This window comes from Phytobacter palmae, assembly GCF_039409775.1.
GTDB lineage: Bacteria > Pseudomonadota > Gammaproteobacteria > Enterobacterales > Enterobacteriaceae > Phytobacter > Phytobacter palmae.
In genome coordinates, this window is sequence record NZ_JBCIVJ010000001.1 from 288,091 (window position 1) to 518,776 (window position 230,686).

Annotated in this window: 211 protein-coding genes, 1 tRNA gene, 1 other RNA gene, 7 pseudogenes and 1 other annotated feature (2 of these 221 running past the window's edge); of the genes and pseudogenes, 114 read left to right on the forward strand and 106 right to left on the reverse strand. The window is 52.2% G+C overall.

The window, feature by feature from the left end; genetic code table 11:
• From citF to AAIG39_RS01475, 14 genes and pseudogenes are all read left to right on the forward strand, one after another.
• Nucleotides 1-1,129: the 3' portion of a citrate lyase subunit alpha gene (gene citF / locus AAIG39_RS01410; RefSeq protein WP_249573099.1), read on the forward strand. Its footprint begins 392 nt before the window's first position; only the last 1,129 of its 1,521 coding nucleotides appear in the window; its start codon lies beyond the left edge, outside the window; it ends in the stop codon at nucleotides 1,127-1,129.
• 8 nt (nucleotides 1,130-1,137) lie between these two features.
• Nucleotides 1,138-1,674 (forward strand): citrate lyase holo-[acyl-carrier protein] synthase, encoded by a 537-nt coding sequence (citX, locus tag AAIG39_RS01415; protein ID WP_090082971.1) that lies wholly within the window; start codon nucleotides 1,138-1,140, stop codon nucleotides 1,672-1,674.
• A pseudogene (gene citG, locus AAIG39_RS01420) lies at nucleotides 1,649-2,520 on the forward strand (triphosphoribosyl-dephospho-CoA synthase CitG). The gene citX and the pseudogene citG overlap by 26 nt, the downstream one beginning before the upstream one ends.
• 32 nt (nucleotides 2,521-2,552) lie before the next feature.
• The gene (locus tag AAIG39_RS01425; RefSeq protein ID WP_343193142.1) at nucleotides 2,553-3,116 is read left to right on the forward strand and encodes an RBBP9/YdeN family alpha/beta hydrolase; all 564 of its coding nucleotides are present in this window, start codon (nucleotides 2,553-2,555) and stop codon (nucleotides 3,114-3,116) included.
• 63 nt (nucleotides 3,117-3,179) lie between these two features.
• The gene (acnB, locus tag AAIG39_RS01430; protein WP_343193036.1) at nucleotides 3,180-5,774 is read left to right on the forward strand and encodes a bifunctional aconitate hydratase 2/2-methylisocitrate dehydratase; all 2,595 of its coding nucleotides are present in this window, start codon (nucleotides 3,180-3,182) and stop codon (nucleotides 5,772-5,774) included.
• 144 nt (nucleotides 5,775-5,918) lie between these two features.
• Nucleotides 5,919-7,349: an anion permease gene (locus tag AAIG39_RS01435; RefSeq protein WP_343193037.1), complete on the forward strand. Its 1,431-nt coding sequence runs from the start codon at nucleotides 5,919-5,921 to the stop codon at nucleotides 7,347-7,349.
• A gap of 579 nt (nucleotides 7,350-7,928) precedes the next feature.
• Entirely contained in the window at nucleotides 7,929-9,068 is a 1,140-nt protein-coding gene (locus AAIG39_RS01440) for a D-alanyl-lipoteichoic acid biosynthesis protein DltD (protein ID WP_249572601.1), read from the forward strand.
• Nucleotides 9,065-9,187, forward strand: a complete 123-nt coding sequence (locus tag AAIG39_RS01445; protein WP_261802776.1) for a hypothetical protein — start codon at nucleotides 9,065-9,067, stop codon at nucleotides 9,185-9,187. The genes AAIG39_RS01440 and AAIG39_RS01445 overlap by 4 nt, the downstream gene beginning before the upstream one ends.
• 9 nt (nucleotides 9,188-9,196) lie before the next feature.
• The gene (locus AAIG39_RS01450) at nucleotides 9,197-10,315 is read left to right on the forward strand and encodes an MBOAT family O-acyltransferase (RefSeq protein ID WP_343193038.1); all 1,119 of its coding nucleotides are present in this window, start codon (nucleotides 9,197-9,199) and stop codon (nucleotides 10,313-10,315) included.
• Entirely contained in the window at nucleotides 10,312-11,745 is a 1,434-nt protein-coding gene (locus tag AAIG39_RS01455; protein WP_090082405.1) for an AMP-binding protein, read from the forward strand. The genes AAIG39_RS01450 and AAIG39_RS01455 overlap by 4 nt, the downstream gene beginning before the upstream one ends.
• Nucleotides 11,746-11,762: 17 nt before the next feature.
• Nucleotides 11,763-11,981 (forward strand): acyl carrier protein, encoded by a 219-nt coding sequence (locus AAIG39_RS01460; protein ID WP_041852336.1) that lies wholly within the window; start codon nucleotides 11,763-11,765, stop codon nucleotides 11,979-11,981.
• Between the two features lie 375 nt (nucleotides 11,982-12,356).
• Complete coding sequence (locus tag AAIG39_RS01465; protein ID WP_090082408.1) at nucleotides 12,357-13,901, forward strand: methyl-accepting chemotaxis protein; 1,545 nt, start codon at nucleotides 12,357-12,359, stop codon at nucleotides 13,899-13,901.
• Between the two features lie 247 nt (nucleotides 13,902-14,148).
• Nucleotides 14,149-14,820, forward strand: coding sequence for a hypothetical protein (locus AAIG39_RS01470; protein WP_249572604.1), 672 nt, complete (start codon nucleotides 14,149-14,151; stop codon nucleotides 14,818-14,820).
• A gap of 1 nt (nucleotide 14,821) precedes the next feature.
• Nucleotides 14,822-15,121 (forward strand): hypothetical protein, encoded by a 300-nt coding sequence (locus AAIG39_RS01475; RefSeq protein ID WP_343193039.1) that lies wholly within the window; start codon nucleotides 14,822-14,824, stop codon nucleotides 15,119-15,121.
• Nucleotides 15,122-15,162: 41 nt separating this feature from the next.
• Here the strand turns inward: AAIG39_RS01475 and AAIG39_RS01480 are convergent, their stop codons facing one another.
• The gene (locus AAIG39_RS01480; RefSeq protein ID WP_343193040.1) at nucleotides 15,163-16,947 is read right to left on the reverse strand and encodes a hybrid sensor histidine kinase/response regulator; all 1,785 of its coding nucleotides are present in this window, start codon (nucleotides 16,945-16,947) and stop codon (nucleotides 15,163-15,165) included.
• Nucleotides 16,944-17,576, reverse strand: coding sequence for a response regulator transcription factor (locus AAIG39_RS01485; RefSeq protein WP_090082417.1), 633 nt, complete (start codon nucleotides 17,574-17,576; stop codon nucleotides 16,944-16,946). The genes AAIG39_RS01480 and AAIG39_RS01485 overlap by 4 nt, the downstream gene beginning before the upstream one ends.
• 178 nt (nucleotides 17,577-17,754) lie before the next feature.
• Here AAIG39_RS01485 and AAIG39_RS01490 point away from each other — a divergent pair, with 178 nt between their 5' ends.
• The 11 genes and pseudogenes from AAIG39_RS01490 (at nucleotide 17,755) to AAIG39_RS01540 (ending at nucleotide 28,573) form a co-directional block, all read left to right on the forward strand.
• Complete coding sequence (locus AAIG39_RS01490) at nucleotides 17,755-18,069, forward strand: putative periplasmic lipoprotein (protein WP_041852341.1); 315 nt, start codon at nucleotides 17,755-17,757, stop codon at nucleotides 18,067-18,069.
• Between the two features lie 201 nt (nucleotides 18,070-18,270).
• Nucleotides 18,271-21,339, forward strand: coding sequence for an autotransporter outer membrane beta-barrel domain-containing protein (locus tag AAIG39_RS01495; RefSeq protein WP_343193041.1), 3,069 nt, complete (start codon nucleotides 18,271-18,273; stop codon nucleotides 21,337-21,339).
• Nucleotides 21,340-21,682: 343 nt separating this feature from the next.
• Entirely contained in the window at nucleotides 21,683-21,886 is a 204-nt protein-coding gene (locus AAIG39_RS01500) for a hypothetical protein (RefSeq protein ID WP_090082421.1), read from the forward strand.
• Nucleotides 21,887-23,293: 1,407 nt separating this feature from the next.
• A pseudogene (locus AAIG39_RS01505) lies at nucleotides 23,294-23,544 on the forward strand (hypothetical protein); the annotation flags it as partial.
• A gap of 94 nt (nucleotides 23,545-23,638) precedes the next feature.
• The gene (locus tag AAIG39_RS01510; protein WP_090082424.1) at nucleotides 23,639-24,043 is read left to right on the forward strand and encodes a BPSL0067 family protein; all 405 of its coding nucleotides are present in this window, start codon (nucleotides 23,639-23,641) and stop codon (nucleotides 24,041-24,043) included.
• Entirely contained in the window at nucleotides 24,030-24,401 is a 372-nt protein-coding gene (locus AAIG39_RS01515) for an STY0301 family protein (protein ID WP_343193042.1), read from the forward strand. Before AAIG39_RS01510 ends, AAIG39_RS01515 begins: the two co-directional genes overlap by 14 nt.
• Before the next feature lie 647 nt (nucleotides 24,402-25,048).
• Nucleotides 25,049-25,278 (forward strand): annotated as a pseudogene (locus AAIG39_RS01520) (integrase); the annotation flags it as partial.
• Between the two features lie 327 nt (nucleotides 25,279-25,605).
• The gene (locus AAIG39_RS01525) at nucleotides 25,606-25,968 is read left to right on the forward strand and encodes a GtrA family protein (protein WP_343193043.1); all 363 of its coding nucleotides are present in this window, start codon (nucleotides 25,606-25,608) and stop codon (nucleotides 25,966-25,968) included.
• Nucleotides 25,965-26,903 carry a glycosyltransferase family 2 protein gene (locus tag AAIG39_RS01530; protein WP_343193044.1) on the forward strand — a complete coding sequence of 313 codons (939 nt, stop codon included), beginning with the start codon at nucleotides 25,965-25,967 and terminating at the stop codon, nucleotides 26,901-26,903. The genes AAIG39_RS01525 and AAIG39_RS01530 overlap by 4 nt, the downstream gene beginning before the upstream one ends.
• A complete protein-coding gene (locus AAIG39_RS01535; RefSeq protein ID WP_343193045.1) occupies nucleotides 26,890-27,363 on the forward strand; it encodes a hypothetical protein in 474 nt (157 codons plus the stop codon). Before AAIG39_RS01530 ends, AAIG39_RS01535 begins: the two co-directional genes overlap by 14 nt.
• Nucleotides 27,347-28,573, forward strand: a complete 1,227-nt coding sequence (locus AAIG39_RS01540) for a DUF6056 family protein (protein WP_343193046.1) — start codon at nucleotides 27,347-27,349, stop codon at nucleotides 28,571-28,573. Before AAIG39_RS01535 ends, AAIG39_RS01540 begins: the two co-directional genes overlap by 17 nt.
• Here the strand turns inward: AAIG39_RS01540 and AAIG39_RS01545 are convergent.
• The 12 genes and pseudogenes from AAIG39_RS01545 to AAIG39_RS01600 form a co-directional block, all read right to left on the reverse strand.
• A complete protein-coding gene (locus AAIG39_RS01545) occupies nucleotides 28,553-30,898 on the reverse strand; it encodes a glycosyl hydrolase family 28-related protein (protein ID WP_343193047.1) in 2,346 nt (781 codons plus the stop codon). The genes AAIG39_RS01540 and AAIG39_RS01545 overlap by 21 nt on opposite strands.
• A 71-nt stretch (nucleotides 30,899-30,969) precedes the next feature.
• Complete coding sequence (locus AAIG39_RS01550; protein ID WP_343193048.1) at nucleotides 30,970-31,935, reverse strand: gp53-like domain-containing protein; 966 nt, start codon at nucleotides 31,933-31,935, stop codon at nucleotides 30,970-30,972.
• Nucleotides 31,932-32,528, reverse strand: coding sequence for a DUF2612 domain-containing protein (locus tag AAIG39_RS01555; protein ID WP_343193049.1), 597 nt, complete (start codon nucleotides 32,526-32,528; stop codon nucleotides 31,932-31,934). Before AAIG39_RS01555 ends, AAIG39_RS01550 begins: the two co-directional genes overlap by 4 nt.
• Before the next feature lie 3 nt (nucleotides 32,529-32,531).
• Nucleotides 32,532-33,131: a methyltransferase domain-containing protein gene (locus AAIG39_RS01560; RefSeq protein WP_343193050.1), complete on the reverse strand. Its 600-nt coding sequence runs from the start codon at nucleotides 33,129-33,131 to the stop codon at nucleotides 32,532-32,534.
• A 458-nt stretch (nucleotides 33,132-33,589) separates the two neighbouring features.
• Nucleotides 33,590-34,165: pseudogene (locus AAIG39_RS01565) on the reverse strand (glycoside hydrolase family 19 protein); the annotation flags it as partial.
• 8 nt (nucleotides 34,166-34,173) lie between these two features.
• Complete coding sequence (locus AAIG39_RS01570; protein WP_343193051.1) at nucleotides 34,174-34,491, reverse strand: hypothetical protein; 318 nt, start codon at nucleotides 34,489-34,491, stop codon at nucleotides 34,174-34,176.
• A 79-nt stretch (nucleotides 34,492-34,570) separates the two neighbouring features.
• Nucleotides 34,571-34,687, reverse strand: a pseudogene (locus AAIG39_RS01575) (antitermination protein); the annotation flags it as partial.
• Nucleotides 34,684-34,908: a hypothetical protein gene (locus AAIG39_RS01580; RefSeq protein ID WP_343193052.1), complete on the reverse strand. Its 225-nt coding sequence runs from the start codon at nucleotides 34,906-34,908 to the stop codon at nucleotides 34,684-34,686. The pseudogene AAIG39_RS01575 and the gene AAIG39_RS01580, both read right to left, overlap by 4 nt.
• A 27-nt stretch (nucleotides 34,909-34,935) precedes the next feature.
• Nucleotides 34,936-35,175, reverse strand: a pseudogene (locus tag AAIG39_RS01585) (DnaB-like helicase N-terminal domain-containing protein); the annotation flags it as partial.
• Between the two features lies 1 nt (nucleotide 35,176).
• On the reverse strand, nucleotides 35,177-36,082 hold the full coding sequence (locus AAIG39_RS01590; protein ID WP_343193053.1) for a DNA replication protein: 906 nt from the start codon (nucleotides 36,080-36,082) through the stop codon (nucleotides 35,177-35,179).
• Nucleotides 36,069-36,233, reverse strand: coding sequence for a hypothetical protein (locus AAIG39_RS01595; protein WP_343193054.1), 165 nt, complete (start codon nucleotides 36,231-36,233; stop codon nucleotides 36,069-36,071). The genes AAIG39_RS01590 and AAIG39_RS01595 overlap by 14 nt, the downstream gene beginning before the upstream one ends.
• A gap of 37 nt (nucleotides 36,234-36,270) precedes the next feature.
• On the reverse strand, nucleotides 36,271-36,552 hold the full coding sequence (locus AAIG39_RS01600; protein WP_343193055.1) for a CII family transcriptional regulator: 282 nt from the start codon (nucleotides 36,550-36,552) through the stop codon (nucleotides 36,271-36,273).
• 207 nt (nucleotides 36,553-36,759) lie between these two features.
• Here AAIG39_RS01600 and AAIG39_RS01605 point away from each other — a divergent pair, with 207 nt between their 5' ends.
• The 4 genes and pseudogenes from AAIG39_RS01605 (at nucleotide 36,760) to AAIG39_RS01620 (ending at nucleotide 38,718) form a co-directional block, all read left to right on the forward strand.
• A complete protein-coding gene (locus AAIG39_RS01605; RefSeq protein ID WP_343193056.1) occupies nucleotides 36,760-37,110 on the forward strand; it encodes a hypothetical protein in 351 nt (116 codons plus the stop codon).
• Nucleotides 37,111-37,138: 28 nt separating this feature from the next.
• Complete coding sequence (locus AAIG39_RS01610) at nucleotides 37,139-37,309, forward strand: hypothetical protein (protein WP_343193057.1); 171 nt, start codon at nucleotides 37,139-37,141, stop codon at nucleotides 37,307-37,309.
• An 18-nt stretch (nucleotides 37,310-37,327) separates the two neighbouring features.
• Nucleotides 37,328-37,420: pseudogene (locus AAIG39_RS01615) on the forward strand (helix-turn-helix domain-containing protein); the annotation flags it as partial.
• 134 nt (nucleotides 37,421-37,554) lie between these two features.
• Nucleotides 37,555-38,718 (forward strand): tyrosine-type recombinase/integrase, encoded by a 1,164-nt coding sequence (locus AAIG39_RS01620; protein ID WP_343193058.1) that lies wholly within the window; start codon nucleotides 37,555-37,557, stop codon nucleotides 38,716-38,718.
• Between the two features lie 15 nt (nucleotides 38,719-38,733).
• Here the strand turns inward: AAIG39_RS01620 and AAIG39_RS01625 are convergent.
• Nucleotides 38,734-38,810, reverse strand: a tRNA-Arg gene (locus AAIG39_RS01625).
• A 222-nt stretch (nucleotides 38,811-39,032) separates the two neighbouring features.
• Between AAIG39_RS01625 and folD the strand changes: the two genes are divergently transcribed.
• The 5 genes from folD to AAIG39_RS01650 all read left to right on the forward strand — a co-directional run bounded on the left by folD (nucleotide 39,033) and on the right by AAIG39_RS01650 (nucleotide 43,828).
• Nucleotides 39,033-39,899, forward strand: a complete 867-nt coding sequence (folD, locus tag AAIG39_RS01630) for a bifunctional methylenetetrahydrofolate dehydrogenase/methenyltetrahydrofolate cyclohydrolase FolD (RefSeq protein ID WP_090082431.1) — start codon at nucleotides 39,033-39,035, stop codon at nucleotides 39,897-39,899.
• 1 nt (nucleotide 39,900) lies between these two features.
• Nucleotides 39,901-40,113: a ribosome-associated protein YbcJ gene (gene ybcJ / locus AAIG39_RS01635; RefSeq protein ID WP_090082434.1), complete on the forward strand. Its 213-nt coding sequence runs from the start codon at nucleotides 39,901-39,903 to the stop codon at nucleotides 40,111-40,113.
• A 239-nt stretch (nucleotides 40,114-40,352) separates the two neighbouring features.
• Complete coding sequence (locus AAIG39_RS01640) at nucleotides 40,353-41,852, forward strand: PTS transporter subunit EIIC (RefSeq protein WP_343193059.1); 1,500 nt, start codon at nucleotides 40,353-40,355, stop codon at nucleotides 41,850-41,852.
• 92 nt (nucleotides 41,853-41,944) lie between these two features.
• Nucleotides 41,945-42,961, forward strand: coding sequence for a Mal regulon transcriptional regulator MalI (malI, locus tag AAIG39_RS01645; RefSeq protein WP_090082439.1), 1,017 nt, complete (start codon nucleotides 41,945-41,947; stop codon nucleotides 42,959-42,961).
• Nucleotides 42,962-43,303: 342 nt separating this feature from the next.
• On the forward strand, nucleotides 43,304-43,828 hold the full coding sequence (locus AAIG39_RS01650; RefSeq protein WP_343193060.1) for a metal-dependent hydrolase: 525 nt from the start codon (nucleotides 43,304-43,306) through the stop codon (nucleotides 43,826-43,828).
• Between the two features lie 95 nt (nucleotides 43,829-43,923).
• Here the strand turns inward: AAIG39_RS01650 and cysS are convergent, their stop codons facing one another.
• The gene (gene cysS / locus AAIG39_RS01655; protein WP_343193061.1) at nucleotides 43,924-45,309 is read right to left on the reverse strand and encodes a cysteine--tRNA ligase; all 1,386 of its coding nucleotides are present in this window, start codon (nucleotides 45,307-45,309) and stop codon (nucleotides 43,924-43,926) included.
• Between the two features lie 174 nt (nucleotides 45,310-45,483).
• Here cysS and ppiB point away from each other — a divergent pair, with 174 nt between their 5' ends.
• From ppiB to purK, 4 genes are all read left to right on the forward strand, one after another.
• Entirely contained in the window at nucleotides 45,484-45,978 is a 495-nt protein-coding gene (gene ppiB / locus AAIG39_RS01660) for a peptidylprolyl isomerase B (protein WP_041852430.1), read from the forward strand.
• 2 nt (nucleotides 45,979-45,980) lie between these two features.
• A complete protein-coding gene (gene lpxH, locus AAIG39_RS01665; RefSeq protein WP_249572622.1) occupies nucleotides 45,981-46,703 on the forward strand; it encodes a UDP-2,3-diacylglucosamine diphosphatase in 723 nt (240 codons plus the stop codon).
• Between the two features lie 147 nt (nucleotides 46,704-46,850).
• A complete protein-coding gene (gene purE / locus AAIG39_RS01670) occupies nucleotides 46,851-47,360 on the forward strand; it encodes a 5-(carboxyamino)imidazole ribonucleotide mutase (protein ID WP_090082447.1) in 510 nt (169 codons plus the stop codon).
• The gene (purK, locus tag AAIG39_RS01675) at nucleotides 47,357-48,424 is read left to right on the forward strand and encodes a 5-(carboxyamino)imidazole ribonucleotide synthase (protein ID WP_249572623.1); all 1,068 of its coding nucleotides are present in this window, start codon (nucleotides 47,357-47,359) and stop codon (nucleotides 48,422-48,424) included. Before purE ends, purK begins: the two co-directional genes overlap by 4 nt.
• Nucleotides 48,425-48,508: 84 nt before the next feature.
• Here purK and AAIG39_RS01680 read toward each other — a convergent pair whose 3' ends face one another.
• The 6 genes from AAIG39_RS01680 to ybbA all read right to left on the reverse strand — a co-directional run bounded on the left by AAIG39_RS01680 (nucleotide 48,509) and on the right by ybbA (nucleotide 55,908).
• Nucleotides 48,509-49,168: a methionine ABC transporter permease gene (locus tag AAIG39_RS01680; protein WP_090082452.1), complete on the reverse strand. Its 660-nt coding sequence runs from the start codon at nucleotides 49,166-49,168 to the stop codon at nucleotides 48,509-48,511.
• Nucleotides 49,161-50,177: a virulence-associated ABC transporter ATP-binding protein SfbB gene (sfbB, locus tag AAIG39_RS01685; RefSeq protein ID WP_090082454.1), complete on the reverse strand. Its 1,017-nt coding sequence runs from the start codon at nucleotides 50,175-50,177 to the stop codon at nucleotides 49,161-49,163. Before sfbB ends, AAIG39_RS01680 begins: the two co-directional genes overlap by 8 nt.
• 57 nt (nucleotides 50,178-50,234) lie before the next feature.
• Entirely contained in the window at nucleotides 50,235-51,071 is an 837-nt protein-coding gene (locus tag AAIG39_RS01690) for a MetQ/NlpA family ABC transporter substrate-binding protein (RefSeq protein ID WP_090082456.1), read from the reverse strand.
• A 411-nt stretch (nucleotides 51,072-51,482) separates the two neighbouring features.
• Complete coding sequence (locus AAIG39_RS01695) at nucleotides 51,483-52,628, reverse strand: porin (RefSeq protein ID WP_071195943.1); 1,146 nt, start codon at nucleotides 52,626-52,628, stop codon at nucleotides 51,483-51,485.
• Nucleotides 52,629-52,810: 182 nt separating this feature from the next.
• Entirely contained in the window at nucleotides 52,811-55,225 is a 2,415-nt protein-coding gene (gene ybbP / locus AAIG39_RS01700) for a putative ABC transporter permease subunit YbbP (protein ID WP_249572627.1), read from the reverse strand.
• The gene (ybbA, locus tag AAIG39_RS01705) at nucleotides 55,222-55,908 is read right to left on the reverse strand and encodes a putative ABC transporter ATP-binding protein YbbA (protein WP_249572628.1); all 687 of its coding nucleotides are present in this window, start codon (nucleotides 55,906-55,908) and stop codon (nucleotides 55,222-55,224) included. Before ybbA ends, ybbP begins: the two co-directional genes overlap by 4 nt.
• Between ybbA and tesA the strand changes: the two genes are divergently transcribed.
• From tesA to AAIG39_RS01740, 7 genes are all read left to right on the forward strand, one after another.
• Nucleotides 55,876-56,502, forward strand: a complete 627-nt coding sequence (gene tesA, locus AAIG39_RS01710; protein WP_139223019.1) for a multifunctional acyl-CoA thioesterase I/protease I/lysophospholipase L1 — start codon at nucleotides 55,876-55,878, stop codon at nucleotides 56,500-56,502. The two genes, ybbA and tesA, sit on opposite strands and share 33 nt — an antisense overlap.
• A gap of 28 nt (nucleotides 56,503-56,530) precedes the next feature.
• Nucleotides 56,531-57,301 carry an SDR family oxidoreductase gene (locus tag AAIG39_RS01715; protein WP_343193062.1) on the forward strand — a complete coding sequence of 257 codons (771 nt, stop codon included), beginning with the start codon at nucleotides 56,531-56,533 and terminating at the stop codon, nucleotides 57,299-57,301.
• A 58-nt stretch (nucleotides 57,302-57,359) separates the two neighbouring features.
• Nucleotides 57,360-58,214, forward strand: a complete 855-nt coding sequence (locus AAIG39_RS01720) for a co-chaperone YbbN (protein WP_343193063.1) — start codon at nucleotides 57,360-57,362, stop codon at nucleotides 58,212-58,214.
• 85 nt (nucleotides 58,215-58,299) lie between these two features.
• A complete protein-coding gene (locus AAIG39_RS01725; RefSeq protein ID WP_090082469.1) occupies nucleotides 58,300-59,217 on the forward strand; it encodes an SPFH domain-containing protein in 918 nt (305 codons plus the stop codon).
• Nucleotides 59,214-59,672, forward strand: coding sequence for an NfeD family protein (locus tag AAIG39_RS01730; RefSeq protein ID WP_090082472.1), 459 nt, complete (start codon nucleotides 59,214-59,216; stop codon nucleotides 59,670-59,672). The genes AAIG39_RS01725 and AAIG39_RS01730 overlap by 4 nt, the downstream gene beginning before the upstream one ends.
• A 22-nt stretch (nucleotides 59,673-59,694) precedes the next feature.
• Nucleotides 59,695-61,851 carry a PA5441 family protein gene (locus tag AAIG39_RS01735; protein WP_343193064.1) on the forward strand — a complete coding sequence of 719 codons (2,157 nt, stop codon included), beginning with the start codon at nucleotides 59,695-59,697 and terminating at the stop codon, nucleotides 61,849-61,851.
• A complete protein-coding gene (locus AAIG39_RS01740; protein WP_343193065.1) occupies nucleotides 61,821-62,522 on the forward strand; it encodes a DUF3142 domain-containing protein in 702 nt (233 codons plus the stop codon). The genes AAIG39_RS01735 and AAIG39_RS01740 overlap by 31 nt, the downstream gene beginning before the upstream one ends.
• Here the strand turns inward: AAIG39_RS01740 and cueR are convergent.
• Complete coding sequence (cueR, locus tag AAIG39_RS01745) at nucleotides 62,512-62,928, reverse strand: Cu(I)-responsive transcriptional regulator (protein WP_090082480.1); 417 nt, start codon at nucleotides 62,926-62,928, stop codon at nucleotides 62,512-62,514. The two genes, AAIG39_RS01740 and cueR, sit on opposite strands and share 11 nt — an antisense overlap.
• 108 nt (nucleotides 62,929-63,036) lie before the next feature.
• Here cueR and copA point away from each other — a divergent pair, with 108 nt between their 5' ends.
• From copA to ybaK, 3 genes are all read left to right on the forward strand, one after another.
• Nucleotides 63,037-65,538 (forward strand): copper-exporting P-type ATPase CopA, encoded by a 2,502-nt coding sequence (gene copA, locus AAIG39_RS01750; protein WP_343193066.1) that lies wholly within the window; start codon nucleotides 63,037-63,039, stop codon nucleotides 65,536-65,538.
• Between the two features lie 84 nt (nucleotides 65,539-65,622).
• Nucleotides 65,623-66,423 (forward strand): TraB/GumN family protein, encoded by an 801-nt coding sequence (locus AAIG39_RS01755; protein WP_343193143.1) that lies wholly within the window; start codon nucleotides 65,623-65,625, stop codon nucleotides 66,421-66,423.
• 186 nt (nucleotides 66,424-66,609) lie between these two features.
• Entirely contained in the window at nucleotides 66,610-67,089 is a 480-nt protein-coding gene (gene ybaK, locus AAIG39_RS01760) for a Cys-tRNA(Pro)/Cys-tRNA(Cys) deacylase YbaK (RefSeq protein ID WP_090082487.1), read from the forward strand.
• 133 nt (nucleotides 67,090-67,222) lie between these two features.
• On the opposite strand, the gene ushA is transcribed toward ybaK, so the two are convergent.
• On the reverse strand, nucleotides 67,223-68,875 hold the full coding sequence (ushA, locus tag AAIG39_RS01765; protein ID WP_343193067.1) for a bifunctional UDP-sugar hydrolase/5'-nucleotidase UshA: 1,653 nt from the start codon (nucleotides 68,873-68,875) through the stop codon (nucleotides 67,223-67,225).
• A 168-nt stretch (nucleotides 68,876-69,043) separates the two neighbouring features.
• Here ushA and AAIG39_RS01770 point away from each other — a divergent pair, with 168 nt between their 5' ends.
• Nucleotides 69,044-70,264, forward strand: coding sequence for an MFS transporter (locus tag AAIG39_RS01770; protein ID WP_090082492.1), 1,221 nt, complete (start codon nucleotides 69,044-69,046; stop codon nucleotides 70,262-70,264).
• Between the two features lie 232 nt (nucleotides 70,265-70,496).
• Nucleotides 70,497-72,173: a YbaL family putative K(+) efflux transporter gene (gene ybaL / locus AAIG39_RS01775; RefSeq protein WP_090082494.1), complete on the forward strand. Its 1,677-nt coding sequence runs from the start codon at nucleotides 70,497-70,499 to the stop codon at nucleotides 72,171-72,173.
• 79 nt (nucleotides 72,174-72,252) lie between these two features.
• Here the strand turns inward: ybaL and AAIG39_RS01780 are convergent, their stop codons facing one another.
• The 9 genes from AAIG39_RS01780 to AAIG39_RS01820 all read right to left on the reverse strand — a co-directional run bounded on the left by AAIG39_RS01780 (nucleotide 72,253) and on the right by AAIG39_RS01820 (nucleotide 81,811).
• Complete coding sequence (locus AAIG39_RS01780; RefSeq protein WP_343193068.1) at nucleotides 72,253-73,557, reverse strand: inosine/guanosine kinase; 1,305 nt, start codon at nucleotides 73,555-73,557, stop codon at nucleotides 72,253-72,255.
• Nucleotides 73,558-73,619: 62 nt separating this feature from the next.
• Nucleotides 73,620-74,582 carry a ferrochelatase gene (gene hemH, locus AAIG39_RS01785; RefSeq protein WP_090082497.1) on the reverse strand — a complete coding sequence of 321 codons (963 nt, stop codon included), beginning with the start codon at nucleotides 74,580-74,582 and terminating at the stop codon, nucleotides 73,620-73,622.
• A gap of 112 nt (nucleotides 74,583-74,694) precedes the next feature.
• Nucleotides 74,695-75,339, reverse strand: a complete 645-nt coding sequence (adk, locus tag AAIG39_RS01790) for an adenylate kinase (protein ID WP_041852454.1) — start codon at nucleotides 75,337-75,339, stop codon at nucleotides 74,695-74,697.
• 212 nt (nucleotides 75,340-75,551) lie between these two features.
• A complete protein-coding gene (htpG, locus tag AAIG39_RS01795; protein WP_090082498.1) occupies nucleotides 75,552-77,426 on the reverse strand; it encodes a molecular chaperone HtpG in 1,875 nt (624 codons plus the stop codon).
• A gap of 147 nt (nucleotides 77,427-77,573) precedes the next feature.
• Nucleotides 77,574-78,179, reverse strand: coding sequence for a recombination mediator RecR (gene recR, locus AAIG39_RS01800; protein ID WP_090082501.1), 606 nt, complete (start codon nucleotides 78,177-78,179; stop codon nucleotides 77,574-77,576).
• Entirely contained in the window at nucleotides 78,179-78,511 is a 333-nt protein-coding gene (locus AAIG39_RS01805) for a YbaB/EbfC family nucleoid-associated protein (protein ID WP_041852682.1), read from the reverse strand. Before AAIG39_RS01805 ends, recR begins: the two co-directional genes overlap by 1 nt.
• Nucleotides 78,512-78,562: 51 nt before the next feature.
• Nucleotides 78,563-80,515: a DNA polymerase III subunit gamma/tau gene (gene dnaX, locus AAIG39_RS01810; protein ID WP_343193069.1), complete on the reverse strand. Its 1,953-nt coding sequence runs from the start codon at nucleotides 80,513-80,515 to the stop codon at nucleotides 78,563-78,565.
• Nucleotides 79,166-79,230: a sequence feature (DnaX frameshifting element), on the reverse strand. It overlaps the preceding gene by 65 nt.
• A gap of 215 nt (nucleotides 80,516-80,730) precedes the next feature.
• Nucleotides 80,731-81,282: an adenine phosphoribosyltransferase gene (gene apt / locus AAIG39_RS01815; protein WP_047371543.1), complete on the reverse strand. Its 552-nt coding sequence runs from the start codon at nucleotides 81,280-81,282 to the stop codon at nucleotides 80,731-80,733.
• 151 nt (nucleotides 81,283-81,433) lie between these two features.
• A complete protein-coding gene (locus tag AAIG39_RS01820; protein WP_090082507.1) occupies nucleotides 81,434-81,811 on the reverse strand; it encodes a DUF454 family protein in 378 nt (125 codons plus the stop codon).
• A gap of 69 nt (nucleotides 81,812-81,880) precedes the next feature.
• Here AAIG39_RS01820 and priC point away from each other — a divergent pair, with 69 nt between their 5' ends.
• Both priC and rsmS read left to right on the forward strand, forming a co-directional pair.
• Nucleotides 81,881-82,408 (forward strand): primosomal replication protein N'', encoded by a 528-nt coding sequence (priC, locus tag AAIG39_RS01825; protein WP_343193070.1) that lies wholly within the window; start codon nucleotides 81,881-81,883, stop codon nucleotides 82,406-82,408.
• 14 nt (nucleotides 82,409-82,422) lie between these two features.
• Nucleotides 82,423-82,575: a pleiotropic regulatory protein RsmS gene (gene rsmS / locus AAIG39_RS01830; RefSeq protein WP_343193071.1), complete on the forward strand. Its 153-nt coding sequence runs from the start codon at nucleotides 82,423-82,425 to the stop codon at nucleotides 82,573-82,575.
• Between the two features lie 193 nt (nucleotides 82,576-82,768).
• On the opposite strand, the gene mscK is transcribed toward rsmS, so the two are convergent.
• Nucleotides 82,769-86,122 carry a mechanosensitive channel MscK gene (gene mscK, locus AAIG39_RS01835; RefSeq protein ID WP_090082980.1) on the reverse strand — a complete coding sequence of 1,118 codons (3,354 nt, stop codon included), beginning with the start codon at nucleotides 86,120-86,122 and terminating at the stop codon, nucleotides 82,769-82,771.
• 124 nt (nucleotides 86,123-86,246) lie between these two features.
• On the reverse strand, nucleotides 86,247-86,900 hold the full coding sequence (acrR, locus tag AAIG39_RS01840) for a multidrug efflux transporter transcriptional repressor AcrR (RefSeq protein ID WP_090082516.1): 654 nt from the start codon (nucleotides 86,898-86,900) through the stop codon (nucleotides 86,247-86,249).
• 141 nt (nucleotides 86,901-87,041) lie between these two features.
• Between acrR and acrA the strand changes: the two genes are divergently transcribed.
• The 6 genes from acrA (at nucleotide 87,042) to AAIG39_RS01870 (ending at nucleotide 93,751) form a co-directional block, all read left to right on the forward strand.
• Nucleotides 87,042-88,238, forward strand: coding sequence for a multidrug efflux RND transporter periplasmic adaptor subunit AcrA (acrA, locus tag AAIG39_RS01845; protein WP_343193072.1), 1,197 nt, complete (start codon nucleotides 87,042-87,044; stop codon nucleotides 88,236-88,238).
• A gap of 22 nt (nucleotides 88,239-88,260) precedes the next feature.
• The gene (gene acrB / locus AAIG39_RS01850; protein ID WP_249572638.1) at nucleotides 88,261-91,410 is read left to right on the forward strand and encodes a multidrug efflux RND transporter permease subunit AcrB; all 3,150 of its coding nucleotides are present in this window, start codon (nucleotides 88,261-88,263) and stop codon (nucleotides 91,408-91,410) included.
• A 519-nt stretch (nucleotides 91,411-91,929) separates the two neighbouring features.
• Nucleotides 91,930-92,304 carry an Hha toxicity modulator TomB gene (gene tomB / locus AAIG39_RS01855; protein ID WP_090082524.1) on the forward strand — a complete coding sequence of 125 codons (375 nt, stop codon included), beginning with the start codon at nucleotides 91,930-91,932 and terminating at the stop codon, nucleotides 92,302-92,304.
• 26 nt (nucleotides 92,305-92,330) lie between these two features.
• Nucleotides 92,331-92,549: an HHA domain-containing protein gene (locus tag AAIG39_RS01860; protein ID WP_041852465.1), complete on the forward strand. Its 219-nt coding sequence runs from the start codon at nucleotides 92,331-92,333 to the stop codon at nucleotides 92,547-92,549.
• A gap of 68 nt (nucleotides 92,550-92,617) precedes the next feature.
• Nucleotides 92,618-93,184, forward strand: a complete 567-nt coding sequence (gene maa, locus AAIG39_RS01865; RefSeq protein ID WP_090082526.1) for a maltose O-acetyltransferase — start codon at nucleotides 92,618-92,620, stop codon at nucleotides 93,182-93,184.
• Between the two features lie 99 nt (nucleotides 93,185-93,283).
• On the forward strand, nucleotides 93,284-93,751 hold the full coding sequence (locus tag AAIG39_RS01870; protein ID WP_343193073.1) for a YlaC family protein: 468 nt from the start codon (nucleotides 93,284-93,286) through the stop codon (nucleotides 93,749-93,751).
• On the opposite strand, the gene pdxR is transcribed toward AAIG39_RS01870, so the two are convergent.
• Entirely contained in the window at nucleotides 93,729-95,174 is a 1,446-nt protein-coding gene (pdxR, locus tag AAIG39_RS01875; protein ID WP_343193074.1) for a MocR-like pyridoxine biosynthesis transcription factor PdxR, read from the reverse strand. The genes AAIG39_RS01870 and pdxR overlap by 23 nt on opposite strands.
• Nucleotides 95,175-95,273: 99 nt before the next feature.
• Between pdxR and AAIG39_RS01880 the strand changes: the two genes are divergently transcribed.
• A complete protein-coding gene (locus AAIG39_RS01880) occupies nucleotides 95,274-95,975 on the forward strand; it encodes a GNAT family N-acetyltransferase (RefSeq protein ID WP_343193075.1) in 702 nt (233 codons plus the stop codon).
• Here AAIG39_RS01880 and ykgO read toward each other — a convergent pair.
• A complete protein-coding gene (gene ykgO / locus AAIG39_RS01885; protein WP_006818844.1) occupies nucleotides 95,972-96,112 on the reverse strand; it encodes a type B 50S ribosomal protein L36 in 141 nt (46 codons plus the stop codon). The two genes, AAIG39_RS01880 and ykgO, sit on opposite strands and share 4 nt — an antisense overlap.
• A gap of 3 nt (nucleotides 96,113-96,115) precedes the next feature.
• Nucleotides 96,116-96,376 carry a type B 50S ribosomal protein L31 gene (locus AAIG39_RS01890; protein ID WP_041852470.1) on the reverse strand — a complete coding sequence of 87 codons (261 nt, stop codon included), beginning with the start codon at nucleotides 96,374-96,376 and terminating at the stop codon, nucleotides 96,116-96,118.
• Between the two features lie 265 nt (nucleotides 96,377-96,641).
• Here AAIG39_RS01890 and AAIG39_RS01895 point away from each other — a divergent pair, with 265 nt between their 5' ends.
• From AAIG39_RS01895 to AAIG39_RS01910, 4 genes are read left to right on the forward strand one after another with little or no spacing between them, the layout of a single operon-like run.
• A complete protein-coding gene (locus AAIG39_RS01895) occupies nucleotides 96,642-97,670 on the forward strand; it encodes an isopenicillin N synthase family dioxygenase (RefSeq protein ID WP_343193076.1) in 1,029 nt (342 codons plus the stop codon).
• 27 nt (nucleotides 97,671-97,697) lie between these two features.
• Nucleotides 97,698-98,504 carry a MetQ/NlpA family ABC transporter substrate-binding protein gene (locus tag AAIG39_RS01900; RefSeq protein ID WP_090082539.1) on the forward strand — a complete coding sequence of 269 codons (807 nt, stop codon included), beginning with the start codon at nucleotides 97,698-97,700 and terminating at the stop codon, nucleotides 98,502-98,504.
• The gene (locus tag AAIG39_RS01905) at nucleotides 98,501-99,292 is read left to right on the forward strand and encodes a methionine ABC transporter ATP-binding protein (protein WP_343193077.1); all 792 of its coding nucleotides are present in this window, start codon (nucleotides 98,501-98,503) and stop codon (nucleotides 99,290-99,292) included. Before AAIG39_RS01900 ends, AAIG39_RS01905 begins: the two co-directional genes overlap by 4 nt.
• On the forward strand, nucleotides 99,289-99,948 hold the full coding sequence (locus tag AAIG39_RS01910) for a methionine ABC transporter permease (protein WP_249569958.1): 660 nt from the start codon (nucleotides 99,289-99,291) through the stop codon (nucleotides 99,946-99,948). The genes AAIG39_RS01905 and AAIG39_RS01910 overlap by 4 nt, the downstream gene beginning before the upstream one ends.
• 1 nt (nucleotide 99,949) lies before the next feature.
• On the opposite strand, the gene AAIG39_RS01915 is transcribed toward AAIG39_RS01910, so the two are convergent.
• Nucleotides 99,950-101,317, reverse strand: coding sequence for a PTS transporter subunit EIIC (locus AAIG39_RS01915; protein WP_090082544.1), 1,368 nt, complete (start codon nucleotides 101,315-101,317; stop codon nucleotides 99,950-99,952).
• A 277-nt stretch (nucleotides 101,318-101,594) separates the two neighbouring features.
• Here AAIG39_RS01915 and AAIG39_RS01920 point away from each other — a divergent pair, with 277 nt between their 5' ends.
• Entirely contained in the window at nucleotides 101,595-102,794 is a 1,200-nt protein-coding gene (locus tag AAIG39_RS01920; RefSeq protein WP_090082547.1) for an enolase C-terminal domain-like protein, read from the forward strand.
• Nucleotide 102,795: 1 nt separating this feature from the next.
• On the opposite strand, the gene AAIG39_RS01925 is transcribed toward AAIG39_RS01920, so the two are convergent.
• A complete protein-coding gene (locus AAIG39_RS01925) occupies nucleotides 102,796-103,512 on the reverse strand; it encodes a GntR family transcriptional regulator (protein WP_090082550.1) in 717 nt (238 codons plus the stop codon).
• A gap of 99 nt (nucleotides 103,513-103,611) precedes the next feature.
• Here AAIG39_RS01925 and AAIG39_RS01930 point away from each other — a divergent pair, with 99 nt between their 5' ends.
• A complete protein-coding gene (locus AAIG39_RS01930; RefSeq protein ID WP_090082553.1) occupies nucleotides 103,612-105,171 on the forward strand; it encodes an EAL domain-containing protein in 1,560 nt (519 codons plus the stop codon).
• A gap of 189 nt (nucleotides 105,172-105,360) precedes the next feature.
• On the opposite strand, the gene AAIG39_RS01935 is transcribed toward AAIG39_RS01930, so the two are convergent.
• From AAIG39_RS01935 to AAIG39_RS01955, 5 genes are all read right to left on the reverse strand, one after another.
• Nucleotides 105,361-105,714: a DUF1428 domain-containing protein gene (locus tag AAIG39_RS01935; RefSeq protein ID WP_249569878.1), complete on the reverse strand. Its 354-nt coding sequence runs from the start codon at nucleotides 105,712-105,714 to the stop codon at nucleotides 105,361-105,363.
• Nucleotides 105,715-105,776: 62 nt separating this feature from the next.
• Nucleotides 105,777-108,851, reverse strand: coding sequence for a beta-galactosidase (locus AAIG39_RS01940; RefSeq protein ID WP_343193078.1), 3,075 nt, complete (start codon nucleotides 108,849-108,851; stop codon nucleotides 105,777-105,779).
• Between the two features lie 105 nt (nucleotides 108,852-108,956).
• Complete coding sequence (locus tag AAIG39_RS01945; protein ID WP_343193079.1) at nucleotides 108,957-110,039, reverse strand: LacI family DNA-binding transcriptional regulator; 1,083 nt, start codon at nucleotides 110,037-110,039, stop codon at nucleotides 108,957-108,959.
• Between the two features lie 255 nt (nucleotides 110,040-110,294).
• Nucleotides 110,295-110,513 carry a hypothetical protein gene (locus tag AAIG39_RS01950; protein ID WP_041852481.1) on the reverse strand — a complete coding sequence of 73 codons (219 nt, stop codon included), beginning with the start codon at nucleotides 110,511-110,513 and terminating at the stop codon, nucleotides 110,295-110,297.
• Complete coding sequence (locus AAIG39_RS01955) at nucleotides 110,510-110,761, reverse strand: hypothetical protein (protein ID WP_090082562.1); 252 nt, start codon at nucleotides 110,759-110,761, stop codon at nucleotides 110,510-110,512. Before AAIG39_RS01955 ends, AAIG39_RS01950 begins: the two co-directional genes overlap by 4 nt.
• Before the next feature lie 368 nt (nucleotides 110,762-111,129).
• Here AAIG39_RS01955 and AAIG39_RS01960 point away from each other — a divergent pair, with 368 nt between their 5' ends.
• A complete protein-coding gene (locus AAIG39_RS01960) occupies nucleotides 111,130-111,651 on the forward strand; it encodes a hypothetical protein (protein ID WP_249569886.1) in 522 nt (173 codons plus the stop codon).
• A gap of 1 nt (nucleotide 111,652) precedes the next feature.
• Here the strand turns inward: AAIG39_RS01960 and AAIG39_RS01965 are convergent, their stop codons facing one another.
• Nucleotides 111,653-112,198, reverse strand: coding sequence for a GNAT family N-acetyltransferase (locus AAIG39_RS01965; protein ID WP_343193080.1), 546 nt, complete (start codon nucleotides 112,196-112,198; stop codon nucleotides 111,653-111,655).
• Nucleotides 112,199-112,291: 93 nt separating this feature from the next.
• Nucleotides 112,292-112,388, reverse strand: an RNA gene (ffs, locus tag AAIG39_RS01970) — signal recognition particle sRNA small type.
• A 47-nt stretch (nucleotides 112,389-112,435) separates the two neighbouring features.
• Between ffs and AAIG39_RS01975 the strand changes: the two genes are divergently transcribed.
• Together AAIG39_RS01975 and AAIG39_RS01980 are read left to right on the forward strand one after the other, a co-directional pair.
• Nucleotides 112,436-112,561 (forward strand): hypothetical protein, encoded by a 126-nt coding sequence (locus AAIG39_RS01975; RefSeq protein ID WP_283775971.1) that lies wholly within the window; start codon nucleotides 112,436-112,438, stop codon nucleotides 112,559-112,561.
• On the forward strand, nucleotides 112,554-112,865 hold the full coding sequence (locus AAIG39_RS01980) for an MGMT family protein (RefSeq protein WP_249569890.1): 312 nt from the start codon (nucleotides 112,554-112,556) through the stop codon (nucleotides 112,863-112,865). The genes AAIG39_RS01975 and AAIG39_RS01980 overlap by 8 nt, the downstream gene beginning before the upstream one ends.
• Before the next feature lie 34 nt (nucleotides 112,866-112,899).
• Here the strand turns inward: AAIG39_RS01980 and AAIG39_RS01985 are convergent, their stop codons facing one another.
• Nucleotides 112,900-113,466, reverse strand: a complete 567-nt coding sequence (locus AAIG39_RS01985; RefSeq protein WP_090082570.1) for a YbaY family lipoprotein — start codon at nucleotides 113,464-113,466, stop codon at nucleotides 112,900-112,902.
• A 214-nt stretch (nucleotides 113,467-113,680) separates the two neighbouring features.
• Between AAIG39_RS01985 and tesB the strand changes: the two genes are divergently transcribed.
• Nucleotides 113,681-114,550, forward strand: a complete 870-nt coding sequence (gene tesB, locus AAIG39_RS01990) for an acyl-CoA thioesterase II (protein ID WP_343193081.1) — start codon at nucleotides 113,681-113,683, stop codon at nucleotides 114,548-114,550.
• A 65-nt stretch (nucleotides 114,551-114,615) separates the two neighbouring features.
• Here the strand turns inward: tesB and amtB are convergent, their stop codons facing one another.
• The 5 genes from amtB to AAIG39_RS02015 form a co-directional block, all read right to left on the reverse strand.
• Complete coding sequence (amtB, locus tag AAIG39_RS01995; protein ID WP_090082576.1) at nucleotides 114,616-115,905, reverse strand: ammonium transporter AmtB; 1,290 nt, start codon at nucleotides 115,903-115,905, stop codon at nucleotides 114,616-114,618.
• Nucleotides 115,906-115,935: 30 nt separating this feature from the next.
• The gene (glnK, locus tag AAIG39_RS02000; RefSeq protein ID WP_002891893.1) at nucleotides 115,936-116,274 is read right to left on the reverse strand and encodes a P-II family nitrogen regulator; all 339 of its coding nucleotides are present in this window, start codon (nucleotides 116,272-116,274) and stop codon (nucleotides 115,936-115,938) included.
• Between the two features lie 255 nt (nucleotides 116,275-116,529).
• Nucleotides 116,530-118,308 carry a SmdB family multidrug efflux ABC transporter permease/ATP-binding protein gene (locus AAIG39_RS02005; protein ID WP_343193082.1) on the reverse strand — a complete coding sequence of 593 codons (1,779 nt, stop codon included), beginning with the start codon at nucleotides 118,306-118,308 and terminating at the stop codon, nucleotides 116,530-116,532.
• Nucleotides 118,301-120,064 carry a SmdA family multidrug ABC transporter permease/ATP-binding protein gene (locus AAIG39_RS02010; protein WP_343193083.1) on the reverse strand — a complete coding sequence of 588 codons (1,764 nt, stop codon included), beginning with the start codon at nucleotides 120,062-120,064 and terminating at the stop codon, nucleotides 118,301-118,303. The genes AAIG39_RS02005 and AAIG39_RS02010 overlap by 8 nt, the downstream gene beginning before the upstream one ends.
• Nucleotides 120,065-120,108: 44 nt before the next feature.
• Nucleotides 120,109-120,567: an Lrp/AsnC family transcriptional regulator gene (locus AAIG39_RS02015; protein ID WP_041852490.1), complete on the reverse strand. Its 459-nt coding sequence runs from the start codon at nucleotides 120,565-120,567 to the stop codon at nucleotides 120,109-120,111.
• Between the two features lie 115 nt (nucleotides 120,568-120,682).
• On the opposite strand from AAIG39_RS02015, the gene AAIG39_RS02020 reads away from it, so the two are divergent.
• Nucleotides 120,683-121,729: a PLP-dependent cysteine synthase family protein gene (locus AAIG39_RS02020; protein ID WP_090082585.1), complete on the forward strand. Its 1,047-nt coding sequence runs from the start codon at nucleotides 120,683-120,685 to the stop codon at nucleotides 121,727-121,729.
• Between the two features lie 41 nt (nucleotides 121,730-121,770).
• Here AAIG39_RS02020 and cof read toward each other — a convergent pair whose 3' ends face one another.
• On the reverse strand, nucleotides 121,771-122,589 hold the full coding sequence (cof, locus tag AAIG39_RS02025) for an HMP-PP phosphatase (RefSeq protein WP_090082588.1): 819 nt from the start codon (nucleotides 122,587-122,589) through the stop codon (nucleotides 121,771-121,773).
• Between the two features lie 98 nt (nucleotides 122,590-122,687).
• Here cof and AAIG39_RS02030 point away from each other — a divergent pair, with 98 nt between their 5' ends.
• The gene (locus AAIG39_RS02030) at nucleotides 122,688-124,388 is read left to right on the forward strand and encodes an SgrR family transcriptional regulator (protein WP_343193084.1); all 1,701 of its coding nucleotides are present in this window, start codon (nucleotides 122,688-122,690) and stop codon (nucleotides 124,386-124,388) included.
• Between the two features lie 67 nt (nucleotides 124,389-124,455).
• A complete protein-coding gene (gene queC / locus AAIG39_RS02035) occupies nucleotides 124,456-125,151 on the forward strand; it encodes a 7-cyano-7-deazaguanine synthase QueC (protein WP_090082594.1) in 696 nt (231 codons plus the stop codon).
• 120 nt (nucleotides 125,152-125,271) lie between these two features.
• Here the strand turns inward: queC and AAIG39_RS02040 are convergent, their stop codons facing one another.
• From AAIG39_RS02040 to bolA, 9 genes are all read right to left on the reverse strand, one after another.
• A complete protein-coding gene (locus AAIG39_RS02040) occupies nucleotides 125,272-125,679 on the reverse strand; it encodes a YbgC/FadM family acyl-CoA thioesterase (protein ID WP_343193085.1) in 408 nt (135 codons plus the stop codon).
• 97 nt (nucleotides 125,680-125,776) lie between these two features.
• The gene (locus AAIG39_RS02045; protein ID WP_343193086.1) at nucleotides 125,777-126,157 is read right to left on the reverse strand and encodes a helix-hairpin-helix domain-containing protein; all 381 of its coding nucleotides are present in this window, start codon (nucleotides 126,155-126,157) and stop codon (nucleotides 125,777-125,779) included.
• Nucleotides 126,158-126,301: 144 nt separating this feature from the next.
• On the reverse strand, nucleotides 126,302-128,176 hold the full coding sequence (ppiD, locus tag AAIG39_RS02050) for a peptidylprolyl isomerase (protein ID WP_343193087.1): 1,875 nt from the start codon (nucleotides 128,174-128,176) through the stop codon (nucleotides 126,302-126,304).
• Nucleotides 128,177-128,385: 209 nt separating this feature from the next.
• Complete coding sequence (gene hupB / locus AAIG39_RS02055; protein WP_041852498.1) at nucleotides 128,386-128,658, reverse strand: nucleoid-associated protein HU-beta; 273 nt, start codon at nucleotides 128,656-128,658, stop codon at nucleotides 128,386-128,388.
• A gap of 210 nt (nucleotides 128,659-128,868) precedes the next feature.
• Complete coding sequence (gene lon / locus AAIG39_RS02060; protein ID WP_090082603.1) at nucleotides 128,869-131,223, reverse strand: endopeptidase La; 2,355 nt, start codon at nucleotides 131,221-131,223, stop codon at nucleotides 128,869-128,871.
• A gap of 183 nt (nucleotides 131,224-131,406) precedes the next feature.
• Nucleotides 131,407-132,681, reverse strand: a complete 1,275-nt coding sequence (gene clpX, locus AAIG39_RS02065) for an ATP-dependent protease ATP-binding subunit ClpX (protein ID WP_041852500.1) — start codon at nucleotides 132,679-132,681, stop codon at nucleotides 131,407-131,409.
• 125 nt (nucleotides 132,682-132,806) lie between these two features.
• Entirely contained in the window at nucleotides 132,807-133,430 is a 624-nt protein-coding gene (gene clpP, locus AAIG39_RS02070) for an ATP-dependent Clp endopeptidase proteolytic subunit ClpP (RefSeq protein WP_041852501.1), read from the reverse strand.
• A 286-nt stretch (nucleotides 133,431-133,716) separates the two neighbouring features.
• Entirely contained in the window at nucleotides 133,717-135,015 is a 1,299-nt protein-coding gene (gene tig / locus AAIG39_RS02075; protein ID WP_090082606.1) for a trigger factor, read from the reverse strand.
• Nucleotides 135,016-135,361: 346 nt separating this feature from the next.
• Complete coding sequence (gene bolA, locus AAIG39_RS02080; protein WP_047371580.1) at nucleotides 135,362-135,679, reverse strand: transcriptional regulator BolA; 318 nt, start codon at nucleotides 135,677-135,679, stop codon at nucleotides 135,362-135,364.
• 304 nt (nucleotides 135,680-135,983) lie between these two features.
• On the opposite strand from bolA, the gene AAIG39_RS02085 reads away from it, so the two are divergent.
• Both AAIG39_RS02085 and ampG read left to right on the forward strand, forming a co-directional pair.
• Nucleotides 135,984-136,562 carry a lipoprotein gene (locus AAIG39_RS02085; RefSeq protein WP_041852504.1) on the forward strand — a complete coding sequence of 193 codons (579 nt, stop codon included), beginning with the start codon at nucleotides 135,984-135,986 and terminating at the stop codon, nucleotides 136,560-136,562.
• Nucleotides 136,563-136,603: 41 nt separating this feature from the next.
• Complete coding sequence (ampG, locus tag AAIG39_RS02090) at nucleotides 136,604-138,079, forward strand: muropeptide MFS transporter AmpG (RefSeq protein ID WP_343193088.1); 1,476 nt, start codon at nucleotides 136,604-136,606, stop codon at nucleotides 138,077-138,079.
• 32 nt (nucleotides 138,080-138,111) lie between these two features.
• Here the strand turns inward: ampG and AAIG39_RS02095 are convergent, their stop codons facing one another.
• Both AAIG39_RS02095 and AAIG39_RS02100 read right to left on the reverse strand, forming a co-directional pair.
• A complete protein-coding gene (locus AAIG39_RS02095; RefSeq protein WP_343193089.1) occupies nucleotides 138,112-139,440 on the reverse strand; it encodes a J domain-containing protein in 1,329 nt (442 codons plus the stop codon).
• A 3-nt stretch (nucleotides 139,441-139,443) separates the two neighbouring features.
• Nucleotides 139,444-141,150 (reverse strand): Hsp70 family protein, encoded by a 1,707-nt coding sequence (locus AAIG39_RS02100; protein ID WP_343193090.1) that lies wholly within the window; start codon nucleotides 141,148-141,150, stop codon nucleotides 139,444-139,446.
• A gap of 534 nt (nucleotides 141,151-141,684) precedes the next feature.
• Here AAIG39_RS02100 and cyoA point away from each other — a divergent pair.
• From cyoA to AAIG39_RS02130, 6 genes are all read left to right on the forward strand, one after another.
• On the forward strand, nucleotides 141,685-142,632 hold the full coding sequence (gene cyoA / locus AAIG39_RS02105; RefSeq protein ID WP_047371584.1) for a cytochrome o ubiquinol oxidase subunit II: 948 nt from the start codon (nucleotides 141,685-141,687) through the stop codon (nucleotides 142,630-142,632).
• Between the two features lie 20 nt (nucleotides 142,633-142,652).
• Nucleotides 142,653-144,644: a cytochrome o ubiquinol oxidase subunit I gene (gene cyoB, locus AAIG39_RS02110; RefSeq protein ID WP_071195838.1), complete on the forward strand. Its 1,992-nt coding sequence runs from the start codon at nucleotides 142,653-142,655 to the stop codon at nucleotides 144,642-144,644.
• Nucleotides 144,634-145,248: a cytochrome o ubiquinol oxidase subunit III gene (locus AAIG39_RS02115; protein ID WP_090082618.1), complete on the forward strand. Its 615-nt coding sequence runs from the start codon at nucleotides 144,634-144,636 to the stop codon at nucleotides 145,246-145,248. The genes cyoB and AAIG39_RS02115 overlap by 11 nt, the downstream gene beginning before the upstream one ends.
• Nucleotides 145,248-145,574 (forward strand): cytochrome o ubiquinol oxidase subunit IV, encoded by a 327-nt coding sequence (locus tag AAIG39_RS02120; protein ID WP_090082621.1) that lies wholly within the window; start codon nucleotides 145,248-145,250, stop codon nucleotides 145,572-145,574. Before AAIG39_RS02115 ends, AAIG39_RS02120 begins: the two co-directional genes overlap by 1 nt.
• An 11-nt stretch (nucleotides 145,575-145,585) precedes the next feature.
• Nucleotides 145,586-146,473 carry a heme o synthase gene (gene cyoE, locus AAIG39_RS02125; protein ID WP_071195839.1) on the forward strand — a complete coding sequence of 296 codons (888 nt, stop codon included), beginning with the start codon at nucleotides 145,586-145,588 and terminating at the stop codon, nucleotides 146,471-146,473.
• A 350-nt stretch (nucleotides 146,474-146,823) separates the two neighbouring features.
• Nucleotides 146,824-148,188, forward strand: a complete 1,365-nt coding sequence (locus tag AAIG39_RS02130) for an MFS transporter (protein ID WP_090082624.1) — start codon at nucleotides 146,824-146,826, stop codon at nucleotides 148,186-148,188.
• A gap of 27 nt (nucleotides 148,189-148,215) precedes the next feature.
• Here AAIG39_RS02130 and AAIG39_RS02135 read toward each other — a convergent pair whose 3' ends face one another.
• On the reverse strand, nucleotides 148,216-148,707 hold the full coding sequence (locus AAIG39_RS02135) for a YajQ family cyclic di-GMP-binding protein (protein WP_041852513.1): 492 nt from the start codon (nucleotides 148,705-148,707) through the stop codon (nucleotides 148,216-148,218).
• A gap of 140 nt (nucleotides 148,708-148,847) precedes the next feature.
• Here AAIG39_RS02135 and panE point away from each other — a divergent pair, with 140 nt between their 5' ends.
• Nucleotides 148,848-149,759, forward strand: a complete 912-nt coding sequence (gene panE / locus AAIG39_RS02140; protein WP_343193091.1) for a 2-dehydropantoate 2-reductase — start codon at nucleotides 148,848-148,850, stop codon at nucleotides 149,757-149,759.
• Nucleotides 149,722-150,315 carry a protein deglycase YajL gene (gene yajL, locus AAIG39_RS02145; RefSeq protein ID WP_090082629.1) on the forward strand — a complete coding sequence of 198 codons (594 nt, stop codon included), beginning with the start codon at nucleotides 149,722-149,724 and terminating at the stop codon, nucleotides 150,313-150,315. The genes panE and yajL overlap by 38 nt, the downstream gene beginning before the upstream one ends.
• Before the next feature lie 85 nt (nucleotides 150,316-150,400).
• Here yajL and thiI read toward each other — a convergent pair whose 3' ends face one another.
• Nucleotides 150,401-151,849: a tRNA uracil 4-sulfurtransferase ThiI gene (gene thiI, locus AAIG39_RS02150; RefSeq protein ID WP_090082632.1), complete on the reverse strand. Its 1,449-nt coding sequence runs from the start codon at nucleotides 151,847-151,849 to the stop codon at nucleotides 150,401-150,403.
• 329 nt (nucleotides 151,850-152,178) lie between these two features.
• On the opposite strand from thiI, the gene xseB reads away from it, so the two are divergent.
• From xseB to AAIG39_RS02170, 4 genes are all read left to right on the forward strand, one after another.
• Entirely contained in the window at nucleotides 152,179-152,421 is a 243-nt protein-coding gene (xseB, locus tag AAIG39_RS02155) for an exodeoxyribonuclease VII small subunit (RefSeq protein ID WP_090082635.1), read from the forward strand.
• A complete protein-coding gene (ispA, locus tag AAIG39_RS02160; RefSeq protein WP_090082638.1) occupies nucleotides 152,422-153,321 on the forward strand; it encodes a (2E,6E)-farnesyl diphosphate synthase in 900 nt (299 codons plus the stop codon).
• Nucleotides 153,322-153,401: 80 nt separating this feature from the next.
• Complete coding sequence (dxs, locus tag AAIG39_RS02165) at nucleotides 153,402-155,264, forward strand: 1-deoxy-D-xylulose-5-phosphate synthase (RefSeq protein WP_249569910.1); 1,863 nt, start codon at nucleotides 153,402-153,404, stop codon at nucleotides 155,262-155,264.
• A 187-nt stretch (nucleotides 155,265-155,451) separates the two neighbouring features.
• Nucleotides 155,452-156,426 (forward strand): aldo/keto reductase, encoded by a 975-nt coding sequence (locus tag AAIG39_RS02170; RefSeq protein WP_343193092.1) that lies wholly within the window; start codon nucleotides 155,452-155,454, stop codon nucleotides 156,424-156,426.
• A gap of 78 nt (nucleotides 156,427-156,504) precedes the next feature.
• Here the strand turns inward: AAIG39_RS02170 and pgpA are convergent, their stop codons facing one another.
• The 6 genes from pgpA to nrdR all read right to left on the reverse strand — a co-directional run bounded on the left by pgpA (nucleotide 156,505) and on the right by nrdR (nucleotide 160,604).
• Nucleotides 156,505-157,020 (reverse strand): phosphatidylglycerophosphatase A, encoded by a 516-nt coding sequence (pgpA, locus tag AAIG39_RS02175; protein WP_343193093.1) that lies wholly within the window; start codon nucleotides 157,018-157,020, stop codon nucleotides 156,505-156,507.
• Nucleotides 156,998-157,975 (reverse strand): thiamine-phosphate kinase, encoded by a 978-nt coding sequence (gene thiL, locus AAIG39_RS02180; RefSeq protein WP_343193094.1) that lies wholly within the window; start codon nucleotides 157,973-157,975, stop codon nucleotides 156,998-157,000. Before thiL ends, pgpA begins: the two co-directional genes overlap by 23 nt.
• 74 nt (nucleotides 157,976-158,049) lie before the next feature.
• The gene (gene nusB, locus AAIG39_RS02185; RefSeq protein WP_041852523.1) at nucleotides 158,050-158,469 is read right to left on the reverse strand and encodes a transcription antitermination factor NusB; all 420 of its coding nucleotides are present in this window, start codon (nucleotides 158,467-158,469) and stop codon (nucleotides 158,050-158,052) included.
• 19 nt (nucleotides 158,470-158,488) lie between these two features.
• Nucleotides 158,489-158,959, reverse strand: a complete 471-nt coding sequence (ribH, locus tag AAIG39_RS02190; RefSeq protein WP_041852524.1) for a 6,7-dimethyl-8-ribityllumazine synthase — start codon at nucleotides 158,957-158,959, stop codon at nucleotides 158,489-158,491.
• Nucleotides 158,960-159,048: 89 nt separating this feature from the next.
• Complete coding sequence (ribD, locus tag AAIG39_RS02195) at nucleotides 159,049-160,152, reverse strand: bifunctional diaminohydroxyphosphoribosylaminopyrimidine deaminase/5-amino-6-(5-phosphoribosylamino)uracil reductase RibD (RefSeq protein ID WP_343193095.1); 1,104 nt, start codon at nucleotides 160,150-160,152, stop codon at nucleotides 159,049-159,051.
• A 2-nt stretch (nucleotides 160,153-160,154) separates the two neighbouring features.
• A complete protein-coding gene (gene nrdR, locus AAIG39_RS02200) occupies nucleotides 160,155-160,604 on the reverse strand; it encodes a transcriptional regulator NrdR (protein WP_047371600.1) in 450 nt (149 codons plus the stop codon).
• On the opposite strand from nrdR, the gene AAIG39_RS02205 reads away from it, so the two are divergent.
• The 3 genes from AAIG39_RS02205 (at nucleotide 160,592) to AAIG39_RS02215 (ending at nucleotide 162,474) form a co-directional block, all read left to right on the forward strand.
• Nucleotides 160,592-160,726 carry a hypothetical protein gene (locus AAIG39_RS02205; protein WP_283775973.1) on the forward strand — a complete coding sequence of 45 codons (135 nt, stop codon included), beginning with the start codon at nucleotides 160,592-160,594 and terminating at the stop codon, nucleotides 160,724-160,726. The genes nrdR and AAIG39_RS02205 overlap by 13 nt on opposite strands.
• Nucleotides 160,727-160,757: 31 nt before the next feature.
• The gene (locus AAIG39_RS02210) at nucleotides 160,758-161,300 is read left to right on the forward strand and encodes a SadB/YajI family lipoprotein (protein WP_249569915.1); all 543 of its coding nucleotides are present in this window, start codon (nucleotides 160,758-160,760) and stop codon (nucleotides 161,298-161,300) included.
• 295 nt (nucleotides 161,301-161,595) lie between these two features.
• A complete protein-coding gene (locus AAIG39_RS02215; protein WP_090082658.1) occupies nucleotides 161,596-162,474 on the forward strand; it encodes a nucleoside-specific channel-forming protein Tsx in 879 nt (292 codons plus the stop codon).
• A 98-nt stretch (nucleotides 162,475-162,572) separates the two neighbouring features.
• Here AAIG39_RS02215 and yajD read toward each other — a convergent pair whose 3' ends face one another.
• From yajD to queA, 6 genes are all read right to left on the reverse strand, one after another.
• Nucleotides 162,573-162,920 (reverse strand): HNH nuclease YajD, encoded by a 348-nt coding sequence (yajD, locus tag AAIG39_RS02220; RefSeq protein WP_047371603.1) that lies wholly within the window; start codon nucleotides 162,918-162,920, stop codon nucleotides 162,573-162,575.
• A 173-nt stretch (nucleotides 162,921-163,093) separates the two neighbouring features.
• The gene (gene secF / locus AAIG39_RS02225) at nucleotides 163,094-164,065 is read right to left on the reverse strand and encodes a protein translocase subunit SecF (RefSeq protein WP_090082660.1); all 972 of its coding nucleotides are present in this window, start codon (nucleotides 164,063-164,065) and stop codon (nucleotides 163,094-163,096) included.
• Nucleotides 164,066-164,075: 10 nt separating this feature from the next.
• Nucleotides 164,076-165,923 carry a protein translocase subunit SecD gene (gene secD / locus AAIG39_RS02230; RefSeq protein WP_090082663.1) on the reverse strand — a complete coding sequence of 616 codons (1,848 nt, stop codon included), beginning with the start codon at nucleotides 165,921-165,923 and terminating at the stop codon, nucleotides 164,076-164,078.
• Nucleotides 165,924-165,950: 27 nt separating this feature from the next.
• Complete coding sequence (yajC, locus tag AAIG39_RS02235) at nucleotides 165,951-166,289, reverse strand: preprotein translocase subunit YajC (RefSeq protein WP_041852533.1); 339 nt, start codon at nucleotides 166,287-166,289, stop codon at nucleotides 165,951-165,953.
• Between the two features lie 22 nt (nucleotides 166,290-166,311).
• Entirely contained in the window at nucleotides 166,312-167,439 is a 1,128-nt protein-coding gene (gene tgt / locus AAIG39_RS02240; protein WP_047371608.1) for a tRNA guanosine(34) transglycosylase Tgt, read from the reverse strand.
• A 197-nt stretch (nucleotides 167,440-167,636) separates the two neighbouring features.
• A complete protein-coding gene (gene queA, locus AAIG39_RS02245) occupies nucleotides 167,637-168,701 on the reverse strand; it encodes a tRNA preQ1(34) S-adenosylmethionine ribosyltransferase-isomerase QueA (RefSeq protein ID WP_249569921.1) in 1,065 nt (354 codons plus the stop codon).
• Nucleotides 168,702-168,901: 200 nt separating this feature from the next.
• On the opposite strand from queA, the gene acpH reads away from it, so the two are divergent.
• Nucleotides 168,902-169,483, forward strand: coding sequence for an ACP phosphodiesterase (gene acpH / locus AAIG39_RS02250; protein WP_090082667.1), 582 nt, complete (start codon nucleotides 168,902-168,904; stop codon nucleotides 169,481-169,483).
• Here acpH and AAIG39_RS02255 read toward each other — a convergent pair whose 3' ends face one another.
• The 7 genes from AAIG39_RS02255 to phoB form a co-directional block, all read right to left on the reverse strand.
• A complete protein-coding gene (locus tag AAIG39_RS02255; protein ID WP_343193096.1) occupies nucleotides 169,484-170,860 on the reverse strand; it encodes a DUF3999 family protein in 1,377 nt (458 codons plus the stop codon).
• Nucleotides 170,857-173,562: a DUF2339 domain-containing protein gene (locus AAIG39_RS02260; RefSeq protein ID WP_343193097.1), complete on the reverse strand. Its 2,706-nt coding sequence runs from the start codon at nucleotides 173,560-173,562 to the stop codon at nucleotides 170,857-170,859. Before AAIG39_RS02260 ends, AAIG39_RS02255 begins: the two co-directional genes overlap by 4 nt.
• An 85-nt stretch (nucleotides 173,563-173,647) precedes the next feature.
• Nucleotides 173,648-175,465 (reverse strand): maltodextrin glucosidase, encoded by a 1,818-nt coding sequence (gene malZ, locus AAIG39_RS02265; RefSeq protein WP_343193098.1) that lies wholly within the window; start codon nucleotides 175,463-175,465, stop codon nucleotides 173,648-173,650.
• 283 nt (nucleotides 175,466-175,748) lie between these two features.
• Nucleotides 175,749-177,101: a proline-specific permease ProY gene (proY, locus tag AAIG39_RS02270; RefSeq protein ID WP_343193099.1), complete on the reverse strand. Its 1,353-nt coding sequence runs from the start codon at nucleotides 177,099-177,101 to the stop codon at nucleotides 175,749-175,751.
• Between the two features lie 79 nt (nucleotides 177,102-177,180).
• Nucleotides 177,181-178,500: a branched-chain amino acid transporter carrier protein BrnQ gene (brnQ, locus tag AAIG39_RS02275; protein ID WP_343193100.1), complete on the reverse strand. Its 1,320-nt coding sequence runs from the start codon at nucleotides 178,498-178,500 to the stop codon at nucleotides 177,181-177,183.
• A 408-nt stretch (nucleotides 178,501-178,908) separates the two neighbouring features.
• Nucleotides 178,909-180,204, reverse strand: a complete 1,296-nt coding sequence (gene phoR, locus AAIG39_RS02280; RefSeq protein ID WP_249569927.1) for a phosphate regulon sensor histidine kinase PhoR — start codon at nucleotides 180,202-180,204, stop codon at nucleotides 178,909-178,911.
• Nucleotides 180,205-180,225: 21 nt separating this feature from the next.
• Complete coding sequence (gene phoB / locus AAIG39_RS02285; RefSeq protein WP_041852545.1) at nucleotides 180,226-180,915, reverse strand: phosphate response regulator transcription factor PhoB; 690 nt, start codon at nucleotides 180,913-180,915, stop codon at nucleotides 180,226-180,228.
• Between the two features lie 195 nt (nucleotides 180,916-181,110).
• Here phoB and sbcD point away from each other — a divergent pair, with 195 nt between their 5' ends.
• Together sbcD and sbcC are read left to right on the forward strand one after the other, a co-directional pair.
• Nucleotides 181,111-182,313 (forward strand): exonuclease subunit SbcD, encoded by a 1,203-nt coding sequence (gene sbcD, locus AAIG39_RS02290; protein WP_090082683.1) that lies wholly within the window; start codon nucleotides 181,111-181,113, stop codon nucleotides 182,311-182,313.
• A complete protein-coding gene (gene sbcC, locus AAIG39_RS02295; protein WP_343193101.1) occupies nucleotides 182,310-185,456 on the forward strand; it encodes an exonuclease subunit SbcC in 3,147 nt (1,048 codons plus the stop codon). The genes sbcD and sbcC overlap by 4 nt, the downstream gene beginning before the upstream one ends.
• Nucleotides 185,457-185,546: 90 nt before the next feature.
• Here the strand turns inward: sbcC and mak are convergent, their stop codons facing one another.
• Nucleotides 185,547-186,452: a fructokinase gene (mak, locus tag AAIG39_RS02300; RefSeq protein WP_090082686.1), complete on the reverse strand. Its 906-nt coding sequence runs from the start codon at nucleotides 186,450-186,452 to the stop codon at nucleotides 185,547-185,549.
• Between the two features lie 99 nt (nucleotides 186,453-186,551).
• On the opposite strand from mak, the gene rdgC reads away from it, so the two are divergent.
• Nucleotides 186,552-187,463, forward strand: a complete 912-nt coding sequence (gene rdgC, locus AAIG39_RS02305) for a recombination-associated protein RdgC (protein WP_249569931.1) — start codon at nucleotides 186,552-186,554, stop codon at nucleotides 187,461-187,463.
• Nucleotides 187,464-187,518: 55 nt separating this feature from the next.
• Here the strand turns inward: rdgC and ppnP are convergent, their stop codons facing one another.
• From ppnP to AAIG39_RS02330, 5 genes are all read right to left on the reverse strand, one after another.
• Nucleotides 187,519-187,803, reverse strand: a complete 285-nt coding sequence (gene ppnP, locus AAIG39_RS02310) for a pyrimidine/purine nucleoside phosphorylase (RefSeq protein WP_090082690.1) — start codon at nucleotides 187,801-187,803, stop codon at nucleotides 187,519-187,521.
• 88 nt (nucleotides 187,804-187,891) lie between these two features.
• A complete protein-coding gene (locus AAIG39_RS02315; RefSeq protein ID WP_249569933.1) occupies nucleotides 187,892-188,569 on the reverse strand; it encodes an AroM family protein in 678 nt (225 codons plus the stop codon).
• A 196-nt stretch (nucleotides 188,570-188,765) separates the two neighbouring features.
• Nucleotides 188,766-188,957 carry a protein YaiA gene (gene yaiA / locus AAIG39_RS02320; RefSeq protein ID WP_041852552.1) on the reverse strand — a complete coding sequence of 64 codons (192 nt, stop codon included), beginning with the start codon at nucleotides 188,955-188,957 and terminating at the stop codon, nucleotides 188,766-188,768.
• A 53-nt stretch (nucleotides 188,958-189,010) separates the two neighbouring features.
• Nucleotides 189,011-189,535, reverse strand: a complete 525-nt coding sequence (aroL, locus tag AAIG39_RS02325) for a shikimate kinase AroL (RefSeq protein ID WP_090082693.1) — start codon at nucleotides 189,533-189,535, stop codon at nucleotides 189,011-189,013.
• Between the two features lie 269 nt (nucleotides 189,536-189,804).
• Nucleotides 189,805-190,269 carry a YaiI/YqxD family protein gene (locus tag AAIG39_RS02330; protein WP_090082695.1) on the reverse strand — a complete coding sequence of 155 codons (465 nt, stop codon included), beginning with the start codon at nucleotides 190,267-190,269 and terminating at the stop codon, nucleotides 189,805-189,807.
• A gap of 137 nt (nucleotides 190,270-190,406) precedes the next feature.
• On the opposite strand from AAIG39_RS02330, the gene proC reads away from it, so the two are divergent.
• Complete coding sequence (proC, locus tag AAIG39_RS02335; protein WP_090082697.1) at nucleotides 190,407-191,213, forward strand: pyrroline-5-carboxylate reductase; 807 nt, start codon at nucleotides 190,407-190,409, stop codon at nucleotides 191,211-191,213.
• 42 nt (nucleotides 191,214-191,255) lie between these two features.
• On the opposite strand, the gene AAIG39_RS02340 is transcribed toward proC, so the two are convergent.
• The 7 genes from AAIG39_RS02340 to AAIG39_RS02370 form a co-directional block, all read right to left on the reverse strand.
• The gene (locus tag AAIG39_RS02340) at nucleotides 191,256-192,779 is read right to left on the reverse strand and encodes an FAD-dependent oxidoreductase (RefSeq protein ID WP_343193102.1); all 1,524 of its coding nucleotides are present in this window, start codon (nucleotides 192,777-192,779) and stop codon (nucleotides 191,256-191,258) included.
• Nucleotides 192,780-192,919: 140 nt separating this feature from the next.
• On the reverse strand, nucleotides 192,920-194,032 hold the full coding sequence (gene adrA / locus AAIG39_RS02345; protein WP_343193103.1) for a diguanylate cyclase AdrA: 1,113 nt from the start codon (nucleotides 194,030-194,032) through the stop codon (nucleotides 192,920-192,922).
• A gap of 90 nt (nucleotides 194,033-194,122) precedes the next feature.
• Nucleotides 194,123-194,443: a phosphate starvation-inducible protein PsiF gene (gene psiF, locus AAIG39_RS02350; protein ID WP_090082702.1), complete on the reverse strand. Its 321-nt coding sequence runs from the start codon at nucleotides 194,441-194,443 to the stop codon at nucleotides 194,123-194,125.
• Between the two features lie 92 nt (nucleotides 194,444-194,535).
• Nucleotides 194,536-195,954 carry an alkaline phosphatase gene (gene phoA / locus AAIG39_RS02355; RefSeq protein WP_090082704.1) on the reverse strand — a complete coding sequence of 473 codons (1,419 nt, stop codon included), beginning with the start codon at nucleotides 195,952-195,954 and terminating at the stop codon, nucleotides 194,536-194,538.
• A 100-nt stretch (nucleotides 195,955-196,054) separates the two neighbouring features.
• Nucleotides 196,055-196,315 (reverse strand): anti-adapter protein IraP, encoded by a 261-nt coding sequence (gene iraP, locus AAIG39_RS02360; protein ID WP_085006147.1) that lies wholly within the window; start codon nucleotides 196,313-196,315, stop codon nucleotides 196,055-196,057.
• Between the two features lie 258 nt (nucleotides 196,316-196,573).
• Nucleotides 196,574-197,764: a multidrug efflux MFS transporter gene (locus AAIG39_RS02365; protein ID WP_343193104.1), complete on the reverse strand. Its 1,191-nt coding sequence runs from the start codon at nucleotides 197,762-197,764 to the stop codon at nucleotides 196,574-196,576.
• A gap of 170 nt (nucleotides 197,765-197,934) precedes the next feature.
• Nucleotides 197,935-198,618, reverse strand: a complete 684-nt coding sequence (locus tag AAIG39_RS02370) for an extensin-like domain-containing protein (protein ID WP_343193105.1) — start codon at nucleotides 198,616-198,618, stop codon at nucleotides 197,935-197,937.
• 84 nt (nucleotides 198,619-198,702) lie between these two features.
• On the opposite strand from AAIG39_RS02370, the gene ddlA reads away from it, so the two are divergent.
• Nucleotides 198,703-199,803, forward strand: a complete 1,101-nt coding sequence (gene ddlA, locus AAIG39_RS02375; protein ID WP_343193106.1) for a D-alanine--D-alanine ligase — start codon at nucleotides 198,703-198,705, stop codon at nucleotides 199,801-199,803.
• Here ddlA and AAIG39_RS02380 read toward each other — a convergent pair.
• On the reverse strand, nucleotides 199,800-200,036 hold the full coding sequence (locus tag AAIG39_RS02380; RefSeq protein WP_047371635.1) for a DUF2754 family protein: 237 nt from the start codon (nucleotides 200,034-200,036) through the stop codon (nucleotides 199,800-199,802). The two genes, ddlA and AAIG39_RS02380, sit on opposite strands and share 4 nt — an antisense overlap.
• Before the next feature lie 253 nt (nucleotides 200,037-200,289).
• Between AAIG39_RS02380 and AAIG39_RS02385 the strand changes: the two genes are divergently transcribed.
• Entirely contained in the window at nucleotides 200,290-200,592 is a 303-nt protein-coding gene (locus tag AAIG39_RS02385; protein ID WP_090082715.1) for a YaiY family protein, read from the forward strand.
• Here AAIG39_RS02385 and AAIG39_RS02390 read toward each other — a convergent pair.
• The 3 genes from AAIG39_RS02390 to AAIG39_RS02400 all read right to left on the reverse strand — a co-directional run bounded on the left by AAIG39_RS02390 (nucleotide 200,589) and on the right by AAIG39_RS02400 (nucleotide 203,611).
• Complete coding sequence (locus tag AAIG39_RS02390; RefSeq protein ID WP_425503232.1) at nucleotides 200,589-201,716, reverse strand: DUF1615 domain-containing protein; 1,128 nt, start codon at nucleotides 201,714-201,716, stop codon at nucleotides 200,589-200,591. The two genes, AAIG39_RS02385 and AAIG39_RS02390, sit on opposite strands and share 4 nt — an antisense overlap.
• Before the next feature lie 13 nt (nucleotides 201,717-201,729).
• On the reverse strand, nucleotides 201,730-202,950 hold the full coding sequence (sbmA, locus tag AAIG39_RS02395) for a peptide antibiotic transporter SbmA (protein WP_090082719.1): 1,221 nt from the start codon (nucleotides 202,948-202,950) through the stop codon (nucleotides 201,730-201,732).
• Between the two features lie 127 nt (nucleotides 202,951-203,077).
• The gene (locus AAIG39_RS02400; protein ID WP_343193107.1) at nucleotides 203,078-203,611 is read right to left on the reverse strand and encodes an isochorismatase family protein; all 534 of its coding nucleotides are present in this window, start codon (nucleotides 203,609-203,611) and stop codon (nucleotides 203,078-203,080) included.
• Nucleotides 203,612-203,806: 195 nt separating this feature from the next.
• On the opposite strand from AAIG39_RS02400, the gene ampH reads away from it, so the two are divergent.
• Nucleotides 203,807-204,964, forward strand: a complete 1,158-nt coding sequence (ampH, locus tag AAIG39_RS02405; RefSeq protein WP_090082725.1) for a D-alanyl-D-alanine-carboxypeptidase/endopeptidase AmpH — start codon at nucleotides 203,807-203,809, stop codon at nucleotides 204,962-204,964.
• A 17-nt stretch (nucleotides 204,965-204,981) separates the two neighbouring features.
• On the opposite strand, the gene AAIG39_RS02410 is transcribed toward ampH, so the two are convergent.
• The gene (locus AAIG39_RS02410; protein WP_343193108.1) at nucleotides 204,982-205,608 is read right to left on the reverse strand and encodes a helix-turn-helix domain-containing protein; all 627 of its coding nucleotides are present in this window, start codon (nucleotides 205,606-205,608) and stop codon (nucleotides 204,982-204,984) included.
• Between the two features lie 95 nt (nucleotides 205,609-205,703).
• A complete protein-coding gene (locus tag AAIG39_RS02415) occupies nucleotides 205,704-208,559 on the reverse strand; it encodes an autotransporter outer membrane beta-barrel domain-containing protein (protein WP_343193109.1) in 2,856 nt (951 codons plus the stop codon).
• Nucleotides 208,560-209,027: 468 nt separating this feature from the next.
• On the opposite strand from AAIG39_RS02415, the gene hemB reads away from it, so the two are divergent.
• The 10 genes from hemB to fbpC all read left to right on the forward strand — a co-directional run bounded on the left by hemB (nucleotide 209,028) and on the right by fbpC (nucleotide 221,778).
• Nucleotides 209,028-209,999: a porphobilinogen synthase gene (gene hemB / locus AAIG39_RS02420; protein WP_343193110.1), complete on the forward strand. Its 972-nt coding sequence runs from the start codon at nucleotides 209,028-209,030 to the stop codon at nucleotides 209,997-209,999.
• 131 nt (nucleotides 210,000-210,130) lie between these two features.
• Nucleotides 210,131-211,834: a bifunctional ornithine lipid synthase OlsF gene (gene olsF / locus AAIG39_RS02425; RefSeq protein WP_343193111.1), complete on the forward strand. Its 1,704-nt coding sequence runs from the start codon at nucleotides 210,131-210,133 to the stop codon at nucleotides 211,832-211,834.
• A 111-nt stretch (nucleotides 211,835-211,945) separates the two neighbouring features.
• Nucleotides 211,946-212,647: a fimbrial biogenesis chaperone gene (locus AAIG39_RS02430; RefSeq protein ID WP_090082737.1), complete on the forward strand. Its 702-nt coding sequence runs from the start codon at nucleotides 211,946-211,948 to the stop codon at nucleotides 212,645-212,647.
• A 42-nt stretch (nucleotides 212,648-212,689) separates the two neighbouring features.
• Nucleotides 212,690-213,844 (forward strand): fimbrial protein, encoded by a 1,155-nt coding sequence (locus AAIG39_RS02435; RefSeq protein WP_139223021.1) that lies wholly within the window; start codon nucleotides 212,690-212,692, stop codon nucleotides 213,842-213,844.
• A gap of 121 nt (nucleotides 213,845-213,965) precedes the next feature.
• Nucleotides 213,966-214,595, forward strand: a complete 630-nt coding sequence (locus tag AAIG39_RS02440) for a response regulator (RefSeq protein ID WP_343193112.1) — start codon at nucleotides 213,966-213,968, stop codon at nucleotides 214,593-214,595.
• Nucleotides 214,595-216,136 carry an MASE1 domain-containing sensor histidine kinase gene (locus tag AAIG39_RS02445; RefSeq protein WP_343193113.1) on the forward strand — a complete coding sequence of 514 codons (1,542 nt, stop codon included), beginning with the start codon at nucleotides 214,595-214,597 and terminating at the stop codon, nucleotides 216,134-216,136. The genes AAIG39_RS02440 and AAIG39_RS02445 overlap by 1 nt, the downstream gene beginning before the upstream one ends.
• Before the next feature lie 86 nt (nucleotides 216,137-216,222).
• Nucleotides 216,223-217,533, forward strand: coding sequence for an MFS transporter family glucose-6-phosphate receptor UhpC (gene uhpC, locus AAIG39_RS02450; RefSeq protein ID WP_090082745.1), 1,311 nt, complete (start codon nucleotides 216,223-216,225; stop codon nucleotides 217,531-217,533).
• Between the two features lie 4 nt (nucleotides 217,534-217,537).
• The gene (locus tag AAIG39_RS02455; protein ID WP_090082747.1) at nucleotides 217,538-218,569 is read left to right on the forward strand and encodes an ABC transporter substrate-binding protein; all 1,032 of its coding nucleotides are present in this window, start codon (nucleotides 217,538-217,540) and stop codon (nucleotides 218,567-218,569) included.
• Nucleotides 218,570-218,640: 71 nt separating this feature from the next.
• Nucleotides 218,641-220,719 carry an ABC transporter permease gene (locus AAIG39_RS02460; RefSeq protein ID WP_249572688.1) on the forward strand — a complete coding sequence of 693 codons (2,079 nt, stop codon included), beginning with the start codon at nucleotides 218,641-218,643 and terminating at the stop codon, nucleotides 220,717-220,719.
• A gap of 12 nt (nucleotides 220,720-220,731) precedes the next feature.
• Nucleotides 220,732-221,778, forward strand: coding sequence for a ferric ABC transporter ATP-binding protein (gene fbpC, locus AAIG39_RS02465; RefSeq protein ID WP_343193114.1), 1,047 nt, complete (start codon nucleotides 220,732-220,734; stop codon nucleotides 221,776-221,778).
• 66 nt (nucleotides 221,779-221,844) lie between these two features.
• Here fbpC and mmuM read toward each other — a convergent pair whose 3' ends face one another.
• Nucleotides 221,845-222,789 (reverse strand): homocysteine S-methyltransferase, encoded by a 945-nt coding sequence (gene mmuM, locus AAIG39_RS02470; RefSeq protein ID WP_343193115.1) that lies wholly within the window; start codon nucleotides 222,787-222,789, stop codon nucleotides 221,845-221,847.
• A gap of 739 nt (nucleotides 222,790-223,528) precedes the next feature.
• Here mmuM and eat point away from each other — a divergent pair.
• From eat to eno, 7 genes are all read left to right on the forward strand, one after another.
• Nucleotides 223,529-224,908 carry an ethanolamine permease gene (gene eat, locus AAIG39_RS02475; RefSeq protein ID WP_090082757.1) on the forward strand — a complete coding sequence of 460 codons (1,380 nt, stop codon included), beginning with the start codon at nucleotides 223,529-223,531 and terminating at the stop codon, nucleotides 224,906-224,908.
• Between the two features lie 9 nt (nucleotides 224,909-224,917).
• Nucleotides 224,918-226,306, forward strand: a complete 1,389-nt coding sequence (locus tag AAIG39_RS02480) for an ethanolamine ammonia-lyase subunit EutB (protein ID WP_343193116.1) — start codon at nucleotides 224,918-224,920, stop codon at nucleotides 226,304-226,306.
• Complete coding sequence (eutC, locus tag AAIG39_RS02485) at nucleotides 226,303-227,076, forward strand: ethanolamine ammonia-lyase subunit EutC (protein WP_343193117.1); 774 nt, start codon at nucleotides 226,303-226,305, stop codon at nucleotides 227,074-227,076. The genes AAIG39_RS02480 and eutC overlap by 4 nt, the downstream gene beginning before the upstream one ends.
• 106 nt (nucleotides 227,077-227,182) lie before the next feature.
• Nucleotides 227,183-227,692, forward strand: coding sequence for a hypothetical protein (locus AAIG39_RS02490; protein ID WP_090082763.1), 510 nt, complete (start codon nucleotides 227,183-227,185; stop codon nucleotides 227,690-227,692).
• Nucleotides 227,693-227,702: 10 nt separating this feature from the next.
• Nucleotides 227,703-228,149 (forward strand): DUF421 domain-containing protein, encoded by a 447-nt coding sequence (locus tag AAIG39_RS02495; RefSeq protein ID WP_090082765.1) that lies wholly within the window; start codon nucleotides 227,703-227,705, stop codon nucleotides 228,147-228,149.
• Between the two features lie 574 nt (nucleotides 228,150-228,723).
• A complete protein-coding gene (locus AAIG39_RS02500) occupies nucleotides 228,724-229,752 on the forward strand; it encodes a phosphotransferase family protein (RefSeq protein ID WP_343193118.1) in 1,029 nt (342 codons plus the stop codon).
• Nucleotides 229,749-230,686: the 5' portion of a phosphopyruvate hydratase gene (gene eno, locus AAIG39_RS02505; RefSeq protein WP_343193119.1), read on the forward strand. The gene runs 334 nt beyond the window's last position; 938 of the gene's 1,272 nt are visible here — the first part of the coding sequence; its start codon is at nucleotides 229,749-229,751; its stop codon lies off the right edge, out of view. Before AAIG39_RS02500 ends, eno begins: the two co-directional genes overlap by 4 nt.

Here is a 230,686-nt window from a genome sequence, read left to right on the forward strand (position 1 = left end):
TCTGATGGCGCAACCGGTTGAAATTCACTCGCACGGCGGTCGCGTTAATCTCATCCAGAAAGGTGAAATTAATATTGATGTCGCCTTCCTCGCCGTCTCATGTGCCGATGAGTACGGCAATGCGAGTGGTAGCGGCGGTAAATCACTTTGTGGCTCGCTCGGCTACGCGATGGTGGATGCGCAGTACGCTAAACGCGTGGTACTGCTGACTGAATCCATCGAGCCCTTCCCTTATATGCCTGCAAGCATTGTTCAGGACCAGGTCGATTACATCGTAAAAATTGACAGCGTTGGCGACCCGGCAAAAATCAGCGTCGGCGCAGCCCGTGTAACCAGTAACCCACGTGAATTGATGATCGCCCGCTCCGCTGCTGATGTGGTCGAGCACTCCGGCTACTTCAAACAGGGTTTCTCCATTCAGACCGGTTCTGGCGCTGCGTCAACGGCATGTACGCGCTTTTTAGAATCGCGCATGAAAAAGAAAAACATCACGGCAAGTTTCGCCTTAGGCGGCATCACCGGCAGTATTGTGGATCTTCATGAAAAAGGGTTAATCGCAAAACTGCTCGATACCCAGAGTTTTGACGGCGCCGCCGCTGCCTCTTTAGCCAGAAACCCAAACCATGTTGAAATCTCAACCAACGTCTACGCGAATCCCGCATCCAAAGCGGCATGCTGCGACCAGGTCGATATTGTGATTTTAAGCGCCCTGGAAATTGATACGGATTTCAACGTTAACGTGCTGACGGGCTCAGATGGCGTGATGCGTGGTGCTTCCGGCGGTCACTGTGATGTTGCTGCCGCAGCAAACCTGACCGTGGTGGTTGCCCCGCTTATCCGTAGCCGAATTCCAACGGTTGTGAAGAAGGTGACAACCTGCGTGACACCGGGGGAGAGTATCGATGTTCTGGTTACCGATCACGGTATTGCAGTGAACCCTTCTCGCCCTGAAATTCATCAACGATTAGTGGATGCAGGCTTACCTGTGCTGAGTATTGAGGAGTTGCATCAGCGGGCGCTGGAAATCTGCGGCCATCCAAAAGCTATTGAATTTACATCCAAAATTGTGGGTATTGTTCGTTATCGCGATGGAAGTGTCATTGATGTCGTCCGGCAGGTAAAAGAGTAATGGACGCTATGGCAGACGCATCGTGCTCACCTGTCTCATTAACGCAATTATTAGCGTCCAGAGAGGCCCGTGCAGAGCAACAGCAGCGCTGGTTAACGCGTTGGGGGCAAACGCTTATCTCGACGACCCTGGTCTGGCCGGGTGAGGTAAAAGATACCCCTGTCTCCAGGGCTGTAATGGGGGTGGCAAATGAGGCTCTCTCCGCGCTCATTCTCGCTAATGGCTGGGAAATCAGCCGGCACGAAGCTCACCAGTTTGTTACCGGGCCAGAGTCATTCTGGTCCGTTAATGGGCCAGCTTCGCAGGTCAAAAAGGCAACCATTCTCCTTGAGGAGAGCCATCCTCTGGGAAGGCTGTGGGATATCGATGTGTTTTGCCCGGATAGCGGATTATTGAGTCGCAAATCTGTCGGCGAAAATAAAAGACGTTGCTTCATCTGTGATGAACCTGCACATGTCTGTTCACGTATGCGGCGCCATTCGCTTCTTTCCCTGCAAACTGTCATGGAGGCCAGAATCAATGACTATTTCTGCCATCAGAAATGAACCGTGGGTTAAGGGGCTTAATATTGCTGAGCTCGCTGCGGAAGCGATGTACCGTGAAGTTATTTTGACCCCCAAACCGGGGCTGGTAGACCGTCACAATAATGGTTCGCATATGGACATGAATATGAAGCTCTTTATGTCCAGTATCGCGGCCATTGCTCCGTGGTTTGCATTGTTTGTCTCCAAAGGGATGCAAACGGCCAGCCAGGAACCCGGACAGACACTACGGGCTATCCGCCCTGTCGGTCTTGCGTGCGAGCAGGCCATGTTTCGCGCAACGGGGGGGATCACACCCATAAAGGGGGAATATTTTCGCTTGGTCTGCTTTGTTCTGCCGCCGGGCGCCTGCAGGGCAAAGGCGAAACGATCAATCGCAGCGCACTCTGCCTTGAAATTAGTGCGATCTGTGCCGGTATGGTAAGCCGGGAGTTGAAACAACGTGGCGATGCGAAAACCAAAGGTGAACAACTGTTTCGGGATTATGGCTTCACAGGTGCCCGTGGCGAAGCTGAAAGCGGGTTTGTGACAGTCAGGCGCTACGGATTACCCATATGGGAAAAAGCCATAACGTCGGGTTATTCGCCAGAAGAGGCGTTGCTACGGGTTTTGCTTTCATTAATTGCACATAATCCTGACACCAATATCCTCTCGCGAGGCGGCCTCAGTGGATTGCGCTATGCCAGGCGGTATGCGACCAGACTCCTGGGTATTAAAAATCTTACCGGCAACAGATTCAGGCAGGCCCTTTTTAATATGGACAATGCGTTCATCGCCCGAAATTTAAGTCCGGGAGGAAGCGCAGATCTTCTGGCCGTAACCTGGCTCCTTTCCCGTTTCCCGGCCTGAGGGCGGAAAACGAAAGATTGATGGAATTTACCATGACAATATCGCGCCTGTTAGCACTGGATGATTCTTTCACCACTATTCTGGTTCCTGGATTAAGGGATAGCGACGAGTACCACTGGCAAACCTGTTGGGGGCGCCATTTACCTCGCTGGAAAAGAATAAGCCAACGAAACTGGATCCAGCCAGATATTGAAAACTGGTGCGCCGCTATCCGCAGGGAATTAACCAGCTGTACGTTACCCGTTATTTTAATTGGGCATAGCTTTGGCGCCCTTGCATCCTGGTATCAGGTTCAGCGCCAGGCTTCAAATATTGCCGGAATTGTTATGGTTGCGCCGGCTGAACCCTCTTGTTTTGAACTTGAAGAGATCGTCACAGCGTCAAAACTGAACGTCCCTGGCATTGTCTTTGCCAGTCGTAATGACCCACTAATGTCATTCAACCGTGCGGTATTCTGGTCAGACTGCTGGGGATGTGAGCTTATCGATATAGGTGAGGCTGGCCATATTAATTCGGAATCAGGGTTTGGTGAATGGAAATATGGTCTTGAGAGAATAGCTGAATTTGAAGAAAGGCTATTAAAAATAGCAACATGATTATTTGATATAAAACCACCATAGCACATTTTTAATTTCCTATCATAAGGTCAGGATATTTTTATGTTTGAAGAATATAAGAAGCATGTCGCTGAGCGCGCAGAAAATGGAATACCCGCAAAACCATTAACCGCGCAACAGGTCAGCGAATTAATTTCTCTCCTCGAAAATAAACAGTGCGAAGACCGCGAAGCTTTAATCAATCTGTTAATTAACCAGGTTTCTCCCGGCGTAGATGCTGCGGCGAAAGTGAAAGCGGAATTTCTTGATAAAATTATCAAAACAAAAACAAGTGAATTCGGCATCACGCCAGAGGATGCTATCGCTATTCTTGGTACCATGCAGGGCGGCTACAATATTCAGCCTCTTATTGACTCACTGGACGATACTGAACTGGCTCAGTTAGCGGCTAATAAACTCAGCCACACTATTCTTATCTTTGAGAAATTTAATGATATCGAGCAAAAAGCCCGTCATGGGAATGCGCATGCAAAAGCGGTTATTGCCTCATGGGCGAATGCCGAGTGGTTTACCGAACGCGCGACGCTTGATGAAAAAATTACGCTGACGGTCTTCAAAGTGCCCGGCGAAACCAATACCGATGACCTTTCACCCGCCCCTGAGGCGTGGTCACGTCCGGATATTCCCCTGCATGCGCTCTCCATGTTGAGTTCACCGAGAGAAGGCGTGACTCCAGACCAACCGGGGCAATATGGTCCGCTCACCCGAATACAAGAGTTAAAAGCCCGGCAGTATCCTCTTGCTTACGTCGGTGATGTGGTGGGCACCGGCTCTTCCCGAAAATCTGCGACAAACTCCATCCTCTGGCATATCGGGAAGGATATTCCCTTCGTACCCAATAAACGCAGCGGGGGCTTTGTCTTAGGTGGAAAAATTGCGCCTATCTTTTTCAATACCCTGGAGGACTCCGGTGCATTACCTGTTGAAGTGGATGTCTCCGGTTTGTCGACAGGGATGCTGATTGACCTCTATCCGTACAAGGGCGAGATCCGTAACCATCACGATCAGACGCTTATTGCCTCATTCAGCCTGAAAACAGAAGTCTTGCTGGATGAAGTCCAGGCGGGCGGTCGCATTCCGTTGATCATTGGTCGCAGTTTAACGGCCAGAGCCAGGGCATCTTTAGGCCTGCCGGTAACATCTGTTTTCAGGAAAGCCAAAGAGCCTGCGCCATCTTCTGCCGGGTTTACGCTGGCACAGAAGATGGTGGGCAGAGCGTGCGGCGTCGAAGGTATTCGTCCTGGCCAGTATTGTGAACCTAAAATCACCACCGTGGGGTCGCAGGATACCACTGGCGGGATGACACGCGATGAACTGACGGACCTTGCGTGCTTAGGGTTTTCGGCCGACCTGGTTATGCAGTCGTTTTGCCACACCTCAGCCTATCCAAAACCTGTCGACGTGAATTTGCATGAGACGCTGCCTCAGTTTATTACCAGCAGAAAAGGCGTGGCGCTAAGACCCGGCGATGGAATTATCCACTCATGGCTTAACCGCATGCTGATCCCTGACACAGTGGGTACCGGTGCAGATTCGCATACGCGCTTCCCCCTGGGGATCTCATTTCCGGGCGGTTCCGGGCTGGTTGCTTTTGCCGCCGCGACGGGAATTATGCCGCTCGATATGCCGGAATCGGTTCTGGTCCGCTTTAAAGGTGAAATGCAAAAAGGAATCACCCTTCGCGATTTGGTGCACGCGATCCCTTACTACGCCATTAAACAAGGGTTGCTGACCACCGAGAAGAAAAACAAACGCAATATATTTTCTGGTCGCATTCTGGAAATCGAAGGTTTACAGATGCTGAAAGCTGAACAAGCCTTTGAACTGGCAGATGCATCCGCAGAGCGCTCAGCGGCTGCCTGTGTCCTGCGCCTTGAAGAAGAGAACGTTGCCGAATATTTGCGTTCCAATGCCACCTTACTGCGCTGGATGATTAGCCAGGGTTATGAGCACGCCCCTACCCTTGAAAAGCGCATTGCAGAGATCGAAGCATGGCTGGCCAATCCGTCGTTACTCAGCGCAGATGAAAATGCTGAATACGCCGCAATCATTGAAATCGATCTGACTGAAATTACGGAGCCGATTGTTTGCGCGCCCAATGACCCGGACGACGCCCGTTTGCTGTCCGAAGTCGCGCGGACGCCAGTACAGGAAGTGTTTATTGGTTCCTGCATGACAAACATTGGTCACTTCCGGGCCGCCGGAAAATTGCTGGCTGATGCAAAAGAGATCCCTGCCCGCCTGTGGATTGCCCCACCCACCAAAATGGATGCTCAGCAGCTCTCAGGCGAGGGCTATTTCAATAAGTTCATCCGATCCGGCGCCCGTATCGAACCGGCTGGCTGCTCGCTTTGCATGGGTAACCAGGCCAGGGTCAAAGAAGGGAGCAGCGTTGTCTCAACATCAACCCGCAACTTCCCACATCGCCTGGGTACCGATGCGAACGTCTTCCTGGCGTCGGCTGAACTCAGTGCGATTGCGGCTATGCTGGGAAAAATGCCGACGGTTGAACAGTATCACTGGCATATGGATAAAATAAATGACACCCGTGAAGATACGTATCGTTACTTAAATTTCCATACGCTGGCTGAGTATCAGGTGCAGGAAAAACGTCGCATTGACGTTGTAACAATTTAATAAGCCTCAAAAACATGCCTGGCTATATTCCCAGGCATGTCTCTTGCCCTCTAATTAATTGTTTATTTTTTTGAGTCGGCAGCATTCTCATTTTCAAATGAGATCTCTGACATTATCAAAAGAATGGAACACGGATTAATTAAAATGAACTCAAATTTATTGAAAATAATATTTCTCATTTTCATTATATGCCTTTCATTAATTACACCGCCGCCTGATGGCCTTTCCAGAGAGGCCTGGATACTGGCCAGCATTTATCTTGCGGCGATCATCGGCCTGGTGAGTAAACCCTATCCTGAACCGGTTATACTCATCGCAGCGCTTGCAGCCTCATGTATCACCATCACTAACTTTAGCGACTCAGCAATTAAGCCACTTGATGTTTTAAATGGTTACTCTTCCGGGACAACCTGGCTGGTATTCAGCGCATTTACCCTCAGTGCGGCTTTTGTATCAACGGGCTTAGGGAAACGCCTGGCTTACTGGTTTATATATCAGTTTGGTGGAACAACGCTTGGGCTGGGTTATGTCACCGTATTACTGGATTTAATTCTTTCCCCTGCCACCCCCTCTAACACAGCGCGTGGCGGCGGCATTGTATTCCCGATTATCAACAGTATAGCTCTGGCGTTAAATTCAACACCGAAAGAAAGTCCCTGCAAGGCAGGCCGCTATCTTATGGTAAACATCTATATGGTTACAAAGACCACCAGCTATATGTTTTTAACAGCATTTGCTGGCAACGCGCTCGCGCTACAGTTAATTTCAGATGTCTTTCATATACATATTAGCTGGACAGGATGGGCGCTTGCCGGTGCGCCACTTGGGTTAATCATGCTTTCGGTCATTCCTTACATAACCTACAAAGTGACTAAGCCAGAGCTAAAGAAAATCAATAATAAAGAGATTGCATTAAAAGGTTTGAACGAAATAGGTGATATGAATCGCCGTGAAAAAGGGTTGATAGCCATATTCATTCTGGCCTTGATGGGGTGGATTTTCTCACGGCAACTGGGGCTTAATGAATGCTCTGTGGCGATCATTGCTATGGCATCTGCACTGCTCTTTAATGTGATTAGCTGGGACGATGTATTAAAGAGTAAGGGAGGATGGAATACCCTCATCTGGTATGGCGGGATAATCGGGTTGAGTGGCGTGCTGAGTAAAGCTGGCTTTTTTAGCTGGCTGGCGAAGTTTCTTTCAGAAAATATTTCGCATATACATGTCGGAAGTAGCGTCATTATTTTTATCGTTTTTCTCAGCATTGTTATTCGTTATTTATTTGCCTCCGGTGGGGCTTATGTTGCTGCTATGGTCCCTGTATTTGCAACGCTAGGCCTGGTCACTGGTGCCGATCCGGTCATTCTTTCATTAGCCATTTTATTTTCCAACTCATACGGTGGCTGTATTACCCATTATGGCGGCGCGGCAGGGCCAATTATTTTTGCCGCTGGCTATAACGATATAAAATCCTGGTGGCTAACCGGTACTATCGTTGCGTTATCGACGTTTATTACTCATATTGTCGTTGGGTTCCCCTGGTGGGAATACTTAAAAGCAAACGGATTGCTCTGATAATGAGAGTGTGATGCCTCTGCTTTCGTGTTGTTGACGTTTATCGCTCTGGCGTACCGGATGGCGCAGGCTGTTCATTGTCACCTCCTCTATTGGCGGGTTGCTGACAGTACACAGAACGTGCTCTGCTCCCTCTGCTGCTAATAAAAATCGCGTTTTTATCGGGATCAATATCCTGTACTCGTGAGCCATTACCAGACCGCTTCATCCGCTCCTCTCCGGGAGCGGACAAGGTCGTTTATCGCATCTATCGAAACTGCACCACTGATGAGTGCCGGTTCGGTGTGTCTGCTCATCATCGTTGTTGATTACCACTCGCAGTGAGCCTGAAGAGGTCAGCTCCATCACGTCTCTTTCTTCATAAATGCCGCGCTTATTATTAACGCGCTAACGCTGTACATACCGTTACACAGCAATGCTCATCTTTTCAGATGCACCTGGTATAGAATGTCAAAGAAGATAGATTGGAATTAATTCCAATTACCCATTGTCCCAATTGTTGTCTATTTGTTGTAACGCTAAGAATCAACAAATTTTAAACAAGTTAATGTCATGTAGTCTTACTTTTTTATAATGATAATGAAAATCAAAAATACTTTCTGCCTACACATCCTGATGGCTCTCCTCGCCATCCTGGTCCTGAGCGCTCACCCGGTGGTGACGAGCTTTGATCCGCCGCTTAAATTCCAGCCGCTGATTAAATCGATGGAAGGCACACCAAAAGAGCAAGCAGAAAAAATAGCCACAATTTCCCATGCATTACAAGGGAATGCGATTTTCTTTATCGGGGCATCAGAAGTATCCACTTCTGAAAATGAACATTACGCTGTCTATAATTACTTCAATAAGCAATTGCACAGTCCCTTAGTGGCATATGGCGATAGTTATGTCGACGACGTCACACAATTTTTACTGTTCTCCCGTTTTAAAGACAACCTTAACGCAAACAGTAAAGTAGTGTTACTCCTTGCGCCGGATAGCTTTTATTCCAATGGGCTTCCGCCGGCAATTTTTGCGGATAATTTCCCGGCTTCAATTTTCGATCCATTAATGAAAGACAAGCAGGCCCGTCCTTTGCTGGTCAATTACTTAAAACATATTGAAGCGGACGATATCAGCCATTTGAGCTTTGGTGAAATGGCCATTTATGGCTGGCATCCGGACCTGATCTGGGAAGAAGTGAGCTATCAGTTTGCAAACTTCTGCACGATGATAAAAAACGACTGGCTGGACCTGCTCAATATTGAGCCACAGCCCGCCGCGCAACCCTGGCCCGCACAGCCTGACAGCATTACGATGCCCGACTGGGATCAAGAGCTGGCTAATGCCCGTGAGCTGAACAAAGCGCGCAAGCAAAGTGCAGCCACTATGTGGATGGACAAGTCGGTTTATGAAGCCGGGGATACGCCAGAACAGTGGGATGACACACCTGTTGTACCGAATCAAATCGAGGTTTTCCGGGCGACCATCAAACTGCTGAAAGAGCGTCATGTACAGGTGATTGCGATTGTCGACCCGATTAACCCATGGGCGCTGACCAATACCAATACTTTTCAGCCTGTTGACAAGCAAATCCAGGCAATCCTGACGGAAAACCAGGTGCCCTATTTAGATATGTATGCGATGCCGTATCAAAACGGCTGGAACTGGGATCGTCTGCACCCATCGGAAATTGCATGGGTTCCTATGGTTCGCTTTATCGCGGAGAATTTTAAATGATGAAAACCGCCATTCGCCTGTTTGTCCTTTATCTCCTGCTGGCGATAACGATTGTCGCGTGGACCTCCGTGGATGACAGCATGAGTTTGCAATTGCATTTTGAATATCAAAAGTTCTGAGGACAAATAATGTACAGCTCCGGCATATTTTTCTTCTATTTGTTCTCATCAGCGCTGGTGTTTGCGCTGGTTAATCGTGTATTGCATCACCGACTGACCTATATATCCGCTTTTTCCGTGCTGGCGGCATTAGGCTGGGGATATATCTTTGAAGGCGATTATATTGTCCCGGCGGCAGTATTTTTCAGTTTTTATATTCTTGTCACATTAAAAGAGAAAGGTTGGTTAAAAACCTGGCAGGCGGTCACATTAACGTTGCTGCCGCTGTTCCTGGTGAAATTACACCTGAACAACCACTGGGGCATGATCGGGCTCTCTTTTATGACCTTCCGCGCCATCGATGTACTGCTTTATCGCAGTAAAAAAGATGGTCGGAACTTCCTGCACTACTTCTGCTACCTGTTTATGCCGTTTATTATCCTGGCCGGCCCGATGTACCGCTGGCGTACCTGGATGACGGATATCAATAAACCGGTTTTCACGCTGACGCGTGAGCAGTTTTTAGGGGCCTTAGAGCAAATTATTACCGGGATCATCCAGAAATTCTTATTCGCTATGCTGGTCGATACTCTGGTCGTTCAACCGTGGAGCCATGAAGCATTTACGTTGAAAGTGGGCGTGGTGATGTCGATTGCCTATAGCGCCTATCTCTACTTTGACTTTGCTGGTTACAGCAACATGGCTATCGGGGCTGGCCGCTTATTTGGCCTGAACATTCCGGCAAACTTCAATATGCCGATTCTGGCGAAAACGCCGCAGGACTTCTGGCGCCGCTTCCATATCAGCCTCTCTGAATGGCTGAGGGACGTGGTCTTTATGCCGATTTATATGAATTTAATGAAGCACAATTTTTTCCGTCAGAACAAAACGCTGGCGCAAAACATTGGCATCTTCTGCACCCTGTTTTGTATGGGGGCATGGAATGGACTCGAACGACACTACGTCATTAGCGGCGCGCTGTTTGGCGCCATTTCCGTTGTTCACAACATGCTGCAATGGTTCGCCAAACGCCATCCCGCTTTGAGCAACGGGCTTCAACATCCGGTTTCTGTGTTTATGGGACGAATCTTGACGCTGGGAAGCGCCGCGGCCTCCCTTTACATCTTTAGTGGAATGTCACCCTTATGAAAAATGACTCCGAGCTTCTGGAACTGCAAGACTTCTTGCGTGCGGCATTACGTGATCCCGCGTCCCCTCAGCAACTGGCGATCAGCGGTAGCGATGAAGCCATCACCTGGCAACAGCTGTCCGTTGCGGTCACTGACTGGGCGCAACGTTATCAACAATGCAACCAGCCTGCCGGTACGCCGGTGGTGTTATACGGGCACCAGCAGGCGGAATTTGCCGTCGCGCTCTATAGCTGCCTGTTGCACAACATTCCGTACATTCCGGTAGACTGCATCTATCCGCAGGAGCGTCTCAAAGAGATTTGCCAGCTTGCCAACGCCCCCTTCTATTACGATGTGGCCGCGAAACAATTTATTTCAACCGGTGTGACGGGCCAGGTGCTTGCCGAGCAGGACCTCGCCTACATCATGTTCACGTCCGGCAGCACCGGAAAACCGAAAGGGGTGCAGATTGGACGTGAAAGTGTATGGCACTTCATGAAATGGGTAAGTCAGGACTTTTCCTTGCCGGAAAAACCGGTGCTGATGAACCACGCTGTTTTCAGCTTCGATCTCTCGCTGATCCCTCTGCTGGCGAATCTGGCCACGGGTGGTCACATTGTGCTGAACGCGAAAGAGGATATCGCGGCGGAAAACTGGCTGGATCGTCTGAAAGCGAACGCTGTTTCCGTCTGGGTTTCCACGCCCTCTTTCGCTTATCAGCGCCTGCTTTCGCCGCAGTTTAATAGCGATTATCTGCCTGAACTCAATGTGTTTATTTTCATTGGCGAAGTATTAAATAAAGCGCTGGTGAAACAATTACGCCGTCGTTTCCCGCAGGCCAAAATTCTTAACTCCTATGGCCCGACGGAAGCAACCATCGCCACCACGGTGGTCGAAATTACCGATGAAATTCTCAATAACGACAACCCGCTGCTGCCCGTTGGCGTGATGATGCCGGATACCCATATGGAGATTACCGCCGATGGCGAGCTGATTATCTGGGGAAAAAACGTGATGCGCGGTTATCTCGGCCTGCCACAGGAAAACGCGGCAAAACTGTTGCGACGCGAAGGTGAAGAATATCGCGGTTACAAAACCGGCGATCTGGGTTACGAAGACGGTCTCATTTATTGTCAGGGCCGCAACGATAGCCAGATTAAACTGAACGGTTACCGTATTGAAATAAACGAAATTGAAAATCGCCTGCTGGCGATGTCCGGCATTAGTGAAGCAGTTGTGCTGCCGCTGATGAAATCATGCGGAAGCGTGCTGCGAATTGCCGCCTTCTGCGTGACGGACCTGGCTCCGGAGGTGATCAAAACATCCCTTTCGAAAGTCATTCCACATTACATGGTGCCGTCACAAATTATTATTAAAGATGCATTGCCGCTGAATCCGAACGGCAAAATCGATCGTAAATTGCTGGACACCCACGCCCGCACGAATTAATTAGCCAGGAAACTATTATGGAACAAGAAATTCTCGCCCTGTTTGAAAAAGTGTTATCCCGCAAAGTGGGTTTTCACGATGAATTGATTGAGTCAGATATTCTCGACTCCATACTGGCGGTCGATCTGGTGCTGGAAGTGCAGGACGTTTACGGCTGCATGATCCCGCCGACTGAAGTCGCTACCGTGCTGAAAACCCCTGCAGATTTGGCACGTTACATTGAAGAAAACCGTTAATCGTCTTCGGCGTTAATGACTTTTTGAAAACCCTGAATGCTTCCATTCAGGGTTTTTCTTACCGCCCTCTCCGCCACACCACTCCTACCCATTTTTTCCTTTTATTTAATATCTTTAGCCCCATTAAAAATATTATTGTGATCGCGCTCATGTTTATGCTTATAAAATTAAAGCCGTCAACTTAGCCGTTAAAAATAACCCTTTATTTACCAAACAGTTAATTTCTTTATAACAAAAAAAGAACATCTGAAATATATATATCGTTTTTATCGATTAATTTCTTTTTTTTAAATTCCGATAAAAGATATAGCGCGGTCTGATACCAGGGTTGCCGACGCTACACCACCATATAAAACAACAATAGGTTAGCATGCTATGAAATTATCCTTCGCCCAAAAATTGTGGATTCCACTCATCGTCGCGCTGTTAAGTCTGGCCGGAACTTTATTTTTCGGCTCTCTGAAAATTAAAGAAAACCAGCTAACGCTGCGAGAACGAGAGTTAATGCATGTCTCACAACTCGCCCTTAATGTTGTGAAAACGCAGGCCGCGCTCGTCGACAAGGGACTAATTTCACAAGAGGAGGCACAGCAACGCGCCCTTCAGACCATTAAAGATTTGCGTTATGGTGAGACCGGTTATTTTACCATTCTTAATAACCAGGCTCAGGTCATCATGCATCCGATAAATGCCGCGCTTATTGGCAAAGGGCCGGATATTTCCGATGCAAATGGGGTTTATATTTTTCGGGATATGGTGGCTGTCACCAAAGGCGACAATGCGGGTTTCACTAAGTATGTTTTCCCCCGGCCTGGCGAAACAGAGCCGCAGCCTAAAGTTGCCTACAGTATTCCGTGGACACCATGGGGCTGGATTATCACTACCGGGCTATATGTGGATGATATTCAACAAGCTTTTTTGAGCTCGCTTTACCAGAACATTATTGAGTTTGTTGCCATCAGCATTCTGCTTTCGATTCTTGTCTATTTTATCAATCGCAGCACGCTGAAAACACTCGGTGGTGAACCGCGTTATGCCGCAGAAGTTGTCTCCCGCATCGCCTCAGGGGATCTGTCGCAGGCGGTGAATAAAAAAGCCAACGATAACGAGAGTCTGGTACATGAAATGGGAGTGATGCGTGAACAGTTAACCTCTGTCATCGCAGAAATCAGGGGCGTTGCGGAAGTTATTAACACCAGCACGCATGATATCGTCGCCGGAAATCAGGAGATTGCTGAACATTCTGAGCAGCAGGCTGTGTCACTGGAAAAAACCTCCTCCAGCATGGAAGAGATTACCGCTGCCGTAAAACAAAACGCAGAAAATGCCGGGCAGGCGCGCGAACTGGCGCGAGGCGCGGTGGATATCGCGTCGCGCAGCGGCGTGATGATGCAGAATGTGAACGGCACCATGGGTGATATCTCTGAAAGCGCCGGAAAAATCGCCAATATTATTGAAGTGGTCAATAGCATCGCCTTTCAGACTAACATTCTCGCTTTGAACGCAGCGGTTGAGGCAGCACGTGCCGGTGAGCAAGGAAAAGGCTTTGCTGTGGTGGCCAGTGAAGTTCGAAACCTCTCATTGCGCAGCTCTCAGGCTGCACAGGAGATAAAAGTACTGGTTGAAGAGTCGGTAGCGCGAGTAAACAGCGGCTCTTCGCAGATCAAAATTGCCGGAAGCCATATTGACGAGATGATCGAAGCCGTACAGCGCGTTTCAGACATCATGTCGCAAATTTCGGTGGCGACGGATGAGCAGAGTATCGGGATAAGCCAGGTGAATGAATCGATCGTACAAATCGACTCGGTGACGCATCAGAATTCCCAGTTAGTTCAACATGCGGTTGCTGCCGCCAGCGCCCTGGAAGCGCAGACCCGACGGCTGACGCAGACTGTGGCCTTCTTTAATACGGGCCGTTAATACACCTGCCTCCCTGACACACCGGGAACCCGTGCACCGGGTTCCCGGTGATAACTTCCCCAAGGCGGTCACAGAAGTTTCCCGTCGTTAAGCCAGGCACTCTGCGACGATGAGAAAACCATTCGCTCTCCTGTAACGCGCAGAGCAGATTCCAGTATCAGAATTATCTGCTATGCCGGCAGATATCCTCCCTCAGTATTATGAGATCCCGTCACGTTATTCTTTAAATTTCTGAACTGGAATTTGTATGAGCGATAACGATTTTTCTGTGTGTCAACCGATGGAATCCTCTCCGAGCTGGGGCTTGATAGATGTATTCATCTGGAAAGTCGTTTCCGATAAGTTTGGCGGGGGGATCGGATATATTCAGAAGTTTAAAGATGCATGGGTCATTCATAATAAAAACGCCATCAGAACCGCAGCTGAACGTTATAGTTTGCCTGTAGAACTGCTGGCCGGGGTGTGCTGGATCGAAGTGGGTGGCGATCCGAACTTCATCGACAGGGTCGCGTTTGAAGTCAGGGCATTTGACTGGAGCGGCCCTGCTTTTGTTGATCGTAATTTCACTATCACTAACCCGCCGGAAAAGACCTCGTTTGGTTTTGTCAGCATGCAGTTACGCACGGCGGCCAGGACGCTGGGGCTGGATGTAGCAAAGATGGATATGAATCAGTTGCGAACGCTGGCAAATTGCCTGGAAAAAGATGTCTATAACATCAACCTGGTTGCTCATCATCTGCGACAACTGGCGGATTATGACAAACTGCCCTCAGCTTTAAGCATGGAAGATGTCAGGATTATCGGCGCACGTTACAACAGGGGGCTTATCCCGACGCTGGAAGAAATTAAGAGAAATACGTCCTATGGCGACTTTATTGTCAATCACTGGCAGCGATTCAGCAGACTAATTTGGGGATAACATGAATAACATATTAAGGATTGCGTTACTGTTGATGTATTGCCTGGGCCTTATCCTTTTATGCCTGGTCTCTGTCGATAAATATTCATGGATGAGTGAAATGGATCCCTCAATATCTGCGGGTTCGGTCACTGCTGATACCAGCAACAGTGACCTGACATCACTGTTGATCTTTATTGGTATCATAGTTATTCAGCTTATCAGCGTCATTTTCGAGAAAAGCCGTAAAATGAAGTTCCTTGCGGTTGTTCTGGCACTTATCGCCGCAGGCGTTTTTGTCACCAGAACGCACTATTTATAGGCACGGCAGACTGTTCCTCTTCATTTTTGATCGGGCGATACTTACTGGCGGGCCGACCACTGCGTTAACAGCGCATGGAGCGTTGCAGGCTCCAGCGGTTTGCGCAGTACCAGGTACCCCTCCTCTTCTGCGTCGCGCAGTACCGGAGAGTTAAACTCCCCGCTGACCATCGCCCCGCTAACTTTTGGCAGGCGATCAAGCAACGCCTTGAGGATCTCAAAACCGCTTTCGCCCGAGCGTAACCTTTGATCGCACAGCACGACGCCTGGAGTAAATCCCCCATCGACGATAGCAAAAGCCTCTTCGGCGGAGGCGGCGCAGCGCACGACGATCCCCCAACTGCTCATCAGACTTTCCCAGGCGGAGGTGACCAGCGGATCATCATCAACCACGAGGCAACTTCCCCTTAACGATGCACGGCGACTGACCGGCGCGACGGCTTCGCCGACAGGCGCAGTATCAACCGTTTTAACGTCCACACTATGCTGCTTAAAGCGCATCCAGAAGCGGGAACCTTTGTCCTCAATAGACTGCATGCCGTAGGTGACGTTCATCAGTTTCGCACAGCGCGCCACCACCGCAAGCCCGAGGCCGTGCCCGGCGCTGTCTATTTTCCACGCCAGTTCGGGGCGATAATAAGGGGAGAAAATTTTGTTTTTTTCGTCATCGGCGATGCCCACCCCGGTGTCCCACACTTCGAGGAGACACTCTTCGCCGCGCGGGCGAATGGCCACCAGCACGCCCCCTTTTGGCGTGTAGCGCAGGGCATTCTGGATCAGATTGATTAACGACTGGCGTACCAGCAGTGGATCGCCCATCACATGGATGCGCCGACCGGGTCGCCATGTACGGAGTTTCAGTCGTCGGCTTTTCGCCTCCTCGCGAAACAGCGTGATGACAGAATCCAGCAGCGCACCGATATCCACATGAGTGGTGGTGGTCATCATATTGCCCGATTCGATCTTGCTCAGATCAAGCAATGAATTGAACATCAATTGAACGGAGCGCACGCTTTGTTGCAGATCCAGCAACTGCGGCATCAGCGCGTCGTTGCTGTTTTTATGGATAATCGCCTCAATAAGAAAACCCATTGCGTGCACGGGCTGGCGCAGATCATGGCTGGCGGTGGTCAGAAACTGATTTTTATCCCGCAGCGCCTGCTCTGCTTCCTCTTTTGCCTGACGAAATTGTTCTGCCAGACGGGCGCTCTCTTCTTCAAGCCTGGCCTGCTGAATGAAAAATGCATGTGAGGTTAACGCATGACGGTAGATCGCAAAACCGTACAACAGGTTCAGCATCAGCACGATCAACATCACGCTGTCCAGACGACAGAGGATGCCGAAATTTAACAATCCCCATGAAGCGAAAAAAAACCGTTTAAAGGTACTGATGACCGGCGTTAAATGCGTCGCGTTGGCTGCGACAATTGCGGCAATACTGATATTCAGCAGCAGGAAAAAATCAAAATTTTGGCTCTGCGGGGTAATCAGGTAAAGCGACGAAATACCCATCCCGTGGGCGAAGGCGACTTTATTAAGATTCGGTAACCAGCGGCGCAGAACTTCCTCTTCGTTATTCTCTTTTACTTCCCGCTGATAGCGTCGGTGCCATATTCTGATTAACCCTGCGCAAAGCAGGTAAATAACGATCCAGACAAGAGTTGGTCCGGTGTCCCCCTCCAGCCAATATATCCAGAGTGCAAATGGAATGCCGACAAAGGGCACGGCGGTAAAGCTGAACACTAAACGGATAAAGGTATTATTGAGCAGTCGGATCTGTGCTCGCGAGGAGATGGCGTCATTATCCACAGCGGCTATCCATTTCATGATGTCTCTTCCCGCTGTCCATGAAGGAGGGTAATGACTTCCACGCGGGTATTAACGCCCATTTTTTTTAAAATATTGCTGATGTGCTCTTTAACCGTAGGCTCTGATATTGAGAGTTGTGAAGCGATCCTTTTATTTGGCAATCCACGCATCATCATCTGTAAAACCTCTTCCTGACGCGGCGTTAAGTTAAATTTTTGCAGTATAGTGCTGTTTTTTACAGCTAAATCAGCACGAGATTCCGGAAACCATGTTTGATTATTCATAAGCGCCTGAACTGCTTCACCAAATAATTCCGGCGCCTCGTTTTTCAGTACAAAACCATGACCTCCGGCATTTTGCACTTTCATCCAGATATCATTATTTTCGTCGCCGCTGACGACCAGCAAACGCATTTTAGGAAAACTGTTCTTAATTTCTTTGAGTAATTTCAGGGCGGTAGAAGATGAAAGCCAGAAGTCGATGATCAGTAAATCCGGGGGACCATTATCACGAATAAGTCGATAACAACTCTCCTCGTCCGCCACCACCATGGCTGACCGGAACCCTAAGTGGGACGTCAGAAAATTGGCAATTCCGCTGCCGACCAAAGGGTGATCATCAATAACCAGTGCATAATATTTTCCCAAAGGTGTCTCCTTATCGTGACTGGAAAAAGCGATATTCTGCCAATTTCTAAATTAACAACACTCCCTACTTTAGGAGGGTTCTTTATTCCATAAAAGAGAAATATCTTATTTCAGTTTTTAAAAAAGAGAAACGTATTGCCACATCGCAATCGATACGGACTGATTACAAGGATAATTTATGAAAAAACCACTCATCGCGCTTGCCGTTACAATAATGGTAGCGGGTTGTTCAACGTTGAAAACCGATCAGGCTATTCCGCTGCTTCAGGCGGAAACAGCAAAAATGCTGGGGCTGGGATCATCCGATGAAATTACCGTTACGCAGGTTAATGGCGCTCAGCCTGATGCTCTGGGCGGGCAAAAACTTACCTACCGCGCAACCACGGAAAAGGGCCGCATTTTTGATTGCTCATCCATGATGATGCCAGGAATTTTAGGTTCCGCGCCAACACTTAGTGCACCAACCTGTACGCCTGTCGTCACCCATAAATAATCTGACGCAGTGAATGTTACTACCGTTCTCTATTTTCACCCGACGGAGCGTAATAGCCAGGGAGTCACAGGTTTTCGCTTCGCCGGATAATTTACCTGCACGCCTGAATTCGCGAAATAAAGCCTCATACGGGTCAGTAAATTTAATCTCTATAAAACAATGACCTTCGCGACATCACGTTAATCAATCTGGAGATAGCACGTGAATGACAATTTCTCGCACCAATTAAAAGTGAAAACCTCACTTTCTAAACTTTACCTCGCTCTGTTCTCTGCTCCGCTGATGTTATTAACACCCGATGACACCCGGGCTGCTGATGTGATTTTTGACGGCGATACCCGGGTCACGCAGTCGTTAGTCTATACCGACGATATCTATGTTGGCCGCACGCAGGGCAGCAACTTGCTGATCGATAACGGGAAAATCACGGCTTACAACATCAATATAGGCAGGCTCTATAACGGGCAGATTTTTGAAAGCACGGTGACGGTCAGCGGGCCGGATGCTGAACTGAACGCCCTGAACGATCAGTTTGTGCTGCACGGTAGTCTGGACCTCGGCCTCGGTACGCTACGGGTCGAAAATGGCGCACTGGCCAGCGCGAAAGAGATTGTGGTGGGCACCACCCAGGGCTATGACAGTCACCTTATCGCCACTGGCGCAAACTCCCGCGTTACCAGCAACTACCTGAGCGTCGGCACTACCGCAGCCTCGCGATCCACCGTTTCAATCGAGGATGGCGCACTCCTTACTACGAATCTCCAGGCACGCATAGGCGATGGCTATGATCCAGATGAGACCGACAAGCTGAATCCAAAAACCACGGTGACGGGTGAAAACTCCCGATGGAATGTCACCCAGTTACTGACGCTTAACGGCGATCTGGACGTACTCAACGGCGGCGAAGTTAATGTCGGCAACATTGAGGTCGCGGGCGTTTCCGGTACGCGCAAAACCGCCGAGTTGTACGTCGCGGGCAGTAATTCCCGCTTCACCAGCGGTAGCAATATCCTCGTGGGCGATTACGGTAACGGCGTCGTGTCGGCGGTGGATGGGGCTGTGATCTCCGCCGGCAGTAACGCGATCGTACTTGGCGATACCGGATCGGGTTCCAACCGCGGAGCGCTGGTCATCGGTAGCCGCGGCAATCTGGATACCGGTACCGGTCTTACCGAGCCAACGCTGGGCGAAGCCGGTGGCGCGGGCACCGTCGACGCGCAGACATCAATTGTTTTGCGCGGTGGGCTGTTCGGCAGCTACGTCTATTTTAATCACACCGATGATAATTATCTGTTCGCCAATACCATGAGTGGCGAAGGTGATGTCATCAACAACTCAGGAAAGACGACGCTCAGCGGCGATCTGACCGGGCTTAAAGCGAACGTCCTCGCCCGTGGCGGTAAAATCATTATTGCCAGCGATATCAACACACAGCCTGAAACCGATCTTTTTGATATCCAGACCCTGAGCGCGGAAAACGGTGGGACACTGATCCTTAACGCTACCGCCGGGAGCGACGTCAGTAACGGTCTCGGCTACAGCAGTGCCGCGTCTATCAAGGCTGGCGGCACCCTTGGCGGCAACGGCACACTCGGGCAGACAGAAATCCTCTCCGGCGGCCATATTTCCCCCGGCGACGGTGATATCGGCACCCTGACGCTGAAACGCTACCTGAACTTTATCGGCGAGTCGTTCTATGACGTCGATATTTCCGGCGATGGTCGCAGCGATCTGCTGAACGTGGAGGGTAAAACCACCATCAGCAATCAGGCCACTGTACAGGTCACTGCCCTCGATCCGCAGACCAGCTATCAGAACGGCCAGGTCTACCGCATTCTCAACTCGGCAGGCGGCATCGACGGTCAGTTCGCCTCTGCGGTCTCTAAATCGGCCTTCCTGGACGTCGCGCTGAACTACAGCGCTAACGCCGTAGATCTGAGCATCGCGCAGAAAGAGAGTGGTGAGAATCCGGGCAATCCCGGCGGCGAGAATCCTGGTAACCCGGGTGGCGAAAACCCTGGCAATCCGGGTAACCCAGGCGGTGAAAATCCCGGGAATCCGGGTGGCGAAAACCCCGGCAATCCGGGCAATCCAGGCGGAGAGAATCCCGGTAACCCGGGCGCGGGTAACCCCGGTACAGGCACGCCAGGTATCTTCCAGACAGTGGCGCTAACGAGCAACCAGTGGAATACCGCGGGCGCGCTCTCTACCCTCACACAAAGCGGCCCATCACTGGCGTTATATAATTCGCTGCTTATGTTAAGCGCACCGGAAGCGCGCGAAGCGTTCAACCAATTATCGGGCGAGGCTTACCCTTCCGTTCAGTCCACGCTTATCGCGAGCAGCAGCCAGGTGTTTAACGTGCTGAATCAGCGCATGACGGCTTCGTTCGATAGTGACGCGCTGCCAATTCCACCGCTGGCTATGTCATTTGCCCAGTCTGCTCCTGCACAGAACAATGGTGTATGGGGCCAGACATTTGGTTCCTGGGTGAGAAGCGACGGTGACGCCAATACCGGTAAGCTGGACGGCAACACCGCGGGCTTCCTGCTGGGTGGCGATCGCAAACTGGACAGCCATAACGTCAGAGTGGGCGGTTTCTTCGGCTACAGCCGTGGAGATTACGACGTCGATAGCCGTCGCTCCTCAATGGATATTGATAACTACCATCTCGGCCTGTATGCGGCGGCGCGTCAGGATGCATTCTCTCTGCGTGGCTCGCTGGGGTACACATGGCATAAGATTGATGCCAGACGTAAGGTTGATTTCAGCGGCTACTCGGATCGTCTGAGTGCGAATTACGACGCTAACTCGCTGTTGGCCTTCACCGAAGCAGGCTACCGTTTTGGTCAGCCAGAACAGAATATCGAACCATTCGTCAACCTGAGCTATGTCCGTCTGAATACAGATGACTTCAAAGAGAATGGCGGTGCTGCCGCGCTGAGTGTGCGTAACGACACTGTTGATACGTTCTTCTCGACGCTTGGCGCGCGCGCGGTGACTGAATTACCGAAAAACGTCAGCCTTTATGGCTCGTTAGGCTGGCAACACGCCTACGGTGATAAAAAAGCCTCTTCGCGCATGGCATTTGCTGGCAGCGACGGCTTCACGAGCGAAGGTAACCCGGTTGATGAGGATATGCTGGTGGGTGATGTGGGCGTCAGCTTTACGCTGCCGCACTCAGCGACACTGAATGTCGGTTACAAGGGACAAATCGGCTCAGACACCCGTGTCAACGCAGTGAACGCCAACCTCCGCTGGTCATTCTAAGTTGCATCGTCCTTTCCCAGGCCGCCCCGTAACGGGCGGCTTTTTTGTTAGCCGGGGAGTTACTCGCCAATAATCGCACTGCGGAAAGGAAACAGGTAAATGGCATAACTCGCGCCCGAGAAACTTATAATTCTGGCAACCGGCCTCCGTTTTATTGTTCCATAACCGGGCTATCTGGCATCACCCCTGTTCCATACATAAATCATATAATCAAATTAATACAGTAAGTTAGTAAATAAAAATACACATGGAACACCTTGAACAAACAGGACCGCCTGTTAACCCTGTGCGTGAAGGTGTAAAAGTCAGAGATACGGGATTTCCTTATCTTTGAGGTGGTTTTATGCGAGCGACAGAACAGAGTAAAGAGGAGATGGCGAAAGCTATCGGCTACATAGTGATGGAGTTAGAAAATACAGGTTGCACTATCACAGCAGAAGCCATTCATACACGGCTGGAGTTACGTAAGGAGTGCGGGAAGGCGTTTGCAGAAACGACAGCAAACAAACCATACCAAATCAGGTTTAACGAGTCGTTGTGCGGATAAAAGATATTAGCGCCCTACAGGTTTCGATAAAGAAAAATAACTAATGATTTTTTAAAAAATCATTAGTTATAGATACCCCGCATGTACCCCAATAATAAAACTTAATAACTCAGGTATCCTTCGATACCCAAAATTAAGTACATTTATGCACAGAAAATGAAATGTTCCAGCGATTCCGATTATCCTAACGAACATAACCCACTGAAATGTAATGTTTTAAAGAAATGGAACTAATGATGAGGTAACCACATGTTCCATGATGGCCTTTTAGAACAAGAAGGAACGTTTCCGAAGCTGGTTAAAATTAGTTGGTTGTATAAATCAGGTATTGGAAGACATTGATGAGTGGATAAATAAGAAAATTGAAAACTCCAAAATTTGATACCGGACTAAGACATTTAGCAACCTTGCCCTAATCCATAATTTCAAACTAATTACTTAAACGGGCAGCTATCCTACTCTACATGTTTAACAAAACCACACCTTCTGAAACCATAACTACCACCTAAATATATACACAGGCGGCACAGACAGTCCATAAAAAAGTGCGTATATCTTATCTATTCCTTTTGAATAATGTAACATTTCACGATATTTTTTTGTGAGATTCTTCCCTAATGATATATTCATCTTTTGAATTACATAAAGAAGGAAATTTTTATGACGCATAAAGGGACAGGAGAATGTAAATTGGTAATCGACAAAGCTACGGTTCTCGGATAATGCAGATTCATTCCACAATAGGGGATTGTGGCAATAACTAGCCAGAGGAGGTATTGTGGTTTCGGGAAATGCTCAGTAAGACCTGTTACCAGGAACTAACCGGGAGAGACGTTAAGGGTACCGGAAAATGTAGTAGGGATATGACGGCATTCGTTGGTCTCTATGAAACCTGCGGGGAATAGAGGGCAGAACGACGCTAATAAGCTTCATTCTGGAATGATTCTTCACTTATGAATTACGAGTCTACAAGGTATATAATCAGGTATTTACAATGAAAAAAATAGTGCTACCGATTATTTTTATGGCTTTAGTTCCCTCATCTTACAGTACTGAGAAATCAGATATTTTCGCTGGACCAGAAACTGATAATTAGTGGCGTAGTAATGCTGACCGAGGAAAAGCTTCTAAATGCTTACACGCCCTTTGCAATAAAAACATGGGCGAATTAATTACCAAAACAGTGAGTCAAATAAAAGAAAGCAATACTGGTCCCGTTTATAAAAGTAGGTTCCTCAACTGACCATTGGCGATGTCTTAAGTAAGTTTTTCCTCGATTCGCAAAATTCGTGGAAAGGGTATCGTAAGACCTTCAGTTTAGGCGTTGGGTCGCAAATCAGGGAAGAAACCTATGATTACTGGCCTTATATTTATCAGTGTCAAATCAATCTGAATAAAAGGCGTTAGATTGGTGCGCCTCCGTTCGACGCGTCCAGTGTGGCTTAACTGCTTCACGGCATCGAGTCGGTCGGATAGCGCCACCGGCTCGAATCTACCCGGCGCACGCTGGAAAGTATGATTGCTGATGGGCTGCTGGAGCGAGTAATAGTGTACTAAAAGCGTCAGGTAAGGCGCGGCGGTGAACCAGTGCCACGGTGGTGCGCTACGCTCTACCTGGCAAATGCGTGCGGATAAATACCGACGCCGACCAGGAATAATCTCAATCAGACATTATCCCCCTCATTCCCCTCTTGCGTGGAATCTGGCATTTAAAAGAATATAGACGCACTAATCCACTGAGGAATAAAGGAAATGGCTTACATAGCAGCAACGCCACGGGCTTACATCGGGCAATCTGTTGGCAGCGGCCAGTGTGTGGCATTAACTCAAAAGGCAGCCAATATGCCCCGAACGGCAGCATGGAGACGCGGCGTACTGGTTAAAGGAAATACATCAATTGCCCCCGGCACTGTAATAGCAACCTTTGACGCAGATGGTCGATACGGGAACCATACCGATGGCAGATCTCATGCGGCTATTTATCTGGGACAGGATTCTACAGGCATTAAAGTACTCGATCAGTGGATGACATCTTTTACTGACCCGATAACAGGTACTAAATCGCGTAGACCTCACTATGTTAGTGAGAGGATAATCTATTTTACACCAAAGCCACGCCCTGAAAATGTAGGGGGAAATTATTATGTTGTGGAGTAACAAGACAATAATTTTAAGTTCTTTTTTATTTTTTTATCATGGGCTTACGTATGCTGAAAAAATCGAATGCCCTCAGTCTTTGACAGAAAATAACAAGAAATATTCACTTTATAATCTTGATGTGTTTGAGGGCCCGCCTAACGAAATGGGATCTTTAATGCCTGATTCCGATGATTCTGCCGTATGGACATTAAGTGATTCTCAGGCTGCGGCTAAAGCTCGTAATACTTCTATGTTTCTCGTTTGTCAGTTTAAAGGGACAAATAAGACGGTTACTTTAAAAATCCCGGCCAGCGCAAAAAAATGCTCAGCATGGTTCGAGGGCCGCGCTGAACACACACACATAGTTTGCGAATAAGCCCATCTGATTGCCAGATATCGCTGCTGCTGGTGGTTCTGGCAATTACATCCGCACAGAAGCGAGAAACGCACAAATTACGGTTCTTCCCGTACCAATACCGCGTGAGGCAGATACAGGGCTACAATGATTAGCTCTGCGACCTACAAAACTTCCGTAGCTATCCCCCTCTTAAAGAGGGTTTATTTCAGGTTCCCTACTCTCGGTGGGTAAGCCGTCCGACTCGCTCAGAGATAGCCGGTTAACCGGGTAACTTTAGGTTACTACCATCCCGTAAGCCGGTTCTGGATTACGGATTTTACCCTGCAAATTTGCAACATCATGATTTTCTTCATGACGCAAATTAGCGTTACTGGCATCGTCCAGATTTGGACTTTATTGGTTTTGTTCGTAAAGCAGATCTGCGCCACGAAAATTGTTATCCACCAAATCTGGATATTGTTGATTTCCGTTATGCTAAAAAACCTGCATCATCTAAATGGTGACGAAGATAGTTGTCTCAACCTCTATACCACGTGTTGAGGGTAGTATTGAGCAGGAAGGGAGGCCTACGTGGTATCGTATAAGCTGGGATTCAGGCGACTATAAATCGCCTCCTGAGCACAAGCTACGGTGAGCGAGGGTGATGACATCAGAAAGGAAAAACAATGTCACTCTTTCGCAGAGGTGAAACAGGATACGCATCGTGCTCCTACCTGGCGGAAAGCGAATTAATGAAAGTCCTGGCACTGCCGACAAGCGGCTCGCTACTGAACGACATGACAAGCGCGAAGCTGAATTGTGGAGAGTAGACCGCCTGGGCGATTTCCCGGATGTAACGTTTGATGATGTCTGTATGCGCTGGCTGGAAGAAAAGGCCGAAAAGAAGTCGCTCAATGACGCATGAAGTCTCCGGAGCCATTGAAACAGGTTATTAAGTTCGCGCTGGCAACCGGGCTATAGCGGTCGAAAATCATCAATCTGGAATGGTACGCCCTACAGGGTTCGAACCTGTGACCTACGGCTTAGAAGTTCCTGGAACTACCTAAGTTAACAGTAACTTACCGCGTCATTCCTGCGCTCACACGTCCCATGATGCGAAAACATGCAAAGACTTGCAAAGATGTGCAAATCTTTGCGTGTCTCAAATTCGTCCCGCCATCCTGTCGATCGACACTCATCTTGATGTTAGACTGAATTCCGCTTGTTTCAGCGGTAAATCAAAATGTTAAATATTTTTGCTAAATATCTGTCAATTGGGGTCATAAATACACTCATTCACTGGGTGGTTTTTGGTGTGTGTATCTATGGGCTTCGCACAGACCAGGCTCTTGGAAATCTCTCTGGATTTGTAGTTGCCGTCACCTTTAGCTTCTTCGCAAACGCCCGGTTAACATTCAAGGCGAAAGCCACAACAATCAGATATTTGATGTATATCATGTTTATGGGTGCGCTGAGCATATCAGTAGGATGGGCTGCTGACAAATCACAAATGGCCCCGATAATTACCCTTATCACATTCTCTGTTATTAGTCTGGTATGTGGGTTTATCTATTCAAATTATATTGTTTTTAGGGAAGCCAAATGAAGATATCTCTGGTAGTTCCTGTCTTCAATGAGGAAGACGCGATACCTATTTTTTACAAAACCGTCAGGGAATTCGATGGACTAAAAGAACACGATGTTGAAATTGTGTTCATTAATGACGGCAGCAAGGATGCCACAGAGTCTATTATCAACGCTCTCGCTGTTTCAGATCCGTTGGTTGTGCCAATTTCTTTCACCCGTAATTTCGGTAAAGAGCCCGCTTTGTTCGCTGGACTGGATGCATCAACGGGTCATGTGGTTATTCCTATTGATGTCGATTTGCAGGATCCCATCGATGTTATCCCACACCTGATAGCCAAATGGGAAGAAGGCGCGGATGTCGTTCTGGCAAAACGCGCTGACAGGTCATCGGACAGCCATCTGAAACGTAAAAGCGCCGAATGGTTTTACAAGCTGCACAACATGATCAGCAATCCAAAAATTGAGGAAAATGTCGGTGATTTCAGACTGATGTCTCGCGGAGTTGTTGAGAATATTAAGCTGCTGCCAGAGAAAAACCTGTTCATGAAGGGTGTCCTGTCATGGGTTGGTGGTCATACTGAGGTTGTAGAATATGCCCGTGCAGAACGCATCGCAGGCTCTACAAAATTCAATGGATGGAAGTTGTGGAACCTGGCTCTTGAAGGCATTACTTCCTTCTCTACATTCCCGCTGCGCGTCTGGACATATATTGGACTGTTTGTGGCTTTGGTGTCATTTATGTATGGCGCATACATGATTGCAGATACGCTTATTTTCGGAAATCCAGTTCATGGATATCCTTCAATTCTGGTATCAATACTTTTCCTTGGCGGTGTGCAATTAATCGGCATTGGCGTACTTGGAGAATATATCGGACGTATTTATGTGGAAACAAAGCAAAGGCCAAGATATGTAGTAAAGAAAAGAGAAGGAGAAAAAAATGAAATTTTATAATTTTTTATATACTCCAAAGGTGATTTTTTTCACTCTATTTTTGGCATGCATAGTTACATTATCTCTTTCATTTTACTCATGGAATAGAATTAATAATTTTTCATCTGTTGTTGATAAATCAAATTCAAATAACGTAAAATATAACATTGATTTTTGCAAATCAAGTGATGACACTCTATTTATAAAAGGATGGATTTTTGACGATTCCTATCCAAAATCAGGAAAGCTAATTATAACTTCGACAGCCAACTCAAAAGAATTTATCATTCCTTTATTTACTTTCGTAAGAGAAGATGTTTCGAGAGCTTTCTCAAGAACGGATAGCTTTGACAAGGTTGGGTTTAACGCATCCATTAACAAAAGACTTGTTGGTTATAATAACAATGCTGAATTCAATTTCTATTTCATGAATAATAATGGGAAAGTAAATAAGGTTCTTAGTTATGAATGCAAACAATAAACAACTTTCATCATGGGTTTTTTATTCATCAATACTGGCATTCTGTATCATTATTGCCATTAAGTTAAGGTTGATGACTTATGCAGATGATGTAACTTTCTCTCACGCGTTAGATAACATATCAGTATTTGATTACTTATTTCAGCGTTATCATACATGGAGCGGGAGGGTAGTAATAGAATGGATAATGGTATCAACAATAAACTTTCACGGACTCTGGAAGATAATGATTCCTGCATGTTTCGTTTTTTCATCTTACCTTGTATGGGGCATTACTTTAAAAGACAAAATTGATTTTAAATCAGGAACACTATTGGTAATGGCAGCAATGCTGCTTTTAAATGATCCAGTAGCGGGTAATGCACAATGGTGGGTAACAGGGTTTTACAACTACCTACTACCTATGACGTGTGCGCTTTTTCTTATGAAAGTACTTCTTTCATCGCATTCTAGCTTGAGAAAATTATCAACCTCTATATTATTGTCTTTTTTAGCTACATCTTCTGAACAGGTCGCTGTTGTTTTAATTATAACAACACCTTTCATTTATTTTATAAGCTCAGAAAAAAGGTTGAGCAATAAAATGTTGACAATAGCATATGTGGCAATATTGGCTGGGTCTGCGGTTACCTTACTTAGTCCGGGTTCTGTGTCCAGATTTGCTGTTGAGGCATCCAGGTATATGCCCCAAATAGCCGATATGAACATTCTACAGAAAGCTTTGATTGGTGTTGACAGGCTTGTAGAAAATGTTTCGTATGGAAGAAACTTATGCTTCATTGGGGCGATACTTGTCTTTCTTGGGTTCATTTACAAGAGAGGAGCAAATGACGTTATAAGCAAAATCTCCGTCGTTTTTTGCGTGATATCATTTGTCATTTGTTTAACATCCCCATCTTTCTATATGAAAGATATTAGCTACATGACTTATTTAGGAAAATTCTACGTAATTGATTTCGGCAGTATCAAGGTTTACAGTTTCTACCTGTTTTATTTGCTCACTTTAATTTGCATGGCTGTTGGATCAATTGAAAATAATGATGGAGAAAGAGACTATAGAGCATTCATAACATTGATGTCTGGATGCGTTTCTACTATTGCAATTGGACTATCCCCAACCGCTTACGCATCTGGAGAGAGAGTTTTATATGTGTTTAATGTTTGCCTGGTTTTATATGGCGCATTCACTTTAAAAAGAATTATAAAATAGATACAAAGCCCCTTTCGGGGCTTTTTTTATATTTTTATGGAACATTGGTGTATTGATAAAAAGTGCAAATCCGTATGTGTTAGCCGGAATATTTGCACCAGATGCCAGCGTTATTTTAAACACAGCGCTTGTGTTCGTACTTGTTGCATTATCATACCTAATAACCATGTTTGATAACGAATTTGATACTAACGCAGCATATACGGGCTTTCTCGTAAGTTTTCTTGAACTTATATCTACTGATAACGTCCATTCAGCAGTTGAAGACGCAAGAGTCGCTACAACTGATTTTGATAACGTGTATCCTGCATCCTGAATATTCGTATTCGTGCCGGAAAGTAAAGTATCCAGATTACAGTTGTACCAGCTAAAATCACCAAACGTCAAATTGTTAGAGCCGTTGACGCTCATGGCGATATCATAGTTATTGATAGCGTTTTGGCCAATATATCCAGTCCTGTCCAGTGAGGCATTGTTATTTTGTAAAAAAATACCAGTACCGCTTTGACCGTCCCAGCCGGACATTTTATTCCCAATGATTGTGAAACCATTACCACCAATGACGACTATACCTGATGTACCTGGCCCCATAGCTAAAAACGTATTCCCATGTATTACAAAATCATACAGTCCTTCTAGGTGAATTCCCTCTACGTAGCAGTCGAATCCACAGTTAGTGATAGATGCTCCTGATTCAGCAACACATATACTGGTGAATCCGTAATTACAGTTACCAAAGCCGCATCCATTAAAACTGACGCCTTCAAAATGGTCACCATGATACACGCCATAATTGAGAAAATAAAAATCGCACTGGTTAAAATAAAGCCCGCTACCATCTCTATTCTCATCACAATCAATCTTGACGCCAATGCCAGACCTGACGTTATTCGCTGAGAAAAACATGCAATTTGTAAAATGAATTTGAGCGGTATTGTGAAAAAGAACCTGCACTCCCCACCATCCATTGTCACATCTGAATGTTACGTTTTCAAATGTAGTATTTTTAGATGGACCACCTAATACACACCCAGTTTGTATTTCAAGGCAAACACCGGTGCTTTCAAAACCACCATAACAAGCAAAAGATAAATCTTTAAAATCAATGGTTCCGTTAGGTGTCACACTGTTTAGCCAGATATTCCCTGCTGGACCAGTAATTTTGAATACTGATTGAGAAGCACCAGCAGCCCGTATCTCTACAAGATTATTACCAGCCCCTCTAATCTCAATATGAGTGTTCAGACCAAGATCGAAATCAATTCTTGAAGTTATCCTGTAATTACCAGCAGGGATAAAAAGGCAGCCATTCTTTCCATAAAGGGCATTTAATGCGTTACTGAATGCGGTAGTATCGTCTGCAACTCCATCGCCTACCGCTCCAAAATCTTTTACAGATATAGTTTCTAAATTCTTGTCATCCTGAGTTCTGGCGACAGCGTTGGTGAACGGCTGGATTGTTCCAACTACTTTTGCGCCCTGACCCGGACCTGTACCGATAATTTTTGCAATAGCCAGTTTTAAATCAAGCGCACCCTGCACTGTTGTAGCTGAACCGGAATCGGTCAGAGCGCCAATTGCAGCAGCGCCAGTTGAAGCAGCCAGATTTGCTGAATCAGGCTTTTTGCTTAACTCAGCCTGAACAGTTGACGACGCGCCAGTAAGGCTTGTCGCGCCTACCTGAGTTGCGCCTGATGACAACCCCAGTTGCGCCAGAACGTCGTCAGTGAGTTGGATCCAGTTTGATAATGTGGAAGCCGGAGAAGCAGCCAGGCAGAACGAATATCCAAGGTCAGTACGTTTGGCAATATCACCAGGCTGGGCGTCAAGTGCCAGCATCGCCGCTTGATTGCTAACCACAAATGGTTGAGTTAATGCAATTGCCGGAATCGTCGAAACCGGAAGCTTACCATTGGAATCAAGCACTGGAATTGTCGAGCGATCAACAAGGGCTATCCCGCCTGCGGAGTCAGTGGCAATGTATTTATTCTGACGTGATGATGCCGCTGGCATCGGACTTAATGTTTCTCCTTGCGGGGCCCTTACAGTCTGACCTATTGCACTTTGGGCTGCGCTCGCGGCGCTTGCGGCGGATGAAGCAGCGGCAGACGCAGAAGAAGATGAAGATGTAGCCGCCTCTGCTGCATTTCCTGCATATTGAGAAGCTGATGATGATGAGTTTGCAGCTGCCTCAGCAGATGCAGCAGCTTCGGAAGCATAGTTTGGTGCCTCTTCCAGTTCTTGCGCATAGATTTTTGCCTGTGCAGCAGCCACTTCTGCTATAGCGGCATACCGCTTTGCTGACTGAGTATCAGAAAAGGACATAGGTACTCCTGGGCTGCGATAGTTAATCGCATCCTGAATAAAATTTTTAGATGATTTAAAATCAGAGGAAGTTAATAACCAATAACAAACCAGCGAACTCCTTGGCTGGTAGTGGACCCTGATACGTTTTCACCATTGATAACTAATGCAGATGATTTCCCGGCATCAATACCACAGGAATAATCTTTATTAGTGATTAATGCCCCCTTGCTTGCCAAGGCTATAAACGCCCCAATCTGAAAAGCAATCGGGTAATTAACAGTGATTGTTGTTCCGGGAGTTACAGATATCACCCCCCACTGAATGATTAATCCGCTATCAAGCTTCTGATACCCCGTTTCATTAAATAACGAAGTTTGCACCTGATAAACATTCGTTCCGTCGCACCTGACATTAATCACTGATCCTGGCGTGGACTGCACAGAAAGACTTCCGCCCTGCGTTGAAACCAACACCCAAAAGTTACCCGTGCAGTTATTAACTATTCGCCATTCTTTTTGCCATGCAGGAATATATACATAGCGATTCCCTGTCAGAGCTCCTGATAAAACAATCTCATCTCTTGCTGCTTGTAATGTTGATAATGTGATGTTTGCGGTAGTTACCGTGGCAGATGATGAACCATAAAATGAACGCGGCACCCAGCCAGTGAGTGTCCCTGTTAAATTTTCTGGATTAGTTGAGTTGGCATCCAGCGTGTTTTGCCAGAACCCATAAAAGTCGCTGGATGGAATTACCGCGCCAGCAGGATATCCACCAATTGATGTTGAAAATGTTGAATCAAACGGGAATGCTCCTCCAGCGTTCTGCCATTGCTGCTGTTGAGTCACAGCAAACAAAGTACCGTTGACATCCTTACCTGATGGTGGAATGCCTCCTGCGCTCAGGGCTTTCATTGTGATAGCAGGGAAGCCTTTATCAAACGTTGCGGCTCCGGTGTTATCTGTCGTTGTGCTTGATTCAACAGGAATAGTATTTCTTAGTCCATTAATGCTAAACGCTTTAAAAATTCGTGCCGGGATATCGGTTAAATTCATGATGAGATGACCTGTTGAACAATATTGACTGTAACGCCAGCAGGGGCAGGAAGCGCGCCTGAGTTCTGAACAATTGCCAGTTCCGCGATGCTTAGTTCGAATTCAAATACGTAGCTGAGGGTCATTCCTCCATCGTTGCGCACGTAACAAACGCCGCTATCGCCAAACATAAACATCAGCGCTGCATTCATGGATGGAATTGTGCAGTCAGTGATGTTTGCCATCGCCTTCATCATTATCAGCTTGCGATAAATATCGTCTGATAAGGTGATAGTTGATGTTTCTGACTGGTTGTTAAAAAATGGTGCCTGGTTAAATGGCTGAGGGTCATCGACGACTGGAGGAGTTAATAGTGCTTCCGAAAATCCGAGATAAATTTGATTTTCAGTTACAGTTAAAAGTCTGTCTACTACGACTATCTTACCCCACACGTTTAATCCGTATGTGGTTGCTGTTTCAATGTTCCAGATGAGGTCATAAAAATTATCAATAAAGCTTTCTGGTCCAACAGCCTGGTTAAATGTATCAATGAGGCTTAATAGCTTTGTTGAATTCACATACTGGATCATGACGGTAGGATTAATGCTTTCCATTTATCACGATACCCTTTTGAATGCGTAGGTGGTTATTCCTTCACGCCCAAGTTCAGATTCAAACTTGCTCCACTCAATGCAGATAAATCCCTGACTAGCGAACCAGTCAATTAATCCTGCATGGGTGAAATACCATATATGCTCGTCTTTTCTGAAATGACGCGATCTGAGGATATGCTCGGCATTTTCAAAAATGGGTATGGACACAAAAACCCATTCTTTTGCAGCCTGTACGGCCTTTTCTGGCTCATCGATATGTTCCAGGACGTCCCAAAAAGTTAAGGCTCCCGAAGGAGCCTTATAGATATCTTGATATTTTTTTCGCTTTCGCAGCCAGTCTATTCCAGCCGGATTAACATCATATCCCATGCAATCGCACGAGGTAACAAACTGTCCGCATCCGATACCAACATCAACCACATCTCCCTTGTGATGTTTTCTCACGCCATTATCAGGGTCATAAGGCACAACTGACCCATCAGAGTTATCAAGCAGCAGGCAGGAGCAATCAAACGCGTTCGTCAGTTGAGCCGGGGTCAACACGCCGACAAATCGCGGGTAAATTTCCAGAAACTCATTACTGTTGAACACGACGATAGCCATTACGCAGCCTCGCTAGTCTTAACCTCTTCGGTTTTGATTGTTTTGTCGTTTTTCACATCAACCGGCTCGCGGCCATGCTTCACTGCCTTGTTATCCTCGGCGTGGTCGTCAGCACTTGCTGAGTCATTTTCATAAATCAGCGTGCCTTTACGCTCCATGTCTTTAACCATATGCGGATAGGTTTCCAGCACTTCACTCCAGTCTTTTGCCGGAACAACGGTCTTTCCGAAACCACAGGTCAGGACGCCTTTTTCCAGCCCGCGCAAATGAAAGTCGCTTCCCTGTAGAGCTACCTTGCGGTCGTTGGACAGATCGAAAATCAGGCCGTGAGGGTGTTTCAGGCGTACATGAATTAAGTCAGACATTGTGATTCCTTGAGATGAAGAAACAGCCTCCGGAGAGGCTGTGATTTTGCGTGGGCGACCCATAGTCAGATACCAGTCATTTGTGCGACGGCTGCCGGTAGTCCCGCCGTTGATACGTTTTGTCAGTCCGACAATGTCGTCTTTGTCTGCAAATGAATTGCAGTTATTAGCACTCCAGAACCAGCCAGCAGAACGAGCTGCATTCTGGTCCAGAAGCAATAAATCAGGATTTTTTACCAAGTCTAAGTCGAGAGCGTAGCCGCACATTTCGTAATTCAGCCGAAATGTGATTTGCTTTAATCCGCGGCCACGATATTTCCATCCATCACCAGGTTCTGTATTGCGATAACGTCCGCCGTACACAATGTTGGCAATCTCAGCCTGTCGCGCAGGGGATAACGCTAATTCACCAGGCTTGCGTCCGAGCTTTTCTCTTTGCGCAGCGGTAAGGCGATCTCCGAAGATAGCCAATCCGGCAACTGAATAATTCAGTGATTCCACAACCGAGCGCCAGCCGTTCGATTCAGTACCAATCTGAGCAAGGAAATGCGCTTCACGCAGCGGAGAGTTGATGCCGAACTCATCCATCACCTTGATGATGTGCGGATACCACTTGTCAGCCAGTGCAGATGAAATGGCAGTAGCGCGGGTAAACTGGTCTTTGGTCATACATCACCTCAGAAAGAGACTTCGCGCTGAATTCGATTGGCTGGCTTTGGTTGCTCAGAGCTTTGAATTGCTTTGCCGTCTGGCGTGATAATCACAACACCAGGCGAGTTTTGCGCAGTTGAGTTAGCCAGTTGTTGCTCGGCTTTTAATGCCCGCATCTCTGCCGCTGTTCGCTGGCGGTTCATGTCGCTTGCTAACTTCACTGCATTCTCGCTACTGTTCAACGAGTTATTGAACTGGTTGCAAAGAATTGCCGTTAATACGAGAAAAACAATCGGCACGAAATCGATAATATATCGACCGATTCTTAATTCAGTTCTTGCCATAATCATCACCATTGTCATTCTGGCTAAACCACGGCAGCTTCTTTAATACTGCGGCACCTTGCCAACCGGCTGCACCACATCCCATACCCGCCATTACATCGGTTCCGGTTAATGTGTCTGAACTTGTTGATCGGGGTGAGTCGTTAAGCTGGGAGGACTTGCAGAAGTGAAATTTGAGGCTGTTTTCCAGATTCATGCTTTCATCCCCTTTCCTCTCGCCAAATTCATTTTTGTTATTTGCGCATTCAGACTATCGCGCTGCTCTTTAGTGATTTTAGATAGATCAACTTTCGCAAATACGGCGTTAATTTCTCTTTCAATTTCACTCATGGTGATTTGCAGGCAAATTACTTTTAACCACCTTGGAGCCATGGCATGGAGTCCAACTTTTTTCACAAACCACATTTTGATATTCATGCTACCTCCGGGCCGTCAGGCTTATTCAACCTGACCAGAAACACCTTTGCTCTCCAGCGAGTCGAACAACGTCAGGCCATCAACTGGTTTGTTATCCCGGTACATCTGCCGCATTTCGTTGAAGATTAACTGGTGCGCCCGGGTGTAAAACGATTCCGGCTTGAGGATTGAAAGGACTTTCTGCACACGCTCACTGCTGTCGTCATCAAGCAACAGGCCGCCGATAACGCTTTGCTCTGCTTCCAGGTTGTGAGGTGGCGCGAACATGTTATCGGTCATCGCGTTCCCCCTCCCTCACCTGAGCATAAAGCTCCGCGTTCAGGATGTACTCGTAGTTACGCTTTTGCCATGTTTTACCTGTCTTCTGGTCAGGTCGTGATTCGAACATCCAGCGGCATGAGACGTGAATGTATTCCAGGTATTGCCTGAACGCCTGCATACCAAATGGCTCAGTATCTCCAAGCTGTTTGGCAATGGGTTTTGCTTCTCTCCAGAACTTCTGGATCAACTGACGCCGTTTAGGGGTTAGCGTATTCCAGCCCCTGGCATCTGGAACGCATTCCCGAAGCGTATTCCAGACTTCTTCGCATGACAGCCGATGAGGTTTATCAAGAGACTGTTCTCCGACTGCTGCGACATACTTACTACCTTTAGGTAGTAAGTTATTATTTAAATACTTATTGTTTATGGACAACCGTTGGACAACCGTTGGACAATCTTCGCTGAGAGCCTCATTATTACTGGGGTCTTCGTTGGACAACCGTTGGACAACCGTTGGACAATTTTTTGACTGAAAGTCGTCATATTTCACGATTGTTAACAGGCTAAATTTCTTACCCATGGAACTGATATTGAGCATCCCCTTTGCTTCAAAAGTTCTTAGCAAGCTTCGCACTTTGTTGTCAGGGATGAACGTCTCGCTAACCAGCGTTGGCCTTCCTGTCAGCATCTGACCACGCCCTACCGTGACAGGCCCGATATCTGTCTTAACGATAGCGTCTTCATGGTTTGCTTTGAGGATTAGATGAAGCCAGAGGTGTACTGCCTGCGAGTCCTTGTAGAGTCTGCTATCCATAAACTGCCGGTGTATAGAGACAAACCCCATACTGGTTGCCTCCTGCTGTTCAGTGTGGCTTTCAGGCTGCCTGTAGTCAGCTAATTTAACGACGCCCATCTTTCTTCACCCCTGCTTTAGCCAGTCTAAATACGCCAATAAACCGCTCCGCAAACGGGCGGTTATTAGCTGCTGCGACAACCAGTCCATCAGGTGAATCAGGGTGCCGAATCTCTTCATTTTCCTGGTGTTTCCGTTTACGTTTTGGCATACTTACTCCTGTTAATTGTGTTGGCGTAACACAGTGTCTAAGCCTCGAATGAGTTACCGCTCATCGGGGCTTTTTCTTTGGTAATTCCTTCCAGTGCATGCTTAAAAGCCCGGCTTATCGGACTGATGTCTGAATCCATCCCAAAAGCGCACAGAACCGACGCTATAAAGCGCCAGTCCGTCCGGCTTATCTTCGATTCATGGCATCCAATCATCTTCGCCAGCCCGCGCTGAGTGATGGTGGACAGGTTGATGAGCAAATCTGTTTCTGCCCGGTCGATATCTCGCTGTGAGAGCTTGCTGTTACTTGCGTGTTCCATTACTTACTATTCCTTTGTTAGCTAATTAATTAGTTGCGACGATGAGGTATTCATCGCCGTTTAGAATTGATTACCGCGTTGTCGGCGGGCCAGATTGTGTAAAGAGCGGGTACTGCTTAGGCGGCTGAATCAGTCGCCTTCATGTATCGGTGCGGGTAGAGAATCTGCATCTCGCTAATGCGGATTTCTTTTTACCTGGAGGAAATGATGTCAGATTTAGCAATAAAGGTTTTGAAATGGCAAACAAAGGGAAATGTCGGAGTCAGTAGCGCAACTATGGCATCAATTGCATTGGGGCTTGAATCGAATTTCTATGGTGGTCGTTTTGATGCGCCAAGTGATCCGTCAGACCTCAGACGTTGTATGCTCTTGGTTGAAGATATCCCGGAGATACGCAATCAGTTCCCATTGATTTCCGAAAAGTGCAAACGGTTCGCGCCAATTATCGCCGAATGGGATTCGCTAATAGCATTGCTCAAAAAAGAACTTAAACGGCCTGACAAACGAGCGCCAGAAACTTACGCAAGAATGAAAATTCTGAGAAACGCCGACCACTGAGTCGGCTTTTTTATACCCGGAGATAACCATGACGCGTGAAAACGCCATACGACGAAACGCTATCGAGCGGCTAAAGGCACTACAACAATTAGGCGATCTGGAATATGCGCACGGTGAGGCAGACGACGCTCTGTGCGACCTGCTACAGGCCATCGGCTACTCGGATGTGGTGAAAGAGTTCAAGGCTATTGAGAAATGATATGCGTAGGAGATAACTATGGAATCACACAGCCTCACACTCGATGAGGCCTGCGCGTTTCTGCAAATATCCAGACCCACCGCTACTAACTGGATACGCTCAGGCCGGTTACAAGCAACCCGCAAAGACCCCGCAAAACCAAAATCCCCTTACCTCACTACCAGACAGGCATGCATTGCGGCCTTACAGTCACCGCTGCATACTGTCGCCGTGAGCGCGGGTGATGACATCAGAGAGGAAACACAATGTCACTCTTCCGCAGAGGTGAAATATGGTACGCGTCGTACTCGCTCCCGGGCGGGAAGCGAATTAAGGAAAGCCTTGGGACTGCCGACAAGCGGCTCGCTACTGAACTACATGACAAGCGCAAAGCTGAATTGTGGAGAGTAGACCGCCTGGGGGATTTCCCGGATGTGACGTTTGATGATGCCTGCATGCGCTGGCTGGAAGAGAAAGCGGAGAAGAAGTCGCTCAACGACGATCGAAGCAGAATGGCCTTCTGGCTGGCGCATTTTGAGGGTGTGCCGTTAAAGGATGTGACGGAGCAGAAAATATATTCTGCCGTCAGCAAAATGAGCAACCGCAAGCAGCTTGAGAGATGGAGGATTCAGGCAGCGATTGCGCAGAAGAACGGCGACACGGTCCCCAAGTATGAAGCCAGGCCAGTTACCACTGCGACAAAGGCTAAGCACCTGGCGCTAATGAAGTCGATTCTGCGTGCGGCTGAGAGGGAATGGAAGTGGCTGGAGAAAGCGCCTGTTATCAAAATTCCTACAGTAAGGAATAAGCGCATCAGATGGCTGGAGAAGGAGGAGGCAAGGAGGCTGATTGATGAATGTCCGGAACCGCTGAAATCGGTTGTTAAGTTCGCGCTGGCAACAGGGTTAAGGCGATCGAACATCATCAATCTGGAGTGGTCGCAACTCGACATGCAGCGCCGGGTTGCGTGGGTAAATCCTGAGGACAGCAAATCAAACAGGGCTATTGGCGTAGCGCTGAATGATACAGCATGCCGCGTACTCAGGGAGCAGATAGGTAAGCACCATAAATGGGTGTTCGTTCACACGAAAGCCTGGCATCGGCCTGATGGAACGTTAACACCACAAGTCAGAAAGATGCGCGTCGATGACAATCGGGCGTGGAATGCAGCATGTCGTCGTGCAGGTATAACTGATTTCCGTTTTCACGACCTTAGACACACCTGGGCAAGCTGGTTAATACAATCCGGCGTCCCGTTATCCGTTCTACAGGAGATGGGAGGATGGGAATCAATAGAAATGGTGCGTAGGTATGCACACCTGGCACCTAATCATCTTACTGAACATGCCCGCCAGATTGATGCGATTTTTAACGATGATGTCCCAAATATGTCCCACAATGAAAATATGGAGGTGAAGATAAACTGGTAACTCATTGATTTCAAATGGTACGCCCTACAGGGTTCGAACCTGTGACCTACGGCTTAGAAGGCCGTTGCTCTATCCAGCTGAGCTAAGGGCGCATTGATATCCCTTACGGGAGAGTTGCGGATCGGGATTATACGGTCAACACCTGTCGAGTCAATGGCTTTGCGGTCAGATGCTCGCGAAGTGAGCACCATCCCCCACTTTCTTCACCCTGCCTTTACGCACGAAACATAAACGGTAACTGACAGCGCCGCGCACTTCTGACAAAATATAAACATCCCCACTTCTTTTTAGTTACAGATGGAATCCTCTCTCTGATGGCAGCAAAGATTATAGATGGTAAAACGATTGCGCAGCAGGTGCGCTCTGAGGTTGCTGAAAAGGTGAAAGCCCGCCTGGCAGCCGGAAAACGCGCCCCTGGTCTGGCCGTTATCCTCGTTGGTAGCAACCCTGCATCGCAGATTTATGTCGGTAGCAAACGCAAAGCGTGTGAAGAGGTGGGATTCATCTCCCGCTCGTACGATTTGCCGGAAACCACCACCGAAGCCGAACTGCTGACGCTTATCGACAAGCTCAATGCCGATACCGCAATTGACGGTATCCTGGTGCAGCTTCCGCTGCCTGCCGGTATCGATTATGTCAAAGTGCTGGAGCACATTTCACCGGATAAAGACGTTGACGGTTTCCACCCGTATAACGTTGGCCGCCTGTGCCAGCGCGCGCCGCGTCTGCGCCCATGCACCCCGCGCGGTATCGTAACGCTGCTTGAGCGTTACAACATCGATACCTACGGTCTGAACGCGGTAGTGATTGGCGCATCCAATATCGTCGGTCGTCCGATGAGCATGGAACTGCTGCTGGCTGGTTGTACCACCACCGTGACCCACCGCTTTACTAAAAACCTGCGCCACCATGTGGAAAACGCCGACCTGCTGGTCGTTGCGGTAGGCAAACCGGGCTTTATTCCGGGCGAATGGATCAAAGAAGGCGCCATTGTGATTGATGTTGGCATCAACCGCCTGGAAAGCGGCAAAGTGGTAGGCGATGTGGTTTACGAGGACGCCGCCGCGCGTGCTTCGTACATTACTCCCGTTCCGGGCGGCGTAGGCCCGATGACTGTCGCAACCCTGATTCAGAACACGCTACAGGCGTGTGAAGAGTACCACGACGTGGAGAAAGCATAAGATGGCGACATTCTCACTGGGCAAGCATCCGCACGTTGAACTCTGCGATCTTCTGAAGCTGGAAGGCTGGAGCGAAAGCGGCGCGCAGGCGAAGATCGCCATCGACGAAGGCCTGGTCAAAGTCGATGGCAAAGTCGAAACACGTAAACGTTGCAAAATCATTGCCGGACAAACCGTTGTATTTCAGGGACAAAGCGTCACTGTCGTCGCCTGATGCCCCCTCTGCAGGCCCGCGCGTCGGGCCTGCCCCCTCTCAGATATTGCTTAGCCCTGATACGGTCAATAATTGATCGCCTTCAAATAATCACATTTTGCTATGGCCGAAATTGAAATTTCAGTTGCGCGGACGAATCGCTTCTAACACGATAAGTAGAACGTTTTACTAGAACGTTCTACTGACAATAATCGGGCGTACATCGCGTAACGAATGCCAGGATTCGGGGGAATCACAGCATGAATGTGTTAACGGGTTTTATTAAGTCACTCTCAAAGTTGTCAATGATTGGGCGCGCGTTAATGCTGCCTATTTCGTTGCTGCCTGCCGCCGGTTTGCTGCTGGCGTTTGGCGATAAGTTTCATTTACCACTGATGATGAACGCCGGTGGGGTTATTTTCGATAACCTCCCTCTTCTGTTCGCCATCGGCTCTGCTGTCGGTCTGGCATCTGAGTCCGGGATTGCTGCCCTTTCTGCGGCCGTGTCGGTGTTCGTCACCAACATAACCATCAGCACTGTGCTGTCGATTACGCCGGAAATGGCTTCACAGGGCGGGAAATATGCGATGGTTGTCGGTATTCCGTCGCTACAGATGGGGGTTTTCGGCGGACTCATCTGCGGTATCCTCGCCGCCTGGTGCTATAACCGCTTCCACACCATGCAGTTACCTGAGTTTTTGGGTTTCTTCTCTGGTAAGCGTTTTGTCGCCATCGCCACTGCGTTTATGTCGTTTATCCTCGGCCTGCTGCTGCCCTACGTCTGGCAGCATATTCAGGCGGGTATTGATGCGCTCTCCGTTATCGTCAACGGTGATAACCAGGCGGCATCAACCTTTATCTTTGGCCTGACAGAACGTGCGCTGATCCCGCTCGGCCTGCACCACATCTGGTATCCGTCGTTCTGGTACTCCTTCGGTGACTACACCACCCAGGCAGGCCAGGTGATCCACGGCGACCAGACAATCTGGTTCAAAATGCTGGAAGAAGGCACCAAGTCATTTAGCAGCGATACCTATCAGAACGCCGGTAAATTCATGCAGGGCGAATTCCCGCTGATGCTGTTCGCACTGCCAGCCGCATGTCTGGCGATGTACCACGAAGCTCATACCAAAAATAAAAAAATCGCCGCCGGTATTCTCTTCTCCGCCGCGCTGACCTGTTTCTTAACGGGCATCACAGAACCGGTTGAATTTACCTTTATCTTCGTCGCGCCGATTCTGTATGTGTTTAATGCAATCATGGCAGGCCTGTCCTACATGACCATGTACCTGATGCATGCGCATATCGCGAAGTCGTTCTCTGCCGGTCTTATTGACTACATTTCGTTTGGTATTCTGCCGTCGTTTAATGGCTATGAGACAAACTATCTGAATGCGGTGATTATTGGCATACCGATGGCGCTGATCTACTACTTCACCTTCCGTTTTGTCATCCGTCGCTTTGATGTGAAAACGCCGGGCCGTACCGAAGTATCTGCGGATGCGAAAGACAAAACAGACGACGAGCTGGTCACCGAGATTGTTGACCTGCTGGGTGGGGCGAAAAATATCGATTCCGTTGGTTCCTGTATCACCCGCCTTCGTATTGAAGTGCTGGATGGCAGTAAGGTCGATAAAGAGGGATTGAACGGCGTCGGCGCGCGCGGTGTCGTCTTTGTCGGTGATAAAGGTGTCCAGGTGATATTCGGTGCCCGGGCGCAGTTTATCGCCCAGGCCATGGCGGCATCGCTTGGAAAATAACCTTGTTCGGGTAAGGTAAAATAAGTCTCCTGTATTTATACAGGAGGCTTTACTATTTCTGGCTGATTATTCTGTACTTTCAGGGAGCACGATTGAAAAAGGTCAGCATCATTGATGTCGCTAAACTGGCGGGCGTGTCGGTCTCAACCGTCTCTCTGGTGCTGCGGCAAAAGGGGAAAATCTCCGAAGCCACCATCGAGCGAGTGCAGTCGGCTATCAATGAGCTGGGATACGTGCACAACATCGCTGCCGCCAACCTGCGCGCCAACACGTCGAACCTGATTGGCCTGATCTTACGCGATTTCAGCGACAGCTTTTCCATTAAGGTAATGGCAAGCATTGTTCAGGAGCTGGAGCGTAAAGGCTATATGGTCTTCCTGGGACAACCGCTGGACGACAACGAGCACCTTGAACGTTGCCTGCTCTCATTTAAGCAACAGGGGGTAGCAGGGGTGATTTATCTCTCCTCGGATACCCTTAATCCGCACCTACCGGAAAAAATCAGCCAGTGCCCGCTGCCGATGGTGGTGGTGTCCCAATCGCTTCCCGAAGAGAGTTGTAACCTGGTGATGCGCGACAGCCGCCAGGCCGCCAGCCTGGCTACGCGCTATCTGATTGAACGCGGACACCGCAACATTGCCTATATCGGCGGTATGGAAAAAGACCTGGTACGCCACCAGCGTTTGTTGGGCGTACACAGCGCACTCAAGCAGTACGGCATGGTGTTGCGTGATGAATATACGCCCGCCTGCAGTGAATCGACCGAATCAGCGAGCCTGGCGACTCGTCATCTGCTGGAGAAAAACAATACTATTACCGCCCTGCTGTGCCATTCACCGAACGCGGTGATTGGCTCTATCAGCGGTATTCATCAGGTGGGACGCACCATCGGTAAAGATGTCTTCCTGACACAGCAGGTGGCGCTGATTGGCTTCGAGGATATGCTCCATGTGAACCTCACCTCCCCCTCATTCACTTATGTCTCGTCTGCCAGCGAAGAGGCAGGCAAACAGGCGGCGGGGCTGATAATACGTAAACTGCAGGAACCAGATTTGTTAACGCAGACCATTACCCTCTCCGGGCAACTGGTGGTGCGGGAGTCAGCATAAAAAACGACCATTGCCCCGTTTATTATCATTATGGGTGCAGGCACTCACTCCCACTGTATCGCGGCGGCAACCTCCGCTGCATTCATCATCTCTTCTGGCGCTAAGGCGTTATCTGCCTGATCCCCCACTTTGCGCATCTGACCGGGCATTCGGTTTCGGCATTACCCTGAAAATCGCGTTCACAGGTATGCAGCAGAGCAAATATGCGCGAGTAGTAATATTAATTATCGTGCCGCATCGCAAGAATGATGTTTTATTTATCCGCTGAGTTTTCAGAAAACAGGCATCCGATGTGTCCGGCCGCCTCGTCTATACTTTTTTCTTTTTGTTCAAGGACTGACAATGCCAACCGTTATTACTCACGCCGCCGTGCCGCTTTGCCTGGGATTGGGACTGGGCAGTAAAGTGATCCCCAGAGGATTATTGCTGGCGGGCATTGCCCTTGCGATGTTACCGGATGCCGATGTGCTTGCATTCAAGTTTGGCGTGGCATATGGCAACGTATTTGGTCATCGCGGCTTTACCCATTCGCTGTTGTTTGCCTTTGTGGTGCCGATTCTGGTGACATGGCTGGGGCGACGCTGGTTTAAAGCGAGCATGATGCGCTGCTGGGCTTTTTTGACCGTCTCATTGCTGTCGCACAGTTTACTGGATTCGATTACCACTGGCGGCAAAGGGGTCGGCTGGCTTTGGCCGTGGTCAGACGAACGGTTTTTTGCCCCCTGGCAGGTAATTAAGGTCGCGCCATTTGCCCTGTCACGGTATATGACGCCTTACGGACATCAGGTGATTATTTCAGAATTGCTGTGGGTGTGGGTGCCGGGGGTCATTTTGATGGGCCTGTTGTGGCACTGGCGTTCCCGATAACTCGTACGGCGTATCCCCGGTCAGCGACAGCGCCGCCGGGGAATTGTCCCGGATGCGGCGAAAACACCTGATCCGGGCCTAGTTACTTTAGAAAATTACTTACGACGCCAGGTTGTACCCTGAGGGCCATCTTCCAGCACGATACCCATCTCATTGAGACGGTCGCGTGCCGCATCTGCCGCCGCCCAGTCCTTCGCTTTGCGCGCATCCAGACGCTGCTGAATCAGCGCTTCAATCTCAGCCACTTCGCTATCATCGGCCTGCGCACCACTTTGCAGGAACGCATCCGGTTCCTGCTCCAGCAGACCCAGCACAGAAGAGAGCTTACGCAAATGAGAGGCCAGCGCATTCGCCGCCGCCATATCCTCTGACTTCAGGCGGTTCACTTCACGGGCCATATCAAACAACACGGAATACGCTTCCGGGGTATTGAAGTCATCGTTCATCACCTCAACAAAGCGTGCTTCAAACGCCTCGCCACCAGCGGCAGCAACAGACTTATCGGTCCCACGCAGCGCGGTATACAGCCGCTCCAGCGCTGAACGTGCCTGCTTGAGGTTCTCTTCGCTGTAGTTCAGCTGGCTGCGATAGTGGCCAGACATCAGGAAATAGCGAATGGTCTCGGCGTCGTAATATTTGAGCACATCACGCACGGTAAAGAAGTTACCCAGCGATTTGGACATCTTCTCGCGATCCACCATCACCATGCCGGAGTGCATCCAGTAATTCACATATTCGCCATCATGGGCACAGGTGGACTGGGCAATTTCGTTTTCATGGTGCGGGAACATCAGGTCCGAACCACCGCCGTGAATATCAAAATGATTACCCAATTGTTTGCAGTTCATCGCGGAACATTCAATGTGCCAGCCCGGACGCCCTTCGCCCCACGGAGAGGTCCAGCTCGGCTCGCCAGGCTTTGACATCTTCCACAACACGAAGTCCATCGGGTTACGTTTCACATCCACGACATCCACACGCGCCCCCGCCTGCAGTTGATCAAGATCCTGGCGCGACAGTTGACCATAATTGGGGTCCGTCGGCACAGAGAACATCACATCGCCGTTCTCCGCCACATAGGCGTGACCACGGGCGATCAACTGTTCAGTGATTTCGATGATCTCATGGATATGATGCGTCGCGCGCGGCTCCATGTCCGGTCGCAAAATATTGAGCGCATCAAAATCTTTGTGCATTTCAGCGATCATTCTGTCGACCAGCGCCACAAAGCTTTCGCCGTTTTCATTGGCGCGTTTAATAATTTTGTCGTCGATATCGGTGATATTGCGCACGTATTTCAGCTTGTAGCCAATAAAACGCAAGTAGCGGGCGACCACATCAAACGCCACAAAAGTACGGCCATGACCGATATGACAAAAATCGTAAACAGTGATACCACACACGTACATGCCGACTTCCCCGGCATGGATAGGTTTGAATTCCTCTTTTTGGCGCGTCAGTGTATTGAAGATTTTTAACATCGAAGATTCCATGTAGACGTGTGTGGAACGGAAAAACGCATATATTACCTGTAATTCAATCCCGAAGCAGCACACTTTGCAAGGTGATCCAACCTCCCGGTTATGCTATAACAGGCGACTATCACTGACCCACAGTCGGGTCTGCGCACCACTCTACCGGAACAGGATGCAAAAATGGTTACTTTCCACACTAATCACGGCGACATCGTAATCAAAACTTTTGATGATAAAGCGCCTGAAACAGTTAAAAACTTCCTGGACTACTGCCGTGAAGGTTTTTACAACAACACCATTTTCCACCGTGTCATTAATGGCTTTATGATCCAGGGCGGCGGCTTCGAGCCGGGCATGCATCAAAAAGCGACCAAAGACCAGATCAAAAACGAAGCCAACAACGGCCTGAAAAACACCCGTGGCACGCTGGCCATGGCGCGTACTCAGGCGCCACACTCTGCAACTGCACAGTTCTTTATCAACGTCGTGGATAACGACTTCCTGAACTTCTCTGGCGAAAGCCTGCAGGGTTGGGGCTATTGCGTATTTGCCGAAGTGGTTGAAGGCATGGACGTTGTAGACAAAATCAAAGCCGTTCCAACCGGCCGCAGCGGTATGCATCAGGACGTACCGAAAGAAGACGTCGTGATTGAAAGCGTGACCGTTAGCGAGTAATCGTGGCGACACTCTTTATCGCAGACCTTCATCTGCAAACAGAAGAACCGGCGATCACCGCCGGTTTTCTGCGTTTTTTAGCCGGTACAGCCCGTCAGGCTGACGCGCTCTATATACTGGGCGACCTGTTCGAAGCCTGGATTGGCGACGACGATCCCACTCCCCTGCACCGCGACATCGCCGCCGCCATCAAGGCGCTTGTCGACAGCGGCGTTCCCTGCTACTTCATCCACGGCAATCGCGACTTCCTGCTCGGCAAACGCTTTGCGCGCGAAAGCGGCATGCAACTTCTGCCGGAAGAGAAAGTGCTCGACCTCTATGGCCGCAAAGTACTGATTATGCACGGCGATACGCTCTGTACGGACGACGCAGGCTACCAGGCGTTTCGCGCTAAAGTCCACAAGCCCTGGCTCCAGAAACTTTTTCTCACCTTGCCGCTCTTTGTTCGCCAACGTATCGCTGCAAAAATGCGGGCGAGCAGCAAAGCCGCCAACAGCAGCAAATCACTGGCCATTATGGACGTCAATCCGCAGGCAGTCGTTGCCGCAATGGAAAGACAGCAGGTTCAGTGCCTGATCCACGGTCACACCCACCGCCCGGACGTACATGAGCTTATCGCAAACGGCAAACCCGCCATGCGCATTGTCCTCGGCGCCTGGCACACTCACGGTTCCATGGTGAAAGTCACCGAAAGCGATATCGAGCTTATCCCTTTTCCGTTTTGAGAATTTGAGCCCCCGGATGAGCGCGCATCGCCACAGCAGATTGCAGCATTCATCGCTACGCAACCGTTTTCCTTGCCCGTTTTCCATGCTATTCTTTGTGCCCTCAAAAGCTGTCCGTAGTCACACCCACAGGAGTTTTCTTAACGCATGTCTTCTGCTAAACAACCGGCGCGTATCGCCATTGTCATGGGATCGAAAAGCGATTGGGCAACAATGCAGTTCGCCACCGAAATCCTCGATATCCTGAATGTCCCGCACCACGTTGAAGTTGTCTCCGCTCACCGCACCCCCGATAAACTGTTTAGCTTTGCCGAAAGCGCCGAAGAAAATGGTTTTCAGGTGATCATTGCGGGTGCTGGCGGCGCGGCGCATCTGCCGGGGATGATTGCAGCGAAGACACTGGTGCCTGTGCTGGGTGTACCGGTACAAAGCGCTGCCTTAAGCGGTGTGGATAGCCTCTACTCTATCGTCCAGATGCCGCGCGGTATTCCGGTCGGAACGCTGGCCATTGGCAAAGCCGGGGCTGCGAATGCCGCCCTGCTGGCCGCGCAAATTCTGGCCCAACACGACGCTGAACTGCATCAGCGGCTGGCCGAGTTCCGTCGTGCGCAAACCGACGAAGTGCTGGAAAACCCGGACCCACGGGGTGCGGCATGAAACAGGTTTGCATTTTAGGTAACGGCCAGCTTGGCCGTATGTTGCGCCAGGCAGGCGAACCGCTGAGCATCGCCGTGTGGCCCGTGGGGCTGGATGCGGACCCGGAAGCCGTGCCGTTTGCCCAGAGCGTGATTACCGCTGAGATTGAACGCTGGCCGGAAACCGCCCTGACCCGCGAACTGGCGCGTCACCCGGCGTTTGTAAACCGCGATGTATTCCCGATTATTGCTGACCGTCTGACGCAAAAGCAGTTATTCGACAGACTCGAACTTGCCACTGCACCGTGGCAGTTGCTGGCCGACAAAAGCGAATGGCCTGCGGTCTTTAATACCCTGGGCGAACTGGCGATTGTAAAACGCCGTGTAGGCGGTTACGACGGCCGTGGTCAGTGGCGTCTGCGTGCTGGCGAAACCGAACAGTTGCCGGATGACTGTTATGGCGAATGTATCGTTGAGCAGGGCATCAATTTTTCTGGTGAGGTATCGCTGGTGGGCGCGCGCGGCCATGACGGCAGCACGGTGTTCTATCCGCTAACCCACAACCTGCACCAGGACGGTATTCTGCGCACCAGCGTGGTCTTCCCGCAGGCTGATGTTCGCCAGCAACAACAGGCGGAAAGTATGCTCTCTGCCATTATGCACGAGCTGAATTATGTGGGCGTGATGGCGATGGAGTGCTTTGTGACACCCGCGGGCTTGCTGATTAACGAACTGGCACCGCGCGTGCACAACAGCGGCCACTGGACGCAGAACGGGGCCTCGATCAGCCAGTTTGAATTACATCTGCGTGCGGTAGTGGATTTACCGCTGCCGCCGCCAGTGGTAAACAGCCCGTCGGTGATGGTTAACCTGATCGGCAGTGATTTGAATTATGACTGGCTGAAACTGCCGCTGATACATCTGCACTGGTACGACAAAGAGGTACGTCCAGGCCGTAAGGTGGGACATCTTAATCTGAACGACAGCGACACTGGCCGCCTGAGCGCGACGCTGGAAGCGCTGGTGCCTCTGCTACCGCCGGAATATGCCAGCGGTATTGCCTGGGCGCAGGCAAAGCTTGCCTGATAACTGAACCCGGCGGCGCTACGCTTGCCGGGCTACAGTTCCTGTATCCCGGACCAGACGGTTACGCCGCGATCCGGGATATCATCAGTGCCTGTCGCGTTTGTCTGCTCGTTGCGCCAGCCAGTCGCCCAGCATCTGTACTACCTGCACCAGCACAATCAGCGCTATCACGGTCACAATCATCACCTGAGTTTCGTAGCGATAGTAGCCATAGCGGATAGCCAGGTCACCGACGCCGCCGCCGCCCACGATCCCCGCCATCGCCGAATAACCGATCAAACTCACCAGCGTTATGGTTAACCCGCGCAGCAGACCCGCGCTGGCTTCCGGCAGCAGCACCGTGCAGATGATACGCATGGGGCTTGCGCCAAACGCTTCCGCCGCTTCAATAATGCCCTTATCGACTTCACGCAGCGCGCCATCCACCAGACGGGCATAGAAGGCAATTGCCGCCACGGACAGCGGCACCGATGCGGCAATCGGCCCGATGGTGTTGCCGAGCAAAAACTGTGTTAACGGCAGCAGCAGGACCAGCAGGATCACAAAGGGTACTGAGCGGATAACGTTCACCAGTACGGAACTGATGAGATAGACCGCACGGTTTTGCCAGAACAGGTTACGGTCAGTCACGAAGATCAGAAAACCCAGCGGCAGCCCACCGATAATCGCCAGCACCGTTGAGATGCTCAGCATCTGGAAAGTTTCGCCAAACGCCAGACTCAAATCGGCCAGTAAATTATCCACGGATCACCTCCACCTGAGCGGTACGGTTACGAATGTAGTCCACCGCCTGTTCTACAACAGCCGGATCTTCTGCGGTGAGCTGCACCACGAGAATGCCGAGCGCGCGCTCGCCGATATACTCGATTTTCCCGTGCAGAATATTGACGGCCACGCCAAAGTTAATAGCCGCATCAGAAAGAACAGGCTGCTCGGCAGAATCACCAATAAACAGGATTTTCAATAATTGTCCGGGCAGATGCTCCCGCAGGCGGTCCGGCAGCGTCAGATTCAGCGTGCGTGAAACCAGTTGTTGCGTAAAGGCATGCTGCGGATGGGCAAAAATATCAAACACATCGCCCGTTTCCACCACCTTACCGCCGGACATGACCGCCACGCGATCGCAAATAGATTTGATCACGTTCATCTCATGGGTGATCAGCACGATCGTGATGCCGAGCTGCGCGTTAATCTGCTTGAGCAGTTCCAGAATGGTGGCCGAGGTTTCCAAATCCAGCGCGGAAGTTGGCTCATCGCACAGCAGTACATCCGGGTGGTTGGCGATAGCGCGGGCGATACCGACACGCTGCTTTTGTCCACCACTCAACTGTACCGGGTAGCGGTTGGCTTTGTCGCCCAGCCCCACCAGTTCCAGGATTTCCGTGACGCGTGGGGAGATTTTGCTGCGCTCCCACCCCGCCGCTTTCAGGCTGAACGCTACGTTTTGCGCCACGGTGCGAGTGTGCATCAGGTTGAAGTGCTGAAAGATCATGCCGATACGCTGGCGCGCTTTACGCAGCGTCAGGCCTTCCATTTGTGAAATCGCCACGCCATTCACTTTGACGCAGCCTTCACTCGGGCGTTGCAGGGCATTCAATGTCCGTAACAGGGTGCTTTTTCCCGCGCCGCTGGTGCCGACAATGCCAAAAATCTCACCGGGCGCAATACGCAAGCTGACGCTGTCCACGGCACGCATGGGTTTTGCTCCCCGCACGGCGGGAAAATCCACGCACACCTTATCTATCTCAATCATGTGTTCCTCAAATAGCAAAAGGCAGGCCGCAGCCTGCCTGTTAACCTGATTCCGCTCTTATTTCTTATCTGCGGCGGTCATCCAGTCCGGTTTCTGGAAGGCGCCATAGACATTTTTCGGATCGTCAATCACCGCACGATAAGCCGGGGATTTCACAACCTCAACAATATCTTTGGCGAAAGGTTTATCCGCATCTTCACTGCGTACGGCAATGATGTTTTTGAGGTTCTCATCCAGATGTTCTTGCTTGATCGCGGTGGACAGATCCAGCCCTGCGGCAATGGCAAAGTTACCGTTGACCAGCGCGGCGGTGGCACTGTCCAGCGTACGCGGTAACTGCGCGGCTTCCAGCGGCTTAAATACCAGCCCTTTCGGGTTGCCGGCAATATCGCGCTCAGAGGCTTTGGTCGGATCGATGTTGTCTTTCAGGGTAATCAGATCCAGCGATTTCAGGAAACGCAGGCCACGGGCCAGGTTGGTAGGATCGTTGGACAGCGTGACAATATCGCCTTTTTTCAGCTCATCGAGGCTCTTAATTTTATGGGAATAGAAACCCATACCCGCCGTCGGTACCGTGATTAATTTGGTGAGCTTCAGCCCTTTATCAGCGGTGAATTTATCGAAATAGAGCGAGTGCTGGAACAGGTTGGCATCAATACTGCCGTTCGACAGCGCCATATTTGGCTGCACGTAGTCGCTGAATTCGCGCACCACGACTTTGTAGCCTTTTTCTTTCAGTGACGGCTCAATGGCCTGTTTGACCATATCGCCATAAGGCCCCGGCGCAACGCCGAAGACGATGGTGTGCGGATCACTGTTGGCCTGCGCGGAAGATAAACCACATGCCAGAAGTAGCGCCCCAAAGGTGGCGCGTAAACCGAGACGACGTCCCATACATTCTCCCTAACGAAGTGTGTCTGCTGTGTGGCGCACCGTCGATGCGGCGCGCTCCATATTCATTACAGGGATAAGATGGCATAAACATAACGCAGCGGTAATTGAAAAAAATTCATGTTGCTGTGAAGTATGTCACTGAATGATGGGAGATTTTGCAAAGGTAAGGCGATGAAGCATAAAGAAAAGCGAAATTGAGACGCCTTTCTTTATGCATTTTACAGATAAGCAAAGCCAGATCTTTACTAAGCAGAATTGCAGGACTTTGATTGCGGGTCAGTTGGCCTAATCGGCGCAGGCAGGTTGAACACGGACAGCGCACAGAAACCGAAACGTACACGGCGTACGTGAGGATTTCGGGCACTGCCCGGGTTCAAGCTGGCAAGTCAGATAGCCCAATGGCCCGGAACGTTAGAAGTCGTAGCGCAGACGCACTAAATTCATATCGCCCAGGTCATCAGTGCTGGAGGTAAACACGTGTTCATAATCCACGCGGAAGCCATAATCCAGCTGGAAGCTGATACCGACGCCGTTATCAATACGCTGATAGTTACGTCCATTCACGTATTCGATACGATCGCCCATAAAGTACGGCTGAACAGATTTCACAGCGTACTGATTAACAGGGATCTTATAACCGGCGAAATACTCAACGCCCCACGCATCACCGGCGAAATAATTGTGAACCGTGTTTTTCTTGCTCAGCAGGAAGTTCTGATACCAGCCGCCGCCAGCGGAGAAGGTCCAGTTGTCCGGCGTCCAGCTCAGCGCGGTACCAAGGATATTCTGGTCATACGTTTTGCTGTCGTCATTGCCCGGATTGCGCATTTCAGCACGGGTATAGTTCCACGCAGCGCCCCAGGTCAGGGTGTTAGTCAGATGGTAATCCAGACCCAGTGAGCCGCCCCCCTTACGTTTGTAACGCAGGCCATTGCCCGGCAGGTATTCGTTATCATCGAACAGGTAAGAGGCGTAAAGATCCGCATCTCCGAACGTATTTTTATATTTCAGCATATTGCGTGAACGATAAGAGCCGTCATAGTCGCCGTTAATGCCGTTACCCGGCGCCTGGCCGATCATGTCGTAATCCCAGATATCGGTTTTCGCCCCTACTACGTCATAGTAAATGCTGTTTTGCTGGCCGTAGGTTAAGGTTCCCCAGGTTTTGCTTTTCAGTCCGGTATAGAGCATACGGCGCGTGGTGTCGTGTGCGCCTTTTGCATAGTGGTTATCCCAGTCAAAGACCGCCGGAATATTGACGCCCAGTTCGTAGTAGTTTATCCAGCTGATGTCATCAAACAGATAGTAATCACTGGCGAAGCGGAAACGCGTGCCGCCGTCAAAACCGTTACGTTTATAAGATCCTTTATCACCATCACCGGTCATCATGTTGAATTGTGGACGGATACTTCCCCCCACGGTGAAATTGAGACGGCTTAACGGATCGCCCGCTTGCGGATCTTGTTTAAGCAGCGTGATCTCTGCCTGGGTGGCAAATGAGGTCATTGCCAGTGCCGCGCCGATCGTTATCGCCAGCGCTTTTATTTTATGTGCCATGCTGTTTCCTTGGTTAATAAGCAGCCAAATAGTTGCCAGCTGAATATTAACGCCGATTAAGCATGCCATGTTGTCGAGTTTTTCGTACTTCGTGCGCTTAAAAATCAGTGATTTAGCAATTTGTGCATTTAAAAAAATACACGCCGATTATTTAACCGACGTGTAATCAAAATGACATCTTTTTACTGGTCGAACTGGCGGAACAATGCTTTCCCTTTAAGTAAACGCGTACCCAGCCAGCCACCGCATGCGGACAGCAAGATAGCACCGCACAGAGGTAACGTGACCCACAGCCGCCAGTCCGGCTCCCAGGGGAAGTCAAAGACTTTCGTTTGCAGCACCGCCAGCGCCGTTTCAGCACCGATCGCCGCCACAAGTCCGGAGACGAGCCCGAGCAGTGCAAACTCACACCACAGCGTGGTGCGCAACAACCGCTTGCCAGCGCCGAGCGTGCGATACACCACCAGTTCCTGATGACGCAGACGCATCCCCACCTGCACCTGAGCCAGCAACAGCAGCACGCCGCAGAGCGTAACCAGAACGACCATCACTTCCAGCGCCCGGCTCACCTGCTCCAGCACCTGGCCAACCTGTTTCAGGATCGCGCCAATATCCAGCAGGCTGATAGTGGGAAACTCGCGGTTAAGCTGGGCCAACATACCGTTGCCATTCTGCCAGCGGAAACTGGTCAGCCAGCTTTGCGGCTGCCCCTCCAGCGCACCTTGCGGGAAGATAAAGAAAAAATTGGGGCGCAGGCTTTCCCAGTCCACTTTACGCAGGCTGGTTACTTTAGCGGTGAAATCCTGGGTATCGCCCATAAAAGTCACGCTGTCGCCGGGTTTAAGCCCGAGGCGCTTTGCCAGCCCTTCTTCGACTGAGACCTCACCGGCTCCGGGCGGCCAGGTGCCCGCGGTAATCGGGTTGTGGTTTGCCTCATCCCTCTGCCATGTCAGGTTCAGTTCGCGGTTCAGTGCCTCATCCGGATTGCCTTCCGTGCTCTGGCCGTTAATCTGCGTCAGCCGGGCACGTACAATAGGCCAGAATGCCTGTGGCACAACATGATGCTCAGAGAGAAACGCTTTCACCGGTTCTACCTGCTCCGGAGCAATATTGATGAGGAAATAGTTCGGGCTTTCCGGAGGAAGCTGTTGCTGCCACCGGTCGAGCAGATCGCCACGCAGCACCAGCAACATCGCCAGCAACATGAAGGAGAGCGAGAAAGCCGATAACTGACTGAGCGTTGACCATGGCTGGCGCAACAGGCGATTGACCGCCAGACGCAGTGGCAATGTTTTGAGGGTAAGCTTTTTCATCACCCGCAGCAGCAGCCAGCCAACAACACCGCAGATCAAGGCCAGCACCACCGCCCCGGCCAGCACTGACCATAGCAGCATACTGGCCCCCATCAGCCAGGCCAGCAACAAGACGGACACGATGCTGATAACAGGAATATAAAATCTCAGCGGCCAGATATCGGCGACAGCATCACGGCGTAACACACGCAAAGGCTGCGTTGCCAGTAATAAACGCCAGGGCCGTAACCCCACCAGCAGGGAAATCACCAGCATGGCGCCAATCGACCAGAGCCACGGCCAGCCGCTGGCAGCAGGCAGTGCCGCCGGCAGAACCGGTTTAAGCAATATCAGCAGGATTTTTTCAAACAGCAATCCCATCGCACCACCGGTGACAGAGGCCAGTGCGAGTATCATCAGCCACTGGCCGACGATCAGTTTGCGCAGTTGCGCTCTGCCCGCCCCCAGCGTTTTGAGGATCGCCACCAGGTCGTAGCGACTGCGGCAATAGTGTCCCATCGCAACAGCCACCGCCGCCACCGACAGCAGCAGCGTTAATAACGCCGATAGCAGTAAGAACTGCTGGGAACGCTGTAATGACTTACCGAGCGCCCCGTCATCCTGCTCAAGGCCATACCAGCGGTTTTCCGGCTTAAGCTGCGGCAATAACCATTTTTCGTATGCGTCCAGTTGTGCGGGCGTTCCGGCAAATTTTACCCGCCAGGTGACACGGCTTCCCGGCTGTACTGCTCCGGTTTTCGCCACATCCGCCGTGTTCATTAATAATCGTGGCGCCATTTCGAACGGGTTAAAGCCGGAATCCGGCTCCTGTACCACCTCCCCGGCGATACGCAATGTGGCGTCCCCCACATCAATCGAATCGCCGGTTTTGAGGTTTAACAGCGCCATCAGCCTTGGGGCCAGCAGCACCGTTCCGGGCTGCGGTTTGACTGCAGGCGGCGAGGTTTGCAGGTCGCCATATAGCGGATAACTGTCATCTACCGCTTTCACGTTTGCCAGTTGTGGTGTGTCACCGGCGAAGGTCATAGTGGCAAAAGAGAGTTGCTCACTAACTTTAAGCCCCTCTTTTCGCGCCTCTTCCAGCCAGGCCTGCGGGATTTCACGTGAGCTGCGTAGCGCCCTGTCGCCCGCCATAAACTCACGGCTCTGCTGGCTTAACCCTTTTTCCATCCGGTCGCTGATCTTGCCCAGCGCCAGCACACAGGCCACGGCCAGACTTAGCGCCAGCCAGACAATCAGCAGCGAAGGAGAGCGCCATTCGCGCCAGAACCAGCGGGCGATCATGCTTCCTCCCGCAGTTCGCCGTTCACCAGGCGTAAGCGTCTGTCGCAACGCGCTGCAAGTTGCGGATCGTGCGTGACCAGAATCAGCGTGGTGCCATATTGCTGATTCATCGAGAAGAGCAAATCGGCAATCTTATCGCCAGTCTGCCTGTCAAGGTTGCCGGTGGGCTCGTCGGCAAACAGTAGCGCCGGGCGGCCATTAAACGCACGGGCCAGCGCCACACGCTGTTGCTCGCCGCCGGAAAGCTGCGCCGGAAGGTGATCGAGACGTTTGCCCAGCCCTAACTCCTCCAGCAGCCCTTTGGCGCTGGCACGACTCTGCGCGCTGTTCTCGCCACGCAGTAACGCCGGAAGCTCGACGTTTTCCAGCGCATTCAGCGTCGGGATGAGCATAAAAGATTGAAAAACAAAACCAACATGTTCTGCCCGTAGCTTTGCCCGCGCCTCTTCGTCCATCGCGTGAAGCGGCTGACCCAGCAGGTTTACTTCACCACTACTGCCATCATCAAGCCCGGCAAGAATCGCCAGCAATGTCGACTTACCTGAACCGGATTCACCAATCAGGGCAATGGTCTGCGCCCGTTTGACAACAAGCTCAACTCCGGTGAGGATGGAAAGTTCCTGCTCCCCCTGACCGACGGACTTCTTAAGATGATGAACTTCAACAATGTTTTCCGCTGGCATTTGGCCTTCCTGTTTCTGCTTCTGTTTAGCCTGCGTGCCGCCGCGGCGGACACGTTACTGGTTCTGGGAGACAGCCTGAGCGCGGGCTATCGCATGGCGGCCAATACCGCCTGGCCTGCGTTGCTCAACGAGAAGTGGCAACAAAAACCGCCTGTCATCAACGCCAGTATTAGTGGCGATACCTCGCAACAGGGGCTGGCACGCTTACCTGCGTTGCTCAAAGAACATCAGCCTCGCTGGGTACTGGTGGAGCTGGGAGGTAACGATGGTCTGCGCGGCTTTGCGCCCCAACAAACAGAACAAACGCTGCGCACTATTTTGCAGACGGTAAAAGCCGCAAACGCCAGGCCCTTGCTGATGCAAATACGGCTGCCCGCCAACTATGGACGCCGTTATACTGAGTCATTCAGCGCCATTTACCCTAAGCTCGCCAAAGAGTTTGATATTCCTCTGTTGCCATTTTTTATGGAAGAGGTCTATCTCAAACCCCAGTGGATGCAGGATGACGGGATTCACCCGAACCGTGACGCTCAGCCTTTTATTGCCGACTGGATGGCGACCCGGTTGGCTCCTTTAGTTAATCACGACTCCTGATTTATCAGGGACGCTTTCAGGTAAAGTTATGCAAAAAACGATCTTAATAACAGGATGTTCCAGCGGTATTGGTCTGGAAAGCGCCCATGAACTTAAGCGTCAGGGCTTTCGCGTTCTGGCTGCCTGCCGAAAAAGCGACGATGTCGCGCGCATGAATCAGGCTGGCTTTACCGGCATATTGCTGGATCTCGACGTCCCCGAAAGCGTAGAACGCGCCGCTGACGAGGTCATTGCCCTGACGGAAAACCGTTTGTATGGCATTTTTAATAATGCGGGCTTTGGCCTGTATGGGCCACTGTCCACCATCAGCCGCGAGCAGATGGAACAGCAGTTTTCCGCCAATTTTTTTGGCGCACATCAGCTTACCATGCGCCTGCTGCGCGCCATGATCCCGCACGGCGAAGGCCGCATTGTGATGACCTCCTCGGTAATGGGGCTGATTTCAACCCCTGGTCGTGGCGCTTATGCAGCCAGTAAGTACGCCCTGGAAGCCTGGTCCGATGCGCTGCGTATGGAACTGCGTCACAGCGGCATCAAGGTCAGTCTGATTGAGCCGGGTCCTATCCGCACCCGTTTTACCGAGAACGTCAACCAGACACAAAGTGACAAACCGGTTGAAAATCCCGGTATCGCCGCACGTTTTACCCTCGGCCCGGAGGCGGTAGTTGCCAAAGTGCGCCATGCTTTTGAAAGCCCGACCCCCAAACTGCGCTATCCGGTCACGGTCGTCACCTGGGTGGTAAGCCTGTTGAAACGCATACTGCCGGGACGAGCAATGGATAAAATTTTACACGGGTGAGTTGAAGGCACGGCGCCTGTCCCCATGTATGAATAAACACTTAAACAGAGAATGACTCATGTCTGTACAGAACATCGTCAACATTAACGAAGCAAATCTTCACCCGACGCTTGAACAGTCAATGACCACGCCGGTGCTGTTCTATTTCTGGTCAGAGCGTAGCCAACATTGCCAGCAGTTGACCCCGGTGCTGGAAAGCCTGGCGGCGCAGTATAACGGGCAGTTTATTCTGGCGAAGGTGGACTGCGATGCTGAGCAGATGCTTGCGTCGCAGTTTGGTTTACGCGCGATCCCAACGGTTTACCTCTTCCAGAACGGCCAGCCGGTCGATGGTTTCCAGGGACCTCAGCCGGAAGAGGCCATCCGCGCTCTGCTGGATAAAGTCCTGCCGCGTGAAGAAGAGTTAAAAGCGCAGCAGGCAATGCAGCTGATGGAAGAAGGTAAACATGCCGAAGCGTTGCCACTGTTGAAAGAAGCCTGGCAGTTATCGAAGCAGAACAGTGAAATCGGCCTGCTGCTGGCAGAAACACAAATTGCGCTCAACCGCTCTGATGATGCCGAAGCCGTACTCAAGACCATTCCACTACAGGAACAGGACACCCGCTATCAAGGGCTGGTGGCACAAATCGAGCTGCTGAAAAAAGCCGCCGATACCCCGGAAATTCAGCTTCTTTTGGCGCAGGTCGAGAAAAACCCGGCGGATGCCCAACTGGCAACGCAGCTGGCGCTGCAACTGCATCAGGTTGGTCGCAATGAGGAGGCGCTGGAACTGCTGTTCGGCCACCTGCGTAAAGATTTAGGCGCAGCGGACGGCGAGGCGCGCAAAATGTTGCAGGAAATTCTTGCCGCTCTGGGTACCGGCGATGCGCTGGCTTCTAAATACCGTCGCCAGCTCTATTCCCTGCTGTACTAGTCCCGCCCGCTAAATTTGGGGGTCGCGCTGTTAAGATCCCCAAATTTGGTTAGAATGACATCAAATTAAACAGGAGGTTTATTTGATGCTCATCGTCATCCCCGTTCTTATCTTCGTCGCGCTGGTCATTGTAGGCGCGGGTGTCAAAATCGTTCCGCAAGGATATCAGTGGACGGTAGAACGCTTCGGTCGTTATACCCGCTCGCTCCAGCCGGGTCTGAGCCTGGTCGTACCGTTTATGGATCGTATTGGTCGTAAGATCAATATGATGGAACAAGTTCTCGATATCCCTTCCCAGGAAGTCATTTCCAAAGATAACGCCAACGTCACCATCGATGCGGTGTGCTTTATTCAGGTTATCGACGCCCCGAAAGCCGCCTATGAGGTGAGTAATCTGGAACTGGCGATCATTAACCTCACCATGACCAACATTCGTACCGTGCTCGGCTCAATGGAGCTCGACGAAATGCTCTCTCAGCGAGACAGCATCAACACTCGCCTGCTGCATATTGTGGACGAAGCCACCAATCCGTGGGGCATTAAGGTCACCCGTATCGAAATTCGCGATGTTCGCCCACCGGCAGAGCTGGTCTCCTCCATGAACGCCCAGATGAAAGCCGAACGTACCAAACGCGCTTACATCCTGGAAGCCGAAGGGATTCGCCAGGCAGAAATTGTCAAAGCGGAAGGTGAAAAGCAGGCAAAAATCCTCAAAGCCGAAGGTGAACGCCAGTCGGCATTCCTTGAAGCTGAGGCTCGTGAACGTTCGGCGGAAGCGGAAGCGCGCGCGACCAAAATGGTCTCAGAGGCGATTGCTGCGGGTGATGTGCAGGCGATTAATTACTTTGTGGCACAAAAATACACCGAAGCGCTGCAACAAATTGGCTCGGCTAATAACAGTAAAGTAGTGATGATGCCGCTGGATGCCAGCAGCCTGATGGGCTCAATTGCCGGGATCGCAGAACTGGTAAAAGAGAGTACCAGTGAACGGAAAAAACCATGATAGCCCTGCTCTTTGAACATGCCTATATCTTCTGGTTAACTCTTGGCGGCCTGCTTCTGGCGGCTGAGATGCTCGGCGGCAACGGCTATTTGCTGTGGAGCGGCGTGGCGGCGGTAGTCACCGGCCTGCTGGTCTGGCTGGTTCCGTTCGGCTGGGAATTACAGGGGGTGATCTTCGCGGTACTTACGCTTATCGCCGCCTGGCTGTGGTGGTTGTGGCTTTCAAGACGGGTACGCGAGCAGAAACCGGCGGATGCATCGCTTAATCAACGTGGGCAGCAACTGGTTGGTCGTCGTTTTATCCTGGATAATGCGCTGGTCAATGGGCGCGGCCATATGCGGGTGGGAGATAGCTCCTGGCCGGTGAGTGCCGGGTCAGATTTACCGGCAGGAAGTAAAGTGGAAGTGATTGCCGTCGAAGGCATTACGCTGCACATCAAAGCTACAGTCGAATAATCGTCATAATACGCAAGGAACGATGGTGAAAAAAAGCCACCTCACGCTGGGCCTGTGCCTCTCATTTGCCGCCAGCAGCGCTGCGCTGGCGTCTATGGATATGGATTCTTGTGCCTGGGCAAGCCCGGGCTGTTTTCTGGTCAGCCCGCCGGTTCTTGGCGTGGCAAACGACACCCGCGACAACCTGCTGCGACTGCTGGATGAGCAAAAAGGCTTTTCATCCCTGCGCCAGCCTGTCCCGACGGATATCACCCGCAGCCGGGATTTCTATTTCGGCATGCATATGCTGGATTACGATCCCCCGGTGGATGACGACACGGATACGGCATCCGGCACGGACCCTCTTAGTCAGCAAATCGCCACCCTGGGCCTTGATGCCGAGGCCATCGCGCATCTGACGGCGCTACAGGACGAAAACGAAAACCGCTTTGTGTCGCTCAACAGCGATACCCTGTCAGATTTTTTTGCCGCATTGCTGGCTGATACAACACTCACTCCCGAACAACGCCAGACGCTGGCGAAAACGCGCCTGCTTGTCGATGGCAGCAGCAATGCCCAGGATGCGCTCAACAAGCTCACCGTACCGGATGGCTCCGCCGCCGCGTTCCGAGACTATTTACAGGCCGCCAATCAGTTTTATGCCGGGAATTACGCCGCCGCCGGACAAGGGTTTACCGCCCTTAGCACGAACCCGCAGCCGTGGATCGCTGAAACCGCCAGCTACATGCTGATGCGTAATGCGCTCAACGCCAGCAGTGAGAATGCCAACGGCGAATACGGTGATTTCGACGTCACCAAAGTGGATAAAACCCAGGCGCAACAGGCGCGGGACAGCGCGCAGAACTACCTCAAAAAATGGCCGCAGGGCAAATACACCGACTCGACGCAGGGGTTGCTGCGCCGTATCAACTGGTATTTGCAGGACTGGAACACCCTGGCAACGCTCTATGAACAGATCCTGCCGCAGGCTGCCGACAGCGATGCGCTGAGCGCCCTGATTAACGAAAGCGACAACAAGCTGCTCAGTAAGGACCTCACCTGGGGAGACGGCTATTTTCTGAGTGCGCCCGATGCATCGCTGCTGACTTTTATCCAGACGCTAAGGCTAATGCGCGATAACCATTGCGAGAATCACGAGCATTGTGTCGATCAGGCGTATCTCGACGGCCTCAAAGCCGATTTCGAGAAAAACAAACGTGCAGACCTGTGGAATTATTTGCGCCTGATGCTGGCTTACAACAAACAAGATTACGCTACGGTGGTAAAAGACATCACCCCGGCACAGAGCCTGCCCGAGCATAATATCCTCGCGTTTAGCGAACAGGCGCTGTATGGCGATGCGCTGATGGGCCAGAAGCAATGGGCTGCTGCACGCGATCACTGGCTGCATCTGCTGGATCTCAGCAAAGATGCAGAACAGCAACAACTGATCCAGGCAAAACTGGCAGCCACGCTGGTCAACAGCGATGCGCTGGATAAGATTTTCGCCCCGGACAGCCGGATAACGAATCTGCGCTACCGCTCACTGGTGCTGAAAACCAAAGCCTCGCCTGAACTGTTACGTCAGCAGGCGAGTAAGGGGCCAAATAATGAAGAACGCACTATTGCCCTGCATACCTTGCTTACGCAGGATCTGGCGCAAGGCCGCTATGCTGACTGGTTGCAGGATAAATCGCTGCTCACGGCCATCACCGCCGCCATTCCCGGTGAAGCATTTGATGATGTGGATGTCAGCGTCTTTAAATGGACAGGTACAGACCCGGAAAAAACCTATGTTTGCGCATCCCTGGACGAGACCGTTGGTGTACTGAGTAAAAATCCGCAGGATGGACACGCCCTCAACTGCCTGGGTGAATTTTTCCGCACCACACAAACCGAAGTCAGCCTGGCGAAAGACCGTGGCGGCAACGATGCGCTTGATATCGCCACTCGTCAGGACGATTTTTCCGGGAAACCACACCGTCTGGCATGGTACCAGCAGGTCATTAATGATGCGAAAACAGAACCGGAAGATAAAAGCTATGCCCTTTACCGCGCGGTGATGTGCTATTCGCCATCAGGCTACAATGATTGCGGTGGCGAAGATGTTGATAAAGCCGTGCGTAAAGCCTGGTTCCAGCAACTCAAGCGCGATTATCCGGGAAGCGTATGGGCGAAAAGCCTCAAGTATTACTGGTAATCGCCTTCATCAGTTCCTTGTTTATGTCTGTGGCGAATGCCGCAGACGGGCAAGATTTTTGGTTATGGTCGGGTGTTAAAACCGGTGACGCGCTGCGTGACGCCCGCACCGTCTATCTGCACCAGGGCGATGTTATTACCCTTTCAGGTACTGCCGTATTTGAACGTAAGGGATTACCGGTTAGCCGCCTGACGTTTCCCAGTATCTGGCTGACGGTGCGCCTGACGACACTCGATGTTTCTGATGAGATGCTGGCACGCCTGAACCGTCTGTTGCTGCGCTGGCAGGCCGCCGGTAATAACGTGGCGGGCCTGCAGATTGATTTTGATGCCGCTACGCACCGCCTTGAACATTACGCGCAGTTTCTGCATCGGTTACGGGAAATCCTCTCGCCGCAGTTCGCTCTGGGCGTCACGGGCCTGCTGGACTGGGCGAAAACCGGTAGTGTGAAAACGCTCAACGCCCTTCCGGTGGATGAACTGGTGGTACAAAGTTATCAGGGCCGCAATACCGTAGAGGATTACACTGCTTACCTTCCGGCGCTGGCCGGATTACGCATTCCGTTTAAAGTAGGACGCGTGCAAAACGGCGTCTGGGATCCGCATGAGGAACAGCGCCTTGCCGCCTCGCCATGGTATCGCGGCACGGTGATCTTTATGCTTAACCCTTAGCGTGTGCCCGGTGATGGCAGCAGCCGGAGAGATTATCAATAATCGGGCAGTCGGCGCTGTCATCGCCAGGGCAGGCTTCCGCCAGCGACATAAGCTGCTTACGCATCGCTTCCAGCTCGACGATATGGCGCTCGATTTCGGCCACTTTTTGCAGTGTACGGGCTTTGACATCTGCGCTGTGGCGGGCCGGATCGTTAAACAGATTCACCAGTTCGCCACACTCTTCGAGGTTAAATCCCACCTGCCGCGCCTGGCGTAGCAGCGTCAATTCATTGATGTGTTGCTGCGTGTAGCTGCGGTAGCCGTTTTCCCCCCGCAGCGGCGGCGTCACCAGCCCTTTATCTTCATAAAAGCGAATCGCTTTGCTGGTTAATCCGGTCTTTTTCGCCACAATACTGATATTCACATTTCCCCCTTGACCTTCCCCTTGATGGAAGGTTTAACCTGTTACACAGTCAGTACACGTGATTAATCAGGTCAATGTTTATACGACCTATCATACAGGAAATTAATTATGTCTCACATTACAGAGCTGGAGCTGGACGGGCTGTCCTGCGGTCACTGCGTTAAACGCGTTAAAGAGAGCCTGGAACAACGTGCTGACGTTGAGCAGGCAGAAGTCACCCTCACCCATGCACAAATTACCGGCAGCGCCGATACCGCTGCGCTCATCGATACCATTAAACAAGCCGGGTACGGTGCGAGCGTTAGCCACCCAAAGGCTAAACCGCTGGCAGAGTCATCTACCCCGTCGGAAGCGCTGACAGCGGCCACCCCTGAGCTTCCGGCAACGGATGACCTTGATGACAGTCAGCAGCTGTTAATCAATGGCATGAGTTGCGCCAGCTGTGTCTCCCGCGTACAGAAAGCCTTGCAGGCGGTTCCGGGGGTCACACAGGCACGGGTCAATCTGGCGGAGCGTACTGCGCTGGTGATGGGCAGCGCCTCCGCTCGTGATTTAGTCAGCGCCGTCGAAGGTGCAGGTTACGGCGCAGAAGCCATTGAAGACGACATTAAACGCCGCGAGCGCCAGCAGGAAACGGCTATTGCCACCATGAAACGTTTTCGCTGGCAGGCCATTGTCGCCTTGCTGGTCGGCGTGCCGGTAATGGTCTGGGGGATGATGGGTGACAACATGATGGTCACCGATGCCAACCGTTCCCTGTGGCTGTTTATTGGCCTGTTGACGCTGGGCGTAATGATTGTCGCAGGCGGCCATTTTTATCGTAGCGCGTGGAAAAGCCTGACCAATGGCACGGCCACCATGGATACCCTGGTGGCGCTCGGTACCGGTGCTGCCTGGCTTTACTCAATGAGCGTCAACATCTGGCCACAGTGGTTCCCGATGGAAGCACGCCATCTCTATTACGAAGCCAGTGCGATGATCATCGGTCTGATTAACCTCGGCCATATGCTGGAAGCGCGGGCGCGCCAGCGATCCTCGAAAGCGCTGGAGAAATTACTCGATCTGACGCCTCCCACCGCCCGTGTGGTGACCGACGAGGGCGAGAAAATCCTGCCACTCGCCGAGGTTCACCCGGGCATGACGCTGCGCTTAACCACCGGCGATCGGGTGCCAGTCGATGGAGAAATCAGCCAGGGAGATGCATGGTTTGATGAAGCCATGCTCACGGGCGAACCGATTCCCCAGGAAAAAAGCACTGGCGATGCCGTGCACGCCGGAACGGTGGTACAGGACGGAAGCGTACTGTTTACCGCCAGCGCGGTGGGCAGCCAGACAACGCTGTCGCGTATTATTCGCATGGTGCGTCAGGCACAAAGCAGTAAACCGGAAATCGGCCAACTGGCGGATAAAATTTCGGCGGTGTTTGTTCCCGTCGTGGTGGCGATTGCCCTGCTGAGCGGCGCTATCTGGTATTTCTTCGGTCCGGCGCCGCAAATCGTCTATACGCTGGTGATCACCACCACGGTTCTGATTATCGCCTGCCCCTGTGCATTAGGGCTGGCAACGCCGATGTCGATTATCTCGGGCGTAGGTCGCGCGGCGGAATTTGGCGTACTGGTGCGTGATGCCGACGCACTGCAACGGGCAAGCTCCCTCGACACGCTGGTGTTTGATAAAACCGGCACCCTGACCCGCGGTAAACCGCAGGTGGTGGCCATCAAAACGGCGAATGGCTTTACCGAACATCAGGCGCTGCGCTTTGCCGCCGCGCTGGAACAAGGCTCCAGCCACCCGCTGGCGCATGCCATCCTCGAAAAAGCGGGCGATGAAGGGCTGCCGACCGTGCAGAACTTCCGCACGTTGCGCGGTCTTGGCGTGAGCGGCGAAGCAGAAGGCTGCAACTTACTGCTTGGCAATCAGGCGCTGCTGTCACAACAGCAGGTCACTGTACGCGAACTGGAAGACGAGATGGCATCACAGGCCGCACAAGGGGCGACCCCCGTTCTTCTGGCGGTTGATGGAAAAGTTGCCGCGCTGCTCGCCATTCGCGATCCGCTGCGGGAAGATAGCGTCAGCGCTCTTCAGCGCCTGCATCGTGCCGGGTATCGTCTGGTGATGCTGACCGGGGATAACCCCACAACGGCTAAAGCCATTGCAAAAGAAGCCGGGATTGATGAGGTGATTGCCGGGGTTTTACCGGATGGTAAAGCTGACGCTATTGCCAGATTACAGCGTGAAGGTCGCCGGGTGGCGATGATCGGTGATGGTATTAACGATGCCCCGGCGCTCGCCCGGGCGGATGTGGGTATCGCCATGGGCGGCGGGAGTGATGTCGCGATTGAAACCGCCGCCATCACCCTGATGCGCCACAGCCTGACGGGCGTTGCGGACGCGCTGGCTATCTCGAAGGCGACACTGCGCAACATGAAGCAAAACTTGCTAGGCGCGTTTGTCTATAACTCACTTGGCATTCCCATTGCAGCCGGGATCTTATGGCCTCTGACGGGCACTCTGCTTAACCCGGTTGTGGCGGGTGCCGCCATGGCGCTCTCTTCTATTACCGTGGTGAGCAATGCAAACCGCCTGCTGCGCTTTACGCCAAAAGAGTAACCGCTGCCGCCCCGCCATCCGGCGGGGCAATTGCACCTTTCTCCCCTACGCGCTAGCATGACGTTTTCATTTCAGGAAGCGCGTATGGGCCTGTTTGACTGGTTAAAAAGCTTTTTTCGCACGCGCCGTTATCCGTGGCCCGCTGTAGATATCACCTTGTCGGGCAATCGTCATCTGCATCTGGTTGGCAGCATCCATATGGGTACCCAGGGAATGTCTCCCCTGCCCGCCCAACTGCTGCAAAAACTGCGCAAAGCCGATGCGCTGATTGTCGAAGCCGATGTCGCCAGCGGCGGTTCACCCTTTGTCGATATTCCCGATAGTCCGCCCCTGTCAGAACGTCTTAGCCCTGCGCTACTCACCCAGTTGAGAGAGACTATCGAAGGCCTTGATCTGTCGCAGGATGAATTCGAGACGCGCCCCGCCTGGCATATCGCACTGGTGTTACAGGCCATGCAGGCACAGCGGCTGGGCCTTCGCCCCGACTACGGCATCGATTATCAGTTGCTGCAGGCGGCGCGTCAGTTTTCAACGCCGGTGATTGAACTGGAAGGTACGGAAAATCAGGTCGCTATTTTGCGTCAGCTGGCGGATGGCGGTCTTGAACTGTTACAGGACACGCTGACCCACTGGCGTGAAAATGCGCGTCTGCTGCAGGTCATGATGAGCTGGTGGCTGGAATCACCGCCTGCCAGCGAGCCGCTGTCGCTCCCATCAACGTTCAGTCAGTCGCTGCATGATGTGCTGATGCATCAGCGTAATCGCGCCTGGTGTGAACGGCTGCTGGCGTTGCCACCGGGGCGTTATGTGGTCGCCGCAGGCGCACTGCATTTGTACGGTGAAGGGAATTTGCCGTCGCTGTTAGCGCAAAAAAATGGCCAATAAGATTATTGGCCCGTCAAAGAGGAATTTCAGTTTTTATAGTTATACCGAAGCTCGTGCTTCGGACTAGCGGATTGTCGCTCAAACTTTTCTTCACTGCCAATACTATTGCGCAAGATAGTACTATTTTTGCGTGATAAAACGGGCGTAAGCTGGGGGCGTGAAATTACTGTGGTTTGAAGGATTGCTATGACTCCCGCCGTTAAGTTATTAGAAAAAAACAAGGTTCCTTTCCAGATACATACCTATGACCACGATCCGAACGAGACAAACTTTGGAGACGAGGTGGTGCGAAAACTCGGCCTGAACGCCGATCAGGTGTACAAAACATTGCTGGTCGCGGTTAATGGCGATATGAAGCATTTGGCCGTTGCGGTGACGCCGGTTGCCGGGCAACTGGATCTGAAAAAGGTCGCTAAGGCACTGGGCGCGAAGAAAGTGGATATGGCCGACCCGATGGTGGCACAACGCACAACCGGTTATCTGGTGGGCGGTATCAGCCCACTGGGGCAAAAGAAACGTTTGCCGACACTGATTGACGCCCCTTCACAGACATTCGCCACTATTTTTGTCTCCGGTGGCAAACGCGGGCTGGATATTGAACTGGCGGCGAGCGATCTGGCAAAAATGCTGGACGCGAAATTTGCCGATATCGCCCGCCGGGATTAACAGCTTCGGTGCAGACGGGGCATTACTGTCGAAAGCAGTTTGAATACGGGCAGCGCGCAGGAACCAGAGCGTACACAGAGTACGTGGGGGTTCCGGGCACTGCCTGGCTCAAATGACAAACAAAATAGCCCTGTTATTGCCAGCTCACCTCACCTTTCGGCTCGTAAGCCCCCGCATCCAGCGGCGAATTCTGCTCGATAAATTGCTTGAGCACTTCGGCATCAATAAAGCCGGTATTAACATAACCCGGTTTATTATCAATGCGCGGATAGCCATCGCCGCCGGTGGCGTTAAAACTTAACGTTGCCAGACGGTAGGTTTTACCCGGGTCAATGGGCTCACCTTTAATTTTCAGGTCGCTGAGTACACCGTTCTTCGCCACAAACCCGACATTGGCAAACTGCGGATAAGCCCCTGAATCCGGTTTCATTTTCGCTACCGCAGTGAGATAGTCCGTCAACTCTTTACCACTCATATCCGCATAGACCAGGGTGTTGCCAAATGGCTGAACTTTCAGCACATCTTTGTAGGTAATATCACCCTCTTCAATGGAATCACGCACACCGCCGCCGCTCATCACCGCCAGATCGGCATTGGTGCGCGCCATCTGCCCGGCCAGAATCAGACGCGCCAGGTTAGTCTGTACAAAGCGGACTTTACTGCGGTCGCCTTCGAGGTGACCGTTGGTATTGCCGATTTTGACTTCCAGCTGCGCTTTACCTTTATTCTGGAAAGGCGTCAGCAGGGAGAGCATTTGCTGGTTTTCCTGGATTTCCGGGGTATAGAGTACGCGCTCACTCTTGCCGTTATCGTAAGTGATCTTCTTCTTGAGGTTCACCGGAATCAGTTGATAACGCACCAGCTTCATTTCACCATTGCGAAACTCAAAATCTGCACGCCCTACGTACTTGCCCCATTCATGAGCCTGGACAATCCAGATACCATTCTGCCGATCCGGCGCACAGGGCGTACCCGGAACGTAATTCACCTGTTTTTTATTCTCCGACGCCATGCACACCGGGTCTTGTGAGTGACCACCCACAATCATCGCCAGCGATCCGGCCGGGAGGCTTCGCGCCATCTCCACATCGCCCGGCGCATTGGAACCATGCTCACCATTGTCATAGTGCCCCATGTGGGTAGTGGCAAGGATGATGTCCGGCTTCTGGGTTTGCTGCAGTTCTTCAATCACCAGCTTTGCTTCGTCGGCCGGTTTGCGGAACTCGATATCGGTGAAATACTCGGGATTACCGATTTTTGCCGTGTCATCGGTGGTTAAACCAATCACGGCGATTTTCAGCCCTTGTCTGTCAAAAATCATCCACGGTTTAAACAGACGCTCGCCGGTGCTTTTCTGGTAAATATTGGCGGAAAGGAACGGGAATTTTGCCCACTTTTCCTGCTGGCGCAGCACGCTCATGGGATTGTCAAATTCGTGATTCCCCACGGCCATGGCGTCATAGCCAATCAGGTTCATGCCACGAAAGTCAGGCTCCGCGTCCTGCAGGTCAGATTCCGGCACGCCGGTATTGATATCACCGCCGGAAAGCAGGAGGACGCTGCCGCCTTCGGCCGCCACCTCTTTGCGAATACCGTCCACCAGCGTTTTCTGTGCCGATAAGCCATATTCACCGTAGTCGTTGCGCCAGAAGTGACCATGATGATCGTTGGTATGAAGGATGGTTATCTTATACGTTTTGTCCTGCTCATAGGCCTGAGCCGAACCACTTGCCAGAGTAAAGGCGGCCAGCAGCGCCAGCACCATGCTCTTTTTTAACAATTTCATGCTTCTCTCCCTGATTCATTAACAAACGCAAAAGTACTGTGCCCGGAAAGAATAGACAAATAAGTTTTCAGAATTGCGACTTCCTTCAAACCTTATCCGCAGGTATGTTAGCCAGATAACTATTTCAGTTCTGACAATTCTTTCATCGCTAAACCTGACAGAGTATTTATGGCAATCAGTGAAACTCCGCAGCCACTGTCCCCATCTTCCGGGGCAGTTCCTAAGGCTCGCACCGCCTTTGGCATACTTGGTGCGATTAGCGTTTCCCATCTGCTTAACGATATGATCCAGTCGCTGATTCTGGCGATTTACCCTTTACTGCAAAATGAGTTTTCTCTCTCCTTTTTACAGATTGGGATGATAACCCTGACCTTCCAGCTGTCGTCATCACTGCTACAGCCGATTGTCGGATACTGGACGGATAAGCATCCGATGCCCTGGTCACTTCCCATCGGCATGTGCTTTACCCTCAGCGGTCTGGTATTGCTGGCGCTGTCGGGAAGCTTTGAAACGGTGCTGATTGCCGCCGCGCTTGTCGGTACGGGGTCGTCGGTGTTTCATCCTGAATCCTCTCGCGTGGCGCGTATGGCCTCGGGCGGCCGTCACGGGCTGGCGCAGTCTATCTTTCAGGTAGGCGGGAATTTCGGTAGCTCACTGGGCCCTCTGCTGGCGGCTATTATCATAGCCCCTTACGGCAAAGGTAATGTTGCCTGGTTCGTGCTCGCGGCGCTCCTGGCTATCGTGGTACTGGCGCAGGTCAGCCGCTGGTATGCCGCGCAGCACCGGGTAAACAAGGGGAAATCATCAGCGACGGTAATCAACCCCCTGCCGCGCAGTAAAGTAATTCTGGCGGTTTGCATCCTGTTAGTGCTGATTTTCTCAAAATATTTCTATATGGCAAGCATCAGTAGCTATTTCACCTTTTATCTGATGCATAAGTTCGATTTATCCATCCAGAATGCGCAAATTCACCTCTTTATTTTCCTGTTCGCCGTCGCGGCCGGCACGGTGATTGGCGGGCCTGTCGGCGATAAGATCGGGCGAAAATATGTAATTTGGGGCTCTATCCTCGGTGTTGCGCCCTTTACCCTGCTTTTACCCTACGCAACCCTGTTCTGGACGGGTGTATTGACGGTGATCATTGGCTTTGTGCTGGCATCTGCGTTTTCTGCCATTCTGGTGTACGCTCAGGAGCTGCTTCCAGGGCGTATCGGTATGGTTTCCGGGCTGTTTTTCGGTTTTGCCTTTGGCATGGGTGGACTTGGAGCGGCTGTGCTTGGGGTTGTTGCCGACCATACCAGTATTGATCTGGTCTATAAAATCTGTGCTTACCTGCCCTTACTTGGGATATTGACCATATTCCTGCCCGATAATCGCCATAAAGCGTGATTTCTCTGGGGCCAAAGTCTGGCTTTGGCCCCTTTCTTCTCAGATATCTATGCATCTACAGCGGGATCTCTGCTTTCTATGGCCGGGTTACCCTTTATTTTCGCCCAACGTGCCATTTTCCTCAGAATTCAACAATTATTCATAAACACAATGCTTAAAATTGTCATAAACTGTAACCTGGGTTTTGGTTAATAAACCAAAATGGATCCACGCATTAACGAAAGGAGACGGAATGCATCACGCCACACCGCTTATCACCACCATTGTCGGCGGGCTTGTTCTCGCTTTTATCCTCGGCATGCTTGCCAATAAACTTCGAATTTCTCCTCTGGTGGGTTATCTGTTAGCGGGTGTGCTGGCCGGACCTTTTACACCCGGTTTCGTCGCCGATACTAAGCTGGCACCGGAACTGGCAGAACTTGGCGTGATCCTGCTGATGTTTGGCGTGGGGCTGCATTTCTCTTTAAAGGACCTGATGGCGGTAAAGTCCATCGCCATTCCCGGAGCGATAGCGCAAATCGCCGTCGCCACGCTCCTGGGTATGGCGCTCTCCGCAACATTAGGCTGGTCGCTCATGACTGGCATTGTGTTTGGGCTGTGTCTCTCTACCGCCAGTACCGTGGTGCTGCTGCGCGCGCTTGAGGAGCGGCAACTCATTGATAGCCAGCGCGGGCAAATCGCCATCGGCTGGCTGATTGTCGAGGATCTGGTAATGGTCCTGACGCTGGTCCTGCTGCCCGCCGTTGCCGGGATGGTGGAAAAAGGCGACGTGGGGCTGGCGACGCTGGCTGTCGATATGGGAATAACCATCGGCAAAGTGGTCGCCTTTATCGCTATCATGATGCTGGTGGGCCGCCGTCTGGTACCCTGGATTATGGCGCGAAGCGCGGCAACGGGATCTCGCGAACTCTTTACTCTTTCGGTTCTGGCACTGGCTCTCGGTATCGCTTTCGGCGCGGTCGAACTCTTTGATGTCTCCTTCGCGCTGGGTGCTTTCTTCGCCGGGATGGTATTGAACGAGTCAGAACTGAGCCACCGCGCCGCGCACGATACCCTGCCGCTGCGCGATGCCTTTGCGGTGCTCTTCTTTGTTTCCGTCGGCATGCTGTTTGACCCCATGGTGCTGTTTAATCAACCCCTGGCGGTGCTGGCCACGCTGGCAATTATCATTTTCGGTAAATCGGTTGCCGCTTTTTTCCTTGTTCGCCTGTTCGGTCACTCGCCGCGTACCGCTCTGACAATCGCCGCCAGTCTGGCACAAATCGGTGAGTTTGCTTTTATCCTCGCCGGACTGGGCATGGCGCTGGATTTACTGCCGCAGGCAGGGCAAAACCTGGTGCTGGCTGGGGCAATCCTCTCCATTATGCTGAACCCGGTGCTGTTCACATTGCTGGAAAAATACCTCGATAAAACCGAAACGCTGGAAGAGCAAACCCTGGAAGAGGCTATCGAGGAAGAGAAGCAGATCCCGGTGGACATCTGCAATCACGCGCTGCTGGTTGGCTTTGGTCGTGTCGGCAGCCTGTTAGGCGAGAAGCTAATGGCCCAGGGGATTCCGCTGGTGGTTATTGAGACATCGCGCACCCGCGTGGATGAACTGCGCGAGCGTGGTATTCGTGCCGTGTTGGGAAATGCGGCCAACGAGGAGATCATGAATCTCGCGCATCTGGATTGCGCCCGCTGGTTGCTGCTGACGATTCCGAACGGCTATGAAGCGGGTGAAATTGTCGCAACGGCGCGCGAGAAATGTCCCAGCATTGAGATTATCGCCCGCGCCCATTATGACGACGAAGTGGAATATATTATCGAACGAGGGGCAAACCAGGTGGTGATGGGTGAGCGGGAGATTGCGAACACCATGCTGACATTGCTTGAGAAGCCGCCAGTGGTTGAGTCGGTGACTGGCTAAAGGTATCACACACCTCTGAACCGTTGCCCGGATAAGCGCCAGCGCTATCCGGGAAACTACGGAAAAGTGTTGGGCTGAACTACCGTGACCAGTACGACTCTTCCAGACTGTCCTCACGCTCCGGCAGCCCACGGGACAAACGCGGCGCATGCTGGTTCAATACCTGATAGCTCACACGGTTGGCATATTTGCAGACCTGCGCCAGCGACGAGTAAGTCAGCCAGGTAAACTGGTGCTTACTGGAGTTTGGCACATTGATACGGTGGTAATTGTTGGCGGTGATATCATGCAACAATGCCGCCAGCGCGCCATCTCCCGCCCCGTTGGTATTCATGATTTTTTCCGGGCCGCCCATGTACGGGGCGATATGCGAATAAATGCGCAGCGGCTGCCGGCAATCTTTATGGCGCATCGCACGGCTGAATTCGTACTGATTAAATTCGGCGATAGCGCCTGGCAATAAAGGATGCTGTGTCTTGCGTTTCGCTTCATCTTCGGTAAATCCGGCCATATACAGCCCCACCGGACCTGCGGTGCACAGCACCAGATCAACCCAGTCCAGCGCCTTATCCGAGGCCAGCAGTGGATCGCTTTCGCCGGTCAACGCCTGCGCCTCTTCTTCATTCATTGCCAGAATAGAGACGTGCTCTTTCAGGAAGTGTTGCCACCACTGCGGGTTATCAGCAATTACATATTTCGTGCCGAGCGTCAGTACCACCGGCACGTTGTGCTTTTTGGCGTAAGCCACGGCCTGCATGGTGGCTTCCGGCATCGGTTCACCCGGATTGCAACGTACCAGATAAGAGGTCAGCACCAGGGCGGAGGCTCCGGCGATGACCGATTCAGGAATACTTTCCGGGCGTAGTTGATTCATATGGCCAGGGCTAATGGCGAACGTGCGCTCACCCGACTCGCTGATCAGCGTAAAGCAGCGGCCAATTGCGCCTTCTACGCCTTGCAGATAGTTCAGGTCGGTACGGCTTGAAGTATTGCACAGGTAACGATAGGCATAGCTGCCAATCTCAATATTGCTGCACATCACGCCCAGTAATACCGAGCGGTCATCTGCCAGTACCGAGTAGTTGTGCATGGTATTGCCGATGGTGCCGCCCGCAAACTGGTGGGTTATAAGGTTTTCGCGCACCAGCTCCTGATAAAGCGCCTCGGCCACATCGTCTGCAATTACCAGCGAATGACCCGCGCTCAGACCGTAACGGGCGATAAACGCATCATCCACTTTCGCTTCGATATCCACCAGCGTCTGGTCAATACCAACAACCCAGGAGGCACTTGCTTCATTCTCTGGCTGAATTTGCTGCAATAACGGATCGCGAGCGTTAACGGGAAAATAGTGTTTGGATTTACGTTTACCGGGAAATTTCATGGTCATTGTTACGGGTGAGGATTGGGCGGAGAATGGTAGCACATTCCCCGCCCGGCAAGCGATTAGCGATATTTCTCCGTCAGACTAACCATCATCTCGATATGATCCGGGGAATCATTAAGCGCTGGAATATATTCATATTTCTCGCCCCCCGCTTCGAGGAAAAACTCCCGGTTTTGTACGGCGATCTCTTCAAGTGTCTCAAGGCAATCAGCGGCAAACCCAGGAGACATCACCTGAATATGTTTTATCCCCTTCTCACCAAGCATTTTCATGGTCTCATCGGTGTAGGGCGTCAGCCAGGGCTCCCGGCCAAAACGAGACTGGAATGTCATCATCACTTTCTCTGGCGGCAGCTCCAGCGCTGAAACCAGCTCACGCGTGGTATCCCGACAACGCTGTGGGTAATCGTCACCTTCATCCGCATAGCGTTGCGGAATGCCGTGGTAAGAGAGTAGCAGTAAATCAGGTTCGCCATGGCGAGCAAACGAAGCACGGACGCTATTTGCCAGCGCGTTGATATAAGCAGGGTCATCCGCATAGTCGCGAATAAACGAGATGCCAGGAATATCACGTTTAGGTGCAAGAATACGCGCAAGTTCGTCCCATACCGCCGCCACCGTTGAACAGGAGTATTGCGGATAGAGTGGCAGCACGACGATATGTTCAACACCTTGTGACTGTAGCTCCTCCACCGCGCTCGCCAGCGATGGAGAACCATAGCTCATGCCCAGCGCAACGGGAACATCAGGAAGACGCGCAGCCAGCGCAGCTTGCTGTCTACGGCTGTAGACCATCAGCGGCGAGCCCTCTTCCATCCACACTGACTGATAGAGCTTTGCGACGCGCGGAGAGCGAACAGGCAGAATGACGCCGCGCAGCAACGGCCACCAAAGTAAACGAGAGGTATCGACGACGCGCTGGTCGCTTAAAAATTGCCGCAAATAGCGCTTAACGGCCTGGGGAGTGGGTGCTTCGGGGGTACCAAGATTGGCCAGCAGAATACCTGCTTTCGTCTGACTCATTCGCGCCTCTTAACCATTGAACTGGTTAATGATTGTAACTGAAAAGCGCGTAAACGAAACCAATCACAGCGATTGGAAGATTATCCCCGGCGGACACCGGGGATAAAGGCGATTAGCCGAGAATTTTTTCCAGCTCTGCGCGCACGTCAGCCACGGCTTTGGTGCCGTCAACTTTCGCGTATTTGGTGTTACCTGCCTGCGCTTCTTTGGAGTAGTAACCGATCAACGGCGCAGTCATCTGATGATATTCCACCAGACGCTTACGGACTGTTTCTTCCTGGTCATCTTTACGGGTGGTCAGCTCTTCGCCGGTCACATCGTCTTTACCTTCCACTTTCGGCGGATTGAATTTAACGTGGTAAACACGGCCCGAAGCGGCATGTACGCGGCGACCCACGATACGGTCGACGATCAGTTCGTCCGGTACGTCAAATTCCAGGACGTAATCGACCTTGATACCCGCTTCTTTCATGGCATCAGCCTGCGGGATAGTGCGTGGGAAGCCATCGAGCAGGAAGCCGTTACGGCAATCTTCCTGTGCAATACGCTCTTTCACCAGGGCGATAACCAGTTCGTCAGTCACCAGTTTACCGGCATCCATGATGTCTTTTGCTTGCTTGCCCAGTTCGCTGCCAGATTTAACAGCGGCGCGGAGCATATCGCCCGTGGAGATTTGCGGAATACCGTATTTCTCCATAATGAACTGTGCCTGAGTTCCTTTACCCGCGCCCGGAGCGCCAAGCAGAATAATACGCATTGCGGAAATCCCCTCAAATGTCGATTCAATTTTTCAAAAAGCGCTAAACGATACCACCAGAATGAGTATGGCTCAAGGAAGGCAGCGGGGCTGAAACGGTTAGTGAGAAAGAATGTTTGAAATTGTGGCAGCCCCTCTCTCCCGGAAGGGGGGAAAGGGGCACGTTACATGTTGTATTGCCTTGCCCCCTCCGGGGAGAGGGGAAAGTGAAATCAGGACATTAACAAGGTATTTAAACGCTTAATAAACAAGTTGGGATCTTCAAGCGTACCGCGTTCCGCGAACAGCGCCTGATCCAACAGCAGTTCAACCCACTCGCCAAACTTCGTTTCGTCCTGGGTATCGGCTGTACGTTTCACCAGCGGATGATCCGGATTCAGTTCAAAGATGTACTTCACTTCCGGTACGCTCTGGCCTGCAGCGGCAAACAATTTCGCCATCTGCGTACTCATTTCGTCGTTATCGGTGGTGACAATCGCCGGTGTATCGGTCAGACGATGCGTCAGACGCACCTCTTTCACACGTTCACCCAACAGAGTTTTAACGCGATCAACGAACGGCTCCAGCGCTTTTTCTGCTTCTTTGGTGGTTTCATCCACTTCATCAGCCAGTTTATCCAGCGACTCGTCAGCCTTAGATACTGACTGGAACGGCTTACCGCTGAACTCGGTCAGGTAGCTCATCATCCACTCGTCGATACGGTCGGAGAGCAGCAGAACTTCGATACCTTTCTTACGCAGTAGCTCCAGATGCGGGCTGCTCTTCGCCGCCGCGTAGCTGTCGGCAGTAATAAAGTAGATTTTCTCCTGCCCTTCTTTCATGCGGGAGAGATAGTCTTCCAGTGAGACAGTCTGCTCAGAGGAGTCCGTGTGAGTAGACGCAAAACGTAACAGTCTGGCGATGGCTTCCTGGTTTGCGTGGTCTTCAGCCGGGCCCTCTTTCAGCGCCAGGCCGAACTGTTTCCAGAAGCTCTGGTATTTTTCCGCGTCATCTTTCGCCAGCTTATCGAGCATCTGCAGAGCGCGTTTGGTCAGCGCGTTACGCAGATTACGGGTGACGGTGCTGTCCTGCAGAATTTCACGGGAAACGTTCAGCGGCAGATCGTTGGAATCTATCAGGCCGCGCACGAAGCGCAGATAGTTCGGCATAAACTGTTCGGCGTCATCCATGATAAAGACGCGCTGTACGTACAGTTTCAGTCCATGCTTATGATCGCGGTTCCACATATCCCACGGAGCCTGTGAAGGGATAAACAGCAGGCTGGTGTACTCTTGCTTGCCTTCCACGCGGTTATGGCTCCAGGCCAGCGGGTCGGTAAAGTCATGGGCGATATGTTTGTAGAACTCTTTATATTCGTCGTCGCTAATTTCCGACTTGCTGCGGGTCCACAGCGCCTGCGCTTTGTTGATTTTTTCCCAGGAGACCACGGTTTCGCCGTCGACTTCTTCTTGTTTCTCAATTTCAACTGGCAACGCAATATGGTCGGAATATTTGCTGATGATCGAGCGCACACGCCAGTCATTCAGGAAATCATCTTCGCCTTCGCGCAGATGCAGCGTGATTTCGGTGCCACGATCCGCTTTGTTGATGTCAGCAACGGTGTATTCACCTTCGCCAGCGGACTCCCAGAACACGCCATTTTCAGCGCTTTCGCCAGCAGCACGAGTGCGCACGGTCACTTTATCAGCAACGATAAACGCCGAGTAGAAGCCCACCCCGAACTGGCCAATCAACTGGCTGTCTTTCGCCTGATCGGAGCCCATCGATTCCAGAAACGCTTTGGTGCCAGACTTGGCAATCGTCCCCAGGTTCTCAATAACCTCGTCGCGGCTCATCCCGATACCGTTATCGGCAATGGTCAGTGTGCGGTTATCTTTATCAAATGAGACGCGCACACGCAGTTCGCCGTCACCTTCGTACAGATCCGGTTTGGACAACGCGCGAAAACGCAGTTTGTCCGCCGCATCCGAGGCGTTGGAGATAAGCTCACGCAGGAAGATTTCTTTATTGGAATACAGGGAATGGATCATCAGGTGCAGAAGCTGTTTTACTTCTGACTGGAAACCGCGGGTTTCTTGTCCTTTCATGTAAGTCGACCTCAACAATGCCATTAAAAAAGTAATAGCCGTGATTCTTCGCGCCGCGAATGTTTAGGCTATTGAAATGATGAGGGTGAGATGGGGATGCAGAGGGATTTTTTCAAGCGGAGACCACATGCCGCAGCCTCCGTTTGGTCAGAATTTAATCTTGTGGCGACCCGCAAGCGAATGGGACAGCGTTGTACCGTCAACCATTTCCAGCTCACCGCCAACGGGAACGCCGTGAGCAATACGGCTGGCTTCCACACCATATTGCGCGCAAAGCTCGGCGATATAGTTGGCGGTTGCCTCACCTTCCACCGTCGGATTAGTGGCGAGAATCACCTCTTGCAGCGATTCCGCCTGCAGACGCTGCTCCAGCCGATCAAGGCCAATGTCGTCCGGCCCGATACCATCGAGCGGCGACAAGTGGCCCATCAACACGAAATAGCGTCCGGAAAATTGCCCGGTCTGTTCAATGGCATAGATGTCCGCAGGACTCTCCACCACGCAGATTTGACCATTTTCCTGACGGCGAGGATTGCTGCAAATATTGCAGACATCCTGTTCAGTAAAGGTGCGGCAATCGGCGCAGTGGCCAATTTCCGACATGGCGCGGGTCAATGCCTGCGCCAGGCGCATTCCACCGCTGCGGTCACGTTGCAATAGCGTAAACGCCATGCGCTGCGCCGATTTCGGGCCAACACCCGGCAGGCAGCGCAACGCCTCCATAAGCTGCGTTAACAGCGGACTGGTCTGCATCAGAACGGCATCTTGAAGCCCGGCGGCAGTTGCATACCGGAGGAAACAGAAGCCATTTTCTCTTTCTGGGTTTCTTCAATGCGGCGCGCAGCGTCGTTGAATGCCGCTGCCACCAAATCTTCCAGCATATCTTTATCGTCTTCCAGCAGACTCGGATCGATCTCAACACGGCGGCAGTTATGCGCACCGTTGATGGTCACTTTCACCAGGCCAGCACCAGACTCACCGGTCACTTCCAGCTTTGCGATTTCTTCCTGCATCTGCTGCATTTTTTCTTGCATCTGCTGGGCCTGTTTCATCAGGTTACCCAGACCGCCTTTTCCACCAAACATAGGCTCTTCTCTCAGTAAGTCATAGTTAGTTGACAGCAAGGGAGCTTACCATCAAATGGGACGAATACTCTCTTCATCCAGATCCGCATCGAAGAAACGCTGCAGGGTCTGAATGTTGTTATCCGTGATAATCGCTTCGCGCGCCTGCGCGAGTTTCTCTTCATATATGGCCTGACGCCATTCCAGCGGCGTTCGCACCGCCGGATTATCATCTTCAATGATAGTCAATTCAACCGTATTGCCGTGTAATGCCGAAAGCGCATCCGCCAGCGTTTTTTGCGCAGAGGGCGAATTCAGGTGACGCTGAGCAGAACGCAGATGCAGACAAATTCGGCTCTCATCCTGCTCTTTCCAGGCATTCAGCGCCACCTGTTCAACCAGCTTAGGTAGCGTGAGCCGGCTGATTTCCGCCGCCCAGGCATCACGTTCGAGCGATTCGTCTGCCAGTTTCTTCGACAACTCCGGTGTTTTTTCGTGCTCCAGCGCTTTTTTTAGCGCCTTCGGCGTGGCTACCGTCTCTTTCACCTCTTCGGTGACGGTTGTCGCTTTCCAGCGGTAGGCCTCTTTTTTTGCCACCACCTCTTCATGCGCAGAAGGTGCCGGACGCGATTGCACACGCTCGGTGACCGATGCCAGTCTTTCCAGCGCGCTATTGTTTACCGGCCGCGCGCGGGCTGCGGCTGCCGGTTCACTCTTTTTTGTTTTGTCCGCTCCCTGAGCGCGCTGCAGTTGGCGACGAGCCGCCAGCACCTGGCTGGTGGCATCAGGCAGAGTGACATCATGCTGCGGTTGCGGTTGTGGTTGCTGTTGCGGTTGCGATGGCGCCGACGGCACCGGGACCTGCGTCGGATTCATCACCGCCACTGACGCGGCTGGCGCGAAAGAAGCCCTGGGTGCATCCGGCACCGTTAATGGCTCACGCGGATGAAACGCCAGCGCGCGCAGCAGAGTCATCTCCATACCCATGCGTCTGTCCGGCGCATACGGTAACTCTTTTCGGCCAATGAGCAGCGTCTGGTAATAGAGCTGCACATCGCCAGGTGGCACTATGCGCGCCAGTTCCCGCATGCGTTGCTCAATGGGCGCCATATCGCTGCCCAGCGCTGCGGGGCTGAGCTGAATCATGGCGATACGGTGCATCAGCGTTTGCATTTCCACAAGCAAAGCTTCCCATTCCACGCCACGGGAGGCGGCCTCATTGACGAGCGCCATCGTCCGTTCACCATCGGCAGCCACGACTGCTTCAATCAACGCCAGGGCCTGGTCGTCATTGAGTGTTCCGAGCATCGAACTGACAACTTGCGCGGTCAGTTGACCATCGCCGCTGGCAATCGCCTGATCGGTAAGACTCAGCGCATCACGCAGGCTGCCGTCTGCGGCGCGGGCCAGCAACTGAAGCGCGCGCAATTCGTGAGGAATGTTTTCGGCGTCAAGAATGTGCTCAAGCTGATGGCGGATTTGATCAACATCCAGTGCTTTAAGATGAAACTGCAGACAACGCGACAGAATCGTCACCGGCAATTTTTGCGGATCGGTCGTCGCCAGCAGGAATTTGACGTGCTCAGGCGGCTCTTCAAGCGTTTTCAACAGCGCGTTAAAGCTGTGGCGCGAGAGCATATGCACTTCGTCAATAAGGTAGACCTTGAAACGACCGCGCGCGGGGGCGTACTGCACGTTGTCCAGCAGGTCACGGGTATCTTCGACCTTGGTGCGGGATGCCGCATCAATTTCGATTAAGTCAACAAAGCGCCCCTGTTCGATTTCCCGACAGCTATCGCACATGCCGCAAGGCGTCGCGGTGACACCCGTCTCGCAATTCAGCCCTTTTGCCAGTAGTCGGGCAATAGAGGTTTTACCGACGCCACGTGTACCGGAAAACAGGTAGGCATGATGGATGCGTCCTGAGGATAAGCCGTTCGCCAGTGCGGTCAGCACATGCTCCTGGCCGACGACGTCAGCAAAAGTTTGGGGTCGCCATTTACGGGCTAAGACCTGATAACTCATTGGCAGGCTCTGAAACGCTGGAGGTGGATGAATAGGAGGGAATGCTATCACAACCTCACTTAATCAGCGAGGTTGTCTCATTTGGCAATAAATCGGATGTCGCCGTTACAGGCAGTTTAGTAACGGACAGCGCACAATATCCGGAACGTACGCGAAGTACGTGAGGATTACGAGCGCTGTCCGGCGCTAAAATGACAAATAAGGCAGCCCGATAATTAATGCCCAGGGAATGGCACAAGACTAAAGCAGGTCAACCCCTGTTTTTCCAGACGTTGCTCACCGCCCAGATCAAACAGGTTAATGATGAACGCTGCATCGGTCACTTCACCACCTAAACGGCGGATCAGTTTTACCGTCGCTTCGATAGTGCCGCCCGTCGCCAGCAGATCGTCAACGACAAGGACTTTATCGCCAGCCTGGATAGCATCAATATGAATCTCCAGTTGATCGGTACCGTATTCCAGTTCATAGCTTTCCGCGATGGTTTCACGCGGCAGTTTACGCGGCTTACGTACCGGTACAAAGCCAACGCCCAGGCCCAACGCAACCGGTGCGCCGAACAGGAAGCCACGTGCTTCTGTACCTACTACTTTCGTTATCCCGGCGTCTTTGTAACGTTCGACCAGCAGTTCAATGCTGAGAGCGTACGCTTTCGGGTCTTCCAGCAAACTGGTGACATCACGGAACAGGATGCCCGGTTTCGGATAATCCTGAATGCTTTTGATGCTGTTTTTGAGAAATTCAAGCTGCTGCGCAGTCGCTGTCATGGGTTTTTGCCTGATAGAAACGGTGTTACTCACGGCGCACACTGAGGTTTCGCATGTAACCTGCGGTTAACATTTAACCAGTCGCGCCTGTGCTCGAAAACGCTCGAATTTACTGGCAGAACGAGACAATTGCAACTTCCATCGGTGAGCTTTATGGTTTTTGTTGCTTTGCGTCAATCACGGGCAGGCGCCACATAAAAATCAGCAGGCAAGACAAAATAACCAGCAGTAACCATCGCACCCATATTATCTTCACCAGCCAGAGCGAAATGGCGAAAGTTATGAGTATCACAGCGATGGCCCGGGGTTTAGCGCCCGGCGGCATTGCCTTATAGGTTTGCCAGTGACGCAAATAGCCGCCAAACCAGGAACGGTACAATAACCACTGGTGAAAACGGGGAGACGAGCGCGCAAAGCACCAGGCGGCCAGCAGGATGAAAGGCGTGGTCGGCAGTAAAGGTAAAACGACGCCGAGAGTACCCAGCACTACCGCCAGCCAGCCAATGATGAGTAAAATAGTCCGTTTCATAGTGCGAATCATTATCATTGATGAGCGGCTAATGTAGCATAGTCGTCGCCATTTACAGGGGAGAGAATCGTGAGAAGCGCATTGCTTTTACAGGCTCTGGAACAAAAGCTGGACGAGCTGGCACGACAAATCGCTCCACAGGCAAAACACGCTACGGTGAGCCCACGTTTTGACCATCATCTCTTTCGCACACGCAGCACCACCATGGAGGCTTGTCTGCAAGAAGCTCAGCAGAGTCTGATCGCGCTTCGCCATGCTGTCGACGCACAACAAATCGAGCAGGTAACCTGGCTTGCAGAGCACCTTGGCGCACAAATTGCGGCCCTTAGTCGCGAATCGGCCTCATGGTCGCTGCGCGAGTGGGATAGCCCCGCGCCCGGTATTCAAAAATGGCAGCGTAAGCGTCTGCAACATCAGCAATTCGAACAACGTCTGATGGCAATGAAACGTGAGCGTGAAGCGCGTCTGGCAAATGTCGACACTTTCGTTGAACAACAGCAATTACACAAAGAAATCATCGCATTTGAAGGGCGGCTTCGCCGCTGCCGCGAGGCGCAGGATAATATTGAACGGGTGCTGGCGCGCCTGACACGTTAACCCGAGGAGAGAGTATGTCCCTGGAAAATGCACCGGATGACGTCAAGCTGGCGGTCGATCTGATTATGTTGCTGGAAGAGCATGATATTGCGCCAGAAACCGTGCTTAAAGCGCTGGAAATTGTACAAAGGGATTTCGAACGCAAAGTGAGAGAGAGTCAGGATTAGGCCTGGGCGCGACCTGATGCCCTTCCCCACGTGACGAGGAAGAAAACGTTAGTCCGGATAAGCCGACGTCGCCAGCAGGAATAATCCCCGGTGACGCTAACGCGTACCTGGGCTACAACAGGAGGGGCTTGTTGACCAGGTAAGGCGCGCCGCCATCCTGGCAAGCCCCGCGCCTTTGAAGTAAGGGGATGAATCAGCCCTGTGCAGGCGTTGGATCGTCGCCTTTCAGCTCGCGTTTCACTTCCGTATGCTCTTCGCCGCCAGCATTGCGTAAATGGACTTCCAGCTGGTTAAAGGCGATGTTGATGTTATTTTCGCGACAAAGTCTGTCGATCGTGCGGTTCAGTTCATCCACCGTATAGCTACGATCGCGCAGTTCACGTACATACAGACGCAATTCGTGATCCAGCGTGCTTGGGCCAAAAGTGGTAAAGAACACCGACGGTTCCGGATCGTGCATCACCTTCGGATGTTCCATCGCCGCTTTTAATAAGACCTCTTTCACCTTATCCAGATCGGAACCGTACGCTACCCCCAGACGGATTACCACGCGTGTAATGGTGTCTGATAACGACCAGTTGATCAGACGCTCGGTCACGAATGCTTTGTTGGGAATAATGACCTCTTTGCGGTCAAAATCGGTGATTGTGGTGGCACGTATACGGATCTTACTTACCGACCCGGAGAAGGTACCGATGGTGATGGTATCGCCAATACGCACCGGGCGCTCGAACAGGATGATAAGGCCAGAGACAAAGTTACCGAATATCTCCTGTAAGCCAAAACCCAGACCAACCGAGAGTGCTGCCGCCAGCCATTGCAGTTTGTCCCATGAGACGCCCAACGACCCAAACACTGTCATCGCGCCGACGGCAATGATGACATAGTTCAAAATAGTGGTAATGGCGTAGGATGCCCCCTGGCGCATGTTCAGGCGCGAGAGAACGATCACCTCCAGCAAACCCGGCAAGTTTCGAATTAGCGCCCAGGCCACCACCGTAGCAATCAATGCAAACAGTATATTTCCCATGGTCACGCTTTTTACTGCAGCGACGCCAGCCTCTGTACCGTTGTAGTGCCACAAAACAACGCTGTCCAGGTAGGCAAAAACAGTGATCAAATCCGACCAAATCGCCCAGAACACGACACCAAAGAGGGCGATCATCAGCAACATAGTGATACGTAATGTCTGCTGGTTGACCTGCTCCAGCGCAATGCCCGGCTCTTCCTGCGGCTCAGCGCCTTCTGCTCCCTCTTTAATCAGGTTCTGGCGACGAGCAAGCGCACGGCGGTAAGCAATACGACGTGCGGCAACGCTCAGGCCGCGCAACACGGTCTGGTAAAGCAGGTTCCAGAGAATGACCAGATAGACAGTTTCAATCCAGCGTCCGGCCAGGCGCAGCGTTGTATAGAAATAGCCGGTGGCCGTCAGCACCATCAATGCGACCGGCACAATCGCCAGAACGGTGATCGTGATAAGGCGAATACTGTGAGACTCTTTATCCCGCCAGCTTTCACGGAACATCGGCCATACCAGCCCTGTGATAACCAGCAAGTTAAGCAGAATTACCGTTTGTCCAAGGACATCATCCATCAGATGCAATGGCGACAGCTCAGAGACTACGGACCAAAAATGGAGCGGTAACAGCGCAAGGCTGATACGCACAATCTGTCGACGCCAGTGGCTGGTCAGCTGTTCCGGCATGTTGAAGTGGTTTACCGCCACGCCGTCCTTTTCCAGCACCTTCCAGCACAAACCGAATACTAGCCAGAATACTGTCAGTTTTTTACTGAACGACCACAGCAGTTCGCTGATATTGAGCTGCATCGTCAATAAAATGAGGCCAATGGCCAGAATGAGCAGGCACACAGGCAGCGCGCGAATGAGATCGATAAGAATCGCTTTCGGCGTATGTAACTGGCTGTCATTACGTAATTGACCAACCTGAGCCGCAAGACGCGCCTGATAGCTACGCAACCAGCTAAGACGCCAGCGAATTAAACCGGCAATTAACAACAGCGGGAGGCCCGCGAGGAAAGCGATAGCCACCGCAGGCCAGGCTTTCTCCCAGTTCACGGTGATTTTCATTTTACTTATCTGGTCTTTCAGCGCCTGTGGGAAAGATTTAACCCAGTCCCAGTCCATCGGCTTGTTGCTGTTTACCCAGAAAATTTGCTGCGTCAGGATCTCCTGGAGGCTTTTCGACACGCTCATCAGCTGTTGCTGGTTAACCTGCAGATTAATCGCCATCATCAGCTGATTACCTAGCTGCTTATTTAACTGATCGAGCAGTTCACGACGCATGTCCACGACTTGTAACAGCGCGTCATGCACTTCATCGTTGACCTCACTCGAATGCCCCTCTTCCAGTTTCGCCACGAACGCATCGCTCTGGAAAAGGGCATCACGCTGCTGATTGATCTCAAACTGTTCCAGGCGCAGATCCGCAATACGGTTGGTCATGTCTTCCAGTTCATCAGCGGAAGGAAGCGTTTGTTGTTGCTGATAAAGGATGCGCGACAGCAGCAAACTACCTTTAAGCACCGAAATCTGCTCTTTTACGTTACGCTCAGATTGCAGCGCGCGATCAAGCCAGTTTTTTACTTTGATATTTTGCTGCACCAGCGAGTTGCCATTTTCCGTCGCGGTAATGAGTTTCTGGCTAAGCTGGTGGTTAATGTCCAGCTCCTGCTTCACTAACGGCATCGCCTGGATACGGGCAGTTTCATCCGGCGTTACGGCTTCCTGAGCGGTTTTTTCTGTCAGCGTCAGCCGCTTGTTATTCACGGCCTCCTGCAACAGTTGCAACTGGTGTTCAAGGCGATTGCTGTTCGCAGTGGTGTAATCGCGCTGCTTTTGCAGAGTATCCTGCAAGGTGGTATTGCCTTCGAGGCTCTTACGCAGTTGTTCGATTTGCGCATTCAGCAATGCCTGTTGAGCAAGTAAAAGTGTCTGCTGCGTCGGACGCAGTGCCCCCTCACCTGCCGCAGTGCCATTAAGACGATTACGGATTTGCTGCAGCTGCTGCGAAGCGGTGTACATGGAACTCTGCACGCGTTCCGGCTGTGTCTGTAACGATACTAACTGACTGTTATAGTTAGATAAATCGTTCTGTGCCGCTTGTAAATCATCCAGTAACTGTGCCACGCGCGATTCAAGCTGACGCAGAGAAAGCGTTGCCAGTGTTTTGCGCGTTTCATCGTCGTTATCTTTATCGTTGAGCGCATTGAGAGCATCAGTCGCCTGGCGCATTTTGTCCGGTGCCTGGGCTATTTTTTGCTTTAAGAGCGCAGTTTCTTGCTTAACCCGTTCGATTTTATCCAGAACATCGAGGATTTCTGTTAAATCCTGGATGACCAGTTTGTCCGTAGCCGTGGGATCTTTTTGCTTATTCAGGGCATCGAGTTGACTCTGGATATCGGAGCGAGCAGGTAATTCATTGTTTGTCGGGGCCGCTAAGGCACTGCCAGTAATGAAGGCAAAGACAAAAAACAGCGCGGCAGCCAGAACCGGGAGCGCACTTCTTGAGCGAGTGAATTGCAGCATCATTTGCGTGATTAATCTGTGAACAGGAAAGATGGCCGAAACTAGCCACGCGCGAAGAATATCACGCCGTGAAGTTACAACCTAGTAACGTAATGTTAGCAGTCGCTTTTTCCGTAAATTCTGACTAAGCGGACAAGCCTGACGCTTTATTATGCAGCGTTGGACAAAACTGGCACATCTCCAGTACTATCGCTACATAATCTCGGGCTTCTTTCTTTAAATCAAAAGATTGGGGGGAGAAAAGCCAATTCTCCATCACACCGGAAATATAGGCACGCATCAAAATTGCCGTCCGGCGGGTGAGTAAACTCTCAGGGAGTAATTTGGCTTTAATACACTCATTAAGAGTGTGCTCAATGCGGTCGTAACTCTCCAGGCACAAATTACGCTGCGCCTCTTGCAGGACCGCCATTTCGCCAACAAACTCACACTTGTGAAAAATGATTTCCATCATGAGTCGGCGACGCTCTTCGACCACGGTTGCTTCGAGAATATAAACCAAAATTTCCCTTAAAACTGACAGTGGATCGTCGGGGAATTTTGCCCGATACTCAGTTTCGAGATCGCTGATGCTGGCTTCGGACAGCTGCCAGATTTCACTGAATAAATCCGACTTATTTTTAAAGTGCCAGTAAATCGCACCGCGGGTCACCCCCGCTGCCTGTGCAATATCTGCCAGTGAGGTTGCTGATACGCCCTGCCGGGAGAACAAACGCAAGGCCACATCAAGGATGTGCTGGCGTGTCTCTTGTGCCTGCTGTTTGGTTTTTCGTGCCATATGTTGGTGAATTGACAGGAGTCAGATTTACATACATTTATGAATGTTTGTACCATAGCATGACGATAATATAAACGCAGCAATGGGTTTGGGACATTTGATCCATTGATCAATTTGAAATCGGACACTCGAGGTTTACATATGAACAAAAACAGAGGGTTAACGCCTCTGGCGGTCGTTCTGATGCTTTCAGGCAGCTTAGCGCTTACAGGATGTGATGAAAAACCCGCTCAACAGGGCGCTGCGGGCCAGGCGCCAGAAGTTGGCGTCGTCACGCTAAAAACAGAACCTCTGCAGATCACAACAGAACTTCCAGGCAGAACCAGTGCTTTTCGCGTTGCGGAAGTCCGTCCTCAGGTCAGTGGCATTATTTTAAAACGCAACTTCACAGAAGGTAGTGATGTAGAAGCGGGTGTCTCGCTTTATCAGATTGATCCAGCTACTTATCAGGCTTCTTATGAAAGCGCGAAAGGCGATCTGGCAAAAGCACAGGCCGCGGCAAACATTGCGCGCATGACCGTTGCTCGTTATCAGAAATTGTTGGGTACCAAATACATCAGTCAACAGGATTATGATACCGCTCAGGCTGATGCACAGCAGGCAGATGCAGCCGTCGTTGCGGCAAAAGCTGCGGTTGAAACCGCGCGTATCAACCTTGCCTACACCAAAGTGACCTCTCCAATCAGCGGCCGAATCGGTAAATCGTCCGTGACCGAAGGTGCGCTGGTGCAAACCGGTCAGACAACCGCTCTGGCAACAGTTCAACAGCTTGACCCCATCTACGTCGATGTCACTCAGTCCAGCAACGACTTCCTGCGACTGAAACAGGAGCTGGCGAACGGCACGTTGAAACAGGAAAACGGTAAAGCGAAAGTCGAGCTGGTGACCAACGACGGCACGAAATATCCGCAGACCGGTACACTGGAATTTTCTGACGTCACCGTTGACCAAACTACCGGTTCGATCACACTGCGCGCGATTTTCCCGAACCCGGATATGACGCTGCTGCCAGGTCTGTTCGTACGGGCGAAACTTGAAGAAGGCACCAACCCGAACGCACTGCTGGTTCCGCAACAGGGCGTGACCCGTACCCCGCGTGGTGATGCTACCGCGATGGTCGTGGGTGAAGGCGATAAAGTCGAAATCCGTAAAATCACCGCGACACAGGCCATTGGCGATAAATGGCTGGTGACAGATGGCCTGAAAGCAGGCGATCGCGTGATTGTGACAGGCCTTCAAAAAGTAAGACCCGGTGCGCAGGTAAAAGCACAGGAAGTGACCGCTGAGAATAAAGAGCAAGCCCCGGCCGGCGCGCAGTCACAGCAGTCTAAGTCTTAACTTAAACAGGAGCCGTTAAGACATGCCAAATTTCTTTATTGATCGCCCCATATTTGCCTGGGTGATCGCCATAATCATCATGCTTGCGGGGGGACTGGCGATCCTGAAGCTGCCAGTCGCGCAATATCCTACGATTGCGCCGCCGGCAATTCAGATCAGCGCGTCCTATCCAGGTGCTGATGCAAAAACGGTGCAGGACACCGTTACACAGGTTATCGAACAGAACATGAACGGTATCGATGGTCTGCTGTATATGTCCTCCACCAGTGACTCTTCTGGTACGGTACAGATCACCATCACCTTCGATTCTGGTACCGACGCGGATATCGCCCAGGTGCAGGTGCAGAACAAACTGCAGCTGGCAATGCCATTACTGCCGCAGGAAGTTCAGCAGCAGGGTGTGAGCGTTGAGAAGTCATCCAGTAGCTTCCTGATGGTTCTCGGTATGATCAGTACCGATGGTTCCATGACGCAGGAAGATATTGCCGACTACGTTGGCGCTACCGTCAAAGACCCCATCAGCCGTACGAAAGGTGTGGGTGACGTACAACTGTTCGGTGCGCAATATGCAATGCGTATCTGGATGGACCCGAACAAACTGAATAACTTCCAGTTGACCCCTGTCGATGTCATCACGGCTATTAAAGCGCAGAACGCCCAGGTCGCAGCCGGTCAGCTGGGGGGGACGCCGCCGGTGAAAGGCCAGCAGTTGAACGCCTCCATCATCGCGCAGACACGTCTGACCTCAACGGAAGAGTTCGGTAAGATCCTGTTGAAAGTTAATCAGGATGGTTCGCAGGTTCGTCTGCGTGACGTGGCAAAAATTGAGCTGGGCGGCGAAAACTACGATGTCGTAGCCCGCTTCAACGGTCAACCCGCATCAGGTCTTGGTATTAAGCTGGCAACTGGCGCGAACGCGCTGGATACCGCGAATGCGGTGCGTGCCACTATCGCCAAACTGGAGCCGTTCTTCCCGCACGGGCTGAAAGTGGTTTATCCGTACGATACCACCCCATTCGTTAAGATCTCCATTAACGAAGTGGTAAAAACGCTGGTTGAAGCGATCGTGCTGGTATTCCTGGTAATGTACCTGTTCCTGCAGAACTTCCGTGCAACGTTGATTCCAACCATCGCGGTGCCAGTCGTACTGTTGGGTACCTTCGCCATATTGTCGGTATTTGGTTACTCAATAAACACCCTCACCATGTTTGGTATGGTGCTGGCGATAGGCTTGTTGGTGGATGACGCCATCGTCGTGGTAGAGAACGTTGAGCGTGTCATGTCCGAAGAGGGTTTGCCGCCAAAAGAAGCCACGCGTAAGTCCATGGGCCAGATTCAGGGCGCACTGGTAGGTATCGCGATGGTTCTGTCGGCGGTATTTATTCCGATGGCCTTCTTCGGTGGTTCTACTGGTGCGATTTACCGTCAGTTCTCTATCACCATTGTTTCAGCAATGGCGCTCTCTGTGCTGGTAGCGTTAATCCTGACGCCAGCGCTCTGTGCGACCATGCTCAAACCGATTGCCAAAGGCGATCACGGCGAAGGCAAGAAAGGTTTCTTCGGCTGGTTTAACCGCGTATTTGATAAGAGCACGCACCACTACACCGACAGCATAGGCAATATTCTGCGCAGTACGGGTCGTTATCTGCTGCTCTACATTCTCATCGTGATTGGCATGGCTATCCTGTTCGTTCGTCTGCCAAGTTCGTTCCTGCCAGATGAAGACCAGGGTGTGTTCCTGACCATGACGCAGCTCCCGGCTGGAGCGACGCAAGAGCGTACGCAGAAAGTGCTGGATGAGGTGACGAAATACTACCTGGAAAACGAAAAAGATAACGTGAACTCTGTGTTTACCGTTAACGGCTTTGGCTTCTCCGGGCGTGGTCAGAACACCGGTATTGCGTTCGTGTCGCTGAAAAACTGGGATGAACGTCCGGGCGAGAAAAACAAAGTGCCGGCGATCGCAGGTCGTGCAAGCGCGCATTTCTCGCAAATTAAAGATGCGATGGTGTTCGCCTTTAACTTGCCAGCGATTGTTGAACTGGGTACGGCTACGGGCTTTGACTTCCAACTGATTGACCAGGCAAACCTGGGGCATGACAAGCTGATGCAGGCGCGTAACCAGTTGTTCGGAGAGATTGCACAGCATCCGGATCTGCTGGTCGGTGTGCGTCCGAACGGTCTGGAAGATACGCCGCAGTTCAAAATCAATATCGACCAGGAAAAAGCACAGGCGTTGGGTGTCTCGTTAACTGACATCAATACTACGCTTGGCGCGGCATGGGGCGGTAGCTACGTCAACGACTTCATCGACCGTGGTCGTGTGAAGAAAGTGTACGTTATGTCCGAAGCCAAATACCGTATGTTGCCGAACGATATCGATAACTGGTATGTCCGCGGTGCAAGCGGCTCGATGGTGCCTTTCTCCGCCTTTGCGACATCGCACTGGGAGTATGGTTCTCCGCGTCTGGAACGCTATAACGGCTTGCCATCCATGGAGATCCTCGGCCAGTCTGCACCGGGTAAAAGTACTGGTGAAGCAATGGCGATGATGGAACAACTGGCCGGTAAACTGCCGACCGGTATTGGCTATGACTGGACGGGCATGTCGTATCAGGAACGTCTGTCAGGTAACCAGGCTCCCGCGCTGTACGCCATCTCTCTGATTGTGGTGTTCCTGTGCCTGGCTGCTCTGTACGAGAGCTGGTCGATTCCGTTCTCCGTAATGCTGGTGGTCCCGCTCGGGGTGGTTGGTGCGCTACTGGCCGCGACATTACGCGGTCTGACCAACGACGTTTACTTCCAGGTAGGCCTGCTGACAACCATTGGTCTGTCGGCGAAGAACGCGATACTTATCGTCGAATTCGCCAAAGATTTGATGGAAAAAGAAGGCAAAGGTCTTATTGAAGCGACCCTGGAAGCAGTACGTATGCGTCTGCGTCCTATCCTGATGACATCGCTGGCGTTTATCCTTGGGGTTCTGCCGCTGGTTATCAGTACCGGCGCCGGTTCCGGTGCGCAAAACGCCGTAGGTACCGGTGTAATGGGCGGTATGATTACCGCGACGGTACTGGCGATCTTCTTCGTTCCTGTGTTCTTTGTGGTGGTACGCCGCCGCTTTAGTCGCAGAAACGAGGATATTGAGCACAGCCATAAGGTTGAGCAACACTGATAGTGATGAAAGAAAAGGCCGCGAAAGCGGCCTTTTTCATATTCACTATTCTGATCATTAAAACTCCGTATTGTCTCTTTGTTTATTTTGTGCAGCCGTAATAGCGCACACAATTAATACGTCATTAGGAGCTCCACTTATATACTTAGGTAAAATTCTTAATTATCTGGTACAATCAGTTTAAGTAAGAATATTCCTGGCAATTAGCCATTTTGGAATATTTAAATAGCCTTTAATATCCAGCAATGGCTACTAACTCAATGAAGAATAAGGAAAGTTCCTATTTTCCCGCAAGAAAACCTCGCATAAAAGATGAAAATAAACGGCATAATTCCTCCATTTTCGTCGAGCAAAACGCGATAATTGTAATTTTTCGTAATAGCACAATGAAATCTTTTTAAGACTGGCTTATAGTTAAATCAATGAGGAAAAGCGGCATATGCTGCTGGTCAGATCAGACTTTTCCACCCCGGAGCAGTGTTCAGTGAGTAAAAAAAGCGACTCAGAAGGGGATGTGTTATGGACGAATACTCGCCAAAAAGGCATGATATCGCGCAGCTTAAATTTCTCTGCGAAACGTTGTACCATGATTGCCTTCTGAATCTTGAAGAAAGCCATCATGGGTGGGTTAACGATCCAACTTCGGCACTCAATTTGCAGTTAAATGAGCTGATTGAACATATAGCAACCTTCGCACTTAATTATAAAATTAAGTATAATGAAGATAATAAACTGATTGAGCAGATAGACGAATACCTTGATGATACGTTTATGCTGTTCAGTAGTTACGGTATCAACACACAAGACTTGCAGAAATGGCGTAAATCGGGAAACCGATTGTTTCGTTGTTTCGTCAATGTGAGCAAGGCTAACCCTGTTAGTCACTCCTGTTAAATATTTCAACCAGTAAAGGTAAAATCATGTCTGATAAACCATTAACCAAAATTGATTATTTGATGCGATTACGACGTTGTCAGACAATTGACACACTCGAACGCGTCATTGAAAAAAATAAATACGAACTGCCCGACCATGAACTTACGGTGTTTTATTCAGCAGCCGATCATCGTCTGGCTGAGCTAACCATGAATAAACTGTATGACAAAATCCCTCCTTCTGTGTGGAAATTTGTACGCTAAGTCTTCCCGATGTTTATTTACGGTTTTAATTTTTTATCCAGCGGCATTAGCAGGCGCATGTTATCTTCATGAGCGAAGAAAAACTTAAAATGATTTCCGGCTTACCGTATCGGCCTGCGGACGATACGCTACGGGCTGACCGCATGCATGCAAGAGAGCTGCTTCATCGGTATAACCATTCCGCCCCTGACGAAAAAGCAGAACGCACTGCCATTCTTGCCACATTACTCGGCCAAAGCTCCGGTGCATATATTGAACCAAACTTTCGCTGTGACTATGGCTACAATATTTTTCTGGGTAAGGAATTTTACGCCAATTTCGATTGCGTCATGCTGGATGTCTGCCCCATCCATATTGGCGACAATTGTATGTTAGCGCCAGGTGTACATATCTATACGGCAACACATCCGCTGGAAGCCAACGCGCGCAACAGCGGTCTCGAATACGGCAAACCGGTTCGCATTGGTCATAACGTCTGGATTGGTGGACGCGCAGTTATCAATCCAGGCGTGACCATTGGTGATAACGCAGTTATCGCCTCCGGCGCGGTGGTCGTCAAAGACGTTCCGCCGAATGTGGTGGTCGGCGGCAACCCTGCACGAATTATCAAAGCCATTCCGGGTGAAGCAATTTAACTGTTATCTTTTTTTGTCGATAAACTGTTACTTTTTTCACACATAATGGCAACTTAAAATACGCTCTACTCGGTATATTCCCAAAGACGAAGGCGTGAGATGACAGAGATTCAGCGGCTGCTCAGCGAAACAATCGACGACATTAATAAGCGTGAAAAGCGAGACAACCGTCCGCGCTTTAGTATTAGCTTTATTCGCAAACATCCAGGTCTGTTTGTCGGCATGTATATTGCCTGGCTCGCCACGCTTGCCGTCATGTTGCAATCAGAAACGCTGGTGGACTCCGTGTGGCTGCTGGTGATGCTGTTCGTCCTGTTAAACGGCTTCTTTTTCTTCGATGTCTATCCACGCTATAACTACGAAGATATCGATGTCCTCGATTTTCGCGTCTGTTATAACGGCGAATGGTACAATACACGCTTTGTCCCGCAAGAGCTTATCAGCGCCATCCTTACCTCTCCTGCGGTCGATACTGCGCGTAAAGCACAGCTCCAGCAGATGTTATCCCGTAAGGGAGAACTCTCTTTCTACGACGTCTTTACCCTCACCCGCCCTGAGACTGCGTAATCAGTCGCGCCAGCGTGCGCACACTTCCGGAAAACAGGCTGGCAGAAGTATTACCATAGCCGAGAACCAGGCCACTTGATGTCGGTGATGGCTGTAAATAAAAACGACTTAATGCATGAGGTGCAAGACCAAACCTCCGCGCCTCACTCGCTACATGCAGGTCGTTGATTCCCGGCACCGAAAGCGTCAAATGCAGCCCACCTTCGCCACCCAATACCCGATGTTCCATACTGAGCCCAGTCTGCAAGGCCTCGCGTAAGTGCGCCTGTCGCTTACGATAGAGCCGACGCATGGCCGCAAGATGACGTGCGTAGTGACCATCCTCGATAAAATGTGCCAGAGCCAGTTGCTCGCTACGATGCCCGCCACGCAGCAGACTGTTGATAACCGGTGCCGCTGCGTGCGCCAGCGCAGGGGGCATCACCATAAAACCAATACGTAACGACGGAAACAGCGTCTTGCTAAATGTCCCCAGATAGACCACCGGTGGGTCGGAAGTCATTCCCAGCATGGCAGGTATCGGATCGCCGAGATAGCGAAACTCGCTGTCATAGTCATCTTCGATGATCCAACTTCCGCCACGCGTGGCTGCGTCCAGAATCTGCAAACGTCTGGCAGCACTCATTACATAACCCAGCGGGTATTGATGCGAAGGTGAGGTATAGATAATGCGCGGTGGCGTTACCGTTTCCACCAGCGTCATTCCCTCTTCATCAACAGGGATCCCCTTTACCTGCAATCCAGCCGCCAGAAAGGCGCTTTTCGCACCGTTGTAGCCCGGCTCCTCTACCCAGGCAATATTTCCCGGATCGCAGAGAAGATGAATGCATAACATCAGCGCATCCTGGGCACCTTCGGTAATCACAATCTGTTCGACTTCACAATGAATGCCTCTGGCCAGCGCAAGGTGTCGGGCGATAGCCGCTCGCAACCTCCGCTCTCCGCCTGACTCTCCGTACCCCAGCAGCGCACTGCCCTCATTACGCCAGACGCGCTCATTAAGCCTGCGCCAGGTGGTCATGGGAAAATAGTTAACAGCGGGCAGACCTGGCGTAAAGGCAAGTGCCGGGGAGTTTCGGGGCATTCCCTGCGGCAGATTCCGCACCCGTTGCGCAAGAGACACAACAGGCGTGTCACGTGCAACAGGCGCACTGGCGAGCCTCGATACCCGCGTGCCCTGCCTTTCACGCTGAACGAAGCCCTCAATGACAAGTTGTTCCAGCGAGGCGTTAACAGTGTTTCGGGAAACAGCGAGTGTTTTTGCCAGCACACGTGAGCCCGGGAGCAGCGAATGCGCTTTTAACGTTCCATTGAGGATGGCATCCCGCAGTGCCATATATAACGCCCGCTGCCGCGTCAATCCGTCACGTTCTGCCAGCGCCGGACGCAGCAGCGCCTGTAAAGCGTCATCGGGGATATTCATAGCCTCGCTCCTCAGTGGACCCATAAAAATATAACCTGATGGCACTTCTTATGGAACCAGTGAGATTTTACGCTGGGTGAATCGCAAAGAGGAGCCACTATGAATCAACTGAATCAATACGGACAACCCGTGGGCGATGCCCTTCCCGACTGGCAGCCCCGCCCTTTTCCTCAACGCGTGACGCTTGAGGGGCAATACTGTCGCCTGGAACCGCTGAGGATCGAACACGCACCGGCACTGTTTGCTGCCCATCGTCTGGCCGGAGATGGCAGTAGCTGGACCTGGCTTCTGCGTGAACCGGAAAACGATGTTGAGGCATTCACCGCATGGGTAACAAGCGTCTGTGAATTAAAGGATCCTGTGCATTTCACGGTCATCGATAACCGTACTCAGTCGCCTGTCGGTACACTTTCACTCATGCGTATTGATGCTGCAAATGGCGTCATTGAGGTGGGAAGTGTGCATTTCTCTCTCCTGCTTAGGCGCACCCGCGCCTCTACCGAAGCGCAGTGGCTATTGATGAAATACGCCCTGGAGACGCTGGGGTATCGCCGCTACGAATGGAAATGTAATAGCCTGAACGAACCGTCCCGTCGCGCAGCACTTCGTTTGGGCTTTCAGTACGAAGGACGATTTCGTCAGGCGCTGGTCCAGAAAGGACGCAATCGCGATACCGACTGGTTTTCTGTTATTGATAGCGAATGGCCGCGCCTTGATAACGCGTTTCGACAGTGGCTTGCCGTCGGCAATTTCACTGCTGACGGCAAACAGCTGCAATCCCTTGAGAGCTTTCGCGGTTAACGTTTTTTCTTTCTTCCCTGCACCGCTTTAAAGCGCGGATTAGATTTGCAAATCACATACAAACGCCCCTTGCGCTTGACTATCTGGCAGTCAGGGTGGCGTTGTTTCGCACTGCGTAAAGAGTTCAGTACCTGCATGAGTTAGCCTCTTTTCGTGCCAATAAAGCGCCCATAACGCTGCTGAAAACGCGCCGCGCTTCCCTCATTGCCCACCACTTTCTGTTTACCGGTGTAATACGGATGGGAAACAGAAGAGACGTCAATGGTCACGTAAGGATATGTCACACCTTCCAGTTCAATCTCACGATCGGTTTTGATCGTCGAACCGACTTTGAAATATTCGTTCGCGCTGGTGTCATGAAACACCACCGTGCGGTAGTGCGGATGGATATCAGGTTTCATTTTGCTCTCGCATGTATTGTTATAACATAACAAAAGTCTAGCGAAATTCTTTTCCCTAAGCAACTCCTGCGCTAAATGCATTTTTCGCAAAAGCAACGAACCCCGGACGGTCATAAATTAGAAAAGAACGTTATTGGTTGAATTCTTTGCCTTAAGGCAAGCTGGACATAAATCACTTGTGAGGAAAGCATCATGATGCGCTGCTGTTGTGCCCAACCCCGGACTCTAAAAATCATCACCTGCGAACGACTATTCGGAGAACACAATGAACGCGACAACATTACCCATCCTCAATCTGGCCCACTATTTCAATCCCGCTGAGCGGGGTGCCTTTCTTGAGCAACTGCGCACAAGCGCACGCGATATCGGTTTTTTTTACCTTATTAATCATGGTGTGAATGACGACCTGCAGCGCGCCGTTCAGCACGAAGCCCGCCGCTTTTTTGCCCTCAGTGATGCGCAAAAACAGCAAGTGGCGATGATTCACTCCCCCCATTTTCGCGGCTACAACCGTGCGGCATCGGAAATCACCCGTGGCAAACCAGACTGGCGTGAACAGTTCGATATCGGCGCAGAACGACCGGAACTGCTGTTGAGTGACAGCGACCCGCGCTGGCGGCGCTTGCAGGGCCCCAATCTGTGGCCAGAGGAGCAACCGGAACTGAAAACCACGCTACTCGCCTGGCAAAAGTCGATGACCGGGATGGCCATTGTGCTGTTGCGTGCTTTTGCCGAAGCGCTGCGTCTGCCTGCTGATGCTTTCGACGCACTGTATGGCGACAAACCCAATGAACATATCAAGCTGATTCGCTATCCCGGCCAGGAGAGCACGCAAAGCAGCCAGGGCGTGGGAGCGCATAAGGATTCGGGGTTTCTGAGTTTCCTGCTCCAGGACGAGCAAAAAGGGCTACAGGTTGAAGTATCCCCCGATCGCTGGATCGATGCGGCACCGCTGCCTGGCAGTTTTGTCGTCAATATTGGCGAGCTGCTGGAGCTGGCCACCAATGGTTACCTGCGCGCCACGGTACATCGTGTGGTCTCACCACCCGCAGGGCAAGATCGCCTGTCGATTGCCTTTTTCCTTGGCGCACAGCTGGATGCCGTGGTCCCCATTTACGCCCTGCCGGAAGCGCTGGCACGTGAAGCGCATGGGCCGGAGAGCGATCCGCAAAATCCTCTCTTACGCGATGTCGGCTGGAACTACCTGAAAGGCCGCTTACGTTCGCACCCGGATGTCGCCGAGCGTTATTACCGCGATGTACTGCGTGAGCGCAGTGAACAATTGATCGTTTGACACCATAACAACACAGGAAAATACATTATGAAATATGCCGCTTTTAAACTGGCAGGGGTAGCGTTGTCTCTTTCTCTGGCATGGGGTACTGCACAGGCAGAAGCACTGCGCATCGCAGCAGATCCGGTTCCGCATGCGGAAATCCTTAATTACGTCAAAAAGCTGGATCCGAAACTGGATATTAAAATCGTTGAATTGACCAGTGGCGCAAATGCCAATGAATTGCTGGCGAGCGGCGATGTGGATGCCAACTATTTCCAGCATGTGCCTTACCTGAAAAGCCAGGAAAAAGCGCTGGGTAAAACCTTTGCCGTCGCCGCCACGGTACACATCGAACCACTGGGCATCTATTCGCACAAATATAAAGATTTTAAATCGGTACCAGAGGGCGCGACCGTCGCCGTTCCTAACAACGTCACCAACCTGAGCCGCGCGCTGTTCCTGCTGCAAAGCCAGGGGTTAATTAAACTTGATGCGAAGTTTACCGATCCGGCCAGCACACTGGCGACACCAAAAGATATTGTTGAGAACCCGAAACACTTAAAGATCCTCGAAGTGGAGTCCCCGCAGATCCCGCGCTCACTGGATGATGTCGCCCTGGCGGTGATCAATGGCAACTACGCGCTGGAGGCGGGTTTGTCGCCAGCTAAAGACGCGCTGGGACTGGAGAGCGCGGAACATAACCCGTACGCCAATATCCTGGTGACCAACCCGTCTCTGGCTAACGACCCACGTATCAAAGAACTGGCCAAAGACCTCACCTCTCCCCAGGTGGCAGAGTTCATTCGTAAAACCTACAACGGCTCGGTGATCCCGGTTGCTCCTCAGTCATGATTGAAATTGACGGGCTGAGTAAAACCTATGCCGGAACAGGCCGACCGGCGCTGAACAACGTGTCGCTACATGTGCCTAAGGGGGCCATTTACGGCATCCTGGGCCGCAGCGGCGCGGGGAAAAGCACCCTAATCCGTTGCCTGAATCTGCTGGAGCGGCCCACCACGGGCCGCATCATCATCAACGGCAGCGACATTACCCAACTGGATAAAGCCGGTCTGCGTGAGCACCGACTGCGAACGGGCATGATATTCCAGCACTTCAACTTGCTGCACGCGCGTACGGTGGCCGATAACATCGCCGTTCCGCTGGAAATAGCCGGCGTGCCGAAACCGCTGCGTCATGCACGCGTGGAAGAGCTATTGCATCTGGTGGGTCTAAGCGATAAAGCCGATGCTTTCCCTTCGCAGCTTTCTGGTGGTCAGAAGCAGCGTGTTGGTATCGCGCGGGCGCTGGCGGCAAGGCCGGATGTGCTGTTGTGCGATGAAGCCACCAGCGCGCTGGATCCGGAAACCACCGCTTCTGTCCTGGCGCTGCTGGCTGACATAAACCAGAAGCTGAATTTAACCATTGTCCTGATTACGCACGAACTGGACGTGGTAAAAACCCTGTGCGACCACGCTGCACTGCTGGAAAACGGCGAAGTCAGGGAGAGTGGGAAAATCGCTGATCTACTCACTGCCCCGTGGTCAAAACTGCGCCATGCGCTATTACACGATCCCCAGGCTGAGCAGGATTTCCTTGCCCGCCACGGTTTTAACGGGAGGCCTTTATGCGGGGTAGCATGAGTTGGGAAGATCTCTGGCCGTTGCTGCTCAACGGCACGCTGGAGACGTTATATATGGTGGCCCTGGCGTCGCTGTTTACCGTGCTGATCGGTCTGCCGCTGGGCGTCATTCTGTTTCTTTCGCGCCGTAATGGCCTGTTTCCCCTGCCACGCGTCAATGCGCTGCTGGGGGCGATCGTCAATTTTGGCCGTTCGTTACCCTTCATCGTGCTACTGATAGCGCTTATTCCCTTCACGCGTCTGCTGATCGGTACCACCCTTGGCAGCACTGCCGCAATAGTGCCTATCACCATTGGCGCATTCCCTTTCTTTGCGCGACTCACCGAAAGCGCGCTCGATGAAGTGGATTACGGACGTATCGAAGCCATTTTGTCCATGGGGGGTAACGTCTGGCATGTGATTACAAAAGCCCTGTTGCCCGAAGCGCTACCAACGCTGCTCGCGGGGATCACACTTACGGTTGTGATGCTAATTGGCTTCTCATCCATGGCAGGCGTTATTGGTGGTGGTGGGCTGGGCGATCTCGCTATTCGCTATGGCTATCAGCGTTTTAACGATCAGGTGATGGTGGGTACCGTGGTGATCTTACTGTTAATGGTGCAAGGGGTGCAGATGGCCGGCGATCGTCTGGTGCGCCGACTGGCGCACCGACGGTAGGTTACTCCGCTGTGTCTTTGCCGACCAGCAAGGTTGTCAGCAGGAAGGAGAGCACCAGCGCCATCGCCACTCCCGAGAGCGCAAAGACGAAATACGGGCCAATATACGCAGGCAGACTAAAGATGCTCGACAAAATGTAGCCATACAGCCGCACGCCAAAGAAGGCAATAAACGCAGAGGCCAGGGCGCTGGCCACCGTGGCGGCAATGAACGCCTTTTTGTAACGCGTCAGGACACCAAACAGGGCGGGTTCCGTTATACCCAACAGCGCGGAGATCGCGGCCGACAGGGTCACCGTTCTGTCCTGACGGTTTTTACTTATCCGCCAGATGGCGAACGTCGAGCCGGCAATCGCCATATTCGCCATAAACATCATCGGCATCAGCATGTCATAGCCATGCTCACTAAAGTTTTGCAGAGCGATGGGCGTCATGGCGTGATGCATGCCGGTCAGAATCGCGACCGGGCGAATCGCCCCCACTACCAGCCCGGCAAAACTGGCCGAAATACCAAACAACCCCTGAATAAAGAAAGCCAGCGCTTTCCCCAGCCAGATCCCAATCGGTCCGATAATTACCAGTGCCGCCAGCGCCCCCAGAAATAAGGTCAGCGTAGGCGTGAAGACCGTCTTTAATACGTCCGGCATTATCCTGTCCACCCAGCGGTGGATATAGCTCAGCGCCAGAATAGAGAAGATGACCGGAATCACGCTTGAGGCGTAGTTAAACACCGAAACCGGTAGCGCATTGAGTAACCAGAAAGCACTCACCGCCCCTTCCTGATGCGCCGCCAGCGCTTTAGCGGCATCGATCAGTGATGGATACATTAAACAGGCTGCAACGGCTGCTGCCAGATATTCATTGGTCTTGAAAATTTTTGCCGCCGAAACCGCCAGGAAAAACGGCAGGAAATAAAAGACACCACTGGCGATCAAATCAATTACCACCACGGTATCGCTTTTCGCCGAAACCACTTTCAGGGCAATTAATCCGGCCAGCAGGCCTTTAATCATCCCGGCACCGGCAATTGCAGGCACGATAGGACCAAACACGCCTGATACAGTATCCATAAACATCGAGACCAGGCTTTTACGCCCTTTAACATGCGTCTCGCCTTGTGGGGCTTTTCCCAGCGCCGTTAGCATTTGCTCATACCAGCTGTTGACCTTCGGCCCGATAACAATCTGAAACTGGTCGCTTTGCAGTTGCGCTCCCAGAACCCCCGGCAATGCCTTAATGGCACTCTGATCGACTTTATTATCATCCACCAGATCAAAGCGTAAGCGCGTCATGCAGTGCCAGACATTGTTGATATTATCCTGTCCACCGACCAGACGAATAATATTGGTGATGGCTTCTTGCGTCCCCATAAATGCTCCTGCAGGAATATTGTCGTTTTAATAGCTGTATCCAAGGTTAGAGAAAGAGAGAAAAGTAAACAAACCAATAAAACATGAGACACATCACAAATTACCATAACAAAGCAATGAAAATGACATTAAAAGCAAAATTGGTACGGTTTTTAATTAAATTAAAAAGAAATAACTGACCAAAAAATTTATAAAAAAAACGGTTTACCTCAGCGCAAAATTAAGGGGATGATAATACCCATTCCGGTATATCACTTCGCTGTAAAGGAGTTTCCCAGTGACGCCAACCGTAATTAAAGATATCGAATGTTTTATCACTCGCCCCGACAGACATAATCTGATTACCGTACGGGTGACGACCGATAAAGGCATCACAGGCCACGGCTGCGCCACCTTTCAGCAACGCCCGCTGGCCGTGAAAACCATGGTCGATGAGTATTTGAAACCCCTTCTAATCGGCCGTGACGCCAACAATATTGAAGATCTCTGGCAAATGATGAACGTCAATGCCTACTGGCGAAATGGCCCCGTAATGAATAACGCCATATCCGGCGTGGATATGGCGCTGTGGGATATTAAAGGTCAACTTGCCGATATGCCGCTTTATCAACTGCTGGGCGGCCAGTCCCGGGATGCCATCGCCGCTTACACTCATGCCAGCGGTGAAACGCTGGAGGAGCTATTTGCCAGCGTAGACTGCCTGCGCGAACAGGGTTATCGCCATATTCGTTGTCAGTTGGGTTTTTACGGCGGCACGCCCGCGCAATTACATACGCCAGAAAACCCAACGCCAGGCGCCTGGTTCGATCAGCAAGAGTACATGGACAACACCGTCGCTATGTTCAGGGCGCTAAGGGAAAAATACGGCTTCGGGCTGCACCTTTTGCATGACGTACATGAACGTCTTTTTCCCCAGCAGGCAATCCAGCTGGCGAAGCAGCTTGAGCCGTATCAGCCCTATTTCATTGAGGATATTTTACCGCCGCAACAGAGCGCCTGGCTTGAACAGGTACGCCAGCATAGCTGCGTGCCGCTGGCGATGGGGGAACTCTTTAATAATCCGGCCGAATGGCATGATGTGATAGTAAACCGGCGTATTGATTTTATTCGCTGCCATATATCGCAAATCGGCGGTATTACCCCGGCGTTAAAACTGGCTGTGCTGTGCCAGGCTTTTGGCGTGCGCCTTGCCTGGCATGGCCCGGGCGATATGTCCCCTATTGGTGTCGCGGTGAATACACATCTCAATATTCATCTGCATAACGCGGCCATTCAGGAGTATATTCCGCGCACTTCGCAAACTGACAATGTCTTCCCCGGCGCGCCGGTGGTGAAAGAGGGTTTTGTCTATGCGCCGCAAACGCCAGGCATCGGCGTGACCTTTAACGAAGAGGAAGGCATACGCTACCCGGTGGTTTACCGCCCGCATGAATGGACGCAAAGCCGCCTTCCGGATGGCGCAATTCATACGCCATAAATCAGCCGTCGCCTTTGCGAAAAGCAAGGTTTGCCCGGTTATGCGGAATAACATAAGTGCAGGTATAGTTGATGTCGATGATATCGCTGATTTCATACACCCTGCCGCCTTCCAGGATCCCGCGATTACTGATGTGCATAGCCGGGCTGCCTTTCTTGCAGCCCAGCAGCGCCGCCTGTTCACGACTAACATTAACGGCACGGTAGGTCGTCAGCATATGTGAGATCTGATACCCTTTGCTCAGGACGTACTGTTGCAGTGAACTCTCAATGATCTGTTGATTCAGATCGGCAAAATCAGCAGCAGGCATACGCGAGATTTCAATTTGTACGGCCTCTTCATCCACAAAGCGCAGTCGACAAAATTGCCAGATGAAGCTCTCATCTGTCAGCCCAAAGATCTGCTGTTCATCGCGGTCAGGACGTTTCTTATGCAGGCTAATCAGACGAAAACGGATCTGATCGAAACGCTTTTCAGTAATGGAGTTGTAAACCAGCGGGTTGTTGCGCGCCTGCTCGTTAATCCAGATCCCGGAGCCTTGAACGATCCGCACGACGCCAATACTCGCCAGCTTTTCGACCGCCTGGCGAATGGTAAAACGGGAGACACCATACTCCTGTGCTAACTGCCTTTCAGGGGGAAGTTTGCGCGGACCGGATTCGTTATTTTGATAAATTTTACTTAAGAGATCCTGCGTCACAAATTCTTTTTTCTTCATCCCTGCAATTCCTGAAAGAAATCAAACATTGACGCGTGTTATAACACTTGCTGGTCTCAAATACGCTTGTTTCTCAGTATCAAACAGGGATTTTTGGTCATGACAAACCGACGATTAGTTAGCCTTATTACAGGCGTACTGCTGTTCGCCGTTCTCTTGCCGGTGGCTTTAAGCGTCTGGCTGGCGCATCGCCAGGCTGAAGAGTCGTTTATGAACGAACTCAATACCTTCTCCGCATTAGTTAAAATGCGTGCTGACCGTGTGGTTAGCCAGGGGAAAACAGCCTTGCGCCAACTGGAAACCTACGATGGTATTTCGTGTAGCCAGGATCACCTGCTGGCCATGCGACGTATCTCTTATACGTTTCGCTATGTCCAGGAGGTCATCTACCTCGAAGGGACAATCCCGCTTTGTTCGTCGCTGGAGAGAAACAGCAGCAGCGCTCCCTTTCCCGCGCCGCAAAGGATCACTAAAGATGGTTTTCGCGCCTGGCTGACCAGCCATAACGATTTGGGCCTGACGCGTGCAATGGTCGGCCTTGGCACTCGTCGTTATATCGTTATCACCGACCCACTCTCTTTTATTGATGTACTCTCCTATGGCCCATGGCCTATCAACATTGCCCTTGTCGGGACAAGCAGCGGGCGGGTAATTGCCAGCAGTCGCACGCTGGATCCGGACATGCTAAAGCAGATTGATCTTCACACCCCCACCCAAAAGCTTATCGGTGGCGAAGCGTGGAATACTTTGCTGGAGCCAGAACTGGGGGTAACCATTATCACCTGGGCGTCGCTGACGCCACTTAAGGAGAACTGGCATCGATTATTGATCATCTGGGTGCCTGTTGGCCTGCTGCTGAGCGTGGTGCTGGCCTTCTTTTTATTACGCATGCTGCGTCGACTGCAGTCACCGCAACATCGTATGCAGGATGCCATTCGCGCACGAGAAATAGAGATGTTCTACCAGCCGATTGTGACGCTGGCTGACGGGAAGATTGTCGGTGCGGAAGCGCTGGCCCGCTGGCCACAGGCAGATGGCACTTTCCTTGCGCCAGATACCTTCATTCCCCTGGCTGAACAAACGGGGCTGATGCCGCAACTGACCAAAGTGATCATCGAAAAAGTATTTGAGGATATGGGACCCTGGCTCCAGGAAAACCCGGATCTGCATGTCTCCATTAATCTTGAGCCTTCCGATCTTTTAACCCTGACGCTTCCGACGCAATTACAGCAACTGTGCAATGACTGGCAAATTTCGCCATCACAAATCGCGCTGGAAGTGACCGAACATGGTTTTGCCGATCCTGCGACCTGCGTGCCCACCATCACAGCTTTACGTGCAGCCGGACACGCCATCTATATCGATGATTTTGGTACGGGTTACTCCAGCCTCAGTTACCTGCAAAATCTGGATGTCGATATTATTAAAATCGACAAATCTTTTGTGGATGCGCTGGAATACAAAAACATGACCACGCATATCATCGAAATGGCCAAAGCCTTAAAGCTGGCGATGGTGGCCGAGGGTATCGAGACCGAAGGGCAGCTCAAATGGCTTAGCGAACATGGCGTGCAGTACGGTCAGGGCTGGCTATACAGCAAAGCGCTGCCCAAAGAGGCGTTTTTGTGCTGGGCAGAAAGCAACCGCAATGCTCCCTGAGTTTGCACCCTTTTGACAGTTTTACTTAGATTGTGCAATGAAAATGCAACCTGGCCGCTGCATGGGGTACGCCATTAACTGGCCCCCAGCCGGCGTAACCGCAAACCCGGCATGGCGCCGGAGGGGATTGTTTCGTGCTGATGGCGACGTTATCGGCCACAAGGCGTTGTTTATCCTGATGCCTGAGGATTATTCGTCCAGCAATGGGGAAAAGCCACCATAAATCATGCGCTTGCTATCAAAAGGCATCTGGTCTCCCAGCTCGCGCATGCGTGGATCGGCCATCATTTTTTGATTGGCAGCATCACGGACCTCTTTAGACGGATATTCAATCCAGCTAAAAACTATCTCTTCATGATCTTCCGCTTTTACCGCACGACGAAAGTCGGTGAAATTTCCCGCCGGGACGTCATCCGCCCAGCACTCCACAATCCGCGTTGCGCCAAACGCTTTAAATAGCGGAGCAGCCCTGGCCGCGAGTTGCAAATAAGCGTCCTTCTTATCTGCCGGAACCGCCACCACGAACCCGTCGACATACTTCATGAGTGAGTCTCCGAAGTGAACCGCGCAGCGGGACGATTCCCGCTGCGTCTGGCTCATTAAGTTTAGCTCTGGGACCAACAGAAGGTGTAACGCACGACGTCATCACTGAGGATAAATTCCGGGGACACACTCGGACTCCAGGAGTCATCGCCCCCCAGCCCCATATGAAACGCATCCAGCTGAAGCCAGCATCCGGCCTCTTCACGCAGTAAATGGCGGTGGGAGGTTTCCCTTAATTGTTGTTGGCTGTAGCGACTCAGTGAAAAGTGGAACTGCCCGTTCAGACGATGAGCGCCATAATTCACCTCTCGCGTGTCACAACGCAGGCCATTTTCGGTCGGGAAAATATAGTCCGTATGCAACCGGGACAATGGCAACGTCCAGCGTCCTTGCCGCGCGGCCAGTTTGCGATCCGGGTAGTTTTCGTGCGGCCCAAGCCCCAGCCAACTGACCTGATCTGCGATCCCGGCAAGCTGGCACTGCAAGCCGATACGCGCGGGCGGCGGCGCGTCCAGATTGCGTTGTACCTGAATGTCGCCATGCAGCACGCCATCGCCAGCCATGCGCCAGGTTTTGTCACTGATAAACAGCGTCTTCCCGTTGTGCTGCCAGGCATGGCGCGTGACGATGACAACATCATGGACATTTTCCAGCGCGTCGCACTGCAACAGTACGGGCGTCAGGTCATACATTCCCGCCATTTTCCAGCGCTCCACCCACGCGTTGGGGTCGATGCGCGTGGCCTCGCTGACGCCGATATCATTGTCCAGCGGAGCACGGGTAAAGTTATCCAGCACCGGGGCAAGGAGTGTAGGTTGCCCATCACGCCACCATTGCGACAGATGGCCGCTCGCACGGCAGAACTGCCAGCGATGGCTCCCCTGCTCCACCACAAAATATTCATTGTCAGTCTGTAATGCGGGCCGCGGTTGTACGCTTTTTTCTGCTGGCAATGCAACCGCTGTCGGCAGTTGCCACTGATCCCAGGCGCAGTGATGTTGTGCAGGTGACCAGCTTGTCGCATCGCGCTGATAGATATCCACATTCAGCCAGACTGCGCCAGAGCGGGCAGCGAAAGGCGGGCAGTTTAGTTCAATACGTTGCGTTCCCTGCGGGGCAATCGCCAGCGCCACTTCCCCATGAGCCAGCACTTCGCCATCACGGGTGACAGACCATCGCAGAACTTCGTTATCCGTCGGGCGGAATAAATACTCGCTCGTGACATCGATCACCAGCGGTGAGGTACTGACCTGTTTAAACTGGAAAAACTGTTGGGCGCGCTGTGCTTCATAAAGCGCCGGATGCGGCGTTCTGTCGGGGAAGACCAGCCCATTCATGCAGAACTGTCTGTCATTCGGCGTATCGCCAAAATCGCCACCATAGGCCCAGAATGGCTCGCCTCGTTCATCAAATTTGGTCAGCGCCTGGTCAACCCAGTCCCAGACAAAACCGCCCTGCAGACGAGGGTAAGCGCGAAAAGCCTGCCAGTATTTCGCAAACCCGCCAAAGCTGTTGCCCATGGCATGCGCGTATTCACAAAGGATCAGCGGACGGGTTTCATCCGGCATACCGACCCACTTTTTGATTGACCATTTCGGCACCGCCGGGAACGGTTGATCCTGATCGACGCGGGCGTACATCGGGCAGACAATATCCGTTGCCGCAGTATTAGCGCCGCCGCCTTCATACTGTACAGGACGTGTGGGATCGGTGGTTTTCACCCAACGGTAGAGCGCGTCATGCGTCGCGCCATGGCCGGATTCATTCCCCAGTGACCAGATGATTATCGACGGATGATTACGGTCGCGCTGCACCATGCGGGTAACACGCTCGCTCATCGCCGGTAGCCATTGCGGATCATCTGCCAGACGGCTCATCGGCACCATGCCGTGCGTTTCAATATTCGCTTCGTCCACTACATACAGACCGTATCGATCGCACAGGCGATACCAGAGCGGGTGGTTCGGGTAGTGCGAACAGCGTACAGCATTGAAATTGTGCTGCTTCATCAGTTCAATATCACGACGCATCGTGGCTTCATCGATCGCCTGACCGTTTTCCGGATGGTGTTCATGGCGGTTGACCCCACGGATCAGCAGCGGCTGACCGTTCAGTTTCAGCAACCCTTCGCTGATCTCCACATGACGGAAGCCCACATCGCATGCCTCCACTTCCAGAAGATGGTTCTCTTCGTCATAGAGTGCCATCGTCAAACGATATAACTCAGGCGTTTCCGCGCTCCACAGTAACGGCCGATCAACGGGTATCGTCACGCTTACGCGTTCGGCCCAGGCTCCGCGTTCATCAACCACTGCACTACCTGGTTTCTGGCTGGCCTCAGCGATTTTCTCTTCCCCCCGCCACAGCGTAACGATCACCTCGCAACCAGCAAACTCCCCGGCGAGTTCTATCTCCGTGTGCAAATGTGCGTGGGTAAATGACGCATTGAGTTGAGTGGTGTAGTGATAATTGGCGATACAGGTGTGGGGTTTATGTTGCAGGGAGACGTCACGGAAGATGCCGCTCATTCGCCACATATCCTGGTCTTCGAGATAACTGCCATCGCACCAGCGTAACACCATGACCGCCAGGCGGTTTTCCCCGGGTACCAATACGTTACTTACATCAAATTCAGCGGGCAGGCGACTATCCTGGGAATAGCCGACCCACTGGCCATTACACCAGAGATAAAACGCGGAGTTAACCCCGTCAAAGACAATACGCGTCTGCCCGCCTGCCAGCCACTGTTCATCGACATGAAATGTGAGCGAGTAACAACCGGTCGGATTTTCCTGCGGTACAAACGGCGGGTTTACCGCAACAGGATAGGTGACGTTAGTGTAAATGGGGGTATCAAAACCCTGCATCTGCCAGTTCGACGGCACGGGCATAGGCACGGCATCGGCAAGATCGGCCGTGAGCCAGCTTTCCGGAACGGACTCGGGCGATGAGAAGAAATTAAACTGCCAGTCACCGTTGAGTAAACGATGACTTGCCGACGCCTCATCACGAAGCGCTTCGCCCACATCCCGCCAGCTGGACACTGGCGCATGCGCCGGTAAACGGTGCCAGTGAGTGACGACCGGGTTTTCCCAGTCCCGACGAGAGAATAACGAACTTAACGCGGAAACAGACATATCGACCTCATTTTGCGAAGCGCTCACAATTTTATGCACAATGCACGGAATCGGCGCTGGCGTAAAGGATTTACGTGCGCCAAAGCGAAAAGGATCACAAAAGATTTAGCGACGATCGAGCAGTGCGGCAAGTTGTGCCAGCTCTTTCAGTCGTCTGGCCAGCGTCTCGCCGCTGACGTTAATGGATGATACCGGCGAGGTCGAGGCCCGCTCCACCAGGGTTACGGGCAGCAGCGTCTGTCTCACCGCCGTATCGTCACCGGAAAGGCGTGCAAGGAGCCATTCCACGCTGCGTTCGCCCGCGGTTTTGAACGCCTGATGAATGGTCGTGAGCGGCGGTGAATACCAGGCGCTGTCGGCCGTATCATCATAACCGACAACTGAAATCTGCCCCGGTACGGTTAAGCCCCGCTCCGCACAGACACGAATCACACCAAGAGCCATCTGATCATTGGCGACCAGAATAGCCTGCGGTGGTGTATCCGCCGCCAGAAGCAGATGACCTTTTTCATAGCCGGACGCCGCACTCCAGTCACCATATTCACAGCCACAGGGCGATAACCCCGACTCTTCCAGTGCCGCAAGCCATCCCGACATTCGTGCCCTTGCAGAGACCGATGATTGCGGTCCTCCAAGCAACGCAATACGCAGATGTCCCTGTTCCAGCAAGTGCGCAACGCCAAGCCGCGCCCCCTGGTCGGCATCAAAAATCAGACTATTGACGGCCGCCGTTTCACTGACATCAAGAAAGAGAACGGGAACCGGACCTGCCAGCGCCGATACGGCCTCTGCCTGTTCATCATCCAGCGGGACGTTAACCAGCAATCCATCAACCCGCTGAGCCAGTAGATCCTGCACTGCGGCTGTACATCCCCGGGCATCCTGCACTTCCGGCATCGAAATGATCACATTCACGCCGGATTGGGCGGCACGTGATTTCACCGCCGAGGCTATTTGGGAGGGGGCATGCAGTGCCAGGTCAGAAGTCAGCAGCCCCAGCGTTCTGGTCCGTTTACCCGCCAGTTGCTGCGCCCCGCGATTAGGGATGTAGTGCAGCTCCGCCATCGCCGCCAGCACTTTGTCCCGCGTTCGCGTCGAGACATGCTCGCCCTGATTGATAACGCGCGAAACGGTTTGGTAAGAGACCCCGGCAAGGCGGGCGACATCATAGAGCGTAATGGTTTTCATGGCACTCATCTGGCGACGGATTTCGCGCCAGTGTACCCGATTACGCCAGCAACTGTTATGCAGGTGAAAAAAATGCCAGCAAGGCTGTCAAAATGCGTCAGGGAAACAAGGTGGGTAAAAGAAATAACGACGAGCCAGACTGGCCCGTCGTAAGCATCGTCCGTGATGATGATGAGATGGTTACAACATATTTATATTTTCAATCATCATCACAAAACTCAATGCAATTTAAATGACAGTTTCATGACAATGAAATTACTGCTGACGCGGAATAGGAAAACCTTTTATAGAAATAACAAAACTATCGCCTTCTTTTTTTATTTTTGCGCCAGCATCACACCAGTCGGTTGCGATGCGAAAGAACTCATCACTACCAATATTCCAGTTTAAACGGACATGTTTTACAAAACCTGATCGTAACAGGTCACAGGCCTCGCAATAATTGCTGGCCGTTGAGAGCAGTTGTTGGTTCATTTTTTCTTCTTCAGAAGTTTGCGTAATGCTTTGATTTCTTTTGGATTTAAAGGAGCAGTACATTCTTCTTCAAGGTGTTGATTATCAATATCCTCTTCCGATACTCCGCCCTGTTCAACTGACTGAAACGCCAGCAGCAACAGTTTTTCAGTCGCCGTACTGAGGTTCTCATTATTTTCTTCTGCGTAATGACGGAGCTTCTCTTTCAACGCCTGATCAATTTTGACGTTCAATACCGCACTGGTCATGATTATCCCTTCCCGTGTGAAGTTAGCAAAGTATTAATACACGAAGTTAACATACTGATCCAGAGTTATATTAAAAGCTTATGACAAATTAAAAACTCCCACAAATATTTTAACCAGGCTTTATGACACTAAGGTGAAGCTTATATTTCAAATATATGACAATACATTATTGATAGTCAGGAATGGATAACGACAGCCCCTGGAAAGAGTGACAATGAGCGTTTTTTTGTGGGCGGCGGTGGTGTAACGAGTCAGCAAATTGCTTTACTTGCCCTTTACCAGCATTACTATAACGCGCTGATAAGACTAAGAAGAACCTTAACCGCTAATTATCACTTTCAGCAATCATTCTATTAAGGCAGATTAAAATGCGTTTTAAAAACAAATTGTCGTTACTTCTGGGCATCGCGGCCTTTTCTACAGCGGCCTGCGCAACGGACGGCTACCGCGATATGAAATTCGGCACCTCGACTGCCGCCGTACTCGCACAGGCGAATTGTACGATGGAAGAACCGGAAGAGGCGCCTGTCGGTAAAATGTACAGCTGCGAAGACTTTACCTTTGCCGACAAGAAAACCGAGGCCACTCTGTTTTTTGTTAACGATAAATTTATTCGTATCGCCATTGCGATTCCCGACGAAGATGTCGTGAAGACGCTTGAAATCCTGAAGAAAAAATATGGCGTAGCCGCGCACTCTTCGCAAAAAGAGATGCAGGATGTGGATCTCTACCCCAATAAAACGGCGTTTATTAATTTCGATAACAACCATATCTCGCTGCTCATGACCAGCAATGAAGATGCGCAGAGCAGCGCGACTCTGATTTACTCGGCAGAAAACATCCTGGAAATTCAAAAGTCGCGCAGCGCCGTGACCGGTGACGACCTCTGAGTTAGCCTGCTAAACGCCGCCACTCCTCACGGGTAATTTCCCAAAGTTCAGAATCCAGCTCACCCGCGACATAGTGCGCTTTTTCGCGACGCACCCTACGCATGCCGCTACGCTGCGAGAAATTGACTGAACGGGTATTCGCCGCCGCTTTTGGCGCGCGTAATACCTCTTTATCTAACTCTTCAAACCAGAAGCGCGTCACCGCATCACTGGCTTCGGACATCAGGCCCTGCCCCTGCCACTCCGGCATCAGCCAGAATCCACGATTGTTATCAGGCAAGTCCATCAGACAAATCGTGCCAATCAACTGCTGTGGCTCTGCTTTGCGCCGAATAGTCCAGTACCAGCCCTTCCCCGCACTGGATGCGGGTAAGGCGACATGATTAACATACTGCGCAGCGCCATCGTCCGGATAAGGCCAGGGAATCGTGCCTATCAGATAACGCACAATCTCCCAACGAGGGAAAACACGTTGAATTTGTTCCGCATCAGCAGGAACCAGCGGCTGAAGAAGTAAACGTTCAGTGATGAGTTGCGGTGTGGTCACAGGAATCCTTTCTGCATAAACGGCGGTAAACTGACCATAAAGCAAAAAGCGTACAGAGGACAATAAAAAGAAGATACCAGAAATGGGTGGGAGCCCTGCCAGCTACATCCCGGCACACACGTCCTTTGCCTTGGCTGCTTCCTTCCGGACCTGACCTGGTAAACAAAGTAGCGTTGCGGGAGAACCAACAGAGCCCCCATTGAGAGCGTTGTTAACCAACGCGCTGGCGCATTATCCATGTCCCATGCCGCAATTGCAAGCCGCACCCTGACGGATGCCGATTTCTTGCGCAATCTCCCCTTCACAGTCACGACCGGGCTGTTTATGCTGACCTCTCGTCAGTCAGGAAGGCAGTATGGATAATCACGATTCTTTTCCACAGCGGGTATGGCAAATCGTCGCCTCAATACCAGAGGGATATGTCACAACCTATGGTGATGTCGCCAGGCTGGCAGGTTCGCCACGTGCAGCCAGACAGGTCGGTGGCGTATTGAAGCGTTTGCCGGAGGGCAGCACTTTACCCTGGCATCGGGTGGTTAATCGCCACGGCTGTATATCGTTAAGCGGGCCAGACTTACAACGTCAGCGACAGGCATTAATGGAAGAAGGCGTGGTGGTATCCGGTAGCGGGCAGATTGATTTACAACGCTTTCGCTGGATTTACTGAAACCTCCTCTCCCGCAGGAGAGGAGGTGCGCACATTACATCTGTGTCGGAGCAGGCGTAGCTGTAGAAGGACTCACCTGAGTAGGGGATGTTGAAGGTACGGTTGTTGCCGAACCGCTGCCTGGCTGCAACGGAATAGCCGTCTGCTGTACCGGAACCAGCGTCAGGTCAGCTTTCGTGCCGCCCTGGTTAATGATCGGTTTAACCGTATCGGTCACAAAGACGATTTTGTCATCAATTGTGATAGCCGCACTCAGCAGCAGACGCGCGTTAGGCTGGATGTCTGCCGGATTAAACGGCAAGACAAAGCTAAACGGTGCCTGTTTACCTTCGGTACGTACCGCTTTTTGAGCAATCACTTTAGACGGCGCATCGGCCATGGAGGCGTCAGAGACAGTGACGGTCAGGACCGCATTTGGCGGCAACGCCACTTTCTGGCGGATCCATACCGTACCAGAGACGTTAGGTTGGGTTATCGCCGCCGTACTCGCCGCAGGTGCCTGCGGGTTTGGTGCAGGCGTTGGAATGTCTGCGGCTTTTTTTGCGCAGGCAGTCAGCGCTACAGCGACTGCTAAACCACTTAACATGTGCACGAGTTTCATGAGTTCTCCTTATCTTCTATGCACCAGCAAGAATGTTTTCTGCCAGAATGTGTGGTTGGACCATCGTAACGTGTTCAAGTGTGGCACATGTCACTGATATTTGCCTGCAAACCCCCATCTATTCAGATTATTGCACCCATCGGACCACTTTTATTTCCAGGTTATACTGAACAGGGAATCCGCTGCGTCGGTTTTATTTTTATTGAGGACACCTATGAGTCAGGCGCTTACAAATCTACTGTCATTGTTGAATCTGGAAAAAATAGAGGAAGGTCTGTTTCGAGGGCAGAGCGAAGACTTAGGTCTGCGCCAGGTGTTCGGTGGTCAGGTCGTTGGTCAGGCGTTGTATGCGGCAAAAGAAACCGTGCCGGCGGATCGGCTGGTGCACTCTTTTCACAGCTATTTTCTGCGCCCGGGCGATAGCCAGAAACCCATTATTTACGATGTCGAAGTGTTACGTGACGGTAACAGCTTTAGCGCCCGTCGCGTGGCGGCCATTCAAAACGGGAAACCGATTTTTTATATGACGGCATCATTCCAGGCGCCGGAACCGGGATATGAGCATCAAAAGACAATGCCTTATGCACCAGAACCGGAGTCCTTGAAATCCGAAACGGAAATTGCCCGTGAGTTGTCCGCGTTTTTACCGCCGCTGGTGAAAGAGAAATTTCTCGGCGACAAACCGATTGAAATCCGCCCCGTGGAATTTCACAACCCGCTGAAAGGACATGTTGCCGAGCCCACCCGCCAGGTCTGGATGCGCGCCAACGGCACCCTACCGCAGGACTTACGCGTCCAGCAATATCTGCTCGGCTACGCATCGGATTTCCACTTCCTGCTGGTTGCGCTCCAGCCACACGGCGTTGGTTTCCTCGAAAAAGGCATGCAGGTCGCAACCATCGACCACTCGATGTGGTTCCATCGCCCGTTCGATCTGAATGACTGGCTGCTTTACAGTGTGGAAAGCACCTCCGCCTCCAGCGCACGCGGTTTTGTCCGCGGAGAGTTTTATAACCGGGATGGCGTACTGGTCGCCTCGACGGTGCAGGAAGGGGTGATGCGAAACCGCAGTACCGCGAGCTGACCTTTCAGTAAAACAAAAGCCTCCCGATGGGAGGCTTTTATTGCTCAGGAGATAACTCAGTTCAATCAGGCGTTGTAGGCGTTCTCGCCGTGGCTGTTGACGTCCAGCCCTTCGCGTTCCTGATCTTCCGGAACACGCAGCCCCACCGTCATATCAGCCAGTTTGTAACCGATAAAGGCGACGATACCAGACCATACGATAGTGATGGCGATACTTTCCAGCTGTACCAGAACCTGATGCCCCATGGTCACGCCTTCGGCATAACCCACGCCGCCCAGTGATGTGGCTGCGAAGATACCAGTCATGATACAACCCACGATACCGCACACGCCATGGACGCCGAAGACATCACATGGATCGTCAACACGCAGCCAGCGTTTCAGCGCAGTAACGCCCCACAGACCCGCCAGACCTGCAACGATACCGACGATCAGCGCGCCGCCCACACCAACGTAACCGCAAGCCGGGGTGATACCCACGAGGCCGGCAATCGCACCAGAACAGGCACCCAACAGAGACGGTTTACCACGCAGCGCCCACTCACCGAAGACCCAGGAGAGGATTGCGCCAGCTGTTGCCACGACGGTGTTAACGAAAGCCAGACCCGCAATCTCATTCGCCGCGCTCGCAGAACCGGCGTTGAAACCAAACCAGCCAAAGTAGAGGATAGCGGTACCGGTAAACACCATCGGCAGATTGTGCGGTTTAAACGCTTCTTTACCGAAACCAACACGTTTGCCAATCAGATACGCCCCCACCAGGCCTGCAACTGCGGCGTTGATGTGAACTACCGTACCACCTGCAAAATCCATTGCGCCATGGGTTGCCAGCAGACCGCCGCCCCAAACCATGTGTGCAATTGGCACGTAGGACAGCGTCAGCCATACCACGACGAAAATCAGTACCGCAGAGAAACGGATACGCTCAGCCAGCGCACCAACAATCAGGCCGACGGTAATGCAGGCAAATGATCCCTGGAACGCAACGTGAATGTACTGATAGATGGTGCCCATCAGTGCTTTCAGTTCAATATTTTTCAGCATTACCCAGTCGAAGCTACCGAAGAAGCTGCCGCCGGTGCCAAAAGCCAGAGAGTAGCCGTAAACCACCCACAGAACGCACACCAGTGCGAATGTAACCGCAACCTGTGTCAGCATAGAAAGGACGTTTTTACCGCGGATTAAACCACCGTAGAACAGGGCGATGCCCGGAATTGACATAAACAGCACCAGCGCGGTGCTAATCATCATAAAGGCATTGTCGGCTTTATCGACGACAACCGGATCGGCTGCCATGGCCAGACATGGCAGTAGTGCCAGCGAGGCCAGACCCGCTTTTAATATTGCTTTCTTCATTTTACCCATCCCCTCACTGTGTGCCAGGTATTACAGTGCCGCTTCGTCGGCTTCGCCGGTACGAATACGAATGACGCGTTGCAGCTCGGCAACGAAAATTTTGCCGTCGCCAATTTTTCCGGTGTAGGCCGCTTTGCTAATGACATCAATCACTTCATCGAGCTGATCGTCAGCAATCGCCACATCAATCTTCACTTTTGGCAGGAAGTTAACGCTGTACTCCGCACCGCGGTACAACTCAGCGTGTCCTTTCTGACGTCCGAAACCTTTCACTTCGGTCACGGTTAACCCTTGAATACCAATTGAAGACAGCGCTTCACGAACGTCTTCCAGTTTGAATGGCTTAATTACCACGGTAACCAGCTTCATAGATCCCCCTCCAGTCGAAAATCGATAATGGCCGCAGCTAACACGCAATAAATATTGCAAGCGGTGTGCCAAAAATGAAAAACGGGAAAATTTCAGGTTGTTAAGCCGTGTAAGAAGGACGTCATAGCGCAGCGATGAAAATGGGAATGGTTCAGATTGTTCCTGGAAAAGAAAAACGCACCACGACAGTGCGTGGTGCGTTACTTTTTTGCACCAACAGCGAATCCTGTTAGTAGCATGCTTAATTTTGGTGCATCAGGCGATTAGCGATTCTTCTCGTACGCTGGCGGCGAGCTCTTCTCCTGCCAGTTGCAGTTGATACATCTGCCAGTAACGCCCTTTTGCCTCAAGCAGTTGCTGATGCGTACCACGTTCAACGGCCTGGCCGCGATTAAGGACCAGGATAGTTTCCGCCTCGACAATCGTTGACAGTCGGTGTGCAATGACAACCAGCGTTGTGTGCTGCCTGACCGCCACTAGCGCCTGCTGAATGGCTTTTTCAGTGCCTGAATCAATGTTCGCCGTGGCTTCGTCCAGAATCAGGATTTGTGGCGTTTCAACCAGTACACGCGCCAGCGCCAGCAATTGCTTCTGCCCGACGGAGAGATTATTTCCCTGCTCGCCAAGGCGGGTATAAATCCCCTCCGGCATTTCGCGCGCCAGTCCGGCCAGTTGCACCACCTCCAGCGCGTGCCAGACCTGCTCCTCCGAAATATCGCGCCCCAGCGTGACGTTGGCAAAGAAGGTGTCCGCCATCACCACCGGGTCTTGTTGCACCATCGCCACCCCTTTACGCAAGGTGCTGTGGCTCAGCGCGGACAACGGTCGGCCATCCAGACGGATTTCCCCTTTGCTCAGCGGATAGTACCCCATGAGCAGGCTTGCCAGTGTACTTTTACCGCTGCCGGTATGCCCTACCAGCGCCACAAAACTGCGGGGAGGCACATGCAGACTGATGTCCTGCAACACCAGACGGTCATCTCGATAAGCAAACGAGACATCGTTAATGTCGATAGCTCCGCTTTTTAGTGGCTCATCGTCATAACCATAAGTCTGGCGTGGACAATCCATCAACTCAAAGACACGTTCCCCGGCCACTACCGCCTGCTGGAGCATTGACTGCTGGGTCGTCAGCTCAATCAACGGTTCATTCAGGCGGCCAAGGTAGCTGATAAAGGCATACAGCACCCCAACTTCCATCGTGCCAGCCGAGCTAAAACCAAATAGCATTAACAGGCCACACAGCACCAGCGCGGAGAAGAGGCTCAGTAAGGGACGTAACAGGAAGCCATCAAGGCGTAACGTCTGCATCCGCGCCAGATAATGGGAACGGCTTGCCGCCCCCATGCGTTCGCCGAAACGCGCCTGCTGGCGAAATTGCTGGATTACGCTCATCCCATTGATGATTTCGTTGAAACCATTGTTGATATCCGCCAGGTAGGCCCGCATGCGGCGGACAATCGGCGTGCTGTAACGCTGATAAATCAACATCACGATGATAACTGCCGGGAAGATGCAGATAGCAACAAGCGCCATACGCCAGTCGAGGCTGAACATCGCCACCAGCATTGCGCCAATCAGCGCCGCACTGCGCAATACCGTCGCTACCACCGTCACATAGAGATCGCGGATCACTTCGGTATCGTTGGTCACTCGCGAAATGATCTGCCCGACAGGCTGGGTGTCGAACGCGCTCAGCGGCTGTCGCAAAGCGGCATCCATCACGTCGGTACGCAACCGCTGTACCACGCCGACGGCGGCCTGGTTAAACAGTAGCGCCTGGGCATAATGCAGCCCGGCCGCCAGCACCTGCAGGCCAATGTAGGCCACGACCATTCCCGTCACCAGACCAACAGGCAGGTAGCTCTTCGCCACCATATTATCGATAAAGTAGCTGATTAGCGCCGGGCCGGACACTTCCGCCGCCGCCGCGACCCACAGCATCACGACAGCCTTCGTTAACGGTTTACGCCAGGGGGAGCCGTAAACCAGCAGACGTTTCAGGGTGGGCCACTGTTGCACAAGCTTACGCATCAATCGCCTCCTCCGGGGTGTCATCCAGTGCCGCTTCCAGTTGCTGATAGCGATACATATCGCGATACCAGCCGGGCTGGCGCGCAAGCTGTTCATGCTGTCCGCGCTGCCCGATATGTCCATGCTGCATCACTAAAATCTCACTGGCTTCCGTGAGCGCCGACAGGCGATGAGCGCTGATGATCACCGTACGCCCCTCTCCCCATTGACGCAGGTTGTGCAAAATCTGGTGTTCGGTGCGGCCATCCACAGCAGAGAGCGCGTCATCCAACAGCAGAATCTCTGCATTCAGCAACAGCGCGCGCGCAATTGAGATGCGCTGCTTTTGCCCGCCGGAGAGCATCACGCCGCGCTCGCCGACTTCGGTATCGTAGCCCTGCGGCAGACGCAAAATATCCTCATGTACGCTGGCCAGCCGCGCCACATGTTCAATCTCTTCCTGCGTCGCCCCCGGTTTTCCCAGCGCAATATTATTGGCGACAGTATCGGAAAACAGGAACGGCGTCTGATTTACCACCGCCAGACGGCTGCGCCAGCCATCCAGTTTCAGTTTCGTCAGCGGCACCCCGTGGAAACGGATGTCCCCCTGCTCAACATCAAAATGGCGCTGAATGAGAGAGAGCAAGGTGGATTTACCTGCCCCCGTTGGCCCGCAAATCCCTAACATCTGGCCAGGTAACAGTGAGACGTTGATATTATTCAAAATCGGATGTGCCGTTTGTGGATACGTAAACTCGCGAATCGCAATCTGCAGGCTACCGCGCCCTTCCGGAACCGGTTCGCTGCCATCTGTCACTACCGGCGCTTCCGCCAGCATGTCGCGAATACGACTATAGGCGGCGCTGCCGCGCTCAACGATATTGAACATCCAGGCCAGTGCCAGCATCGGCCAAATCATTAATCCAAGATACATGGTGAAGCTGGTGAGCTGCCCCAGCGTGAGCGATCCCTGAATCACCATCCAGCTCCCGCCGCCAATCGCCAGCAGGTTTGCCATACCGATAGCAATATAAATTGTCGGATCAAAACGGGCATCGACGCGGGCGACACGCATGTTTTTCGCCCCGGTATCAGCCGCCTCGGCGGCAAACAGCGCCGATTGCCTGTCTTCCAGACCAAACGCCTTGATCATGCGAATGCTGGTCATGCTTTCCTGGGTACGATCGTTAAGCGAGGAGAACGCCGCCTGCGCCAGCTTGAAGCGCTGATGCAACTGGTCGCCGTAACGTTTAATAAAAATGGCCATAATCGGCATCGGCAACAGAGAAAGCAGCGTCAACTGCCAGCTAATCTGTGTGGACATCACCACCAGCACCACACAGCCCATCACCAGAGAATCCACCAGTGTGAGCACACCTTCCCCGGCGGCGAACACCACCCGGTCAACGTCATTCGTGGCGCGCGCCATCAAATCGCCGGTACGGTGGCGCAGATAAAATTCCGGATGCTGGCGACTGAGCTGGCGGTAAAAATCTTCGCGTAGCTCGACGGCGAGCTGATACGACGCGCCAAACAACCAGACGCGCCAGACATAGCGCAGCAGGTAGATGACGATAGCAATCAGCACCAGTGCGCCTACCCACATCATGATCTGCGACGAGGTAAAGTGCTGGCGGGTGACGCCATCAACAATGATCCCCACCACCTTAGGCGGGACGAGTTGTAAAATCGCAATAATGATAAGCAGGCCTACAGCACCGAGATAGCGTCGCCACTCCCGGCGAAAGTACCAGCTTAACTGAGCAAATAATCGCACGCGGTTACATCCTGAACGTGATTTTTCCGGCTCCGCCGGGAGGGTTATTCAATGGGCAAAGCCGTGGTGTATTTAATCTGTTCCATCGCAAAACTGGATGTCACATCGGATAAGCCAGGCACACTATTGACCAGTTTTTTGTAGAAGTCGTCATAACGTTTCATATCCGCAACCTGAACGCGTAACAGGTAATCATACTCCCCCGCCATACGCCAGAATCCCAGGACTTCCGGCATTTCCGAGACTACGGCGGTAAAGCGACAGTACCAGTCGCTGCTGTGATGCTGGGTTTTGATCAGCACAAATGCGGTCAGGCTCAGGCCAAGTTTCTCCGCATCCAGCACGGCCACGCGCCCGAGAAGAATGCCTTCCTCTTCCAGCCGCTTTAGTCGTTTCCAGCATGGCGTGCTGGTCAGATTAACGGCATCCGCCAGCGCCTGCAAAGAGAGCGTGCAGTCCTGCTGGAGCAAGGAAAGCAACTTACGATCTATTTTATCTAGCATTACGCATTCCAGGAGAAAATTTTTCTCTTAATAGTCTATTTCAAAGTTTAAATGGCAACAATTTTTCCTGCGTTTTCCGCTAATCTGGGCACAAAATGATAAATGGAAATGATGTATGAACAGTGACTGGGTTAAGCACGCCATTAACGAAATCAATGCCGATTATCAGCGCTCTGCGGACACGCACCTGATCCGTCTCGCGCTGCCAGCTTTTCCCGGCATTCGGCTCTATCTGAAAGATGAGAGTACGCACCCAACCGGGAGCCTCAAACATCGACTGGCGCGTTCGCTATTTCTCTATGGCCTTTGCAATGGCTGGATTAAAGAAGGCACCACCATTATTGAAGCGTCATCCGGTTCAACGGCGGTCTCAGAAGCTTATTTTGCCCGTCTGCTGGGGTTACCGTTTATTGCCGTTATGCCCTATTGCACGGCCAAACGAAAAGTCGAACAGATTGAATTTTACGGTGGTCGCTGTCACTTCGTGGAGAGCGCCTGCGAGATATATGCGGCCTCAGAAATGTTGGCTCGCGAACTGAACGGCCATTACATGGACCAGTTTACCTATGCCGAGCGCGCCACCGACTGGCGGGGTAATAACAACATTGCAGACAGCATTTTTCGCCAGATGAAAAACGAGCCGCATCCGGTGCCGGACTATATCGTCATGAGTGCAGGGACAGGCGGCACATCGGCCACTATCGGACGCTACATCCGTTGTCAGGGTTATAACACTGAACTGATGGTGGCAGACCCGGAAAACTCGGTGTTTCTCGATTTCTGGCGTACCCGCGAGTCCGGGCTGCGCTCTGCGGTGGGGAGTAAAATTGAAGGGATTGGCCGACCACGCGTCGAACCGTCCTTTATTCCTGATGTCGTGGACGAGATGCTCAGAGTCCCCGATGCCGCCAGCGTGGCAACCGCTCAATGGCTGGAAACACAATTAGGTCGTCGGGTTGGCGCATCGACCGGCACGAATATGTGGGGAGCACTACAACTGGCGGCGCGTATGCGTGACGAAGGGCGTAGCGGATCTATCGTGACCCTGCTGTGTGACAGTGGCGAACGCTATCTCGATACTTACTACAATCCGCAGTGGGTCGAAGCTAATATCGGCGATGTCCGCCCGTGGCGGGAAGAAATTAACACGCTGGTGAAATAAAAAAGCCAGGTATTCACACCTGGCTGCTGGAAAAAATCTCATCATTCGGGGGAATAAGGAAGATTAGGTGTATCCAGCCAATGCGTTAAGAAGTGCGACACGGCCTGATCGCGGCAGTGTCCGATAACCGGTAAGTGTGGAAGCGCGGCGCGCAGCTGGGGCATGGCATTTCCCATGATTATGCCGCGCCCTACGCTTGCCAGCATCTCTCTGTCGTTCATGGCATCACCAAACGCCATACAATCCTGCATCGGCACGCCCAGTTGCGAGCTGAGCATGGTCAACGCCGACCCTTTGTTGCAGCCAGGCGGTAGTACCTCCAGGCAATAAGAGGCGGAAAAGCATAAATTAGCCCGACCACCTGACACCTCATTCATCTGGATCCGCAAGCGGCACAGGTCGTCATGTTCTCCCACAAAACAGATTTTGGTCACATCATGGGCAGGCAGACGCTTTAGATCCACCAACTGGTAAGTGAATCCACTGCAGATATGCTCGTCCAACGCTTCCGGGATGGGTTTATCCGTCATCCAGCCGTTATCGTTAAACGCATGGATGCTGGCCTGTGTATCCCATTTGCTGTGCAGTATCAGTTCAGCCACTTCGGGATCAAGGTCCTGGCGATGTAAAAGTTCCCCATCCAGGGAGTGGACGCGAGTGCCGTTACCGGTTATCAAAAAAGCATCCAGCCCGAGGATTTCGATGAGTTTGCGCATCTCCAGCGCATGTCTGCCGGTCGCAAAAGTGAGGGTAATATCGCGTTCACGCAGACGGCGTAACGTTGCCACAGTTTGCTCACCAAGTCGGTGATCGGGCATAAGCAAAGTACCGTCCATATCAAAAGCAGCCAGCCGGGCCATATTTCATCTCCAGATGTGATCGCCTTGTATTGCACAGAAGTATTGCCTGATATATACGGAAGTAATAGTGAGCAGAACGAGATAATTGTTCCGGGTTTATGCGACTTCTTAACAGACTCAACCAATATCAGCGCCTCTGGAAGGCCTCCTCAGGAGAAGCGCAACAGGTCAGCGTGGCAGAACTTGCCGCACGCTGTTTTTGCAGCGAACGCCATATGCGAACGCTGTTACGCCAGATGCAGGAAGCGGGCTGGCTCAACTGGGACTCCCGTTCCGGTCGAGGTAAACGTGCGGCGTTACAGTTTTTGCGCACGCCGGAATCCTTGCGCCAAGAGATGATGGAGCAGGCGCTCAACGAAGGCCAGCAACAAAATGCCCTGGCGCTGGCGCAACTCGCACCGGAAGATTTGCGTACCTTATTGAATCCCTTCCTCGGCGGCCTCTGGCAAAACGACACTCCGACGTTACGCATACCTTACTATCGTCCCCTGGAGCCGCTACGGCAGGGTTTCTTACCCGGTCGGGCGGAACAGCATCTTGCCGGGCAAATCTTCTCTGGCCTGACGCGTTTCGTTGACGACAGCTCTTTACCGCAGGGAGATTTGGCGCATCACTGGGATATTAGCGAGGACACGTTGAGCTGGCGGTTTCATATTCGCACGACACTGCACTGGCACAATGGCGATGGGGTTGATATACGGCAGTTACAAACGCGTTTTATGCTGCTTCTTGAACTGCCCGCTTTACGGACACTTTTCGCCAGTGTCAAAAGCGTGGAGGCGACCCATTCCCATTGTCTGACATTTACGTTGCACCATCCGGATTTCTGGCTGGCGCATCGGCTTGCCAGCTATGCCACCACGCTGGCGCATCCACAAATGCCGCTTATCGGTACCGGGCCGTTCCGTCTTGCCTTATTCAGTAACGAACTGGTAAGGCTGGAAAGTCATGAGCAGTACCACCTCACCCATCCTTTATTGAAAGCGGTAGAGTTCTGGATTACACCGCAGCTTTTTGAGCAGAATCTCGGGACCAGTTGTCGTCATCCGGTACAGATTGCGATTGGCGAACCCGATGAACTCGTTCACCTGCAGCCGGTGAGTAACAGTGTTAGCCTTGGGTTTTGTTACCTGGCACAGCGTATTGGCGCAAATCTCACTCCGGCACAATCACGGCGGCTTGTGCAAATCATCCATCAGACATCTTTGCTGGACACACTGCCGCTCGATGAAAACCTCATTGCGCCCAGTAAAGAGTTGCTCCCCGGCTGGACGATTCCAGAGTGGCCACAGGAAGAGAGCGTTGAGCTACCGCCCAGGTTAACCCTGCTTTACCATCTGCCAGTGGAGTTACACATCATGGCGCAACAGTTCAAACGTTACCTGGCCACACTCGGTTGCGATGTCACGCTTATATTTCATGATGCCAAAACCTGGAATGGCTGCAGTGCAATGGCACAGGCAGATTTGCTGATGGGGGACCGGTTGATTGGTGAAGCTCCGGAGTATGCGCTGGAACAGTGGTTGCGCTGCGACCCGGTCTGGCCAAATGTACTCAGCCGCGCCCAATTTTCTCATTTGCAGGCTACGCTCGATGCCGTGCAAAGCGTGCCGGATGAAACTACACGTAGCGAGGCGCTGCGGGCAGTATTCAGTCGTCTGATGGATGAGGCCATACTGACACCGCTGTTTAATTATCAGTATCGCATTAGCGCGCCACCAGGCGTGGAAGGTATTCGACTGAACACGCGTGGCTGGTTTGATTTTACCCAGGCCTGGCTGCCGGCCCCGGCGCGGTGAAGAAGCTGGTCGAGGCAATCTGCACGCGCTACCATAGCGCCTTTATGAATGAATACCGGGAATAATTATGAAACGTGCCGTAGTCGTGTTTAGTGGCGGGCAGGACTCTACTACCTGTCTGGTTCAGGCGTTGCAACAATACGATGAAGTGCATTGTGTCACCTTCGATTATGGTCAGCGCCATCGTGCGGAAATCGATGTAGCGCGTGAACTGGCATTACAGTCAGGCGCCCGCGCGCATAAAGTACTTGATGTGACATTACTGAATGAACTGGCGGTCAGTAGCCTGACGCGCGACAGCATCCCGGTACCGGATTACCAGCCTGATGCCAGTGGTATCCCGAATACGTTCGTGCCCGGGCGCAATATTCTGTTTTTAACGCTGGCGGCCATTTATGCGTACCAGGTACAGGCCGAAGCGGTGATTACCGGCGTTTGCGAAACTGATTTTTCTGGTTATCCGGACTGTCGCGACGAATTTGTCAAAGCCCTGAACCATGCGGTTAATCTGGGTATGGCGAAAGACATTCGCTTTGAAACGCCACTGATGTGGATAGACAAAGCCGAAACCTGGGCGCTGGCCGATTACTGGGGCAAACTGGACCTGGTGCGTAATGAGACGCTCACTTGCTATAACGGCATCAAAGGCGACGGCTGCGGACAGTGTGCTGCCTGTAACCTGCGGGCGAATGGTCTGCGTCACTACCTGGCCGATAAGACCGGAGTCATGGCAACCATGAAAAAGAAAATCGGTCTGCTCTGACGCGCTGGTCTTAATTCCTGGATGCGCTGCGCTTACCCGGTCTACCAGCAGCCCGCATCCACAGGAAGAGGAAGCACACACTAAAACGGCAACCATGTTGCCGTTTTGCTTTTGCCTTTGTCACGCCTCTTCGCGGATCATCTCCTCCAGCCTTTTACGTAACTCCCCTTCCAGCGCCAGCGCCTTTTGCGTTTTAAGATCGATACACACAAAGGTCACCAGTGCGTCAGCCACCACTTCGCCTCCCGGGTCCAGCGTCACGACCTGGCTAAGCACGCCGCTTCGTCCATTAATCTGTTTAACATGACTGGTCACTGTCAGGCGATCGCCCAGCACGGCAGGACGACGGTAGTTGATATTGATGTTGACGACCACGAACGCGATGTTATTCGTCGTCATCCACTTAAAGTTTTCATTGTTTTCCAGTCCATCCCAACGCGCTTCTTCCAGAAATTCCAGATAACGGGCATTGTTCACATGCTGATAGACATCGAGGTGGTAACCACGAACTTTGATCTGAGTCTGCATAGCGCTTTAACCTTTACTTTTGTTATAGGAACAGAGGTCATAACTGGTATGACCTCTTTAGTCTGGCAAAATTTCGCGACTACGCAAGCGCCATCTCTTACAGGGACAGATTTCCGAGGTTACGTTCAACAAGCGCACTTCCTATGCCAGGCACCTGTTTGAGATCGTCCAGAGTCTTAAATGGACCATACTCTTGCCGGTAGCTAACAATCGCCTGCGCTTTTTTCATGCCCACTCCATTCATTACCCGCGCCAGATCCTCGGCACTGGCGGTATTAATGCTAACCCTGGTACCGTCATCATCGGCGCTTTTCGCCGTATCAATGTTTTTGGCATCCGGCGTCGCATTATTCCCGGCTTTGCTTTGTACGGCAGGCGCTTTCGCGCCAGCATCAGTGGGTGCTGCCAGCGTACTGTGGCTAATGCCAGCACAGGCAAAAGACAGGGTCAGTAAAAGTGCTTTGATTCCATGTTTCATGCTGTTTCTCCTTGGTGTTTAACAACGACGCTACGATAAACAACCGGGAAAAACGGTACAAATGACGAATAGCAAATGTGGAAAAGGCCGCGAAAGCGGCCTTTTGAATTGCAAAGCGTTGCAATATTTATGGGAAGCGTCTCGTTATTCCTGCTGTTCCATAATAGCGCCAAGTTTGATTTTGGCCTCTTTACGCAGGTTGGTCATCAGAGCCTCAAAAGCGATCTGGGCATTGTTCTGGGTAATTCCCTGAACCATCGCTTTCTTCTGCTCTTCCGGCATGGTACCGGCTTTCACTTCATCTAACGCCAGAATCACGACATTGCCCTGAGCATCATTCGCTACGCCATAACCTGGTTTGTCTTTCTCCGGCAGCGGCAGATTAAATGCCGCCTGGCTGATCGGATCCTGACTGGTACGAGTCAATGTTTTGGCTGCACCAAAGCTTAACCCTGCGGTTTTCAGCGCATCATCGCCTTTACCCGCTTTCAATTCAGCGATCAGCTTGTCAGCATCCAGTTTGGCCTGCTGCTCCGCCTTGTTGTGCTTAACGATATCGCTGACCTGAGCTTTAACGTCTTCCAGAGGCTTGATCGCTTCTGCTTTATGCTCGCTCACACGCAGCACGAAGGCACGGTCACCATCGACAGTAATAATATCAGAGTTACTGCCCGGCGCACCGTTCACCCCCACCAGACCACCATCAAAGATAGCGTTGGCAACCGGTTTAAAATTGAGTTCTTGCGGCAGGCTGTCACGGCTAAACCAGCCGGTTTCAACGGCTTTTGTTCCAGCGACTTGCTCAGCACCCGCCAGAGACTCATTATCGTTGCTTGCGGCTTCGCTCACTTTCTGTTGCAGGGCATACCAGGCATCCAGTGCCTTATCCTGCTTCACTTTCGCGGCGATCTCGTCATGCACTTCGCTCAGCGGTTTAGCTTTTGCCGGTTGAATGTCATCAAGACGAACAACAAGGAAGCCAACGGAAGATTTGATCACGCCTGATAACTGGCCTTTATCTTTCAGACCCGAATTTTTCAGTTCATCAGGTGTGGTAGCTGGCTCCAGCCATCCCATATCACCACCATTGCGGGCAGAGATGATGTCAGTGGATTTTTCTTTCGCCAGTGCGGCAAAATCCGCCCCTTTGCTTAGCGCGTCCAGTACTGCTTTCGCATCATCTTCCGTTTTAGTCTGAATCACGCTATAGCGATTACGCTGCGGCTGCGTGAACTGATCCATATGCTGATCATAGTAGGACTGAACATCCGCTTCGCTGACGTTCTGCTGCATGTTGGCCGCATCCAGCTTGATATAGCTGACGCGGAACTGCTCAGGGGATACAAAACGGGCTTTGTTCTGCTCATAGAAACCGGCAATCTCCTGATCGCTTACGGTCTGTTTTGCTGCCAGCGCATTCACGTCAATCAAGGCCTGACGCACAACGCGCTGTTGGGAAACCAGCGCCGCCAGCTCGTCCGTCTCACCTTTCAACATGAAGTCAGTACCGGCAACCGCGTTGATCAACTGCTGGGAGGTCAACTGATTACGCAGCGCTTGCGCATACTGATCCGCGCTCATACCCATCTGATTGACGATACCGTTGAAACGGTCATTATCAAATTTACCGTTGGTCTGGAAAGCCTGAGTGGAGAAAATCGCTTTTTTAACCTGCTCATCGCTAATGCCCAGGTGCAGATTATGCGCGTACTGGTCCAGCAATGCTTCGTCAATGAGACGGTTCAGCACCTGCTGACGCATGGATTTGATGTAGTTTTCATTCGCGGCCAGCTCTGAGAACTGGTCACCCAGTTGCTGCTGCATACGATTACGTTCACTGGCAACCGCATTTTCGAATTGCGCGCGACCAATCTCCTGGTCATTAACCTTTGCGGCATAATTATTGTTACCGCCAATAAGGTAGCTACTGACGCCGGTCAAAATGAACGACACGATAATGACGCCGAAAATGATCTTGAGCACGATGCTGTTTGCTGCCGTGCGTAAATTGTCCATCATGGTGTAACAACACTCCGCTGTAGGTGACTGTAGACCTCGCGCAGTCACTCAGTTTCCCGACGCTGCGTATAGGGTCGTATTTTGACAAGAAAAGGGGGCAATTGTCAGCCCACAACTCGCAGAAACTCAGATATGAGTGACTGAATAAATAAAAAAGGCACATCTCTCGATGCGCCCTTGTACTTTTCACCTTCCCACCGGGAAAGCGATCAGTTAACCGCGTCTTTCAGTGCCTTGCCTGCGCGGAAGCCCGGAACCTTAGCTGCGGCGATAGTGATTTCTTTGCCGGTCTGAGGGTTGCGACCTGTACGCGCAGCACGCTCTTTAACAGCAAAAGTACCAAAACCTACCAGCGCTACATCGTCCCCTTCTTTCAGAGATTCAGTAACAGAAGCAATTAAAGCATCTAACGCACGTCCAGCAGCCGCTTTAGAGATGTCAGCTCCCGCGGCAATCTTGTCTATCAGTTGAGATTTATTCACTCTTCTCTTCCTCTCTTTATAATTTATATCGCGCCTGAGTCCTTCACAGCGCGACCGCGCAGCAGTTATATCAGGCCTGTCATGCCCTTACAACACCAGTTGTTGATGACACACCCAACCAGCAATCTAAATTAGCTATACAAAAAAAGGCTGGCAAGTGCGAAATGCCTCACCAGCCTTGTTTTTATCAACGCTCTTTGCGCGCGGTCACTATTTTGCGGTCGCGACCTGCATGCCAAAGGGTTCGTTTTGCAGTGCCAGGGCCAGAACCTCATCAATGCGCTTAACCGGATGGATGTCCAGGTCGGCAATGACGTTTTCCGGAATTTCCTCAAGATCGCGCTTATTCTCATAAGGAATCAGCACGGTTTTGATCCCGCCACGGTGTGCCGCCAGCAGTTTTTCTTTCAGGCCACCAATCGGCAGAACCTGGCCGCGCAGGGTAATTTCCCCTGTCATCGCCACGTCGGCACGTACCGGGTTGCCCGTCAGACAAGAAACCAGCGCAGTACACATCGCGATACCGGCGCTCGGGCCGTCTTTCGGCGTAGCCCCTTCCGGTACGTGAACGTGAATATCGCGTTTTTCGTAGAAATCCCCATTAATGCCAAGTTTTTCAGCACGAGCTCGCACCACGGTCAGCGCAGCCTGGATAGATTCCTGCATGACTTCACCCAACGAACCGGTATAGGTCAGCTTGCCTTTACCCGGTACACACGCGGTTTCGATAGTCAGCAGGTCGCCGCCGACTTCGGTCCACGCCAGGCCAGTTACCTGGCCCACACGGTTTTCATCATCCGCACGGCCATAGTCATAACGCTGAACACCCAGGTAATCGTGCAGGTTGTCACCGTTAATCTCGATATGTTTCAACGAGGGGTCCAGCAGAAGCTGTTTCACGGCTTTACGGCACAATTTAGAGATTTCGCGCTCAAGACTACGTACACCTGCTTCGCGGGTGTAATAACGAATGATGCCGATAATGGCGCTGTCATCCACGGTCAGTTCAGTCGGTTTCAGCGCATTGCGTTCGATCTGTTTCGTCAGCAGATGCTGTTTAGCGATATTCAGTTTCTCATCTTCCGTGTAACCGGAAAGACGGATCACTTCCATACGATCGAGCAGCGGTGCCGGAATGTTCATGGAGTTAGACGTCGCGACAAACATAACATCGCTGAGATCGTAATCCACTTCCAGATAATGATCGCTAAATGCAACGTTCTGTTCCGGATCAAGCACTTCCAGCAGAGCAGATGCCGGATCGCCGCGCATGTCTGAGGACATCTTGTCGATCTCATCGAGCAGGAACAGCGGGTTTTTCACCCCGACTTTGGCCATCTTCTGGATCAATTTACCCGGCATAGAACCGATATAGGTGCGACGGTGACCACGAATTTCTGCTTCGTCACGTACGCCGCCCAGCGCCATACGGATATACTTACGTCCGGTCGCTTTGGCGATAGATTGTCCCAGAGAGGTTTTACCTACCCCCGGCGGTCCAACCAGACACAGGATTGGACCTTTGAGTTTGTTCATACGGCTCTGCACCGCGAGATACTCAAGGATACGGTCTTTAACACGCTCAAGACCATAGTGGTCGGTATCAAGCACTTCCTGCGCCTGACGCAGATCTTTCTTCACTTTGCTGCGCGCATACCACGGAACCTGAATCATCCACTCGATATAACCACGGACTACTGTAGCTTCCGCAGACATCGGAGACATCATTTTCAGTTTTTGCAGTTCGGCTTCGGCCTTTTCTTTTGCCTCTTTTGGCATTTTGGCCGCATCGATTTTGCGTTTCAGCGCTTCGTTTTCATCCGGCGCATCGTCCATTTCGCCGAGTTCTTTCTGAATGGCCTTCATCTGCTCGTTCAGATAGTACTCGCGCTGGGATTTTTCCATCTGTTTTTTAACGCGATTGCGGATACGTTTCTCGACCTGGAGCAGATCGATTTCCGATTCCATCATCGCCATCAGATATTCCAGACGTTCGTTAACGTCGGACATCTCCAGTACGGACTGTTTGTCGGCCAGTTTCAATGGCATATGTGCGGCAATGGTATCGGCCAGGCGCGCAGGGTCGTCAATGCTGTTCAGCGAAGTCAGCACTTCCGGTGGGATTTTTTTGTTGAGCTTGATGTAGCCTTCAAACTGGCTGATGGCAGTGCGTACCAGTACTTCCTGCTCACGCTCATCAATGGCCGGGGAATCGAGGTATTCCGCTTTAGCCGTGAAGTGTTCGCCATTATCCGACAGCGTGGTAATGCGCGCGCGCTGCAGCCCCTCCACCAGCACTTTGACAGTGCCGTCAGGCAGTTTCAGCATCTGCAGAATAGAGGCCACGGTCCCGACGGTGAAAAGATCGTTTACACCCGGCTCATCCGTTGACGCTTCTTTCTGTGCAACCAGCATGATTTTCTTATCATGGTCCATGGCCGCTTCAAGACAACGGATAGATTTTTCCCGCCCTACAAACAGGGGTATGACCATGTGCGGATAAACCACCACATCGCGCAACGGCAATACGGGGATTTCAATGCGTTCAGAACGCTCAGGATTCATAGAGCTCTCTCTTAGTTTAATGTCCGCCAGGTAATCCGGTGACGTGACTGTGCAACACGCACCATTAACATGTAAAGCAGTATATGGGGATGTTTCCCACACATTCAACGGCGAGAATCAGGAAAAATAAAAGGGGAGATAAAATCCCCCCTTTTTCATTAACTACATGTATGGATTGGTGAATTATTCACCAGACGCCTGTTGCGCTTCGTGCTTACCGTAGATCAGCAGTGGTTTGCTTTGTCCGGCAATGACGGACTCATCAATCACCACTTTGTCGACCTCTTCCAGAGACGGCAGATCATACATGGTGTCCAGCAACGCCGCTTCAACGATGGAACGCAGACCACGTGCACCGGTTTTACGCACCATTGCTTTCTTAGCAATAGCGGTCAACGCTTCGTCACGGAACTCCAGATCCACACCTTCAAGATTGAACAGCGCCTGATACTGTTTGGTCAGGGCGTTTTTCGGCTCTTTGAGGATCTGAATCAACGCTTCTTCGCTCAGCTCGTTGAGGGTTGCCACAACTGGCAGACGACCAATAAATTCCGGAATCAAACCAAATTTGATCAGATCTTCCGGCTCGACCTGGGCCAGCAGCTCTCCTTCATTCGCTTTTTCGGATTTTGCTTTTACCGTCGCGCCAAAGCCGATGCCAGAACCGGTTTCAACACGATGGGAAATCACTTTATCCAGACCAGCGAATGCGCCACCACAAATAAACAGGATCTTGGAGGTGTCGACCTGTAAGAATTCCTGTTGTGGGTGTTTACGTCCACCCTGCGGCGGTACGGCAGCCACGGTGCCTTCGATCAGTTTCAGTAACGCCTGCTGTACGCCCTCACCGGATACGTCACGGGTGATGGACGGATTATCAGACTTACGTGAGATCTTATCGATCTCATCGATGTAGACGATGCCGCGCTGCGCTTTTTGTACGTCGTAATCGCACTTCTGCAACAGCTTCTGGATGATATTTTCAACGTCTTCACCCACATAACCCGCTTCGGTGAGGGTGGTGGCATCCGCCATGGTAAACGGAACATCCAACAGACGCGCCAGCGTTTCAGCCAGCAACGTTTTACCAGAACCGGTCGGACCGATCAGCAGAATGTTACTTTTACCAAGCTCAACGCCATTGCTGGTGTCGCCATTGCGCAGACGTTTGTAATGGTTGTATACCGCGACGGCCAGCACTTTTTTCGCCTGTTCCTGACCGATAACATAATCGTCCAGGTGATGGCGAATCTCGTGCGGCGTCGGCAGTGCACTGCGCTCGCGATGCGGCGCAACTTCTTTAATCTCTTCGCGAATAATGTCGTTACACAGATCAACACATTCGTCGCAGATATACACGGACGGCCCGGCAATGAGCTTGCGCACTTCATGCTGGCTTTTGCCGCAAAAAGAGCAGTACAACAGTTTGCCCGAACCATCTTTGCGTTTATCTGTCATGAGTCAAAACCTCTTTTCTGTTCTTTGTGCCGCACATGACGACGCAAATGCCATTCCAGGCGCAAAACGCTGGCTAGCGTAGTGCCACTCGATAATATTATAGCGGCACTACTCCGGCCTGAGCATTAATTACGATGGGTCAAAATTGAATCAACCAGACCGTATTCGACGGCTTCGTTCGCAGAGAGGAAACGGTCACGTTCGGTATCTCGTTCAATTTGCTCTAAAGATTGACCCGTATGATGCGCCATGAGTTCGTTCATACGCCCTTTCACTTTCAGGATTTCTCGGGCGTGGATCTCAATATCCGTCGCCTGCCCCTGGTAACCCCCCAAAGGTTGGTGGATCATCACGCGTGAATTAGGCAGGCAGAAGCGCTTGCCTTTTGCTCCCGCCGTCAGCAGGAATGCGCCCATGGACGCGGCCTGGCCCATACAAATGGTGCTGACGTCAGGCTTAATAAATTGCATGGTGTCGTAAATTGACATTCCGGCAGTGATAACGCCACCCGGAGAGTTAATATACAGGTAAATATCTTTTTCCGGATTTTCCGCTTCCAGGAACAACATCTGCGCCACGATCAGGTTAGCCATGTGGTCTTCAACCTGACCCGTCATGAAAATGACACGTTCCTTAAGAAGACGGGAGTAGATATCGAAGGAGCGCTCACCGCGTGAGGTCTGTTCAATTACCATTGGCACCAGGGCCATATGGGGTGCAAAGGTATCTCGTTCGCCGCTGTATGACATGTCCGTCTCCTGGATCTAAAAATAAATAACCTGCTGTACTGATTGTACTTGAGTGAGCCAGGTCTGACTACGACCCCTCACGGACGGATTATCAGCCAGAGTGTTCACAGTCGATAGTCCCTTAATGGGGATGACCACACCTTATTTCAAGCATAACAACCTTTTGCTGTTACGCTAACACTGAAACGCCCTTTTAGCACACTTCTGATAACATCAATGCGATAAAAAAAGCCCGTCACCAGGAGGTGACGGGCTTATTGTTTACTCTTTATACCGGATGAGTAAATTAAGCCTGCTGGTTCATCAGTTCCTGGAAGCTGGTTGCTTTCTCAGTCACTTTTGCTTTTGCCAGTACAGCTTCAACAGCCTGTTCTTCCAGAGCGACGTTACGCATGTTATCAGTCAGCTCTTTGTTTTTGCTGTAGAACTCGATAACTTCTGACGGATCTTCGTAAGCAGAAGCCATCTCTTCGATCAGGCCTTTCACGCGTTCTTCGTCCGCTTTCAGCTCATGGGTACGAATCACTTCACCCAGCAGCAGACCAACGATCACACGGCGTTTAGCCTGCTCTTCGAACAACTCACGCGGCAGTTCCAGCGCTTGTTTCTCGTTACCACCGAAGCGCTGAGCAGCCTGACGACGCAGAACATCGATTTCGCTGTCGATCAGGGCAGACGGGATTTCGATCTCGTTTGCTTTCACCAGACCTTCGATTGCCTGAGACTTGATGCGGTTACGCACTGCGCCTTTCAGCTCACGATCCATATTCTTACGTACTTCTGCACGCAGACCGGCAACAGAACCATCTTCTACACCGAAACGTTTGATGAACTCTTCGGTCAGTTCCGGCAGTTCACGTTCTTCAACTTTTTTCAGGTTGATAACGAATTTCGCTGCTTTACCTTTCAGGTTTTCAGCGTGGTAGTCTTCCGGGAAGGTCACGTCAATGGTGAACTCGTCACCCGCTTTGTGGCCTTTGATGCCATCTTCAAAACCAGGGATCATACGACCCTGGCCCATTGCCAGCACGAAATCAGTGGCTTTGCCGCCTTCGAACTCTTCACCGTCTACAGAGCCAGTGAAATCAACAGTCACACGGTCTTCAGCGTCAACAGCACCGTCTTTATCTTTCCAGGTTGCTTGTTGTTTACGCAGAGTGTCCAGCATAGTGTCGACGTCAGCGTCGGTCACTTCTACAACCGGTTTTTCAACTTCGATAGTTTCCAGGCCTTTCAGCTCAACTTCTGGATAAACTTCGAATTCTACGGAGTAGGTAAAGTCTTCGCCCAGTTTGTATTCGCCCGGAACATAGTTCGGTGCGCCAGCCGGGTTGATTTTTTCCTGAATGATCGCGTCAATAAAGTTGCGGCTCATCAGTTCGCCCAGTACGTCCTGACGTACAGAAGCGCCATAACGCTGAGCAACGACATTCATCGGTACTTTGCCTTTACGGAAGCCGTCAATACGTACTTTCTTCGCTACGTTGACCAGCTCGCTCTTAACAGCGGTCTCGATGCTGTCAGCAGCGATAGTAATCGTTACACGGCGCCCAAGGCCCTGAGTGGTTTCAACTGAAACTTGCATCTTGTTACCTCAAAAAATCACAGTGCTCGGTCAACTCTATATCTGGAAGCTGTCATAGGGCTTCGCAGAACCGGGATGCTCTCTCAAATCAGATATACATTCCCTGTCACCAGAATCATCCCGAAGACGTTCATATATAAAGACGCGGCATTATAGCGGCATCACTTTAGTGAGTCGAGAACGGGAACGCCGCATTGTTGCGCCATTTTTCACAATTCCGAGGTAATTTTGACCTAAAAATTGCGCTTCGCGCTCAAAACTCAGACAAAACAAAACGGCCCGCAGGCCGTTTTTACTTAAACTGTACGCAACATACTGGAAAAGCTCAGGCAGTTGCAAATGCGTTTTACGCGATGCTGCCTGCTCCCCTGCATGGCGGCGAGGCGAAAACGGTATCCTGCAGACCTTCCCACTCCTTAATGGTGTAGGTGTGCAGAGCCAGTGCATGGACAGTTGAGGCGAGTTCTGCCGCCAGGGTCCCGTAGATCATACGGTGGCGGTTGAGGAAACGCTCCCCGGAAAAGCGGTCACTGACCAGCACAACTTTGAAATGGCTTTCGGAACCGGCCGGTACATTGTGACGATAGCTTTCATCAACAACTTCGAGGAACACGGGTTCAAACGCTGCCCTTAATTTATCTTCTATTTGCTCACGTATCATCATGAAAGGACTCCTCCGACAACGCTGAGATGCGACCCCATCCCTTTAAATGTTAGCCGCTTTTATCCTGTTCATAACAAGAAAACAACAAAAATTTAGCTTTCGTCCTATTTTCTCAGTCAAAGGTATGAACTGTACTGAAAAGGTCAAAAATTACGTCATGTCCGGCAAGGCAAATTCCTCGCGCGGTTAAAAAAAACACAAGGCGATGAATTTACATGCATTGAGGACTTCCCCTTGTTGACGGCGATGTTATGATGGCAAGAATTTTCCCTATCTAAGCTTAAGATCCACTGAGAGCCTGAACATGTTAAAAAAACTTCTCTTTCCATTGGTCGCTTTATTTATGCTGGCCGGGTGTGCCACCCCGCCAACCACTCTTGAAGTGTCACCGAAGATTACGCTGCCACAGCAGGATCCTAGCCTGATGGGCGTTACAGTGAGCATCACTGGCGCAGACCAGCGTCCCGACCAGGCACTGGCAAAAGTCACCCGCGATAACCAACTGGTTACCCTAACGGCATCCCGCGACCTGCGCTTCTTGCTACAAGAAGTGCTGGAAAAACAGATGACTGCGCGCGGTTATATGATCGGCCCAAGCGGTGCGGCTAACCTGCAAATCATCGTTAACCAGCTGTATGCCGATGTTTCCCAGGGCAACCTGCGTTACAGCATTGCCACGAAAGCCGATATCGCTATTATCGCAACCGCAGCTAACGGCAATAAGATGACGAAAAACTACCGCGCCAGCTATAACGTTGAAGGCGCACTCCAGGCGACTAACGATAAGATCACGAATGCCGTTAACAGCGTGTTGACCGACACCATCGCGGATATGTCCCAGGACACCACTATTCATCAGTTCATCAAGCAGAACACGCGTTAAGTTCCGCACACTGGCCCGGTTCGCCGGGCCAGTACTAAATCATGTCCAGTCATTACCTTCGCATCTTTCAGCAGCCCAAATCAGCCATTCTGCTGATGCTTGGCTTCGCCTCAGGTTTACCTCTGGCGCTGACATCCGGTACGCTCCAGGCGTGGATGACAGTGGCTAATGTCGATCTGAAAACCATCGGTTTCTTCTCGCTTGTCGGCCAGGCCTATGTATTTAAATTTCTCTGGTCGCCGATGATGGACCGCTACACTCCTCCGTTCCTCGGCCGACGCCGCGGCTGGCTACTCCTTACGCAACTGGGTTTACTTGTCGCGGTCGCTGCGATGGGCTTTCTCGAACCAGGCAGTCATCTACGCTGGATGGCGGGGCTGGCGGTAGTTATCGCTTTTTGTTCGGCATCGCAGGATATCGTCTTCGATGCGTGGAAAACGGATGTGCTACCCGCGGATGAGCGGGGGACCGGGGCTGCAATTAGCGTTCTGGGTTATCGCTTGGGCATGTTAGTGTCTGGCGGCCTGGCGCTGTGGCTTGCGGATCGCTGGCTCGGCTGGCAAGGCATGTACTGGCTGATGGCCGGTTTGCTGATCCCTTGTATCATCGCAACATTACTTGCTCCCGAACCTGGTGATGCGATACCTGCACCACGTACACTGGAACAAGCCGTTGTCGAACCGCTGCGCGATTTCTTTGGTCGTAATAATGCCTGGCTTATCTTGCTATTGATTGTCCTTTATAAGCTTGGCGACGCGTTCGCGATGAGCCTGACAACCACCTTTCTGATTCGCGGCGTTGGGTTTGATGCCGGGGAAGTGGGGGTGGTAAACAAAACCCTTGGGCTTATCGCCACCATTATTGGCGCACTCTGGGGCGGTGTATTGATGCAACGATTGTCCCTGTTTCGCGCGCTGTTGATTTTCGGTCTGCTGCAGGGTATTTCGAATGCCGGGTATTGGCTGCTGGCTGTTACGCCAAAAGATATCATCAGCATGGCGTCAGCGGTTTTTCTGGAGAATCTCTGCGGCGGAATGGGCACGTCTGCCTTCGTCGCTCTGCTCATGACACTGTGCAACAAGTCCTTTTCAGCCACACAATTCGCCCTGCTTTCCGCACTGTCTGCCGTTGGTCGGGTTTACGTTGGTCCGCTGGCAGGCTGGTTTGTTGAAGCCCATGGCTGGTCGATGTTTTACCTGTTTTCTATCGCTGCTGCCCTGCCGGGTCTTCTGATGCTGATTCTCTGTAAAGAGACGCTTGAATTCACGCAGCGCACCGAACGTTTTATGCCACGTACTGAGTTTACCAAAGCCTACCGCCAGGCATTACGTCTGCTTGCAGCTGGCTGTCTGTTATTGGGCATCTGGCTGGTCACGCTGATTGTGAACGCCAGCGGATGGGTCCATATCACTCCTGGAAGCACCTTTCTGGAACTCGGCGCATTACTGGCGCTGATTGGTATTGTCTATGGTGGATTATTAGATTTTCTGGCGCTACGTAAAACGCGTGCGGTCTGAAAGCGCCAGCATCGCTGGCGCTTTCACAATGATTAATTGAAAAAATAGAGCCAGTTAATCACGTAACTATATAACGGTGGCAGGAGGATGAGCCCTAAGACATTGACGAGGGGCGGCAACTGCTTGAGGAACAGGATGGGCAGCATGATCAGTTTTACGACACCATTAAAGGGGATTGCGTACCACTGATGTAAATTACTGCGCACCAGCCACCAGACCGGGTAAGCAATCACCGCCGTAAACATGCAGACCCGCGCAATACCCGCATCCGCTGGCGGATAGTGATACAACAGCGCGTAGATATGGAACAACGGGACCGCCATAATGGCCCATGAAAGTAGCCAGAAGAAAACATGGCTTATGCGTGCGAGACGTTTCTTGCGTTCGTAGCACGACAGCAACACAGGCGCCCCCCACAAGTAAAGAATCACTATCCCCACCATGGCAACCGCCTGCCAGACTAAATGTTCATCAGCACGCACCTGGATATAAAGAGCAAACCCCCAAAACCAGATAGCGATCAGTGCTCCCCACGAGATGGCTGGTGTGGGGGTCGAAAGAAGCCGGAGCAACGCCGGGTTAACCCGTTCCAGTAATTGCGGATAAGTATTTCTGAGCTCCACCACCTGTTTCAGCAGATCCTGAACAAAATCGGGTATGAGTCGTGCCCACCAGGGTAAATGCGGTATTTCGCCGCTAAGAATGCGCCAGGCAAGACGGCGTTGTCGATCCAGGCCAGCTTGTCGGCGTAAATAGTCCCAGTGATTGTCTGCCGCCGTCGCATCAATTTGCGTCTCCAGGGCGTGAACAACCCAGTAAGGCAGAGGTGAATCACGATACCCGCCCAGATCCCATCCCATAATGTCTGACACATTATTGACCAGACTTCGGGAAATGCCCTGTCTTTGACTCAGTGCCTGCGCCAGCTCAAGACTGAATACGCGTCGGGCTTCCAGCGCATCCGGCAGGCGGTGATCCAGATAGTGGCGCAGTGCGTTAAGCGCGTCACTTTCATCCATAAGTAACTGAACGGAAAAACGCTCTGCATCTTCCTTGAGGGTTTCCCTTTGCCAGTCAGGCTGCAAAGGGGCAACCAATTGCGCATCCTCTTGTGATTCAGCTTGCGTTAATTCGCCCAACGCCGGGTCGAAGTTAACCACTGCCTGAACAATGTCGTCCTCCAGCCAAATCATCTCGCCTTTGCTGTACGCTTTCGCCGCATCGAAGGCTTCGCGTAGTTGCTGGTAGCCTTGCGGATCCTGATCCGGACGATGCCGCTTAAGCTCCCGTGCGTATGCCCGGCGAATGACCGATTCATCCGTTGTCGGTTCAATGCCCAGCGTTTCCCAGATTGTCGCCATCACTCACATCCCGTCATCAAATTGATTGAGTACCTGACGCAATTCATCCCGTGCGGTGGCAATCATACGCATATCCTGACGATCAAGTGCCTGCTCAAACTGGCTGGCGTAATGATCGATAATTTGTCGCCGCTCCCCAAGATGTTGTTCGTAACAACGCGAAGCCTCCGCCAGCAAATGACGATTTTCCGGCACATCCCGGGGATGCATTTTCAGGCCATCAAGCTGACGAAGACGTTCACGAATCTCCTCTTCGCTTAGCTGGCCAGGTGCTTTTTCAATGACCAGGGTTGACGCGGTCTCTTCACCCTGAACTTTACATTCGACCTCCAGAATGCCGTCCAGCGTATAGGTAAATCGGACGTCAGCGCTCACGTCCCCGGCTTTGCGGCGCGGGACGGCGATCTTCATTTTATCCAGCAACAGGTTTTCGCTAACCCGACGGGCTTCCCCCTGGTAAACCTCAATCTCCAGATATTGTTGATTATCAAACAGCGTACTCACGGTCTTCATCACGCTAACGGGCACAAAGGCGTTACGTTCAATGATCGGCAGGAAAAACCCGGTATCGATTTTGTCGCCATTTCGTCTTGAAACCTCGATTCCCAGGGAATACGGCATGACATCCGTCAGGACAATATCATCCAGCGCACATGCCCGGGCAATCAGCCCGGCCTGTACACCGGCGCCAAGAGCCACTACTTCATCGGGGTTTAATTCGCTACGCGGGAAGCGCCCAAACATCCGGGTCGCCATCTGACGAACAATCGGCATACGGGTTGCGCCCCCCACCAGAATCACATGGTCGAGGTGTTCAGGGTCAAAATGTGCGTCCTGCAATGCCTGCACCACCGGTTTCTTTAACCGAGTGAGAAGTGAGGCGGCACACTCAGCAAAGGTTTCTGCCGTTAATGTCCAGCCATATTCCTTACCCTCACAACTCAGCGTCGCGCTGGTTTCATCCTGCTGGCTCAGCGCACATTTGAACGTTTCGGCAATCCGGTTTAACGCCGCCGCACACTCCGTATTCGGATGAGCTAACGCAGGGTAACGCTCTTGCATCCATTGACGAATAACCTGGGTAAAATCATCACCGCCAAGCCAGGCGTCGCCGCTGCTGGCGCGAACTTCGATCACCCCTTCAAACATATCGACGATAGAGACATCAAAGGTGCCGCCGCCCAGATCGAAAATCAGGAATTTTTGCTCGCGGTTATCCGCAAGCCCGTATGCCAGGGACGCTGCGGTGGGCTCATTCAGCAAGCGCTCAACCTCAAGTCCGGCCAGCCTGCCCGCCGCTTTAACCGCCTTACGCTGAACATCATTGAAGTAAGCAGGTACGGTGATGACGGCGCGAGAAATAGTGCCGCCCAACGCGACTTCCGCATCAGTCTTAAGTTTACGTAGCACCAGCCCCGACAGCTCTTCTGCCCGAAAGCGCCGTGACCCGAGATTCCACGTTTTATCTGTTCCCATGTAGCGTTTGAAACTGGCAACAGTCAGATGAGGATGGCTGACCAGTCGGGCTTTCGCCGCCTCACCAACCAGCAGATTACCGAAGTCGTCCAGCCCCACGACTGAGGGGGTCAATCTTTCGCCCTGCGCGCCCGTGAGCAGCTGCGGGTTCTCACCATCAAACCACGCGACTGCACTATTAGATGTTCCCAGATCTATCCCAATTATTGGCGAGTCGTTTCCTGTTATGACCATTTTCATCCCTTAGTCACTGATAAAAAAGCAAAAGCGAATCACAATATATTAATCAGTCAGACATTCGAATTCGTTTAGATATTCACTTTCAGTTATTATTTCGCTCAATAAACAAGCAGACATAAAATATTTTACATCCGAATATTTATCGAGAGATGAAGAAAATTTCTTTAATTATTTTGTGCGGTATTAATTAAGGGTTACTCTTGAACGATTCAGCAGGGTTATTAATTAGTTTTTTCCAGTAATGTTCAATAAATGCTGAAATGTTGTTAACTAATTGTTTATGATTTTGATTGGTTATACCAATTTACCCTCCCCCTTATTGTAATCCTGGATTTTCGTTATAACCTTAATGACAGGCTGTGCGAACACCCGATTTTACAGGTTGTTGCATTTCGTGTGACATAATCGGCAGAACCCAGTAACACCATACTGACACTACGCCATTCATGTTTACAGTAATGTAACCTTCCCGTAAAATGCCCGCACACTTTAAACGCCACCAGATCCCCGTGGAATTGAGGTCGGTAAATGAGACTCAGGAAATACAATAAAAGTTTGGGATGGTTGTCATTATTTGCAGGCACGGTTTTACTCAGTGGCTGTGATTCTGCACTACTTGACCCCAAAGGACAGATTGGACTGGAGCAACGTTCACTGATACTGACGGCATTTGGCCTGATGTTGATTGTCGTTATTCCCGCCATCTTGATGGCCGTTGGTTTCGCCTGGAAGTATCGTGCGAGCAATAAAGATGCGAAGTATAGCCCTAACTGGTCACACTCCAACAAAGTTGAAGCTGTGGTCTGGACGGTGCCGATTCTGATCATCCTGTTCCTCGCAGTACTCACCTGGAAAACTACCCACTCGCTCGAGCCGAGCAAACCGCTGGCACATGACGAAGCACCTGTCACGATTGAAGTTGTCGCCATGGACTGGAAATGGTTCTTCATCTACCCGGAACAAGGCATTGCTACCGTGAATGAGATCGCCTTCCCGGCGAACACTCCGGTGGAATTCAAGGTGACGTCCAACTCCGTGATGAACTCGTTCTTTATCCCGCGTCTGGGCAGCCAGATTTACGCGATGGCGGGCATGCAGACCAAACTGCATCTTATCGCCAATGAAGCCGGTACCTATGACGGTATCTCCGCAAGCTATAGCGGGCCAGGCTTCTCCGGTATGAAGTTCAAAGCTATCGCCACGCCGGACCGCGCAGCGTTCGACCAATGGGTCGCTAAAGTGAAACAATCTCAGAACACCATGGCTGACATGGATGCTTACGAGAAAGTTGCCGCACCAAGCGAATACAATAAGGTTGAATACTTCTCCAGCGTGAAACCCGATTTGTTTAAAGACGTTATCAACAAATTTATGGGCCACGGCAAGAGCATGGACATGACCCAGCCAGAAGGTGAGCACGCCTCGCATGAAGGTATGGAAGGCATGGACATGAGCCACGCGGAAGCCTCTCACTAAAGGGGTCGAGGAAGAATACGATGTTCGGAAAACTTACACTGGATGCAGTGCCGTACCATGAACCCATTATTATGGTCACGGTGGCTGCAATTATCGTCGGGGGACTGGCGGTAGTCGGTCTGCTCACTTATTTCAAAAAGTGGGCATGGCTGTGGAATGAATGGTTTACCTCTGTAGACCACAAACGTCTTGGCATTATGTATGTTGCGGTTGCAGTCGTTATGCTGCTTCGTGGCTTTGCTGACGCCGTGATGATGCGTAGCCAGCAGGCGCTGGCTTCTGCCGGGGAAGCAGGCTTCCTGCCACCTCACCACTACGATCAGATTTTCACCGCTCACGGTGTGATCATGATCTTCTTCGTGGCGATGCCATTCGTTATCGGTCTGATGAACCTGGTGGTTCCACTGCAGATCGGCGCGCGTGACGTGGCGTTCCCGTTCCTGAACAACCTGAGCTTCTGGTTCACGGTTGTCGGTGTGATTCTGGTTAACATCTCTCTGGGCGTCGGTGAGTTCGCGCAGACAGGTTGGTTGGCTTATCCACCGTTGTCGGGAATTGAATACAGCCCTGGTGTCGGGGTCGATTACTGGATCTGGGCACTCCAGCTCTCTGGTATCGGTACGACGCTGACCGGTATCAACTTCTTCGTGACGATTCTGAAGATGCGTGCGCCGGGCATGGGTATGTTCAAGATGCCGGTATTTACCTGGGCATCTCTGTGCGCCAACGTACTGATTATTGTCTCGTTCCCCATTCTGACCGTGACCATCGCGCTGTTGACCCTCGACCGTTATATCGGTACCCATTTCTTTACCAACGATATGGGCGGCAACATGATGATGTACATCAACCTGATTTGGGCCTGGGGCCATCCGGAAGTGTACATCCTGGTTCTGCCGGTGTTCGGGGTGTTCTCCGAAATCGCAGCGACCTTCTCGCGTAAACGTCTGTTTGGTTACACTTCGCTGGTATGGGCGACCATCTGTATTACCATCCTGTCGTTCATCGTCTGGCTGCACCACTTCTTTACTATGGGTGCAGGCGCGAACGTAAACGCCTTCTTCGGTATTACGACGATGATCATCGCCATCCCGACCGGCGTGAAGATCTTCAACTGGCTGTTCACCATGTACCAGGGTCGCATTGTGTTCCACTCTGCGATGCTGTGGACCATCGGCTTTATCGTCACCTTCTCTGTGGGCGGTATGACCGGCGTTCTGCTGGCGGTTCCAGGTGCGGACTTCGTCCTGCACAACAGTCTGTTCCTGATTGCCCACTTCCATAACGTTATTATCGGCGGTGTGGTGTTCGGCTGCTTCGCAGGTCTGACTTACTGGTGGCCGAAGGCATTTGGTTTCACGCTGAATGAAACCTGGGGCAAACGCGCATTCTGGTTCTGGATCATCGGCTTCTTCGTTGCATTTATGCCACTGTATGTGCTGGGCTTTATGGGTATGACCCGTCGCCTGAGCCAGCAGATTGACCCGCAGTTCCACTCCATGCTGGTAATTGCAGCTTGTGGTGCGGCATTGATTGCTATCGGTATCCTCTGCCTGCTGATTCAGATTTACGTCTCTATTCGCGACCGCGACCAGAACCGTGACCTGACCGGTGACCCGTGGGGTGGCCGTACGCTGGAATGGGCGACCTCTTCTCCGCCGCCGTTCTATAACTTCGCAGTAGTCCCTGAGATTCACGAACGTGACTCCTTCTGGGAAATGAAAGAAAAAGGCGAAGCGTACAAGCAACCGGCGCATTATGAAGAAATTCATATGCCGAAAAACAGCGGTGCGGGTGTTGTAATCGCCGCCTTCGCAACGGTGTTTGGTTTCGCGATGATCTGGCACATCTGGTGGATGGCGATTGTTGGCTTCGCCGGCATGATCATTACCTGGATTGTGAAAAGCTTCGACGAGGACGTGGATTACTACGTACCGGTTGCAGAAATCGAAAAACTGGAAAAGCAGCATTTCGATGAGATTTCTAAGGCAGGGCTGAAAAATGGCAACTGATACTTTAACGCATGCGAATGCCCACGCGCACGAACATGGGCACCACGATGCAGGCCCGACTAAGGTATTTGGGTTCTGGATCTACCTGATGAGCGACTGCATTTTGTTCTCATGCCTGTTCGCTACCTATGCCGTTCTGGTGAACGGCACTGCGGGTGGCCCGACTGGCAAGGACATTTTTGAGCTGCCGTTCGTGCTGGTAGAGACCGCACTGCTGTTATTCAGCTCCATCACCTACGGCATGGCGGCAATCGCCATGTACAAAAACAACAAAAGCCAGGTTATTTCCTGGCTGGCACTGACCTTCTTGTTCGGTGCCGGGTTCGTAGGCATGGAGATTTATGAATTCCATCACCTGATCGCAGAAGGTATGGGTCCGGATCGCAGTGGCTTCCTCTCCGCGTTCTTCGCGCTGGTAGGTACCCACGGTCTGCACGTTACCTCAGGTCTGGTATGGATGGCAGTTCTGATGTTCCAGATTTCGCGTCGCGGCCTGACCAGCACTAACCGTACCCGTATCATGTGCCTGAGCCTGTTCTGGCACTTCCTGGACGTGGTGTGGATCTGTGTGTTCTCTGTAGTTTATCTGATGGGGGCGATGTAATGAGTCATTCAACGGAACACGGCGCTTCCCACGGTAGCGTAAAAACCTACATGACAGGTTTTATCCTGTCGATAATCCTGACGGTTATTCCGTTCTGGATGGTGATGAGCGGCACGGCATCTCATGCTGCGATTCTGGGCACCGTACTGGTTACCGCGGTTGTGCAGATTCTGGTGCATCTGGTTTGCTTCCTGCACATGAACACTAAGTCCGATGAAGGCTGGAATATGACAGCTTTCGTCTTTACCGTGATTATCATCGCAATCCTGGTAGTCGGCTCCATCTGGATCATGTGGAACCTCAACTACAACATGATGGTTCACTAAGAGCGGCGAGTATGTTGAAGCAATACCTGCAAGTAACGAAACCTGGCATTATTTTTGGCAACCTGATCTCGGTGATCGGTGGGTTCCTGTTGGCCTCTAAAGGCCATATTGATTACCCGCTGTTCGTCTACACGCTGGTTGGCGTGTCGCTGGTTGTCGCATCCGGTTGTGTATTTAACAACTACATTGACCGTGACATCGACAAGAAGATGGAACGGACCAAAAACCGCGTGCTGGTCCGGGGCCTGATTTCGCCAAAAGTCTCGCTGGTTTACGCTGCCTTGTTGGGTATTGCTGGCTTCATGCTACTGTGGTTTGGCGCGAATCCTCTGGCCTGCTGGCTTGGGGTGATGGGCTTTGTGGTGTATGTAGGCGTCTATAGCCTGTATATGAAACGCCACTCGGTCTACGGCACGCTGATCGGCTCGCTTTCCGGCGCAGCGCCTCCGGTGATTGGTTACTGTGCCGTCACCGGCGGATTTGACAGCGGTGCGGCTATTCTGCTGGCAATTTTCAGCCTCTGGCAGATGCCACATTCATATGCCATCGCTATTTTCCGCTTTAAAGATTACCAGGCGGCAAACATCCCGGTACTGCCGGTGGTGAAAGGCATTTCGGTCGCCAAGAACCATATCACGCTTTATATCATCGCCTTTGCGGTGGCAACACTGATGCTTTCCCTTGGCGGCTACGCCGGGTACAAATATCTGGTGGTTGCCGCGGCCGTAAGCGTATGGTGGCTGGGTATGGCGCTGCGAGGCTACAAAGTGGAAGACGATAAAGTCTGGGCGCGTAAGCTGTTCGGCTTTTCCATCATCGCGATTACTGCGTTAAGCGTGATGATGTCAGTGGATTTTATGGTTCCTGACTCTCACAATCTGCTTGCCGCTGTCTGGTAACGGATAACACCTGTAAAAAAAAGCCGGGGATGCCCCGGCTTTTTTATGTCTGTCGGTTGACTGGCGCTCTCTGGTTTCCCTATATCCCCCTCCCCTCTTTACCGCCACTCCTCAGCACAGCCTTAATGAGACCATCTGAACGGCTTTTTCAAGCGCTACAACAGCAGGGGATTGCACGCAGACTGGATTTGCAAACGCCCTGAAAACTATCCATTCAGGGCTTTTATTAAGCGCATGGTGGCACAGGAATAAATACCATTCACAGCCTCGTAATATCTATTAAACAATCACCTATTTACCGCGCCTGACACCCCGCCTAAACTATGGCCTGTTTTTAGATTGAGGTGGTGATGAACGATTATAAAATGACGCCAGGCGAGTTGCGCGCAACCTGGGGTTTAGGGACTGTTTTTTCCCTGCGCATGCTTGGCATGTTTATGGTCCTGCCCGTTCTGACCACATATGGCATGGCATTACAGGGTGCCAGTGAGGCGTTGATTGGTCTGGCGATTGGCATTTACGGCCTGGCCCAGGCGATATTTCAAATTCCCTTCGGTCTGCTTTCAGACCGCGTTGGTCGCAAACCGCTTATCACAGGCGGCCTCGCCATCTTTGTTGTCGGCAGTATCATTGCGGCTCTCTCAGACTCCATCTGGGGCATTATTCTTGGACGTGCGTTACAGGGCTCCGGCGCCATTGCGGCTGCGGTGATGGCGCTGCTCTCTGATTTAACCCGTGAACAAAATCGTACCAAAGCCATGGCCTTTATTGGTGTCAGCTTCGGTGTGACCTTTGCTATCGCCATGGTGCTTGGCCCGATCATCACCCATAAACTGGGCCTGCATGCCCTTTTCTGGATGATTGCGGCGCTGGCGACCCTGGGTATCGCATTAACATTGTGGGTGGTGCCGGACAGCAAAAATCACGTCCTGAACCGCGAGTCAGGTATGGTAAAAGGCTGCTTTAGCAAGGTGCTGATGGAGCCAAAACTGCTGAAACTCAATTTCGGCATCATGTGTCTGCATATCCTGTTGATGTCGACCTTCGTCGCCCTGCCGGGCATGCTCGAGGCCGCTGGATTTGCCGCCCGCGATCACTGGAAAATCTACCTCGTCACAATGCTGGTGTCGTTTGTTTCCGTTGTACCTTTCATTATTTATGCGGAAGTGAAGCGCCGCATGAAACGCGTGTTTGTATTTTGCGTCGTGCTACTGCTTATTGCGGAGATCGTCCTCTGGGGGGCTGGCCCCCATTTCTGGGAGCTGGTGCTGGGAGTACAGATTTTCTTCCTCGCCTTTAACCTGATGGAAGCCCTGCTACCGTCGCTTATCAGTAAAGAAGCCCCTGCCGGGTACAAAGGCACGGCGATGGGGATTTACTCCACCAGCCAGTTCCTTGGGGTGGCAATTGGTGGCGCGCTGGGGGGCTGGGTAGACGGTCTGTTCGACTCACAGACGGTCTTTCTGGCGGGCGCGCTGTTGTCCATGATCTGGCTGCTGGTGGCCGGAAGCATGCAGGAGCCGCCCTATGTCAGTAGCCTGCGCATTGCGCTACCGGAGGGCATCATGCCAGATGCCTCACTGCAGGCGCGACTGCTGGCAACCGAAGGGGTGAGCGAAGTACTGGTCGTCGCTGAGGAACGCAGCGCCTACGTCAAAATAGACAGCAAAGTGACTAACCGTTTTGAGGTTGAGCAAGCCATCAGCAGGGCATAAAAAAAGCGGGGAACACCCGCTTTTTTGTTAATCGCGGAAGTTTTTGAACTGGAAAGGCTGCCCCAGATTTCCACCGCGCACCAGCGCCATTGTCGACTGCAAATCGTCACGTGATTTTCCGGTAACGCGAATCTCTTCACCCTGAATTTGCGTCTGCACTTTCAGTTTACTGTCTTTAATCAGCTTAACGATCTTTTTGGCAACGGCGCTCTCAATACCCTGCTTGAGTTTTGTTTCAACGAACCAGGTTTTGCCACTGTGGACAAACTCTTCCGGTACATCAATTGATGTGCCTTCGATGCCGCGTTTTAACAGCTTCGCACGCAAAATATCCAACAACTGATTGACCTGAAAATCAGACTCACTGAGAACTTTGATCGTCTTATTCTGTTCATTCAGCTCAAAAGTGGCTTCAACGTTACGAAAATCGAAGCGTGTTTCAACTTCACGGGTCGCATTTTCAACGGCGTTGCGGACTTCCTGAAGATCAACCTCAGAAACAATATCGAAAGATGGCATCTTTTCTTCTCCCTCAGTGTTTATTGCGATGCATAATACCCGCAACAAAGCATAACTCAACTTGTAATAGCCGAATGCAGTGCTGACGGCGCTATACTGTAAGCAGTGACACCTGGCGCAGTTGCAGGTGAGGAGGAACAATGAAAATTACCGTACTCGGATGCGGTGCTTTAGGGCAATTATGGTTAACTGCTCTGTGCAAGCATGGACACGAAGTACAGGGTTGGTTGCGCGTACCGCAACCCTTTTGCAGTGTGAACCTGGTTGATGAAGACGGCTCCATTTTTAACGAATCCCTGACCGCGAACGATCCAGAATTTCTGGCGAGCAGCGACTTATTGCTGGTCACGCTTAAAGCCTGGCAGGTCTCTGATGCGGTTAGAAGTTTAGCGGCGACTTTGCCTGCTACTACCCCCATTTTGCTTATTCATAACGGCATGGGGACAGTAGAAGAGCTGAAATCACTGCAACAACCTTTACTGACAGGCACTACAACGCACGCGGCGCGGCGCGACGGTAATGTCATTGTGCATGTGGCCAGCGGCACGACGCATATTGGCCCGGCGAGGCAACAGGACGGCGACTTTAGCTATCTGGCTGATAGCCTGCAGGAGGTGCTTCCGGATGTGGCCTGGCACAATAACATCCGTCCGGCCCTCTGGCGGAAACTGGCGGTCAACTGTGTGGTAAATCCGCTGAGCGCACTGGAAAATTGCCGAAACGGCGATTTGCGTAGCTTTCCCGATGAAATCAAAAAAATCACCCATGAGGTCGCAGCCGTCATCGAGCGTGAAGGCCACCATATCTCGGCGGATGAGCTACTCAGCTATGTCTATCAGGTGATTGATAACACGGCGGATAATATCTCCTCAATGTTGCAGGACATTCGCGCCATGCGTCATACCGAGTGCGATTACATCACCGGCTACCTGCTCAAACGCGCTCGTGCCCACGGTATCGCGGTGCCGGAAAACGCGCGGTTATATGATTTAGTGAAACGTAAGGAGAGTGAGTATGAGCGCATCAGCTCTGGTATGTCTCGCCCCTGGTAGTGAAGAGACCGAAGCGGTCACCACTATCGACCTGCTGGTACGCGGCGGCATCAGTGTGACCACGGCCAGTGTCGCCAGCGACGGTAATCTTGCGATCACCTGCTCACGTGGGGTTAAACTGCTGGCAGATGCCCCCCTTGTCTCTGTAGCAGACGGTGATTTCGACGTTCTCGTCTTACCGGGTGGAATCAAAGGGGCAGAATGTTTTCGTGACAGCCCGCTTCTGGTAGAGACCGTAAGACAATTCCATGCCTCCGGGCGTATCGTCGCGACCATTTGCGCCGCTGCCGCCACCGTGCTGGTACCACATAACCTGTTCCCGATTGGCAATATGACCGGCTTTCCGGCGCTGAAAGAGAAGATTCCGCCGGAACAGTGGCAGGACAAACGCGTCGTCTGGGATCCGCGCGTGAAGTTACTCACCAGCCAGGGACCGGGAACCGCTATCGACTTTGCACTAAAAATTATTGATCTGCTGGTCGGAGGGGAAAAAGCCCATGAAGTGGCGTCGCAGTTAGTCATTCCAGCCGGAATTTATAACTATTACGGCGCTTAATGTGCCTGCTTAGCCCGCCTGGATTTCCCTGGGGGCGCCAGACAGGCCGGGCTAAATGCCGCCCGGCCAACAGGCACAGCAACGTTCAGGGACGATAGACCTTAACGTTGTTAAAACCCTGCTCACGCAGATAAAGCGCCTGTAAACGGCTCATCACTCCACGCTCACACCAAAGCAGCCAGGTTTTGCTCTGATCAAGGTCGCCGAATTTGGTGCTCAGCTTATAGAACGGCAGCGACACCACGTCGATACCCTCCACCGCCAGCGGCTTATCGTCTTGCTCATCAATGGAACGGATATCAAGAATCACATCGTTCGGACCAAAGCCGCTTACCGTTTCGACCTCCACAACCGTTTCGCTGGTTTGCGCGGCGATTTCGCGAATATCGATATTGGAGGCCTCTTCCACCACCCGGTCGAGAATGGCGAAGTCGAAGTTCTCCTCTTCCGCTTCGATTTTGGCCTTCACGGCTTTCACCGTCGGGCTTTTCGAAATAACACCGCAATATTCCGGCATGGTACGGGCGAAATCTTCGGTACCGATTTCACGCGCCAGATCGATGATGTGCTCTTTATCGTAAGAGATCAGAGGACGCAGGATCAGGGTATCGGAGACATTATCAATCAGGCGCAGGTTGGTCAGTGTCTGGCTGGAGACCTGGCCAAGAGCTTCACCGGTCACCAGTGCCTGCACGCCATAGCGCTCGGCAACTTTGGATGCCGCTCGCACCATCATACGTTTGAGCACGACACCCATCTGACCATCGTCGACTTTTTCGAGGATCTCGCCGACCACAGGCTCAAAATTGATGGCGACGAACCGTACGCGGTGGGAGCTGCCAAAGCGGTTCCACAGGTAATGCGCAACCTGACGCACGCCAATCTCATGCGCAGCACCGCCCAGGTTAAAGAAGCAGTAATGCACGCGGCAGCCGCGACGCATCAGCATATAGCTCGATACACCCGAGTCAAAACCACCGGAAATCAGTGACAGGACATCTTCCTGCGTACCAATCGGAAAACCACCAATGCCTTCGTAACGGCCTTTTACCAGCAGCAGGCGATCATCTTCGATCTCCAGATTCACGGTGACATCCGGGTGTGTCAGTTTCACGCGGGCGGACTCAACGTGCTGATTCAAACCGCCGCCGACGTAGCGTTCAACTTCAATCGAACTGAATTCGTGCTTGCCGCGACGTTTCACCCGCACGCAGAACGTTTTACCTTCAATCTGCTCGCGATATTGCACCAGCGCTTTTTCGAAAATATCGTGCAGAGAGGTGAACGGTACATCTTCCACCTCCAGAATATGGTGAATACCTGGGATACGGGTGAGTGCGTCGCGGATCACCAGACGTTGGTTTTCATCTTTGGCGCGCACTTCGATATTATCCCAGTGACGGACAACGGCGAGGGTCTCATCATACTGCTTAAGAACGTTACGAATGTTCCCGGTAAGAATTTTAATAAAGCGCAAACGCACAGATTGGCTTTTGATGGTGATTTCCGGGAACAATTTAATGATAAACTTCATGGCGGCAATGGTTCGTTGGTAAGCCCGACGGGGCGTGTAATGGAAAATAGTACAGCAGCCCTTATACACAAAATCATTCAAAATGCTTCGCGGCGGCGACTGAGTGAACCCAGGAGCTTACTCACGTAAGTCACTGGGGTGAACAAAGGCAGCCAATAAAGAAGCAGTTTGAAGGATGAAGTGTATACCGCGGCTGCCATCCAGGCGCGGAAGTATACCACCATCGCGAAGCTCCTGCGCATTTTGCATGACCATTGCGCGTTATTTGCTAAGCCTCACGACTTCGCTACCATATCGTAGTCGGTATCAATAAGAGTCAGACATTCACTATGCCAAAGAAAAACGACGCACCCGCCACATTTGAAACAGCGTTAAGCGAGCTGGAACAGATTGTTACCCGTCTTGAAAGCGGCGATCTTCCCCTGGAAGAAGCCCTTAATGAATTCGAACGCGGCGTACAGCTTGCCCGTCAGGGACAAGTGAAACTCCAGCAGGCGGAACAGCGCGTACAGATTTTGCTGTCCGAGAATGAAGAAGCTCCTCTCACGCCGTTCACACCGGATAACGAGTAAATGGAATTTAGCCAACAATTACAGGCCTGTGTCGAACATGCCAATGATGCATTGCGGCGATTTATTGCCCCCCTTCCCTTTCAGAACACTCCTCTGGTTGAGGCAATGCAGTATGGCGCATTATTAGGCGGTAAGCGCCTGCGTCCGTTTCTGGTCTATGCGACCGGCGGCATGTTCGGCGTCAGCCGGGAAACCCTGGATGCCCCTGCAGCGGCGGTTGAGTGTATACACGCCTATTCGTTGATTCACGATGACCTGCCTGCCATGGACGACGATGATTTACGTCGTGGCTTGCCCACCTGCCACATCAAATTCGGCGAAGCTAATGCGATACTGGCCGGAGATGCACTGCAAACGCTGGCGTTCACTATACTCAGCGATGCGCCCATGCCAGAAGTGGCAACCCAGGATCGCCTTGCCATGGTACGCGAACTGGCCATTGCCAGTGGCGCTGCAGGTATGTGCGGAGGTCAGGCTCTGGATCTCGCCGCAGAAGGTCAGCAGGTCGATTTGGCGGCGCTGGAGCGCATTCATCGCCATAAGACAGGCGCGTTGATTCGCGCGGCGGTAAGAATGGGTGCGCTGAGTGCGGGCAATGCAGGTCACCAATGGTTGCCGGTGCTGGATAAATACGCCGAGAGCATAGGTCTGGCCTTCCAGGTTCAGGATGACATCCTGGATGTTGTCGGCGATACTGCGACTCTTGGTAAACGCCAGGGGGCCGATCAGCAGCTCGGCAAAAGCACCTATCCTGCGTTACTGGGCCTTGAGCAAGCCCGGATGAAAGCCCGTGATCTGATTGCCGATGCTCGCCAGTCTCTGGATCTGCTGGCAGCGCAATCACTGGATACAACGGCACTGGAAGCACTGGCGAATTACATAATCCAGCGTGATAAATAAACAATACGCTTTGAATCTTCCGGGCTGCCGAAAGGCAAAAACATCGCCCTATGGATGACGAGCAACACGATGAGTCTCTGATGAGTTTTGATATAGCCAAATACCCGACCCTGGCACTTGTTGATTCCACTGCGGAATTACGTTCGCTGCCGAAAGAGAGCCTGCCAAAGCTGTGCGACGAACTGCGTCGCTACCTGCTCGACAGCGTGAGCCGCTCCAGCGGACACTTCGCCTCCGGGCTTGGCACGGTTGAACTGACCGTGGCACTTCATTATGTCTATAACACGCCATTTGATCAGTTAATCTGGGACGTTGGCCACCAGGCTTATCCGCACAAAATTCTTACAGGCCGACGAGATCGCATCGGTACTATCCGGCAGAAAAACGGCCTGCATCCTTTCCCGTGGCGCGGTGAGAGCGAATACGATGTCTTAAGCGTCGGCCATTCATCTACATCCATCAGCGCGGGCATTGGTGTTGCCGTTGCCGCAGCGAAAGAGGGTAAACAGCGCCGTACCGTCTGTGTGATTGGCGACGGCGCGATTACCGCCGGGATGGCATTTGAAGCCATGAACCATGCGGGCGATATTCGCCCTGATATGCTGGTTGTGCTAAACGACAATGAAATGTCGATTTCCGAAAATGTCGGCGCGCTGAACAACCATCTGGCGCAGCTACTGTCCGGTAAACTCTATTCCACGCTGCGTGAAGGCGGCAAAAAGGTGCTTTCCGGTGTTCCGCCGATCAAAGAGCTTATCAAGCGCACCGAAGAACATATCAAAGGCATGGTGGTGCCAGGCACCCTGTTTGAAGAGCTGGGCTTTAACTACATTGGCCCGGTCGACGGTCACGATGTTCTGGGGCTTATCAATACCCTTAAGAATATGCGCGGTCTGAAAGGCCCGCAGTTCCTGCATATCATGACCAAAAAAGGCCGGGGCTATGAGCCCGCCGAGAAAGACCCTATCACCTTCCATGCAGTGCCGAAATTCGACCCAACCAGCGGTACCCTGCCAAAAAGCAGCGGCGGTATGCCGAGCTATTCGAAAATTTTCGGCGACTGGCTGTGTGAAATGGCGGCAAAAGACAGCAAACTGATGGCGATTACGCCCGCAATGCGTGAAGGTTCAGGCATGGTGGAGTTTTCTCGTAAATTCCCGGATCGCTATTTCGATGTCGCGATCGCTGAACAGCATGCGGTGACGTTTGCTGCCGGACTGGCGATTGGCGGTTATAAGCCAGTTGTCGCAATCTATTCCACCTTCTTGCAGCGCGCCTATGATCAGGTTATCCACGACGTCGCTATCCAGAAACTGCCGGTGCTGTTCGCTATTGACCGCGCGGGGATTGTCGGCGCGGACGGCCAGACCCACCAGGGTGCGTTTGATATTTCCTTCCTTCGCTGTATCCCTGACATGGTTATCATGACGCCAAGCGACGAGAACGAATGCCGCCAGATGCTGTTTACCGGATATCACCACAATGCAGGCCCGAGTGCCGTACGCTACCCGCGTGGTAACGTACCCGGTGTTACCCTTGAACCGCTGGAAAAACTGCCGTTAGGTAAAGGCGTAGTGAAGCGCGAAGGTGAGAAAATCGCCATCCTGAATTTCGGTACGTTATTGCCGGAAGCCGCAAAAGCAGCAGACGCGCTCAACGCTACGCTGGTTGATATGCGTTTCGTTAAACCGCTTGATGATGCATTGATCCTTGAACTGGCGGCACGGCATGAAGCGCTGGTTACACTGGAAGAAAACGCAATCATCGGTGGCGCGGGCAGTGGCGTAAACGAGCTATTAATGTCGCAGCGTAAACCGGTTCCTGTCCTTAATCTTGGCCTGCCGGACTTCTTCATTCCGCAGGGAACCCAGGAAGAAGCGCGTGCCGAACTGGAACTGGATGCTGCGGGTATTCAAGCCCGTATCACGCGCTGGCTCGCATAACCTCCTCTGATGCTCCTGCTATGCTTAACGGTAACGTTTTTTTAATCTTACTCTACATAGTTCGCGTTTCAGTAAGGCGGCAGACCTGTGAATCCCCGGGAGTATAGCTAACTATGTGACCGGGGCGCGCTGGCGCTGGCAACGCATCTGCAACCGAAATGTGACGAGTAAAAGCAGGAGTGGAGAGATGCAATACAACACATTAGGAAAAACAGATCTAAAAGTTTCCCGCCTTTGCCTTGGCTGTATGACCTTTGGCGAGCCAGACCGTGGCAATCATGCCTGGACGCTGCCGGAAGAGAGCAGCCGTCTTATTATCCAGCACGCCCTCAATGGCGGAATTAACTTCTTCGATACCGCGAACAGCTATTCTGATGGTAGCAGTGAGGAGATCGTGGGCCGTGCGCTACGCGACTTTGCCCGCCGTGAAGAGGTGGTGGTTGCCACCAAGGTCTATCATGCATCCGGCACGCTCACGGAAGGCCTCTCCCGCGCGCAAATTCTGCGTTCCATTGATGACAGCTTGCAACGCCTGGGGATGGACTATGTCGATCTGCTGCAAATCCACCGCTGGGATTACAACACGCCGATTGAAGAGACGCTGGAAGCGCTCAATGATGTCGTAAAATCCGGGAAAGCCCGTTATATCGGCGCATCTTCCATGCATGCCCACCAGTTCGCGCAGGCGCTGGAATTGCAAAAACAGCACGGCTGGGCCCCCTTTGTCACCATGCAGGATCACTACAATCTCATCTATCGTGAAGAAGAGCGTGAAATGCTGCCTCTCTGCTATAAAGAAGGAGTCGCGGTGATCCCATGGAGTCCACTGGCGCGCGGTCGCCTGACACGGCCCTGGGGTGAAACCACTGCCAGGATTGTATCGGACGAAGTGGGGAAAAAGCTCTATAACGAAAGCGATGAGAACGATGCGCAGATTGCTGAACGTCTTGGCTTTATAGCCGAAGAAACGGGCGCTACGCGCGCACAGGTCGCGCTGGCGTGGCTGCTGAGCAAACCCGGTATCGCCGCACCGATTATCGGCGCATCGCGCGAAGAGCAACTGGAAGAGCTGTTACAGGCAGTAGATTTAACGCTCAAACCGGAGCAGATCGCTGAAATGGAAGCACCGTACAAACAGCATCCGGTGGTCGGATTTAAGTAATGCGTTAGTGAGTTATTAAATGCTGGAATGTCCCGGATGCGGCGTTCAACGCCTTATCCGGGCTATGTCTGATGAAGGTTAGAGAATACCAATCGGCCAGTGGTGTCCCAGCGCATACAAAATACCTGCGGAGATTATCCCGGCCACAATATCATCAACCATGATCCCCATGCCTCCATGCACATTGCGGTCAAACCAGCGAATCGGCCAGGGTTTCCACATGTCGAAAATGCGGAAAATCACAAAACCGGCGGCAACCCACTGCCAGTCGTTAGTCGGTAGCGCCATCAGGGTGATCCACATCCCGATAAATTCATCCCAGACGATGCTGCCATGATCGTGCACACCCATATCTTTCGCCGTTCGATGGCAAAGATAAACGCCCACGCTAATCCCCAGCATCACCAGCAGCGAATAGATCTGCAACGGGAGAAAGGTCATCAGATACCAGAACGGGATAGAGGCCAAAGAGCCCATTGTTCCCGGCACGACAGGGCTTAATCCGCTGCCAAATCCCGTGGCCAGCAAATGCCATGGGTTGCTCATTTTCAAACGGCTTTTGGCAATGTCTTTAAAGCGCGGCAAAATGATCATATCCTTTCCAGTCAAGCGTTACTGTTTTACCTTCGCGGGTAAAATTCAGGCCTTCCACATCAGCGCTCATCTGTCCAATACAGGTCACAGGCACACCCAGATGGCCAACGGCAACCTCCAGCGCGCCCCGGTTGATTTCCGGTACGGTAAAGCACAGCTCGTAATCTTCGCCACCTGATAAGGCCCAGCGCAGAGCCTGTTCCGCATCCACATGACGCGCAATGGCCTGCGAATAAGGCAACGCATTAAGATCAACCCGCGCGCCGCAACCACTGGCCTTGAGAATATGCCCAAGATCCGAGATCAAACCATCGGAAAGGTCGATCGCCGAGCTTGCCAGGTTGCGCATCGCCTGTCCGTGTAAAACGCGGGGAACGGGGCGCAGATGTCGCTGCAATAGATATTTTGCATCTTGTGCGTCGGCCACCTGCAACTGCTTCTGCAAAATAGCCAGCCCTGCGGCGCTATCCCCCGGCGTGCCGGTGACATAAATCCAGTCACCCGGTTTTGCTCCACTACGTTTTAAGGCGCGTCCGGCGGGGACATAGCCATGAATACCCAACGTCATCGACAGCGGGCCACGGGTCGTGTCGCCGCCAATGAGTTGCATGTCGTAGTAATTGAGTTGTTCGAACAGGCTGTCGCTAAACGCCTTAAGCCACTCTTCATCGACACTCGGCAGCGTCAGCGCGAGCGTTAGCCATGCCGGATCAGCCCCCATCGCCGCCAGATCGCTAATATTCACTGCCAGTGCTTTATATGCCAGGTCAGCCGGTTCGATATCAGGAAGAAAATGGATGCCTGACACGAGTGTGTCAGTGCTGATTGCCAGCGTCTGCTTTTCAGGTACGTTGAGCAGTGCACAGTCGTCGCCAATGCCGGTATCAACGTCACGACGCGAGCTTGTTACACGGTCAAAATAACGGGCAATCAGGGAAAATTCGCCGCATGCCATACGTTATGCCTCAGCAAAGAAAGGAAAAAGCCGGATCGGGCGTGTCAAAACAACGCCCAATGCCGGCTTACGGATCATTTTTTGTGGGGACGGATCGCGGGGGCTGCTTTGTCGAGCACGCCATTTACAAATTTGTGGCTGTCTTCTGCACCGAAGGTTTTCGCCAGTTCGATAGCTTCGTTAATCGCAACTTTGTACGGAACATCATCACGTTTAGACAATTCGAACAGGGCAATGCGCAGCACCGCCTTTTCAACCTGGCCCAGCTCTTCCAGCAGGCGGGACAGGTACGGCTTCATCAGGCCGTCGAGATACGCGCTGTTAGTCGCCACCCCGGTCAACAGTTCACGGAAGTACAGAACGTCCACATCTTTTACGTCCTGTTCCGCCAGGAACTGGTATTCAACATCAGCGATGTCGTTCTGGGACAACTGCCAGGAGTAAAGCGCCTGGACGGCACACTCACGGGCGCGGCGACGAGCAGCAGGTTTCACGGAATTCCCCTTACAAAATTCAGGCCTTGATGGCTTTCAATACGTTAATCATTTCCAGCGCGGTCAGTGCAGCTTCTGCACCTTTGTTACCGGCTTTGGTGCCAGCGCGTTCGATGGCTTGTTCAATACTTTCAGTGGTCAGAACACCGAAGGCTACCGGGATTCCACTGTCCTGAGCGACATGCGCCAGGCCATTGCTTGCACCGCCAGCCACATATTCAAAGTGCGCGGTGCCGCCACGGATTACGGTGCCCAGCGCAATCACCGCGTCATATTTACCGGTTTTCGCCAGTGCGTCAGCCGCCAGTGGCAGTTCATAAGCGCCCGGAACCCAAACAACGGTAATGTTGTCATCTTTTACCTGACCAATGCGTTTCAGGGCGTCAATCGCACCTTCCAGCAGGCTGTCATTGATAAAGTTGTTGAAACGCGCAATGGTGATGGCGACGCGAGCGTCCGGGGTAGCAACGTTAGCTTCAATAATGTTCATACTCTTCCTTTACAGGTTCAGTTCAGACCCCGCAGGGGGGCGGATTTTATCATAATATTTCACGCGCTGCCTCCCTTTTACAGCAGAGGCTACGCGTGGGTCAGATGCAGGCAGACGTCTGGCCCAACCTGACGTATCTCATTGAATTTAAAAGACGGGGCATCTGCCAGCGCTTCAAGACCTGGCAGTACGCACAGCCCTCGGGCATCCGCACCCAGCAGTTTCGGCGCAAGATAAACAATCAGTTCATCGACCAGACCCGCCTGCAGTAATGCACCTGCAAGATGCGCCCCGGCTTCCACCCAGATGCTGTTGATCTGCTGTTTGCCCAGCATCATCATCAAAGTGACCAGGTCCGCATGACCACGATGTTCCGGAACAAGGATCTCACGAACGGATTCAGGCCAGGCGCGGCTGTCATGGCGCGTACGCGCAAACCAGGTCTCCCCTGGCTGTTGCACTAAAGCGTGTTCAGGTGTCACGCGATTCTGGCTATCCACCACGATGCGTACCGGCTGGCGCAGGTTTTCCTGCGGATATAATCCCTGTACGTCCGGGCTAAGTTCATCCCAGCGGACGGTCAGTTTAGGGTCATCTGCCAGTACCGTCGCGCTAGTGGTCAAAATCGCGTGACTTTGGGCGCGTAAACGCTGTACATCGCGTCTCGCCTGCGGCGACGTGATCCACTGACTCTCGCCGCTGGCCATCGCTGTACGACCATCAAGGGATGCGCCAAGTTTAAGCTGGATCCAGGGGAAACCGGTACGCATGCGCTTTAAAAAACCTTTATTCAGCGCTTCGGCCTCTGCCATCATCAGGCCATGGCTGACCTCAATGCCTTCCTGCTGCAGGCGGTACAAACCACGCCCGGCAACCTGTGGATTCGGATCCTGCATTGCAGCCACAACGCGGGAGACGCCTGCGGCAATAAGCGCTTCGCAGCATGGCGGCGTACGGCCATGATGGCTGCACGGCTCAAGCGTCACATACGCGGTTGCACCGCGCGCACGCTCACCCGCCATACGCAATGCATGAACCTCGGCGTGCGGCTCACCCGCACGATAGTGGAAGCCTTCACCAACAATTTCGCCATTATTCACAATCACACAACCGACATTCGGATTCGGATGGGTGGTGAAACGTCCGCGTTGCGCGAGCTTAAGCGCGCGCGCCATGTACATTTCGTCCAGCATGGTCAGTCCTGTAAACGGGCGATCTCTTCGCCGAACTCTTTGATATCCTCGAAGCTGCGATATACCGACGCAAAACGGATATAGGCAACTTTATCGAGCTTTTTCAGCTGTTCCATGACCAGATTACCGATCATTTTGCTGGGGACTTCACGCTCGCCGGTCGCACGTAATTGTGACTTGATGTGATTCAATGCCATTTCAACGTCGTCGGAACTGACCGGGCGTTTTTCCAGCGCTTTTAACATGCCGCTGCGTAGCTTATCTTCGTTAAACGGTTCACGAACCTCATTGCTTTTCACAACGCGCGGCATGACAAGCTCTGCCACTTCAAAGGTGGTGAAACGTTCATTGCATACCAGACACTGGCGACGGCGACGGACAGACGAACCTTCACCGACAAGGCGAGAATCAATTACTTTGGTATCCACGGCGAAACAGAATGGGCAATGCATACGACGTCCTGGCGAGTGAGTTAACTGAAATCTATTTTACCCTGAACTGGCATGACAACAAAGACGAGCCGATTTTGAGACAATGGATCGATGGCAACGCAGTCGTTGCGATCTACCATTAAAAACATCCTCATCTTCAAGGAAACAGACAGAATGACAAGACGTTACCTAAGATCCCTGTTGCTGGGAAGCGTTTTCGCCCTTAGCGCCTGTGCACAGCAAAGCGAGGTCCGCCAATTGCATCAGGATGTCAGCACCCTGAACAATGAAATGGCCAAACTGAACAAAGAGACGGTGAAAATCACTCAGCAAAATGCGCTGAATGCAAAATCCAGCAACGGCGTCTACCTGCTGCCTGGCTCCAACACCCCCGCCCGGCTGAACAGCCAGATCGGTATGTTGCGTATGACGTTGAAAGACATCACGCCAAATGCGAACGGCACGCGGGCCACGTTGCGAATTCAGGGGGAGTCTAACGATCCACTCCCGGCGTTCAGCGGCACCGTAGAGTGGGGACAAATTCAGGGCACCACGCAGAACTTTCAGGAAGTTAACGTGCAAAACCAACTGATTAGCGCGCCGGCCAGCACGCTTGCGCCAAGTGATGTTGATGTGGCGCTACAACTCAATGGGATTACGCCAGATCAGTTAGGTTTCGTCCGCATCCACGACATTCAGCCCGCCAGTCCGCAGTAATTTTCCCGCCGACACTGTCGCGCTTATTCACATTTTGTTACGCCTGAACACTCACCGGATGAAAATCTGGTGGGTGCCATTTATTGGCAACATTGATGATCATCAGTACAATCCCTGCTGCTGAATGCGCGTAAACGTGAACGCAATCGATTACGTGTGTTTCAGTAATGTGAAACAACACGTATTTTTGTGAGCAAGGATACTTATAATAAGCCCGCAGAAACATGAAATATTTAGAAACGCAATGCGTGCATTCTTTCATTCCCGTAAGGGATCTCTTATCAGTGGCATAATTATGAAGAAAACATTACTCGCAGCCGGCGCTGCACTGGCTTTTTCGACCTCTTTCTCCGTGAATGCAGCGGATAACAGCAAACCGGAATACGTGTCTGACTGGTGGCACCAGAGCGTTAACGTGGTAGGCAGCTATCACACCCGCTTCGGACCACAGATTCGTAACGATACTTACCTGGAATATGAAGCATTTGCCAAAAAAGACTGGTTTGATTTTTATGGTTATGCCGATGCTCCGGTCTTCTTTGGCGGTAACACTGAGGCCAAAGGTATCTGGAACCACGGTTCTCCGCTGTTTATGGAAATCGAACCGCGCTTCTCCATTGATAAACTGACCGGTACCGATCTGAGCTTTGGTCCGTTCAAAGAGTGGTATTTCGCGAACAACTATATCTACGATATGGGTCGCAACGCATCCGGTCGCCAGAGCACCTGGTACATGGGTCTGGGTACCGATATTGATACCGGTCTGCCGATGAGCCTGTCTCTGAACGTGTATGCCAAATACCAGTGGCAGAACTACGGTGCAGAAAACCAGAACGACTGGGACGGCTACCGTTTCAAAGTGAAATACTTTGTGCCAATCACCTCTCTGTGGGGCGGCAACCTGAGCTATATCGGTTTCACCAACTTTGACTGGGGCTCTGATCTGGGCGATAAGAGCGCCTATGCTGAGAACGGCATTAAGCAGCGCACCAACAACTCCATCGCGTCCAGCCACATTCTGTCTCTGAGCTACGATCACTGGCACTACTCCGCTGTTGCGCGTTACTGGCACAATGGTGGTCAGTGGAATAACGATGCCGACCTGGTCTGGATGAAAGAGAACGTACGCTCTACCGGCTGGGGTGGATACCTGGTGGTGGGTTATAACTTCTAAGTGAAGTTATCCCTCATCCTGCAAGGATGACCTGAACAGAAAAGCACCGAACGAGACGCTCATCGGTGCTTTTTTTATTCAGATCCGTTTGAGAATTTTTACTTTTTCTTGTTCAACATCGCTTTCAGATCAGCAAAGGGGTTATACGTCGCCTCGCCAACATCCTTCTGCGCATCTTCCCCCGCAACAACCGTAGAACCGTACTGATCCGCTTCGGTGTATTTCGAATGCTCATGATCGTGACAGAACAGGCAAAGCAGTTCCCAGTTGCTGCCGTCTTCGGGATTATTGGTATGATCGTGATCGATATGGTGAACGGTGAGTTCACGCAGGTTCGAATAAACAAACTCCCGCGAACAGCGCCCGCATACCCATGGAAACAGTTTTAATGCTTTTTCACGGTAGCCGCTTTCCAGCCGCGTATAGTTTTTAGGGATAATCGCCATATGTATGTCAATGCCTGATAAATGTCGGATAGATACCAGTTTCGCGCGAGGCAGCTTTTTTATCAATGTCCCCGATTAAAGGAGGAGAAAGTCCTTCCTGAAATCATGCGGCCATAGAAGTCATAAAAAAACCGCAGCTTGCGGCTGCGGTTTTTTTTAAGCGGAGAACCGGATTACGGCAGAATTGACGGCTGATCCGCCCCTTCTTTTTCCACTTTCTGCTGAATCAGATGCTCACGTTTCATGCCCAGTTTCAGTGCCAGCGCAGAGGCCACATAAATCGAGGACGCCGTACCGATGGTGACACCAATAAGCATGGTCAGTGAGAAGCCCGCCAGAATCGGACCACCAAACAGATACAGCATCAGGATCACAACTAAGGTCGTCCCGGATGTGATCAACGTACGATGCAACGTCTGGGTCAGTGACACGTTAAAGATTTCGTAAGAGGTTCCGCGGCGGATCTTGCGGAAGTTTTCACGAATACGGTCAGACACCACGATACTGTCGTTAAGTGAGTAACCGATAACGGACATCAGCGATGCTACAATAGTCAGGTCAATCTCGATATGGAACAGCGACAGCACGCCCATGGTAATAATAACGTCGTGCGCCAGTGCGATAACCACCCCTGCCGCCAGACGCCACTCGAAGCGGAAGCCAACGTAAACAAGGATAGAGATCAGCGCCACGAGCAGCGCCATTGCACCGGTTTGCGCAAGGTCAGCCCCCACGCTCGGGCCAACAAACTCAATACGTTTAACCGTCGCATTCTGGCTGCTGGTTTCGTTAATAACCTTAACGACTTTGCTGCCCAGCTCCTGCCCCCCGGTTTCCCCGTGTACAGGCGGCATACGTACCATGATGTCGCGACTGCTACCGAAATTTTGCAGTAACGGCTCTTCAAAGCCTGACTTCTGCAGCGCGTCGCGCATCTGGTCCATATCCACTGGTTTTTCCAGCGTGATCTCAATGACCGTACCGCCGGTAAAATCCAGACCCCAGTTAAACCCACGTACGCCAATAATGGCGATAGAGACGATTAACAGCAGACCTGAGATGCCGAACGCCCAGTAATCCCAGCGCATAAAGTCCCAGACTTTACGGCCGTAGTTCAATTGTTCAACAGTGTATTCCTGTGCCACAACGCACTCCTCAGATAGACAGCTTTTTAACGCGCTTGCCGCCGTACAGCAGGTTCACGATGGCACGGGTGCCGACAATTGCAGTAAACATCGACGTTGCCACACCGATACCGGTTGTAATGGCAAAGCCTTTGATGGCGCCCGTACCAACTGCATACAGGATCAGGACTTTAATCAGCGTGGTGACGTTCGCATCAAAGATAGAACTGAACGCGCCTTTATAACCTTCATCAATGGCTTGCTGCACCGAACGACCGTTGCTCAACTCTTCTTTGATACGTTCGTTTATCAGTACGTTAGCATCGACCGCAACCGCAAGGGTTAACACGATACCCGCAATACCCGGCATGGTGAGCGTCGCCCCTGGCAGCAGGGACATAATGCCGACAATCAGAACCAGGTTGGCAATCAGCGCGCTCGTCGCAATCAGACCAAACTTCTTATAGAAGAAGATCATGAAGATGATGGAGACAACCAGACCTGCCAGACAGGCTTCCAGTCCCTGAGTGATGTTCTGCATCCCCAGTGTTGGACCAATGGTACGTTCTTCAACAATCTGAATCGGCGCAATCAGCGCACCGGCACGCAGCAGCAGAGAAAGCTGACGCGCTTCGTTCGGGTTGTTGATACCGGTGATACGGAAGCTGTTACCCAGACGAGACTGGATATTGGCGATGTTAATCACCTCTTCCTCTTTCACCAGAATAGCGCGGCCATTCGCGTCTTTCTTGCCGCTGTCTTTGTACTCCACGAACAGGGTCGCCATCGGTTTGCCGATGTTGTCCTTGGTGAAGTTAGACATGATGTTACCGCCAGCGCTATCCAGTGAAATATTCACCTGAGGCTGGTTATACTCATCCTGGCTGGACGTGGAGTCCGTGATATGGTCACCGGTCAGAATCACACGTTTGTACAGTACAACCGGCTGCCCTTCACGGGTCTGTTTCACCTCAGAATCGCCCGGCACACGGCCCGCAGCGGCAGCGGCCTGATCAACATTGCTGTTTACCAGACGGAATTCCAGAGTCGCAGTCGCCCCCAGAATCTCTTTCGCACGCGCCGTATCCTGAATCCCCGGCAGTTCAACCACGATACGGTCTGAGCCCTGACGCTGAACCAGCGGCTCAGCTACGCCGAGTTGGTTAACACGGTTACGCAGGATATTGATGTTTTGCTGTACCGCGTATTCGCGAGCTTCGCTCAACCGCGCATCGGACATCACCGCACGCAGTGCATTGTCGCCCTGGCTGGTGATAACGAGATCACGGTGACGTTGGGTCAGATAATTGACCGCCTGGTCACGTGCGCTGGCATCGCGAAAGAGAATGCTCAGGCCATAGTTATCTTCCTTACGCACGGTGGTGTAAGGAATGCCCTTATCGCGCAGATCGCTACGCAGGCTATCGATATTCTGTTCCTGGAGTTTGCCAAGCGCGGTGTCCATGTCTACTTCCATCAGGAAGTGCACACCGCCACGCAGGTCGAGACCCAGTTTCATGGGTTCGGCATTGACTGCGCTCAGCCAGCGCGGTGTGGCCGGAGCAAGGTTAAGCGCCACGACAAACTGGTCACCCAGCTCAGCCACCAGCGCTTCACGCGCGCGTAACTGAACGTCAGTGCTGTCAAAGCGAGCGAGAATAGCGCCGTTTTCCAGTGCCACAGACTTCGCGTCGATTTTTTCTTCTTGTAGAGTTTTCTGGACCTGGATCAGCGTTTGCTCACTGGCGGCGACACCGCGCGCACCAGTGATCTGAACAGCCGGATCCTCACCATACAGGTTGGGAAGTGCGTAGAGCAGGCCGACGGCAATGACGACGACCAGCATAATGTACTTCCACAAAGGATAACGGTTTAACACGGCAGTTCCCTTTGGGAAAACAAGAAATTACAGCGCCTTCATGGTGCCTTTCGGCAGAACGGCAGCTACGAAGTCACGTTTGATAACCACTTCAGTGGTGTCATTCAGCGCGATAGCAATGTAGCCAGTTTCCGCTACTTTGGTTACGCGACCAACCAGACCACCGTTGGTCAGCACTTCATCACCTTTCGCGATGGAGTTCATCAGATTTTTATGTTCTTTAGTGCGTTTCTGCTGTGGGCGAAGGATCATGAAGTAAAAAATCAGACCAAACACCGCCAACATCAGGATCAGAGACATCGGGCTCTGGCTGCCACCTGCCGCGCCGCCTGTTGCTGCTACCGCATCAGAAATAAAAAAGCTCATTCAAATTCCCTCATTATTAAAATTAAGCAACATTCAAAGGCGGAACATCTCGCCCCTGACGTTGGTAAAAATCGGTCACGAAGCTCTCTAATTTACCCTCTTCAATAGCCTTACGTAAACCCGCCATCAAGCGCTGGTAGTAACGCAGGTTATGAATGGTATTGAGTCGCGCGCCCAATATTTCGTTGCAACGATCAAGATGATGCAAGTAAGCGAGCGAATAATTGCGACAGGTGTAGCAATCACACTCAGGGTCGAGTGAACCCGTATCGCTCTTATATTTCGCGTTACGGATTTTCACCACGCCGTTGGTCACAAACAGATGACCATTGCGGGCATTACGTGTTGGCATAACACAGTCAAACATATCGATGCCACGACGAACGCCTTCCACCAAATCTTCTGGTTTACCCACGCCCATCAGGTATCGTGGTTTATCCGCCGGAATTTGCGGGCAAACATGTTCCAGAATACGGTGCATATCCTCTTTGGGCTCGCCCACAGCGAGACCGCCGACAGCGTAGCCATCAAAGCCGATCTCTACCAGACCTTTCACAGAGATATCGCGTAAATCTTCGTAAACACTCCCCTGAATGATGCCAAACAGCGCATTCGGGTTTTCCAGCGAGTCGAAACGGTCGCGGCTGCGTTTTGCCCAACGCAGCGACATTTCCATGGAGCGTTTGGCATAGTCCCAGTCTGCCGGATACGGCGTACATTCATCGAAAATCATGACGATATCGGAGCCGAGATCGTACTGAATTTCCATGGATTTTTCAGGATCGAGGAAGATCGGATCGCCGTTAATCGGGTTACGAAAATGCACGCCTTTCTCGGTGATCTTGCGAATATCACCCAGGCTAAAGACCTGGAAGCCACCGGAGTCGGTCAGGATCGGTCCTTTCCACTGCATAAAATCATGCAGGTCGCCGTGCAATTTCATGATTTCCTGACCTGGACGCAGCCAGAGGTGAAAGGTATTGCCAAGAATAATCTGGGCACCAGTGGCTTCCACTTCTTCCGGCGTCATCCCCTTAACGGTGCCGTAGGTGCCGACAGGCATAAATGCTGGCGTTTCCACTACGCCACGATCAAACACCAGACGGCCGCGGCGTGCGCGACCATCGGTGGTATCCAGTTCAAATTTCACTTTATTTCTCCTGCATCAGAGAGACAGTCTGATGGTTAACGATTCGCTACAGAATGGTTCCATAGCGAAAAAATTTCTGATGGCGTCATCGCGCAGCCAGCCTGACGCCGGCCAGCGCACAACCACCGGAGCGTACATGTAGTACGTGAGGATGGCGAGCTCTGCCCGACGGCAAAATAGCAAGTAAGATACCCTTCTTACGGACGCTCATTAATTGCCTGCGGATTGTACGTGATAAACATCGCATCACCGTAACTAAAAAAGCGATATTTGTGCGCAACCGCCTCCTGGTAGGCATGCATGGTGTGCCTGTAACCGGCAAAAGCGGAGACAAGCATGATCAGCGTGGATTCCGGCAGGTGAAAATTGGTCACCAGCGCATCGATAACCTGATACTGGTAGCCCGGGAAAATAAAGATTTGCGTATCGCCAAAGAACGGTGCGATCAACGCATCTTTCGCCGCTTGCGCCGCGCTCTCCAGGGAACGCACGGAGGTGGTTCCCACGGCGATAACACGGTTACCGCGCGCTTTGGCTGCCAGCACCGCATCGACAACGTCCTGCGGCACTTCGGCGTACTCAGAGTGCATGATATGATCTTCAATACTGTCCACGCGTACCGGCTGGAAGGTTCCCGCCCCGACGTGCAGCGTTACGAATGCCATCTCAACACCCTTCTCGCGCAAACGCGCCAGCAGCGGTTCATCGAAATGCAGACCAGCGGTCGGCGCCGCAACCGCCCCCGGCTTCTGACTATAGACCGTCTGGTAAAGCTCGCGGTCAGCCTCTTCGTCTGGACGGTCAATATAAGGCGGCAACGGCATATGACCAATGGCGTTAAGAATATCGAGCACCGGGCGTTCGTCATTAAATTCCACTTCAAACAGCGCATCATGACGGGCCACCATGGTGGCATGGATACTCTCGTCATCGCCCAGCAACAGCTCCGCGCCCGGTTTCGGTGCTTTTGAGGCGCGGATATGCGCCAGAATGCGCTTATCGTCGAGCATACGCTCAACCAGCACTTCAATTTTACCGCCGCTGACTTTGCGCCCAAACAGGCGCGCCGGGATTACCCGGGTATTGTTGAAGACCAACAGGTCGCCAGGATTCAGTTTGTCGAGTAAATCCGTGAACGTACCGTGCGCAAGCGCACCTGTCGGCCCGTCCAGCGACAGCAAGCGGCAACTGCTGCGCTCAGGCTGCGGATAATGGGCAATCAGGGATTCAGGTAATTCAAAGGAAAAATCGGCAACGCGCATGACACTAACTCGAGACGTAAATAAGAGGCGGGTAGTCTAGTGCCGGGGCGTTCTCCCTGCAACCTTTACCCCTCCGGAGAGTTCATATACTCTAAATAATTCGCATTACAAAAAGGCGACAGCACATGAAATTCCCCTTTCTTGCTGACGAATGACAAGCGCCACTACCCAATGCGACCTGAACAAAAACGAGTATAACGATGAATTTTCTCGCACACCTGCACCTGGCTCACCTCGCTAACAGCTCGCTTTCCGGTAATTTGCTGGCGGATTTTGTTCGTGGCAATCCGGAAGAACACTACGCGCCGGAGGTGGTTTCCGGCATCCATATGCATCGTCGTATCGATGTACTGACCGATAACCTGCCGGAAGTCAAAGAAGCACGCAGTTGGTTTCGTCCAGAAACACGCCGTGTCGCACCGATAACGCTTGATGTGATGTGGGATCATTTCGTCTCGCGCCACTGGGAGCAGATCTCCCCGTCCATGCCACTTAGCGAATTTGTCGGCTACGCCCATGCGCAAGTCAGTGTGATCCTGCCGGAAGCCCCGCCACGTTTCGTCAATTTAAATGATTATTTATGGTCTGAGCGCTGGCTGGAGCGCTACCGGGAGATGGAATTTATTCAACGCGTGCTTAACGGCATGGCCAGTCGCCGACCACGTCTCGATGCTCTGCGTGACTCATGGCAGGACCTGGATGACCATTACGAGGCGCTTGAAGAGAAGTTCTGGCAATTCTACCCGCGAATGATGGCGCAGGCAGAAGCCAGAACATTGTAATCACGCCTTCTCTTTCACTTCGCGCCATATACGTAGCGCCATCCATGCCAGCGCCAGTACGCCGAGTACCAGCGCGGCCCAGACCAGGCCGGTGAGCCACTGGCTGCGCTGCTCAATCGGTGAAGTGGCGTTCAGACGCGCTTCGCCGCCCAGTTTTACCTCTTCGCCAACCCACGCTTCCGGCAAACTTTCCGGCGCATGCTTCTGACGTAAAGCCGCAGGAATCAACGCATCAAGATCCGTTGCCGCGCTTTGCGCCGCTTTATTCCCCCACGCCAGAATGTACGGACCGCCGCCCTGAGCATTAAAAATAAGCGTCTGGCCTGGGCGTAACCCTGTCAATTGCGGTACGCTTTTCGGCAGATGAGCATTGACCGTTGTCACCTGAATCTCCTGCACATTACCCACCGCGACGGGGATCGGCTCTGATATCTGACCGTTTAAATTCCACAGTACTGTTTTAGCCAGCGGCTGCCACGCCTCGCTGGCGGCGGCGCGCCAGGCAATCTCCACCGGCAGAGTGCCCTCTTCTTCCAGACTCAGGGCGATGGAGGTAATGGGCTGCGAACTGGCCCAATGGTAAAGCGCTTTATCCTGCGAGAGCGCATGCCCGGCGGCTGGCAGAGCAACGTTCGTTATCTCCATCGACTCCGGGTTTTCTATCACCACCGCGCGGGTAAGGGTTACCGGCAACTGCGGCTTATCAAACACCAGCAGTAAATAGCGCGGGGAGTTGATAACCATCGACAGATTGATATTGATGGTATTCAGCGTCAGGCGATCGCTACCACTTGCAACGTCCATCAACGGTGCATCCGCCTGCATTAAATCCCACTCTTTCATATCACTGCTGTAGTAGAGCGACGCTTTCCCCTGCCAGTTCACTGCCGGTTTATCCCAGCCAAGCTGAAGCTGCGTTGCATTCAGCTTTTGCATGTTATCCGGCAACGCCAGCAGGTAGCTATCTCCCACTGTGTTTATGCGTTCCCCCTCAAGCTTGATTTCATAACCTTCCGGGGAGCGCAGCCAGATCCGTTCCCCGGTATCCGCCAGCTTTTCAACGGGCGAGGCAGCAAGAGGGAAAAGGCGTAAGGCCTGCTCCTTTGGTGCGGGCTGCGGCGCCTGCTGTACTTGCAGCGTAAAGGGCACACGCTCGCCCTGATGGTTAAATACCCGGACATCACGCAGATCTGGCCAGACACTTTGCTGATAAATGTCGTCGGGCAGCGAAACCCGATACCAGGGCGATGAGGCCGTTGTCGTAAGCGACCTGCCCCAGGCATAATCCTGCGGCGACTCCGGTACGCTTTCCCGGGCAAGCCCTGGTAATGCCGCGCACCATAACGCGCCGGTAAAAAGTGCTATCTTCCATTTCATGATTTTTCTTCCTCGCTGAACGCCTTCGCCTCTTTCGGCGGTAAGGGAGAGAAGTACCCCACGATCAACACCAGTACCGCCACGCCAATAAAGGCGATAGCCCGCGCCAGGCCGCCACCGCCCGCGCTGTCCACCAGCATTAACTTCACGATAACCACGCCCAGCAGTGCCGCTCCGCAGAACCAACCTTGTCGCGTTCCCCGCCGCGTCGCCAGCAACATCACTACCAGAGCGCCAAGCATCCAGAAGAGCGCAAAACTGGTCTGTATCAGACGGGAATGCCAGAGAGACTCACTATCCCAGTCCACCTGACCATAATTTGCCAGGGCGCGGAGCAGCAGGCCATTTAGCCACCAGAAACTTAACCCCGCGAGCACCAGCGGTGCCGCACGTTGTGCCGCTGGCGGGAAGCGCAGATGGCAAAAACGCCACCAGCTCCACACGGCCAACAATGCAAATGCCGCCCCTTCTTCCAGCGGGTTCACCAGCGGCAGATAGAGCATATGGATGACGCGCCCGTCCTGCACATTCGCCAAAACAAGTAACACAATTAACGGAAAGGCCACAGGCAGCAAGCCCAGTGAGCCATACCATTCTGGCCAGACGCGTAGCGGCCAGACACCGCGGTGAATTCCGGCATTTATCAGTAAAACGACAATACCGCCTGCCGCCATCATTAAGCCGCTACGCCAGGCGTCCATTCCCCAGGGGAGCGCATCAACAAACCAGAAAAGCTCGGTTCCTGCCGCGAGTAAAACCATCCACAATAGCGAAATATGAAGCCCCTGCGCCAGACGGGCCGGGACTCTGCGCTCCCGATATAACAGTAAATACGCCGAGGGGAGCGCCGCGCACCAGGCGAGGTTTTGCCAACCGGCCCCCAGCAATTGCTGCTCGATAGTCAGCTGCCAGAGTAAAACCGCCAGCATCACTGGCCAGAGCAGCCATACGGCATAGTGTAGCGCCCGCCAGTGAAGCCGCCGCGCCATATAGCGCCAGCCCCAGACAGAGAGGGCCAACAGGCCAAGTACCCCCGCCGGAATGCCTTTATTGAACATCCAGTCAGACGCCCCCCAGAGCGCCACCAGCCAGAAAGTAATACCGCCCGCCAGCAGTACCAGACTTCCCGGCGCAGGCAGGCGACGCCACAACCTGGCGGCAACCAGCCAGCTCGCGCTCAGTACCGCAAAAATCACCATCACCGAAAGCGCCGTTGTACCGTCGGTCATCGCCCAGAGCGCACTGCCGAGCGCCAGTACCAGCAAGCCAGTACCGCTATAACTCATGCGGTGCTGCCCTTGCATTACGCCAAGCCATAGCACGCCCAGCCCTTCCAGCGCCCAGGCCATCGCCGTCCAGCGGGCCGAAAGCGCCAGCGGAATAGCAAGCGTGGTGAATGCGCCGCCGAGCGCCAGCGCCGCCAGTACCAGCGGTTTCCCCGCTCCAGGGAAGCGTTTTAAAGCTCCCCAGGCCAGCAGCATATAAAACGCGCCGTAGCCCAGCGCGCTGAGTGCCGGACCATATGTCAGGTGGTATGTAATGGCATATTGCATGCCAAACCCGACCAGCGGTGGGGCAAAGAGCAGCACGCCATCAACAATGCGCTGGCCTTTCTTTTGCGCCCGCAGTGACAGCGCCACGCTCAATACGCCAAAGATAAGCAAATTAGCAATCAGGAAGAGCTGGCAGCTCAGATAGTACTGCGGCCGATAGTCGGCGATACCCCACAGGCTACCCACGCCGAAGGTGAAGAACATCCCCAGCAGGTTAAGTTCGCGCCAGTGCTGCCAGACGCTGATCGCAAGGATGCCGACAGAAAGTAATAAGTAGAAAGAGAATAAAGTGACATGGCTACCGCCACCTGAGGATAACAGCAGTGGCGCGGCGTAACCGCCAAGACTCGCCAGCATAGCCAGGCTTAACGCTCGCTGCAGCACCGCCAGCCCGACGCTGGCTGCGCAAATCAACAATAGCAGTGCAAACGAAAGCGACATGGGGAGCATCTGCCACAGTCGAAACGCGCCAAAGACTGTTAAATAGAGCGCGCCTGTCGCACCACCTTGTAAAATTAAGGCAAAGACAGGCTGCTTGTGCCGCAAACGCCAGCCGAGGAATAAGAGTGCCATCGCGCCCAGCGCGGCAACGACCAGACGCAGCTCCAGCGGGAAGAGCGAGCGTTCGACGCTATAACGAAAGAGAAAGGCCAGCCCGAGAAACAGCAGAATAATACCCAGCTTTGCCAGCGGGTTACCTTGCATAAACCAGCGTACCAGCGAAGTTACCATACCGCCAGACTGGCTGACGGGCGCGGGCCCTTCACGTTCCGGTACAGGTACGGAATCCCTGGCTGAAATGACCGCCGCAGGCGTCCCTCTCGCCCAGACATTCACCGGAATGGGTTCGGGGGTGACCGGCCTGGGCTCTGGCTCGGCCTGCGGTTCCGGGACTGACACCTCAGGCGAGATAACCTCAGGTACGATAACCTCAGGCGAATCAACAGGTGAAACGGCCTCTTGCGCGACAGGCGCCTCGCTCAAAGCTCGCCTGCTAAGCTGTTGTTCAAGCAGATCCACACGCTGGCGCAGACGCGACAGCTCATCTCTGGCCGCATTGCTACGCCGGTAAGCCAGAATCGACATTACCGGTATAACCACCAGCAATATAAACAACACAGTACAGGCTATCAGTACCAGTCCATCCATGATTTCACCTTCATTCCGGAGCGTGCATATACTTTGGCACAAAGTATCGGAATTGCGCTATTCCCGCTGCGCTTTCTGGTAGGTGTTAGTTCCCCTGCCACACAGAGGCAGAGATTGCCAGTAACGATATTATTCCATCCTGTAATGTGCCCTTACCCTCTTTAGCATGCCAGACTTTAACATCCAGCAGCGGCGATTCCGGCAGGACAACCTCACAGGGTTCGCCACGGTTAATTGCCACCAGTACCCGTTCTTGCTGATACAGACGCAAGAAGATCACCACATTCTCTTCGGCGTAGATAACGTGGCATCCACCGTAACAGAGTGCCTTGCTACGTTTGCGCAGGCGGGACATCCGCTGATAGAGCGCAAGTAGTTCCGTGTCCTGTTTCGCTTTATCCCATGGAAAAGGTTTGCGGCAGAAGGGATCGTTGGCACCGTCCAGCCCAACTTCATCGCCATAGTAAATGCAGGGCACGCCGGGCCAGGTAAACAGCCAAATCACCGCCAGCGGCAACCTGGCCACATCTTTCCCCAACACTGTTTTAAAACGCGGTGTGTCGTGGCTATCCAGTTGGTTGAACATGCGCAACTGCTGCTGATGCGAAAGCCCGGCGCGGTAATTATCCATCCACATCATGCAGGTTTGTGCATCGATCTGCTGCGGATCCATTGAAATATCGGTATTCGCCAGAAACGCCCATACCGGGAAGGTAAAGCCACGGTAATTCATGGCAGCGTCTTCTACGTCCGCCTGTAACCACTGGCGCGCATCACCGAAATGCTCACCAACGATATAGGCCTCAGGCAATGTCTCTTTGGCAGCGTTGGTAATCCCGGCAACATGTTGCAGGTTATTGCGCGCGCCGCCTCCCTCGCCCAGCATATGCACCACATCCAGCCGCCAGCCATCCATATTCCAGGGGGCTTTCAGCCAGTGGCGTACCACGCTGTCTTCACCCTCGTACATCTCTTCCACCAGCGTATGCGCCTGGTAGTCCAGCTTTGGCAGACTTGGGTAGCCCAGCCAGTCGCGAGCGCGGCCATTCTCATCAAAACTGTACCATTCACGCCATTCGGAAGCGGGGTTATGACAGGCGCCAGTGGTGCCGCGGTTATGCCGGTCAAACCAGGCGTGTGAATCGCCACTGTGATTGAACACCCCGTCCAGCACCAGGCGGATCCCAAGGCTGCGAGTATTGTGACGCAGGCGAAACAGCGCCTGATCGCCGCCAAAACGCGCGTCAACGTGACGATAATCTTCCGTATCGTATTTATGTACGCTGGGGGCGACAAAGACCGGGTTCAGGTAGAGCGCGGTCACGCCCAGTTCATGCAGATAAGGTAGCTTTTCGCTGATACCGTCCAGCGTGCCACCGTAAAAAGTTGAACCGCCGGCTTCTGCGCTCAACGGTTCATCCCAGTCGCGCAGCACGATCTCCTGGCCTGCGGCGTGGTGATAGTAAACATTGTCCTGCTGATCTTTATATTGTTCGCTACGGGCAAAACGATCGGGGAAGATCTGATAGAACACCTGTTCCGCCACCCACTGCGGTCCGTTATCGGGAAAATCGACGGCGAATTGCTCCAGCCGTGCAGGGGGAAACTGATTAAACCCCTGCGGGGTAAACCAGAGCTGGCGGTCAGCCCACAGCAGCTTAAAGCTGTAACGTCGCCGCGGTTGCCCGCTTTGCAACGAGATGGCTGCACGCCACGCCGTCACGCCAGGTTTTGGCGCCTGACGAACCCGCCGCATCGGTATTGAGGTCTCTTCATTATCTATCTCGGCCCGAAGCGTGACCCGGGATGGGGGCTTACTTCCGGTTAGCCAGAGCGTAATCACCAGTTGGTCTTTGTTCTGTTTTACAAACGGTGCGACAGGCAGATGCCAGGCTTGCAACATCGACTTTCCCCTCTGTGAAAAATGAGTTCACTCTTGCACAAATCCAGCCTTACCAGCTCATCTTTTCTGCTTTTTTAAGGGGTTGAGAGCCAGGGCGCAGAAAACTCGCTGTGCATTTTTTCATATAGCCTATGCGTGAATTGTTTAACGCCGGGCGGCGTTCGGGCGTGATTATGACGTTGGAGAATATCGTGATTTGCGCAGGGTGCGGTCTGGTGGAAAATGTTGGCGGTGGTAAGGCATTGTTTGCCCGGTAGCCAGGCGCTACCGGGCGTCAACGAACTTATACTTTCTGGCGTTTAAACATCCAGCCAATCAGAAGCAGGACAATCCACGCGAAACCTACATACAGCGAAATACGTGTGTCCGGGTGCCAGCCAATCAGTCCAATAATAAACACCAGGAAAACCAGGCCAGTGACGGTAGTGGTGACACCGCCCGGCACTTTGAATTTAAGGGCATTCACTTCCTGCGGTGACAAACGGCGTCGGAAAGCAATTTGCGACAGCAGGATCATGATCCACACCCATACGGTGGCGAACGTCGCCAGCGAGGCAATCACCAGGAAGACGTTTTCCGGCATGATGTAATTGAGATAAACCGCAAACAGCAGTGCAATCGTCATCACCATAACGGTGACCCATGGAATGCCGCGACGGGAAGTTTTGGCAAATACTTTTGGCGCGCTGCCCTGCTCCGCCATACCGTGCAGCATACGCCCCACGCCAAACACATCGGAGTTAATCGCCGACAGTGAGGCTGTCAGCACAACGAAGTTAAGGATACTGGCCGCGAAGGTAATCCCCATATGCTGGAAAGTCAGCACGAACGGGCTACCGTCAGTCCCCACCTGGTTCCACGGGTAGATAGACATGATGACAAACAGCGTTCCCACATAGAACACCAGGATACGCAGCGGCACCGAGTTGATCGCGCGTGGAATGGACTTCTCCGGCTCTTTCGCTTCTCCGGCAGTGATACCGATGATTTCAATACCGCCATAGGCGAACATCACCATTTGCAGCGACATCACCATTCCGAGCCAGCCGTTACTAAAGAAACCGCCGTTGCTCCACAGGTTACTGATACCTGTAGGCTGACCGCCGTTGCCAATCCCCCAGATGATAATGCCAAAACCGGCGACGATCATGATGATGATGGTGGCGACTTTGAAGAAGGAGAACCAGAATTCCAGCTCGCCAAAGACCTTCACGCTCATCAGGTTGATGGCACAGATGATCAGCACCACGCTGAGCACCCAGATCCAGTGCGGTACGGCGGGAAACCAGACGCCCATATAAATGCCAAAAGCCGTCACATCGGCAATCGCCACAATCAGGATTTCGAAACAATAGGTCCAGCCGGTGATATAACCGGCCAACGGGCCGAGGTTTTCCTGCGCGTAACGGGAAAATGAACTGGCAGACGGGTTGTGCACTGACATCTCGCCCAGCGCGCGCATAATGATATACGCCGCCACCCCACCGATGATATAGGCCAGCAATACGCTTGGCCCGGCCATTTTGATGGCATCAGCGGAACCGTAAAACAGCCCGGTACCAATCGCCGACCCCAGGGCCATAAAGCGAATGTGCCGGGTACTAAGACCTCGCTTTAGCTTGTTCGTACTTTCCATGGTTTCCTGTTCCAGGATCTAAAAAAAACAAAAAACCACGGGATTTAACGTCCCGTGGTTGGTAAACCTTATTATGCAATTAATGGGCGCTGGATGTCACCTGACGCCCGGCAGCGCGATCCCAGCACACAGCCAGAACCACCATTACCACTGTCGGCATCAACCAGGCCAGCCCCTGCTCCGCCAGCGGCAGCCGCTGAGTCCAGGCCGGAAGCATATCGCTAAACGCAGACGCTTTGATACCATCCAGCACGCCAAACGCCAGGCTGATAAACATCGCCGGCGCAATAACGCGGGTCGAATTATGCCACCAGGAGCGCGTGAAGCTTAACACCACAAGTGCGATGCACGGCGGATAAATCATTGTCAGCACTGGAATAGAAATTTGAATAAGATGGCTCAGGCCCAGATTTGACACCGCCATGGAGAAGATGCCCAGGATAAACACCAGCGCGCGATAAGAGAGCGGCAGATACTGCGAGAAGAACTCAGCACAGGCGCAGGTCAGGCCCACTGCCGTTACCAGGCAGGCGATAAAAATCAGCGCAGCCAGCAGAAGGCTACCCGCGCCACCAAACGTATGCGCAACATAGGCATGCAAAATCGCCGCACCGTTGGCAGACTGATCCACCAGCGTCGAGCTATCGGAACCCAGACGGAACAGCGCCAGATACAACAGCGTCAGACCGACACCGGCCATCAGGCCAGCCCAGACGGTATATCGGGTCAGCAAACGGGCTTCCGTTACGCCGCGTGAACGCGCCGCATTAACGATAACGATACCAAACACCATCGCGCCCAGCGTATCCATGGTGAGATAACCGTTCACAAAACCGTTCGAGAAAGCCGCATGCTGGTAGGCATCCATAGCATGGCTAATCGGACCGGCTGGCCAGATGATAGCTGCGACGGAGAGAATGATCAGCGCGATAATTTTCAGCGGTGCGAGAAAATTCCCGACGGTATCCAGCAACTTACCCGGATAGAGCGACACCAGAATGACCAGCGCAAAGTAGATAATGCTGTAAATCAGCAACGGCAGTGAGCCTTCACCGGTCAGTGGCGCAATCCCTACCTCAAACGATACTGTCGCGGTACGCGGCGTAGCAAACAGCGGCCCCACTGCCAGATAACAGACGGTGGCCAGCAGTACACCAGCGACTTTGCCAATCGGCGTGCTGAGGCTGTCGACCCCACCGCCCACTTTCGCCAGCGCGATAACGGTCAGAACCGGCAGCCCCACGGCGGTAATCAGAAAGCCAATTGAGGCAGTCCAGACGTGCTCGCCCGCCTGCAAACCAACCATCGGAGGGAAAATGATGTTTCCGGCGCCGACGAATAACGCGAAAGTCATAAAGCCCAGAGCAACAATGTCTCGTGGTTTTAAATGATGGGTCATAAACGTTTACTGCCTGTGGATGTGATGTTGTAAGTGTAGAAATTTTCGCCTTATTTCAGCGGAACATTAGGGCGGAAATAACCTTAAAACGTAGCGGGAAACACTTCCCGCACTGCGTGACGGAGAATAGTTTTTCGATTTACCACGCAAATACAGTCGGTCTGACGACGTACGGGGCGCAATTTAAACGCTTATAACGTTTAAAGGCAATAAGGGATCGCAAAACCAGATGGTTATACCAACTCCAGGAAAGATACCAGATTAAGATACTGTATATAAGAAAAACGGATGGCTAATCATGCGAACAAAAAATAGTCATGGATACAATTCGTTTGAAGATTCGGGAAAAACGAAGAGTGAAAAGCGGGTCAATGACAGAAATGGAAAGAAAAGCTGACACCTCAGGTGTCAGCTTGCGTTCTTCACGACGAGACGTGCAGGCAAGGTAAAGCTGAAACGGGTGCCTTTACCCGGCGTACTGTCGATCTCAAGCTTACTTTCGTGATGGTTAAGCGCGTGCTTTACGATAGCCAGCCCCAGACCGCTACCGCCAGTTTGCCGGGAACGAGCTTTATCGACCCGGTAAAAGCGCTCTGTCAGACGTGGAATATGTTCAGGTCCAATTCCCGGGCCCGTATCTTCAACGATAAACTGCGCGCCAGAGGTCGCGCGCTGCCAGCGCACGGTAATGTGTGTTCCCGCTGGCGTATGGTTCACGGCGTTATAGACCAGATTCGAAATCGCGCTGCGTAGTTGATCCTCATTACCCAGCACTTTCAGGCCATTGTCGACGACGAATTCAAGCTCATGTTTCTTTTGGCTTAATGTCTGCGCCTCGCGCTCAACAACACGCAGCATCATCGGCACATCAATAATCTCATTCGGCGGTAACGTCGGCGCCGCTTCTATTTTGGATAATGTCAGTAACTGTTTGACCAGGCCTTCCATTCGCGACGTCTGCTCACGCATGGTGTGCAGCGCCTTATCACGCGGCGGCCCTTCCAGCGTCTGCTCCTGCATCATTTCCAGGTAGCCCTGCAATACTGTCAGCGGTGTGCGCAGCTCGTGGCTGACATTAGCAAAAAAGTTACGTCGCGCCCCTTCAAGCTGATGCATTTGCGTCACGTCACGCGCCACCATCAATAATTGCTGCTCGCTGTAGGGCATCACACGGATCTCCAGATGGCGACCACTGTTAAGCACCAGATTAAGCGGGCGGGCGAAATCTTTCGTTTTAAGGTAGCGGGTAAATTCCGGATAACGCAGCAGGTTGAGGATGTTTTGCCCGTTATCGTCCGGCCAGCGTAAATTCAACAATTGCTGCGCCAGACCATTACACCAGAAAATCGCCCCCTCTTCGGTAATCATCACTAACGCATCAGGTAGCGACTCTGCGCCGCTACGAAAACGTTTGATCAGATTACCCAACTCGCGACGGCGTTTTTTGTTGCGCATCTGCATCTGGTGCAGACCATAAAGCAGCGGTTCCCAGCTTCCCGTCCCCGGTGGAGGAGTCATACTTTTATCGACCCACAACCACCAGGAAAGACGCATTAAGTTCCAGAAATGCCAGGCCAGTAACCCGGTGACCGCCGCCAGTAAAAACCAGGGCAGATAACCAAAGAAAGCGCCGAGCAGCGCGGCAGGTAGACAACAAAGGATGAGTTCGAGTACCAGCCTTTTCCATGACAGCCGTTCCAGCACGCGTCACGCTCCTTTCAGATTTTAGAAACGGGTCGAGAAACGATAACCCGTGCCGCGAACGGTTTGAACCATACGATCGTGGCCGCTGTGTTCCAGCGCTTTACGCAGTCGGCGAATATGAACATCCACCGTGCGGTCTTCTACATACACATTCGTTCCCCAGACATGATTCAGCAGCTGTTCGCGGCTATAAACACGCTCAGGATGGGTCATAAAGAAATGCAGTAGCTTAAACTCCGTCGGCCCCATGTCGAGGGGATTTTCCCCGGTCATCACACGGTGGGAGCTCGGATCAAGGCTCAGCCCCTGCATTTCAATGACTTCTTCTACCGCCATCGGGGAGATACGGCGCATGACGGCTTTAATGCGTGCCACCAGCTCCTTCGGCGAAAAGGGCTTAGTTATATAATCGTCCGCGCCCGTCTCAAGTCCGCGCACGCGGTCCTCTTCTTCGCCACGAGCGGTCAACATCATCACCGGGATATCGCGGGTCATCGCTTCACGCTTGAGGTGTTTAATGAACTGAATACCTGAGCCACCTGGCAGCATCCAGTCGAGCAAAATCAGGTCGGGCCAGGGTTCATTAAGTTGGTTCACCGCGCTGTCATAATCTTCCGCTTCGACAGGTTGAAAGCCGTTTTGTTCGAGCACGAAGCACACCATCTCACGGATTGGCGCTTCGTCTTCTACGACCAGAATGCGTCTTGCCATAATTTGCCCTGTTTAATTTGAGTCATCAGCTAAGTGCGGCGCCATTATGCGTCACTTTTGTGACAGATTTATGAAACAAATGACCAACAGGTGACCCAAGCCTTTGTTTTATGACAGTGGGAAATTCTTTCACTGGCGGCTCGAGTGTCCCTGAATGTTATAATCGCGTTTACGCTTTTTTGCCACGGAACCGCTATGCGCATCCTTCATACTTCGGACTGGCACCTGGGTCAGAACTTCTACAGTAAAAGCCGCGCCGCTGAGCACGACGCCTTCCTCACCTGGCTACTGGCCACCGCTGAGGAGCATATGGTCGACGCCATTATTGTTGCTGGCGACATCTTTGATACTGGCTCCCCACCCAGCTATGCGCGTGAGCTTTACAACCGTTTTGTGGTGAAATTGCAGCAAACGGGGTGTCATCTGGTAGTACTGGCGGGGAATCATGATTCAGTAGCCACCCTTAATGAATCGAAAGATATTCTCGCGTGGCTAAAAACTACCGTTGTCGCCAGCGCGGGCAGCGCGCCTTTTTATTTGCCGCTGCGTGATGGCTCGCCCGGTGCGATTTTCTGCCCGGTGCCCTTTTTACGTCCGCGCGACATCATGACCAGCCAGGCGGGACTCTCCGGGCAGGAAAAACAGCTACATTTGCTGCAAGCCATCACCAATTACTATCAGCAGCAATACCAGGCCGCCTGCGAATTACGCGGTGACAGAGTGCTGCCGATAATCGCCAGCGGGCATCTGACCACCGTTGGCGCCAGTAAAAGTGACGCCGTTCGTGACATCTATATCGGTACGCTGGATGCCTTCCCCGCGCAAAACTTTCCGCCTGCGGATTACATCGCGCTTGGCCATATTCACCGTCCGCAAAAGCCAGGCGGACACGAGCATATCCGCTACAGCGGCTCGCCTATCGCCCTAAGCTTCGATGAAACCGGAAACAGCAAATATGTCAATCTGGTGACATTTGCAGCAGGAAAACTGGCGGATGTGACAGCGCTGGAAGTCCCTGTTACACAGCAAATGGCGGTCATTAAGGGCGACCTTGCGTCGATTCGTCAGCAGCTTGAGCAGTGGCGCGGCGGCCCAACCGACGCCCCCGTGTGGCTGGATATTGAGATCGCGACAGAGGATTATCTAAGCGACATGCAGCGAAAAATTCAGGCATTGACCGCCGATTTGCCAGTGGAGGTATTGCTGGTTCGCCGCAGCCGCGAACAGCGGGAGCGCATCCTCGCGGGGGAGCGCCGCGAAACCTTGAGCGAGTTAAAAGTGGAAGAGGTTTTCGCTCGTCGCCTGGCACAGGAGGAGCTCGATGATGTCCAGATTGCCCGCCTGCAGTCGCTCTTTTTCGAAACGCTCCACTCGTTTAATCAGGAGCATGACGCATGAAAATCCTCAGCCTACGCCTGAAAAACCTTAACTCATTAAAAGGTGAGTGGAAGATTGACTTCACCGCCGAACCCTTTGCCAGTAACGGCCTTTTTGCCATTACCGGACCAACCGGCGCCGGGAAAACGACCCTGCTGGATGCCATCTGCCTGGCGCTCTATCACGAAACACCGCGCCTGAATACCGTTTCGCAATCGCAGAATGATCTGATGACCCGCGATACCGCCGATTGTCTGGCAGAAGTCGAGTTTGAAGTTAAAGAGGTCGCTTATCGCGCGTTCTGGAGCCAGAGCCGTGCGCGTAATCAGCCGGACGGCAATTTACAGGTTCCACGTGTAGAGCTGGCCCGCTGTGCGGACGGCAAGATCCTCGCCGACAAGGTGAAAGATAAACTGGAGCTAACCGCTGCCTTAACCGGGCTGGATTATGGCCGTTTCACCCGCTCAATGTTGCTCTCCCAGGGGCAATTCGCCGCGTTTCTCAACGCCAGGCCGAAAGAACGTGCGGAACTGCTCGAAGAGCTGACCGGCACCGAAATCTATGGGCAAATCTCCGCCAATGTATTTGAAAAACATAAAGTCGCCAAAATCGAGCTTGAGAAATTGCAGGCGCAGGCCGAGGGCGTCGTGCTGCTTACCGATGAGCAGCGGGAATCCCTGAATGCAAGTGTGCAGGCGCTCACTGACGAGGAACAGCGGTTGTCAGACGGGCAGCGTATTGTGCAGGCGCAACTGGACTGGCTTATTCGCAGCGGTGAACTGCAAACCGCCTGTGACCAGGCACAAAAAGCCCGGCAACGGGCACAGCAGGCACGTGTTGCCGCCGAACCGCAGCTGGCGCGGCTGGCGCGAGTGCAACCAGCCCTGCAACTGCGGCCCGTCTGGGAACGGTTACTCGATCAACGCAAAGCGCAGGACAGCAGTCGTCGCCAGAATGAAGAAGTGAATACTCGCTTACAGGCGAAACTGGCGCTACGGGCGCAGATTCGCGCGAGCGCCGCACACCAGCATCAGGCGTTGATGGCCTCGCAAAAAACGCTCTCGCTGTGGCTTGAAGACAACAAACGCTTTCAGCGCTGGCAGAACGAATTAACCGGCTGGCGGGCGATGCTAAACCAGCAGGAAGATGACAAAAAGCCGTGGCATTCTCTGCAGGAACGCATTCAACAAAACGAACACAAATTACGTAACCTGATGACCGTCTCGCTGGAGATGAGCAGCGACGAGGTTAATGCGGCGATGACGCTCTGTGCGCAGAACCGCCCGCTGCGCCAGCGTCTGACCGCGCTGCATGCACGTTTTGCCCCGCTGCAAAAACATCTCGCCCAGCGTCAGCAAAGCCTGAGCGAACTCAAAGCTGAGCAGGAAAAACTGACTGCCGAGCTGGCGCGTAAGCGCGAGCTGTACAAAGAAAAAAACCAGTCGCTGACGGATATCCGCGCCCTTTGTGAGCTGGAAGACCGCATCCACAGTCTGGAAACCGAACGTGCCCGTCTGCAACCGGGTCATCCTTGTCCGCTTTGTGGTTCGACGGCGCACCCTGCGATTGCCGAATATCAGGCTATCGTCCCCGGTGTGAACCATGCCCGCCGCGATGCGCTGGATCTCGAAGTACGCCAGATAAAAGAAGATGGCGTGGCGCTCGGTGAACGGCTGAAAGGGATAAGTGAGCGTATTGAAAAAGATGACCGCGAAGCAAAGTCCCTTCAGGAGCAGGAGCAAACGCTGACAAACGAGTGGCAGGAACTGTGCCTGACGTTGAACATCACCCTGCGACCGCAGCATGACATCTCCAGTTGGCTGAGCGCGCAGGATGCCTACGAACATCAGCTCTATCAGTTGAGCCAGCGCCTGACATTACAAAGCCAGATCACTGAATTGCGTCAGCAAGTTCAGCAATACCAGCAGGCGGCCGAAGCGCGCCGGGCGAGTCTGGCCGCCATGCTCGAGCCGCTGGGGTTAACGCTACCGCCAGAAGGTGAAGAGGCACAATGGCTGGCAGCACGCACGGCGGAAGCCGAACTCTGGCAGGAAAAACAGAGCGCATTTAGCGCATTGCACGAGCAGATTGCACTGCTGACGCCGCTTCTCGACACCCTGCCGGAAGAAGCTGTCCCGGCAGAGATAAAAACCGTTGCCTTAGATAACTGGCGGCAGGTACATAATGATTGCGTGTCACTACACAGCCAGTGGCAAACGCTGCAACAGCAGCTAAGGCATGAGACGGAACGTCTGGCAGAGCTGGAGAAACAGTTTGCCGATGCGCTGGCAAACAGTGAATTTGCCGATCAGCAGGCCTTTCTGGATGCGCTGTTGAGCGACGACGAGCGCACGCGCCTTGAGCAGCTTCGTCAGCGTCTCGACAGTGACGAGCAGCAGGCACAGGCACTGGTCGCCAGCGCTGAACAGGCATTAGCCACACATACCGCGCAGCCTCCCGCCGCCCTGAGTGACGATACTGATACTGAAAAGTCCCGTGAAGCGCTGACATTGCTGGCGCGCCAGCTACGCGAGAATACCACCCGCCAGGGGGAGTGCCGTCAGCAACTAAAACAGGATGCGGACAACCGCCAGCGTCTGCAGGCGCTGATGCTGGACATTGAACGTGCGGCATTGCGCTGCGACGACTGGGGGCATCTGAACGCGCTGATTGGTTCAAAAGAAGGGGATAAGTTCCGTAAATTCGCCCAGGGGTTAACCCTCGATAATCTGGTGTGGCTGGCCAACAATCAGTTGAATCGCCTGCACGGGCGCTATCTGCTTAAACGTAAAGTCAGCGAGGCGCTGGAGCTGGAGGTCGTTGATACCTGGCAGGCTGATGCGATACGTGATACCCGCACGCTTTCCGGTGGTGAGAGCTTCCTGGTAAGCCTTGCGCTGGCACTGGCGCTGTCGGATCTGGTCAGCCATAAAACCCGCATCGATTCGCTGTTCCTGGATGAAGGTTTCGGCACACTGGACAGCGAAACACTGGATACCGCGCTGGATGCTCTCGACGCGCTGAACGCCAGCGGGAAAACCATCGGCGTGATCAGTCACGTGGAGGCAATGAAGGAGCGAATTCCGGTGCAGATTAAGGTCAGGAAAATTAATGGCCTGGGCTACAGCAAGCTGGATAGCACGTTTTCAGTACCGCACGCGTAACCGCAAAAACCCGGATGCGGCGCAGGCGCCTTATCCGGGCTACGGCTTTGTAGCCCCGGTAAGCGCAAAGCCACCGGGGAAATCCTTTATTTACGCCTGCGGCCACAGCCATGCTGCGCCGCGTACGCCGCTGGAATCCCCGTGCAGCGCTTTGCGAATCGGGGTTTCACACTCGCCGCCGAATACCCAGTTTTTCACCAGATTCGGCACGGTTTTATAAAGGCGTTCGACATTGCTCATCCCGCCGCCGAGCACAATCACATCCGGGTCGAGAATATTCACCACATGGGCCAGCGACTTCGCCAGGCGTAGTTCGTAGCGGCTGAGCGCAAGCTCAGCCAGCGGGTCCTGTTCTTCCACCAGACGAATAATTTCATTGCCTTTGAGCGCATGCCCACTTAAGCGCTGATAATCGGTGCCAAAGCCGGTACCAGAGATAAAGGTTTCGATGCACCCCTGTTTGCCGCAATAGCATGGCACTTCTTCCCGATAACGCAGCTCATCTTCATCCATCCATGGTAGCGGATTATGCCCCCACTCACCCGCCGTGCCATTGCCGCCGATATGGGAGCGGCCATTAAAGGCCAGGCCAGCTCCGCAGCCCGTACCGATAATCACCGCAAACACGGTCTGTGCGCCTGCCGCTGCGCCATCAACAGCCTCAGAAACGGCCAGACAGTTAGCGTCATTGGCCAGCCGAACTTCCCGGTTTAAACGCTGACTTAAATCTTTATCGAACGGCTTGCCGTTGAGCCAGGTTGAGTTGGCATTTTTTACCACGCCCGTATAGGGAGAAATCGAGCCGGGGATCCCCATACCAACTGTGCCCGTTTGCCCGGTTTCTTTCTCAGTCAATGCCACCAGCGAGGTCAGCAGATCAAGAGTCAGATGATAATCACGCGGCGTCGGCTGACGATGGCGAAACAGCTCGTCGCCGCTATCGCTGAGCGCAATGATTTCCGTTTTTGTGCCGCCTAAATCGATACCAATACGCACATAATGCTCCTCATAGTTGGACAACGCATTCACATGCAAGCGTGGCGACAATTGGTTATCATGCCCGCTGCAATTAACGACTAGACCGTGGAAAATATCATGCTGTGGTTCAAAAATTTAATGGTATACCGTCTCAGCCGCGATGTGGCGCTGCGGGCGGAAGAGATGGAAAAACAGCTTGCCCCACTATCGTTTACCCCGTGCGGTAGTCAGGATATGGCGAAAACCGGGTGGGTTCCACCGATGGGTTCACACAGTGATGCGCTGACCCACACTGCAAACGGTCAGATTATTATCTGCGCGCGCAAAGAAGAGAAAATTCTGCCTGCTCCGGTAATTAAACAGGCGCTGGAAGCCAAAATTTCCCGTCTTGAGGCCGACCAGGGCCGCAAGCTGAAGAAAACCGAAAAAGATTCCCTGAAAGACGAAGTACTGCACTCGTTGCTGCCGCGCGCCTTCAGTCGATTTAGCCAGACCATGATGTGGATTGATACCGTGAATGGGCTCATTATGGTGGACTGTGCCAGCGCGAAAAAAGCGGAAGACACGCTGGCACTGCTGCGTAAAAGCCTGGGCTCTCTGCCCGTAGTCCCCCTGACGCTGGAAACACCGATTGAACTGACGCTGACGGAATGGGTACGTTCTGGCACGGTAGCGCAGGGTTTTCAGCTTCTCGACGAAGCCGAGCTGAAAGCTATCCTGGAAGATGGCGGCGTGATTCGCTGTAAAAAACAGGAACTGGTCAGCGATGAAATCGCCGTGCATATCGAAGCGGGTAAAGTGGTGACTAAACTGGCGCTCGACTGGCAGCAACGCATTCAGTTTGTTGTGTGTGATGATGGTTCGATTAAGCGCCTGAAATTTGGTGATGAGTTGCGGGATCAGAACGAAGATATTGACCGTGATGATGTCGCCCAGCGCTTTGATGCCGATTTCATTCTGATGACCGGTGAACTGGCGACGCTAATCCACAGTCTTGTGGAGGGGCTGGGGGGCGAGGCTCAACGCTAAGATGAAAGGTATCAGACACTAAAAAGCAGAACGCCCGGTTAAGCCGGGCGTTTTTTTACAGATAACGGCAGAGATAAGAGGTCGGCTCGGCTACCTGCAAATGAAATTCACTTTGGCCGGCAACATTGAACACTTCACCCGCAGAGTAAGTCTTCCATTCGGTTTCACCAGGCAGGAGAACGTGCAGCGCACCGCTGATGACCGTCATCTCTTCCGGCTGCGCGGTACCAAAGGTGTATTCACCTTCCATCATCACGCCCACACTGGCACGGCCTGTACTGCTGCTGGTAAAACCAATGGATTTCACTTTACCGGAAAAGTATTCGTTACTTTGAAGCATGAACTGGCCCTTATAAAGAAAATGTATGGAAAAACACTATAGAGGCCAGACTTCGCTCCTGTCACGCGAAATTGCAGGACAGGAAAGCTTATACCAGCAGTTCCGAAGCGAGACGCGCCACCAGAACATTAGAGAGTAGCACTGGCACATCCAATGATTTCTGGAGCAAATCTCTGTGCCATTGATGAAAACCGAGGCAATCTAGCATTAATACGTCCGCACCTTGCTCAATAAGCTCTTTTCCCGCCGCTACCAGCTCGGACTCGGTCGCCTCGTACGGGTGTGCCAGCGTGTAAAAGGGCGTCTTTTCCAGTACGCTCCATTTTAGCTGTTGCGGTTGCATCAATTCAGGGATCGGTACAATTACCCCCACCTGATGACCGTCTACAATCGAGGCCACCAGCGGAGGAATAATACGTTGTGGCTCAATAAGAATGGCGTTTCGCGCGTTAAGCCCTCGGATATCCGCCGTGCTCATCAGCAAAATCACGTCGTAACCCTGGTTATCCATCACTTCGATAACGCTTTGCAGATCACGCTCCACTTTCTCGCGTGAGACCATCGCAATACTGCCATCGCACAGGCGTGTGGGTAGCGGCGTTTCACCCCGCTCAACCCTGTACTCTGTCAGGGCTTCCTGAGGGTCCATTTTTCCAAGCAGGCTGAAATGGGTTATCTGTTGCTCAGAAATATGTTCGGTCAGCAACGGTAATATCGTCTGTACAGGCACCACACCTATGGTGAGGATTGCCATCGTTGCACTCATTTTGTTTATCCACCTTGCAACACTGCTTTTTTGTTAATGCTTTGACGCGGTGCGAACCAACAGGCAATGTCCAGTTCTTAAAGATTCCCAAATACGCCAGTAATGTCTGATTATTGTCGGTCCTCATCCATCTTGCCAGGGCGAAAAATGTGATGAGGCACCGCTTATTTCATGTTTCAGAACTTTTTTAAAGCCATCAGTTTTTATCTGGATCCTCATACCGCTTTTTAGCATCCAGTGCTTCCTGCTCAGTGGGATGCTCGCTGATTAATGAGTCAGGTTTGGGATGGTCGGCACGTAATTCGTACCAGGTGACGGTCTGCCCGGCTGTGCCTTTTTCTACGGCAACAACACGGGCTTCACGAGGATAAGGTGGTTTACCAGGCATGACGTTACCTCAGTAGTTACGGTGTCAGGCCATAAGTATAGACAATCGTTTCGCTAGCTGGCGCGAGCCAGGCGCAGAGCTGTCTGAATTTCAGCGATCACCAGATCAAGATCTTGCGCCGCATTCACAACATGATGCGCGGCTTCCCGATAAAGGGCTTCACGACCAGCGAGAATTTCACCTACTTCTTCGCGGACAGGCTTACCGGTCAGGGTCGGACGCTGACTCTCTTTGGGATACGCTTCCAGGCGATCCACCAGGACGGAGACGGGCGCAGACAGGTAAATCACCACGCCCTGCTCGCGCATAAATTTGCGATTGTACTCGCTCAGAATGATACCGCCGCCAGTGGCAACAACTCGCGCAGGGGCGGTGACCGCTTCAAGCGCTTCGGTTTCGCGCGCGCGGAATCCCTGCCAGCCTTCTTTGCTTACGAGCTGGGCAACGGTCATCTGCGCCTGCTCCTGCAACCAGTGGTCGGTATCAACAAACTGACAAACATGTAATTGTGATAACGCATGACCAACGGTAGTCTTACCGCAACCACGTGCGCCAATCAAAAAAATGGGTAGCGTCATGAACGGATGTTCCCTCTGATATCGCAAGGTGAAAAAAGAAAAATAAGGTAATGGTAAATCACCCTGCCGGGCGTCGAGTGATCGTAAACAAATCGTTACGCTTCAAAAACAACTTGCATCCTTCCTCATTAGAATCCAGAGATGACGCCACATTGTAGTGTAAAGATTTTAATGCAACCTATGTAGCGATAACCTTACTTTAAAAGATTGTCTGTTGACAAGCCCGCAGGCTCGTTTAGCGTAACATATTCATATAACGGTTGATGAAACTACTGGTCAGTCTTGCGGCGCTGACGCTCAAGCAGCCATTTATCCAGTTGTGCGGCAAATTGCTGACGGTCGCGCTGTGACAGACTGTCCGGACCGCCGGTCTGAATGCCGCTGGCGCGCAGCGTATCCATAAAATCTCTCATCGTCAGCCGTTCGCGAATCGTCGCTTCAGTGTAGCGCTCGCCGCGCGGGTTAACGGCTGCCGCGCCTTTGGCTAAGACTTCCGCCGCCAGCGGAATATCAGCCGTGATCACCAGATCGCCCGCCTCACACAGCCGCACAATTTCGTTATCGGCGACATCAAACCCCGCAGCAACGCGAACTGAACGGATAAACTTTGACGGCGGCACCCGGATATTTTGATTCGCCACCAGCGTCAACGGCGTTTGCGTGCGATCGGCTGCACGAAACAGAATCTCTTTAATCACATTCGGACACGCGTCCGCATCAACCCAAATCGCCATTATCGCTCCTCACTCTATTTCGGGCATTGTCGCGTTAATTGCCCCGCTTCGCAAAGCATGACGTTAAGCTTTAGCCCTGTAAGCCTTTCCACGTTAAGCTATAACTCAGAACACTTAACAGCAGAGAGACAGACGTAATGGAGAAAAAAATCGGTTTTATCGGCTGCGGCAACATGGGCAAAGCCATTCTCGGCGGTCTGATCGCCAGCGGCCAGGTACAGCCCGGGCAGATTTGGGTCTATACCCCATCACCGGATAAAGTCGCCGCACTGCATGATCAGTATGGTATTAACGCCGCACAGAGCGCGCAGGAAGTCGCCCAGATAGCCGACATCGTCTTTGGTGCGGTAAAACCGAATATTATGATCAAGGTGCTTAGCGACGTCGCATCCAGCCTGAACAAAGAAACGCTGGTCGTATCGATTGCCGCAGGCATTACGCTCGATCAACTGGCACGGGCACTGGGTCACGACAGGAAAATCGTGCGCACCATGCCGAATACACCGTCGCTGGTGAATGCCGGAATGACCTCCATTACACCGAACGCCCTGGTAACTCAGGAAGATATTGCCGACGTGCTTAATATCTTCCGCTGCTTTGGCGCTGCTGAAGTGATTGCAGAACCCATGATCCATCCGGTGGTCGGCGTTAGTGGTTCCGCCCCGGCCTATGTATTTATGTTTATCGAAGCCATGGCCGATGCCGCCGTACTGGGCGGAATGCCACGTGCACAGGCTTACAAATTTGCTGCGCAGGCAGTGATGGGATCGGCAAAAATGGTGCTCGAGACCGGCAAACATCCGGGAGAGCTAAAAGATATGGTCTGCTCCCCCGGTGGTACAACTATCGAAGCGGTCAAGGTGCTGGAAGAGAAAGGTTTCCGTGCGGCCGTTATCGACGCCATTGAGGCCTGTATGGCGAAATCCGAACAGATGAGCAAATAAGACCATGATAGCGCCGCCGTTCCAGCTGCGGCGCTATCAATGCTACGCCAGCATCTCACTGGCCTGACGCAGAGGCATCGGTTGCTGCATTTTTACCAGGAGTTCTGCCGTTGCCGTATTTTCACCACAACTCAGCACCGCCTTCAGCATCCCCTCTTCGCCGTAAAGCACCGCAAAGCGCTTACTCTCAAACGAGCCGAGCATTTTCACACTGTCCCACTCCCGTGCATAACCCAGATATTCAAAGCGCGTACCGAAATGGGTAGTCCAGAAAAAAGGCACCCGATCAAACGCGTTGTGTTCACCCAGCATATTTTTTGCCGCCAGCCGCCCCTGCTGCTGCGCCACGCGCCAGTGTTCAATTCGCCGTCTGCCTTCCGGCGCCGGATAGCTGGCGATATCGCCCACCGCCCACACCCCTGGCGCAGCGCATAAGCTTTCATCCACTGTCAGGCTACCGTCCTCTTCATGGTGAAGGTCATGAGCCAGATCGGTAAACGGACGAACCCCAGTGGCAAAGACCACTACATGTGCGGGCAACGTAAGGCCATTTTTCAGGCGTACCGCCTGCACGTGCCCGTCGCCCTCCAGCGCCGCAGGTTCCCCGGTCACAAATTTCACCCCATTCTGCTTATGCATATTGAGAAAGTGCTGCCCCATCTCTTCACCAAACTGAGGTACAAAAGGCAATTCATGGCGCGACACCACCGTCACGTCAATATCCTGATTGCGTAACGCAGCGGCCAGCTCCATGGCAATAAAGCTATTGCCGATGATCACCAGTTGATGTTCCTGCTCCACATCGCTGAGCAACTGTTGCGCCTGATGGAGATCGCGCAGAACATGGACGCCATTCAGATGATTACCTTCAATGTCAGGACATACCGGCTGGCCGCCGGTCGCCAGCAACAGTTTGTCAAAATGGAGCGTTTGTCCGCTGCTCAGAGTGAGAATGTGCTCGCGACTATTGAGATCGGCCACCTCTTCACGCAGGCTTTCAACGCCCGGCTGCTGGTAAAAGGCCTCGTCCAGCACATGCGGCACGTCACTGATTTTCATTTTGCCTGCGGGGACAAATTTGCTCAGTGCCGTACGGTCATAGGGGGCATCCTGTTCTTTATCGATAAGGATTAAACGCCCGGTGTAGCCCGAATCACGCAGCGTTATAGCGGCGGAACTGCCGGCCGCCCCGGTTCCTAAAATAACCGTGGTCTGTTCCTGTTCACCACGGATCATCGGCCTGCTGGCAGGGGACATCGGGCGTGGATTTACCAGGACGCGGTTTTGTTCCAGCAGCACCGGATATTGCTTAAGGCTGGTCAGCGCAAGCGGCTCAAGCCATTGTCCGTTCCTGATGTCGAATTCAGCTTTATGCCACGGACAAACCAGGCGCCCTTCACATACAGCCCCTTTTTCAAGTGGGGCGCCCGCATGGGGGCATTTACTCTGAAATGCGCGCACCTGGGTTAAGGTGCGGATGAGGATCATGGCGGTACCCGCCACTTCGACTTTAACCGGCTTGTTCTCCGGTAGTGAGTTGATATCTACGACGTATTGGTAGCTCATAACATTGCTCTCGTGTCAGTGTTGGTGATACGGACGTAACGCCAGACAGCGCACACCACGAGGAAATAAGAAGTACTCAATGTGTAATGATGACCTGTTAAGCCTGGCAGAGAATGGGCCTATAGCAACCAGCCGGGGTATCAGGCGGCCACTTCGGTGCGATTGCGCCCGGCTTTTTTCGCTTTGTATAACGCAAGATCGGCGGATTTTAGCCACTCACGATAATGGGTCATCTCATCGGTCAATGGAGCAACGCCAACGCTGATTTGCAGCGCCAGTTGCGGAGCAGAAGGCAGGCGGAAGGCGGTAAGGCGATCATGGACACGCTCCATGGCCGCAATCGCGTTTTCTGATGGCGTGCCGCACATAATGACGGCGAATTCATCACCACCAAAACGCCCAATCAGATCGCTACCGCGCAAAGTCAGTTGCAGATGGCGGGTAATGGCAATGATCGCCTCATCACCCACATCATGTCCCCAGGTATCGTTAATGGTTTTGAAATGATCGACATCGATCAGCAGCAGCGTCGCAATTCGTTGATGGCGCCGACAGTTATCGAATTCATCCCGCAGAAGACTTTCCCAGTGGCGGCGATTGTAAATACCCGTCATACCGTCACGAATGCTCATCACCTGCAGGCGACGTTTGTGTTCCTCCAGCCTCGCGGCATGACGGAAGCTGACCCATGAAAAAATGAGTGGATAGAGCAGAAGTACCGGCACCGTAAGACAGATAATAAGTGACGAACTGGCAGGCGAAATAGTCGTGCTGGTGAGCTGGAGAGTAACCAGACAGGCAACCGCCATCAGAACAACCCCGGCAAGGCACAGTCGTGGCCCCCCTGCTCCCATAGTGGTGATAAAAACAATCATTGCCAGCGCAATAGACGGCAGCATGTTCACACCAGTCAGCGCAATCCATACGCCAGCCAGCAAGGCATCAGCCTTTAAATTGTGCGTTTCGCTGGTGAAGGGATCGCTTGAGCGCGCCGCCAGTTGCCAGGCCAGATGCGGCCAGACGAAGCTCCATAAAACCAATAAAATCCACCAGCCCCCCGCTATCGGCTGTAAGACCAGTACGCCAGCCAGCGGCATAAACAAACAGGCCAACCCTATCGCCCGGGGCAGCCTTTCCCGCTGCGCAAACTGGAGCCCCAGCGTATGGGGATCGTCATCGTGCAGAGTGTTACGTCTTTCCTTGCCGCTCTCTGTTGCGTAAAAGTTATTATCATTCATCATTTTTGGGAACATTCTGAAACATTTTCCCAAATTATAGAGAGGGGTCATGCGGGGAAAGTATGAAATTTCGGGTGAGTCGCGTGGCGAACTCACCCGTTTGGATTAGCCCGTTTTTTTCAGGCAGCCACTCATGAATTTGCTGCGATCTTCGCCTTTCAGCGACTGTTGAGTCGCCTGTGCGTTACATTCGCGCATTTTTTGCTGCTGAGGACTCAGACTTTTTTGTCCGGGCTCGGTTTTGGTGTTTTTCAGGCAATCGCTCATGTACCGCTTGCGGGCATCGCCGGAAAGCGTCTGCGCAGTAGCCTGTTGATTACAAAGGGACATACGTTGTTGTTGAGGGGTAAGGGTCTTCTCAGCGGCACTTAGTGCAGTAACAAACACCAGGCCGAACAGGAGCGTAACAAGTAACATTATTTTCATAGCACCATCCTTCTGTAAGCCTTGCTCCTTAAGGATGGTCTGTCATGGCGAAAAAACCACCCGGCAGAAGAGTTTTCCTGCCGGGCAGCCACTTATTTCAGCCCAAGCGCGTCCTTCATGGTGAAGAAAAGGTCGGTCTGATCGGTCAGCCCCACGACGTTGGCCGCATGTGGTCCATAAGCCGCCAGACGAACCTGCGTGCCGGTATGTTCCATCGACTCTTCCTCAGAGTTACCGTAGGTAATTGCCATCACCGCACCGTCTTTGGTATTCAGCAACTGGCTCAGGCCAGGCGCTTTGGTGTCAGCCGGGATAATCTGGCTGGCGTGAGCATGGTCAGCGGTAACGATTACCAGCGTGTTGCCATCTTTTTTGGCGAAGGCCAGCGCTTTTTGCACGGCTTCATCAAGGTCTACGGTTTCACCAATCTGGCCGCACGGATTGGCAGCATGATCTTGTTTATCAATCGATGCACCTTCCACCTGAAGGAAAAAGCCTTTTTCGTTTTTGCTCAGCAGGTCGATCGCTTTTTCGGTCATCTGCGCCAGCGTCGGTATGCTGTCGGTGCGTTTAGCATTGGGCGTGCAGGTCACCGCTGGTTTATCGATATTACCGTGCAGTGAGGCTTTCGGGCCTTCCCAGCGAACCGGCATGTTGCCATCGGAGAACAGACCCAGCAGGGGTTTATCCTGATTCGCTTCGGTAATGGCCGCCAGCGTTGAGGCATCACCCACTAACTGATAGCCGCGCGCCTGCGCCTGCTCACGTAACGTTTTGCCTTTCCACTCACCGGCGGTTGCCGTTTCATTGAATGTCTTCGCACCGCCGCCGAGGGTGACATCTGCGCGCGCATTCAACAACTGCTCGGTAATAGAGCCTTTGCCGCCTTTTTCCAGCGCATTGCTGGCACATTTTTCAGTGGTAACACTCGGGCCGTAACACTTACGCGACGTCACATGGGAAATAAGCGCGGCAGGCGTAGCATCCTGCAATTCAGCTGTAGAGACGTTACCGGTGGCAAGGCCGGCTGCCTTTGCCATCTCCAGGATCGTCATATGATCTTTTTCATGAATATCGACACCCAGCGCGCCATTATAGGTTTTCACGCCGGTAGACCATGCCGTTGCGGATGCCGCAGAGTCGGTCACGTAATCGGGTTTGCCCGTTTTTTTATCCAGCGCATAATGCGTGTACTGGCCCGTAAGCGGTAACGCATCAATGCCTTTAAAATAACCGCCAGCCCCTTCGGCATAATTTCGCGCAGCGGTAATTTCGGAATCGCCCATGCCATCACCGATCAGCAGAATAATATTTTTAGCCGGCTTGTCATTGAGCGAGGAACGTATTGCGTCAGTTTGATCGGCACTTAAACGACGGGCACCGCCTTGCGTCGTAATATCGCCCTTTGCGGCACGATTCTCCAGAACGGTCGTAGCGGAAGTGGTATCCGCATAAATAACAGGGGTAAACAGCATAGGGAATAAGGCGACGAATAATGCGCTCTGTTTCACTTTATTTTCTCCGTGTATAAATACTTAAAAAGAAATAAAACAGAGCGACTATAGGCACCGCGCGTGACAGTGAGATGACAGCGTGACTTATCTCAAAGTCTCAGGTGCGCGGGTGCCTTAAAAGCTTTTTTATATACTGTTGCAGCAACTCCGTATCATGATCGGAGACGTCAGTTCCAGGATGAACATCATCCATCGCGCCTTCAATACTCTGGATAAGCGCCTGTTGCTCAGGCAGCGCCATCTGACGTAAAAGTGCAGTCACAACGATCTCCAGCGCTTCCACCTGCGCAACCAGTTCTTTGGATTCCTCTTCCTTTTCCGCGAGTTTTACCAACAGCTCTGCAATGAGATTTTTCATAGCGCTATTTCCTTATGTGATATTCGATGACGTTAGCATTCTTTTCTGTAGTTGCAAAGTGGATGCATCTATTATTTTTCGCTAAATTTGCGCTATGTAGAACCGTGAAACAAGAAATCGAGTAACGAAACGTTTCTCTGATGCAAAAGCAAATTTATCCATGCGTCAAAGCGAAGCGGGAGATAAAAGAATATATTTTTTCTATAAAGAAAATTTATATCCAGACCGGAGCCAGAAGCTTCTGATCTGGATATTCGCTTAACGTCGCGTTTTACGTAATGCCAGCGCCAGTTGCCAGATATTGCATAAGACCACCAGCGCCGTAGCGACAAATACCCAGCGGAATCCGGCCATCGCCGAGACGGACGCTCCCATCAACGGCCCGACCACGTTACCCAGATACATAAACGACTGGTTATAGCCAAAAATACGTCCGGTCACCTGATCACTGGAATATTTAAGCAGCAGCGTTTGCACGGCGGGCAGCATTGCACCATCGGCGAAGCCAAGCATAAAACGCAGAATGCCCAGTTGCCGCGGCGAGGTAACAAACGACATGGCGAAAAATAGCACCACGGCGCAGACCAGAGTTGCCATAAGAATGCGCGCAGTACCAATTCGATCGCCAAGCTTCCCCAGCCGCGGCGCCGATATAAGCGCGGACACGCCCGGTACGGCGGCAATCATCCCACTCAGGAATGCAATATTGCTGCTGTCAGGAGTCATAGACTGGATAAACAGCGCCAGGATAGGCCCGATAGAACCATTGCATAACTGGATAACCAGCGTTGTCAGAAAGAGACTTATCACCAGGCCCGGGTAAGGTAGCGAGGAAAAAACAGCTTTGCCACTCAATCTCTGCGCCTTGCTGACCTTAGGTCGCGCGCCCTCTTTGATCAAAAACAGAGTGACCAGAAAACTGACAATCAATAGCGTCGCGGTGATTAAAAAAACGGTTCGTAAACCAAAGTGGTCAGCCAAAAAACCGCCCATTAGCGGCCCGCCAATGACCCCACTGATTTGCGCCGTCGACAGTGTACTCAGCGCCCAACCACTACGCTCACGAGGCGCCTGAGAGGCGACCAGTGCCATTGCATTGGGAATATAACCGGACGTGAGCCCCATAACGCCGCGTAAAATGAGCAATTGCCAGACATTTGTCGCAAAAGCCTGCAGTAAAATGGCGATCGCCATGCCCAGGGACGCGCGTAACAACATTAATTTGCGCCCTTTTCTGTCAGCAAGGCTGCCCCATAGCGGCGAAACTATCGCGGAAACCATAAAAGTGACGCTAAAAGTCAACCCGGACCACATCGACAACGCTTCGTGAGAAGAGACCCCTAACTGGGAGACATATAAGGGCAAGAACGGCAAAATTTGACTGATGGCAAGACCGGTAAAAAAACAGCCGAACCAGACAGAAATAAGGTTAATTCTCCAGGATTCCATAAACAGCAATTATTATTCAGTTTTTGGCAAATTACGCACAGGTTAACAAGAACAGTAATAAGAATACGCACCAGAGGTGCGATTACATTTTTTTTGGTGTTTTATCTTCTCTATTCTGCCACCGGCCATAGCCCGGGATATAAACCACACTTATTTCGGCAGTTTATGCTTTAGCGACATAGCCCAAACCCACGCATCCCGAGGTGAAAATGGTTGGCATGCGCCGCGTTATATTCCGGCCCAAGGCTGTTGCCATAATACCCACAACTCGCCCTTAACATCGCCTGTAGCCAGGGGTGCGTGTCGCCGTGCCGCCAGCCATGCAATACCGTCACCTGCTGGCCGTTTGCCAGATGAAAACCGCTAATATCCAGTGCTTCGGCAGTGGCATGTTCGCTAAGGCGGGCATTGGGTCGATTATAGATATTACGGCATGCGTAACTTCCCAGATGGTCGATGCGCGTGAGCGGACTGCCCATAAATTGCTGCGTTAGCGGCCGGGCCTGTTGTTCAACAAAGAGTGCTGAACGGAGTGCCAGCGGGCAACTGGCAAGAAAACTACTGCTGAGTTTGACCGGGCCAAAATCGCGCACCCTTACCACATCGCTCAGCGGACAGTCCCCCCCGGTATTGGCGACAGATGTAGTGGAAATGAGTTGTTGCTGGTTCGCCTGGTGCAGCAAATCAATACACTGCCCCGAATCAAGCCGACGTAACTTAAACTGAGTAATGCGCCCCGGCGGGTCATTAAGTTGAAAGGGCGCGAAGGGGTTGTAGTACGCGGGCAAATAGCGCCAGCCGACCGCCAGTCCGCCCAGCAGTATAAACAAAACAACTAAGCCTTTCCCTTTCACGCATCCCCTCCATTAATCACTGCAAAACAGTATGGCAGAAGTGATATGGTATGTGCTTTCTGATTCAAGTGAGTGAAAGTTGAGATGGCAAAACTGCGGGTAGGGGTCGTGTTCGGCGGCAAGTCGGCTGAACATGAAGTGTCGCTGCAATCGGCAAAAAATATCGTCGATGCAATGGATAAAACGCGTTTCGATGTGGTACTGCTGGGGATCGATAAACAGGGTCAGTGGCATATCAACGACGCGAATAATTATCTGCAAAATGCCAGCGACCCGGCGCGAATTGCACTTAATCCCTCTGAAAGCAGCGTTGCGCTGGTGCCGGGGCAACCGTCACAGCAACTGATGAATGCCAGTGATGCTAAACCCTTTCCGCAAGTGGATGTGATTTTCCCGATTGTCCATGGTACTCAGGGTGAAGACGGCACGCTCCAGGGCCTGCTGCGTATGGCAAATCTGCCATTTGTCGGTTCCGATGTACTGGGATCCGCCGCCTGCATGGACAAAGACGTGACCAAACGCCTCCTGCGTGATGCGGGTCTCGCCATCGCTCCGTTTGTTACCTTAACCCGGAGTAATCGCGACCGTATTTCTTTCGCTGAGATACAGGCGAAGCTTGGACTACCGCTGTTTGTAAAACCTGCCAATCAAGGCTCCTCCGTTGGCGTCAGTAAAGTCACCAACGAAGCGCAATACCATGCTGCTATCAACCTGGCGTTCGAATTTGACCATAAAGTCGTGGTCGAAACCGGTATTACCGGTCGCGAGATCGAATGTGCGGTGCTGGGTAATGACGATCCACAGGCCAGCACCTGCGGTGAAATCGTACTTAACAGTGAGTTTTACGCATACGACACCAAATACATTGACGATAACGGTGCGCAGGTGGTTGTACCGGCGGCAATCGCGCCCGAAGTGAACGATCATATTCGCGCCATCGCCGTTCAGGCTTATCAGACGCTGGGCTGTGCCGGAATGGCGCGCGTCGACGTGTTCCTGACGCCGGACAACAAAGTTATCATCAATGAGATCAATACATTGCCAGGTTTTACCAATATCAGCATGTACCCAAAACTGTGGCAGGCAAGTGGTCTCGGTTATACCGATCTCATCACGCGGTTGATTGAACTGGCTTTGGCGCGCCATCAGGCTGATAGCGCGTTAAAAAGCTCGATGAACGGTTAGTCCTGCGTTTTTTCTTCCTCATTCGCCGCTTCTTCGTTTTCTTCGGGGCGGCGGCGAATAATAAATCCGGCAAGCCAGAAACTAATAACCCAGGTAACAAGGCCGACGGCGTAGTTTTGCCAGCCTTTCGTTTCAAACCCCAGCAGACCAACAACGCCATTCAGAATAAAGATCAAACCAATCGCAAACGCATAGTAGTGCCAGTCACGGCGTATTTTTGAAGGCAGCTTCATGACAACTCCGGCAATAAAAACGCCATCCTCGCATATTTGTCATGGCACGTCTGTGCCATATGCGGAAATTCTGAAATGTTAATTCAGTAACGGAAATGTTACCGGAATGTGATCGCATACAAAATTTACACATCGGGAATCATTCCCGGTGCGAAATTATCACCATTCCGATGTTGACAATTTAACCGACCTGTCAAAATTACACCAATTCACTGGCTCTGAGACAACGTCATTAAACGTAGCGGAGGTCTATATGGCTGACTTTACCCTGTCGAAACCCTTTTCGGGTAAAAAAACTCGCGACGCCTCTACGCCCGGTAATATCGCCTATGCCGTGTTTGTGCTGCTCTGCTTCTGGGCAGGCGCGCAACTGCTTAACCTGTTGGTGCACGCGCCTGGGGTCTTTGAACATTTGATGCAAATGCAGGACACCAGCCGACCACACGTCGAGATGGGGTTTGGCGTCGGCACCATTTTTGGTCTGGTGCCTTTCCTGATCGGCTGCGCATTTCTGGGCGTGATTGGCCTGGTATTGCGCTGGCGACGCCATCATTAGTTTTTCAACATACATTGCGCCCGGCGGTCATCGACACGCTTCGCAAACCACGCGGTTGTAAGGTTGCGAGTGATCTTCGGGCTCTCCAGTTGGATACCCGGTAGCATCTCTCGCGGTAACGTCTTCCCGCTTTTCTGTTCCGCCAGGCGGTAAACGCCCTGGTATAAGGCCGTTTTCTCTAAGGCAATACTGTCGCCGGTTTGCAACTGGCGGCGGATATCTCTGTCGCTCATCCCCAGTTTTACCCCCAGTTTTCTGGCCGCCAGCTCTGTTGCCCCTGCATCGCTGCTGCCATACTGAATAAGATCGCCGTCCAGCGACAGTTTAACGCCGGTCGCTTTGCTTAGCGCATTCTGAAATGCCGCGTTACGGCTGGCGTAATGCCCGGCATTAAAATCAGCAAAGCGGTAGAGGGGAGCTGTGTAATTGGCCGGATAATTGAGTAAGTGATAAGTGCCAAACCACAGGCCACCGCGACGGGTAAAGACTTCTTGTCGCACCGTGCCTTCCATTTTCCACGGGTAGCCGTTGGTGTGCTGCTCGGCAAACGCAACGCTAACTTGCATTGGCCCGCCGGTATGCACCGGGTTATAAGAACCAAAGAGCGTCTGCCCCATCGGCACCACGCTGATAAAATCGTCGAAAATTTCACTCAGCTGTTTTTCGCTTCTGACCTTGTCCAGACGCTCGCTATAGCTTTTGCCATTGGACGATTCAATTTTCAGCGCGGTATGCACCAGGGCAAGTGGGATATGTAAACGTGCCGCGCGACGGTCAATCTCTTTCCAGGCAATTTTATTCAACCCCGGCACCGTCGGATCGGCCTGATAGTTTGATTCCTGCTGCGCGACCGCCAGTACCGAACAGATATTTTCCAGCGTAGGTGCAATCGACTGACTGGAAAAGGTGGTGGCAATATCTTGCGCCCACGCGTCCCGGTCTTTCACACTTGCAGGCATTTTCTCTCTGACCACGCTCGCCACATCACGGGGCTTTTCCGCTTCGGCCCCCTTCGTCTCTTTTCCTGCGCTGGTCGTGTTTTTCGGTGTGGTACAACCGGCGAGAATCATTCCCGCCAGCAGTGTCATTGTGGTCGCGATAAGACGCGGCGCGCAAACAGACATATCGTTCCTTGCATTAACTGAGAGTGTTGGTCATTTGCGACGCTGGCTGCGCATTCAACTCGCTTTCAAAGCTCCGCAAACGTTTATAGATGGACATCAATTCCACCAGCGTGGTCCAGGAGGCTATCAAATACTGGAATGAACTGCGCACTTGTTCAAACACGTTTGTGATTTGGCGCATCAGACCAAAGGTAATGGCCCCGGCTGCGATGGTCGGGAAAAGGACAACCAGACCGAACACCACATCGACCTGCAGGTACAAAATGCGGGCGATGTTGAAATATGTATAGTGGAAATAAAGACGGAAATAGTTACGGCGGACGGCAGAAAATAGCTCTTTCACCGTATGAGGTTTGGCGCGGTTGACGTCATCTTCGCCATACACCAGCTCTTTACGATATGCAGCTTCCACACGCTGATTTTTGAACTCCAGTCCCGGCAGTTTAATCCCGACAAATGCCAGTAAAAAGGTCCCCGACAGAGCCCAGGCAATGGACGCAACCACCAGACCATACGGCAGATGCCCCACCAGCGGCAGTTCCTCTACGTGTGGAGACAGTGCCACCAGAACCGGCAAAAAAGCAATCAGCGTCATGACTGCATTGATAAAGCTAACACCCATATCTTCGAGCGTAGAAGCAAAACGCATGGTGTCTTCCTGAACACGCTGCGCCGCCCCTTCGATATGGCGCAACTGTTCCCAGTGCTCCATATAGAATTCGTTCATTGCCGTTCGCCAGCGAAAGACATAGTGGCTCACGAAGAAATTGTTCAGCACCGCGACGGTTACGGCAATCAGGGCGATCCATAAAAAGACGCCAATTTCACTATAAAGCTGACCAATACTGACTTTATTCGGCGCGCTCAGGGCCTTTTGAATAAGATCGTAAAATGGTGCGTACCAGGCATTGATCGCGACATTGATTTCCACCAGAAACCAGGTCACAAAAATGATTAGGGCCGTTCCGAGAATTGACCAGCGCTGCCAGCGATGCGGGGCATAGAAGAACCAGAAGAGCGCAAAGAGACCGACGCATAATGCGTAGTAGGCATAAAATAGCAGGAAGTTCAGGGACCAGAAGCGCGCCGCGCTGATGGGAACATCCTCAGAAGCGCCAACCAGTCGCATTATCCAGGCCTGCCCACCGGCCTGCCAGAAAACGACTACAATCAGTGCCCAAATAAAGGCCGAGAGAAAGAACAGCTTCGGCTTTGGGAAAAAAGACTTAAACATAATACTCTCCTGCTCACTTCTTATTTTTGTTCATCACTCATACGGCGCACAACGCATCTCCGCCACAGGAGCCTCCTGCGGTGGGGAGCGTTGTGAGAACTGTTGAATCAGACCTGAGCGTAACGCCTTAGTTCGTTTGCCACTCGTGAAGAATTGTTTCGACGGATTTCACAAAAACGGGGTTATCCGGCACCGTAAGTGTGCGCCAGACTTCATTATAATGGGCGATCAATGTTTCAGCCGGGGCCGCTGGTCGGTTGGCTGTCGTATGGGCATCTTCGGCCACGGTAATTGAATATCCCCGGCTGGCGCCATTTTTCAGTGTGGTATCAAGACAATAATCTGTCGCACAGCCGCATATGACAAATGCAGCTATATCATGCTCGCGTAAAACATCCGTAAGCCGGGTGCGGTAAAAGCTGTCACAGGCGGTTTTAGTGACATACAACGCGTTATCAGGCTGATAAAGGTCAGGTAGTAACCGGAACCCGTCGCTCCCCTCTTCCAGTCCACCGTTTTCGATGTGCTGGATGAAAATCACCGTATCAGCCGCATGCGTGAGCTGATTTATCTGCGCTACGCACACTTCGCGTCGAAAACGTGGTGTCGCAAAAACCCCGTTTTGCATATCCACGACCATCACCACTCGCTTGCCTGACATTGCTCGTCTCCAGAAATTCGCTACGGAAAGAAAAAGGGTATCACAACGACGCGGCCATTTTATGGTGCGGAAAAAAGTTCATGTTTACCCCTCGTTACGTTATTTCGCGAAATAATGCGCTTTTCGGTGCTTTGAAATATGCCGCCTGGTAGTATAAATACGCATTATCACTTTTTTCATTTACGGATGCTTTCGTTGAAACGTTGTTTGTCTTTCTCTGCAACGCTGTGCGCGTTAACACTGACTTGCGCTCATGCAGCACAACAGTCGCCCGATGCTGTTTTTGCGTCTGATATTGTTGATCGTTACGCCAACCATATTTTTTATGGCAGTGGCGCAACAGGGATGGCAATGGTGGCGATCGATGGTAACCAGCGGGTATTCAGAAGCTTTGGTGAAACGCGTCCCGGTTCGAATGTTCGCCCGCAACTGGACTCGGTCATCCGCATTGCCTCGCTTTCTAAGCTTATGACCAGCGAAATGCTGGTGAAGCTCCTCGATCAGGGGGTAGTGAAACTCAACGATCCGTTAAGCAAATATGCGCCACCGGGTGCGCGCGTACCAACTTATCAGGGGGCGCCGATTACGCTGGTTAACCTGGCAACTCACACCAGCTCTCTGCCACGTGAACAACCGGGCGGTGCGGCAAAGCGTACCGTATTTACCTGGCCGACCCGCGCAGAGCGCTGGAACTGGCTCTCCACGGCGACATTAAAATCGGCACCCGGTACCCAGGCGGCGTATTCCAACCTGGCGTTTGATCTGTTGGCCGATGCCCTGGCAAATGCGGCGGGTAAACCTTACCCTCAGCTTTTCGAAGAGCAGATTACCCGTCCGCTGGGGATGAAAGACACCACTTTTACGCCGTCACCTGACCAGTGTCGTCGTCTGATGGTGGCGGAAAAAGGAGCGAGCCCCTGTGATAACACCCTGGCTGCCATTGGCAGCGGCGGTGTCTATTCAACGCCGGGCGATATGATGCGCTGGATGCAGCAATTCCTCTCTTCTGATTTTTACAGTCGTAACAGTCAGGCGGATCGTATGCAGACGTTGATCTATCAGCGCAATCAGCTCACACGTGTTGTCGGGATGGATGTGCCGGGTAAAGCCGATGCGCTAGGCCTGGGATGGGTCTATATGGCGCCGAAAGATGGACATCCGGGTATTATTCAGAAAACGGGTGGCGGCGGTGGTTTTATTACTTATATGGCGATGATCCCGCAAAGTAATGTCGGAGTGTTCGTGGTTATCACGCGTTCACCATTAACGCGTTTCGTTAATATGAGCGATGGCGTGAACGATCTGGTAAGCGAATTGAGCAACAATAAACCGATAGTTGCCCCGTCTTCCTGATTTGTATGGGTCGTCGGTCAGTACTCGTAAGGCAAGCGGTTGATTTTCGACAGCTTGCCTTTACGCATTTCGATATAGTTTCCTTTACGTAGTGCGGACAGTACTTCAGCAATCACGGAGCGAGAAATCCCGGTGCGTCGCTGAATATACTGAATAACCCCAATACGAGCCCTAAGTTGTTCGTCCCAGTCAGACATAGTCAGAAGCGATGCCCGAATCTGATCGTAAGTACTACTACCAATAAGTTGACAATCGCGGGTTTCTGCAATGCGGTGCCACCATGTCAGCCATGCAAAAGCTTCACGCCACAGTTGGTGTTTTTCTATGAGAGTCATAGCTAAATCAGAAGGCAAATAATAACCCGAACATTCGTTTTGCGCCGTATATATATACCCGGATGGACGCTGGATAAGGCTTGTGCTTAGCCCCTTGATAAACGGAGCACTGGCGATACCCAGTAACATATCATTATATTCCCGGCTAATAGCTATTTCACCATGCAGAAGAACAAGGGTAACGTTATTCGGATCAATTTTATTAAAAGTCAAAATGGAATCATTGGCCAACTCAAAAGGAATACTATGAGATGAAAAGCATTCATCTAATAAATATAATTCCGCAAGCGGCTTGCTTAATGAAATCATTCAGGCCTCTTATAAAAATAAAATTCCCGCCAATCCGTGGCGGGAATTTGGATGCTGATAAAATAGTAGGGGAAATAAATACCCTGCTACATTTATTACCAGGTGTACTTCACGCCAACATTTGCGCCCCAATCCTGTTCGACGTCGCCGCCGCCCAGATAGTTCACATCAGTGTATGCACTGAAGTTTTTGGTGAAGCTGAACTGCGTTCCCAGACCAACACGTACCGCTGAACCCTCAACACCGTTGTCGATAGAATCGCCATTCACTTTTGCTGTGTTGTTAGAATCATCGTAAACGTATGCCAGGTTGAAGTACGGCGTCAGAGCCTGATCGCTACCATAGGTGAAGGTATAACCCGTATTAACACCCAGTTCATAACGCAGGCTATCGTAGTCCTGATCGCCCGTTTTCATGTTGTTGCTGAGGCGGAAGTTATCACCGGACTGGAACAGACCAGAGATACCGGCATACGGAGTAACATAACCTTTGTCGTTAACTTTCCAGTCATAGCCCAGTTTCAGACCGAAGCCCCATGCATCCGTTGAGGAGTCGCCGTCAACATACTGGCCGTTGGACATGCTGGCAGACAGATCGTTATCAAAACGGCTGTAGCTCAGGTTACCATCAAGGAAGATGTTGTTAGCAAAGCGGGCAGAAGAATAGATGTACGCAGACTGGCTATCCTGATCAACTTTACCAGAACGATCGCTTACATCACCTTTTGCAAAGCCAGCTGCCGCACCAACGATCCATTTCGCGTTGTTACCGTCAACGAAGGTATCAACACCCACCATGATGCCGCTGACGTCCTGATCGTAGTTGATCACGCCGTTGTCACCATTCAGGCTGCCACCGAAGTAGCTTACCCATGCGCCCCCGTTATCAGCCAGACCGTGACGGCCGTTGATCAGACGGGTAGACAGAGTATCCTGTTGCAGGTTCCAGATATTGGTGTTTGCAGAAGGAATGTTCAGCGCCATGTTCGCGTAGTCGGTCAGCTCCATCTGACGCATAACAACGGTATTCCCCTTCTGCTCGGCCTGATAGGTATAGGCACCGAGATCAGCTTTGTTTGCCGCGCTAAAAGTCGCAGTGGTATTTGCATCGTTGACGTAGACAAGTTCTTTACCTTTGTAGTCAGCGATACGGCCAGCGCCAGTAGAGTTATCGATACGGACTTTGTAGTTACCTTTGGCAGCTACAACGTCGTCATTCGCATCATAAACACTGAATTCCTGGTCGGCATTGTTGAGATTGCCGTTACCATTAACGGTCAGGTGACCATCAGAATTCATAGCGATAATACCGTAACCATACGTTGGGTCAGACTTGTGCTTCGTATTGGTATGGGCGTTGACCAGGTCAGCATCTAACACATAGTCACTGCTGTTGATGTTAAATACGCCGCCTTTATTCAGGTCCAGAGTATTCGTACCGAAGGTCCGGGTTTCATAAGCACCCGCGCCAATGCTGAATTCACCGCCATTAGACACGGTTACGGTATTTGCATACAGCCAGACAGTTTCGTTATTCAGATCGACGGTACTGTAGCTATCGACGGTCAAGTGGTCGGTTTTAACCTGACCGCCAGAGCTCAGGTTCATAGCGGAATTGTTAGTCAGCGTAATGCTGTCCGCTAAGAGGCCAGAACCATTTGCTACATCAACATGTGAGCCGTTATTCACAGTCAGGGTGTCAATGTTTGAATCATTGACAGTATTCCAGTGTGAACCGTTATTCAGATTGACGTTGAATAAGCCGCTTTGGAATGTTTTGTTATCAACAACATTACCCCATTTATCTTTGGTTGAACGGGGATCAATGCTGTTAACCGCAACATCATACATATCTGCAGTGCCAATTGCATCGTAGCTAAAGATTGCTGCGCCGGTCCATTTACTGCCGTTATCCAGGCTAATGTTCAGTTCATCAACATTCAGACCATCGTCAATCCAGCCACCGTTGGTATCCAGAACACCGTCGTTGCCAGAATCGTGACCATAAGGATAGAAATTCGCATTCCAGGTGCTATTGAAAACAACATCGCCTCTCAGCGTTGAGTTGCTGAGCGACACGTTGTTTTTCATTGCATAGTTAGATGCTGAATTATCAACAAAAGAAAGTGCAACGTCGTCGGCACCACCGCTGCCAGTGTAATCACTCGGTTCAGCAGTATTGCCATAAAAACCGTCGTTTTCCAGCGGAGTGTAAGAACCCGATGTTACAGTAGAGTCAGTAACAACAATGTTGTTATCCCAGGTATGGGATTCAGTGGTGTAATCTGCATTACTGGTGTTGCCTTGAGACAGCGCAATACCTGCAACACGAGAATTACTACTGATATTGATATTACTTTCTACATCCAGAGTTACCGCAACCCCCTGAGATGCGAAAGCGGCAGTACGGTAATCTTCATAAGCCGTTTTGCTATCACCATTCAGATAGCTATCGGTAAAATAGAAATATTCGTAATCATCATCAATGGTAGAGTTAGCAATATTCAGCGTGAATACATCGCCGTCATGCCATGTATGGTCAACGTCGGTACCATTATTCCAGGTATAGTTGTAGCCGTTAGCATCAGTATAAGCAATCGGACGCTTAGAGGTAATCATACCGTGGATGGTAGAGTTTTTAACATCCAGCGTATTACCTGTACCATCGGTGTAATCATGGTTCATGTAATAGGTGGAGAGAACACCGTTTACCACATCATTGTTGAACGTCTGATCGTAAGCGCCATCAGCCGCGTTATTATAGATATAACCATAATAAGAGATGTAGTTAAGTTTATCGGCGTTTGCCCAGTCGTCCCAGCTATATGCAGTATTTACATCGTCATGATACCCGAAGGTATTGTACGTCGTTGCCTGTGCCTGAGAAGCGATTGCCAACGTGCAGGCTAATGCTAATTGAGATACTACAAGTTTCTTTTTCCACGAGTGCATTTGTCATCCCTCCTCAGGGACATTATCGTTGGTCCATCAATTATTAATGCATCAAATGCAATAAAATTATTTGCGGGGAAATTATGCCGCAGAAAAAGAAAATGGTTCAATTAAAGTTCTCGTAAAGTCCGAATTCAGACATGTAATGGAACAACATAAAAAATCAGAATGCATAAAATTATAAATCACTTTAAAATCAATCTAATAAGATAAATCACGGGTATATTTTTATTATTGATCATATTGATATTTAAAATAACAGGCACAAACAGCAATTGAAGAAATAATAACATCACCAGGAATAATAAACCGCACAAATAAAAATAGAAGCCATGAATCTTTTAATGCTCGCTAATATAGCCACGCATTCCCCTCACTATCCCGCCGGGTTAACGCCGATTTTGGTGAAACATAATGGCCATTTTTCAGATAAACTATGCCCTCTGTTCCTAAGACATCAGGCAAATCATGACCGACTTAATCACCCGCCCGCGCCGCCTGCGCAAATCTGCCTCGCTCCGCGCTATGTTCGAAGAGACAACACTCAGCCTGAACGATCTGGTGTTGCCTATTTTTGTTGAAGAAGAGATCGACGATTACCAAGCCATCAATGCCATGCCCGGCGTGATGCGCATTCCGGAAAAACACCTCGCCCGCGAAATCGAGCGCATTGCTAAGGCTGATGTGCGTTCCGTGATGACATTTGGTATCTCTCATCATACAGATGCGACCGGTAGTGATGCCTGGCAGGAAAATGGTCTGGTGGCGCGCATGTCACGTATTGCCAAAGACGCTGTACCGGAAATGATCGTCATGTCGGATACCTGTTTCTGTGAGTACACCTCGCATGGTCATTGCGGCGTACTTTGCGATCACGGCGTCGATAACGACGCAACGCTGATTAATCTCGGGAAACAGGCGGTCGTTGCTGCCGCTGCCGGCGCCGACTTTATTGCCCCCTCCGCTGCAATGGACGGCCAGGTGCAGGCGATTCGCCAGGCACTGGATGCTGCGGGCTTTACCGACACCGCCATCATGTCCTATTCCACTAAATTCGCATCGTCATTCTACGGCCCATTCCGTGAAGCCGCGGGTACTGCGTTAAAAGGCGATCGTAAAACCTACCAGATGAGCCCAATGAATCGTCGTGAAGCGATCCGCGAATCGCTGATTGATGAATCCGAAGGGGCTGACTGCCTGATGGTCAAACCGGCTGGCGCTTACCTTGATATCCTGCGTGATATTCGTGAGCGTACGACTTTGCCGCTGGGTGCTTATCAGGTAAGCGGTGAGTACGCCATGATAAAATTCGCCGCGCAGGCTGGTGCTATTGACGAAGATAAAGTCGTACTGGAAAGCCTGGGTGCAATTAAACGCGCAGGTGCTGATTTGATTTTCAGCTACTTTGCTCTCGACCTCGCCGAACGTAAGATTTTGTAAGTCCTCAGGCCCGGCGCGGCTGCCGGGCCTGCCGTCCCTCGCTTCTTCGTATTACCATTTATTCATAAAGCTGAAATGCAACTGTCATCCGGCACTTCTACTGTCATCGCAAGACGGCAGGAGGAGCCACCATGTTTAGTCTCGATAATGTACTCGACGACCTCTGGCCACAGGCCAAGCCCGCGCCCTGGCAAAAGAATCTGCTCAGGCGTTTGTTATACGAACAAGAGTTCCAGCAGTTCGCTGCAAACCATCCCCATCTAAAAGGGCTGGATATGGTGGAGCAGGTTCTGGAGCATTTACAAATTCGCTGCACCATCCCCGCATACGATCTTGAACAAATCCCCGAACAAGGCCCCCTGGTGATTATCGCCAACCACCCGACAGGTACGCTTGACGGCCTGGCACTGATGTATGTCGTTTCCCGTGTGCGTCGCGATGTAAAAGTCGTGACCAACCGTATGCTGAGCCATCTGGAACCTCTCAGTTCACTGTTTATCCCGGTGGATAATATGGGTGGTGGACGCACCCGCAAAGCCTCGTTGCAGCTGATGGAAGCTCAGTTGCAGAACGGTGGCGTGCTGATTTTCTTCCCGGCAGGTGAAGTATCACGCCTTACCCGCAAAGGTATTCGCGATGGTAAATGGCATCCAGGTTTTATCAAACTGGCGGCCAAATTCCGCACCCCGCTACAGCCCGTGTGGATCAATGCCCGCAACAGCCCACTCTTTTATGGTTGCGCTTTGCTTTCCGATACGCTGCCAATGTTGCTTCTGATGCAGCAGATGTTCCGTCGCCGCGGTACCCAACTGCCCATCACTATCGGTCAGCGCATTCCGTGGGACAGCTGGCATTCAACCTCGCTTTCCCCCCGCGATCTGGCGGATAAATGCCGCAAACACGTGCGACGTTTAGGTAAAAAAGCGCCTGGCGTCTTTAAGACAGAGTGTGCGATCGCCCGCCCGGAGGACAGAGCCACGCTGCGTCGTGAACTTAGCCGGGCGGAGTGTCTGGGACGCACCGCTGATGGCAAAATCATTTATCTCTGGCAACGTCAGGGGCAAGAAGATGCGCCGTTGCTGCGTGAGTTGGGCCGCCTGCGCGAAATTGCTTTCCGTGCGGTCGGTGAAGGTAGCGGTAAGCGTCGTGACACGGACCGTTATGATGATGACTACCTGCATCTGATCTTATGGGATGAAACCGATCTGGAGATCGTCGGCGCATACCGCTTTATGCCAACGGCTCGTCAGGTGGAAGCACATGGCCCTGAGGGGCTGTACAGCTATAGCCTGTTTCATTACGACGAACGGATGTCAGAAGTGTTGCAACACGGTATTGAACTGGGGCGCAGCTTCATTCAGCCATGCTACTGGGGACGTCGTGGCCTCGACTATCTGTGGTCGGGTATTGGTGCGTATCTGGCTCGCTACCCCCAGTATCGCTACCTTTTCGGCCCGGTCTCTATCTCCGGCGGTTTACCACCCGCGGCCCGGGATTTACTGATTGCCTTCTATCGGTTGTGGTTTCCGGCAAGATGGCCGCTGGCAGAATCCCGCCGCCCGTGGCCTGCGACGCTACCGGATGTACTGGCGCAGTTTACGGGGGAAGATTACACCGAAGATTTGACGCGTCTCAAGTCATTGCTGGGCAACCTGGGCTGCGGTATTCCGCCGCTTTACAAGCAATACTCTGAGCTGTGCGAACCCGGCGGCGTGCAATTTATCGATTTTGGTTGCGACCCGGATTTTAATAATTGCGTAGATGGTTTGGTTTTAGTTGATTTAACACGGTTGAAAGCCAACCGATACGAGCGTTATATTAAAGCCCATCAGTAATATGGCCTCTGGCGAAAATATCCCGCCGGGGATATTTTCGCTTTTGCTTTTATTAGAAGGCAAAATCTCATTCTGGATGGATCCAGAAGTTTTTTGAACAGGTGTTCATGGATGAGCCAACTCACCTTTATTAATATCATTCTTGCAGCACTGCTGCTTTCCCCGCAGGTAAAACCACAGGCCAGTGTCTCTATTGAGAATACCCGTGTTATTTATTCCGCTAATGCAAAAGAAGCGACGATTCGCCTGACAAATTACAGCCAAAAACCCGTACTGGTACAAAGCTGGCTTGACGATGGCGATCCTGATACGTCGCCAGTCAGCACATCAACCCCTTTTATTTTGACACCACCTATTTGCCGAATCGATGGCGAACACGGACAGACATTACGTATTCAAATACTAAACCCAACCGCATTACCCATCGACCGTGAAGCCGTTTACTGGATAAATATAGTAGATATTCCGTTAAAACCACCCACGACTCGTAAAGAAGATCTTATGATAGTTGCACTTCGTTCGCGGATAAAACTTTTTTACCGGCCAAAAGACCTGAAAGGCAGCCCCGAACTTGCCGTCCGTCAGTTATACTGGCGCAATACGGGCGAAAGTATTATCGCCATCAATAATTCGCAGTGGCATATTTCTCTGACCTCAATCATTACCCCCCAGGGTATATTTCCGGCAAATATGATCCCTCCGTTAAGCAGCCGTACGTTTAATCACAAAATAGCATCAGGAACACCCTTCCAGTTTACCTGGCTCAATGATTACGGTGCGCTACAAAAAAATCATGCGGTAATAAAACACTGAACGCAGATTCAATATTGCGATACAAAATAGATAAGAAACATTATGAAACGAAAAATTATTCAGTCTGGTTTTTTATACCTCACGGGATTAGCGATAACAATGACCAGTCTTTCCATCAAAGCCGCATGCGTATTAATACCACGTTCAGGCAACGACATTCCCCCGGGTACGATTGTGTCAACCTCACTCTCGTCCGGGAACAATGCAATTCAAATGCCGCAAGATATTGCCCCAGGCACTGAGTTATTTCGCGTGACAGCCCGACAAACCAACTACGCCACCTACCAGACCAACTGCAATAACAACACCAGTAAAAAGAATTACTACACCCTGGGCCGTTTTACAAATGCAGCTCCGGCCGTCGCGTTAGCATCCACACCTTACGGCGTTGCTTACGAAACGGGGATTCCAGGTATCGGCCTTGCGATCCAGACAGGGGCAGGAACTCTCACCTTGGGTGAAAAAACGTATTACAGCAATACCTGCAATAATATTACCAGCAGCTGTGGCACAAATGGTCAGGATGCAAACATTACTTACATCCTGGTGAAAACCGGTAATATTACAAACGGCAGCATCAATCTTGCTACTCTACCAATGCTGGAATCCGTCACTGGTGGTAATAATTCACCAGGCAGCGATATTGTTATTTTTCGCTCTATATTGAGTGGAACAGTAAACTTTACTCAGGCTACCTGTGCGCTTGCCGAAAAAAGCAAAACAGTCAAATTGGGTGAGCATAAACATACGACATTTTTGGATTCTACGCCCTACACCCCCTGGGTTGACGCCTCAATTGATTTGATCAACTGTAACCATGGTGGTGCGCAATATTACAGCATTCAGCAGGTCGGCTACAGCAATACCAATACGCTTACCGATCTCGGCGCCACGAATATCGCCAACGCGCAATGGAGCCTTAAGCTTACTCCCCTGACCATTATTGATAGTAATAACGGTATCATGGCACTGGATCCTCAGCCGGACAGTGCCACAGGAGTGGGTATCCAGTTGTCCACAACCAATACCGCTACACCTGGTTTAGTGAAATTTAACCAACCCGTGAATGGGACGATGATCGCGGGAATGAACCAGACCATGCGCATTCCCCTATACGCCCGTTATATCAGAACCGGCACGATAGTGACCGGTGGCAAGGCTGACGGCAAAGTCACTTATACTGTCGAGTACAAGTAGCGATACATTCACGAACTATTTATATTGCAATTTTGTTACACCGGTTACATATCATTGACCAGAGCATTGCCACGCCCGAACCAGACGGCATCATAAAGCTTTTCGTTGGTGAGAGTGCGTTATGATTCGTGTGGTTCTGGTGGATGATCATGTGGTGGTGCGTTCAGGATTCGCCCAACTTCTCGGCCTTGAAGACGATCTCAGCATCATCGGGCAATACAGTACCGCCGCCGACGCCTGGCCTGCGTTATTAAAAAACGATGTGGATGTCGCCGTCCTCGATGTCGCCATGCCGGATGAAAACGGCCTGAGCCTGCTAAAACGTCTGCGGGCACAGCGACCGGATTTTCGCGCCATTATTCTGAGCATCTATGATACTCCTGCCTTTGTGCAAAGCGCGCTGGACGCTGGTGCCAGCGGCTATCTGACCAAACGCTGCGGCCCGGAAGAGCTGGTACGCGCGGTGCGATCCGTCGGTCTTGGCGGCCATTATCTTTGTGCCGACGCGCTAAAAGCGTTACGTGGCGGGATCGAGCCAATAAAAGTCCTTGCGTCTCTGACACCACGTGAGCGGGAGGTGTTTGATTTGCTGGTAAAAGGCTATAGCGTTAAAGAGGTCGCATTCAAGCTCGATCTCAGCCATAAAACGGTGCATGTTCACCGTGCCAATGTGCTCGGTAAACTGAACTGCGCCACCACCATTGAGCTGGTCCATTTCGCGCTTAATCATAACCTGCTGGCGAATCACTGATGTCGCGTTCATTGCGCCACTGGATCATCTCATTATTTATTGTTCTTGCCTGGGGGCCGGGCTGGCTGATGCTGTGGACGCTCAGTTTCTATCTCACCCATAACGGCCAACAGGCGGTGCTCTTTCTGCCGCATGGCGTATATCTGGCGCTGCTGATTCTGCTTTCGCGTCGCTTCTGGCCAGCTTTATTGCTCCCCCAATTAGCACTCATTTTCTGGCTTCACAGCGAGCAGCTCCTCAGTGGCTATACGATGCTGGCCGCTCCCCTGATCGGCCTGCTTCCTGCGCTGGTGACGCAACATTTCTGGCACCGCTTTCCGCTCTACTGGCAGCGATTGTCCCTGTTGTTGACTGCCGTTACCGCCAGTGCGCTGCTGTATACCCTGCTACTCGCCCCTTTTTTGCAAAGCGCCATGTTGCTGGCAGGTCTGGCCTCATTCACCGGTGGCGTGCTATTAACGCCGTTTGTCTATCTCATTTTTGAATTCTTACGTCAGCAACATCGCCATCATCTGCTTGGCCTCGACACGATCGCGCCGCCTTTGCGTACCTCGCTCATCATCTGGTGCAGCCTGTTTTTCATTATCGGTATCGGCACGCAGATGGTGCTGTCGCCACAAATTGAACGCCTGTTATTGATCGTGGTGTTCTTACCCAATGTGGTGATGGCGTGGAAGTTCGGCTGGCAGGGCGGCGTGCTGTCTGGTCTGCTCGGCAGTATGTTGATAACCATCGCCCGTCAGATTGGGGTGGGATTTAGCGACCTGCTGGAACTGGAAATCTTTCTCGCGACGCAAGCGCTGCTGGGGATTGGCCTGGGTATCGCCATCAGCCGTCAGCAACACCTGGCGCAAAACCTGCACCACTACCGCAAGCGGCTGGAGGCAGAATTACAGGCTCGCCGGGCGTTAACCGAGAAACTGATCCATACGGAAGAGGATACCCGCAAAATCCTTGCCCGCGAGTTGCATGACGAAATTGGCCAGAACATTACTGCTATCCAGATACAATCGCAGCTGGTGAAGCGAGCGGGAGAAACTGACCAGGCGCTGGAGGCAGCGAATCACATCAACGAACTTGCCAGACGCATTCACCACTCCACACGACAGTTGCTGCGCCAGCTTCGCCCGCCGGTACTGGATGAACTCTCCCTGCGAGAGGCGTTGCACCATCTGGTTAACGAATTTGCCTTTGCCGAACGCGGTATCGCCTGCCATTTCGATTACCGACTGAGCGCCCCCCCGGACAGTGAAACCCTGGTCTTCACTCTCTATCGCCTGCTGCAAGAGTTACTCAACAACGTCTGTAAACACGCCTGCGCCAGCGAAGTGCGCATCGCCCTTAGCGAGCAAAACGGCCGTCTGCGTCTCGAAGTACATGACAACGGCCTCGGTATCGCCGCCGAGAAGATGCCGGGCTTTGGTATCCAGGGCATGCGCGAGCGAGTCCACGCTCTGGGCGGCGAACTGACGCTCGAGTCGCGTCAGGGAACGCACGTAACTGTTAACCTGCCCACAATTTTGCAACAAAACCCGCTCTGACCAGGAAAAAGTCTTAGTCACCTGGGGAGTTTCTCTCATCCGCTTTCGTCTGCGCTTACCTATAGTCAGCGCAACTGGAGACCGCTATGCAAGCCATCTCATCTGCTGAAACTGAACAACGTTACCGGGCATTTCGCCCACGGTTACTGCTGTGCATGGTGGTGGGTTATGCGGCGTTCTACCTGACGCGCAAAAGCGTCAATTACGTCCTTCCGGCGCTGCAAAGCGATCTGGGATTAGACAAAGGCGACATCGGACTGATGGGTTCACTGTTTTACCTCAGCTACGGTCTGTCGAAATTTGCCGCCGGACTCTGGCACGACAGCCACGGGCAGCGCGCCTTTATGGGCTGTGGTCTGTTTGCCACCGGCTTGCTGAACGTGCTGTTCGCTTTCGGTGACTCATTGCCGCTGTTGTTGGTGGTCTGGACGTTAAACGGTTTTTTTCAGGGCTGGGGCTGGCCACCCTGTGCTCGCCTGCTCACCCACTGGTATTCCCGTAATGAACGCGGCTTCTGGTGGGGGTGCTGGAACATGTCCATCAATATTGGCGGGGCAGTAATCCCGTTGATATGTGCCTTCGCCGCCCACTGGTGGGGCTGGCAGGCCGCGATGCTGACACCAGGGATAATCAGCATGGCGCTCGGCGTCTGGCTGACAATGCAACTGCGGGGCACACCGCAGGAAGAAGGATTACCGAGCGTGGGCGAATGGCGGCATGACCCGCTGGAACTGCGTCAGGAACAACAAAGCCCCCCGATGGGCTTATGGCAGATGTTACGCATCACCATGCTGCGTAACCCAATGATCTGGCTGCTGGGCGTGTCGTATGTGCTGGTCTATCTGATCCGCATCGCGCTCAATGACTGGGGCAACATCTGGCTGGCGGAAAGCCACGGCGTCAATTTATTGAGTGCCAATGCCACGGTGATGCTGTTTGAAGTTGGCGGTCTGCTGGGAGCGCTGTTCGCTGGCTGGGGATCGGATTTGCTCTTTAGCGGGCAGAGAGCGCCGATGATTTTGCTCTTCACGCTGGGGCTGATTGTTTCGGTCGCCGCGCTGTGGCTGGCGCCGGTACATCACTATGCGTTGCTGGCAATGTGCTTTTTTACCGTGGGATTTTTTGTTTTTGGCCCACAGATGCTCATAGGCCTGGCCGCCGTTGAATGCGGGCATAAGGCAGCGGCAGGATCGATAACCGGTTTTCTCGGCGTCTTTGCCTATGTTGGCGCGGCGCTGGCGGGCTGGCCGCTGTCGCAGGTGATTGAACACTATGGCTGGTCGGGGATGTTCAGCTTGCTCTCCGTTGCCGCCGTATTAATGGGTTTACTTCTGATGCCCTTGTTGATGGCGGGCATCATGACGTCTCGCAGTCCTACAACCTCACAGGAAGGATAAAACAATGAAAGTTACCCTGCTCTCTACCCTGGTGGCGACCGGTTTGGCGCTGGCGGCATTCAGCAGCGCAGCCAAAGCGGAAGGTCGTCTGGTGGTCTACTGCAGCGCGACCAACGAAATGTGTGAAACCGAAACGCAGGCCTTCGGCGAGAAATACAATGTGAAAACCTCCTTCATCCGCAACGGTTCAGGAAGCACGCTTGCGAAAGTGGATGCGGAGAAGAAAAACCCGCAGGCAGATGTCTGGTACGGCGGCACGCTGGATCCACAGTCGCAGGCCGGTGAGATGGGACTGTTGCAGCCCTATAAATCAGCCAATCTGAGTGAGATCATGGAGAAATTCCGCGATCCGGCCAAAGTGAAAGGCAATCTCTCTTCCGCCGTTTATGTGGGCATTCTTGGGTTTGGCGTTAACACCCAGCGCCTGAAAGAGAAAAATCTGCCGGTACCGAAGTGCTGGAAAGATCTGACAAAGCCGGAATACAAAAGCGAAATTCAAATCGCCGACCCGCAGAGCTCTGGCACCGCCTATACCGCGCTGGCAACCTTCGTTCAACTTTGGGGCGAAGATCAGGCTTTCGATTACTTAAAACAGCTAAACAAAAATATCTCTCAGTACACCAAATCCGGTATCGCCCCGGCACGTAATGCCGCGCGTGGCGAAACCGCCATCGGCATTGGCTTCCTGCATGACTACTCGCTGGAAAAAGAACAAGGCGCGCCGCTGGAGCTGATCTCGCCCTGTGAAGGCACCGGCTATGAAATTGGCGGTATCAGCATTCTGAAGGGAGCTCGTAACCTGGATAACGCGAAGCTGTTCGTTGACTGGGTACTGTCAAAAGAAGCACAGGAACTGGCGTGGAAAAAGGGCAAGTCTTATCAGATCCTGACCAACACCACCGCTGAAACCTCCCCGAACTCGCTCAAGCTCGACGATCTCAAACTTATTAATTACGACATGGATAAATACGGTTCCACGGACGTTCGTAAAGCGCTCATTAACAAATGGGTTAGCGACGTGAAGATGGGCCAGTAAGCACGCATTGGCGATCATATTGCCGGGTAGCGGCGTAACCGCTTTACCCGGCCTACAACACCGGAATGCTTATGTCACAGACAATTACACTCCATCCCACACCAAAGCGGGATGCGATATTCTTTTGGGTTCTGCTTGGCGGCCTGGCCTTTGTGCTACTGCCAGGCTGGAGCCTGGATTATGGCCTGCTGGAGTCCACGCGCGATGAAATCATCGACGCCTACGGCTGGTCGCATGTTAACGTCAGTTGGTTGTGGTTTTTGCTACCCGCCGTGTTGCTGATTCGGCCTCTGAGCGAAGCCAGGCGCGAGCAGCGCGGCCGCCACTATTTTGACGCTGGCTGGGCATTACTGTGCATGGCGTTCGTGGCTATCAGCGCCACCGTAGAAGGGCGTGGCCTCGGCTATGCGGTGATTGTGCTGTTTGTCTCCCTTGCTGCCATCATGACTCTGGCACTCGCCCGCCTGGAGTGGCTCGGCGGCGACCGCTTTGTTATTGGTTCGCTGATTGTCATCGTAGCGCTGATTGGCGTCTTTATCGTCTGGCCGAGTATTGCCATCTTTATTCCGATGTTCACTACCGACAGCGGCGAATTTGCCCCGCTGGCGTTTATGAATGTGCTCGCACAGGCGCACATCATTCAGGTGATTCTGAACTCTATCTGGCTTTCCATTGCTGTGGGCGTCGGCTGCACCTTCTTCGGCCTGGTGCTGGCGATTTATACTACGCGTATTGCCAAACGCAGTGCCATTATTGGCCGCGTATTCTCCATTTTGCCTATCGTCACCCCGCCTTTCGTCGTGGGCCTTGGCGTCACGCTGATGATGGGGCGTTCCGGCTATATCACCGAATTAATGGTCGACTGGTTCGGGCTCACCAATACCAACTGGCTGTACGGGTTTACCGGTATCTGGCTGGCACAAGTACTGGCCTTCACCCCCATGGCCTTCATGATCCTTGACGGGGCGATCAAAACTATTCATCCATCGCTGGAAGAAGCCTCATACACCCTGCGCGCCAGCCGCTGGCAGACCTTTAACGGCGTCTTCGTTCCGTTGCTGAAACCAGCGCTGGCTAACGCCTTCCTGATCGTGGTGGTACAGTCGCTGGCCGACTTTAGTAACCCGCTGGTGCTGGGCGGCAACTTTGACGTACTGGCGACACAGATCTACTTCTACATTACCGGTTCGCAGCTCGATTATCAGGCCGCCAGTACGCTTGGCGCGTTCCTGCTCCTCTTCTCGCTGCTGGTGTTCTGCGTGCAATACATGTGGATCGGCAAACGTTCTTACGTCACCGTTTCCGGCAAATCCTATCGCGGCGATGTACAACCTCTGCCGGTCACACTGGTGTGGAGCGTAGTGGCCCTGCTGGCTGTGTGGGTGGCATTCAATGCCCTGCTCTACGGCAGTATTTTCTATGGCAGTTTCACGGTGAACTGGGGCGTGGATTACACCCTGACGCTGGATAACTTTATCAAGCTGTTTGGTCAGGGCATGAGCGACGGCGCATGGCCTTCTCTTCTCGATACCCTGCTTTACGCCGGGATTGCCGCCCCGATTACGGCCATTTTCGGCCTGCTGATTGCCTGGATTGTGGTTCGCCAGCAATTTAAAGGGAAAAAGACCATCGAGTTCACCACCATGCTGTGCTTTGCGGTTCCGGGCACCGTGGCAGGCGTCTCTTATATCCTCGCCTTTAACAGTGCCCCGGTGTACATCACTGGCACCGCCGCCATCGTCATTATCTCAATGGTAATGCGTAACGTGCCGGTGGGTATTCGCGCCGGGATCGCAGGCTTAGGCCAGATTGATAAATCGCTGGATGAGGCCTCACTTAGCCTGCGCGCAGGATCGTTGCGTACCATCACGCAGATTCTGCTGCCTCTGCTGCGCCCGGCGATTTTGTCCGCGCTGATTTACAGCTTTGTCCGCGCCATCACAACCGTCAGCGCCATTGTCTTTTTGGTGACGCCGGACACGCGTGTAGCGACAGCCTACATTCTGAACCGCGTGGAAGACGGCGAATACGGCGTGGCCATTGCCTATGGCTCAATCCTTATTGTGGTGATGCTCGCCATCATCTTTATTTTCGACTGGCTGATCGGTGAGGCGCGTATCTCCCGTTCCAAAGCTAAAAACCAGGCGTAACGGAGCGCGACCATGACACAAAAACATTTCGTTGAACTGCGCAATGTCACCAAGCGATTTGGTAACAACACGGTTATCGACAACATTAATCTTGCGATCCCACAGGGTGAGATGGTGACGTTACTCGGGCCGTCAGGCTGTGGCAAAACCACGGTTCTGCGTCTGGTAGCGGGGCTGGAAAAGCCGTCTGAGGGAGAGATTTTTATCGATGGAGAGGATGTCACGCATCGTTCCATTCAGCAGCGTGATATCTGTATGGTGTTCCAGTCCTACGCCCTCTTCCCCCACATGTCACTGGGGGAAAACGTAGGTTACGGTCTTAAGATGTTGGGCGTTTCACGCGCGGAGGTGAAAACGCGGGTAAAAGAAGCGCTGGCGATGGTGGATCTGGAAGGCTTTGAAGATCGCTATGTGGATCAAATCTCCGGTGGGCAGCAACAACGTGTAGCGCTGGCACGTGCGCTGATCCTCAAACCGAAGGTGCTGTTGTTTGATGAGCCGTTGAGTAACCTCGACGCCAACCTGCGTCGTAGCATGCGCGATAAAATTCGCGAGCTGCAAAAGCAGTTCAACATCACCTCCTTGTATGTTACGCACGATCAGAGCGAGGCATTTGCCGTCTCCGATACCGTGCTGGTGATGAACAAAGGCCACATCATGCAGATGGGCTCGCCGCAGAATCTGTATCGCCAGCCTGCATCGCGCTTTATGGCAAGTTTTATGGGTGATGCCAACCTGTTCCCGGCAACATTCCATCAGCAATTTGTTGATATCTATGGATACCGATTACCCGTGCCGGGGCATTTCTCGGCCCAGGGAAGCGGTACGGTGGGTGTCCGTCCGGAGGCCATCACGCTGGGTGAACAGGGCGATGACAGCCAGCGTTGCGTGATCGTGCATGTGGCTTATATGGGACCGCAGTACGAGGTGATTGTGGAATGGCACGGCCAGCGCATTTTGTTGCAGGTTAACGCCACCCGCCTGCAACCGGATGTCGGTGAGCACTATTACCTGCAGATCCACCCCTACGGAATGTTCGAACTGGCCGAAACGGCGTGAGTTATTCCCGGATGCGGCTGCGCCTTATCCGGGCAACCGCCCGCACCATCGTAGCCCCGGTAAGCGTCAGCGCCACCGGGGAAGGTGCGGCCTGAGAGTGGCAATATCCTCTGGCGTGGTGCGACAGCACCCGCCAATCAAACGCGCGCCCGCCTCCAGCCATTCGGGTAAATAATTGACCAGCGTCGGGCAATTGCTCGCGTGCTGATGCCAGCTTTTCAACAGCGGATCGTAATGTTCCCCGGAATTGGGATAAACCAGCAGCGGCAATGATGTGAGGCTGCGCAAATGGCGTAACACCGGCGTAGTCCGCTCAGGCGCAAGACAATTAACACCCACAGCCATCACCTGAGAAGAGGCAGACACGACGGCCATCACCTCCCGCAGCGGTGTACCGTCACAGAGATGCTCGCTGTCACGTACGCTAAAGGAAAACCAGGCGCGCGCCTGTGGCCACGAACGTAACAATGTAATCAACGAGCAGATTTCCGGGAACGAGGGGAGCGTTTCACATGCCAGCAGATCGGCGCCACTTTGCAACAACGTTTCGATGCGCTGCCAATGAAACGCCTGAAAATCCTCATCACAACAGACGTAATCGCCGCGATATTCCGAACCATCGGCAAGATAAGCGCCATAAGGCCCAACGGAACCGGCCACCAGTAGCGTGCCAGCCTGGGGATTTTCCTGCAGATACATTGCCCGCGCCTGGCAGGCCAGCTGGACACTTTTTGCAATCAGCTCAGCGGCCTGCGCCCCGGTGAGATTACGGGCGGCAAAACCAGCAGGCGTCGCCTGATAGCTGGCCGTGGTGGCAATCTGCGCCCCGGCGCGAAAATAGTCCAGATGCACCTGACGAATGATCGCCGGCGCTTCCAGTAACACTTTTGCCGACCATAAAGGATCGGCCAGATTGCAGCCATGCGCCTCCAGCTCGGTAGCCATTGCGCCATCTGTCAGCACGAACGGCTGGCTGGCAAGGAGCGCAGACAGCGGATGAGTACGGGACATGCCATCTTCCTGAAAGGTAACCGTCATCACTACTATGGATGATTTGCGACCACACGCAACCGCGCTCGTCTGCTGCTCAGCCGTGGATTAGTCGTAAAAATAACATAGAGAATCGGTCGCCAGGCCATATGCCCCTCCTTAGTTAAATATAATCCTGGATTTGCCTGAAATTTTTTCTCTCAAACTAAAGTGCGAAACAATTCAGGTCAACTCATTCTCAAATGATTAAATTTAACATCAGGTGATTGCCTGAAAACATTGTGATACAACCGACAAAACAACGTAATAAGGCAATGAAATCAAAAATGTAAAATGTATGTGAAATAAAAACAGTAAATTTCGTCAATAACAAATAATAGTAAAGCGTTGTCGTGATAAAAAGGGTGTAAGAATTATCGGATTTATTCAGCACCAGTTCCCTATAATATTTTGTTTTTTCCTGACCTATAAAAAATTAACCCCCTTATGCCTGAGGAAATTTTACTCAGGGCATTATTTTTACGCTTCACTTTCAGCGAGTTCACCCGGCGAAACACCTCGACCACATTTGTTGTCCGGCAAATTTCACCATTGCGGGGCAGCATGCACCAGAATTACCCGTCAGGCGCTACATCTGTGCCGTGATTTTTTCACACCACATACCAGAACGCTGACAACAAACTGAATTTATTAATGTTTTAAGTTTGGCACTGCCTTTGCTACTTAGCTTGCACTGTGTTTAATGGCGAGGCAGTAAATGATGACCACAGAATCAACCACATTAAAAAGAACACTCGGCAGCTTCCGCTTATGGGGCATTGCCGTCGGCCTGGTCATATCAGGCGAATATTTTGGCTGGAGTTATGGCTGGTCCCAGGCCGGAACGATGGGATTTTTGATTGTAGCGCTGGCGATTGCCGCAATGTATTGCGCATTCATATTTAGTTTCACTGAGCTGACAACAGCGATTCCACATGCAGGCGGTCCCTTTGCTTATGCTTATCGGGCATTCGGCCCTACCGGTGGATTTATTGCTGGTTTCGCAACACTCATTGAATTTGTGTTTGCTCCACCGGCTATTGCAATGGCTATCGGGGCTTACCTCAACGTGCAATTTCCGTCTCTCGATCCAAAATGGATCGCCTGCGGCGCCTATATCATCTTTATGGCGTTGAATATTCTCGGTGTCGGTATTGCCGCTACCTTTGAATTGATCGTCACGCTGCTGGCGATATTTGAGTTGCTGGTCTTTATGGGTGTCGTTGCACCGGGCTTTTCCTGGGATAACTTCACGGCTAACGGCTGGGCAGGCGCAGAAAGCTTTAGTGGGCTGGCATTGTCGGGTATGTTTGCTGCCATCCCGTTTGCTATCTGGTTCTTCCTGGCGATTGAAGGTGCGTCAATGGCGGCCGAAGAAGCCAAAGACCCGCAACGCACTATTCCTCGCGCGCTTGGCGGCGGCATACTGACACTGACCGTACTGGCCGTTGGCGTGATGATATTTGCAGGCGGCGTGGGCGACTGGCGCGCCCTGTCGAACATAAATGATCCATTACCGCAGGCGATGAAAGTCGTGGTGGGTAACAGTAGCGGCTGGTTGCACATGCTGGTCTGGCTGGGGCTGTTTGGCCTGGTGGCTTCCTTCCACGGCATTATCATGGGTTATTCCCGTCAGATTTACTCTCTGGCGCGGGCGGGCTATCTGCCAGCAAGCCTGGCAAATCTCAATCGTAAAACGCGCACGCCGCATCTGGCGATTCTGGCTGGTGGCGTGGTGGGTATCGCGGCAATTTTCTCCGATTCACTGATCACCATTAGCGGTATGCCGCTGACCGCCTGCATTGTGACGATGTCAGTATTCGGCGCTATTGTTATGTATATCATCTCGATGGCTGCGCTATTCAAACTGCGCCGCAGCGAACCGAACCTGGTGCGTCCGTTTAAAGCGCCCCTGTTCCCGATTGCGCCCGCGTTTGCACTGGGCATGGCGGTACTCTGCCTCGTCGCGATGGTCTGGTACAACACCCTGCTGGCGCTCATTTTCGCGCTGATGATGCTGGGGGGTTACATGTGGTTCCGTATAACAGCACCAGCCCGTGAACGTGCGGCGATGGATCCGCAACTGCGTGCGCTCTCCTGAGGAGGCGAAATGTATAAAACGACTCTGGCGCACCGGACATACCGGTTCGCCAGTCTTAAAGAACTCATGGCAAAAGCCTCCCCGGCCCGTTCCGGGGATGTGCTGGCAGGCGTCGCGGCAGATTCGGCGGAAGAGCGCATGGCAGCGAAAATCGCTCTTGCCGATATTCCGTTGCGTGACCTTCTGGACAACCCGCTCATTCCTTACGAAAGCGATGAAGTCACCCGTCTGATCATTGATACTCACAATGCCGATGCCTTTTCCCTTATTCGCCACCTGACCGTCGGCGATTTTCGTGACTGGTTGCTGGCCGATACCACAGATTCCGCCACGCTGACGCATATTGCTCCGGCCATCACGCCGGAAATGGCGGCCGCTGTAAGCAAGCTGATGCGCAATCAGGATTTGATTCTGGTGGCCAGCAAATGCAGCGTGATTACCCGTTTTCGTAACACCATTGGTCTTCCCGGCCATCTGAGCGTGCGCCTGCAACCAAATCATCCCACCGATGATTTAAAAGGGATTGCCGCCAGTATGCTCGATGGCCTGCTCTACGGTGCAGGTGATGCGGTGGTGGGTATTAACCCGGCCAGCGACAGCCTGCCCGTCCTCGAACGGCTCAACCATATGATGGATGACATCATCAGCCGTTTTGCCATTCCCACCCAATCCTGTGTGCTGACCCACGTCACCAACACATTACAGCTGATTGAGCGTGGCGCGCCGGTAGACCTGGTTTTCCAGTCTGTTGCGGGAACCGAAGCTGCCAACAGCGGCTTTGGTATCAATTTGTCGATGCTCAAAGAGGCACAGGAGGCGGCATTAAGCCTCAAGCGCGGTACGCTCGGTAACAACGTGATGTATTTTGAAACCGGCCAGGGCAGTTGCCTGTCGGCCAATGCGCATCACGGCGTTGACCAGCAAACCTGTGAAGCGCGGGCCTATGCCGTGGCGCGCCACTTCAACCCGTTACTGGTAAATACCGTGGTTGGATTTATCGGGCCGGAGTATCTCTATGATGGCAAACAGATCATTCGCGCCGGTTTAGAAGATCACTTCTGCGGCAAGTTGATGGGGCTGCCAATTGGCTGCGACGTCTGCTACACCAACCACGCCGAAGCCGACCAGGATGATATGGACACGTTGCTGACGCTGCTGTGCAACGCCGGGCTGACGTTTCTTATTGGCGTACCGGGCGCGGATGACATTATGCTGAATTATCAGAGCACATCCTTCCACGACGCACTCTATGCCCGCCGTCTGCTGGGGCTTAAGCATGCACCGGAGTTCGCCGACTGGCTCACCCGTATGCAGATTATCGATACCCACGGACAATTACGCTTAACCGGAGCGAACCACCCGCTGTTGGGTGCATTACCACAAGGAGTGAGCGCATGAATCCACCGGATGCCTGGACATTACTGCGCGAATTTACCGATGCCCGCATCGCGCTCGGACGTAGCGGTGCCAGCCTGCCCACGCGTGAAGTGCTGAACTTTGGCCTGGCCCATGCTCAGGCCCGCGATGCCATTCACCAGCCGTTCGATAGCGAAAGCCTGGCGGTACAGTTACACGAACTGGGATTGCAAACGCTAAATGCGCACAGCGCGGCGGCAGACAGACATATCTATCTGAATCGACCCGACCTGGGACGAATGCTCAGTCAGGAGAGCCGCGATGCGTTAAAAGCGAGCCGGACACCCGCACACGACCTGCTTCTGGTCATTGGGGATGGCCTCTCTTCGCATGCGGTGCAGCGCCAGTCCGTCGGGCTGATTAAAGCGCTGCTGCCCTATCTGGAAACGCTGGGGATTTCACTTGCCCCGGTGGTACTGGCGCATCAGTCACGGGTTGCGCTGGGGGATGACATTGGCGAAACGCTCAACAGCAAAGCGGTCGCGATCCTGATTGGTGAACGTCCTGGCCTCTCCTCCCCGGACAGCCTTGGCGTCTATCTGACATGGAAACCCGAACGCAAGCGGCTTGAATCGGAGCGTAATTGCATTTCGAACATCCGCCCGGAGGGGCTGAACTACGAAGCCGCCGCTTTTAAGCTCGCCTGGCTGCTGGAGCAGGCTTTCCTGCGCAGGCTTACGGGTGTGAAGTTAAAAGACGAAAGCGATAACCCTGCCCTGCATGGGCGTGTGACACCACGTATTCACCGCTAGCCTCCTTCGCGCTTTATCGCCCCGGGGTAAAGCGCGAAGCGTAACGAAAATTTTGTTCCATACTCTCTTAACCCTGTTTGCATCCTGCGTTTGTGGAGATTCCAAGGTGAAAGAGACCGCACCTGATCCCCGTCATCATCCCGTAAGAGAGAATCCGCGCTGGCTGAGATTCGAATCACGGGTACAGCAATATGGCGCTTATCTGCTTTTTTTGATTGTCATCAGCGCCCTTGCTGGCCTGTTTTCCCATGGTTTTTTGAGCGACAGAACGCAGGAAACCGACGATAAACAACTGCTGGTTCACTACGAGCGATTCGGACGTTTGCAAAGCGATATGACGCTGGCCATGACGGTCAGGGCGCCAAAGCATGAGCAGCTCGTCATTACGCTGGGCGGCGATTTTATGCAGCAATATGAGATACGCACGCTACAGCCGCAGCCAGACCAGGTCTCGAGTCGAAACGGGGTACTGCGTCTGGAATATTCCCACGCGCATCCGGGCGAAGCCTTCGATCTCTGGCTGGGGCTGACCCCGCTGCTTCCGGGCCGCGCAACGTCGCAAATTGGTGTGGAAGGCGTATCCAGCACCGGCATCTGGCAATTTATCTATCCCTGAGGGCGAGACAATGGAAATGGTATTACGGGCAATCGCCATCTATCTGGTGTTGATGGTGGTTTTTAAAATCGCCGGACGCCGGGCGCTGTTACAAATGACCTCGTTTGACCTTATCTTGCTGCTGATAATCAGCGAGGCCACACAACAGGCGCTACTGGGAAATGATTTTTCTGTCACCGGCGCGGCACTGACCATCATCACCCTGGTGACGGTGGACATCCTGTTTGGCTACATCAAAAAATATATCAATAACGCTGAAGACATTATCGACGGTGCCCCGGTCATTCTGGTGGAACATGGTCAGATGTTGCGCGGCAAAATGAAAGAAGCCGATATCACCTATGATGACATCATGGTCTCGGCACGTAATAATCAGGGCATTGATAAGCTTGACGATATTAAGTACGCCATTCTTGAACGCAACGGCCATATTTCGATTATTGCGAAGCAGCCATAAATCGGGTCTGCGCTGCGGCTATCTGTATTTATGCCGCAGGCCGCACCCAGGGCGCCGGCTGCGGCCGGCCCCCTTAATCATCATTAACGTTCAATCAATTCCGTAAAAGTGATATTTACAAACTCCAGAAAGTTAAACGCATTTTCTTTTATCGCTGTGGTTATCAAAATCACATCCGCATAATTCCCCCTTACCGGGCAGAGAAAGCCAGGTTCAGGAAAGGACGTAAAAATCCCATTTCTGATAATTACGATCAAGATCACATTCACAAAAACATAAGAAAACCAAAAAGTTGCACCCATTAAAAAATAAATGAGAGGCACATCAACATAATTATCCCGCCGGTTCATTGACTCTTATGCACACGTGTGCATAAATAAATGCACTAAGCTAAAAAAGCTAAATTCGGGACGGTAAGCATTTATCCAGACATATTCTTATCACCATGACAGATACCCTTTCGCTGTAAATAAGCAGCGCCAGACGCGTAACGGCTAATTTCGCCGAAAGGGAGCGCTTGCTTTTTTTTACTCGTCAGGAACAGTTACGTAAATAGATCAATTACGGGTGATGCATGGAAACGTATTTCAAAGATCTTTCAGCCAGTCAGGATGCAATACGCGATGTGCTGCAAACAATGGGCCTCCTCGAAGCTGAAGAGCCCCTGCGCGTCAGCCCGCTCACGGGCGGTGTTTCATCCAACATATTGAAAGTCAACGTCGGGGAAAGGCAGTTTTGCCTGAAACAGGCACTGCCAAAATTAAAAGTGGCTAAAGAGTGGCATGCACCGCTTGAACGCGTCTTTGCCGAAATAGACTGGATGCAAACCGTCGCCGGTATCGCGCCGCATTCGGTTCCCCATATAACAGGCGTCGATCGTAAGGCGCTCTGTTTTGTGATGGATTATCTGCCCGCAGAGCATTTTCATAACTGGAAAGCACAGCTCTTAAACGGGGAAATTGATATCGATTTTGCCGCGCAGACAGGCAGCATATTAGGTGAAATTCATCAGAAGACCGCGAAAAGTGAAGCACTGGCAAAAACATTCGCCTACGACGATAACTTTTTTTCGCTGCGTCTTGATCCCTATCTTGGGGAGATCGCCCGCGTTCATCCGAAATATGCTGACTTTATTCTGGCGGTATTACGCAGAACGCAATCGACCAGACTGGCACTGGTTCATGGTGATATCAGCCCGAAAAATATCTTACGCGGCCCGGATGGCCCGGTCATTCTCGATGCGGAATGCGCATGGTATGGCGACCCGGCATTCGATTTAGCATTTTGCTTAAACCACTTCCTGCTGAAAACGGTTATTGCCGGGTCTCAGGAGAGGCAGAAAAAACTCATGCTCGCTTTTGATGCAATGTACCAAAGCTATTTTAACCGCATAACGTGGGAACCCGCCGGGGAATATGAAACCCGAGTCGCCACGCTGCTTCCCTGCTTAATTCTGGCGCGCGTCGACGGTAAATCACCAGCGGAATATTTACAGGATCAGCACGCGCATAAGGTACGTCGCGCAAGTTGCGCATTACTGGAACTTCAATTTACGCAATTAAAAGACATTACATCATTCTGGAGGAAGGAGAACGGGTTATGAGTCACATTAAAAGTGTGATGGGACGTCGTGTATGGGATTCCCGCGGCTGGCCAACGGTTGAGGTTGAAGTTCATCTGGAAAATGGTCTGTTTGGTCGCGGTATGGCACCCGCCGGGGCCTCTTGCGGGATGCATGAAGCGGTGGAATTGCGCGATGGCGGTAACGTCCTCGGCGGCAAAGATGTGCAAAAAGCGCTGTATAACATTAAACACGAAATTGCCCCGGCGCTTATCGGCACGGACATCAACGATCAGGAACTTATCGACAGTATTCTGATTGAACTGGACGGTACGGGCACCTTCTCCCGTCTGGGAGGCAATGCCTCGGTTGCCTGTTCCATGGCGGCTATCTATGCGGCGGCCAATAATGCCCACCAGCCGCTCTGGAAATATCTGGCGGGTGACCAGAAAGTGGCGATGCCGCTGCCGCAAATTCAGATTTTCGGCGGCGGTGCGCACGCCGGGCGCCGTATCGATATTCAGGATTTGATGGTTATCGCCAACGGGGCGAAATCCTTTGAAGAGGCGCTGGTGATGACCGCTGAGGTTTATCACAGCGCAGGCCGCATCATGAAACAGCGCGGTCATTTAAGCGGCGTGGCAGATGAAGGCGGCTGGTGGCCAGAATTTAGCAGCAATGAGCAGGCGCTGGACACCCTGGTGAAAGCGATTGAAGGCGCAGGTTATATTCCGGGCCAGGATGTCTCTATCGCACTGGATATCGCCTCGTCCGAATTTGGTAAAGAGGGGCGCTACCGCCTGGCGCTGGAATCTTCGGAATATGACTCCGACGGTATGTGTGAATTACTGCTCGGGTGGCTGGATCGTTATCCGATCCTCTCTATTGAAGATCCGCTGGCAGAAGATGATGAAAAAGGCCTTATCGCCTTTACTAAAGCGGCTGGTTCTCGCGTGCAAATTGTCGGCGATGACTA

What these genes read in the sequence shown, in the direction of transcription:
- citX (WP_090082971.1), top strand. Translation starts at nt 1,138, where the DNA reads ATGGCAGACGCATCGTGCTCACCTGTCTCATTAACGCAATTATTAGCG.
- AAIG39_RS01425 (WP_343193142.1), top strand. Translation starts at nt 2,553, where the DNA reads ATGACAATATCGCGCCTGTTAGCACTGGATGATTCTTTCACCACTATT.
- acnB (WP_343193036.1), top strand. Translation starts at nt 3,180, where the DNA reads ATGTTTGAAGAATATAAGAAGCATGTCGCTGAGCGCGCAGAAAATGGA.
- AAIG39_RS01435 (WP_343193037.1), top strand. Translation starts at nt 5,919, where the DNA reads ATGAACTCAAATTTATTGAAAATAATATTTCTCATTTTCATTATATGC.
- AAIG39_RS01440 (WP_249572601.1), top strand. Translation starts at nt 7,929, where the DNA reads ATGAAAATCAAAAATACTTTCTGCCTACACATCCTGATGGCTCTCCTC.
- AAIG39_RS01445 (WP_261802776.1), top strand. Translation starts at nt 9,065, where the DNA reads ATGATGAAAACCGCCATTCGCCTGTTTGTCCTTTATCTCCTGCTGGCG.
- AAIG39_RS01450 (WP_343193038.1), top strand. Translation starts at nt 9,197, where the DNA reads ATGTACAGCTCCGGCATATTTTTCTTCTATTTGTTCTCATCAGCGCTG.
- AAIG39_RS01455 (WP_090082405.1), top strand. Translation starts at nt 10,312, where the DNA reads ATGAAAAATGACTCCGAGCTTCTGGAACTGCAAGACTTCTTGCGTGCG.
- AAIG39_RS01460 (WP_041852336.1), top strand. Translation starts at nt 11,763, where the DNA reads ATGGAACAAGAAATTCTCGCCCTGTTTGAAAAAGTGTTATCCCGCAAA.
- AAIG39_RS01465 (WP_090082408.1), top strand. Translation starts at nt 12,357, where the DNA reads ATGAAATTATCCTTCGCCCAAAAATTGTGGATTCCACTCATCGTCGCG.
- AAIG39_RS01470 (WP_249572604.1), top strand. Translation starts at nt 14,149, where the DNA reads ATGAGCGATAACGATTTTTCTGTGTGTCAACCGATGGAATCCTCTCCG.
- AAIG39_RS01475 (WP_343193039.1), top strand. Translation starts at nt 14,822, where the DNA reads ATGAATAACATATTAAGGATTGCGTTACTGTTGATGTATTGCCTGGGC.
- AAIG39_RS01480 (WP_343193040.1), bottom strand. Translation starts at nt 16,947, where the DNA reads ATGAAATGGATAGCCGCTGTGGATAATGACGCCATCTCCTCGCGAGCA.
- AAIG39_RS01490 (WP_041852341.1), top strand. Translation starts at nt 17,755, where the DNA reads ATGAAAAAACCACTCATCGCGCTTGCCGTTACAATAATGGTAGCGGGT.
- AAIG39_RS01500 (WP_090082421.1), top strand. Translation starts at nt 21,683, where the DNA reads ATGCGAGCGACAGAACAGAGTAAAGAGGAGATGGCGAAAGCTATCGGC.
- AAIG39_RS01510 (WP_090082424.1), top strand. Translation starts at nt 23,639, where the DNA reads ATGGCTTACATAGCAGCAACGCCACGGGCTTACATCGGGCAATCTGTT.
- AAIG39_RS01515 (WP_343193042.1), top strand. Translation starts at nt 24,030, where the DNA reads ATGTTGTGGAGTAACAAGACAATAATTTTAAGTTCTTTTTTATTTTTT.
- AAIG39_RS01525 (WP_343193043.1), top strand. Translation starts at nt 25,606, where the DNA reads ATGTTAAATATTTTTGCTAAATATCTGTCAATTGGGGTCATAAATACA.
- AAIG39_RS01530 (WP_343193044.1), top strand. Translation starts at nt 25,965, where the DNA reads ATGAAGATATCTCTGGTAGTTCCTGTCTTCAATGAGGAAGACGCGATA.
- AAIG39_RS01535 (WP_343193045.1), top strand. Translation starts at nt 26,890, where the DNA reads ATGAAATTTTATAATTTTTTATATACTCCAAAGGTGATTTTTTTCACT.
- AAIG39_RS01540 (WP_343193046.1), top strand. Translation starts at nt 27,347, where the DNA reads ATGAATGCAAACAATAAACAACTTTCATCATGGGTTTTTTATTCATCA.
- AAIG39_RS01545 (WP_343193047.1), bottom strand. Translation starts at nt 30,898, where the DNA reads ATGTCCTTTTCTGATACTCAGTCAGCAAAGCGGTATGCCGCTATAGCA.
- AAIG39_RS01550 (WP_343193048.1), bottom strand. Translation starts at nt 31,935, where the DNA reads ATGAATTTAACCGATATCCCGGCACGAATTTTTAAAGCGTTTAGCATT.
- AAIG39_RS01555 (WP_343193049.1), bottom strand. Translation starts at nt 32,528, where the DNA reads ATGGAAAGCATTAATCCTACCGTCATGATCCAGTATGTGAATTCAACA.
- AAIG39_RS01560 (WP_343193050.1), bottom strand. Translation starts at nt 33,131, where the DNA reads ATGGCTATCGTCGTGTTCAACAGTAATGAGTTTCTGGAAATTTACCCG.
- AAIG39_RS01570 (WP_343193051.1), bottom strand. Translation starts at nt 34,491, where the DNA reads ATGGCAAGAACTGAATTAAGAATCGGTCGATATATTATCGATTTCGTG.
- AAIG39_RS01580 (WP_343193052.1), bottom strand. Translation starts at nt 34,908, where the DNA reads ATGAATATCAAAATGTGGTTTGTGAAAAAAGTTGGACTCCATGCCATG.
- AAIG39_RS01590 (WP_343193053.1), bottom strand. Translation starts at nt 36,082, where the DNA reads ATGGGCGTCGTTAAATTAGCTGACTACAGGCAGCCTGAAAGCCACACT.
- AAIG39_RS01595 (WP_343193054.1), bottom strand. Translation starts at nt 36,233, where the DNA reads ATGCCAAAACGTAAACGGAAACACCAGGAAAATGAAGAGATTCGGCAC.
- AAIG39_RS01600 (WP_343193055.1), bottom strand. Translation starts at nt 36,552, where the DNA reads ATGGAACACGCAAGTAACAGCAAGCTCTCACAGCGAGATATCGACCGG.
- AAIG39_RS01605 (WP_343193056.1), top strand. Translation starts at nt 36,760, where the DNA reads ATGTCAGATTTAGCAATAAAGGTTTTGAAATGGCAAACAAAGGGAAAT.
- AAIG39_RS01610 (WP_343193057.1), top strand. Translation starts at nt 37,139, where the DNA reads ATGACGCGTGAAAACGCCATACGACGAAACGCTATCGAGCGGCTAAAG.
- AAIG39_RS01620 (WP_343193058.1), top strand. Translation starts at nt 37,555, where the DNA reads ATGTCACTCTTCCGCAGAGGTGAAATATGGTACGCGTCGTACTCGCTC.
- folD (WP_090082431.1), top strand. Translation starts at nt 39,033, where the DNA reads ATGGCAGCAAAGATTATAGATGGTAAAACGATTGCGCAGCAGGTGCGC.
- ybcJ (WP_090082434.1), top strand. Translation starts at nt 39,901, where the DNA reads ATGGCGACATTCTCACTGGGCAAGCATCCGCACGTTGAACTCTGCGAT.
- AAIG39_RS01640 (WP_343193059.1), top strand. Translation starts at nt 40,353, where the DNA reads ATGAATGTGTTAACGGGTTTTATTAAGTCACTCTCAAAGTTGTCAATG.
- AAIG39_RS01650 (WP_343193060.1), top strand. Translation starts at nt 43,304, where the DNA reads ATGCCAACCGTTATTACTCACGCCGCCGTGCCGCTTTGCCTGGGATTG.
- cysS (WP_343193061.1), bottom strand. Translation starts at nt 45,309, where the DNA reads ATGTTAAAAATCTTCAATACACTGACGCGCCAAAAAGAGGAATTCAAA.
- ppiB (WP_041852430.1), top strand. Translation starts at nt 45,484, where the DNA reads ATGGTTACTTTCCACACTAATCACGGCGACATCGTAATCAAAACTTTT.
- purE (WP_090082447.1), top strand. Translation starts at nt 46,851, where the DNA reads ATGTCTTCTGCTAAACAACCGGCGCGTATCGCCATTGTCATGGGATCG.
- purK (WP_249572623.1), top strand. Translation starts at nt 47,357, where the DNA reads ATGAAACAGGTTTGCATTTTAGGTAACGGCCAGCTTGGCCGTATGTTG.
- sfbB (WP_090082454.1), bottom strand. Translation starts at nt 50,177, where the DNA reads ATGATTGAGATAGATAAGGTGTGCGTGGATTTTCCCGCCGTGCGGGGA.
- AAIG39_RS01690 (WP_090082456.1), bottom strand. Translation starts at nt 51,071, where the DNA reads ATGGGACGTCGTCTCGGTTTACGCGCCACCTTTGGGGCGCTACTTCTG.
- AAIG39_RS01695 (WP_071195943.1), bottom strand. Translation starts at nt 52,628, where the DNA reads ATGGCACATAAAATAAAAGCGCTGGCGATAACGATCGGCGCGGCACTG.
- ybbP (WP_249572627.1), bottom strand. Translation starts at nt 55,225, where the DNA reads ATGATCGCCCGCTGGTTCTGGCGCGAATGGCGCTCTCCTTCGCTGCTG.
- tesA (WP_139223019.1), top strand. Translation starts at nt 55,876, where the DNA reads ATGATGAACTTCAACAATGTTTTCCGCTGGCATTTGGCCTTCCTGTTT.
- ybbA (WP_249572628.1), bottom strand. Translation starts at nt 55,908, where the DNA reads ATGCCAGCGGAAAACATTGTTGAAGTTCATCATCTTAAGAAGTCCGTC.
- AAIG39_RS01715 (WP_343193062.1), top strand. Translation starts at nt 56,531, where the DNA reads ATGCAAAAAACGATCTTAATAACAGGATGTTCCAGCGGTATTGGTCTG.
- AAIG39_RS01720 (WP_343193063.1), top strand. Translation starts at nt 57,360, where the DNA reads ATGTCTGTACAGAACATCGTCAACATTAACGAAGCAAATCTTCACCCG.
- AAIG39_RS01725 (WP_090082469.1), top strand. Translation starts at nt 58,300, where the DNA reads ATGCTCATCGTCATCCCCGTTCTTATCTTCGTCGCGCTGGTCATTGTA.
- AAIG39_RS01730 (WP_090082472.1), top strand. Translation starts at nt 59,214, where the DNA reads ATGATAGCCCTGCTCTTTGAACATGCCTATATCTTCTGGTTAACTCTT.
- AAIG39_RS01735 (WP_343193064.1), top strand. Translation starts at nt 59,695, where the DNA reads ATGGTGAAAAAAAGCCACCTCACGCTGGGCCTGTGCCTCTCATTTGCC.
- AAIG39_RS01740 (WP_343193065.1), top strand. Translation starts at nt 61,821, where the DNA reads ATGGGCGAAAAGCCTCAAGTATTACTGGTAATCGCCTTCATCAGTTCC.
- copA (WP_343193066.1), top strand. Translation starts at nt 63,037, where the DNA reads ATGTCTCACATTACAGAGCTGGAGCTGGACGGGCTGTCCTGCGGTCAC.
- AAIG39_RS01755 (WP_343193143.1), top strand. Translation starts at nt 65,623, where the DNA reads ATGGGCCTGTTTGACTGGTTAAAAAGCTTTTTTCGCACGCGCCGTTAT.
- ybaK (WP_090082487.1), top strand. Translation starts at nt 66,610, where the DNA reads ATGACTCCCGCCGTTAAGTTATTAGAAAAAAACAAGGTTCCTTTCCAG.
- ushA (WP_343193067.1), bottom strand. Translation starts at nt 68,875, where the DNA reads ATGAAATTGTTAAAAAAGAGCATGGTGCTGGCGCTGCTGGCCGCCTTT.
- AAIG39_RS01770 (WP_090082492.1), top strand. Translation starts at nt 69,044, where the DNA reads ATGGCAATCAGTGAAACTCCGCAGCCACTGTCCCCATCTTCCGGGGCA.
- ybaL (WP_090082494.1), top strand. Translation starts at nt 70,497, where the DNA reads ATGCATCACGCCACACCGCTTATCACCACCATTGTCGGCGGGCTTGTT.
- AAIG39_RS01780 (WP_343193068.1), bottom strand. Translation starts at nt 73,557, where the DNA reads ATGAAATTTCCCGGTAAACGTAAATCCAAACACTATTTTCCCGTTAAC.
- hemH (WP_090082497.1), bottom strand. Translation starts at nt 74,582, where the DNA reads ATGAGTCAGACGAAAGCAGGTATTCTGCTGGCCAATCTTGGTACCCCC.
- adk (WP_041852454.1), bottom strand. Translation starts at nt 75,339, where the DNA reads ATGCGTATTATTCTGCTTGGCGCTCCGGGCGCGGGTAAAGGAACTCAG.
- htpG (WP_090082498.1), bottom strand. Translation starts at nt 77,426, where the DNA reads ATGAAAGGACAAGAAACCCGCGGTTTCCAGTCAGAAGTAAAACAGCTT.
- recR (WP_090082501.1), bottom strand. Translation starts at nt 78,179, where the DNA reads ATGCAGACCAGTCCGCTGTTAACGCAGCTTATGGAGGCGTTGCGCTGC.
- AAIG39_RS01805 (WP_041852682.1), bottom strand. Translation starts at nt 78,511, where the DNA reads ATGTTTGGTGGAAAAGGCGGTCTGGGTAACCTGATGAAACAGGCCCAG.
- dnaX (WP_343193069.1), bottom strand. Translation starts at nt 80,515, where the DNA reads ATGAGTTATCAGGTCTTAGCCCGTAAATGGCGACCCCAAACTTTTGCT.
- apt (WP_047371543.1), bottom strand. Translation starts at nt 81,282, where the DNA reads ATGACAGCGACTGCGCAGCAGCTTGAATTTCTCAAAAACAGCATCAAA.
- AAIG39_RS01820 (WP_090082507.1), bottom strand. Translation starts at nt 81,811, where the DNA reads ATGAAACGGACTATTTTACTCATCATTGGCTGGCTGGCGGTAGTGCTG.
- rsmS (WP_343193071.1), top strand. Translation starts at nt 82,423, where the DNA reads ATGTCCCTGGAAAATGCACCGGATGACGTCAAGCTGGCGGTCGATCTG.
- mscK (WP_090082980.1), bottom strand. Translation starts at nt 86,122, where the DNA reads ATGCTGCAATTCACTCGCTCAAGAAGTGCGCTCCCGGTTCTGGCTGCC.
- acrR (WP_090082516.1), bottom strand. Translation starts at nt 86,900, where the DNA reads ATGGCACGAAAAACCAAACAGCAGGCACAAGAGACACGCCAGCACATC.
- acrA (WP_343193072.1), top strand. Translation starts at nt 87,042, where the DNA reads ATGAACAAAAACAGAGGGTTAACGCCTCTGGCGGTCGTTCTGATGCTT.
- acrB (WP_249572638.1), top strand. Translation starts at nt 88,261, where the DNA reads ATGCCAAATTTCTTTATTGATCGCCCCATATTTGCCTGGGTGATCGCC.
- tomB (WP_090082524.1), top strand. Translation starts at nt 91,930, where the DNA reads ATGGACGAATACTCGCCAAAAAGGCATGATATCGCGCAGCTTAAATTT.
- AAIG39_RS01860 (WP_041852465.1), top strand. Translation starts at nt 92,331, where the DNA reads ATGTCTGATAAACCATTAACCAAAATTGATTATTTGATGCGATTACGA.
- maa (WP_090082526.1), top strand. Translation starts at nt 92,618, where the DNA reads ATGAGCGAAGAAAAACTTAAAATGATTTCCGGCTTACCGTATCGGCCT.
- AAIG39_RS01870 (WP_343193073.1), top strand. Translation starts at nt 93,284, where the DNA reads ATGACAGAGATTCAGCGGCTGCTCAGCGAAACAATCGACGACATTAAT.
- pdxR (WP_343193074.1), bottom strand. Translation starts at nt 95,174, where the DNA reads ATGAATATCCCCGATGACGCTTTACAGGCGCTGCTGCGTCCGGCGCTG.
- AAIG39_RS01880 (WP_343193075.1), top strand. Translation starts at nt 95,274, where the DNA reads ATGAATCAACTGAATCAATACGGACAACCCGTGGGCGATGCCCTTCCC.
- ykgO (WP_006818844.1), bottom strand. Translation starts at nt 96,112, where the DNA reads ATGCAGGTACTGAACTCTTTACGCAGTGCGAAACAACGCCACCCTGAC.
- AAIG39_RS01890 (WP_041852470.1), bottom strand. Translation starts at nt 96,376, where the DNA reads ATGAAACCTGATATCCATCCGCACTACCGCACGGTGGTGTTTCATGAC.
- AAIG39_RS01895 (WP_343193076.1), top strand. Translation starts at nt 96,642, where the DNA reads ATGAACGCGACAACATTACCCATCCTCAATCTGGCCCACTATTTCAAT.
- AAIG39_RS01900 (WP_090082539.1), top strand. Translation starts at nt 97,698, where the DNA reads ATGAAATATGCCGCTTTTAAACTGGCAGGGGTAGCGTTGTCTCTTTCT.
- AAIG39_RS01905 (WP_343193077.1), top strand. Translation starts at nt 98,501, where the DNA reads ATGATTGAAATTGACGGGCTGAGTAAAACCTATGCCGGAACAGGCCGA.
- AAIG39_RS01910 (WP_249569958.1), top strand. Translation starts at nt 99,289, where the DNA reads ATGAGTTGGGAAGATCTCTGGCCGTTGCTGCTCAACGGCACGCTGGAG.
- AAIG39_RS01915 (WP_090082544.1), bottom strand. Translation starts at nt 101,317, where the DNA reads ATGGGGACGCAAGAAGCCATCACCAATATTATTCGTCTGGTCGGTGGA.
- AAIG39_RS01925 (WP_090082550.1), bottom strand. Translation starts at nt 103,512, where the DNA reads ATGAAGAAAAAAGAATTTGTGACGCAGGATCTCTTAAGTAAAATTTAT.
- AAIG39_RS01930 (WP_090082553.1), top strand. Translation starts at nt 103,612, where the DNA reads ATGACAAACCGACGATTAGTTAGCCTTATTACAGGCGTACTGCTGTTC.
- AAIG39_RS01935 (WP_249569878.1), bottom strand. Translation starts at nt 105,714, where the DNA reads ATGAAGTATGTCGACGGGTTCGTGGTGGCGGTTCCGGCAGATAAGAAG.
- AAIG39_RS01940 (WP_343193078.1), bottom strand. Translation starts at nt 108,851, where the DNA reads ATGTCTGTTTCCGCGTTAAGTTCGTTATTCTCTCGTCGGGACTGGGAA.
- AAIG39_RS01945 (WP_343193079.1), bottom strand. Translation starts at nt 110,039, where the DNA reads ATGAAAACCATTACGCTCTATGATGTCGCCCGCCTTGCCGGGGTCTCT.
- AAIG39_RS01950 (WP_041852481.1), bottom strand. Translation starts at nt 110,513, where the DNA reads ATGAACCAACAACTGCTCTCAACGGCCAGCAATTATTGCGAGGCCTGT.
- AAIG39_RS01955 (WP_090082562.1), bottom strand. Translation starts at nt 110,761, where the DNA reads ATGACCAGTGCGGTATTGAACGTCAAAATTGATCAGGCGTTGAAAGAG.
- AAIG39_RS01960 (WP_249569886.1), top strand. Translation starts at nt 111,130, where the DNA reads ATGCGTTTTAAAAACAAATTGTCGTTACTTCTGGGCATCGCGGCCTTT.
- AAIG39_RS01975 (WP_283775971.1), top strand. Translation starts at nt 112,436, where the DNA reads ATGTCCCATGCCGCAATTGCAAGCCGCACCCTGACGGATGCCGATTTC.
- AAIG39_RS01980 (WP_249569890.1), top strand. Translation starts at nt 112,554, where the DNA reads ATGGATAATCACGATTCTTTTCCACAGCGGGTATGGCAAATCGTCGCC.
- AAIG39_RS01985 (WP_090082570.1), bottom strand. Translation starts at nt 113,466, where the DNA reads ATGAAACTCGTGCACATGTTAAGTGGTTTAGCAGTCGCTGTAGCGCTG.
- tesB (WP_343193081.1), top strand. Translation starts at nt 113,681, where the DNA reads ATGAGTCAGGCGCTTACAAATCTACTGTCATTGTTGAATCTGGAAAAA.
- amtB (WP_090082576.1), bottom strand. Translation starts at nt 115,905, where the DNA reads ATGAAGAAAGCAATATTAAAAGCGGGTCTGGCCTCGCTGGCACTACTG.
- glnK (WP_002891893.1), bottom strand. Translation starts at nt 116,274, where the DNA reads ATGAAGCTGGTTACCGTGGTAATTAAGCCATTCAAACTGGAAGACGTT.
- AAIG39_RS02005 (WP_343193082.1), bottom strand. Translation starts at nt 118,308, where the DNA reads ATGCGTAAGCTTGTGCAACAGTGGCCCACCCTGAAACGTCTGCTGGTT.
- AAIG39_RS02015 (WP_041852490.1), bottom strand. Translation starts at nt 120,567, where the DNA reads ATGCTAGATAAAATAGATCGTAAGTTGCTTTCCTTGCTCCAGCAGGAC.
- AAIG39_RS02020 (WP_090082585.1), top strand. Translation starts at nt 120,683, where the DNA reads ATGAACAGTGACTGGGTTAAGCACGCCATTAACGAAATCAATGCCGAT.
- cof (WP_090082588.1), bottom strand. Translation starts at nt 122,589, where the DNA reads ATGGCCCGGCTGGCTGCTTTTGATATGGACGGTACTTTGCTTATGCCC.
- AAIG39_RS02030 (WP_343193084.1), top strand. Translation starts at nt 122,688, where the DNA reads ATGCGACTTCTTAACAGACTCAACCAATATCAGCGCCTCTGGAAGGCC.
- queC (WP_090082594.1), top strand. Translation starts at nt 124,456, where the DNA reads ATGAAACGTGCCGTAGTCGTGTTTAGTGGCGGGCAGGACTCTACTACC.
- AAIG39_RS02040 (WP_343193085.1), bottom strand. Translation starts at nt 125,679, where the DNA reads ATGCAGACTCAGATCAAAGTTCGTGGTTACCACCTCGATGTCTATCAG.
- AAIG39_RS02045 (WP_343193086.1), bottom strand. Translation starts at nt 126,157, where the DNA reads ATGAAACATGGAATCAAAGCACTTTTACTGACCCTGTCTTTTGCCTGT.
- ppiD (WP_343193087.1), bottom strand. Translation starts at nt 128,176, where the DNA reads ATGATGGACAATTTACGCACGGCAGCAAACAGCATCGTGCTCAAGATC.
- lon (WP_090082603.1), bottom strand. Translation starts at nt 131,223, where the DNA reads ATGAATCCTGAGCGTTCTGAACGCATTGAAATCCCCGTATTGCCGTTG.
- clpX (WP_041852500.1), bottom strand. Translation starts at nt 132,681, where the DNA reads ATGACAGATAAACGCAAAGATGGTTCGGGCAAACTGTTGTACTGCTCT.
- clpP (WP_041852501.1), bottom strand. Translation starts at nt 133,430, where the DNA reads ATGTCATACAGCGGCGAACGAGATACCTTTGCACCCCATATGGCCCTG.
- tig (WP_090082606.1), bottom strand. Translation starts at nt 135,015, where the DNA reads ATGCAAGTTTCAGTTGAAACCACTCAGGGCCTTGGGCGCCGTGTAACG.
- bolA (WP_047371580.1), bottom strand. Translation starts at nt 135,679, where the DNA reads ATGATGATACGTGAGCAAATAGAAGATAAATTAAGGGCAGCGTTTGAA.
- AAIG39_RS02085 (WP_041852504.1), top strand. Translation starts at nt 135,984, where the DNA reads ATGTTAAAAAAACTTCTCTTTCCATTGGTCGCTTTATTTATGCTGGCC.
- ampG (WP_343193088.1), top strand. Translation starts at nt 136,604, where the DNA reads ATGTCCAGTCATTACCTTCGCATCTTTCAGCAGCCCAAATCAGCCATT.
- AAIG39_RS02095 (WP_343193089.1), bottom strand. Translation starts at nt 139,440, where the DNA reads ATGGCGACAATCTGGGAAACGCTGGGCATTGAACCGACAACGGATGAA.
- AAIG39_RS02100 (WP_343193090.1), bottom strand. Translation starts at nt 141,150, where the DNA reads ATGGTCATAACAGGAAACGACTCGCCAATAATTGGGATAGATCTGGGA.
- cyoA (WP_047371584.1), top strand. Translation starts at nt 141,685, where the DNA reads ATGAGACTCAGGAAATACAATAAAAGTTTGGGATGGTTGTCATTATTT.
- cyoB (WP_071195838.1), top strand. Translation starts at nt 142,653, where the DNA reads ATGTTCGGAAAACTTACACTGGATGCAGTGCCGTACCATGAACCCATT.
- AAIG39_RS02115 (WP_090082618.1), top strand. Translation starts at nt 144,634, where the DNA reads ATGGCAACTGATACTTTAACGCATGCGAATGCCCACGCGCACGAACAT.
- AAIG39_RS02120 (WP_090082621.1), top strand. Translation starts at nt 145,248, where the DNA reads ATGAGTCATTCAACGGAACACGGCGCTTCCCACGGTAGCGTAAAAACC.
- cyoE (WP_071195839.1), top strand. Translation starts at nt 145,586, where the DNA reads ATGTTGAAGCAATACCTGCAAGTAACGAAACCTGGCATTATTTTTGGC.
- AAIG39_RS02130 (WP_090082624.1), top strand. Translation starts at nt 146,824, where the DNA reads ATGAACGATTATAAAATGACGCCAGGCGAGTTGCGCGCAACCTGGGGT.
- AAIG39_RS02135 (WP_041852513.1), bottom strand. Translation starts at nt 148,707, where the DNA reads ATGCCATCTTTCGATATTGTTTCTGAGGTTGATCTTCAGGAAGTCCGC.
- panE (WP_343193091.1), top strand. Translation starts at nt 148,848, where the DNA reads ATGAAAATTACCGTACTCGGATGCGGTGCTTTAGGGCAATTATGGTTA.
- yajL (WP_090082629.1), top strand. Translation starts at nt 149,722, where the DNA reads ATGAGCGCATCAGCTCTGGTATGTCTCGCCCCTGGTAGTGAAGAGACC.
- thiI (WP_090082632.1), bottom strand. Translation starts at nt 151,849, where the DNA reads ATGAAGTTTATCATTAAATTGTTCCCGGAAATCACCATCAAAAGCCAA.
- xseB (WP_090082635.1), top strand. Translation starts at nt 152,179, where the DNA reads ATGCCAAAGAAAAACGACGCACCCGCCACATTTGAAACAGCGTTAAGC.
- ispA (WP_090082638.1), top strand. Translation starts at nt 152,422, where the DNA reads ATGGAATTTAGCCAACAATTACAGGCCTGTGTCGAACATGCCAATGAT.
- dxs (WP_249569910.1), top strand. Translation starts at nt 153,402, where the DNA reads ATGAGTTTTGATATAGCCAAATACCCGACCCTGGCACTTGTTGATTCC.
- AAIG39_RS02170 (WP_343193092.1), top strand. Translation starts at nt 155,452, where the DNA reads ATGCAATACAACACATTAGGAAAAACAGATCTAAAAGTTTCCCGCCTT.
- pgpA (WP_343193093.1), bottom strand. Translation starts at nt 157,020, where the DNA reads ATGATCATTTTGCCGCGCTTTAAAGACATTGCCAAAAGCCGTTTGAAA.
- thiL (WP_343193094.1), bottom strand. Translation starts at nt 157,975, where the DNA reads ATGGCATGCGGCGAATTTTCCCTGATTGCCCGTTATTTTGACCGTGTA.
- ribH (WP_041852524.1), bottom strand. Translation starts at nt 158,959, where the DNA reads ATGAACATTATTGAAGCTAACGTTGCTACCCCGGACGCTCGCGTCGCC.
- ribD (WP_343193095.1), bottom strand. Translation starts at nt 160,152, where the DNA reads ATGCTGGACGAAATGTACATGGCGCGCGCGCTTAAGCTCGCGCAACGC.
- AAIG39_RS02205 (WP_283775973.1), top strand. Translation starts at nt 160,592, where the DNA reads ATGGGCAATGCATACGACGTCCTGGCGAGTGAGTTAACTGAAATCTAT.
- nrdR (WP_047371600.1), bottom strand. Translation starts at nt 160,604, where the DNA reads ATGCATTGCCCATTCTGTTTCGCCGTGGATACCAAAGTAATTGATTCT.
- AAIG39_RS02210 (WP_249569915.1), top strand. Translation starts at nt 160,758, where the DNA reads ATGACAAGACGTTACCTAAGATCCCTGTTGCTGGGAAGCGTTTTCGCC.
- AAIG39_RS02215 (WP_090082658.1), top strand. Translation starts at nt 161,596, where the DNA reads ATGAAGAAAACATTACTCGCAGCCGGCGCTGCACTGGCTTTTTCGACC.
- yajD (WP_047371603.1), bottom strand. Translation starts at nt 162,920, where the DNA reads ATGGCGATTATCCCTAAAAACTATACGCGGCTGGAAAGCGGCTACCGT.
- yajC (WP_041852533.1), bottom strand. Translation starts at nt 166,289, where the DNA reads ATGAGCTTTTTTATTTCTGATGCGGTAGCAGCAACAGGCGGCGCGGCA.
- queA (WP_249569921.1), bottom strand. Translation starts at nt 168,701, where the DNA reads ATGCGCGTTGCCGATTTTTCCTTTGAATTACCTGAATCCCTGATTGCC.
- acpH (WP_090082667.1), top strand. Translation starts at nt 168,902, where the DNA reads ATGAATTTTCTCGCACACCTGCACCTGGCTCACCTCGCTAACAGCTCG.
- AAIG39_RS02255 (WP_343193096.1), bottom strand. Translation starts at nt 170,860, where the DNA reads ATGAAATGGAAGATAGCACTTTTTACCGGCGCGTTATGGTGCGCGGCA.
- AAIG39_RS02260 (WP_343193097.1), bottom strand. Translation starts at nt 173,562, where the DNA reads ATGGATGGACTGGTACTGATAGCCTGTACTGTGTTGTTTATATTGCTG.
- malZ (WP_343193098.1), bottom strand. Translation starts at nt 175,465, where the DNA reads ATGTTGCAAGCCTGGCATCTGCCTGTCGCACCGTTTGTAAAACAGAAC.
- proY (WP_343193099.1), bottom strand. Translation starts at nt 177,101, where the DNA reads ATGGAAAGTACGAACAAGCTAAAGCGAGGTCTTAGTACCCGGCACATT.
- brnQ (WP_343193100.1), bottom strand. Translation starts at nt 178,500, where the DNA reads ATGACCCATCATTTAAAACCACGAGACATTGTTGCTCTGGGCTTTATG.
- phoB (WP_041852545.1), bottom strand. Translation starts at nt 180,915, where the DNA reads ATGGCAAGACGCATTCTGGTCGTAGAAGACGAAGCGCCAATCCGTGAG.
- sbcD (WP_090082683.1), top strand. Translation starts at nt 181,111, where the DNA reads ATGCGCATCCTTCATACTTCGGACTGGCACCTGGGTCAGAACTTCTAC.
- sbcC (WP_343193101.1), top strand. Translation starts at nt 182,310, where the DNA reads ATGAAAATCCTCAGCCTACGCCTGAAAAACCTTAACTCATTAAAAGGT.
- rdgC (WP_249569931.1), top strand. Translation starts at nt 186,552, where the DNA reads ATGCTGTGGTTCAAAAATTTAATGGTATACCGTCTCAGCCGCGATGTG.
- ppnP (WP_090082690.1), bottom strand. Translation starts at nt 187,803, where the DNA reads ATGCTTCAAAGTAACGAATACTTTTCCGGTAAAGTGAAATCCATTGGT.
- AAIG39_RS02315 (WP_249569933.1), bottom strand. Translation starts at nt 188,569, where the DNA reads ATGAGTGCAACGATGGCAATCCTCACCATAGGTGTGGTGCCTGTACAG.
- yaiA (WP_041852552.1), bottom strand. Translation starts at nt 188,957, where the DNA reads ATGCCTGGTAAACCACCTTATCCTCGTGAAGCCCGTGTTGTTGCCGTA.
- aroL (WP_090082693.1), bottom strand. Translation starts at nt 189,535, where the DNA reads ATGACGCTACCCATTTTTTTGATTGGCGCACGTGGTTGCGGTAAGACT.
- AAIG39_RS02330 (WP_090082695.1), bottom strand. Translation starts at nt 190,269, where the DNA reads ATGGCGATTTGGGTTGATGCGGACGCGTGTCCGAATGTGATTAAAGAG.
- proC (WP_090082697.1), top strand. Translation starts at nt 190,407, where the DNA reads ATGGAGAAAAAAATCGGTTTTATCGGCTGCGGCAACATGGGCAAAGCC.
- AAIG39_RS02340 (WP_343193102.1), bottom strand. Translation starts at nt 192,779, where the DNA reads ATGAGCTACCAATACGTCGTAGATATCAACTCACTACCGGAGAACAAG.
- adrA (WP_343193103.1), bottom strand. Translation starts at nt 194,032, where the DNA reads ATGTTCCCAAAAATGATGAATGATAATAACTTTTACGCAACAGAGAGC.
- psiF (WP_090082702.1), bottom strand. Translation starts at nt 194,443, where the DNA reads ATGAAAATAATGTTACTTGTTACGCTCCTGTTCGGCCTGGTGTTTGTT.
- iraP (WP_085006147.1), bottom strand. Translation starts at nt 196,315, where the DNA reads ATGAAAAATCTCATTGCAGAGCTGTTGGTAAAACTCGCGGAAAAGGAA.
- AAIG39_RS02365 (WP_343193104.1), bottom strand. Translation starts at nt 197,764, where the DNA reads ATGGAATCCTGGAGAATTAACCTTATTTCTGTCTGGTTCGGCTGTTTT.
- ddlA (WP_343193106.1), top strand. Translation starts at nt 198,703, where the DNA reads ATGGCAAAACTGCGGGTAGGGGTCGTGTTCGGCGGCAAGTCGGCTGAA.
- AAIG39_RS02380 (WP_047371635.1), bottom strand. Translation starts at nt 200,036, where the DNA reads ATGAAGCTGCCTTCAAAAATACGCCGTGACTGGCACTACTATGCGTTT.
- AAIG39_RS02385 (WP_090082715.1), top strand. Translation starts at nt 200,290, where the DNA reads ATGGCTGACTTTACCCTGTCGAAACCCTTTTCGGGTAAAAAAACTCGC.
- AAIG39_RS02390 (WP_425503232.1), bottom strand. Translation starts at nt 201,716, where the DNA reads ATGTCTGTTTGCGCGCCGCGTCTTATCGCGACCACAATGACACTGCTG.
- sbmA (WP_090082719.1), bottom strand. Translation starts at nt 202,950, where the DNA reads ATGTTTAAGTCTTTTTTCCCAAAGCCGAAGCTGTTCTTTCTCTCGGCC.
- AAIG39_RS02400 (WP_343193107.1), bottom strand. Translation starts at nt 203,611, where the DNA reads ATGTCAGGCAAGCGAGTGGTGATGGTCGTGGATATGCAAAACGGGGTT.
- AAIG39_RS02410 (WP_343193108.1), bottom strand. Translation starts at nt 205,608, where the DNA reads ATGATTTCATTAAGCAAGCCGCTTGCGGAATTATATTTATTAGATGAA.
- AAIG39_RS02415 (WP_343193109.1), bottom strand. Translation starts at nt 208,559, where the DNA reads ATGCACTCGTGGAAAAAGAAACTTGTAGTATCTCAATTAGCATTAGCC.
- hemB (WP_343193110.1), top strand. Translation starts at nt 209,028, where the DNA reads ATGACCGACTTAATCACCCGCCCGCGCCGCCTGCGCAAATCTGCCTCG.
- olsF (WP_343193111.1), top strand. Translation starts at nt 210,131, where the DNA reads ATGTTTAGTCTCGATAATGTACTCGACGACCTCTGGCCACAGGCCAAG.
- AAIG39_RS02430 (WP_090082737.1), top strand. Translation starts at nt 211,946, where the DNA reads ATGAGCCAACTCACCTTTATTAATATCATTCTTGCAGCACTGCTGCTT.
- AAIG39_RS02435 (WP_139223021.1), top strand. Translation starts at nt 212,690, where the DNA reads ATGAAACGAAAAATTATTCAGTCTGGTTTTTTATACCTCACGGGATTA.
- AAIG39_RS02440 (WP_343193112.1), top strand. Translation starts at nt 213,966, where the DNA reads ATGATTCGTGTGGTTCTGGTGGATGATCATGTGGTGGTGCGTTCAGGA.
- AAIG39_RS02445 (WP_343193113.1), top strand. Translation starts at nt 214,595, where the DNA reads ATGTCGCGTTCATTGCGCCACTGGATCATCTCATTATTTATTGTTCTT.
- uhpC (WP_090082745.1), top strand. Translation starts at nt 216,223, where the DNA reads ATGCAAGCCATCTCATCTGCTGAAACTGAACAACGTTACCGGGCATTT.
- AAIG39_RS02455 (WP_090082747.1), top strand. Translation starts at nt 217,538, where the DNA reads ATGAAAGTTACCCTGCTCTCTACCCTGGTGGCGACCGGTTTGGCGCTG.
- AAIG39_RS02460 (WP_249572688.1), top strand. Translation starts at nt 218,641, where the DNA reads ATGTCACAGACAATTACACTCCATCCCACACCAAAGCGGGATGCGATA.
- fbpC (WP_343193114.1), top strand. Translation starts at nt 220,732, where the DNA reads ATGACACAAAAACATTTCGTTGAACTGCGCAATGTCACCAAGCGATTT.
- mmuM (WP_343193115.1), bottom strand. Translation starts at nt 222,789, where the DNA reads ATGTCCCGTACTCATCCGCTGTCTGCGCTCCTTGCCAGCCAGCCGTTC.
- eat (WP_090082757.1), top strand. Translation starts at nt 223,529, where the DNA reads ATGACCACAGAATCAACCACATTAAAAAGAACACTCGGCAGCTTCCGC.
- AAIG39_RS02480 (WP_343193116.1), top strand. Translation starts at nt 224,918, where the DNA reads ATGTATAAAACGACTCTGGCGCACCGGACATACCGGTTCGCCAGTCTT.
- eutC (WP_343193117.1), top strand. Translation starts at nt 226,303, where the DNA reads ATGAATCCACCGGATGCCTGGACATTACTGCGCGAATTTACCGATGCC.
- AAIG39_RS02495 (WP_090082765.1), top strand. Translation starts at nt 227,703, where the DNA reads ATGGAAATGGTATTACGGGCAATCGCCATCTATCTGGTGTTGATGGTG.
- AAIG39_RS02500 (WP_343193118.1), top strand. Translation starts at nt 228,724, where the DNA reads ATGGAAACGTATTTCAAAGATCTTTCAGCCAGTCAGGATGCAATACGC.